The sequence below is a fragment of the Alteromonas sp. Cnat2-8 genome (assembly GCF_022348355.1).
Taxonomy (GTDB): Bacteria; Pseudomonadota; Gammaproteobacteria; order Enterobacterales; family Alteromonadaceae; genus Alteromonas; species Alteromonas macleodii.
The window spans coordinates 173,015-403,700 of the sequence record NZ_JAKREX010000006.1; the positions used below are offsets into that span (position 1 = coordinate 173,015).

The following is a 230,686-nucleotide window of genomic DNA, read 5'->3' on the forward strand; positions in this document are numbered from 1 at the left end:
CGGAACAATTGGAACGCGCATTAAATGCTCCTGGCGATGCGCCTGAGCAGAGCCATGCCGATGTAGTGCTAAGTCAACTCAGCCTAAAAGTGATGCGCGTATTGCGAAAAGCCGGTAAAAAAGCTGAAAGTAAAGCAGCACTCAAGCAAAAACTGGATGAATTACACGGTTTATGGGGCGTTGAGCCCAAAAGCTTGCATAAACATTTACACGAGCTTGGTCCTAAGCAAGCCGCAGCCTTTATCACAAAACATAGCGGTTTGATAAATCAGCTAGCAGAAGTGAATGAGCTACTGGGCAGTGAACGCCAGCCTTTAATTTCGGAACATCATGATGAGATAAGAGAACGCACCCAAAGCTATGGCGTACATCAAAAGCCTGAAGATTACCTCGATAGCTTTAACCAGTTTATAAAAGAGCAGCTTAACCAAAGTGCAGCCCTTGCTGTAGTGGTGAATAAACCCCGAGATCTGACTCGCGATCAACTAAAAGAAATTAAGCTATTGCTTGATGGTGCGGGATACTCAGAAGCAAAACTCCAAAGTGCGGTGCGTAACCAAACTAATCAGGATATAGCTGCTAGTATTATAGGCCATATTCGCCGAGCAGCATTCGGCGAGCCACTGGTACCCTTTGAACAACGTGTTGCACAGGCAATGTTGCGAATATATGAAAGTCATAACTGGTTACCCGCACAGCGTAAATGGCTTGAACGCCTGGCAAAACAACTGGTTCATGAAGTCATTATTGATAGAGAATTTGTAAACAGCCGATTTGCAGAGCAGGGAGGAGCAAAGCAACTGGATAAGGTACTGGGTAATCAATTGGATGTGGTTCTGGATGAACTGGGTGATGCAATTTGGCCTCCCCAAAGTGCATAAACCTTATATGTATAAATAAACAGAAAAACTATACATGTTATACAGTACATGTATAATTTTTTATAAAATCTATATATACAGATCTACATGTATAAAAAAGGACATAATATTAATCATGCCTTCATCTATCCCATTGTTACCACTTGATAATATAGAACAGTGGGAAACCCGCGCAGTACTTAAAAAAGTGGCTGAAGCTCACCGATATCTGGCCGAATTAAAGGGTATTGCCGCCAGCATTCCCAATGAAGCAATCTTAATCAATACGCTGGCTTTGCAGGAAGCAAAAGACAGCTCGGAAGTGGAAAACATTGTAACCACGCATGACGAGCTTTATAAAGCTAATTTATTTGAAGAAGCCATAACCAGCCCTGCAACCAAAGAAGTGCAGGATTACGCTGTAGCATTAAAGCAGGGCTTTCAAACAGCAAGGCAAAGTAAACTCATTCGCTTAAGTGACATTCTTGCCATCCAGCAAAACCTGGAGCACAACAACGCAGGATTACGCAAACTACCAGGCACGGATTTAAAAAATGCCCGTACGGGAGAAGTGGTGTATACCCCGCCACAACATGCAGACGAAATAACCGCGCTAATGGAGAATCTGGTGCAGTTTATTAATAACGATGAGTTATGCGATGCAGATCCGCTGGTAAAAATGGCCATCATCCATCATCAGTTTGAAAGTATTCATCCATTCTACGACGGCAATGGTCGCACAGGGCGGATCCTTAATATTTTGTACCTGGTGATTAAAGACTTGCTTAACCTACCGGTATTGTACTTAAGCCGTTTTATCATTCAGCACAAGGCAGATTACTACAACAATTTGCAGGCCGTTCGTGAAACCGGAAACTGGGAATCGTGGATAGCCTTTATGCTTGATGGCGTTATCGACACAGCGCAAAACACCATCTCACTTATTACCGAAATGAAAAGCCTGATGGCAGAAGTTAAGCACGGTATTCGTGAACAACTGCCCAAAATTTATAGTCAGGACTTACTCAATAACCTGTTTCATCACCCCTATACCAAAATCGACTTTATTATCGAAGAACTAGGGGTAACGCGAATAACGGCTACTAAATATTTAGAGCAACTAGTAGAACAAGGCTTTTTAACCAAACAAAAAATCGGCCGCGCCAACTACTACATTAACGAACCGCTGTGCAAAGTACTAATAGCACACGGTTAAGAACCAAATAATTCATTAAGAGACAAACATGACCAATAACGACATCGTTCAAAAACTTTGGAACCTCTGCGACGTACTGCGCGACGACGGCATTAATTATTCAGATTACGTAACCGAGCTGGTACTTCTGTTATTTATTAAAATGGTGCATGAAAACACCGAAGCAGGCGTATTAAAACGTCATCCTTTACCAGAAGGTTGCCGCTGGACGGATATTAACGAAAAGTCGGGCATCAACCTGCTAAATGATTACAAGCGCATATTGTTAAGCCTTTCAACAGGGAAAGATTCAGACGGAAACATTGTGCACGAAGACCCACTTATCAGTGCTATCTATGCCGATGCACAAACACGTTTGCGTGAACCACGCCATCTCGAACAAATGATCAAAACCCTCGATCAAATTGATTGGTTTAGTGCCCAAAAAGATGGGCTCGGTGATTTGTACGAAGGATTGTTGGAAAAGAATGCGTCGGAAACGAAATCCGGGGCAGGGCAGTACTTCACCCCGCGCGCTCTAATCAACAGCATGGTGCGGTGCATTAAGCCGCAAATAGGCGAGGTGATTCAGGATCCTGCCGCAGGTACTGCTGGCTTCCTGGTTACCGCAGACCAATATATGCGTGCACAAACCGATGACTATCTTGAGCTTTCAGCCAAAGATGCAGAGTTCCAGAAAAACAAAGCCTTTGTTGGCGTGGAATTAGTACCTAACACCCGTCGCTTAGCTTTAATGAATTGCTTACTACACGGTATGGAAGGCGATGAAGAAGGTGTGGTACATCTTGGAAATGCCTTGGGTGATGCTGGGAAGGATTTAAAACAAGCTGACATTATTCTGGCTAACCCGCCTTTTGGCACCAGCAAAGGTGGCGAAGCATCCAATACCCGGGACGATCTTACCTATAAAACCACCAACAAACAGCTGGCGTTCTTACAGCATATTTATCGAAATCTGAAACCTGGCGGCCGAGCGGCTGTAGTGCTACCGGATAACGTTCTGTTTGAAGCGGGTGTAGGAACCGAAGTTCGCCGCGATCTAATGAATAAGTGCAATCTTCATACAATTTTGCGCCTGCCAACCGGCATTTTTTATGCTCAGGGCGTAAAAACCAACGTGCTGTTTTTTACTAAAGGCTCAGCAAAAAGCAAACTCCAGGAAGAAAAATGCACTGATAATGTGTGGGTGTATGACCTGCGCACCAATATGCCCAGTTTTGGCAAACGCACCCCTTTTGGCAATGCAGATATTGGCTTTACACCTGATGAATTCGGCAAAGATCCACATTTAGGTGCTTTTGAAAAAGTATATGGTGAATTATCTGATGGCACTGGTAAACGCACAGAAGGGGATTACAGCTTTGATGCACAAGAAATTGAAGTAGACAAGGAAGTAGTTGAAGAAAACCAGGGGATTGATGACCGCCTTGCCCACTCACGCTGGCGCAGCTTTAGTCGTGAGTGGATACGCGAAACAAAAGGCGATTCTTTAGATATTTCCTGGCTAAAAGATAAAAACAGTGTAGATGCGGCAGACTTGCCAGAGCCAGATCTGTTGGCTCGAGAAGCTAAAGGTGAACTGCATGCCGCGTTAAAAGAGTTAGATAATTTGCTAGCGGCGTTGGAAGGACTGAATTGATGAGTGAGGTTAATTTGCCTTCTGAATGGATTACGACAGAATTGGAAAACATTGGCGACGTTGTAACAGGAAAAACACCAAGCAAGAATAAACCTGAATACTTCGGTGGAGATATACCATTTATAAAGCCTGCCGACGTCAATGATCAGGGAGAAATAGCACTTACCGATGAACAGATAACGGTCCTCGGCGCTGAAACAGTGCCATTAATTCCACCAGGGTCAATAGTCGTCACTTGTATTGGCAATTTAGGGCGTTGTGCTATTACTACAGCTCGATCGGCAACAAACCAACAAATCAATAGCGTGCTTCCCAGCAATAAAGTTGATGTCAAATTTCTTTATTATCAATTGAGAACACTCAAAGAATGGATGTTATCAGAGTCATCAGCAACTACTGTTACTATAATTAACAAGTCAAAATTCTCGAAAGCTCCGATAATATGCCCCCCTATAGCTGAACAAAAAGTTATCGCTGACAAGCTCGATACACTGCTGGCACAGGTGGAAACCACCAAAGCCCGCCTCGAACGCATCCCCGAAATCCTGAAAACTTTCCGCCAAACTGTCCTAGCAGCAGCAGTGAGTGGAAAGTTGACAGAGCAGTGGCGTGAGAAAGTAAATCCAACATCTGCAAAAGAGTTGTATGAAACTTCTATAGACGCCCACAAAAGCTTACTAGGTAAAAAGTATAAGTCTCCTGAAGAGGTTGATATTAGGAACTTAAAAAAAATACCCCAGAATTGGATTTATGGGGTTGCTTCGCATTTAGTTAACCCGGGTGATGAAATAGTTTATGGCATAGTTCAGCCCGGAAAGAAGCTAGAGAAAGGAATTCCTTATGTAAGGGGAACAGACATACAGAATGGGAAAATCCTTGTTGAACAGCTACTCAAGACAAGTCCCGAGATTGCTAAAAAGTATGAACGAGCAAGTCTTAAAGAAAACGACATTCTCTTAGGGATTATAAGAGCCACTAAAGTTGCAGTCGTTCCAAAATTACTAGAAGGTGCAAATATTACGCAAGGAACTGCTCGTTTTAGGGCGAACTCTAGTGTTGTTGGGCATGAGTATCTAGCGCTTTATCTTGAATCCCCAGATGTACAGTCCTGGCTTCATTCAAACTATCGAGGTATAGATATGCCTGGTCTTAACTTAAAAGATGTTCGAAGACTTCCTGTAGCATTGCCATCTATCAAGGAACAAACCGAAATCGTCCGCAGGGTCGATAAACTCTTCGCTTTTGCCGCAAGCATAGAACAAAATGCGAATACAGCATATGAGCGCGTTAACAACCTCACCAAATCGATTTTAGCCAAAGCCTTCCGAGGCGAGCTCACCGCTAAATGGCGGGAGCAAAACCCGCAGCTTATCAGCGGTAAAAACTCCGCTGAAGCTTTGCTGGAAAGAATTAAAGTAGAGCGTAAAGCGCAGAAGCCGTTAAAGAAAAGTAGTGCAAGGAAAAAATCCTGATGCGATTGCTGTCGCTAACTTTGGATGGGCAGTACAAAGGATTGAAAGATCAAACCTTTAATTTTGAGGATGCTGATGACAATGTCATCGCATTTATTGGTTTAAATGGCTCTGGCAAATCCCAGCTATTGGAGTTAATTGCAGAGTGTTTTGCCTATCTAGAACGTTTGCAGCGAATTGATTTTAAAAACAAAGGGCATTTAGGGTTCGACTTTTCGCTGGTTTATAGCATGAGCGGTTATGTAAATGCAGCACCTTCTGCTTATGCGGAAGTATTCGGTGAAAAACTCCGAGTTGCTGATGGTTTTACCGATCCCAAATTTTCGGTATCAGTCAATGGTGGTGATGTACAGCCAATCGATGTTGAGCAAGCCGACCAATCAATAAAAATAGGCTTAGAACAATTACCATTACCGCATGTTGTGGGATATTCCTCCGGCCTGAATGAAAACTTACAACGTCCGTTTTTAAAAAATGCAAACCAGCTGTTTAAGGCACTGAAAGCTAGGGCACGTTACCATAAAGAAAAACGTGCATTAGACCTGGCATATGAGAATAATCTAAATAATTCGGAATCTGCTTTTAATCAGTTTAGAAAGAACAAAATAGATCTTCTAAAAAGGTATCAACGAAATCATTCATATTTGTTTGATTTTGACTCGGCAAGCTATGTTGAAGATGAGATTGAATTACCAGAAACGGTTACTCAGCCCTCTAACTTGATATACCTCGACTACGATAGTGCACAGCTCGTTGTTGCTTTTATTGATTTTGAATACCAGTCTTTTTATGCCCAAGATTTAGCGAAAAAAAATAAGCTGTACAAGCTTTCTTACTCAAAACCAACGTTGCTGTTACTCGAATTTGATTTTACTCAGCCATATATAGCCGACGAAGTAGTAGAGAATGTTAGGTCCTTTATTAGATTAGCAGGAGCTGGAAATGTTGAGTATCAGGGCAGAAAAACAACCTCAGAGGAATTTGAGTACTACGAATTAGATGCATTGAAGGGTACCATTAGCTTAGATCTCAGCCGGCTAGCTGACGATAGCAGACTATCAACCAATGGCGTACTTAACCCATTTAGGCTTTTCGAGCGCTTGTATAAGACTCAGCAGTTGAGCCTAAAAAACATTAGCGCGCATGACCGATATCAACTGGATAGAAATTATTTTTTTGGGACAGTTAAAAAGCCTCTTAGAGTAAAGTTTGCATTAGCAGCTGAGCGTTTGATGCTAGAAGGGAATAATTTAACTTCAGTTGCGTTTGAAGAGTTATCAGATGGTGAGTCGCAGTTACTGCAGATATTAGCGATATTAAAATTGTATTCGCAGGAAAATACTCTATTTTTACTCGACGAACCTGAGACGCATTTAAATCCAGCCTGGCGAACTTCTTTTCATAAGTACGTTTCTGATGCGTTAAATGCCGGCAACAAAGGAACAAAATCACAGGTTTTTCTCTCGACACATTCTCCATTTATGGTCTCTTCTCTCAAGCGCCAAAATGTTTATCAATTCCGGCGAGATGACAACGGATTTATACTGATGAACATGGTGCAAAACGAGACTTACGGGGCATCATTTGATGTGCTAATAAAAGAGCTATTTGGATTACGTTCGTTGATCTCTCAGAGCGTGATTGAAGAAATTCGTAAGCAGCTAGAGCAAGGTGAAGAACACGCGAAAGTTTGGATCGAAAATAATCTCGGATTGTCTGCGGAAAGAGCATATTTGATAAGGAAGCTAACAAAATAATGTTATTTCGTTTAGTAGATGGAACTCCTTGTTTCGAAGTATTTCGCTTACTCAACTTAGAACTATTGCATTTTCTTGAAGCGGCAGTAAATAAAAACGATTTTGACCGTCAATTATTTACAGAGGGGGCTATCGGCGATGCTTGCTGGGCGAACGAAAATACCCTGGATAAGTTTCAAAAACTATTCGAAAATCTAGGTGATGCCGATGACGACACCAAAGAGAAGCTTTTTCTGACAATGCAGAATAATCAGGATTTAGAGGTATTTTTTGGCAATCCACAGAGAGAACTTTTAGATTTCTTGAATGCTGACTGTCGAAATTCACTTAAAGAATTGAGCTTACACCTATACAGCGCGACAAAAGATTTAGTTCCTGTAGTTGCTGCTGCGGGAGGGATTAACATAAATTCACACTTTTCTGAGTATAGATCTTTAACCAACAACGGAAACGTTTGCAAAGCTTGTGGTATGGAAAAACTGGCAGTGATTAGAGGTGGTATTCCAGAACAAAGACAGTGGCGTTCAGACTACGATCATCAACTTTGTAAATCTAAGTATCCGATTTTCTCGGTTCATCCTTACAATCTTATTCCGTTATGTAGCGTTTGTAATCAGTACGCAAAAAAAGCAAAAGATCTCTTCAAAAGTAGAGATGGGAATACCCGTGTAGCTTTTTATCCATACTCCGAAGAAGCGAGGGGGCTTGTTGATATTGAAATTAGTAATTTATCCGACCCTGAGCCAGCTACCAGAGTTATCTGGTCCACTCAAAATGCAGTAGCTCTGGAAAAGCTGGAAACATGGGATGAGGTCTACGAGATAAGAAGTCGCGTAGAGGCAGAATTGTGTTCGATTGAGAATATTATTATAGATGAAATTGACCCGATTGATGAAGCCCACCTAATTAGCAGAATCCAAGATGAAGCAAGACCTATTGCTGAAGAGACTTTTAAACGGAAGGAGTGGGTGTTTTGGTATCAGAAATTATTTGCAGCGCTAGAGCTGGTTGAACTTGCACCTTTTGCCGCTAAATTAGGTTTTATGCAAGAGCAGGGCGCTGATGGTGGTGAGTTTATATTGAGCGGTGGTTGATAAAGTTATTTTTAACTATTTATTTAAAACAGGGATGTAAAAAACTTGAGAGTTTATATAGCCAACTTCGGCGAAGAAAATTACGAGTGGCCAGTCTGCAAAGCCAAAGGTACTGTCGCAACGATGAACGATATCGAAGCGCAACCTCTGTGGGAGCAAGGTAAAAGGGAAGAATATATCCTTTCTCGTATGAAAAATGATAAGTCAGCCAGAGGACAACCGCCAACCAGATCAACGGCATCACGTTGGTACAACCTAATGACCATCATTTCTGAGACAGCTGATGATCTCTGGATTCACAGGGATGGCGAGAAGTTATTCTGGACTATTTCAAAAAATGCCCCTCATTTCTTTGAAAACAAGAAAGAGCCCGTTGGTCGAAAAAGAGACGTTGTTGTTTGCCATAAGCCATGTGAGCCATGGTCAGATCGTACAAGAACAGAGCAGCAACTTTTATGGCGAGATCTTCACCCCAAAGCTAGGGACTTTTTATCAACAGAGGCCACGCTTCAGCAGCTAAGCGAAGATTATGCTCAATATGCTATTGCTCTAGTACATGGCGAAGATTTATCGCCTTGGCATGAGCAAGAGTTGTGGAAAAAGAAAAATGCCAATGCTTCGAAAGGTTATAACCCCGTAACCTATGCAAACAGCGCCAGAAAAGCAGCTATGCGAATGGCTAGAGTGGCGTTTACAACAGCGAAGCAATCGAATGGCCAAACAGTAGAAAGGGCGGTTAAAAATAAGGATATGAAGTTCCGCAATGAAATGGAACTGGAGGACTATATAACCGCTTTGATTGAAGCCCAAGAGGGCATGTGCGCATTAACAGAGCTGCCACTGGAAATGGACGAGAAGGATGGCGATAAAGAGCTTATTTGCTCCCTAGACAGAATCGATAGTAACGGTCATTACGAAAAGGATAACTTACAAGTAGTCTGCAAGTTTGCCAACCGCTGGAAAAGTTATTCAGCGGATTCAGAATTTAGACGATTACTGAGATTGCTTAAAAATTGCGTATAGATCGATTGACGTATGCGTAATCAAATTGTCTAAGTAAAAATAATAATCATCAAGAGCATAGCTTGGAGTTAAGGAATGAGTGGAAGGATATTTAACGCTAATACTTATGGGCAGTACGATTTTTTTAACCAATGTATTGAGTTGAACGTTGAATTGTTTGGTATGAGCGAGTCACATGCTCAAAAGGTAATTGATACCAAAAATCCATATATGTTAACTGGTGATGACTTACAGTTATATTCCACTTATTTACATGAATTGACGCATTTTTATGACTGCAACTCTACTATCTGGGGTATGGAGTTTATACTTCGAATACATAGGTGTTTTGAGTTACCAAACTCGTCGCAAGCTTTGGAAGTGGTAAACGTCAACGATTCTGAAATTGCAATGCATAATTATATGTATGAAGAAAGGTGCGGTCATAAAATACTTGAATATGACGGTATAAAATATGGACTTGATTATGATGAAGTTGTCGGTCCTCATCTAAAAATTTGCTATTTGTCATATCGAAGTAATTTCGATGAAATTATTGCAACGGTACCTGTTAGTATGCTTGCGCTACTTGAAGGCCATGCATATGCTCAGGAATTACTGTTTAAATTGGAAGCGTACGAACATCAAAGCGATTTGGTTTCTAAATCGTTGTTAATTAAAGAGGTGGAAAAATCACTTAAATACGCCAACACTGTGGAATATACATGCTTGATTGCTTTAGCATTTACTTTATTTCCTGATTTATCTCTGAAAAATAAACTTGAACTTATAGTCACGTTATCCAAGCTGTCTTTAAATGCGAGCGTGATTATGACTTCAAGAATTCCTGTCGAACTTCTAGAAAAAGTATTCCAGCTTTCCGACAAAGTTTTGATTCAGACATTGCAAACGGATTGGGCCCGTGGACAGAATAGGGCTGCATTTTTTATCTTGATGCTGATGTACATAGCTTATCTCGAAGACTTGGGGAAACTGGAACCTGAGGAAAATTTTATCGATCTCATAGAGAAATATATATTTGACTTGTATTCTCCGGGCCTCAATACAGAGGATATTGTAAATTCAATGATGACCCTTTGGGATGTTGAGTATGACGCTTATTTAAAAGAGCTGAAATCTCTAAATACACGCTTAACTGCTGATACGGCTCACGAAATGAGAGATAAGAATTGGTATTCATTTAATTTATATTGTTTGAAAACTCCTGATATATTTTGCAGTTCAGGTAGTATTTTATCGTCAGAAAATAGACTGGATATTGATTTGGAAGAGCACTTTAACCAAGTTGCTAAACCCGCTATAAAGCTTGAAAATCAACTAAAAGCTACCGGGCCTTATAAATTTCACAATATGACAATCACTTGGAATAAATAGACAGTATTACCTCACACTGATTTGTGAGGTTTCGGGCTCAGGTTATAGTGTGAAAGACACCTATTTAGATGTATTAGCTGCACCAATTTCTGCACCCAGCCCCATTTTGTGCACCTAAAAAATAATGCCATGTATCGCTATATAGTGTCGCTCTGACGGGAGTTCCACTATATATTGCTATGTAATGTGATCAGAGTATTTTCAAATCCTCTCACACCGACCAACTTCTCTTTCCCCATTCAATGGCTTATGCCATATATATCAAAGTAAAATCGAAACTCACTTTTCTTGTACCAATATACAGCAGTAAATTTCGCTCAATAAAAGAGTGCATAGTTGTATATACACTCTTAAACACTATTAGCGCAAAGCCTAGTTGGTTTTAATGCTCAAGATGTCTAAAAGCATCAATAGAGAACCCGCCATAAACAACCATACTCCAGCGGTTGCAAATTTGCTGAAGGCTGGCAAGAAAAGGGTACTTCCCCAAAAAAAGCATAAGCAGGCGGCTACACCCAATTTGTTATTTTGTACTTGTTTCATGATAGTCATTTTCACGTCTTCCTTACTACTAAATAGAAGGTTGAAACTGAAGGCTTACTGAAATACGGTTCCAGCTATTAATTTGAAGAATAATAGACGTGAGTTCTATCAGCCCTTCTTTTCCGAAGGTGCTTTCTACACTGTTATACATTTCTTCAGTAATAGTGGAAGAGTGGATAAGCGTTAACGCTTCCGTCCACGCTAATGCTGTTCTCTCTTCAAAACTGAAACAATCTAGCTCTCTCCATGCAGACAATACATCAAGCCTTGACTGATTTTCATCAGACTCTCTCGCTTCTTCGGCGTGCATATGTTGGCAGAAGCCGCACTGATTAATTTGTGACGCACGAAGCTTAACTAAATGTATGAGTTTATGACTTAAAGTACTTTTGACTGAAGGCTTAACCAAGCCTGTGAGGTGTTCAAGAATATGGGGATATTCAGAATATAGCTCAGATTGTGTAATACGTTTTTTCATAGTGATCTCCTTTAAACTGCGGAGAACTATAAAGTCTAAGCAAAACGCTTAATTGTAAATTTGCGACAACTTTCGCTTTCTATACTGAAGGGGCGTTTCCAGCGCGAAATCACTAAACGAATGCGTAAAGTGCGCTTGGTCGAAGTAACCACATGCCAATGCGACGTGGCTCAGCGCTTCAGAATTTGAGGTTAATAACGATCGAGCATGGCGTATTTGAGCAAATTGATACAGTTTGTTTGGCGAGAAACCAAAGTTAGTGCGAAATTGGCGCTCCAGCGTTCTTCGGCTGACGCCGAACTGATCGGCAAGATGTTGTGGGGGCACCAGTAAATTCATCGACTGATAAAGCATGCGCTCCCATTTCTGAAAGGCTCCATCAGTATTTTCTGCTAGCTCAATCAACCAGTGCTGTATTGCTAAGCACTGCTGGCTAATAGTTTTTCCAATAAGATAGGCTTGCAGTCGTTGATAGGAATCACGCTGCTTAACCATAGCCAACGCGATGTCGATTTGTTGGTTTTTACTGTCATCAAAGGTTAAACCGAACAAGTATTTCAAGGCACCGGGCCTAAATCTTACACTTATTTGTCTGCAAGCCAGTTCCCACGGCATGGCGCAGACCTGAGTATGGTAAAACAATTGCGCTTCACAGTTAGTTTGATCGAGATAGAAAGTCAAACTAGCACCTGCATCGGGATAAAATTTTTCGTTTAGGGTTGTAGCTGAGCCTTCTGGGTTATCAATCACCCATATGCATTGTACAAACCGTTTTATGGAAGCAGCAGGGGTCACGAAACCAATATCAATCTGCTTAAAGCTAGCGGCAGGAATAATTTCGTTGTTGGTTGAAGCGTCCATAAAAGTTGGTTGCGAGTCTAGAGTTAAATCAGTGAAGCCTTATATTACCCCTGTCGCGTGCCGTATCAAGACAAAGTTTCACGTTTAGTTAGTGTAGCGACCTAAAAAGCTTGTTATAGATTTCAACACGGCTTCAGCACTTTCAATTTGCGGATAGTGCCCAATTTGATCGAACTCAATTACGTCTGCATTGGGAATGAGTTGTTTGTAACGCGCCACCATATGCGCGCCAGAGATTGGATCAGCCATGCCTGCGGTTAGTCGAAGAGGGGCATTGGCATTTTGCAGTGCACTTACCCAGCGCTCTCGGTATTGTTTACGCTGCTTCATATAGTCCAAAAGCAAGTGCATGTGTTGGTGACCATTATTTGTACTGATAAGTGTCCAAAAATCATTGATGTCTTGATCTGAAGGAGGTGTGTTTGGGCCAAATATGTTGTGCATGCTTTTTCGAATTGCATTTTTGTTTAAAAAGCGAATGAGTAGACCACCAATTGGAGAGAGCAGCAGCTTTTGAATGGGCAGAGCACGATGTGTCTCAGGAAAAAGGCCACCGTTAAGTAAGTGCAGCGATTCGATGTTAAAGGCAAGGTTGTTTTCCAGTTGCTGCGCCATCATTTCTTGCGCAACCGTATCACCGTAATCATGAGATAGAACATGGGCACTTGTGATACCTAAATGCCTTATTACCTCACTTATCGTGTCTGCTTGTTCTTTAATTAAGTATTTTTTTGGTGACTTATCGCTAAAACCAAACCCCGGCATATCGAGCGTCACGCATTGATACTTGTTTGTAAGTGCTGGCCATATTTTAGCCCAATCAAAACTTGCGGTGGGGTATCCGTGAATGAGTAATAGTACTGGTCCCGTGCCTTCTGTTTTATAAAAAACTTGCTGACCGTCGACGTTTAAAAAGTGGCCGGAACTTCGCCATTGTGAAAGTTGCATTTCTACATGCCTTGTTATGCTTTTGTATTTAGCTTGCCCAGCCTTTGATGTTAGGTCTGTCGTGAGGGCGACATTTTAATAATGTCGCGCGCTGCACAGGGAATTTATAACGCAGGGTATAGGTAGTAGAAAATGAGAGGCACGCTAGTCTTCAACCGGAATACAGACGGTTACTTTCGTTCCCTCTCCAGGGGCTGATGTTAAGTCAATCTCACCGTTAAATTTTTGTCGTACTAAGTTGTATAAAATATTTAGGCCCAGCCCTGTACCGCCTTTATCACGAGCTGTGGTGTAAAATGGCTCGAATACCTTCTTATGAAGCGCCTCTGGTATACCTTTGCCATTGTCTTGTACGCTAATCACAATGCCTTTGGCATTTTTACTGCAGCTCACACTCACTCTATTCACGTCGTTATTTACCGATGGACCAAAAGCGTGACGCTGAGCATTCGATATTAAATTTGTTAGCAATTGGGCAATTATACCGGGGCAGGTGGTTATCACTAAATTGGGCGTAACGTCTATGCTTAGCTCGACTTGTTCTTTGCGAAGCATGGGTTTTAAAGGGTTACAGACTCTAGGGATATATTCGTCTAATGCAATTTCTTCTATTTCTAACGACGTTTGGTCAGCAGAAGTGCGCTTAAAGTCTTGTACTAAATTCGCTGCCCGCATCAGGCTCGTTTCAGCTAAGTTTAGCCCTTCAGAGCAAATAGCTTCAAAGTCTTTAAAACCCTGCTCGGTTAATTCATCGTTTTCGAAGTCTCGATAGATGTCTTTTAGTTCTTCTTTGCAGTTACTGACGGAGGTGAGTGCAATGCCTAACGGCGTATTAACTTCGTGAGCAATGCCTGCGACTAGATTTCCTAACGCCGCCATTTTTTCTGACTCGACGAGCTTTTCTTGTGCAGCCTCAAGTTCAGCTGTGCGGTCTATTACTTTTTGCTCAAGGGTTTGGTTGGCCTCAATTAGCCTCTGCTCGTAATCTGCGCGCTCATTTGCACTCACTGCACGCCCGTAAAGGTCTGCCAGTGACGCCGCAAATACAACTTCATCGGCATGCCATTCACGGGCTTTGCCTTGATGTTCACAGCAAATTATCCCAATCATTTTGCCGCGGTGGCGAATAGGGACATCAAGCATAGAGCTAATCCCAAGCGGCGTTAAATACACTTCTGCAAATTCAAATGTTGCAACATCTGTTAATGCGTCGTGGGCCGCAATGGTTCTCTCTGAATCTAGCGCCTCGAAATAATGAGGAAAGTCTTTTCGGGTAAGTACTAAGCTTTCGTGGTCCAGGTCATTACCCTTATCAATGAGCAATGTGCACTGTACCAGTGTTTGCATTTCATCATACAACCAAATGCCAGCTCGAGTAATTTGCAAACCCTCACACACCGAGTTGATAATAAGTCTAGAAGCAACGTCTAATTCACCTTTATCAATATCTGCGCTTTGGCTAACGCGTAATAAGATTAGTTCTAGCGATTCTTTCATTCATCTTCGTCCGGTTCTGTGGCTCGGATTTCAAGGATCCTGTCGAAGTGCTCTATCATAATGTGGGTGATTAGCGGATCGAATTGTTTCCCGGAATTCTCATGAAGATAGGCTTTTACTTCCTCAGGACTCCATGCCGGTTTATAGCAGCGCTTAGATAGCAATGCGTCGACAACGTCGACAATTGCCATAATACGACCCTCCACGGGAATGTCGTCTCCAGCTAATCCTTCAGGGTAACCTTGACCATCCCACCGCTCATGATGCGTTTTCGCAATGATGGCGCCCATTTTAGCAACGATGCGATCAGATCCCGCAAGTAGCTCGTAGCCTTTTTGTGCATGGGTCTTCATGATCTCCCATTCTTCTGGGTCGAGTTTGCCCGGCTTATGTAAAATAGTTTCAGGAATGCTAATTTTACCCACGTCATGAAGTGCGGCTGAATACCGTATGGTCTCAATAAACTCTCGGCTCATGTGAAGCTTTTCAGAGAGAAATTCGGTCATAAGAATGACCCTTTTCACATGGCCACCGGTCTCTTTACTCCGCATTTCGATTGCGTCGCTAAGCACCATAATGAGTTCTTTTTGGGTTTTTTGTATGTCTTCTTTTTGCGTGAGATTTTGGAATATTACCGCCACATTAGAGGCAAACATCTCTAAGGTCTTGCGCTGCAGAGCATCCAGTGGATGATCTAACTTAACATACAAGATGTTGTGGCTATCTTCTCCAGTAGGGTAGTAGCCGATGAATAAATCTTTAGACTGATAGTGACTTTTGTTTTCTAAGACTTGTTTGATTTCTTCTTCGATGGTTTCAGGAATTCGGCTAGAAATTCCAGGTTCGCATAATCCAACTAGGTCGCCGCTGGCACCTAGCACCGTCATGGTCGTATCGCCATATAAGTCGGTGTGCTGAGTAGACAAGTAGAGTACAGAGTTGTTTAGGTTAAGCAGTGTAAGTGTCTGTTTCAACACTGCGGTGCCAAATTGGGCTAAAGACTGGCTTGCTAAAACGGAAGACGAGGATTTTAAAACGTCTTCCATACCGCGCTTACCTTGCTCAATAGTCTGAATATCCCGATACGACCTTATTGCTGTGTACACACATGATTTAAGTTTAAGCGATGATAATTCGGTTTTGGCTTTGTAGTCGTTTATGTCGTAACGCCTGATTACCTCTTCTTCCGGCGCCTGACCAGGTTGACCTGTTCGCAGAATAAGGCGGGCGGTATGGTTATTGAGCTCGTTACGAATGGCATCAACCAAATTCAAACCCGCATCGTCAGTTTCCATTACCACATCAACGAAAGCGAGAGCGATGTCTGGATTTGCTTTGAAAAGTGCTAGGCCTTCAGCGCCACTGTGAGCTGATAGAAATTCAACCCCGCGTTTTTCGAAATTAAATTTCCGCAGAGTGAGTTTAGTGACCTCATGTACGCCTTCTTCATCATCGATTATGGCTATTTTCCATGGAGCTTGGCGAGAGGTGGATTGTTCTGTTTTTGACTTCTTAAATAACGACATACATAGCGCTATAAACGTTTAGATACATTAAACGTAAGCCACAATTTTCAATCTCGCAAACTTACTCGACAAGTTTTGTTCTAAAGTTCAATGAGCATATTTTGATGACAGAAGTCTCTTTATCATCAGTTAGATGTGTTTTAGGCAAGTATTAAAAATATGCCATGTTTGTTAAATTGTGGAGCCCAGCAGATTCCAGTAAGAGAAAACTGCTGGGCCGCGATACCTTACAACAATAGCGTTTAGCTATCTTCGATAGGGGTATTTTCAGTAATCGGTACCGTATTTACGTCGGTATCTAAGCTTTCTACCGCATTTCGTACGCCTGCGGCGTAGTCTGGATGTACCTTTTCTAGCACGGCGTACCAACGCTCTTTTACGCTATCTGAGCACGGGCCCATAGCGGCAGCGTAGTTTTTATACAGCCGTTCTTTTTGATCATCAGAAAACATCTCATACAGTTTTCGCGGCTGCACGTAATCCACATCTGCTTCATCTTGATGATATCTATCAGCGTCTCCATCAATGCGAAGCGGAGGCTCTTTCACTGAAAAGTCAGCCACCGGACCTTCGTATTGATTGGGCCCATAGTAGGCGTCAGGGTTACCAAAATCATTGGTAAAGAAGCGCATCGCGCCGTCTTTGTGATAGTGGTTTACCTTGCTATTTTTCGGCGCGTTTGCGGGGAGTGCTTCATAGTGTGTGCCCAAACGATAGCGATGGGCATCAGCATAAGAAAATATGCGAGCCTGAAGCATTTTGTCAGGGCTAAAGCCAATACCAGGGACAACATTTGACGGACTGAATGCTGCGTTTTCTATCATTTGAAAGTAGTTTTCTGGATTTCTGTTCATTTCCAGTTCGCCAACTTCAATAAGCGGATAGTCATCGTGCGGCCACACTTTGGTTAGGTCGAACGGGTTATAGCTTTGCTGTCCTGCTTCCTCTTCTGGCATGGCCTGAATGTACATTGTCCACTTTGGGAAATTGCCTTCTTCAATGGCGTTATATAGCTCTTCTTGATATTTTTCCCGAGTGCTTCCAATGATTTTTTCAGACGTTTCATTGGTGTAGTTTTTAATGCCTTGTTGAGTTTTGAAATGGAACTTCACCCAATGACGCTTGCCTTCTTTATTCCACATGCTGAAAGTGTGGCTGCCATAGCCGTTCATGTGCATAGGTGACACCGGAATACCACGGTCCGACATTAAAATGGTAACTTGATGCACGCTTTCTGGCTGTGCAGCCCAAAAGTCGAACATGGCTTCTGGTGAGCGCAGGTTAGTTTTCGGATGACGTTTTTGCGTACGAATGAAGTCAGGGAACTTGTATCCGTCACGAATGAAGAAGATAGGAGTATTATTACCTACCATATCCCAGTTGCCTTGTTGTGTGTAAAACTTCAAACTAAAGCCTCGCACGTCACGCTCGGTATCAGCTGCGCCTGATTCTCCCGCTACCGTAGACCACCGGCTTAATACTTCAGTTTGTTTACCCACTTCTGAGAATAAGTCAGCGCATGTGTAATCGGTAATGTCGTGCGTGACCGTAAATGTGCCCTGTGCACCCCAGCCTTTCGCGTGAACGACACGTTCTGGAATTCGTTCGCGGTTTTGATGCGCTAACTTTTCGATTAGTTGATAATCTTGTAAGAGGGCGGGGCCGCGCTCTCCTGCTGTTTTAGTGGTTTCGTTACTTACTACGGGGGCGCCTGCCGACGTGGTTAATTGCGGTTTCTTAGCCATTATAAAACTCCTTTCGTATGCTTTTTTTGAAAGCCAAACTTCCATAAACATCATGTGTGCCTGACTCATGACATGCTTTTGCTACGCACTGCTAAATGAAAGGGTTTACAAACTTCTATATATATCTATAAAAACAAACAATCTGAATTAGGTTTGCCACCTATTGAAGAGCAAACTCGTCGTGTTTACTCTAACTTAACAAGTTCAATTACCGCGTTTAAGGAAGTGTATGAATTTTGCCGAGTTTGCAGCATCAAGAAAGAGTGTTAGAGGGTTCACTAAACAGCCTGTTACTAAGGAAACAGTAGACGCGATTATCAACGCAGCGAAGTGGGCGCCATCGTCCTATAACACGCAAACCTGGAAAATTCATGCAGTAACAGGCGACGTGCTTGATAAAATTCGTGAAGGCAACACCAAAAATACACTTGAAGGTAAACCGCACGTTCGAGACTTTCCCTACAAAGAGGACTACGAGGGGATTCACCGTCAGCGTCAAATTGATGTAGCCATACAGCTGTTTGACGTAATGGGAATAACCCGAGAAGACAAGGAAAAGCGTATGGATTGGATGATGCGCGGCTTTAGGCAGTTTGATGCGCCCGTTTCTTTGGTGCTTACCTATGACAAGGCTTTAGAGCCAGCAGGGATCACCCAGTTTGGTTTAGGGTCGCTGGCGTATGGCATTGTGCTAGCTGCATGGGACTTAGGGCTTGGTTGTGTTATCAATGGTCAGGGCATTATGCAGTCCGATGTGGTACACAAGCACGCTAACATCCCTGATGATGAGGCCATTATGATTTGCATAGCCTTGGGCTATCCAGACCCAGAGTTCGCTGCAAACGAGGTTCGCTCAACTCGCGCCGACAACGATGAGTTTGTGACGTATCACGGGTTTTAGCGTTTTTCGATTTAGGCAGATTGTTATTTTTTCAGCAAGCCAATGCTGCGTTAAGCCATCGGCATGAAAATGTCCGTTTGAATTATCATGAGCTTCTAAAACGGTGCCTTCACAACGGAACATTTCCGAATTTTTAGTGTAAGTGGTTACTTTGTTAGATGATTACTTAAGAATCGTTCTATCTCGGGCGCGGGGAGTGGCTTGCTCCAATAATAGCCTTGCCCCAAGTCACATCCCATTTTTATTAGCTTTTCTAACGCGGGTTTACTTTCAATACCTTCAGCTACCGCTTTCATGCCAAGGCTGTCGGCAATGCTGATAATTGCTGCAACTAAAGGTGCGTCGTTTTCCCCAATGCCCAAGGTGTTGATAAAAATGCGGTCTATTTTGAGTTTGCGAGCGCTAAATGTCTGTAGATAATTTAAATTAGAGTAACCGGTACCAAAATCATCAATAGCAAAGTGCACGCCTAACGATTTAATGGCTTCAAGTTGTTCGCCAGTGGTGCCATTTTCATCCGCGAGTATGGTTTCAGTTAGCTCCAGCTCTAAAAATTGCGGTGCTAATTGTGAATTTTGCAAGGCCTGCTCAACGACAGCGGGGAGCGTACCATCTTTGAATTGTGCGAAGGATAAGTTTACGGCAACCGTAAGATTAGTATGACCGTTTTCATGCTGTTTAGCGCAAAATTCACAAGCTTGGTTTAACACCCACGCACCAAGAGGGATGATCAAGCCACTGCTTTCCGCTAAAGGTATGAACTTGTCGGGGAATATCATTGAGCCGTCTTTCTGAGGCCATCTCAAAAGCGCCTCTACTGCTTGAACCTCGTTAGAGGCAAGGTCTATCAACGGTTGGTAGTACACCTCGAATTCATTGGCCTGTACAGCCGGGCGCAAACGCTGAATAAGTGTGAATTTTTCATCGTTTTCTTCGTCAAAGCGCACGTCATAGTATTCGTATCTATTTCTGCCGTTGCGTTTCGCTTCGTACATGGCAATATCAGCTTTTCGGCACAGCTGTTTAAATTTAATTCCGTCATAAGGCGCTTGTGCTACACCAATTGAACCCGATACTACCACTTTGGTTTGCAGCACTTCGAATTCGTTCGAACACCACGTAATTAAGTTCTTACATAAGTCATCGATTTCAGATTTGTCTGATATTTCTGGCGCCAAAACAATAAACTCATCGCCACCGAAGCGTATTAAACTTTGCTTTGTGGATAGGTGGTCGGTGATGGTTTGAGATATTTTTTGAAGAAACCGATCGCCCGCAGCATGGCCAAGAGCGTCATTCACGGGTTTAAAGTTGTCTAAGTCTATGAACAGCAGCGCGAGCTGAAGCCCTTTTTCTTCACTCTCGCGTAGCTTTTCGTTGAAAAGTCGCTCGCCCAAAATCCTATTTGGCAAGTTTGTGAGCGGATCGTGATGTGCTAAGTGCTGGATATGTGCTCTATTTTGCTCAACTTTAGACACCTCTTGCTGCAGTGACTGCATAAGCCGACGAATATCCTGTATCAAAATAAAAACGCTGAAGCCCGTAATAACGTAAATAACCATGATGAAGAGCACGTGAGACCAGCTCAAAATAGGCGGGTTTGGTGTTACTACATCGTGCATAATCAACCACGTAAGCGTAATGCACTGAAGAAGCACTAAAGATAAAACGGTGCCAAATAGGGCAATTCCACCTAATAAAGCCGCAAATATAATGACGCCAGGATAGCCAATCATGGCGATATCAAATACGCCTGCACCTGTTGCGGATAGGGCAAACAGCATTGACGACATAGCGCCTAAAAGTAGGTAACTGCTGGTGGTAACGTAATACTTGTATGCGAGCGAGCCAGTGACGATTAATGAGAACAAGCCCAGTAAAAAGATATCAAAAGTTATGCCTCTCGCGACCAGAGACGAAGCGAAAAGCCCGAAGCCTGTTACCGCGCTTATTTGAATGACACGGCGCCTTCGGAGTGACGTTAGATCAGCAAGCTTTGCTGATGAGGAAAAAAAATCTTTAACCTGCATTCTTCCAAATCTTGAAGGAGGTTTATAGCAACCTTAAACCTAACTTGGAAAAAAGCAAGTGCAGAGACGCAACGTTATACGTTATTGGCAAAAGACGAGGAAAAACACAGCAGTGCTCGAAAACACTGCTGCCTGTAAAGTCAATAACTACCTTTCGTCTGATGGTGCGTAACGCTCCAACCAGTGTGCATATGGTGCAGGCATTACCCAAGATGGTTTTTCAACGCCTAGCTTTTTCGCTGCAAAATAAGACCAGTGTGGGTTAGTAAGATGCATTCTACCTACCATAACAACGTCAAGTTGTTGGTTTTCAATGGTATCATTGGCGAGCTCTGGTGTGTCTACTCCCCACGCTGTAGCAACCGGGATCCCGGCTTCATCACGTACCTTTTTAGCAATTGGAGCAAGGAAAGCCGGGCCCCAAGGAATATTCGCATCAGGTGTGTTAAAGCCAACGCTAACGCTAACGAAATCAGTACCAATTTCTTTGAACTGTTTTACAAGTTCAATAGACTCGCTCAACGTCTGTTCGTCATCACCATCGTATTCGATAACGCCAAAGCGTACGGTAAGCGGTAGGTTTTCAGGCCAAACCGCGCGCACTGCGCTCAGTGTTTCAAGTAAGAATCGACCACGGCCTTGCGCATCACCGCCGTATTCGTCGGTACGCTTATTGGCGTGCTTCGAGAAAAAGCTTTGAGCCAAATAACCGTGGGCAAAATGCAGTTCAAGCCACTCGAATCCAGCTTCAAGCGCGCGCTGGGCACCTTTCACAAAGTCACTCTTAACGCGCTCAATATCGGCTTTGGTCATTTCTGTAGGCGTAACAGGTAAGTGTGCCCCAAAGGCTTCTGCCGAAGGTCCAATAGGCTGCCACCCTTTTTCTTCACTTGGCTGAATGTGGTCATCACCTTCCCAAGGGCGGTTAGCACTCGCTTTGCGCCCGGCATGTGCAATTTGAATTCCAGCAACAGCGCCTTGGCTTTTTATCCGATCAGCAACACTTTTTAAGCCACTAACGTGTTCATCTTTCCAAATACCTAAGCAATTTGGCGTGATGCGTCCTTCTGGCGAGACGGCGGTTGCCTCAACGATAACCAATCCAGCACCGCCTCGGGCAAATGACTGGTAGTTTGCTTCATGCCACTGATTTGTAAACCCATCTTCTGCAGAGTATTGGCACATAGGAGGCACAGCAATACGATTGCGAAGCGTCACGTCTTTTAACGAAAATTGTTCAAATAATGCAGTCATATTTCTCTCTTTTTAAATAAACACAAAAGCACTCAGCGAAGGCTGAGTGCTTTAAAATCTAGGGGTTATGCCGCAAGAGTTAGAATTTCACGGGCTTTAGCAAGATCGATGTCACCATGCTCGCCAAGCGCTGTTAAGCCGTTGCGTTCAAGGTTTTCGATTAGCCCATCAATGGCAGACTTTTCAATGTTGTGGTCTGACAGGCGGGTTTTAACCTGCATAGTTTCAAAAAAGTCCTGAACCGCTTTTATGGTTAAGTCGATGGCCTTTTCTTTGTCATTTTCCTGAATGCCAAACACGCGCTCACCTAGCTGCAGAATTTTTTCCTGCTTTTTGTCACGCTGCACGAACATTAACGACGGTAGAACAATTGCTAAGGTCACGGCGTGATCTAAACCGTGTAACGCAGTAAGTTCGTGACCTATCATATGTGTGCCCCAGTCTTGCGGTACACCTTTACCGATTAATCCGTTAAGCGCCATTGTTGCTGACCACATTACGTTTGCACGCACATCGTAATCTTCAGGCGTCGCTAACGCTTTAGGACCTTCTTGAACTAAGGTTTGTAAAATTCCTTCTGCAAAGCGGTCTTGAAGCGGTGCGTTTACAGGGTAGGTAAGGTATTGCTCAATCACGTGAACAAAAGCATCAACCACGCCGTTCGATACTTGACGTGGTGGTAGTGAATAGGTGAACTCAGGATCGAGTACGGCAAAAACAGGCTGAACTGTTTCAGAAGAAAACGCGCGTTTTTGCGACGTTTCTTTTCTGTTTACTACCGAGTTACCGTTACTCTCAGACCCTGTCGCAGGTAAAGTAAGTACTGCGCCAATAGGTAATGGATTTTCAAATGCTGCACCTTTAACAAGTATGTCCCACGGATCGCCTGCAAAGTTAACGGCAGCAGCTACAAATTTCGCGCCATCAATAACACTTCCACCGCCAACCGCAAGAATGAAGTTCACGTCATTTTCACGGGCGACATTTACAGCTTTCATCAGTGTTTCAAATTCTGGGTTTGGTTCAACACCCTGAAATTCAATAACTTCAGCACCTGCTAGTGCAGTCGTTACTTTATCGTAAATACCATTTTTCTTAATTGAGCCGCCACCGTAGAGGAAGAGGACTCTTGCTTGTTTCGGCAAACGTGAAGACACTTCACTTAGTTGCCCTTTGCCGAACAAAATTTCGGTTTGATTCTTAAACGTAAAATTAAGCATAGTGTTGCCTGTCCTTAATTAGATTGTGAATTTAACTGTTGTAAAAGCTTTTCAGCTAACAGTTCATCAGAAAACGGGTTTTGGCCTGTAATAAGCTCACGGTCTACTACTACATTGGGCGCCCACATTTCTTTGAATTCCATCTTGCCACCCGCTTGCGCCATGGCGTCTGCTGGGTAGTACAATAACGTTGCGTCGTTTAACGTGCTTTCAAAATAGGCCTCTTCCGGTGTGGAGAAGATTGTCATTTTGTAGCCATCATAAATCCAACTCTCAGATGAGGCTTGCTCACCGGATTTCAATGCCAGTTCAAATGCCTGCGGGTTAGATTGCCCAGAAAGTAAGGCGATTGGGCCATGACAGATAGCGGCAGTAGGTTTTCCTTCACTGTGAAAGTGAGACAAAATTTCACCCACTTGAGGATTGTTTGCCAGGTCGATAAGCGGTGCATGACCGCCTGGAATGAATACGCCTTCAAACTCTTCTAGCCCTTGTCCAATCACTTCGCTCAATGACAGCGTGTCATCAATGCCTTCTATTGACGCTACAAACGTTTGAATGTCTCGCATTTGCGATTCGCCGCCATCAAAGTATTGCGGTATTACTGACTTTTTATCTACAGAAGGCGCATTGCCTTTTGGCGTGGCCAATACCAGTTTGTAGCCTGCGTCTACCAATGCTTTTGCCGGCACACCAAACTCGTTAAGGTAATAGCCTGTAGGCTCTGTTTTGCCATCTGCAAGTTGCATTACATTTTCACTTGAAAGTAGTACAAGTATTTCGCCTTTACTGGCATTCGCAGCTTTAACGTCTGCCGCATAGGCCGACTGTGATAAACCCGCAATAATGGCGAGCGATAAAATTGATGATGCTGATTTCATGTGCAGCTCCTGTCGCATTAGAAAGTGCGTGTATCTTAGAGAGGTTGGCTTACATCGAGAAGTCAGATAAATTGTGACGAGTCATCAAAAATCTGATGGGTAGGGATTATGTCTTACTTAACACAGTTAAAAACCTTTGTAGAAGTTTATCGAAGCGGCAACATTACACGTGCTGCAGCTCGCCTTCATATGTCTCAGCCAGCGGTCACTTCTCACATACAAGCCATGGAGAATATTGTCGGTAAAGAGTTGTTCATAAGAAAAGCGAGAGGCGTTGAGCCAACTGCTATCGCTGATGACTTGGCGCTGCAGGTCGCCAGTCACATTGATACGTTAGAGCAGAAAGTGGCTTCTATTCGCAGTCGTGCTTCCACCGATCACGGCACGTTACACCTAGCAGGCCCTGCGGAGTATCTCAGTCTGGTGGCAGGTCCGGCACTCGCTAACTTGCTTCAGGCCGATAAAGTGAATTTAGTGATCCATACCGGCAACAAAAGTAATATTTATCATTTGTTGGAGAACGATGTAGCGGAACTTGCCATTACGGCCTCTGAGCCCACTGATGCGATGTATGAATATCAGAAGTTAGATAAAGAGCGCTTAATCTTAGTGATGAACCGTGTGCAGGGAAAGTTGCTGGGAGAAAGAGAAATATCGGCAGCGCTACTAAACCAACATAAAGTAGTGACGTATGATGAACAGTTACCGCTTGTTCGGCGATACTTTTCGGAGGTATTTAATGCCGCGTGTGAGTCGCCTGTCGCGGCTGTTTGCCCCGATATAAGAGCAATAAGTAGTATTATCAAAGCGGGAATTGGTTATTCCGTTTTGCCTGACTACTTATGTAAAGAAGGTATTGCAAAAGGCGAATTGGTCGCGCTGGGCAAGCCAGGCCCAGAAAATGATGTTTATTTAGTGTGGAAAAAGGGAGCGCTTCGTCATCCTAGGGTCGACTTCGCCAAAGATGTCATAATGGCTTTTGCAAACATTAACTATCTTTCGACACTTCCTGATTGAAGCTAGACGCCTAAAAAGGGCGACGCATTTAGACAAGGCGTCGCCAATTGTTCCTAGTTTAAATAACCAGGGCTTGTTGGTCTTTGCTGAATATTAAACAACAGCAGGCCCTAAAATGTACCGACAACTTTTACCGTGCCATCAACTTTACCTTCATCCACAAAACCTATGGTATTGGGGTTGGTCGCGACAAGATTTAACATCTCATCCTCAGTTGCTATCATTTCAGGTGGTGTGCCTCTGCCAGTAAACACAAGCTTCGACCAGAATGCAGAGTATTGTGATTCAGATTTTCCAAGCACATTATTATTAAAAGCGTCTCTGATATTATTACCTTGTTCGAAGGTAAGGGGAATTGCGCGACTTCCATCGGGAAATGCTTTTACTTTCCCCAAATATATTTTCTTGACGGTATCGATATCGATCCCAGAATTGTTATTGGCATTTATTATCACGGCTGTACCGGCATAAATCGGCGCAGACATTAAAAAGCACAGGGCTGCAACTATCTTCATTGATATTACCTTCGTTCTTAACTCGCTAACATCGAGGCAAGCATGCTAGTGGTTTGTACCCAAGGGCGACGCGCCCTCACGAAAGTATAACCGAGATTTACAATTTGTCGCATTTCGACAAAAGGTGAAATTTGAAGGATCCTAAAACACATAAAGAGAAATTATGGCAAAACCTAATGCAAAAGGGCCGGTCAGAACCGTGCAAATTTATTGCTCCAAGTGCAAGTTCCAGCTATTTAAATATCGAAAAGGCGGCAAAGGCGCGTTGGTTAAATGCTTTAAAGAGAGAATAGTTGAAGACTTTACTCATGAAGAAGGAATATGTCCTTCTTGTAACGGACAGTTTGCAAGGAATGCCTTAATTCGAGGTGCACCTGCACTGAAAATTGTTGGCACAAAGGTGACCATGAAGTAGCACAGACTGATAATCGGTTGTTAATTGGACAACTTTTTTAAAATATAAACGTTTGGATAATTTGCTCTTACGTAATTTTTGCCTAAATTAATATAAAGGGAATGCTGCCTCAAGCCGTTGTGCTTTTTGGTAAAAAATTTAAGGCCGAGGTTAGAAAGCGCAACGGAATGGCTTTGTATTAAACGTCTACATATTGAGATGATAAATGTCCATTCAAAGAAAGTTTCTATTTTCTATTTCTGCTGTTATCGCTTTGTTCGCTTTAATTGTTGCTGTGGCAACGGTTATCACCACTTCCTCAAATGTTTCAACCCTTGTTCAAGAGCAAAAGAAGAACACCGCCGATCGTTTAGTGAATATTCTTACTGTGACTGACTCTATCATGCTTGAACGCGTCAAAAGCAGTATGGCGTTGCTTAAACAACGAGGTGAGGCAATCGGTGAACCCAATCAAACCGATATTGTTACCGTTAAAAATACGCAGGCTCGGCAGCTAAGGTTGGGCAATGCGGAGCAAGCCAACACATTCGATTTGGTCGATAACCTGACAAGCGTAATGGGAGGCACAGCCACGCTTTTTAGTAAAACAGGAGACGACTATATTCGCGTGAGTACCAATGTCATTAAAAATGGCGAGAGGGCGATTGGCACTAAGTTGGCCCCTGATGGCAAGGCGATCAAAAAGATTAATCAGCAGGAAGCGTATTACGGTGCGGTTGATATTTTGGGTAGCCCTTATTTAACAGGTTACGAGCCAATGTTTAACAGCAGTGGTGACGTTGTGGGCATCTGGTATGTGGGATACTCAGCCGACCTTAACGTCTTAGAGCAAGCCATTAAGCAAAGTCACGTGCTAAAAGAAGGCTTTGTTGCCCTTCGTGATGCAAAAGGTAACATTCGCATGCATTCCGCACATGTGAATGATCGGCAGGTGGCCGACGCCCTTCAACCTAATGATGACTGGGTTGTAGAAGTGGTACCGTTTTCGCCTTGGGGGTACGATATTATATTAGTGGCGTCGACGTCAGAAAAATCGGCTATGGTTCGAAGCTCTGTGTTGGTTGTTGTACTTAAAATCGTATTGGCGAGCGTGGGAATTTTGATCACCATTTGGTTGCTCGTTAAGTATATTGTTGGCAAGCCACTTGAAGAATTCATTGGGGTAGTAAACAACTTGTCTTCTGGTGAGGGAGATTTAACGTTCCGTTTTCAGGCATCAAGAAGCGACGAGTTTGGCACCATGGCAAGAGCGTTTAATGGGCTTCTTAGCCAGTTACAAGACACGTTGCAGAGTGTGGACGAAGCCACCGACCACATGCTAGCAAAGTCAGAAAGGTTAAATGCAACAGCGTTGCAATCCAAAGATACCGTTTCACAACTTAGCCGAGAAACGGAGTCAATTAATAACGCCATTTCATTAATGCAGCAGAATGCACAAACGGTGTCGTCAACCATTCGCAGTTCAAGTGAAGCGGCACACGCTGCCGATCAAGATACGCGAAACAGCGTAAGCGTTCTGGCGCAAACCATTAAAGACATCCAGTCTCAGGCAAGCGATGTGGACGCGTCAGTACAGGTTATCACTGAGTTGGCTCAGGCAAGTGAAGAAATTAGCGGTGTAATGGAAGTTATCAGGAATATCGCAGAGCAAACGAATCTACTTGCGCTTAATGCAGCTATTGAAGCGGCTCGCGCTGGTGAGCAGGGACGTGGCTTTGCCGTTGTCGCTGACGAAGTCCGCTCGCTAGCAAGCAGAACGCAGTCTTCCACGGAAGAAATTCGCAATATGATTGAACGCCTTCAGCAAGGTAGCCGCGTGGCTTCTGAGAAAATGCAGCAAAATAAAGAAACCGCCTATAAAACCGTGGACACCACAAAACATGCTGGCGATTCGTTAAAGCAGGCGCTTGACGCTGTTGCACGCATCACAACGTTAAACCGAGACGCTGCCACAATGGCTGAAGGGCAAACAGAAGTTGCTAACGATGTGAATAAAGGGGTAAGCAGTATTCAACAGGTGGGCAATGCCAATACTACCTATGCAAAAGAAGTGGTAGATAACTGTGAAGCCTTAGTTCAGCAAGTTAAGCAAATGCAAATGCAGTTGCGACGATACCATTTCTAGAGTTGCTGGCTTATTCAATCGACTTGGCTGTCAGCAGGCAGCGAACCAGAAACAAGATAAATCGCCAGAGTCAATGTACGCTGAAATGCACAATTCTTGCGGTTGACATGAATAGTAACAATTTGAACCAATGCCAAAAGGGCTTTAGATTGCTAAGGCCCTTTTTGATATTTATTCTTACCCATGGATGAATATAGGGATTTTCCCATTACATGGATAAACCATAATGAAACAACTATCTACACTAGCTGGTGTGGTTGCGAGTGTTTTTGCATTCACATCGCTATCGACAACGGCAGTAGTGGCGCAAGAAGCGCAAACTGCATCTGCAATCGTATCACCCGCGAAAAAGACACTTGCTGATGTTGAATATCGCTTACCGTCAACGATCGCTCCCACTTTTCAACGTATTCACTTAAATATAGACCCTGATAACCCTACATATTCTGGAAAAACGAATATTGATGTAACGGTTAAAACCCCAACTAAGAAAGTGGGCTTTTATCAGCAAGATTTGACCGTGACTTCTGCGCGTTTAGTGTCTGGAAGCAGCAGCTTTCCTCTAAATGTTACGATTGGAGAATACGACATCAATTGGGGCGAATCGCAAGATGAGATTGCGCCTGGGAAGTATACGTTAGAGATTACGTTTGAAGGGAAAGTGAACACGTCTTCAGATGGCATGTATCTGTCACGTTTTGAAGAGACCAACTATATATTTACCCAGTTTGAAGATATGCATGCGCGAAAAGCGTTTCCAAGTTTTGATGAGCCAAACTTCAAAATTCCTTATCAAATGACCATCAGTTCTCCTGAACATCAGGAAATTGTGGGTAATACACCTGTTGAAAAGGTGACAGTGGAAAACGGGATTAAAACCGTAGTGTTTGAAAAAACTAAGCCCATGCCGACTTATCTTATTGCCTATACCGTAGGGCCCTTTGATAGTGCTGAAATTTCTGGGCTGTCGGTGCCAGGAAAAATATACGTTCCAAAAGGGTATGCCGATAAAACCAAATTTGTTATCAAACACATCCCAGAAATCCTAGCCTCGCTAGAAGATTTTTTTGGTATCAAGTACCCCTATAAAAAAATGGATTTTGTTGCCGTACCCAACTTTACCCACGGTGCAATGGAAAACGTAGGTTTAATTACCTATCGCGATAGTTTGTTACTGCTAGAAGATAGCCCAAGCGTCACAGAGCGTTCACGACCGCTAAATGTTATTGCGCATGAACTTGCTCACCAATGGTTTGGCAACTTGGTAACAATGGCGTGGTGGGATGACCTATGGCTGAACGAAGCGTTTGCGTCTTGGGCTGCAAGTCATACCATGAAAACCTTGTATCCAGAGTTGAACTACGCCGATCGCATAGTGCAAGAGGGAGCATTTGGTGCAGATGCTAGTCCCACGGTGAAACCTGTTAAAAAGGTAGTGAAAAGTCAGCCAGATGTGATGGATGGGTTGGGCTTGAACTACTCAAAAGGTGAATCAATTTTACAAATGATTGAATCGCTAATTGGTACAGAAAAGTTTCGTGAAGGCGTTCAAAACTACATGAATACCCATGCTTGGGGTAATACCGTAGCAGACGATTTGTGGCGCGCCCTCGATGAAGTGTCCGATTTCAACTTAAGCGCCATGATGAAAGCCTACTTGGAACAGCCGGGCTACCCACTTATTCATATTTCAAAAGATGGCAAATTAACCCAGTCCCGTTTTCACCTTGCAGGCGCGACCGTGGAAGATAAGACATGGGCAGTTCCATTAAAGCTGACTTATCAATCAAACGGAAAAATACTAAACGAAGTAGTTTTTATTGATAAAGAAACCACAGTTTTACCTCAGCTTGCTGAAGCAGACTGGGTATACCCTAATGACAATGCAACAGGTTACTTCCGTTGGTCAATTGAACCAGCTCAGCTAAACGCACTGCTAAATAACATTGACGCGCTAAATAAGCGTGAAAAGAAAAATGTGCTATACAACTACCAGGCGCTGTTAAACGCAGATCAAGTAGGTGTAGACAGCGTGATGAAGGTGCTTAATAGCTTGGCAAAAGATGATGACCCTGCGGTCATTCGTGCGGCTGTTGGGGTGTTAGCTGAGTTTAGTTATTTAGTAAATGAAGACAATAAAGCCGCATATGCAAAGCTTCTAAATCAAAATTATATGCCTTTGTTAAACAAGCTAACCTTGTCTCAAAGTGAGCAGGATAACGCAGATGTCATTCGCCTGCGTAACCAGCTATACAGCTTACTGGGTACTCATTCGAACAATGAGCAACTTGTTGAACAAAGCGTTAAAATAGCGAAACAGTACCTTGCAGATACTAGCAGTGTTCCTTCCGGTATTGCCGGTACAGCAATTGAAATTGCTACGCGAAATAGTGAACAAGGCGAGCAGGGTACATGGTTTAATACAATTGTAGAGGCATTTAAAAAAGCACAGTTGCCAAATGTGAAAAGCACGCTGGTGTATTCGATGTACTTTGAAGACAAAGCGACCGTCTTTAAAATGTTAGATTTAGCGCTTACCGATGATATTACGCCTGCAAATACCATGTATATGGTGGTGAGAGTAGCACGTAACTTAGACGATCATACGCTATTGTACGAGTGGCTTAGTAAGAATAAAGACGCGCTACTAGCAAAAATGCCTGATTACCATGTAAGCAGAATGCCGGAATTTGTTTCAACAACCTGTTCGGCTGAAAACTTAGAAATGGCCAATGCGTTCTACGCGCCAATTAGCGAGACTTATCAAGGAATGGCACGCGGTGTCGAAATTATGCAGGACGAGTCTCAACAGTGTATGCGGCTGAAATCTGCGTTTCAGGCAGACTTTAACGCCTTCTTAAACGAGCAGTTATAGGCAACAACGAAAAGGCGTTTTCCCAGCGCTTTTTGTCCTAAAGTTATGATTGAAAGAGCGCCCACAAGGCGCTCTTTTTTTGTGCATAAAACTGTAACATGCACCACGGCGAGTCACTGAAATATTTCAAAGCTGAAACATTTACGCATTGTGACAAATTAACTTTCCCTGTACCAAAGTTCAGCAGAGTTAATCAATAAGTAAGTTTATTTTAAACGTCTAAGTTTCTGATTTTTAACGTTTGTGACGTTTATATTATTATTTTTATTAAGTGCTTGCTGTATATACGTATGTATAAGAATTTATACCTTCCTTATACAAAAAAGCGGAAAGCAAAATGATTCATGAGGGTAACACACAAAAGTATAAGCTGAGGAAATCAGCTAAAGTAGTCAACGCGTTGTTGGCGGGCGCATTGTCGTTAGGCGTTGTTTCTATTAATGCCTCTGCAGATACAGTATGGCAAGAGGACTTCGAAGCAAATGAACTGCAAGGCAAGGGCGCAACTGGCTCAGACCCAGCGGGAGCAATTGTTGATCTTGAAGGTGTTGATCGTTGGTCAGTAGACGTGTCAGCGAGTGAGCTAAGTGCCACTTCAGACTGGTTCCGTGTTGAAAGCGGCGCAATGCAAGCACGTGATACTGACGGTGAAGTAGTCTGGTTGAGCGAGTCTATCGATATATCTGGTGCCGGTGATATCACCATAAATGCCGTGCTTTCTCAAAGTGGAAATTTTGAGTCGACAGACTACATCGATGTATTTTACTCATTAGATGGTGGCGCATTCGAGCTTATTACGCTTTCAGAAGGGGCAACGAATACGGTACAGGAAGACTTTGGTTCTGCAACACTGACCGAAACGATAGGTAGCGGAAGCACTTTAGAACTGAAAGTAGCCATGGCTAACAACTCGGGTACCGAATATCTCAATTTAGACAGTATTTCAGTAAGTGGAAATGGAACTACCGATGGTGGGGATACTGGCGGTAACCCTGACGACGGCGGTGAACCTTCAAATGAACTTCTTTTCTTAAGTGGTACTTGTTTTAACTGCCCTGATTTGGAAGCAGTTAACCTAGCCAGCGACTTTGTTGCATCTGACTATTACGCAGCTCTCGACACAGCTATTGCAAACGGTGAAAGTGCGCAAACGTTAAAAGACACGGCGCATAACATCATTGAAAATGGTCATCGTACGCTTTCTTACTCAGAAGTGTGGACAGCACTCACTTACACTGATGAAGATCCTGCTAACACCGATAACGTTATCTTGTTCTACAAAGGCATATCACAAGGCAAGTTTACCAACGGTAGCGGTAGTCAAAGCACCAACCCAGACAATTGGAATCGCGAACATGTTTGGGCTAAGAGCCATGGTTTTCCTAGCTCAAGCCTAACGGCATACAGCGATATTCTGCACCTGCGTCCTACCGATATTTCTGTAAATAGCTCACGCGGCAACTTAGATTTTGATTTTAGTGATAGCACGCTTTCTGAAGCTCCGTTAAACCGAGTTGATGGTGACTCTTTTGAGCCTCGTGACGCAGTAAAAGGTGATGTAGCACGCTCAATGCTATACATGGACGTGCGTTACGATGGCAATACAGCGGGTGATACCGAAGACGACTTAGTGTTAGTAAATCGCCTTACCTCTACTAGCGAAGCCGCGTTTGGTAAGCTTTGCGTATTGCTTCAATGGCATGAAAGTGATCCAGTGGATGATTTCGAACGTCGTCGTAACGAGCGCGTTTATGAATTCCAAGGAAACCGAAATCCGTTTATTGACAAACCTGAACTTGCTTCACTTATCTTCAACGAGAGTTGTGATGGTACAGGTGGTGATACTGGCGGTGACACGGGTGGCGATACTGGCGGTGACACGGGTGGTGATACCGGCGGCGACACAGGTGGTGATACCGGCGGTGACACAACACCTTCTACCAGCAGTATTTACATTTCAGAGTACATCGAAGGTGGCGGTTTCAATAAAGGTATAGAGCTTTTCAATAGCTCGACACAACCGGTAAGTCTAGCGGGTTATGAGTTAGTTTTACTCTCCAATGGTGAGACCGCAGATGCTGACCGTAAGGTGTTAGCACTTGAAGGCACAATCCCAGCAGGTGGCGTAGCAACATTCGCTCACGGAAGTGCAGATGCACTGTTAACTGCCGGCTCAACGATTAGCAGCTTCGTGATTAATTTCAATGGCGATGACTACATAGAGCTCGTCGCTAACGGTCAGGTTGTTGATGCTCTAGGTACGTACGGCGTTAAAACTAACTGGGGTAAAGACGTTACTTTGGTACGCAAGAGTTCAGTAACTGCAGGCAATCCTAACCGCAACCCAGCGTTTACCCTTGAAGAATGGGATAGCCTACCAAAAGATACGCTTAACAATTTTGGTTTGCACAATGGATCTGTTAGCGAGCCTACGGATCCAACTGACCCGACCGACCCAACTGACCCGACCGACCCAACTGACCCAGTTGGTGAAGTAGTCTTAATTAGCGCTATCCAAGGCGAAGGCGATACCTCGCCACTTACAGGCAATGACGTTGTTGTTGAGGCAGTAGTGACTAAAGTTGTGCCGGAAATGAACGGATTCTTTATTCAAGAAGAAGCCGCCGACTCTGATGGTAATGCTGCGACGTCTGAAGGTGTATTTGCCTACTCGACAACCTTCACTGAATACCCATCTGTTGGTGATGCTGTGCGTGTTAGCGGTGCAGTGGCTGAATACAATGGCATTACAGAAATTGTACTAAGCGCCAATGCTGAAACGCTAGGTGCGGGTGGTGATATACTAACGACAAGCATTGAAATGCCATTTGACGAGAGCGTTAACCTAGAGTCACTTGAAGGTATGCAGGTTCAATTCCAGCAAACTTTGAACGTGACAGACGTTTACAATCTTGGCCGATATGGGCAATTCAACGTGTCATCAGGCCGCCTGATGATTCCTACAAACCAATATGCCGCGGGTTCAAGTGAAGCCATTGCCTTGGCTGAAGCGAATGCACGCAACACATTGTTGGTTGATGATGGCTCAAGCGCACAAAATGCTGACGATATTCCTTTCCCAGTTGGAGGTTTATCTCATGCGAATCCTCTGCGTTTAGGCGACAGTGTAGAAGGCCTAGAAGGTGTAATGCACTACGCATTTGGTGCTTATAACTTAATTCCAGTTGGCGCTCTTCAAACTGTACGCACAAACCCAAGAACAGATGTGCCCCAGTTAGACTTACAAGGCGATGTCAAAGTGGCTAGCTTTAACGTGCTTAACTACTTTAATGGTCCGAACTTCCCTACCTCTCGTGGTGCAGACTCAGAAGATGAATTTGCCCGCCAGCAAGCGAAGACAGTAGCAGCCATCGTTGCGATGGACGCAGATGTACTTGGCTTAGTAGAAATCGAAAACGATGGATACGGGAGTGATTCTGCCATTGCTTCTCTTGTAAATAGCGTAAATGCTGAACTTGGTAGTGACGTGTATAGCTATGTAGCACTTGAATCATTACTTGGTGGTGATGAAATTGCGGTAGGTATTATTTATAAGCCTGCAACGGTTACACCACAAGGCGCAGCGGTTACTTCCTCTGAAGCTCCTTTTGACTACGGTAACCGCCAGCCGCTGTTACAAACCTTTAGCGTAAATAGTAACAGCGAAGCGTTTACGCTCGCGGTAAATCATTTCAAATCAAAAGGAAGCTGTGGCAGTGCAACAGGTAATGATGCTGATTTGGGTGATGGACAAGGCTGCTGGAACGAGCTACGTACCCAAGCTGCGTTAGGGCTGACAGCGCTTGTGCAAAACAGTGAAGGTTTGTCTGACCGAGTTATCGTAATGGGTGACCTAAATGCTTATGCGAAAGAAGATCCAATTCTTGCTCTCGAAGACGCCGGTTACAGCAACTTGGTGAACCTCTTCCACGGCGAAAGTGCTTATTCTTATAGCTTCGGCGGCGAAATAGGTTACTTAGATCACGCGCTATCAAGCTCAACTTTGACTGAGTATGTGGCAGACGCAACGGTTTGGCATATCAATGCTGATGAGCCTCGTGTCTTCGACTACAACGTTGAATATAAGTCAGAAACACAGCTTTCTAGCTATTACGGAGCTGATGCTTATCGTTCGTCAGATCACGATCCAGTAATTGTTGTGCTGGATTTCCCTGAAACGAGTGAGCCGGAGCCAGTAATTGGTGATTTTGATGGCGATAGTGACATAGACAACACCGATATTGTGGCGTTCTACACCTTGCTTCTGCAACGTCAAGCGACGGTTGAAGAGCACGACTTTAACAATGACGGCAGATTAAATATCTACGATTTATACGCGTTAATGTCTATGTGTACACGTACCGCATGTGCAGTTCAGTAGTTGGAAAGAAAATGAAAAAAATTATTTTAATGGTATTGGCAATTGCTACTTTTAATGCAAATGCCGCAATAATTGAAATCTCTACGGATAAATCAATTTATCAAGTAGGAGAAACTATCACGGCGACGGTAAGCTTTTCTAATGAAGATGCTTTTTTAGGTATCGTACCGTTTCCGCAACCGTTTGATGTATATAACACGACAATTGGTTTTAACGATTCGCTCTTGAGTTTTATTGGCGCTTCTACGTTAAATCCTTTTGGCTCAGTTAGCAGCTTGGGGAACCCAGTGTTAGAGATGTTTCTACCTCCTTTTCTACCGGGGGGAATTTTAGAGATAGGTTCACTAGCTTACTTGGAACAAATTGATTTGTTCTATCAACTGCAGACACCAGTGATTGGTTTATACACCGTGCAATTTATCGCACAGTCTGTTGGTGACATTACAATTGATGGGTTGTCAGGTTCTTACATTTTTCAAGGCTCTCAAGGGGGGCAGCTGACGCCTATACAAGTGAGTAGCGCAAGTTTCAGTATTGCAGAAGTACCTGCACCAGGTACCTTCGCGCTTTCGCTTCTGGCTTTAGGTGGTATGTTTTTCGCTCGCAAACGTGTGAAGTCATAAACCTTAATGGCTAAAAGTTTAAGCCCAGCCACGTGCTGGGCTTTTTTATTTCTATTACTATTTACATACGGCTTTAAATAAACCACACTGAATAAAAATACAATAAGTGCGCACCATGTTAGAAACCATTTCTTTTTCTCAACGCCAACGACTGGCGTATATCGACTTCTGCCTTTTGTTTAAAGGGGCTATTCATCGCCAAGACTTAATAAATCGCTTTGAAGTGGGACTATCGGCTGGTTCTCGTGACTTTACACTATACAAAGAGCTCGCCCCTGATAACTTAGTCTACGATCCAAGGGAAAAACGTTACTTTCAAACAGAAAGCTTTATTCCGGTTTTTGAACACGATGCAAAGCGAACCCTTGTGAAGCTTGCCAACGACATATCAGATGGATTTGATGCGATCGGTGACATACATTTCCCTGTTGAAAGTGCATCTTCACTTAATGTCCCTGATATTTTCGTGGTGGCGAAAGTGGTACAAGCCATCGTGAACAAAAAGGCGATGAGCGTAATCTATACGTCGCTTTCAAGCGGCAGTGGCGCAAGAGAGTTAGTGCCTCACAGTATTGTTGACAACGGTCAACGCTGGCATGTTCGCGCATTCGACAGAAAATCACAAAGTTTTAGAGATTTTGTGCTAACTCGAATTAGTAAGGTAACGGTTAAAGCAGAACCTGAAATCCATGAATGCATAGATTGTGATGAAGAGTGGGGACGACTTATCTCACTTGAAATTGTGCCGCATCCTAAGAATATTAAGTATGCTACCGCAATAGAGCTTGATTACGCCATGGAAGAAGGCGTGCTTACATTGGAAGTACGGGCTGCCATGGCGGGATACCTGCTTAGACGCTGGAATGTTGATTGTACAAAACATGCAAGCTTACGTACCGGAGAGTATCAACTTTGGCTTAGGAATCAGCAGAGCCTTGCGAATACCGACAATTTAGCCATCGCGCCAGGGTACATTGCAGAGCAAGAACCCTATACCGTATAAAATGTGGAAGTGGCCTGCCAAACAGCTCCTTGTTGAGTGTTAGTACATACAGCTAACCGATATATTTCTTGATACAAACCAGCAGCGTGTCTTTGTCTAAAGGCTTGGCTAAAAAGTCAGTCATGCCGGCAGCCAAGCACTCTTCTTTGTCTTCTGCGAAGGCGTTTGCAGTGAGCGCAACAATTGGTGTGTCAACCTCCAGTGCCTTGCGTAATATTGTTGATGCCTCAATTCCTCCCATGACGGGCATATTGCAGTCCATCAAAATAAGGTCGAATTGATGTCGCTTGCCCACGTCTACGGCATCTTTTCCGTTCTTAACATGCAGGAACTTATAGCCTTCTGACTGCAATATAGTCTTCACGATTTCGGCATTGATTTCGTTGTCTTCAGCTAGCAGTATGCGTTTCTTCTTATTGCCTTCTTTAACATCATTATGAGATACGGGTTTTGTCTCAATTAACCTTCCTAAATCATGCTCAAGTTCTCGACGATTAATGGGCTTAGCATGCGTACGCCAGATAAGTTCAGAAACATCATTTTCATCTTCTAGTCGTTCCAGTTCAGCAGAGATAAGAATGATTTTAGGAAATTTATCTGGGTTCATCGCCTTCAACTGTTCTAGCAAATCGACCCCACTCATCTCTGGCATAGACAAATCAAGAATAATAACGTCGAAAGCCAGTGGGCTGTCTGATAGGTAAGCTTTTGCACTATCATAACTTTGGGGCACAATCGACATGGAGGTAACGACATGCTCAAAATATTCGCGGCTGGTTTGTAAATCATCAACTATCGCACAGCGCAAATTAGCACTGGGTTCAACGTTAATGTCGGGCAGCTGAGATTCTTCCGCTGCCATGGTAAAACTGAAGGTACTTCCTTGGCCTACAAATGAGGTTACATTGATGTCGCCGAGCATGAGTTTTGCCAACTGCTTCGCAATACTTAACCCTAGCCCTGTACCTCCGTACTCACGGGTGGTGGATTGGTCGGCTTGCTCAAATTTCTTAAAGATATTATCAAGCTTTGATGACTCGATACCAATGCCGGTATCAATAACATCGAAGCTTAAATAATTGCCATTTGGGCGTTTGGTATAGGTGACCTTTAGCGTGACAGAACCTTGTTCAGTAAACTTAATTGCATTACTTAACAAGTTGTGCAGAATTTGCGAAATACGAGTGATATCGCCTTTAATGACGTGAGGTAAGTCAGGGTCTTTTAAGTAATGAAATTCAAGACCTTTTCTTTGGCAGTAAACCCGCTGTAACGACACCACATCGTCCAAGACTTGTAATAGGTCGACTGGCGCCTGTTCAATTTTGATTTTGCCTGCTTCAATTTTTGATATATCGAGAATATCGTTGATTAACACAAGGAGTTGCCTACCAGCAGTTTTGGCTTTTTTAAGGTAGATGTTGCTTTTGTCAGGGTTGTCTATGGCCAACTCGATCATGCCAAACAGGCCGTTCATTGGTGTGCGAAGTTCGTGACTCATGCTTGAAAGAAACTCTGATTTTGCTTTGCTTGCTCTACGAGCCTCATCAGCCGAACTTTCCGCTTGCTCTTTCAAGCTCGTTAGTTTGGCAAATGACCGTTTAACGGTGCGCTCCATAGGGGAAAAGATGAATGCTGCCTCGATACATAATAGAGCGAGTGTGGCTAGCCATAAGTAAACTTCAATCGAAAGAACCACATCTACTCTAGCAGTGGCGTCTTGCTCGAACCGCGCGACGACATAATCAAGCTGTTGTAATAGCGATGTCAGCGCTTGAATATCTAAAAGCGTAGTGGGCTGACACTGTGCTGCATCTAAAATTTGATCGGCGCTTTTTATGTATCGGTTTACTTTGTTGTCGAGCTGGCCTTCGTTAAAGTAAGTATTAGAGATAGAGGCGGGAAGGTTATCGAGTGACACAAGCTGTTGATGATTTTGTTTGAAACGTGCTAACGATTGCGCCAAATACCTTTGCTCTTCACTGTCTTCGCAAATGTTTGGTGTAGAGGTGAGCAACGCAATACGCTGTGAAAGCATGCGTTGCTGACCCGCGATATTGATAATTTCAGCATCTTTCTTCTGATCACTGATTAATTCGTACAGAACAATAAAAGAAAGAGTGACGAGTGTAGCGGTTAGCAATAACGCAACGATATAACGAACACGTATAGACATAAGGGTAGTAGTGGCACAGTGATAACTAAAAGATAATAGATACCAAGTGGTTACGCAATGTGCCAAGCAAATTACTTACGCTTATGTTGCTCTATTTAATATCGTTCGAGATGTTATTAGGCACCCAGCCTCGCAATACTGCCTCTTTAGTGTAAAAAGCCGCGTTTTTATCATTCAGAAAATGAGAGTTTATTGCTGGTGAGGAGACTGCTTTAGGTGCACCTTCTCCATGAGATTGGTACTCGGAAAATCTTGCTTCTGTGTGGGGATTAAATGGTCTCTTTGTACCTGATGGCGTAGTTCCACCCATAGTAGTCCAGCGCTTTTGGATGATATGACCTGCCATATAGGTGTTGATAAACGTGGTTTTACCTACAGCGTAAGGGTTTGCATATCGGCCATCTGAAAAGGTGGTTGTAGGATGCCAAGGCCTTCCCAGTGCCACGCTTTCATCTGGAACGCCTTGTTCTCTTTCAAGCCTACAGTTATTGAACGTTAACCCATAAGGACGCTGTAAATGAGTGCTTGGGGCGGTAATGTAGCCTGTTAGTCCTTCGCTATCACCGCCAGAATAACGTGTACGGGAAACAATAGAAACGCTTTCAAAAAACGCGGTGCCCTCACCAAAAATAAAGTCAATATGTCCTGCTATTGTTCCGCCTTCAATCAGAGCGCGGTCACCTTTTAAATAGAGGGTATCTTGGTAACCCCAGAGTGCGACATTTTTAAGGTAAGTGCGATCTGAGTTCACATCGGTTTTAAGCGCTACTGCCTGCGTACCTGATAATCGAGTAGGGTCGTCTTTTGCTTTGACCTCGTTACCGGGATAATCAAAATCATTGGTGATAGTGATATTTTCCAGAGTGATATTATCACCTAAAATCTCCACAGTGGCAGTGCGACGAGTTCCCCATTTTTCTTGAGCATTTTCTGCGACTTGTTGACCTGCATACCGATTGAAAACGATAGTCGTTGTTTCTTGCGACTGACCCACAAAGTGAACATTATCAACGTTTATGACGACACGCTCTCGATAAATGCCTTCGTTAATAAAGACGGTCCATACTTTATCTTTTTGTGGCTTGTGAGACGCGATATAAGCAACAGCTTGGGACACAGAGTTAAAATGAGGTAAAGCGTCCTTACTTACGTCACTGTCATGTGATTTAGCTACCACTACATCCGTCGTTGCTGGCATTGCCGCGCTTAATCCACTGAAAAGTATACCTGCCAGCAACACAAAGGCTAAACTAAGACTGACACGTGCTTTATTAAATTCCATAGTATTTATTCTTCTACAGCCCGTGCTTGTTAAATGGTTGGCTATTAATAAACACATTGTTTATTGAAAGATGCGCTACGTTTTCGATAACGGCATCTTTAAGCGCACGTTTTATCGTTATGTTATTCAACGTCAACCCAGAAATAGGCGTATGGTCATACCCGCGAAGCACAAAGGCCCGGTTAGCTGACGCAACGTTCAAGTTCTCTATAGTGATATCTTCCAGTAGTGGAGGGAAGTTACCGGCATCACCTTCTTCGTAGAAGAAATTCACGACAACAGCGTCTTTCACCGTCCCAATATCGATATTGCGATAGTTTAGATTTTTTAGGTGACCACCCCGAATACTGTTGGTTTTAATTCTAATGCCGCGGTCTAAATCAGGGCTACTCATGGTGCAATGCTGAGCATAGAGATTCTCTACACCGCCGGATATTTCACTGCCGATTACAACACCGCCATGGCCAGCCTTCATCTCGCAATGTTCTATGACGATATTACTGCAGGGAACATTGACCCTTCTGCCGTCTGCATTGCGTCCAGATTTAATGGCAATGCAATCGTCCCCTGTATCAAATGTACAGTTAGAGATAAGAACGTTCGTGCAGCTTTCAGGGTCGCACCCGTCCGAATTTGGGCCGAAACTTTTACAGTACACGTCGTTAACGGTGACGTTCTTGCAAAGCACAGGGTTAACTAACCAAAATGGAGAGCGCAGGATGGTAACACCCTCGATAAGTACATTTTCACAGCGGTAAGGTTGTATAAACGGAGGGCGCAGGTAATTATTTTCAAAAACGCGGTCACTAACGGGTGTCCCGTTTTCTACCATTTCTTGCAGCGTGTCTCTGGTATATTTTTGGTTCTCAACCGGATCGTCACCCCATGTTGAAGCCTTCCACTTACCTTTCCATGGCCACCAGTTGTCTTTCGCCGCGCTACCGTCAAGCGTACCTTTGCCGGTGATTGCGATATTACTTTGCTCAAAAGCATAAATAAGAGGGGAGTAACCCATTAACTCCATACCTTCCCAGCGAGTAAAAACATATGGTTTGTAATCATCAGGATTGGTAGAAAATCGAATTGTTGCGCCTGCCTCAATATGCAAGTTTATATTCGACTGTAAGTGAATTGGGCCGCTGCATAGCCAGTCGCCTTTTGGCACAACCACTTTGCCACCACCTTGGCGTGCGACTTGGTCGATAGCTGCATGTAACGCTTGCTTAAAGTCACTGCCATTTTCATTTAAAAAGTCGGTAACATTAGCTTCGCGCTTTGCAAAGGTGGGGCGCTTTATCATCCCTTTAATAAGGTTTGCTTCGGCGTCCCACTGGCGTTGAGTCCTTCCCGTTTCGGTCACATTTGCACATCCGGATAGGAATGTAGGAACACCTACAGCCATCCCAGAAGCTGCAACAGTGGTGGCGAGACCAGACTTTAAGAAGTGACGTCTGGCATTCGGTGAGTTAGGTCGGACCATCATATACCCCTTTTATTTTTAATTTAGCGCTTTTTACTTATTCAAATAATGTGCAACCAGAATGAATGGGCCTACACCTTTCGCGTCGTTTGCTCTGATTGGCTCACTCATGTAGTAGTCGAATGAACCATCTCTATATGGATTTCCACCAAGACCAGCAACAGCGCAAACTTGCTCAAGGCTGATAACGTTAGTTTCTGGATTAACCGAAATCATTTGATCAAGAAGTCCAGCAAACCCTTTTTCTGCGTGAGCTTTGTATTCCTCAGGAAGAAACTTAAGGCTTGCACCTTTAGCCATAGCGTAGGTCAACATTGCTGTACCTGATGCTTCAAGGTAGTTTCCTTCACGGCTTCCCAAGTCAGTAACCTGATACCAGGTGCCTGAATTATGTTGATAGGTAAGCGTAGCGTCGATAAACGCTTTAAAGCGCCCTTGTAGCCACGGTGTTTTTGGGTGTTCGGCAGGAACAACTTCTAGCACATCCACCATTGCCATAGCATACCAACCTAGCGAACGTGACCAGTGATGTTGAGAAAGACCTGTTTCTTTATCAGCCCACTTTTGCTTTTTAGATGCGTCCCAGCCATGTAAGGGGAGGCCTGTTTTTTCGTCGTAAAGGTGCTCTTCAATGAGTTCAAATTGCAAAAATACGTCGTCTAGCTCTTTCATATCGCCGTACTTAACAATGTATTCAGCGTAGAAGGGGGCCCCCATGTATAGGCCATCAAGCCACATTTGGTTTGGATAGCGTTTCTTATGCCAAAAGCCACCTTGCTCGGTACGTGGGTGAGTAGTAAGCTGCGTTCTAAGTAGGTCAGCGGCTTTTTTGTATTTAGGGTTGCCGGTTTCTTCATAGAGGAAAAACAGCACTTTACCAGGGTTAACCATATCAATATTAAACTTATTGATATCATAGGTTTTGATACTTCCGTCTTGTTGAACCAACATGTCGTAGTAACCTTTTACATAAGACAGGAGGCGGGGATCTTTAGTCTCTTGATAGACTTCTGTTATGGCAAGAAGGTTGAGACCGTGAACGTAATCCCATTGTGGCTTTTCATCCCAATCGATTTGCCAAGCTTCTGGGAAACGCACCATCTCAGACTCTATCATTCTCATAGACCATGATTGTGTGTTGTCGAGAGGCATTTGTACCCAATCATTTGCATTAGCAGCGGAAGAAACAAACGCCGTGCAAGCTACAACGGAAGCTGCGCGTAGAATACCTTTTAGCATAACAAACCCTTATTTTTATAACATTGTAAATACACTCTGTGCTACCGGTAGCATAATGGTTTTTATTTACTCATATGTCAACGGAATTATTTACATTTTTTAACTTTTATTTTACGCGTTGAAAAAGTGGTCGATATGACGTAAATGACTGTATTTAAATGTTTTAATTAAATTGCTCATCCTGCTTTGGTTAGTTTCTATAGTCTCTTCTTCTTTCATCATTGCATATCAAATTTCTACTTATTGTAAATTTTTTCAACAAAATTGTTGCCACCGGTAGCATAACTGTTTAGGATGTAAATCAAATGTAAAGCTTGAGTGTTGTTTTCGAGGTTTACATTATTGCCGAAGAGAAGTTTTGCGTTAATTAGAAAACATAGCTGTACCCTGCAACTCTTCTCATTCAAGGTTTTGGTGGTTTACGAGACCACTATAGAGAATGAATTAGAATTGACGCGTTTTCGCTTCCTTAACAGCCAAGACGTGCTATCGGATAAATGTAAAGCATTGACGGTATTAATCACCAAAATGTTATCCGGTGGCATAAAGGGGAGTGAAATGGTTAAATACGATAAATGTTGAATTTGTGTAAATTTGAATAGTTCACACACGTTTCAAAAGCATCTTCACCTTTTGTCAGTATGCGCGTCTCTTATAAATATAAAAACCGGAGAAACAACAATGTTACCAAAGAAAAAGCAACTCGCTGTTCTTGTTACGCTAGCGTTGTCAGGCGCACATATTCATGCGCAAGAAGCCACAGACGAACAAGCCAGTGAAACCGAAGCGCAAAATATGGAAGTCATTGAAGTATCAGGCTTTCGTGGATCACTTAATAAATCACTGATGGAAAAGCGAACATCAGTTAACAGTAAAGAATCAATTGTTGCGCAAGACATTGGTAAATTCCCGGACTTAAATATTGCTGAGTCAATTCAACGTGTACCCGGCGTAGCCATTTCTCGTGAAGGTGGAGAAGGGCGCCAAATTACTTTGCGTGGTTTGAGCCCTTCATTTACCCGCACAACACTTAATGGCATGGAAGTGCCAGCAAGTACAGATGGCACTGACTCAGGTGGCGGTGTAAACGGTGGACGTGGCTTTGACTTTAACATTTTCGCTTCTGAATTGTTCAACCGCGTAGATATTCAAAAATCTCCTACCGCCTCTATGGAAGAAGGCGGCATTGCAGGTACGGTTGATCTGTACTCGGCAAAGCCGTTTGATTACGACGGTTTTAAATTCGTTTCATCTCTTCAAGGCGGCTATAACAGCATTACAGAAGAGACCGATCCTCGCGCCGCTTTCATGATCAGCAACCGTTTCGCTGACGACAAAGTCGGTGTGCTTTTCTCGGCCGCGTTCTCAGAGCGCACAGTAAGACAGGAAGGTTTTGGTACAGTTCGTTGGACTACTCCAGTTCGCGATGGTGGTGGCATCTTTGGCGATACATCAAACACGGTTGTTAACGGCAGACCTGACGTAGATGATTGCCAGTATGAAGGTGAGTCGGTAGACCCGATTAATTGTTTATGGACACCTCGTTTACCTAGACCTGACTACTTTGGTAATGATCAAGAGCGTGTAGGCTTCACCGGTTCAATTCAGTGGGCTGCAACAGATAATTTCACACTAACGCTAGACGGTTTAGTGTCTAAACTTGATAACACCCGTACCATGTATAACTTCTTCCACATGTTCAGAAGTACATTCGAAGAAATTACGCCTACCTCTATTACTGTTCATCCTAATGGTCAACAGGTGCTGGCTGGTACGTACGACGGTATTAAATCGCGTATTGAAAGCCGTTTACAAGAATCAACCACTGACTTTAGCCAATTTGTAATTTCTGGCGAGTGGTTTATTGGTGAAAACCTTAAACTTGATATGATGGCAGGCACTGCAGAGTCTGACGCTCGTTCAGAGCAATATCGTTACAATATGACGCTGCTGGAAGAAACCAGCTACGGCTTTGACTTTAGCAATAACAGCAACGCGCCAGAAGTGACTTACGGTTACGATGTTAACGATGCAAGCAACTATAATCTAAGCGATGGCCGATTACGTGCTACTGATGTATTGCGTGAAAACGACACGGTCAAATTTGATGCGACATACTTAGGTGATGAAGTCACTATTAAGGCTGGCTTTGCCTACAATGACCGTGTTGTAACCTACAGTGAAGAGCAAATAAATGGCTTCCCAGATCAAGACTCGGCAGTAGGTTTTGCTGAAATTATGCCGGTAGACGATTTCGGAAGTGGTTTTGATGGCCCTCTTGACCCGTTCCTTGTTGCCGACTTTGACGCTATTAATAGCCAATTGTTAGATGTGGTTTGGACACCGCGTTCTGCACAAAGCTGGCAAGTAGGCGAAGAAACATCAGCTATGTACCTTGAGCTTGATACGAGCTATGAGATTGCCGACATGTTACTTCGCGCTAATTACGGTGTGCGTTATGTGAAAACAACCACAACCTCTGAAGGCTTTATTCAAGGCGAAACGGTACAAATCGAAAACGAATACAATAACTTCTTACCAGCAGTTAACTTAGCACTTGAAGCAACTGATGACGTAGTTGTTCGTCTTGGCTTAACACAGTCTATGACTCGCCCAAGCCTGAACTCATTAAACCCTGGTAACCCAAGCTTTGATTATATTAACGGCTCGGTGAGCGTGGGGAACCCATTCCTAGATCCGTTTACGTCGAACAACGTTGACTTTGGTGTTGAATGGTACTTCGATGACGAAGCGCTACTAGCAGCAACAGTGTTCTACAAAGACATTGATAACTGGATTGTTCGCGCATCAGAAGAGCGTTTAGTCGACAGTGCTTACTACGACTTTATCGACAACGATGCACAGTTTGACCCTGTAATTGCGCTAGACCCACGCACTATTCCATACGAGCATAGCAGTCCAATTAACGCTGAAGACAGAAGTGTAAGCGGTTATGAGTTAATTTATCAGCAGCCGCTAAGTTTCTTACCAGGACTGTTCGAAAACATGGGTATCGTGTCGAACTATACGCACGTTAATGCTGACGACATCGAAGGTATGAGTGAAACATCGTACAACTTTACGGTGTATTACGAAACAGACCAATACGGTGCGCGTGTGTCAGTTAACAAACGCGACGATTACCTGACAGACTTTACTGGCAGCAATGGTAACGTTGCGCACGGTACGACAGGACCTACGCAGGTAGATTTCTCGTCATTTTATAACGTAAACGACGAGCTAACGTTGACCTTTGAAGTAATTAACCTGACCGATGAGTACGAGCGCTTGTTTACCACGGGTGATGGCTCTTTGAACTTGGTACGTGAGTACAACCACACGGGCCGTCAGTTCTTCTTAGGCGCTCGTTATACTATGTAAAAAAACAGGCCGGGCAATTATGTTGGCCAGCCTGAGATAATAATTAAATGTTGTGTTCCGTGAAGACGGGTGTGTTTGGCCATCGTAATGATGGCCTTTTTTATGTGCAAAAAGTGTGGGCAGGGAGGAGTTCAGCACGCCTCTACCTCACTTTTTGAGCAATTTGCATCGCAACAATAGAAATATTGAAAAGGAGAAAAGGTGTGAAAAATTCAAGTAAACCCACCACAGGGAATATATTCACCGCGCTGCGCTACAGTCTTGCAAGCGTTTTTGTTGTATCGAGTACTTTTGCAGTGGCAGACCAGCAAGGCACGAGTACACTTCACATTAGTTACGCGGCGCAATCTAGCGCTTATGCACTTACCAGTTCGGGCTCCCAAAGTGCTTCAATCCAAAGCGCTACTAATAAAGGCAGTGAAGAGGCTGTAAAAGCTCCACCCTACAAAAAGCCAGTTACCCTACATCTGGTCGGCGACTCAACCATGTCAGACAAGCCTATGTTGTCGTATCCAGAACGTGGGTGGGGGCAATTGCTTCCTGAATTCATGCTGCCCAATCTTAATATTAAAAACCACGCGGCTAACGGCAGAAGCACAAAGCGATTTGTAGATGAGGGACGCTGGCAGCTTCTGTTATCCGATCTGTCTGAAGGTGATTTTGTGGCTATTCAGTTTGGTCATAACGATCAAAAACAGTCGGATCCTGCTCGCTATGCCGACCCGGAAAATGCTTATCCAGCTTACTTGAATCAGTTTGTTCAGGATGTTGAAGCAAAAGGGGCATCAGTGATTATCGCAAGTAGTATTTGCCGGCGTCATTTCACTGAGGAAGGTGTGTTAAAACGGACGTTGCTGGCGTATGCCGATGCAGCGAAGAAAGTGGCAGCACAAAATAACGTGCCATTTATTCCTATGAACGCTTTAACTTGCGATTTTCTCGCTCAGGTAGGCGAGCCTAACAGCAACCATTACTTCATTAAAGTGCCCGCCGACCTTTATGCGCGCTACCCTGAAGGCAAAACGGACGACACTCACTTGAACGTTGTGGGCGCGGCGAAAATGGCGCAAATATTCGTGCGAGAGCTAAAAGCGACAGCGCACCCACTGGCAAAATACGTATATCGAGACACGTTGTAAGCTCACACAAAAATGAAGTGGCGCGTTATTGCGGGCGTGCCGCGTTTTTTAGTGGGGGAGCGCCTTTATCTTAATTAGCGTGCTTGCTTATGGTTACAATGGCAGGAAATAGAAGAGAAAAGAAAGAGGAATGCCACATACCGACTATAGCGACGGTATGTGATTAGTGAAGGCATCACCTGATATAATGGCACCGGGGTAGGTAATCACAGTCGCTGCCACTTTTGCCCCATAGCTCGCGCTCTCAACAGGTTTTCTACCTGCAAGTCGAGCGGCCATATAACCGCCATTAAATGCATCGCCAGCAGCCGTTGTATCAACCACCTGTTCAACACGCTCAACAGGCACAATACATTGTTCTTGTTGACGGAGTATATGAACGCCAACCGCCCCGTTTTTCATAACGATTTCTTCAATCTGTTTGTCGGCTAAATAGCTAAATATTTCATCAGCATTAGTGTGGCCAAACAGCATTAAATGGTCGTCTGCACCTGGGAACGCCAAGTCTGCTTCAGCATATGCCTTACCCGTCCAGTATTTGGCATCTTCTTGAGATGACCAAAGGCGAGCTCGATAATTAGGATCAAAGGCAATCTTACTGCCTTTGGCCTTGAGGGACGAAATTAGTTCGAAAAGTGTAGCGCGCTGTTCGTCATCTAAAATGGCAATAGAGATACCGCTCAAATAAAACCAATCACAAGCAAATTCAGCGCCCTTCATAATGTTGAGCGTCTGTGTTGCTGCAGATTGGTTACGCCAATATGCAAAGGTTCTTTCACCTTCGTTGTCGTTGCGGATCATATACAGGCCAAGGTTACGCGACGACGAGCGAAACACTAAATCAGTGTTAATTTCGTGCTCACCCATTTTAAACAGCAGCTCATCGCTTAAAAAGTCTGCGCCGATCGCCGTTAAGTAACTAATGGAAGATGAAGGCAAGCAGCGTTTTAAATAAACCGCAGTGTTGTACGTGTCGCCAGCAAAGCTTTTCGCCATCAGATTATTATCTGTGTTTTCATCGCGCCTACTAACTGATGACTCACGCTGAGTGCTTCGAAGCTCTACCATGCACTCGCCAAAAATAACCATTCTTTGGTTGGTATCAACTATGCTCATGCCGCAGCCTCATCAAACAATGTTAGGCTTTGTTGACATGCCAAAGTTATAGCTTGCCAATTTTTTGCTTCAATGGCTGCCTTCGGCATCATCCATGTACCGCCTACTGCTCTTACATTGCCAAGCGAGAGATACTCATTCGCGTTGTCGCCATTAATGCCGCCGGTAGGGCAGAAGGAAACATCGCTAAATACGCTTGAAATAGCTTTAAGAAAAGGTGTTCCGCCGCTAAGACTCGCAGGGAAGAACTTCATTTCGCGAATGCCTTTTTGGTGCGCCAAAAGAATATCGGCAGGCGTAGCGACGCCCGGCAAAAAGGGTGCATTTGAAGCAATCAGTGTATCGAGCAATGTCTCTGAGCTTGTGGGCGTTATCAAAAATTGCGCGCCTGCATCCAACGCTTCAAATACGTGGTTGCGATTTAACAATGTGCCCATGCCCACAACGAGTTCAGGAAACTGTTTTCTAATCGCTGACAGGGCTTCAAATGCTGCGTCGCTGCGTTTCACTACTTCTATGTTGCACAGGCCGCTATTTGCAATTGCTTCTGCTAGGTGAAGCCCCTCGTCAACAGATTTAGGCTGAATAATAGGGAGTAATGGGGCGCCTTTAAGCATGGAAAAGGTACTTTTCATCACGCGGTTCCTTTTAGTGAATCTAGCGAACTTTCTGTTAACGTAGTGGGAGCAGAACCTTGCTGACCTTCGTTGCTGTTTTCGTGCGATAAAATGTTAAGCAGCTGATTAACTTTTTCGAGCACTTTTTCTTTGAACGTAGTGTTTACCGACAGTTCAGCGAACATGGTTTCAAGAGATAGCAATTTTTTAGCAAGTTCTATTGCCTGAAAGTCTACCGATTTTGCTGTGGCCCTTAACATACTATCTAGCGGGTCAGTGATAGTTTCGTTTAGACGTGCCTTGTTGTTTACAAATAGGCACCAGGCCGCAACGGCACTGCAGAGCAAATCAATATTTCGTTTTGCTTTTAGGTTATCGCGTACTGTGTCGAGAATTCGAAATGGGATTTTCTGTGACCCATCCCAAGCAATTTGCGACAACAGGTGGCGAATATGCTTATTCTCATAGCGCTTAACAATGTCTTGTGCGTAAGCGTTCAGATCAAAGTCTTGTGTTCCGCTATCGGCATTCTCGTTATCACTGGATAGAGACGGAACAATTTCTTCTTTCAACATGGTTTGAATCAGTTGCTTTATGGCTGGGGTACGCATTGCGTCGAATACGGTTTCCTTGCCAAGCAATAACCCTATGTAGGCCAGTGTTGAATGTGTGCCGTTTAGAATGCGAAGCTTAGCTTTTTCAAAGAAGCTCACATCATGAGTAAAAGTAACGCCAACTTTATCCCAAGCGGGTCGTGGGCCAGAAAAATTATCTTCAACCACCCATTGAGTAAATGCCTCTCGCTGAATAGGCCAGTTATCAGTTAAACCCAGCTCAGCGGCAACGTTGGCTTTAAAGCTGTCTTCAGTTGCTGGCGTAATACTGTCAACCATAGTGCAGGGGAAGGCGATGTTCTCGCTGATCCATTGGCCGAGTGATTCGTCCGTTTTATTGGCGAACTCGGTCACCGCTTTTTGCAGCTTTTTACCGTTGTCTGACACGTTGTCACAGCTGATAATGGTAATATCTGCATAGCCTGCCTGCTTACGTTGTGCTAGCGCTTGCACAATTAGGCCAACTGCACTTACCGGTGTTTCTGGCGTGACTAAATCAGCTTTAATATCCGGATGATCAGTATCTAGATGACCTTGCGCATTAAGGCAATAGCCCTTTTCTGTCACGGTAAGCGTCACAATTTTAGTTTGCTTGTTTACCAGTGCAGCAACAATGTCTTCACGATCATTTGCTAATGTAGAAAGGGTTTTAATTGAGCCGATAATGTGGGTTTCAGGCTCGTTATCAACAATACACAACGCATAGAGATTGTCTTGTGTACTCAACGCTTCTTTAAGAGATGCGCTGCGCATTGACACACCGTGAATGCGCCAGTCACCGCCATAAGCCAGCGCCTTTTCGGTATAATACGCTTGGTGCGCACGGTGAAAGGCGCCTGGACCAATATGCACAATGCCACAACCGGTTGCTTCCAGATCGTAATTTGGTTTACTTACGCTGTCACTTAAAAGAGGTAGCGTTGAAATTGATAACGGCTTTGTCATGATTACCCCAGTTTGTACGCTTGTTTAGCAAAATCATAAGTTAGTTTTCTTGCAATGCTGGCCGCTTCTGTTTCACTGATGCGGTGCTCCACAACTAGCTGTGCAAGGAAGCGACAATCAATGCGTCTGGCAACATCATGACGTGCAGGAATAGACAAGAACGCGCGCGTATCGTCATTAAAACCAACAGTATTGAAGAAACCTGCGGTTTCTGTCACTTGATGTCTAAAGCGCAACATGCCTTCAGGGCTATCGTGGAACCACCAAGAAGGACCAAGTTTCAGGCAAGGGTAGTGGCCTGCGAGTGGTGCTAATTCACGGCTGTACGTGGTTTCATCTAATGTAAATAGAATAATGTCGAGGTTAGGCTCGTTACCGTATTTACCGAGTAACGGGCGAAGCGCTTTAACAAAATCTGTTTGCATTGGAATGTCGTGGCCTTTATCGCGACCAAACTGTGTAAAGAGCTGACTGTTGTGGTTTCTAAACGAACCAGGGTGAATTTGCATCACCATGCCGTCTTCTACACTCATTCCCGCTAATTCGGTAAGCATTTGCGCTCTAAATAGCTCTTGCTCTTCAGCGTTACTGTTTCCACTTCTTACTTTATCGAATAAAGCAATACACTCAGCTTCACTTAAATCAGCTGTGTTCGCTGTTGGGTGGCCGTGATCCGTTGCTGTCGCACCGTGCTCTCTAAAGACGGCACGTCGTGCACGAATTGCTTTCAGGTAGCCCTGCCAGGTTGCAGTGTCTTCACCGGTGAGCTCACCAAGTTTCTCAATGTTTGAAACAATATCTTCTCGTGAAGCATCGACTACATCATCAGGTCTAAAGGTGGTGATAACCCGCTTTGCCCACGGTGTATCTTTAATCGCTGCGTGATGGGGAAGGGCATCAAGCGCACCTTCGGTAGTAGCAATCACTTCAATATTGAAGCGGTCCATCAGTGCGCGGGGTTTAAAGTCATCCCCTTGAAGCTGCGCAGTGATGTGGTCGTAATAATGCGTTGCGTTGTCGCTACACAACATCTCTCGCAAACCAAATACATCGTGAAATACAGTGTCTAACCACAAACGCGATGGTGTGGCAGCAAATAGATGATAGTTATCTGCCAGAAGTTTCCAGATTTTACGTGGATCCTTTTCCGTTTCGCCGCCGTCCCAACGTGGCACTCCAATATCGGTTAATTTAATACCTTGGCTATACAGCATTCTGAACACATAGTGATCAGGGGTGATAAACAACTCGGTTGCATTGGTGAAATTATTGTTTTGTGCAAACCAACGTGGATCAGTATGGCCATGTGGACTTATGATAGGGAGATCTCGAATTTCCTTATACAGCGCCTTTGCAACACTTCGGGTTGCTTCATCGGCAGGAAAAAGTCTATCTTCATGTAATAATATCGATTCCATAACGCTCTCTTTTAGAGGGTGACGCCACGTTTCCAAATAGCAATCTCATGGCTGCCATTCTTCTCGTTGCAGGTTTGTTGACCAGATGCCACTGCCAAACAATGTTGGAGTAGCGCTTCGGCACACTTATCGATAGATACGCCTTCCAGAACTTGTCCAGCGTTAAAATCTATCCAATGTGGCTTCTTATTAGCGATATCTGAATTTGACGATATCTTGACTGTGGGTACAGGAAAACCAAGGGGCGTGCCTCGGCCTGTGGTGAATAAAACGATATGTGCCCCCGATGCTGCCAACGCCGTTGAACTAACGGCATCGTTACCAGGTGCTTGTAATAAACTTAAGCCTTTATCTTGCTTGGGCTCGCCATACTGCAAGATAGACTGAATAGTAGACGTTCCACCTTTTTGAACCGCGCCGAGAGACTTTTCCTCTAGTGTGGTTAAACCGCCTGCCTTATTACCTGGAGACGGGTTTTCGTAAATAGGTTGGTTGTGGGCGATAAAGTAGTTCTTAAACTCATCAATCAGCGAGTTAAACGCCTCGAATACGTCTTTGTTTTTTGCGCGATTCATTAAAAGCTGTTCGGCACCAAACATTTCTGGCGTTTCGGTTAAAATGACCGAGCCACCTAGATTACACATTAAATCGGTAACACGCCCTACTGTTGGGTTGGCAGTAATACCGCTAAAAGCGTCGCTACCACCGCACTTCATGCCTAAGGTTAATTCGCTAGCGTCGATAGGCTCACGTTTGTCATTAGCCATTACTTTTAACAAGTCATAAACCGCATTGACGCCTTCTTCTAACTCATCTACCACTTCTTGTGCGTTGTAGAAGCGAACCCGATTTGCCGGTTTATCAACGTGAGGCAGTAAACTCTTAAGCTGATTGTTTTCGCAACCCAAGCCTACAATTAACACCGCACCAGCGTTCGGGTGAGATGCGAGAGAGGCTAAGATAGTGCGCGTGTCATCTAAATCATCGCCCAGCTGAGAACAGCCAAAAGGGTGGGTAAATGCGCGGAACCCGTCGCACTCGCTAGCGAAACGGCGATTACATTCGTTGGCAATACGGTCTGCTGTTCGATTTACGCAGCCTACGGTATTGATGATCCATACTTCATTGCGAATACCCACTTTTCCATTTTCTCTTCTGTATCCCATGAACTGTAACCCAGAAGTAAGATGGTTTTGTTTTGAAGCGGTATTTGACGGCGCGTAAACGTATTGTTCAGTGCCTTTTAACTTAGTCTTTGCGTTATGGCTGTGAACATGTTCACCAGCATTAATTTGGCTTGTTGCAGCACCAATGCTGAAACCATATTTTACGATGTCGCAACCGTCTGACAGGGTAACTAAGGCAACTTTATGGCCAGCAGGAATGTCTTGGCTAACTGTAATGTCATATTCAGCGATGTAAGTGCCAGCCACGATAGGGCAGGTTGCAACCGCAACGTTATCGTTATTATGCACTTTAACTAGTTGTGTTTTAACGTCCATTACAAGTCCTGCTTTATCTTTACGGCTTATTTAACCGCTAAGCGTTGTTAAATAAGCACTGTGTATTTAAAAAGAGCGATAGATTAGAAAACGTTGCTTTTTACGCTCTGTTTACAAATTGTTTATTTTTAACATTCTTTTTTATTGTCGTGCCACCGGTGGCATAATAGGTCGAAAAAGAAGTGTTAGCAACACTTCATTGTAAAAAATCACACTTTTTTGATTGAATCGCGAATAATTAGGTGAGGTTTGACCAGATACGTTTCGGTTTCACTAACTTCACTGCCTTCGATGTGCGCGATGATTTTACGCGCTGCGATAGCTGCCATATCGCCAACGGGACGTTGAACAGTGGTAAGGGCAGGGATCACACGGGCAGCAAGTAGGTTGTCATCGAACCCCGCGACGGATAGTTCGTCAGGTACGGTTATTCCCATTTCATGAGCCACTTTCAATACGCCCGCTGCCATTTCATCGTTGTTTGCAAAAATAGCTTTAACTCGTGGTGACTGAATAAGCAATTGACGCGCGCATTCTATACCGCTTTCGAAGCTGTTTTTACCCTCAATTACCCTGTTTTTAGGTACATCGACACCCAGGCCGTTAAGCGTTTCAACAAAGCCTTCCAAACGCTCTTTTGAGGAATAATACTGTTGCGGACCGCTGATGATACCAATGTCTTTATGACCTAGTGAAACCATATAGCGCGCTAAATCACTTAAAGCAGCTCTGTCGTCACTCACTACGATATTTTGATGGTCATCTAAATCTACTGACGCCATTCGCACATAGTTAATGCTCTTTTGTTGCAGCGCGTCGGCTAATAACTTCGATTCGGATACCGGTGGTAATATGATGACACCGTCTATGTTTGAACGACGTACAAAGTTAATACAGTCTTCTACAAAACCTTCGGCATTATAACTACAAGGGTGTACAACTAACTCATAACCCTTTTGAGAACATATGCTTAACACGCCTCTTTGCACTTGGTCGATATACAAGGCATCGGGGTTGTCGTAAATTAGGCCTATCAAGTATGATCGGCTAGTACTTAAACCACGCGCTTGCTTGTCAGGGGCAAACCCCGTTTCTTGAATGACCGCTTCAATGCGCTCACGTGTTGCTTTTCCCACATTGGTCGCACCGTTAATGACGCGTGACACGGTACGCTTTGAAACACCTGCTAGGGCTGCAACATCATTGATAGTCGGGCGCTTGTTCATAATTCTCTGTTTTTCCGCGCTATTATGTCGTTACTTCCGATATTACCACACAAATACGGGCAATATGTTTTTGTTACTCAAAAGTGAAAGTTCGTGTGATCAAACTACGCCTGACCACACCTTTCAGTTTTGATGATTCTACCTTACTAAAATCCTAGTGCACGTGGTAGCGCTTCGCTGAACCATGCGACATACGTAACTAGCATAAGAACGACAAACATAGCCACATATAAAGGTATTAGCGGTCGAATGATGTTCTCAAGTTTGGTTTTGGCAATGGCACAGGTAATGAAAAGTACGGCGCCGACGGGCGGTGAGCACAATCCAATAGACAGGTTGAGTACGAGCATGATGCCGAATTGCAGTTCGCTCATTCCAAGTTCTAAGGCCACCGGCAAAAATATGGGCGTAAAAATAAGTACGGCAGGTGTCATATCCAAGAATGCACCAACTACGATAAGCAATAGGTTGATTAAGAGAAGAATAAGTAATGGGTTATCGCTTATCGACAACAGTGCGTTACTTAAGGTTTGCGGAATGTTCTCAAACGACAATAGCCAAGACATCGCTGTTGAGGCCGCGATAAGCAGCATTACAATTGCCGTCGTTTCTGCCGCCTTCAAGAAAATATCAGGTAGGGCTTTCGCATCCACTTCTTTATAAAACACCACAGCTAACAGCAATGAGTAAACCACCGCAATGGCACCAGCTTCGGTAGCGGTAAAAACGCCGCCCACAATGCCGCCAATCACTAAGAATATGAGGAATAGAGAAGGGAGTGCTGCGATAGTTTTTTCGACAACTACTTTAATAGGAAGTCGCGGCGATAGGGGGTATCCCTTCATTTTTGCGTAGATAAAGCACACCAGCATGAGCGCTAGACCCACCATAATGCCTGGAATATAGCCAGCCATAAAAAGGGCGGCGATGGATACGCCACCGCTAGCGATTGCGTATACAATTAAGATATTACTTGGTGGAATTAACATTCCCGTAGTTGATGCAGCGGCAGTGACCGCTGCGCTAAAATTCGGCTCGTAGCCCGCTTTTTTCATTTCGGGCAACATGAAGCTGCCAATAGCAGACGTAGTCGCTACCGCAGACCCTGAAATTGCACCAAAAAGCATGCAGGAAACGACGTTCACCAAGGCTAAACCACCGGGAAGCGCACCAATAAGCGCCATTGCACATTCAATTAATCGCTTGGCTATCCCGCCGCGTCCCATGATAAGGCCAGATAAAACAAAAAATGGGATTGCCAAGAGCGCAAAGCTATTAAGACCACCTGCCATACGCTGGGCAATAGTAATGGTAGCCGGAGCAATGTCCATGCTCATTACCATAGCAAGCAGCGTGGCTACACCAATGCTGATTGAAATAGGAACATTTAAAAGAAGGAGTACAAAAAAGGCGACGACTAAGATAATACCGGTCAGTTCCATTACGCTGACTCCTTATTGTTGTTTCGCCAAAGTGCAGTAATGTTAACCAGTGCATAGGCAATGATAAGGCCTCCAGATAGGGGAAGCACGCTATAGATAAAGCCCATTTTCACACCTAGCGCTGCTGAGATTTGCTCTAGCTCTAATGTAAGAGACACTAGTTCAGCGCCGCCGTAAACCATCACCAAAACACAGAAGATAATGACAATGACTTCAACGCAGGTAAGTAGAAGGCGTTTCACTTTACGAGACTGACGCTCAACAATTAAGTTGAATCCCAAATGCGCGTTTTGGCGATAGGCGTAGGCCGCACCTAAGATGCCTATCCAAATAAGTATGAACCTAGACAACTCTTCGGTGACCGAAGCAGGGTCTTTAAGTACGTAACGTGAGACCACTTGCCAAATTACGGTAAGTAAAATACTTACCATGGCAATAATAAGGGTGCCGGCTAAGGCTTTATCGATGAGGCGTATTATTGTCATTGTTACATCGCTTTTATTTGCGTAATTAAGTCGCCAATTGGCGTGTTTTCAAAGCTCTTATGAAAAGGCTTTACCGCTTCAACGAAAGGCGCTTTATCAGGCGTAATAACTGTGACGCCTTCGGCTTTTACCTTTTCTAAAGAGGCTTGCGTAGATGTTTTCCAAAGTTCGCGTTGGTATTCAACAGAGTCTTCCATTGCTTTGGTTAGCCACGTTCGCTGCTGTTCATTCAAACTTTCCCATACCGGCAGCGATGCCAGCATGACGTCTGGAACACTGGTATGCTCGTCAAGGCTGTAGTAACGGGCAATTTCATAATGACGTGAAAGGTAGTAGCTGGGCGGGTTATTCTCTGCGCCGTCTACAACGCCTTGCTGAAGCGCAGTGTACAGTTCTCCCCAGGCAACGGGGGTTGCAGCTCCTCCAAGTGCGCGAACTGTTGCTACTGCAGTGGGGCTGTTCAACACGCGAATTTTGAGTCCGTTCAGATCGCTTGGTGTTTCTATTGGTTTATCGTTGGTGTAAAAACTACGGCTTCCCGCATCGTAATAGCCGAGACCTTTAAGTCGGAAGTCTTCAACACCAGATAGCAACTCATCGCCTAAATCGCTGTTTAATACACGCCAGAAGTGTTCGTTATCGCGGAAAATGTAAGGAATGCTAAAAATCTTCATTTCCGGTGCAAACCCTTCCAAAGGACTTGCCGACACCTTAGTCATGGCGAGTGAGCCAATCTGCAGCAGTTCTACCATCTCCCTCTCGGTTCCCAGCTGGCTGCTCGGGTAAATAACCACACTCATTGTACCGTCAGAATAGTAATCTAGGCGCTCGCCAAGATATTCCATTGCTTTATGTACTGAGTGTTGAGTGTCTAACGTATGCCCCAAGCGCAATACGGTGACTTCGCCTTTCAGTTCATTTTGCGAACACGCCGAGGCTAGCAACAGGGCCGTGGCTGACAGTGTGAGTTTTATATACCGCAACATAATCATTACACCTATTTAGAGCAGGGCTGCTTAACGCAACTGTGAAGGCGGAAACTTATCCATATCATCGTAATCCAGGTTTTCACCTGCCATTCCCCAGATAAACGCATAGCTTCCAGTACCTACACCACAATGAATGGACCAAGGTGGCGATACCACGGCTTCTTCATTTGCTACAAAAATATGGCGAGTTTCGTGAGGTTCGCCCATGAAGTGACATACGCGGCTTTCGCTATCCATATCAAAGTAAAAGTACACTTCATTGCGTCGGTCATGTTGATGAGCTGGCATGGTGTTCCAGACGGAGCCTGTGTGCAGACGCGTTAGTCCCATTTGAAGCTGACAAGTATCGACAACAGTATTGATAAGTAACTGTTTGATATCACGCTTGTTGGAGGTTTCCTGACTGCCTAAGTGAAGGATGTTTGCATCTGTGCTGCCTATTTTTTTGCAGGGATAGGCGTGGTGAGCCGGCGCCGAGTTTAAGTAATATTTGGCAGGATTGGACGCATTGTCCGACTCAAAAATGACTTCTTCATTGCCTTGTCCGATGTACAAGGCCTCTTCATTATCTAGGTGATAAGTGGTGCCTGAAACAGTAATGGTTCCAGGTCCGCCGATATTAATTACACCGACTTCGCGACGGGCGGTAAAGAACGGCATCTTTAACTGATCTTCAATGGTTTCTAGCGTTAGCGCTGACGTTGTCGGTACGGCACTTCCAAGCATAAAGCGTTCGTAGTGGGTGTATATCCATACGACTTCACCTTGTGTCATAAGGGTGTCGACTAAAAATGCGTCACGCAATTCTTGCGTGTTGTAAGCATTGGCCTCTTTACGACCGATAGCATATCGGGTGTCTATTTTCTTGCTCATGTCTTTTCTATCGCTCATGGCTGTATCCCCCATTCGTGAATTAACGTGCTAGAAAGCCGCCGTCGACAGCAAGGATATGGCCGTTTACGTAATTGCTTGCTGCGCTCGCAAGAAATACCGCCGCACCTGCTAAATCATCACTTTCCCCCCAGCGGTTAGCTGGAATGCGGGCACAAATTTCAGCACTGCGCGTTTCATCATCTTGCAGTGCTTGGGTGTTATCGGTTTTGATGTAACCTGGCGCAATTGCGTTCACCTGCACATTGTATTGGCCCCATTCGTTTGCTAGCGCTTTCGTAAGGCCCGCAATGGCGTGTTTACTCGCGGTGTAAGCAGGAACGGTGATGCCACCTGTATAACTTAACATTGATGCAATATTGATGATTTTGCCTTGTCGCCGTTCTACCATCGTCTTGCCAATAGTTTGGCTAAGTAGGAAAGCTGAATCGATGTTGACAGCAAGCACGTTTTTCCACTCGTCAAAAGGAAAGTCGGTAGCTGGTGCTCTGAAAATAGTGCCGCCGTTATTCAGCAGGATGTCGATGTGTCCTTTAATGCATAACGCATCTTCAGCAAGTTTTACTACCGCGTCGGCATCAGCGAGGTCGGCATCTAATGCTATGGCTTGACCACCTTCACTTTGAATTTTACGTAGTGTCTCGTCACATCCACCTGGTCGAGAACTGGCGCAGATGACGAAGGCGCCAGAAGTGGCGAGTGCTAAAGCAAGCGCTTGGCCTATACCTCGACTTGCTCCGGTCACTAATGCGGTTTTACCTTCTAGGCTAAAGTTGACCATGTAATTTACCTTTCACTAAATGGTTCATGGGTATGACGAATTTTATCGACATACTAAATTGAAAAATCTCGTTAACAAAATTTAAAATAATTGCCACCGGTGGCATTTGTCAATATATTGTTTATAAATATCGTTAATTAGTTAAATGCGTTAACAACCGATGGAGAGCATAAAAGTGATGAAATTTAGTAAGATAGGTCTAATTTTGGTGCCATTATTGGCAAGTTGCTCACAAGGGGATATAAATTCGGCTTTGTCTGTTAAGGTGAAAAATTCGGCAGACGGTGGTAGCGGCGATCAAATTTTTGAAGTATCTCTGCCCCTGCAATATTCGGGGTGGAAGTTAAAGCAATATCCGTCAGAATGGATTGAGAATAGCGAAGGGCAAGCGGTGTTACTAGGTGCAGCATCCATTGCGCCAGGAAGTAGTGCGTCATTGGAACTTATGCCACCTGAGCAAGCTACGAATGTTAACCTTAAAGACCGGGCGCACGCTGAACTTTCCGTAAGAACAGGAGGAGAGTGGCAAGACGCAGTATATAGCGCTGAGGGTTTTTCTTTTGAAGAAGTTACCTCATTCACATCGCCTCCGCAATTGACCGATCATTCTTACTTTTTGCGTTACGAAGGACCAGGCTGGGAGTCTGATCAAATGGGCTATCGCCTTTATCTTGATTGGCGTAACGCTATTGATGTCTTTGTTAAAGCGAACGACAGTGTAGTATTACCTGAGGTGGGGCAAGACGGCTACGATAGCTATCATAATTTATCTTCGTGGGGTGGAGACGCGCTTAAAGTTGGTAAATCGTTGGGCGTGGGTGCGCTAGGTCGATTAACAGAACAAGAAACCCAAGACTCCTCAACGCAGACAGTTATGCACTTTCAGCATGTAGAGAATACGCAATACCAATTAGTCTCGAACTCTCAGTTGCGGGCTGAGTTCGAGGTTGGCTACGAAGGGTGGTCATCGTCTGATGCGAAAGCGGACAGCATCGACGTTACCACGCACTATCGAATTGATGCGTTTGACCCCACCACCCACATCAGCGTTTCTGTATCAGAGCCATCGGATAATATTGTCGCAGGTCTAGTGGCGCATGATGGAATGCAGGTGATTAAAGCCGAGCGTGGTGAGTGGGGCGTTGTAGCGACTTGGGGAACGCAAAGTATCTTGGCAAATAATGACAACTTAGGATTGGCCGTTGTTTATCGATTAGATCAGGTCGAAAAGGTATTCGAGGGTGAACATGACCACCTTGTATTGTTCAAACCTTTAACCGCTTTAGATTATAAAATTCTCGCGGTTTGGCCTAAGCGCAGTAGTGATGTACAAACTGCAAAGCAGTTCGAAGATTATCTGGTTAATAAATTAAAGATGTATAATCATCCTCTTACCGTCTTAAACTAAGTATTACTTAGCGACCAGGCTAACGGGCCTTAGCGAAATGCGTAGCCCGTTAGCTTATACCATGCCTTTCTCTAATTGCCTTTTCCAACTACCCTCTTTTTCCATTTTTAGCACATCCAACTTTCAAGCAGTTATGTGCTGTTGTGTTCACGGGCACAAAGCTCTGACCAGTATTGTGAAACAAATAATTCATAAACTGACTGAGTGGTTTAGGTTTTCTTGATTGAGCATTCAATAATCCCAATGATTACAGCGCCTTCGTAAATTTTCGCATCTGTTTTAGTCGTTTTTTCAGACCCTTGTGTCAATAAAGCTTCATTTTGGTGTCAATTCACTGTCACCGGAATGTCACAAATGTCCTCCAGACTTTCGCCCGCTAAGACCGTTTACTGAGGTGAGTCTTCTGCTTACCTCCACTCAACATCGAAAACAAGTATAAGCAAGGAACTATAATGAAAAGCGAAACTCTTCGTGGAATTAAGTATTCAGCGATAGCACTGGCTGTAACACTAGGGATGACTGCCTGTTCACTGGAAGGTGACGATGGCAAAGACGGTGTACAAGGCCCTGTAGGTGAGCAAGGCCCAGTAGGAGATCAGGGCCCGGTGGGCGACCAAGGTCCTCAAGGTGATAGTGCAGGTACGCTAACACGTATCGCTACGGTTCCACTTGGTGCAGAAGTGACCGGTATATTCTTAACAGACGAAGGCGATTTATTTTTTAACGTTCAGCACCCGTCTGGCACTAATGCGGCGACAACCAGTGTAAATGCAATGCCTATCAACACCGGTACAGTGGGCGTGCTTGCAGGTGCTAACTTCAACAATCTGCCAGTAACATTACCAAATTCACCTGTACCAAGCTCAGATGAAGAAAAAGAGCTGGTGGTTTCTGCCATTGGTCAATATCAAGTACTCGGACAAACGGGCGACACTTTCGGTACTGACCTACCAGAAGGCTTAGGTCACATCTACACGTTGGATGGCGAAGAGTTGGTTCTTGAAAATGACATGCCTGATTTTAACGGCTTCATCTCAACCGCCGAAGGCGAAGGTTACCTTTTCTCGAACTGGGAAGAGCTTCCTGGCGGTATGAGCCGCATGAAAGTTGAAAAAGACGAGTTTGGTATGTGGGAAGTAACTGAAGCCATGATGCTGGATTTCTCGCCAGTGTGGGGAACGGCGGCAAACTGCTTTGGTTCAATGTCACCTTGGGGTACACCGCTTACTTCAGAAGAGTGGGTGGTTGATTCGGCGGTGGATACGACAACATCACCAAGCTGGAATAACCCAGAGGCCGTTTCTACAGATGCGCGCTTAGGTCGTATGTGGCAAATGACGGCGCCAGATGCGCCAAACCCGTACAACTATGGCTACATTGCGGAAGTAACAGAGCCGTTGGCTGATGAGCCGGTTATTGTTAAGCACTTCGCCATGGGCCGTTACGAGCATGAGAACTCAACGGTCATGCCTGACGGCAAAACGGTTTACCTTTCTCAAGATGATACGGGTGGCGTACTGTTTAAGTTTGTCGCAGACACAGCTGAAGACTTATCGGCAGGTACACTTTACGGCGCTAAGCTCACTCAGGACGCAGGTCAGAATGATCCTGCGACAACTGGTTTTGCGGTTGAATGGGTGGAATTAGCCAGCGGTGACAACCTGACTATTCGCGCGTGGATTGATGAATACAATGGTATTGGTACCGACGATTACGTGGATGGACAAAGTTCTTACATTACTATGGCCGACGTTCAAGCATGGGCTGATGGCGATGCGACCTATCCAACGGTAGAGGAAGGTGGCTCTAGCGTAACAGCAGGACAGCCAATGGATAACCGCGTAGCGTTCTTAGAGAGTCGTGCAGCGGCCCGTCTTAAAGGGGCTACCGCAGAGTGGAGAAAACTGGAAGGTATCTCAATCAACCAGAAACGCGCAAAGGAAGCGGTTGAAGGTGTAGATACTATCGAAGGTGAAGTGGTACAGAATGCATACCTTTACATCGGCATCGCTGATATCGACAACACAATGATTGACGGTGAAGGCGATATGCAGCTTTCAGCCCGCGTTAAAGACTGTGGTGGTGTTTATCGTGCCAAGCTTGAAGAAGGCTATAACATCTCTCGTATTGAACCTGTGGTGATGGGCGGTACGTACCGTTCAAGCCTAACTGGCGCCGAGCGTTGTGACGTTGAACAGCTTTCTCAACCAGATAACGTAGTGGTGATGAACGACGGCCGTATTCTTATCGGTGAAGACGGTTTCCAAGAAAACAATACGCTGTGGATGTATGAGCCAGCAGATAAGTAAGTTTTCTTTTTAATTTAAAAATACTCCGGGCACTTATGTACCCGGATTTTTCCGTTGTGAAGATTATGAAAATGTTAAAAATAACTTCAGGTGTAGGCATTCTGCTTTCACTACTTATCAGTGCAGGATGTACTGATAACACGGGTACTGACGTGAACAATCAGTCAAACTATGAGCAAAACTCAACAAGCTTTACAGTTGACACACAACTGCCTACTTCTACTCACGAAAAGACCGACAGCACCCACGCTTATCCTTATCAAGAAGGCGATGCTATTCCCGCTCTGGCATATATTGAACACGATGAAGTGTATAACCCTGAATCGGTTATTCCTCCCCAGTGTTACACCAAAACAGAAGGTGTTAACAACCCATGTTATGCATGCCACCAAAGTTACGATTCAATGGAAAAGCGTCCTAATCAAATGGGCGATGGCACGTTACAGGGCAACTACGAATTTTCTGACGTAGGGTTAACAAACAGCTGGAAAAACCTGTTTATTGACCGTACATCACTAATTGCGGGCATTGATGATGCCACGATTAAAAAATATATAGCGCAAGACAACTATACCGCTTCGCTTAACAATGACGCCATGCCAGACTACATGCGTATTGAAAATTTGAGCGCCGCTGACAAGGCATTTGATGGCGACGGGTTTGCTAAAGATGGCAGTGGATGGGTGTCGTATAATTACAAGCCTTTCCCAAGTACTTTTTGGCCGACTAACGGGTCAACTGGGGATGCTATGATCAGGCTTCCTGAAAGCTTTCAAACGCTAAAAGGCAAGTATAATAAGGCTATCTATACATTGAACCTAAGCTTGGTTGAAATGGCACTTAAAAAGCTGGATACGTTAACTGTGGCGCCGGTCAACGAATTAGCGTTGAACCTTGACGTAAACCAAGACGGAAAACTTACCAATTCAGTGACTGAAGTCGCTCGTTTGTCGCATTATGTTGGCGACGCAAGCGATGTTCCGCTAGTGCACATGCTTTACCCCGAAGGTACAGAATTCTTACATACCGTGCGCTACATTGGCGTGGATGAAAACGGGAATATTTATAACGCGCCGCGTATGAAGGAAGTGCGCTACATGAAAAAGCATATGTTCAGAAGCAGAGAAAGCTTAGCATCTGCCTATTATGCGGAAGCAAAAGATAAGCATTTTGAAAAGCTGCCTCAAACCCGCTACTTAGGTGAAAAAGGAATAGACAACGGCTTTGGCTGGACAATTAATGGCTTCATTGAAAATGAGCAGGGCGAACTTCGTGCACAGCACGATCAAGAGCTTGCGTTTTGTAACGGCTGTCACAAAACAGTAGGGTCAACCTTCGACCAAACATTTTCATTTGCACGGAAAGTTCCCGGACAAGCAGGGTGGGGCTATATAGACCTGCGTGAAATTGAAGATGTGCCAAATATCAACGAGGAAAAAGGCGAGTTCCTTACTTATATGGAGCGCGTGGGCGGTGGCGATGAGTTCCGTCAAAACGGAGAAATGCTGGCCAAATGGTTTGATGAAAAAGGCATGGTCAAGGTAGAAGAAGTGCAACGTGCCAAGTCAGTGTACGACATCATTACTCCTTCACCAGAGCGCGCGTATGCGTTGAACAAAGCGTATTTGACCATAGTGAAAGAGCAAAGCTATTTGTTCGGTCGCGACGCAACGCTGACTAAGGCGACTAATGTGTTAAGCACTATTGATGCCGAACAGCCACCGCTTAAGCCTGAACATCGTTTCAAGTGGGATATGCGACTTAACTGGCAACAAGAAAAGCCAAGCGCCATTGCAGAAGCGCGTCAACAGTAGCCAGTAGTAGATGCCTTCAGGCGCAAAGTTTGATATCTAACAATTACTGCGCTCGCGAGCTTTCTATTGCTCGCGAGCATCTAATTCGAGGGCTTTCCCGCCATAATGCAAGATCGCTTAAGCTGAAGTGCTCAGAAGGCCAGATTCTTTCTCTGGGGAATGAAAAGATGTGAACGCGATATTGTTCTGAGCGTTCGTTACCATTGGCGTCTCAACCGGCGCGTCCGCCTTGTCTTCCTCTACCTGCTGGGGGAGATGCTTGATCTTAATGCCGTTTTGCTTGAAGTCAGCATTAATAAAGCCTTGGTCTGCATACGCGTTCAATACATTAACACATGGGTAAAATCCCCACTTCGAGTGAAAACGCTGCGCATTATGAACAAAGTCTAAAAGGTGATTTATCGGGCATTGATAATTAGGGCGATGTGGTGCAAATGTTCGCGTGGGCAGTTGCTCTAACGAAAACCCTAATGCTCTACAGTTAGTGAAGAAATCTTCGTCGTTTAGTCCGAAACCCGCGTAGCCTTCATCGAAGCCGCCGGTTTTCTGAAAGTCTGCCTTACGAATAAAAAACACTGTAGAACAAATACTATCGTCACTAAACTTTCCATGATTAATTTCCTGATCTCTTGAAGGTATTTCGTTATTGTCGTCTTCGGGTAACGTGTCGTCATTACTTGCTAAATAACCGATTTCTTTTTCATCTTTTGAAATTTGTCGGTAGGGCTTACTGCAGCGCTCATTGGGTAAAAACACCACTGATGTAAACACTACGGTGTTGTCACGAAGCGCAAGCAAGCCATCTCTAAAAAGCGATGGGGCAATAACTGCGTCTACGTTTAGGTAAGCTAAATTCGCGTGCTTGGCCGCTGACATACCCTTGTTGCGCGCTTTCGCTATCGGAAGAGCATCTTGAGTCACAAACTTGTGAACAATGTCGAATTTGTCACTGCGTACGAGTGACAAATCAGAAGGAGGTGCCATCCAAACAATGACTAGCTCATCTGGCGTAGGAGAGCATTGCTCTAACTGAGTTATCAAATTGGTCAGCTTCTCAGTTCTGCTCTTAACAATAGTTACTGCACTTATTGGTGAACGCATACTCTTCCTCCCTTTCTAAGTTGTTGAACCTGTAATAACGACGACATGAAACGTTGAACGTTATACTTTCGTAGAAGCAAAGAGTGTTCCTGTTTTGTAAGTTGTTGATTATCATCTAAAAGTTTTATTTTGAAGTTCTGTTTTCGAGAATTTTCAGCAATGGTTGAGCGCCAAGGCAAGCAAGAGGTGCAAAGTGAGAGAAAAATTTACAAACGAATGTATGGAGGCCAACAGCAGTTTTTTATGTTAATTTTTGGTGGTCTGTTCTAATTTGCAGATTAACATGACGCTTCTTTTCATAAGTCTTGTTTTACTGTGCATCTAGCGCGTAATTGCTTTGCCGTTCCCACATATTTTGATATGCTTGGTTAGTAGGTTAAACATTACAATTCAATAGTTTAAATATTCCTACAAATATTGCTTAACACGTTTTCTTTCGAGTAGAACTAATCTCATATTATTGGTTTTTACTCACTCAGAGTGTAGGTAAATCTTCAGCCTTACTTGTAACGTATTAATTTCTGAATTTCGTGTTTTTTCTGGTGGACAAAGGCTGTGGAATCACAATCGTCTGTATTTATTCGACACTATGACAAACAATCATTAAAGGTGGTTGATGTTATATCTGGTATCTCACCAAATGCTATGCGCAGGGTATTTGGCGGCTGGATATTTTTCGCAGCTGTTGTCGGCGTTATTGTAAGCGTAGCACCAGATTTGAGCGTTCAATTTATCGGTTTAACACTTTTCGTTCTTGTTGCTTTTACACTCGTAATGTTTGGACAGAGCAGAATAACGGAAGGCTGGCCAGCTATAATTTGCGACAACAACTACATCGGCGTGGTGAGAGACCCTGTTAAGAGAGAGTATATTTGTGTGAACTCTGCTCTGGTCAAGGAAGCTAACCCCACATTAATAAAACCCAACAAAAAAGCGGTAGAGATTGTGTTAGATAGCGAACAACTATCGGCAGAAGATCAAGAGGTGCTAAACCAAGCGGTTTGGCCTCGGGATAACAAGCTAATAGGGCTAGCCCATTTTAAAAAGCGTGAAGAGGCGTGTGATAGCCTCATGTGGTGTGTCAAACACCGTAGCTCTCATTAGATTTACAGTCTTGAGTATTACTCCTTGTCCGTGATTAGCGCTAGTTCGGTATAAAGCGGGTGGTGGTCTGAGCCTATGCTTTCAAGCTTCTCTATATTGACCAATGCAAAATGTTCCGAGTGAAATACGTGGTCTAACGGCCATTTCACTAAAGGATATTTCGCGTGAAATGTATTGAAAAAACCGCGCCCCTCTCGTGGGTCTAAAAGTCCGCTTATTTTCTTGAACTTTCTGGTAGTAGGTGACCAAGCCACATCGTTAAGATCGCCAGCGACGACAATAGGGCCCTCTGTTTCAGCTATTTCTTCCCCCACAACAGTAAGTTCTACGTCTCTGGGCTTTGCATACGTGTTTTCTGTTGGGCTTGGTGGTTTTGGATGAAGAAAATATAGCGTGACATCTTGTCCGTGGTGATTGATTTTAACTTTCATAGACGGCACATCTTCTTCTATTAGAAATCGCAATGAGACCTCTTCAAAGGGAAGCTTACTATAAAGGTGCATACCGTAGAGGTTTTCGAGTGGGCAAAATTTACGATACGGGTATTCAGATTCAATTTCACTGATGCCTTTCTGCCACTTTTCATTAGATTCCAACGTTACGAGAAAATCAGGTTGCTTATTACGTACATGTTCAATGAGCTTGCGAAAATCGTCATTAGGCATATACACATTGCTTGATAAAACACTTAGCTTTTGGCTCGCACTCTCAACCTCGACGTGCCTAACATCTCTTTTATACAGAGGGGTATAAGGAATGATCCAGATAACCTGATAAATAAGGCTAACTGTTAATCCAGCGACAATAATTACTGCTAGGCTATCTATCTGTGCGTAATAGGTTGATTCAAAAATATGCCCAGCAATTAACAAAGAAATGATAGCTGCTATTTGTAGTCGCGGAAATTCCCACACTCTTACTAACCAATGAGAAGAAGGAAGCAAAGGGGCCCAGCTTACGGCTATAAATAAGACTGAAACAGCAGTAAGTGCAGTATCCATGTCTAGTTGGTCCTTGAGTTTAATTAACGAAAAACACTCCACCTGTTGCTTCTGTCTGCAAAACTAAATTGATGACTATAGCTAGGGCCTGTTGACCTTTGGTGTACAAATTTTGGTCTAAATGGAAGCCTTTTAATCGCGAAACAGTCCTGCAAGCCTAGCGGGCTAAGTTAAAGGACTGTGACAAAGAGTAAAAGGCTTCCATAACGACCCCTTCGGGCAGCGCCTTTGTGCCATCTATACTGCGTTGAATGTTCTCGATTTAGAACCACTAAACCGTCAAACATTCGCCTTGTCTAGATGGCACACAGACCGCTGCAAAAATGTACAACAAAGGTCAACAGGCCCCAGTGAAGCGATACAAATCGTTATAACTACGGCAGCTTTGTGAAATAAGTTTAACCTAAGTATCACTGCAACTTAGCGGCGGCCAACGACAAAAAGTTATCCCCTAGTACAATTGATAGGTGCTTTTCTTAAGTGAAGTTGACGAGTTTTGGGCATTAACAAAATTAAGTAAAAAGTTCTCAAACAAAGGCAAAGTTTGCAAAACAAAACTTACTTAACTAGCCCTGGATATTAATATTTATCATATAAAACAATGTCTTATTTTGTTGGCAAGGAATTGGCATGACTATCTACGAGTTTCGACAAAGGAGAAATGTTATGAAACGTTCACTTATTTCTATGATTGTTGCTACAACTTTGACTACAGCTGCATATGCAGGTGATATGGACACAGACAGCACAAGTAATAAATGGGAGAAAGGTGCCAAAGACGCATGGATTGATGGCAAAGCAGAAGCAACGCTGTTGTTCAATGGTAACCTTGATTCATTCGACATTAACACTGACGTTAAAAATGGTAATGTCGTTCTTACTGGTAAGGTTGAGAACTCTGTTGATAAAAAGCTAGCGGAAGAGCTAGTAGCGAATATTGACGGTGTAACGTCTGTAGACAATAAGCTAACGGTTGTCTCTGACAAAGATATGGAAGGCGACATGTCAGATGACATGGAAGATACTGTTGACGAAGGCACAAGCGAGTTAACTGACGCCAAAATCGCCACAGTAATCAAAACCCGTCTTCTTATGGATACCGATATCTCAGGTTTCGACATCGATGTTGACGTAGAAAACGGTGTAGTAACACTGACTGGCGACGTTGATTCTGATGCTGAGCGTGATCTAGCTGTGGAAATTGCCAAGAATGCATCTGACGTAAAAGATGTTGAAAGCAACCTTCGTGTAGTTACTGAAACTGCGATGAACTAATATCGATGAACTAATATCATTGTTGCTTTACACAAAAAAGGGGCCTCGGCCCCTTTTTTTCTGGTCACGTTTTACAGAGCTTTCCAAATCGCAAAAAACAAGGGAAGCACAGCTGCTAATATTTGTCAGGAGGACTCATTCACCATTCTCCACCTTTTTTCCATTTAGTATCATCTTACGTGCTCTAGCATCCGAGTGGCGTATCATATCGTTAATAAGCGACGTCTCAGGCATATTCTTCCAGTATTTTTTTGGCATTGAACTTAACATTGCCTTTGTTTTTACGCGGGCAGGATTAAATATATTTGCATAATACGTAAGCCAGTATTTTTCAATTCTGTCATCATTTGGAATGATACTAGGGTCAGGATTATCTTCCAAAACAAGTGTTTTAGTATTCCAATGCGCAGCTCGATAAGGGGTAAGTATTGACCAACACATATTTTTAAAACGCGTCTGAAAAAAATCGAGCTTCATTTCCAAGCTGAAGTGTTCTGGTTCATACCACGCAATAAAATGCTCTTGTCCGTCAAGTACGACTTCTCGAAATCTCAAAAAAGCACTTATCTTATATGCATCGCGTTTTACTGCTTTAGCCAGCACGTTGAGACACAACACATCTTCGTCAGTTTTTAAGTGAATAAGGTTTCTGTTTTCGAAAACTACTCGCCATAAAACGCGGTAACATAAAGCGAAACGATCGGGGGCTTGGTGGCATAACGCATACTTCAACAGCGTTAAAACTGATCTGGGAATTCTGAAATTCGTTTGGCTTTCACCAATAGCGTTGGCCGAATCGGTCACGGCAAACAAGTCGTCTTGGTTAGATTGCGAAGTTTGCCATGTAACGTTCTCGGGAGGTATGTGTTGGGCTAGACATTCTCTCGATGCTTTTCGCCATTCGTCGTATCCGGGCACTGATGAAATTGTTACTTTTTTCATTGCGGTACCAATTAGATTAGGCGCTGAACAATTCAAACTGTTTTGGTTGTTTAAATTGCTGTTCAAAGTTACTGCTATCGAGCAAATGTATAGCGGGGGAATAATCGCTAACAGTAATGAACGGTTTTAATTTTTGTAAGGGTAAACGCATTTTTGTGAGATCGAACCAGCTAAGCTTCGTGTAACGTCGAATAGCCAGAATTTTTTGTACTGTGCGTGCTCCCAGTCCAGGAACTCGCAATAAAAGTAGCTTGTCAGCTTTGTTTAAATCGATGGGAAATATGTGGCGATTGCGTAGCGCCCACGCAAGCTTGGGGTCGTGCTCCATATCTAGCATGTCGTTGTGTACGATTTCATCTAAACCAAATCCATAAAAGCGCAGGAGCCAATCGGCCTGATAAAGTCGGTGTTCACGGATAAGTGGTGCCGGTTTAAGAGGCAAGACTTCAGACGCATCTGGGATGGGCGAAAATGCAGAATAATAAACGCGCCGCAATTTTTGTTGACCATACAGTTTGACACTCGTGCCAAGGATAACTTTATCATTTGAGTCATCGGCTCCTATGATCATCTGAGTGGACTGTCCGCCAGGAGCAAAGCGAGGTGGACGTTTACCCGAGTAGGTTTTATCTACTTTGTGTTCATTTATTTTGTCTTTCAATGTATTCATTGAACCGTGAATTTCACCAAGGTCTTTTTCCGGGGCGTATTTGTTCAGCGAATTTTGCGTCGGCATTTCGATGTTTATACTTAGCCTATCGGCATATAAGCCAGCTTCAGCCTGTAGTTCAGGAGATGCATTCGGAATGGTCTTAAGATGAATGTATCCTTTAAATCCGTGATCAACGCGAAGAGACTTCGCGATGCGTACCATGCTCTCCATAGTCAGGTCAGGAGAGCCGACAATACCGGAACTTAAAAATAATCCCTCAATGTAGTTACGCTTATAAAAATTAAGCGTTAAATCAACTGTTTCTTTAACGGTAAAACGCGCTCGTTGAACGTTGCTAGACGCCCTATTGATGCAGTAATGGCAATCGTATATGCAATAGTTGGTCATTAGGATCTTAAGTAATGATACGCATCGACCATCAGGGGTAAAGCTGTGACATATCCCTGACCCTCCTGTGAGCGAACCTATTCCTGTTTTGTCAGTTTTACCTGCTTTTCGTTTACCGGCGGAGCCACTTGCGCAAGAAGCGTCATACTTAGCGGCATCTGAAAGAATTTCGAGTTTTTGAATAAGTTTGTCATGCATCGCAAATGGTCACTTTCTCTAGGCAAATGTACGTGGTAGACGGTCTGAAAAAACAAGATTCCATACCAGTCCAGTACATCGCTTGTTGTGGTATATCTTGGTACTGTATAAGTGTACAGCATTGGAGGGGTGAGTTTATTAAATTTGAAAGGAAAATTTTATCTTGCTGTGTGTAGAAAGTACCTTATACAACTTTAGTATATGTTTTGGGTTGGTCTAAATTACTGAAAAATAAAGATTAACTATATGGTGTGGAAGGTGCATATAGTGAAGTAGATATGAGTGAATTACTTGATGTATTGAATAGACGAAAGTTTGTATTGTCAGGCAGAAAACATCTGCTGCAACGTGAAAGCTAGAAACTTAAAAAGTCGAATGACTCAATACGTTGGTGATAAATAGTTTTAATTAAGTGGATTGTAGCGAGCTTATCGATACAAGTGCAAAATCGTTCAAGGAGTGGGGCATGAACTTTTTAAAGTGGGTTTATTCAGGCTTAGTGGTATCAGCAATCATTGTTATAGTCGGTGTAATTGGGCAAGGAAAGCTATCCGTAAGCCAAGCATCAGCTGATGACGAACAGCGCCCCGTTCACATGGATATTCAAAAAGTACAGCGCAACTTCTCATTGGTAGAATTTGATTTGTCGAAAAAGGCACATCTATTGAGAAAAACGCGTCTAGAGCACTACATTGCACAGGCTAAGCAAGCCGATTTAAGAGGTTGGAAATTTAAGCGTGATGAGTTTGTTGAGCGCGCTGAAAATATTCTAAATCATCATCTTACTCAATACGCGAATGATGTTAGTCAAGATGCGGAAACTTATACCGCTCAAGCAATCTAATACAAAGGCTATACATGAAAACGCGCCTTACATTCTTACAATGTAGGGCGCGTTTTTCGTTTGAGTGTTTTCCACATTTATTCCGACAGCGCAGAAATATAAGCTCTTACCACTTTTTCAACAAAGGCCTGACAATCTTTGGCCGTGGTTGGGTCATATTCACCATGGTTGGTAATGTTGTTCGACAATACGCGAATACCTAAAAAGGGAACGTGGTAGGCATGTGCAATCTGCGCTGCAGAAGCGGTTTCCATTTCTTCCACACTCGTTCCCATATTCTTATGAAGCCATGCTATTCGATCTAATTCGTTATTCCAAAAGTTACCGCTGCCAATCGTACCTTTAACGACGTTCCCGCGTTTGTACTGCTTGGATAGCGATAGAGCTAGGTTGATGAGCTGTTTGTCTCCTAAATAAAAACGCAACTTTTCTGCGTCCTTAGCGCTACTCCCTTCTCCCGCGCTGCCTTCTGACGCCATAAGATCCATCGGCAGCCAATTAAACGGTTGAGAACCTTCTCCTTGAGCCAGCTTGGGCGTTTTAAAATTGGATGCATTAATACTGCGTTCGCCAAGAACAATATCACCAACTTTTAAGGAAGGATCGTGGCCACCTGATGTTCCCTGATTGATGATAAGGCGAGGGTGGTATCTCTCTATGCCAATAGCGGTGGCGGCCGCTGTATTTTCTAAACCCTTACCGGTTTTAGCTACAACAATGGGATACCCGTCTAGTGTCCCTTTATAGAATACGGCATTACCTGAATACTCTGTTGTAGTGTTATACAAAAGCGCAGCAAAGTATTCAGCTTCAATGGGCATGGGGCCTTGAATCATTATTGGCTGTAATGGAGCGTTCTGTGAAGCTACTTCTACACGCTTCATGGTGTGTACGTGCTGTGTATTTGCCCATACGCTATGAGTGAAAAGTGCCAAGAGCGTTATAATTGCTGAAAAACGTGTGTAGCGATTGAAAATGAGCTGCATTTCTATCCTTATTTTTGTCGTTGTTGTCCCGAGGAGTGTTAACGAATTCTCGTTGTTTGGTTGGATATGTTTTTTGTAATTTTGATACTGACTTAGTTGAGTGCTCTAATTATAAGCGTCAGCTTACCACTGCTTTAGTAAATTACAGGCAAAAAAAAGCGAAGCATTTGCTTCGCTTTAATAGTGTATACGTTGCTATTCGACTTCTACGATTTTAAGGGTATTGGTCGCGCCCACTTTTTCCATTTCATCGCCGTAAGTCAGGATGATACTGTCGCCGCTTTTCACTAACCCTTTCTCTTTAAGTGATGCAATGACATCGTACTTCAATTTGCCAGGTTCACTGTTTGAAGAGTCAAAGAAAACCGGCTTAACGCCGCGGCAAAGCGCCATTGTGTTAAGCGTTGATTCGTGACGAGACATCGCAATAATTGGCAGAGATGTAGTAATGCGAGACATTAACGTTGGTGTAGTTCCACTTTCAGTTAAACCTACAATCGCTTTAACACTTGGCAAGTGGTTCGCGGCGTAAACCGCAGACAGAGCAATTGACTCGCTAGTAGAAGAAAACTGCTGATCCATGCGGTGCTTGGAAATTTTAACGCTAGGATGTGTTTCCGCGCCTTCACAAACACGAGCCATAGCTGCAACTGTTTCAATAGGGAAATTACCCGCCGCTGTTTCAGCTGAAAGCATTACCGCGTCAGTGCCGTCTAGTACAGCGTTCGCAACGTCCATTACTTCTGCACGTGTAGGCATAGGGCTGTCAATCATCGACTCCATCATTTGCGTCGCGGTGATCACAACCTTGTTGAGCTGGCGAGAACGGGCAATCAGTTTCTTTTGAACACCAACAAGTTCCGCATCGCCAATTTCTACACCCAAGTCACCACGAGCAACCATTACCGCATCTGAAGCGCTGATGATATCCGTCATGGCTTCGTCAGACGCCACCGTTTCAGCACGCTCGACCTTTGCACAAATTTTTGCGTAGCAGCCAGCTGCTTCGGCAAGTTCTCGCGCGTAGTTCAAGTCTGCGCCGCTGCGAGGAAATGACACTGCAAGATAATCAACACCAATTTTCGCGGCGATTTTAATGTCTTCTTTGTCTTTTTCGGTAAGTGCATCTGCAGAAAGACCACCGCCTTGACGGTTAATGCCTTTATTGTTTGAAAGCTTGCCGCCTACTGTTACTTCAGTAATCACTTTGCGGCCTTCAACGCCAGTTACTCGAAGCTGAATACGGCCGTCATCAAGAAGCAGAATATCGCCTGCTGATACATCATCAGGAAGCGCTTTGTAATCAATACCTACTTGATTAATATCACCTTCGTCGCGGCCTAATTCAGCGTCTAGAATGAATTTTGCACCTACCTCTAAACGAACTGCACCTTCGGCAAAACGAGCAACACGGATTTTAGGGCCCTGAAGATCACCTAAAATCGCTACGTATTTACCTAGGTTCTTTGCTGCCTGACGAACGCGCTTTGCACGTTCAATGTGATCTTCGGCTTGTCCGTGTGAAAAGTTCATGCGCACAGTGTTTGCGCCTGCGGCAATAAGTGCCTGAATCTTTTCAAGTGAGTCGGTTGCAGGTCCTAGGGTGGCAAGAATTTTCGTTCTTCTGGTCATGTGATTCCGTCGCTGTTTCTAAGTTAGAAAAGACAAAGAGTGATAGGCTACGCGTTTATACGGTATGCCTGTAATCGCTTTACGTAATTTTATTACAGAATAATAGTTGAATTTGACAAAAATGTGAATGAAATAAACAAAAACGCCTAACTGGCTCGACCAGTTAGGCGTTTTCGCTGATTTATTGAACCAATATTGCTACGGTAAGTGGTTCTTATTTGATCGCGTGGGAAGAAAATTACTCACCACGCTTTTCATAACGTGAACCACGCAGCGTATCTTTTACTCGCTTCAGGTTCTCTCTGAACTTGTTGCCGCGGCGCAGTGTAAAGCCGGTTGCCAGTACATCAATTAGCGTGAGCTGCGCGATGCGAGAGGCCATAGGCATATACATATCAGTATCTTCTGGTACTTCCAGCGATAACACGTAACTGCATTCCTGTGCCAGCGGGCTATCTGCTGAGGTAATTCCTACTACAGTAGCGTCGTTCATGCGGGCAATTTGCGCTATTTCTACTAAGCTTTTAGTTCGGCCCGTGTGGCTAATCAATACAACAACATCGCCATCTGAGCAGTTCATGCAGCTCATGCGCTGCATCAGAATATCTTCAAAGTAGACCACTGGAACATTGAAGCGGAAAAACTTATTTAGTGCATCGTGTGCCACTGAAGCTGAAGCGCCTAAGCCGAAAAATGAAATTTTCTGTGCCTGTGTAAGTAAATCAACAACGCGATTTACCACGTTCACATCCACAGATTGGCGCGCCACTTCCAGGGACGCCATGGTCGATTCGAATATCTTATTGGTATATTCGTCTGGGCTGTCGTTTTCATCAACATGGCGGTTTACATAAGGCGTGCCGTTAGCCAGGCTCTGCGCTAAATGCAGTTTAAAGTCTGGGAAGCCTTTAGTATCAAGTCTTCGGCAGAAACGGTTTACGGTAGGCTCACTAACATCCGACATCTTAGCGAGGGTTGCTATACTCGAATGAATGGCCGTTTGTGGGTTAGCTAGAATTACTTCAGCTACCTTTTTCTCAGATTTACTGAATGCCGCTTGGTTTTGTGTGATTTTTTCTAAAATGTTCATACAGATATAGCAATTAGTTAGCACAATTTATTGTAAGGTACACCCGTAATAGTACCCAATGTGACGTCTGTGACAAGAAAAATGTAATTTTTTGACAATTTTTGTTATTTCAATCGGGTTAAATGAGGGTAAACTGAGGGAAACAGTAAAGATTCAGATCCTATAGTTGGTACAAGTTGTAATTTTACTACATTTGGTGTTAACTATACGGTAAAAATAGTCGTTAGTGTTGTAAATAACTGTACAATACGCCGCGGACACATACATTTAAAAGGTCGACGAATATGGTATTGGATAATTCCTACGAACCCTGTGATTTTGTACTTTTCGGTACACTGGGAGATCTTTCACGACGCAAGTTGTTGCCTTCTTTATATCAGCTTGAAAAAGCAAACTTGATGCACCCAGACACCACTATTGTGGGTGTTGCGCGTCAAGAAATGGAGCTGGATGCCTATATTGAAGAAGTTCATGCCAACCTAATCAAGTTTGGCGAGAAGAACTTGTGTGAAGCCACTTGGGAAAAAATGAAAGCACGTTTGCACTATGCATGCGTAGACATGAAGGACGTTGAAAGCTATTGCGTATTAGACGACCACGTTGACCCAAGCCGCACCATGGTGTGTTATCTAGCGACGCCACCGGCGATATACGGTGATATCTGTCGTGGCCTGCATAGCTGCAAGATTATCGACTCAAGCGTTCGCGTTGTGCTAGAAAAGCCAATTGGTCACGATTTGGCATCGTCAAAAGTGATCAATGAGCAAGTTGCAGAATACTTCGACGAAAAGCAAATTTACCGCATTGACCATTACCTTGGTAAAGAGACAGTACTAAACCTAGTATCACTGCGTTTTGCCAATTCTATTTTTGCTACTAACTGGGACCACAACTGCATTGACCATGTTCAAATCTCAGTTGCAGAGTCAGTGGGTATTGAAGGGCGTTGGGGTTACTTTGACGACGCGGGTCAAATGCGAGATATGGTGCAAAACCACTTGCTACAAATTCTAAGCTTGGTAGCGATGGAGCCTCCGACAACGCTCGACGCTGACAGCATTCGTGACGAAAAATTGAAAGTGCTTAAAGCGCTTCGTCCGATTAACTCGTTTAATATTAATGACAGCACAGTACGCGGTCAGTATACCTCTGGTTTCGTGAAGGGCGAAGAAGTGCCTGGGTACCTTGAAGAAGAAGGTGCTAATACGCAAAGTAAAACCGAAACCTTTGTTGCTATTAAAGCGGAAATTGACAACTGGCGTTGGGCTGGTGTGCCGTTCTACCTACGCACAGGTAAGCGCATGCCAACTAAGGTGAGTGAAGTTGTTATTTACTTCAAGCGTCAGCCACACAACTTGTTCGGTGACAGCTTCAAGAATCTCCCACCCAATAAGCTCGTTATTCGTCTACAGCCAGACGAAGGTGTAGAAATCACCGTTATGAATAAAGTACCTGGCTTAACCAGCTCAGGCTCTATGGATCTACAAAAATCCAAGTTAAACCTAAGTTTCTCTGAAGCGTTTGCCGATGAGCGTATTCCTGACGCATACGAAAAACTCCTTCTTGAAGTTATGTTGGGTAATCAGGCGCTATTCGTTCGTCGTGACGAAATTGAGCAAGCTTGGACGTGGGTAGACTCAATTCTTGAAGCGTGGAAGCAATCGAGCGAGCCGCCAGAACCGTATCAAGCAGGTACGTGGGGGCCGGTAGACTCTATAGGTCTTCTTGCTCGCGAAAATCGCAGCTGGTACGAGAGCAAAACAGGGAAGAAAAAGTAATATGGCGTTAACAACTCTATCATTTGAAACACCTGATGCGCTGACTGATGCATTTGCGCAAGACTTAGTCAGCATTTTAAAAACAGGTATTAAAACTCGCGGTCGAGCTTCGCTTGTCGTTAGTGGTGGTCGTACACCGCTGGCGCTTTTTAAACAACTAAGTGAAACCGAACTTGAGTGGGATAAGGTTGATATCACCCTTGCCGACGAGCGCTGGGTTGAAGAGGGCCACGAGGCCAGCAACACCAGCCTAGTCAAAAATAATCTAATTCAAAATAAAGCCGCAGCAGCTCGTTTTATCGAATTGAAAAGCGATGCTAATGATGCAAACGAAGGCGTAAATGCCGCAGAGTCAAATCTGGCTAGCATGTCACAACCTTTTGATGCATTGATTCTTGGCATGGGGGAAGATGGTCACACTGCATCGCTTTTCCCTTGCTCTGAACAAGTACTTGACGGCTTAGATATGAGCAGCGGCAGAACCTGCATCGCTGTTCAACCTACAACAGCACCTCATCAACGTATTTCATTAACGCTACCAGCGTTACTCAATAGCCGTAATATCTTTTTGCATTTAACAGGCGAGAAGAAAAAACAAGTCTTACTTGATGCTATTGAAAATGCCACCGAAGCGCAAAAGCCCATCACCGCCGTAGTTAACCGCGCGCCGGTTACTTTGATGTGGGCGCCATAGGAGACAAACATGAATCCAAAAATTGCTGAAGTTACGCAACGAATTATCGAGCGTAGTAAAGAAACGCGTAAGGCGTATCTAGAAAAAATTGAGAGTGCACGACGTCAAGGACCACACCGTGGTGTGTTGTCATGCGGTAACCTTGCTCACGGCTTTGCAGCATGTGGAACAAGCGAAAAATCAGATCTTCGTTCAATGACCAAAGCCAACGTGGCAATTGTGTCTGCGTATAACGATATGCTTTCAGCGCACCAGCCTTACGAGACGTATCCTGCGCTCATTAAGGATGCAGTGAAAGAAGTAGGCAGCGTAGCCCAGTTCGCAGGTGGCGTACCTGCTATGTGTGATGGTGTTACACAAGGCCAGTCTGGCATGGACTTAAGCCTAATGAGCCGTGATAACATTGCTCAGGGGGCTGCCATTGCGCTTTCTCACAACATGTTCGATAGCGCACTGATGCTAGGTATCTGCGACAAAATCGTTCCTGGGCTATTAATGGGCGCACTAACGTTCGGTCATTTGCCAACCGTTTTTGTGCCAGCAGGTCCAATGCCATCGGGTCTTCCAAACAAAGAAAAAGCCCGTGTTCGTCAAGAATTTGCCGAAGGTAAAGTAGGGCGTGACGCGTTGCTTGAAGCTGAATCTCAATCTTACCACTCTGCGGGTACCTGTACGTTCTATGGAACGGCAAACTCGAATCAGCTAGTGGTTGAAATGATGGGCTTGCACCTTCCGGGTTCGTCGTTTGTTAATCCGGGAACACCTTTGCGCGACGCGCTAACAAAAGCGGCTGCGGTTCAAGCAACACGCTTAACTGACCTTGGCGACAACTATACGCCAATTGGTCACATTGTAGATGCAAAAGCCATTGTGAACGGCCTTGTAGGTCTTCTTGCTACGGGTGGTTCTACTAACCACACCATGCACCTTATTGCGGTAGCACGCGCTGCAGGTTACATCGTAAATTGGGACGACTTCTCAGACATCTCTAATGCTGTGCCTCTTCTTACTCGCATTTACCCGAATGGCTCAGCTGACATTAACCACTTTGTTGCAGCAGGTGGTATGTCATTGCTAATTAGACAGTTGCTTGATGCGGGTCTACTTCATAACGACGTTAAGACTATTTGTGGTGAAGGCTTAGACTTCTACACTAAAGAGCCTGTGCTTAAAGACGGCGAATTAGAATGGCGAGACGGCCCAACTGAATCCCTTGATAAAGAAGTGCTAGCAACTGTTGACGCACCGTTTAAGCCAGATGGTGGTTTGAGTGTGCTTGACGGCAATCTTGGTCGTGGCGTTATTAAAACCTCAGCACTTCGCACGCCTCACTGTAATATCAAAGCACCAGCAGTTGTGTTTGAAGACCAGTTTGAACTCGATGACGCGTTTAAGTCTGGCAAGTTAGACAAAGACTGCATTGTAGTTGTTCGCTTCCAAGGTCCTTCAGCGATTGGTATGCCAGAACTTCACCGCTTAACGCCACCTCTTGGTGTGCTTCAAGATCGCGGCTTTAAAGTGGCGCTAGTTACTGACGGTCGTATGTCTGGTGCATCGGGTAAAGTTCCTGCAGCTATCCACGTGACTCCAGAAGCTTATAAAGGCGGTCTACTTGCTAAAGTGCAAGAGGGCGACATTATTGAGCTAAACACACAAACTGGTGCACTAACACTGCATGTGGACGATGAAACACTAGCTGCACGTGAAGCAGCGCCAGCGAACTTAGCTAAGCATCACGTTGGAATGGGACGTGAAATGTTTGCGGGTATGCGCGCTATTCTGACAGGTGCAGAAGAGGGTGCATGTTCACTGTTTTACACGCAGGAGCAAGCATAATGAGCCAGAAGTTTGTGGCTGATGTTGGCGGTACGAATATTCGCGTTGCAAGGGTAACCGAATCAGGTGTGGCCGACATCAAGAAATACATGTGTAATGATTTTGCCAGCATTGACCTTGCTATTGCACAATACTTTAGCGACATGCCGGAATACAGCTTCTCGCAGGGCTGTATTGCTATTGCATGTCCAGTATTGGGCGATCAAGTCGAGATGACGAATCACAGCTGGGCATTTTCGCAAAATGCGCTTCGCTCTCAGCTTAAACTAGATGCGTTGTTCGTTATTAACGATTTCACTGCCGTAGCGCACTCATTGCCTGTATTAGGCGAAGAGCAAGTGGTGCAAATTGGTGAAGGCACAGCGAAAGAAAATGGCAATATCGCTGTTTTTGGGCCAGGTACGGGATTAGGTGTTGAACATATCACGATGACCTCAACCGGTTGGCAGACGCTAGACGGAGAAGGTGGTCATGTAGACTTTGCACCGGTAGATGAAACCGATGTTGTTGTATGGCGTCACCTTCAATCTACCTTAGGGCGTGCTTCTGCAGAAGAAGTGATGTCTGGTCGTGGTCTACACAATATCTATACTGCGCTAGCCAATCAGGCTTCAGCGCCAGTCGTATTTACCGAGCCCGCTCAAATAACTGACGCTGCGCTAAACGGTACCTGCAAAATTGCTGAAGCAACGCTTACTCAATTCTGTCGAATTATGGGAAGTTTTGCGGGTAATTTAGCACTTAACATGGCAACCACGGGCGGCATCTTCATTGGTGGTGGCATTGCTAACCGTTTCCCTGAATTTATTCAAAACAGCGATTTTAGAGCGCGTTTTGAAGCGAAAGGGCAAATGAAGCACTACGTGAAAGACATTCCCACCTATTTAATTGCAGAACCTGATCATGGTCTATTGGGTGCGGCTGCATATCTGAATCAAAATACAGCGAGCTAAATTATGACAACGAAATGGAAATACTCTCCAGAGGAAATTTTTGCGGCCGGTCCAGTTGTACCTGTTTTGGTAATCAATGACGTAGAAAAAGCGGTTCCTCTGGCAAAAGCGCTGATGGAAGGTGGTATTAAAGTACTGGAAGTAACGCTACGTACCCCTGCTGCTATTGACGTGATTAAGCGAATTGCACAAGAAGTGCCTGACTCGCTAATTGGTGCTGGAACCGTGACTAACGCCCAGCAGCTTAAAGCGGTAGTTGAAGCTGGCGCTAAGTTCGCAATTAGCCCAGGTATGACGGCTGATTTGCTAAAAGCGGGTATGGACTCAGAAATTCCACTTATCCCTGGTATCTCTTCAACTTCTGATTTGATGAAGGGTAAAGATGCGGGTTATACCCACATGAAATTCTTCCCAGCAGAGGCTTCAGGTGGCGTTAAAGCTATTAAGTCAATCAGTGGTCCTTTCCCTGATGTGACGTTTTGCCCAACGGGTGGCATTGGTCCAAACAACTACAATGACTATTTAGCGCTTAACAACGTTAAATGTGTAGGTGGTTCGTGGCTTGCCCCTGACGACGCAATTGAATCAGGTGACTGGGCGCGTATTACGCAGCTAGCAAAAGAAGCTGTTGCGGGTGCTAAACAGTAATTTGCTGAACCTTTAAATGAAAAAACCTGCTCATTGGCAGGTTTTTTTATATCTCTTGATCGTGAACTGCGACTGTCTACCTTCCAAAGTGTCAGCGAAATTGCGCTTGCACTTCAAATAATTTACTTCGGAACAATAGTTTGTTTCAGTGTGTGGCTAGCACCGGGGGACAGTGTCTTTCCCTGAGTTAGCGATGTTTCTACGCACAACATATGCTTATAGCCAAATGGGTCCATGTCTGAAATAGACGCTGCGCCTAACCACGGGTTCCACACTACCAAAGAGTCATTGCCGTCGGATACCACTTCCGTGAACGCGTTGCCTTCGACTTCAATTTCTGCCGTTTTAATCGGCGCAACATGAATGCGATCCGTTTCGCCTGTGATGGTGTAAGGACTCGGTGTCGTCTTTAATCCCCAGTCGTCAAGTTTGTCTTTATATTGACCTTCAATTCCAGTTATTTGGGTATGTTGAATGTGGTCAACGTGGAAATATGTATGTAGCGCACAGTTAAATTCGAATGGTACAACACCCGTATTTTCTGTAGTTAACGCAACGTCCATCGTCTCACCAACGGTAATTACCATGGTCACGTTACAATCATTCTCAAACCCTTCTGCTCGGGTAAAGCTTGGCGAAAGCGTAATCGTTGTTCCGCTTTCTGTATCTTCTGAATTAATCAGCTTCCACACTTGTGTTCTCAAAAAGCCGTGAGCGGGGAGGGCACCTTTTTCTCGACCGTGATCATCGCTAAACCAAGGCCAGCACACCGGAATACCACCGCGAATAGGTCGCTCTCCGTTCAAGTAAGCATGGGGACTCACCCAAAGACGCTCTCTGCCATCGCTTTTAGGCACATATGACAAGATATGACCGCCAAATAGGCTAATACGCGCAGAGGCAAACGCATTATCTACGTCTAAAAAGGTAAGTCCATTAGACTCACTAACGGTAACTGAACTCACAGGTGGCATAAGCCCTCCTTGGACTAATAAGAAAACAACAAAGGGTAAGCGACGGGAAAGCGTATGTCGCTGGAATATCGTTATTATGCGTGTTTACGACCACGAAAAACAAAAAAGGTGCAAACGCCGTGTTTACACCTTTAGATTAACTCAACTTTAGCGTGAATAGTTTAACTATTTTCGCTTAATAAAGTTAATTACTTAGAAATATGAGCCACAAGGTCTAGAACCTTGTTTGAGTAGCCCCATTCGTTGTCGTACCAAGAAACGAGTTTAACGAATGTATCAGTAAGTGCGATACCTGCTGTGGCGTCAAATACCGATGTGCGAGCGTCGCCAAGGAAGTCGTTAGACACAACCGCATCTTCTGTGTAACCCATGATACCTTTAAGCTCGCCTTCTGAAGCTTCTTTCATTGCTGCACAAATTTCATCGTAGCTAGCAGGCTTCGCAAGGTTTACAGTAAGGTCTACTACTGAAACGTTTGGCGTAGGTACACGGAAAGCCATACCTGTTAACTTGCCGTTAAGCTCAGGGATAACTTTACCTACTGCTTTTGCTGCACCGGTTGATGATGGAATGATGTTCTGACCAGCACCACGACCACCACGCCAGTCTTTCATTGAAGGACCGTCTACCGTTTTCTGTGTTGCAGTTGTTGCGTGAACCGTTGTCATCAAACCGTCTACAATGCCAAATTTATCGTTAAGCACTTTGGCAAGTGGAGCAAGACAGTTAGTTGTACAAGACGCGTTTGAAACAATAGTTTCGCCAGCGTAGCTTTCTTGGTTAACACCCATAACGAACATAGGCGTGTCATCTTTAGAAGGTGCAGACATAACAACTTTCTTCGCGCCAGCTTCGATATGCTTCGCGGCAGTTTCTTTGGTCAGGAACAGACCTGTTGATTCAACAACTACGTCAACGTCTACTTCATCCCACTTAAGTGCAGCTGGATCTCTTTCAGATGTAATGCGGATAGTTTTGCCGTTTACAACTAGGCTATTGTTATCTACTGTAACTTCACCGTCGAATAAACCGTGAGTCGAGTCGTATTTCAATAGATAAGCAATGTAGTCCGTGTCTAGTAAGTCGTTTATTGCAACAACTTCGATGTCGTTGCGCTCTGCTGCTGCACGCATTACTAGGCGTCCAATACGGCCAAAACCATTGATACCGATGCGAATTGTCATAACGTACCCCGATTATTTAAATAAAATGAAAATAAATTACGTAAAGTATGGATCAAAATGCCATAATTAGCAAAATAAAAAGCCAAAGTGTTGCAAAATTACGAATAAGTGCTATTGCAATCGTATTCAGATATCGCCAAGCCCTTGTTTCTAGAATAATGTTAAAAATTTGTTTGTAGACGCACTATGCTTAATTTGCTTTGCGTCTTTTACCGAATAACAGGAATGACACACCATGACACAACAACTTCTGCAACAACTGGTTGAAATGCGGGGAATTGAAACCCAATACGTCGACGCATGGGGAAAGCCAGCAACCATCGCAGAATCAAGTAAAGCAAAACTGCTTAACACACTTGGCTATGACACCAGCAGTGATGAAAAAATTCAGTCACAAATTACACAAGATATAAAGTCGGTATGGTTGTCGCCGTTAAATCCTGTTCAAGTAGTTCGCAATACCCAAGAAATTAATCTAGCTGTTCGTTTGCCTATCGAGTTAGTGAACGATGATCACACGCTCACGGTCACCTGTGAAAATGGTGACGTGCTCACTCATCAATTTACGCCAGTTGACCAAGAAATGACGACGATGGCGCATATCGATGATGTAGAGTTTCATGAATACGTAGTAACACTGCCTTTAGATTTGCCCCTTGGTTATCACGATGTAGCCTTAAGCGCTGATGACGATGAGTTTGCGCGTTCTCGCTTAATTGTGGCTCCAGAAGCGTGCTACACGCCAAACGAAATTAAAGAAGGCAAAAAAATATGGGGCTTGAGCGTTCAACTTTACTGTGTACGCAGTGAAAAGAACTGGGGGATTGGTGATTTTTCTGATTTAGCTCTGCTTATTGAAAAAGCCGCTGGCGTTGGTGCAGACTTTATCGGACTTAATCCTATTCATGCGCTTTACCCTGCAAATCCCAACGCGTGCTCGCCTTATGGGCCAAGCTCACGTCGCTGGCTTAATTATTTGTATATCGATGTGACTGCCATTGACGGCTATGACGATGCATCAGTACAAGCGGTAGTGAGCAGTGATGAGTTTAAAGCCACGCTTGAACATGCACGTAACGTAGAACATGTAGACTACGAGGCAGTCGCCCATGTGAAACTGGCTGCGCTTAAAGCAGTATTTGATGTTTACGATGCCAAATACCTTCGTAAAAGCACAAAGCAAAATAAGGCGTTTAAAGCCTTCGTAGAAGCGGGCGGTGAAAGCTTAGATATGTTAGCGGTGTACGACGCCCTGCAATCGCACCTAAAAGCTGAAGGTAAAGACAGCTGGGGATGGCCGGTATTCCCACAAGTATACAAAGACTATTACAACCCAGCCGTGGCTAAGTTTAAGAGTGCAAACGAACAAGACGTCAAATTTTACTTGTTCCTACAGTGGATTGCCGCCCAACAGCTTGAGCTTGCAAGCAACAAAGCTACTGATGCAGGCATGACCATTGGTCTTTATCGGGACTTGGCGGTAGGCGTGAGTGAAGGCAGTGCAGAAATTTGGGGTAACAAAGACCTATACTGCACAGGCGCAAGCGTAGGTGCTCCACCGGATATCTTAGGCCCACTAGGCCAGAACTGGGGGCTGCCGCCTATGGACCCTCGTAAGCTGTATGAACAGGGTTACCAACCTATTATTGACTTGTTTGCGTCTAACATGGCGTCGTCAGGCTCATTGCGTATCGATCACGTCATGGCGTTGCTGCGTTTATGGTGGGTTGTGAAAGGCGATAACGCTAAAGATGGCGGCTATGTTTATTATCCTGTAGACGATTTACTCGGTATTTTAGCGTTAGAAAGTCACCGCAATCAGAGCCTGGTTATCGGTGAAGACTTGGGTACTGTACCCGAAGAAATTCGCAGCAAGCTTGCTGATAATGGCGTGTACTCATACCGCGTATTTTTCTTCGAACAAGCGGAAGACGGCGGTTTCTTCTCACCTAGCCATTACCCTGTTCAGTCTATGTCAACGTTGACTACTCACGATATGCCAACGCTGATTGGTTACTGGCACTGTTTAGATTTAGAGCTAGGCAAAGAAATAGGGCTTTATCCAACAGAAGAGATCCTTCAAACGCTTTATACGGATCGTCATGAAAATAAACAGGCAATACTTGATACGTTGCACGGCCACGGTTCAATTGGCGACAATGTAGGCCGCGATGTTAATCATACGGGTATGAATCGCGAACTGAATAACGGTATGCAGGTGCATATGGCAGGTGGCTCGAGCGCATTATTGAGCCTGCAATTGGAAGACTGGTTAGAAATGGATAAGCCGGTCAATATTCCTGGTACTTTTGACGAATATCCAAACTGGCGAAGAAAGCTCACAGAGAATATCGAGTCGATGTTCGATAGACATGATATAAATGAGTTGGCGTCTAAACTTACTCATGCCAGAAAGCAAGCAAGTCAGGGTTAATTACCATTATCAAAGAAATGATAATAGGCGGTTGCCTGGGTAACTTAAACGAGTAAGATAAAGTACCAAGACGGTACTTGATAGAGCTTAAATGTATACAACGCATTTAAGCTCACAATTCAACCCGCTGCCATGCGGGTTTTTACTAGGAGTAGCGAATGCAATTAGCGCAGCAGTTTGAACAGGTATTATGTTCTCAGCCGTTTTCCCATTTAGGTGTAGTTAAAAATCAGCAGAAGTCGGTACTTCGCGTTTGGCGTCCTAATGCCAGCAAGATAACGATTGAATGGGAGAATGCAGCGCTAGCAAATGTAACCGTTACCTCCAAAAATGGTCTTTTTGAAACACCACTGCCTAAAGAATATCAGGGTGAGGTTTATCGCGTTATCGCCGAAGGCTTGAATGACGATAAGGGCTATATCGATCCTTATCAATTCTCCGAGCAGGCGTATCATGCGGTACACTACATCGATAGCAAGCCTTCAAACTTGTATGAGCAAGCGGGCGCGCAACTTTTAACACTCGCTTCTTCAAAAGGCGATGCGATAAAAGGTGTCAGGTTCTGCGTTTTCGCGCCCAATGCGAGTACGGTGTCGCTCATTGGCGATTTCAATCAGTGGGATGGCCGCACGCATCCTATGGAAAAGACCTCTATGGGATACTGGGTACTGTTTGTGCCAGAACTCGCAGAGGGAGAGCGCTACAAGTACCACATTAAAGATGCACACGGCCACGACCTACCGCACAAGGCTGACCCACTTGGCTTCAGCGCAGAGCAGTATCCTTCTCATGCTTCGAAAATTTACAACCACAATAACTATGAGTGGAATGATAGTGCATGGATGGAAAAGCGAAAGGGAAATAAATACAACAGCCCAATGAGCATTTATGAGGTGCACCTTGGCTCTTGGAAGCGCCCGGGTATTGAAACTGATGCGCGCTATCTTACTTATAAAGCGCTAGCCGATGACTTAATAAGCTACGTCAGCGATATGGGTTACACTCACGTTGAATTGCTTCCTATTTCCGAGTTTCCTTTCGACGGTTCGTGGGGCTATCAGCCCGTGGGAATGTTCGCACCAACGAGTAGATTTGGAAACCCAGATGAATTTAAATACTTTGTTGATAAGGCTCACCAAGCAGGTATAGGCGTAATTATCGACTGGGTACCTGCACATTTCCCGGAAGACGGCCATGGCTTGGCGCGATTTGATGGTTCTTGTGTTTATGAATATGAAGATCCGAGGAAAGGTTGGCATCCGGATTGGAATTCTTGCATTTACGATTTCGGCAAAGACACAGTTCGTCAGTTTTTAGTTGCAAACGCACTGTTTTGGTTAGACAAATTTCACGTTGATGGACTCAGGGTTGATGCAGTGGCATCCATGCTTTATCTCGACTATTCACGCAATGACGGAGAGTGGATCCCGAATGTGGATGGTGGCAACGAAAACTACGAAGCCATCAGCTTACTGAAATGGATGAATGAAGAAGTGTACAAGCACTTCCCAGACGCCATGACAATTGCCGAAGAATCAACGTCGTTTCCCAAGGTTTCTCGCCCAGTATTTGATGGTGGTTTGGGCTTTGGCTTTAAGTGGAACATGGGGTGGATGCACGACTCATTACACTACATCGCTAAAGACCCCGCCTATCGCAACTATCACCATGGCGATATTACCTTCAGCATGGTTTACGCGTTTGACGAAAATTTTGTGCTGCCTATCTCGCACGATGAAGTGGTACACGGCAAAGGCAGTATGCTGCATAAAATGCCTGGCGATGAATGGCAGCAAGCTGCTAACCTGCGTTGTTACGCGGGCTTTATGTACGGTCACCCCGGCAAGAAGCTTAACTTTATGGGGAACGAGCTTGCGCAGGCACGAGAATGGAACCATGACAGTAGTTTAGACTGGCACTTGCTCGATTACGAAAAACACAAAGGCATTCAAGCGCTTTATAAGGCGCTCAACAACCTCTATACGTCTACGCCAGCGCTTTACGAGCAAGACCACGAACCAGGGGGCTTTGCTTGGCTGGACCACAATAATGCAGACCAAAGCGTGGTTTCATTTGTTCGCATGTCAAAAGATGCGAAGCAAAAAGTATATGTGGTATCTAATTTTACGCCTGTGCCACGTCAGAACTTCAGAATAGGCGTAGATGATGCATGCACGCTAACGCTAGCACTAAACACTGATGATGGTGCATATTGGGGTAGCGGCTACGACGTTGCTTCTACTGTTAATACGCAAACCATACCTTGGAATGAGCGTACTCACTCTGCAGAAATCACGTTACCGCCGCTAGCCACGGTATTTTATGTTGCCAATGTGGATTAATCCGACTAGGGCGACACGCCCCAGTGAAGAGATAAATTGAGAACGAAGTGAACGAAATTCGAGACACCGCACTAATTGTAGAAAGTGGAATGGGGAAGGCATATCCACTTGGCGCAACAGTTACACAAGACGGTTGTAATTTTGCCGTATACGCGCCCGATGCGAAGGCGGTCGTGTTGTGTTTTTTCAATAGTGACACAGAAGAGGCGGTGAGTGAGCATCCGTTGCCTGAGAAAACTGGTGATGTTTGGCACGGTCGTTACAGCGGCGTTAGTGCAGGACAATACTATGGTTATCGCGTAGAACGCGGTGAGGGAGGGTTACATGCGGTACCCACCGACAAACTGCTAATCGACCCATACGCCAAGAAAATTAGTCGCGCAATAAAATGGGACGCTAGGCAATACAAACACGACTCTCAGTTTATGATCCCCAAGTGCATAGTAATTGATCAAAATGACTATGCGCCCAGTCATGTTAGCGCGCCTGTTATACCGAAACACAAGCGAGTAGTTTACGAAGCACATATTAAAGGGCTCACAAAACTCCATCCCGATGTACCTAAAGAACACCGTGGCAAATTTATCGGTGCTGCCCATCCGAGTGTCATCAAGCATCTCAAAGCATTAGGCATAACCACGGTGCAATTTATGCCGTTGTGTTCATTCATGCCTGAACCATTTATTACAGAGAAAGGCTTAACCAATTATTGGGGATATAACCCGGTTAACTTCTTTGCGCCTGAACCACGCTACGGTGTGTCAGACGCGCTTGCTGAACTAAAGTCTATGGTAGATGCTTATCATACAGCCGGACTTGAGGTCATTGTTGATGTGGTATTTAACCATACAGCAGAGGCAGGCAATGGCGGTCCTATTCTTTCTTATAAGGGGTTTTGCCCTTACCAAGCGTACTTATTAGAGCAAACGAAAAACGGAGAATTGGTTTATTCCAACCATTCAGGCTGTGGTAACACGGTAAATACCGCGCAGCCATTTATGATGGGACTTATTTTAGATGCCATGCGCCACTGGGTATCCGTAATTGGCGTTGACGGCTTTCGTTTCGATTTAGCAGTATGCTTGGGAAGAGAGCCACAAGAATATAGTAAAAAATCTGGGCTGCTGAGAGCCATTAGTAGCGACCCTGTTTTAAAAGAGAGAGTATTGCTTGCCGAACCCTGGGATATTGGGCCTGGCGGCTACCAAGTGGGTAACTTTCCGTCTCCGTGGTTAGAGGTGAATGATAAATACCGCGATACGGTGCGCGCCTTCTGGCGTGGAGACGATGGCGTTACCGCGGACTTTGCTACCCGTTTAATGGGCTCACGGGATATATTTCACAAAGGCCATCGACATATCAGTACCTCGGTGAATAACGTGACATATCACGATGGGTTCACGCTGCACGATATGGTGACCTACGCCGAACGTCACAATCTCGATAACTTAGAAGAAAACCGAGATGGCCATGGACACAACCTGTCTGCCAATTATGGTATTGAGGGGGAAACGAATGACGAGCAGATACTCGCTATGCGTGAACGTCAAAAGCGCAATCTCTTTGCAACGCTGATCTTCTCGCAAGGTACACCGCATATTCTTGGAGGCGATGAATTAAGCCGCACCCAAAATGGCAATAATAATGCCTATTGCCAGGATAATCCTATTAGCTGGATGAATTGGGAATTAAACAAGCGCAAGCAAGATTTTCTTAGCTTCTGCCAATATGTGATCCGCTTGCGTCAGTCCTCTTCACTGTTAAGCGAACTAAAGCTGCACGATGATACTTTTACGCTCTCACGAAATGTAAAAGAAATAAATTGGTATAAGCCCGATGGTTCTGACAAAGCGTCTGAAGATTGGAATGCGCATCATAACAAAGCGTTTGGTGTGGAAATAAAAGGTTGTGTAACGGGCGACCAGAAGCCAGAGCATTGGTTCTTGTGTGTTAATGCAAGTGAAAGCGACGTGCGTTTTCACCTACCTTCTGTCATACCCAGGGGAGGGTGGACCATGCACTTGGATACGCGCTACAGCTCTCTTGAAGAACAGCCTTCAATTTGCATTCAGAAGGTGTTTCTACAGGCCAGCAAATCGCTAACGTTGTTCAGTTTCTCTCAGTTCTCTGGATAGAAAAATGGCTTACAATACGACCTTATACTCGGTTAAGAGTGCCTTTAAAGAATTTAAGAGTACCGTTAAACGGCACCAAACCCAGTGCACGTTAGCTGAATAAGAAACAGAGTCTTTACCTTTGTGTAAATTTCATACAGCATGGATAAAAGCGCGTAACGCAGGTGCTGAATGCGTGCCAAAATCTCGGCTAAACTAGCTTACAAAACCCGTTAATGTTTACCGCTGGTGACAATTACACCACTGCGCACTAAATTGTTAGCTTAGACTGTTCTTTATTCTTTCAGGTGGTATCATGCGCAGCCATCTGAAATGTGAGGGTGTTCCTATGCAAAAGAAAGGTGGTAATTCGCACGAAGACAAGTCGTGTGATATTGGTTTTATCGGTTTAGGGGTGATGGGTAGTAACCTAACCATGAACCTAGTGGACCATGGCTATCGTGTAGCGTGTTTCGATTTAGACCAAAACAAAGTTGAGTCTATTCTTGCCAAAGACGCAAGCGAAAGAGCTGTAAATACTGAGCCTCGTGTTGAAGGCTGCAGTTCTTACACCGAGCTTTTAAGCAAGTTAAAAGCCCCGCATCTTATTATTATCTCTGTGCCTGCTGGCGATCCTGTTGACCACGTTTGCAATCATCTTATTGACGCCGGAATTCACGCTGACGATATCGTGGTTGATACTGGCAACAGTTTGTGGACAGACTCTGTAGCACGTGAAGAGCAGTACAAAGGTAAATTTATCTTCTTCTCTACCGCCGTGTCAGGTGGTGAAGTAGGCGCTCGTTTCGGGCCATCTCTTATGCCTTCAGGCAACCCTTATGCATGGACACGCATTGAGCCTGTTCTTAAAGCTATTGCTGCAAAGGTTGACCCAGAAACAGGTAAACCATTAGAAAGCCATACGCCAGGTCAACCAGTGTTAGAAGGCGAACCATGTGCGACCTACATCGGTCCGGTTGGAGCCGGGCACTATGTAAAAATGGTGCACAACGGTATCGAATACGCCGACATGCAGCTTATCTGCGAAACTTACCATGTTATGCGCGAAGCGCTACATATGGCGCCAGCTGAAATAGCAGAGGTGTTTCGTCGCTGGAACGAAGGCAAGCTGAATAGCTACCTGATGGAAATTAGTGCTGAAGTTCTTGAGCAAATGGATCCAGAAACACAGCAGCCGTTGGTTGACGTGATCTTAGATAGAGCAGGTCAAAAAGGTACAGGCCTTTGGACTGCAGTAAGCGCATTACAAGTAGGTAGTCCGGCACAGACCATCACATCTGCGGTATTCGCGCGCAGTATTTCTAGTTTGAAAGACGAGCGTGTAGCTGCGAGCAAGGTTCTTGCAGGCCCTGATGCGCCATCGTTCAGCGATGATGAGAAAATGTCGATCATCAACAAGCTAGAGCAAGCGCTTTATTGCTCTAAAATCTGTGCGTACGCACAGGGCTTCCAGTTAATGGCAATGGCAGGCAAAGAACACGGCTGGACACTGGAGTTTGGTGAAATAGCTAAAATATGGCGTGCAGGCTGTATTATTCGCGCCGTATTTCTTCAGTCTATTTCTCAGGCTTACGAGAATAACGAAGACTTAGCCAACTTGCTATTGGACCCGTTCTTTGCGGAACAAATTACGCAGTATCAAGCTGACTGGCGTGAGTCAATTGCACAGGCGACACTGGCTGGCGTGCCTTGCCCTGCAATGATGTCGGCTCTTAGCTATTATGATTCGTATCGCACAGCCGTGCTACCTGCTAATTTGCTGCAAGGCCAGCGCGATTATTTTGGCGCACATACTTATCAGCGTGTAGATAAGCCAGCAGGCAAAAAGTATCACATCGAGTGGAGTGATCCTGCACGTCCGCAAATCGCTATCAAAAAATAGTATGAACTAAATAGTGTTACACGCGCTCATAATTGAGCGTAAACTATCGAAAGGTGTATTTGTTTTCAAATACACCTTTTTTGTTTTAAGAGGTAAGTTATGTCGACAGATGAAAAAGCAAACGCATCAGTAGCTAAAAAAGACTGGAAAACTGAGCTCACTGACGAGGAATATTATGTATGCCGCGAAGCGGGTACTGAGCGACCTTTCACTGGAGTATTGCTAGACGAGCAGCGAGATGGATTGTACGTGTGTAAGTGCTGCGAAGCGCCACTTTTCCCCTCAGATACTAAATTTGATGCTGGTTGTGGATGGCCTTCTTTCTATAAGCAGCTTGATGACGGTAATGTAGATTACAGAGAAGACTTGAGTCACGGTATGCGTAGGGTTGAGATTTTTTGTAAGCAGTGTGGCTCGCACTTAGGCCATGTATTTCCAGATGGTCCTGCGCCAACGGGTCAACGCTACTGCGTAAATTCGCTATCTATGACCTTTAAAGGCGAAGATGATACACAAATTAAAGGTTAAAAAGCCCTAGGTGAGCGCTTGATTAAGGTAAACATCTGATTAAATTTTGACCTCATGTGGAAAGTAGAGAGATCCAATCATAAAAAACCGCCCATAAACGGCGGTTTTTTTAATTATTTACCAATGAAATTGTGTAATTGAGTTTCAAAAAATCAGAGCTTATCCAGTTTCAATGAATCTGCGTTGAAGGTCGCGCTATTCAAGTTACTGACTATTTCATCAACAATGTTATCTAGAATGCCTACTGGAAGAGCATAGCGTTGTCCAAGTTGAACACGCTGAGTGTCGTTAAGTCTCTCATCGAAGGCTTCAGCCACACCATACCAAACATAGGCAAGGCGATAGTTGTCCATATCCATTCCCATTGAAGCAAGCGAGTAGAAAATGCTGACATCAATGTCGTCGCTATCTGTATATAAACTTAGCGCGCGATATAAGGTTTCAATAGTACGCTTTTGGTCTGTTTTAATCTGAACAGAGGCCAGTGCGACCAGCAGCTTTGGATCGCTTACGCGGTTGCTGGCAGCGTAGCGCTCAAAGCGATGAAAAGCCTCTTTGTCGTTATATCGTGTCCAATGATAGTAAGAAAGGTAAGGATCAAGGGAGTCTTTCGTCTCGCGGCTTAGGCGTTTAATTTCACGCTGAGCAGTAATAACGCCTTTTAGCCGTGTCGCTTCCTTGCCTTTGCGTTTAACGTGTTCGATATGTTGCACTTCTTCGACGCAGGTTAGATACTCTTCGAAGTTTAGAAGAAGAGGATACTTGTAAGCGTCGTCTTTTGAATCTTGATTGTAGTAACGCAAGCGAATAATCTCAGCTCGCTCGCCGCGACAACGGGCATCCAAACTCAAATCTAAGCAAATCTCGCTGTGAGATTCACAAATTTCACTGATAGTAGGTTCAAAAAGATCGCCACAACCCGTCAGTGTTGTCGCTGCTGCCAGCCACACCGTCGTTACATAACCTTTTGTTGGAAACTTACTAAATAAACTCTCTGTTATACGAGTTTTCATAGAGGTTTTGAAACTTATCAACAATTTGGTCTTCCTTGCTTGTTTATTTAAGATACTGCTCGTCACCGTCAGGCGAAAACTCACCTAGTGTACCCTAAAAATAATAAAAAGCTGACGCGTAATTAGGATTAGTTGTACGTGTTTGTGCCACAAAAAAATTGGCCGCGCATACAACAATGACAACACCGTTAAATTAATATCGATGAAGGCAGAAGCATGAATCAACAGTTTGAGCAGGAATTACAAAGCAGCTGGCAAGAGCGTCAGGAATACGCAGAAATGATGTTGCCCCTTATTGGTAAATTGTATCGCAATAAGGCAGTTGAAATTTCGGTTTATGGACGCTCGCTACTGAACGCCAGTGCTATTGATGTTATTAAAGCGCACCGCAAAGTGCGTCTGCACGAAGGTATTAAGCTACGCCTACGCGAAAGCTATCCAATCTTAGAAGCCTTGAGCAACATGAAGCTTGCTCCTGCACAAATTGATATTGGTAAATTGGCTTTTGATTTTCACTACGGTTCTGCGGTCGACAACAACGACCTTACGGCCTACCTTAACGAAAAACTAAACGACGTTGCCGATAAAGAGGACGATCAGAAACCTCAGGACGTTGTACTATATGGTTTTGGCCGTATAGGTCGTTTACTTGCTCGCTTGCTTATTGAACGCCAAGGTAAAAACAATAAGCTTCGCTTACGTGCCATTGTGGTTCGTGGCGGGCGCGATGGCGACCTAGAAAAACGCGCAAGCTTGCTGCGCCGCGATTCAGTGCATGGGCCATTCAACGGCAGCATCACAGTTGACCACGAGCGTAACGCGCTAAAAGCAAACGGTTCATACATTCAAGTCATTTATGCCAACAGCCCAGATGAAGTGGATTACACGCAATATGGTATCGATAACGCTATCATCGTAGACAACACGGGTATTTGGCGTGACCGCGATGGCCTTGGCCTACACCTTAAAGCTAAGGGTGCAGCGAAAGCTATCCTTACTGCCCCGGGTAAAGGTGACATCAAGAACATCGTACACGGTGTAAATGACGAAGAAGTAACACCAGAAGACACAATTGTATCTGCTGCAAGCTGTACAACTAACGCAATAACGCCGGTACTTAAAGCGCTAGACGAAGAATATGGCATTGAAAACGGTCACGTTGAAACCGTTCACTCTTACACTAACGACCAAAACCTTATCGATAACTACCACAAAGGTGATCGTCGTGGACGTAGTGCGCCACTTAATATGGTTATTACCGAAACGGGCGCTGCGAAAGCCGTTGCCAAAGCGTACCCGAAACTAGCAGGTAAACTTACCGGTAATGCTATCCGCGTACCTACACCTAATGTGTCGCTAGCGATTTTGAACCTAAATCTTAAAACGCCGGTGGATCGCATTGCAGTTAACGAGTTCTTGCGCGATACCGCGTTGTTCTCAAAGCTTCAACACCAAATTGACTACACGGCAAGTAAAGAGATTGTATCAACAGACTTAGTCGGCTCTCGCGCTGCGTCTGTGGTTGACTCTCAGGCGACCATTGCCGCAGATAACCGCCTGACACTATACGTGTGGTATGACAACGAGTTTGGTTACAGCTGTCAGGTACTACGTGTAGTTCGTGATATGGCAGGGCTTAGTTTCCCTACGTTGCCGCTTTAAGCAACACGCAGTTTAATTAACTGTATAAAAAACCGACCTAAGTGGTCGGTTTTTTGATGGTGTAAACATTTTGTATACTTTCGATAGTACAAAACCCGCTGTGTGCGTGGAATTTGTGTTTACGTCTATGCTAAATTAGCGCTCAAATAATGAGGAAAACGACAGTCTATGCATATTTCCAGTCAATTCGACAGCGGTAACATTGAAGTTGTTAGCGCACAATCACCAGACGATATCCGTCTAACCATTCCCAACGACAACCAATCTGAATTTGCTCAGTGGTTCCATTTTCGTTTAGTGGGCGAAACTTTTGTAACTCACACAATGACGATTGGTAATCTGGCTAAGTCAGCGTATCCAGAAGGTTGGAAGGGATATAACGTTCTAGCGTCTTACGACCGTCAAACTTGGTTTAGAATTCCTAGCGAATTTGACGGTGACAATCTTACGTTCTCACTAACGCTAGAACAGCCAAGTGTGTACTTCGCGTATTTCATTCCTTTTAGCTACGAACGTCACCTTGACCTTGTACACGACGCGCAGATGTCACTACTGTGCGAGCACAAATTCCTAGGCCTTACCCTTGATGGCCGTGATATGTCTATGCTGGTTATCGGTGAAGAAACACCAGAAAAGAAAAAAGTCTGGATCACGGCACGTCAACACCCTGGCGAAACCATGGCCGAGTGGTGTGCCGAAGGTATTATTTATCGTCTGCTCGACGAGCAAGATGGTTTGGCGCGACAGTTGCTTGATAATGCTGTTTTCTACATTGTGCCAAACATGAACCCAGACGGCAGCGCACGCGGTCATCTGCGTACCAACGCTGTAGGAACCAATCTAAACCGTGAGTGGGCAACGCCTTCGCAAGAAAAAAGCCCAGAAGTACTTTACGTACTGAATGCAATGAGCGAAATTGGTGTAGACATGTATCTTGATTTGCACGGTGATGAGGCATTGCCGTACAACTTTGTCGCAGGAAGTGAGGGTAACCCTAGCTACAATGACACCATCAAAATGCTTGAAAATACGTTTAAAGATGCGCTGTTGAACGCTACGCCAGAGTTTCAAGATGAATTTGGTTACGATAAAGATGAGCCAGGCAAGGCTAATTTAACCGTAGCGTCAAATGCAGTGGGCGAGAAATTCAAATGTATGGCGTACACGGTAGAAATGCCATTTAAAGACAATGCAGATGTACCGGACGATATCTACGGTTGGTCGGTACAGCGTAGCCGTCAATTAGGTGAAGATTTACTTATTGGTGTGAATGCAGTTGTTAAAAAGCTAAAAGCATCAGAGCAATAAAATAAGAATAAGGAAGCGAAAGCTTTCGCAAAAAAGGCCTCGACAAAAAGAGGCCTTTTAATTATTAAAATAAAACAACAATTAAACATAATAAAAAAGGGGAATAACGTTGGAAGGGTTATATGGTTTTCTAACTATGCTCGATGGATTCTTAGGAGGCGCATTCTGGTTTCCTTATGTACTGTTAGGCGTAGGTCTTTTCTTTACGGTTTATCTTAAATTTCCGCAAATTCGTTTCTTTAAACATGCCTGGCAGGTTGTTACGGGTAAGTTCGATAAAGAAAGCGATCCAGGCGACACCACCCATTTTCGCGCGCTAACTACCGCACTGTCTGGTACCGTAGGTACAGGTAACATCTCAGGTGTTGCATTTGCAATTTTCCTTGGTGGCCCCGCTGCACTATTTTGGATGTGGGTAACCGCCTTTTTAGGTATGACTACAAAATTCGTTGAAGTTACTCTGTCGCACAAATATCGCGTAAAGACAGAAGACGGCACCATGGCCGGTGGCCCTATGTATTACATGGACCGTCGCCTAAACATGAAGTGGTTAGCGGTTGCATTTGCTGTTGCTACGGTAGTCAGCTCATTTGGTACCGGAAACCTTCCTCAAAGTAATGGTATCGCGCAAAGTATCGAAGCAACGTTTGGCTTCGAGCCTTGGATGGTAGGTAGTGTACTGGGTATTCTTCTAGCCTTGGTCATTCTTGGTGGTATCCAACGCATTGCCGCGTTTACAGCGCGTGTTGTTCCAGTTATGGCTGTTATCTACCTTATCGGTGCGCTAGCGGTTATTTTCGCTAATCTTGACAACATTGGGCCTTCGTTTGCCGCAGTTATCGGTGATGCGTTTACTGGTTCAGCTGCCGCAGGCGGTTTCTTGGGGGCTTCGTTAGCTTATGCGTTTAACCGTGGGGTTAACCGAGGCTTGTTTTCAAACGAAGCGGGTCAAGGTTCTGCACCTATCGCTCACGCAGCAGCAAAAACGAAGGAGCCTGCGTCAGAAGGTATGGTGTCACTGCTTGAACCCTTTATCGACACTATTCTAATTTGTACCGTAACGGGTTTGGTTATTCTGTCGTCGGGCGTGTGGAAAGAAAAACACGAAAACGTCTTCGATCGTTCAGACATGTACTTTGTTGCAGGTCAATACGACGACTCGAATCAGGATGACGTAAACAAACTATATGGTTACTTGAATGAAATTGAAGGTAACAATGTACAGCCTTATACTGGCTCAATTACCGTTGTTAACGGCACGGCTGTGAGCGATGGTTTTACTCTGCTTAACGCTAGGTCTGTAGCAGAAGACGTGAAGTATGCGGTAGGCAGTGAAGACTTGTTTACTGGCACGCTTAAGATTGTTGACGGAAAGCCGGTTAAAGAGAACCTTGAAGTAAGCGGTAAGTCGCTGGTTCACTCAGCTGCGCTCACCACTATTGCCTTTACTCGCGGTTTCTTTGGTGATTTCGGTCAATATATCGTGTCAATTGGGCTTATGCTGTTTGCGTTCTCAACCGCCATCGCTTGGTCATATTATGGTGATCGCGCTATGACATATTTGTTCGGTCCTCGCTCCGTAATGCCGTATCGCGTCATCTACGTCGCCGGTTTCGTTTGGGCTGCATTCTCTGACACCACATTAGTTTGGGCACTTTCAGCTGTGGCTATCGTGGTAATGACCTTGCCAAACTTGTTCGGCATCATGTTGCTTTGTAAAGAGATGAAAGAAACGGTTAACGACTACTGGTCTCGACATAAAAAATAAGGTGAGTATTGCCTAAAGCATCGCCCCCTTGTTGAGTTTCACTGAAGGGAATGCAACTTGGCTATCAGGTAAAAATGCGTAGCGGTGAACTTTGTATAAAAGTTAACACCCTGCGCATTTTTGTTTTATGGCGATAAGGTTAATCCACAGAATCGACTTCATTGTTGTGATGAACTTAAGTATGATACCCATCCGCGTATAAATGCGTCTTCGCTCAATAGCGAGTTACGCATTTCCATTTCGCACCCAATAAACAGGAGCAACATATGGCATTAGTTGACTGTCCTTCGTGTAACAAAAAAACGTCTGACAAAGCGAAGACGTGTCCTCACTGTGACTTTAAAATCGGTGATGCGACCTCTGAAGATATAGAGCGCAAACAAAGCTTACAGAGATTTAAAAAGTTAGCCAGTATCCAGAACCAATCCCTTCTTGCTATGCTGATATTCGTTGCGAGTTTTGGCTTCATGTATTGGGGCGGAACACGCCCAGGTGATTTGCAACATAATTTAGCTATTTTGGGCGCAGTGGTTGGCTTTGTTTGGTACTTAGTAAACCGCGCGCGTATTGTTTACATTAAGCGTTTTTCCTAAATGAATATAGAAGCACTTTTAGCCAGCATGACGCCGGAGATTTACGAGCGTCTGCGTCAGGCTGTTGAAACAGGTAAGTGGCCAGATGGCACGCCTTTAAACGAAGAGCAAAAAGCAAGCAGTATGCAGGCTGTTATGCTGTATCAAGCAAAAATAGAAAAGTCCTCTGAGCATATGACAGTAGGTGAAAGCGGCGAAATTGTACATAAAAGTAAAGCCGACTTTAAACGCTCGTTACGCGATGAGCAGGATGATAATAATACAATAGCGCGGTTTAAACAGGATGATATTTAGTCGTATATTTGCGCCTTCACACCAAAGCCCAAAGCCTGAAAAACGGATGCAGGCAATCGAGAGTCTCTCTCCCGAAAAGGCACAGGAAAAAACAATTCTTCACGAACTGGCATTTAATGACGAAGATGCAAATGTCAGTTTAGCAGCACTCGAAAAGCTTAATAGCTTTGTGCTGTGGCTTAAAATGTCACAAATTGCCAAGCAGTCTCGCGTTAAAAAAGCGGCGGAGAAAAAGGTAAACGCCGCTTTGTTAGGCGAGGGGGATGTCACACTCTCCCGCCAAGAGATATTCTCTTTTTTAACTGAAACAGCCAACGCCGATTTGGTAGTGCAGTTAGTACCACAAATGTTGAAGAAAGAGCCTACGCTCTTACAAGATGATGCGCTAGCTAACGCGCTAATCGAAAAAGTAGCGAAGCCATCTTTCACCCAGTTTGTCTTTTTAGAAGGCGCAAGTCCCCAACTGCAGACTCAACTAGTCAACGCACATTCAGACGTATCAGATCTGCAAAAGCTTGCTAAGAAAGTGTCAGATGATGCCCTTGTTACGCAAATTAATGCGCGGATCGATGCTATCAAAGAGGCTGCAAAACGCCCAGTGGAGCTTAAAAAGCAGCTCACTCTGGGACTTTCAAAATATCAGGCTTTGCTCGACAAATCAGATGTAGAAACCATTGATGAAAAGCGCAATGAGCTTGAGAGCGAATTGACAGGGCTGTTTGCTCAAATTGACTTACTCACTTCAGAAGAACGCGTTGATTATGAAGAAAAGCGTGCGCGTATTGGTGAGCAGCTCGAGCGATATTTAAGCCGTATCCGCCCAGCATGGGAAGAGAAGCAACAAGCGTCGCAACGTGCTAATACCAGAGCATTGTGCGAACAGCAGCTTACTTATGCCAAGGAGCAGGTAGCTTGGTTGTACAATAACAGGCTTTGTGAAGCGACGCTTGCTGATGTTGCTACGGTTAATGAAAGCGTGCGCGGTGTTGAAGCAACGCTCGAACAGCTAGCGCGTCTCGATGATGAATCTGCAACTGATAAGCGAATTACACAGATTAAGCGCTCTGTCGACGAACTAAACGAGCAGCTTGATCGCTTCTCTATGCAGCAGCAATACGGCCAAAAGCTACTGATAAAACTTCAGTCGCTCGAAGACATTGCCGCAAAGATCGTTTCGGCAAGCGATAGCGAGTCGGGTAAAGATACCCGTGATGTGAGCGTTGAAGAAACTAGCGCATCGACTGAGGATTTGAGTCAGGTAAATGGTGGCGACGCATTACAAAGCAGTAGTGTAGTGGCTCTTAAAGCGGAGTTTGACGAAGCACGTCAAGCGTATAAAGCGCTTAGTCGCGAAATCGATGCCATTCCTAAGGCGTTGTCTAAACGTTTCAACGCAGCGACAAGCAGTGTAAATGCCAAAGAGCGTGCTCAAAAATCCAAAGAAAATGAGCAAGTAAAACACATTAGAAAGCACATTAGCGTTATCGATAACTTAATTGCTCAGGGTAAATTCCGCGTTGCTATTTCAAAATTTGCCAAGCTTCAGGAAAGTTATGCTGCGCTTCCTGGTTCAGCGAAAAAGTATGTAGAGAAGCGTTTTGAAAAGACCGCTGGTGATGTGTCGCGCTTAGAAGGATGGCAGGATTACCTTGCGGCGCCGCGCAAACCCGCTCTTGTAGAAGAAGCAAAAGCGTTAGCCAGCGCTGATGCAGAAAATATTAAGCAAAGAAGTGAGGCCATTAAGTATCTGCGTAAGCAATGGTTATCACTAACACCGTCATCGTCAACGAGTGAAGAAAGTAGTGATGACGCGTTGTTACAGCAGCAATTTGATGATGCACTTGAAAAGGCCTTCGAGCCTTGTAGAGCGCATTACGCGAAGTTAGATGCACAGCGGGCTGCTGCGCGTGAACAGCGTATGTCGATTATCGCTACCGTTAAGGCAATGGACATTAACATGCCGGAAGCCGAGTTAGTGAAAGTTTTCGATAGAGTGTCTAAACAGTGGCACGCTGCAGGTCAGGTTGAACGTGAAATTTATGAACAGCTGAAGCAAGAATGGAAGGCGGTATCATCGCCCATTCAGGCTAAAGTAAATCAATGGCAAAGTGACAACCAAGCCCAAAAGCGTGCGTTAGTCACCCAAGCTTGTCAACTTGCTACGGAAGAAGATGTCGCTGGCGCTGCCGACAAGGCTCAGCAATTGCAAAGCCAATGGAAGCAAGTAGGCCATGCAGGTAAACGTGAAGAGAGTAAGTTGTGGGCAGAATTTAAGGCTGCCAATGACACCGTATTTGAACGTTTAAAAGCCGAGCGGAAAGTACAGAATAATGCATTTAACGCGTTAGTAGATTCGCTACTCAAGCAAGTGGAAGCTGTTGACATCAACAGCGATGATGCAACGTTCAGTCAATCAATAAGCGACGTTCGCGCTCAGTTAACCGACTTGCCTAGAGCGCAACGTACGAAAGTAGATAAAAAGATTGATTCACTTGAAAGTAAGCGCGCGGCGCAAGCGAAAAATGCACAATCTCAAGCCCGATTGGCGCGAGCTCAGGCTCTGATTTCTTTACTACAGCTAAGTGTAGGTGAGGGAAGTGGTGATGAGCAATCTCTAGCGGAAGCGTTAGGGAAGCGTTGGTCAAGCGTATTGGGTCAGTCAACTGGAAATAAAACAACTCAGCACGATAGACAATGGTTAACGGTAGCATTAGAAGTCGCAACTGGTATGCCAAGCCCAGATGCAGACGCATCTATACGCTCTAGCGTACAGCTACAAATGATGACATCTAAGTTGGAACAAGGCGAAGCGGCAACAGCTCCCGACATTCTTGCTGACTGGTTATCATACGACTCGATAAGCGAAGAAGATAACCATTTGCTGCAACGAGTTGTTTCAGTTATTGATACTCATCCTGAAATTGTTGCTTAAACGGAAAGCCTAAATGGAAAACAGTGTTGAGTTTCAATTTGAAACAGAAATGTCTGCCTATCGCTTTTTGAATACCGTGAAGCATATTGACGCAGAAGGGTTAAGAGTGAAGTTCGGGCGTACGGATCATCACGTGAGTGTAAAATACCGTTACGGCGTAGGTGTATTTGATTCGACGCTATCTACACTAGACGATCTTGCTCGTGAGTTAGGTGGTGAAGAAGTGTCTTAACTAACCAGTTAGGTCAAACCACGTCGACTGTAAACACGAAAAGGGCCAGACAATTGTCTGGCCCTTTTTTGATAAAAACGTGATTAACAGTCTTTATCTTCAGCGTCTACGCCTTCTTTCACATCTTCACAAGCGTCTTCAACGGCATTACCTGCATCGGTAACAATTTCGTCTAGCTCTTCGCCTGCGTCTTCCGCTTCACCGTCACCGCAAGCTGCTAGTGATAGTGCAAATGCTGATGCTACTAGTACCTTTGATAAGTTTTTAAATGAAAACATATCCTTACTCCTTTTTCCTATTAAAATACTTCTAACTCTTAGGCTCTTGGTGCTCTACCACGTAACGCATTTGCGATAAGTGAGATTACGAGCAACGCGATAAACACAAAGAAAAGAAACTGTGCGATACCTGTTGCTGCACCTGCGATGCCTCCAAAACCAAAAACTGCTGCAATAATGGCGATGATAAAAAATGTGATTGCCCAACCTAACATAACTAAATCCTCGTATTGCTTCCGTTACTTTCACTTTAACTAATGCTATCTTTGTGCCTGTTTTTTAAGTTATTGAAATATATTGATATAATTTAATTTTTCTCTGGTTGTCAGGCCGTATCTGCAGGCAATTAACGTCACGATTACACGTACGAATGCATTTTTTACATGATTGAGTAAGGCCCTAGTCACCCAACTTTACTCTTTGTGTGTTAAGGGCCTTTGGCTGGGGGTATTCTTTGATCCTTACCAGCTTCCGAAGAACGTGAGAGCAAGGTTGTGGTTTGTTATGGCGTCTGAATTGGCGCCTGGCGACGCAATATGATTATGTAAGTATCCCATCTCGACGCGCCATTTCTTGTTGAGGTGATAGGCCGGTCCCACGTAAAGTCTATTTTGATCAAACCCGCTATTTTGGCCCCAGTCTGTGTCGTTCAAACCCAAAAATACCTCGTCCCACACGACCATTGACCATTGCTCATTTAAAGGTTTCGACCACCGTATAAATTGTCTAAACCGATAGCCTGTATCACCGCCTTCATCGCTCCTGAATCGCTGCTCCAAACGACTTCTACCTGAAATGGTACCGCCCATAAATTTGCTTAATGAATACGTGGCTTGCTGCCACACCCTGTCTTCTTCAATTGAACCGTTGTCTGAGTCTATCGTTACTCTTGCAACACCCAGCCACAAGGTCGTATCGCTTGAAAGTTTGTAGCCGACACCGGGACGAACGATAGAAACGCCTAGGCGAGATGCGTCGTCTTTAAAGCGTAAATGACCGTCAAACCAAAATTGCCATTTACTTTTATCATCGGCATCTCCAGTGAGTGCGAGGGCGTTCCAAGATTGAAAATCTGACTCGGCGTGTGACTTAACGCCGGCTGTCATCGCCATCACAAGTAGTAAGACGCAACGCGTCATAATTCGTTTTGCGCACATAGTTTTTCTCGTTGAAAATAAAAAAGAGGCAAAGCGAAAGGGAAGGGACGCCTTGCCTGCAAAGGGAGAGTGTTTCGCCCCTCACACTTCCTAAGAATGGAGGGGCAATGGCCTATTTAGTTACCGTTTGGGTTGTAAGGTAACGAAGATTGGTGAGCAACAATACGCAGGTCGCCGTCACTATCTTTGACATAGGCAAACGTGTATTCCACCTTCGTTTCGCCACCTTTTGTATCGGTAAAGAAGTAGTTGCCCATCGCCACGGCCATGCGACAGCTGTTGTTGATAATACCCACATTATCGAATTTCACATTTGTGTATGGCTTTATAGCAAAGCCTTTGTCCTCTTCGTAAGCGTCATTACCGCCAACAAAGTATGAAAGCGCAGCATCGAAGCTTGAACGGAACTGGTCGTTAGCTGCAAGCGTTGGTTTAAACAGTACGCTGCTTAAATCGTAACCATACATAGCTTGGATGAAATCTGCGGCTTCGCCAGAGTAATCACCATCATTGCTAAATACTGCACCAATTCGCACTATGCCGTCGCCCCACATCTTTTGTGCCGTTACCACTTCTCGCTCAGTAATACATTCGTCGGAATAAAGTAATGCGTTGTCGAGTACTTTAGCTTTTAACGCCTGAACATTCGAACTAGCTGAATGCTCCATCTGCGGTTTTGCCACTGCACTGCAACCAGTCACCAACATTACTGTAGCTGCTACAAGGGTAGTTTTTGTCATTAACGTGCTTAGCTTTCTCATCGCCTGACTCCTTAGTCATTTGCAAAATAAATATGTGCTATTACCTGATTCAATTGCTTAGAGCAGTACCGCTACAACGTTGTTGCTAGAGGTTTATAAATCTGCTCTGCAGTTCATGGGTTTAATGATAGCTAGCTATGATGACGGAGACTTTTGTACAACATTAATAGAAGATTAACGGGCCATTAAAAATGCAAGAAGCACTTCAGGAGAATGGATAACAGCTATAAATTAGAGAAAAGGGCTGTGATAGCAGCAGTGTCATCGACTTTTTCAAGAAGAAACGAATATGACACCGCCCAAGTTTGTAGAAAAGTGAAGAATGCAGTTAGCCAGTGGTCTGTTAGCCACAACAGAAAAGTAATAAAGACTAGTGCACAGGTTGTTGGCTTTAAAACACATTACGGTTTTGCTTATGTGTTTGAGCGATGCTTTTCAGTAACTGCAACTAGGGCCTGAAAAGCATTTCTATTAAAACTGATGTTTCAGAGCATTAGTGAGCGGCAAAACGCTCAGCTAGTTGCCATTTTTTGGCTCCAGAGGCTCTGATAGTACCTCTAAGACAGTAAAAGCATTTTTACCTAGACGCGTTTTATCATTCGCCATCATTACATCAATAGTAAAGTAGATGTCGTTAATTTGAGTTTTCACAACGTCGCTTGAGCTTGGGACGGCCATAGGCTGTGCCACTTCATCGCAGCCTGACATAGTGCACTGCCTGTCTGTTTGAAATGCCACGGGCTCTTCCTTGTTCGCCATAACTTCTCGCGCAACAACTGGCTTTTTATCCACGTTGGTTTTAACAATAGCTAAATAGGTAAAGCCTTGCTTTTGAGCAATTTCAGCTGCTCTGTAAAGGGCATATTGCTGTACTTTATCAGCAGGAGTTTTGTCTGTTGCCTTAAAAAGAACCTTGTATTCGTTCTCAGAAATTTTTTCGCTCGAATAGCCATAGGCAGCTTTGGAACTCGCTGACTTATAAGGGGTAGGGGCTGCTACAGGGGTCGATGAACAACCTACTATTGCAAGGCTAAACGCCACACCAACACAGGCAAGCGTCAAACGACTTTTCTTCATATTTTTTTTGTTGTTCATCTCACATATTCCTTAATACTGTGATCATTGAAATAACGACAATAGCGCAGTCCTACTTATTGCCATTAGGGCTTGATTGCGTTTTGCTTTGGGTTTTGCATCTACCGCACCCTTGTATGCGCCAAGGGTTGCGATGCCAAGCAACGTTTCAGGCTTTCCCATCATCAGTTTACATTGCCTCTTTGCTTGTGTAAGTGCAACATCTGCATGATGTTTTTGCGAAAAATAAGCATGCTCTTTCTGTGCTATATCTTTCATATTCGATTTTAAAAAAATGTTCATCGCTTTTCCTCACTATTGGCGGTGGCTTTTTACGCAATGGTAAGCATTTTCACTATCCGAAAACCCGTCGCCACGTTTGTATGAGTCTGCTAAAGCTCAGGTAATTGAATGCATTTTTTGCAAGCTTAAATAAACAAAAGGCCGCAACGCTGTTGAGCACCAATAACAGGAGTGGAACTACCACATAACTAACGCCCACACTATGAAGTATAGCGCCAATGGCGATGTTTAAAATGAGCCAACATACTGTGCCCACTGCAAATGCCGCTAAGCATGCAAAGACTGTAACAAAGAAACTCTTTTTAATGAGCATCAATTCACTGTTAGTGAGCTCTAAAAACGCCAAACCCTGCGCCTTTCGCTGGTTCAATGCTTCTGAGAAAGCCGAGAAGATATCCGAAAACGATGGGTCAGGGTAATTCTGTTGCGTTGACTTGTTCTGTTGTGTCGACTTGTATTGCGTAGAGTGTTCAGAGGTTGCTGATGCAGCGTTAGCATTGTCACCGTTGCTCGTAACATTAGGATTCGCCTGCGCCGCGGGCGGCGTCAGGCGAAAAGGATTTTCTGTGCACAAATTGAAATTTGCTCTTCGAAAATCTGGTACAGTCATCGTATTACTTCTTACGTAAAAGTGACGTCACTAACATTCCTGCTGCGAAAGCGATACCCGCTGTCGCTACTGGGTTCTCAATGGCATATCTACGTACTTTCGACGCCTGCCATTTTTGCTGTGCCAGACGCTTTCTCGCTGACATGTTCTCTGCAGACGATGTCGCAGTGCGACGAATGTTTTCCTCTGCAATCCCTGCACTGTCTGCTAACTTGTCTACTGACGCATGAAGAGAATCTTTCAGTTGATCCGTTACTGGGTGACTCGGCTCAGCCACGCCGTTTGTACCGTTACGTTTAACTGTTTGCGATTTAGCTGAAGCTTGTGTAGCCATAATACTCTCCTTAATATTTTGGGTTCACATAGATAGCTGCAACTGGTATACCAAACTATTATCTTACTGTTTTATATGGCTTATTTTTATTTTTCTATTGTTGCGTGAGGTGCTTATGTGCAAGTCTCACACACTGTTGTGTCTTACGTCTGTAATATTTTCTTGGTCTTGATGATGCGCTGCTCAACCTCCGACATTCGGTACAGGTTGGCAGCGATAAAATTAACTTTTCAGCCCACTACCGAGGCTAAATCGTCTTTGGTGACAGGTTTGAGCAATGCACTGTTGATCCCTATGGTTGTCATCGCTTCGGAGTCCGCTTCGTGACCGCTTACAATAGTAAGGATGGCATCTGGTAGCTTTTGCTTGAGCTCACTCGCTAAGTCGTAACCGTTATAATCGGGAAGGGTAAGGTCCATAAGAATGTGATCGAAACTTTGATTTTCTGCAGCCTGTAATGCTTCAGCACCGCTGTACTGAGTAGTGACCGTATGACCTAAGTGGGAAAGAAACAATTGCAGTAACTCCGCCGCATCCTCATCGTCTTCAATCACAAGTATGTGCTTATTGGCAGGTTGTTCTGAATTACCATTTGAATCCGTAGACTGGATTTTCTGCTCTGCTTGCCCAGGGATTGCAAGCCCGCGATAAGCGGTCTCGTCCTCTGGAGCATACGGCTTGTTCATTGGCATGTCTGCAACTTGGGCTTCCACGTTGGTGAATGTTACGTGATTACCTGGCGGAAGGTATTGCGAAAGCAAGTTAGCCAGTGCAAACCGGTCAATGGGTTTTCCAATTACGTCGTTAAACCCTTCGCGAATTAACGATTCTCTTAAGCCTTTGCGGCTTGCTGCTGTCACGGCAATCACTGGGATATCCTGCCCATGTCGTCTAATCGCATGCAGGGCTTCTATGCCATTCATCACTGGCATGTGAATATCCATTAAAACCAGATCGAAGGGCCGGTTGTGTTCATCCGCCTGCAACACGGCTTCTAGTGCTTTTACGCCATTTTCAGCGTAGCTAATATCAGCTTGAGATTGACTCACAAGGTGACCAGTTAGCCGTCGAATTTCTCGCAAGTCATCAACAATTAATACGCGTCCAGTTACGTTTAAATTGATGCTACTAGACTCGACAGGTTGAATTTGGCCTAATTCAAGATCTACACGAGGCTGTTCAGAAACATCGCCAGGGTTTATATCAAATGTAAATGTGCTGCCTTCTCCTAAACGAGACTTAACATCAATGTCGCCGCCCAGTTTAGTGACAAGCTCTTTACAAATGGCAAGTCCAAGTCCTGCTCCGCCATGATTGGCACGCATCACATCTTCTATTTGTTCGAAAGGCTGAAAAATATTGATGAGCTTATCAGGCGGCATGCCGATACCTGTATCATCTACAGAAAATCGCAGCAGTGTTTGACTCGAATCGTTTTCAGACGGCTCGTCGAGAGAGATGGTAAGCGTGATACTGCCCTTGTCGGTAAATTTCACCGCATTTGAAATTAGGTTCAACAAGACCTGACGAAGGCGGGTAGGATCTGTGTGTATAAACTCTGGTATTTTTGTTTTTGAAACAACGTTAAGGCTTAGTCCTTTGTCTTTGGCATTCAAACGCATTAATGAGTGAATGTCCGTCAAAAACGCGCTTAAGTTCACTTCCTTAATGTTGAGTTCAAGTTTCTCTGCCATTATCCGCGACATGTCTAGCAAATCATTGAGTAGGCTTAACAGGTGCTTGCCATTAGAGTGGATAATAGATAACTCTTGTTGAAAAGGGCTGTTTCTCGCATCGTCTATAAGCAGTTCGGTGTAGCCAAGAATAGAGGTGAGGGGGGTGCGCAGCTCATGCCCTAAATGCGCAAGGAACTTATCTTTGGCCTTGTTCTTTTGCTCTACTTTGTTCCGCTCAATTCGCTCGTTCTCGATGTCACGGCGAACCATGGCGTATCTAATCGTGCGCATAAACCGCGGTGATTCAATTTCCGATTTTTGCAAATAGTCTGCGGCACCTGCTCGCATGACCATTTCATCGACGGTAGCATCCGACTGTCCGGTAAGTATTACCACGGGTAGATTGAACTGGTTAGATTTTAAAACACCCAGTACATCAATCGCGTTCTCGGCACCCAGCAGATAATCTAACAAACACAAGTCGAAACTTTGTGTCTTTAATGCCTCTACTGCGTCTAAGCTATTTGTCACCCACGTCAACTCAAACGTAGGTGACTCGCACTGCGCTAGATAATCAGAGGTTAAGAAGTAATCATCTTCATCATCCTCTACCAACAGAATTTTTATTACCTCTGTCATCTAGTACCTCTTTTACTCGTGTGGTAATTCTACGAACTCTATCCAGTAACGTCCGAGCGCGCGCATTAGTTCAACCAATCCTTCAAAGTTCACTGGTTTTGTAATGTAAGATGCGCAACCTAGATCATAACCGCGAAGCATATCTTCCTCTTCTTTAGAGGTAGTGAGAATTACCACCGGGATACTGCGAAGCTTGGGGTCGTTTTTCAGTTCTTGCAGCGCCTCTCTACCGTCTTTTCTTGGCATATTTAGATCAAGCAAAATAAGACTAGGTCGCGGTGCCGATGCAGGATCTGTATATTTACCTTCATGTCGAAGAAACTCTAATAATTCAACGCCATCTTCAACACAAAACAGATTGTTTAGAACGCGGCTCTCTTTGAGCGCGTCAACCGTAAGTAGGCGGTCGTCTTCGTCATCGTCCGCCATAAGTATATTGATAGGCTGAGTTTGTTTACGCGTCATTGTGTGTTTCTCCATTATTGTTGTTAGAACCAAACGGTTCACTATTTTTGGGTATTATTATCGAGAACGTTGCCCCTTTTCCGGGAGAACTAACTGCGGTTATTTGACCGTTGTGCCGTTCTACAATACGACGACAAACGGCAAGACCAATCCCCGTACCTTTGTATTCACTTCTACCGTGAAGGCGTTGGAAAGGGGCAAATATTTTTTCAGCAAACGATTGTTCGAACCCTATACCGTTGTCTGATACGGTAATTTTTGTCCAGTCGTATTCTTCAGCAAGTAGAATGTCTTTCGTTTCTTCTTCCGTCGCGTCCCTTGCAGATATCGTTACTTCAGGTCTCACGCCCTCGCTCTGAAATTTCAGTGCGTTAGACACTAAGTTTAAAAACAGCTGCTCTAATTGCGATTTGTCACCGCGAATAGTCGGCATATCGCTAACATTTATTTGCGCAGACTTTTCATCGATAGCGATTTCCAAATCGCCCATGATGCTATCCACTACGGTGCCTAGATTAACGTCGTCAAACTCTTTACCTCGTGTGGAAACGCGAGAAAAGGCGAGAAGATCTGAAATAAGCATGGACATCCGCTCTGCTGCATTGAGCATGCGCGCAAGGTAATCTTTGCCTCGTTCGTCTATCACATCGTTGTAACCCGATTCTAAGCGGTTACCAAATGCCCGAATTTTTCTCAATGGTTCTTGAAGATCGTGTGACGCCACAAAGGCAAAATCTTCCAACTCTCTATTACTTCGTGCTAATTCGTCTGAATAAACACTTAACTCTTGCGTTCTATCTGCTATCCGAGATTCTAGATCTTCGTTAACAGACTCTAGGTCAGCTTGGTATTTCTCATGCTCACGGGAATTTATTTTGAGCAATAAAAATACCGTAATAATCAGTAGCAGAGTCGTTGCAGAGGAAATGATCAGCGTATTAACAGAGTCCCTTCTTAGGCTCATTAAGTTGGCTAAATGCGTGCCTTGCATATCTCGTTCTGAACCGTCGATTTCTCTAAATAAGGTTTCAAACTGTTTGTAGAGTTTTATACCCTTATCGCTATTCACTAAAATGACAGCTTGTTGCTCTTTCCCTTCTTTATACAGCTCAACTACTTCAATGACTTCATTGATTTTTGCTTTGGTTAACGACAAAAGTTCTTCGATGCGGATGGACTGGTCGTTAATATCTGAAGAGAAGGAGCTTACTTCTACCTCATCCATTAATTCGCCGATTACGCTTAACGTTTCGGTGTAGTCGGTAAGATATTCTTCATCGCCAGTTAGCATATAGCCGCGCTGACCAGACTCCACGCGAAGTACAGCAACGTGAAGGCGGTTAACTGCATTGATAACACGGTTCGTAGTGAACAGCCGCGCTTCCAGAGCAGAAAGGTCATTCAATGTACTAACTACGTAAAATGAATTAGCAGTTATTACAATAATGACCAGAACAACTAAAATTATCCAACTGTATAGTGAAGACAATACTTTAGTAATCATTTACTTAATCCGAAACATTGCCACTTAACTCTGATGTCATTTCAGCAAGAGTATGGCTGCAGTCTTTAGCACTGCTTATTATTTTATCCAACGCCACCAATGCCTTTTCAGGTGGAACGTCACCGTTTAATGCCATTTTTACTAGCTCAGCTTGCATTGATATTCTGTTTAATGGTTTGCGTGCATCATGCACATAAACACTTAGTCGAGAAAATTCTTCGCTAGTCATGCCGAATACCTCTTACTTAGTCGTCTTTACTTAAGTCACCATATGCATGAAGACGGTTGTAAAGCGTTTTTGTACTAATTCCCAGCATTTCTGCTGCGGTGGTCTTATTGCCATTCACTTTTTCCAACGTGGCATAAATTAGCTCTTTTTCCACGTCTTCAATGGTTCTACCAGCTTGAAGTGCCGGTGTCGTGCTCTGTTTTTGAGCAAATGGTGACTCAATGGTTTTTGGTAATTCAATCTCACTCTTTTCAGGGTCGCTCATAATGGCAGCGCGATGCACAAAGTGTCTTAGTTCACGCACGTTACCGGGCCAGTCGTAGGCTTGTAACGTATCGAGTTGACTATCTTCCCACTTAAATTGCGAGCCATTATCTTTATTGAATTCAGCAATAAAGGTTTTTGCTAGTAATGGAATATCTTCCTTTCTTTCGCGTAGCGGAGGAATGGTGATTGGGAACACCGCAAGTCTGAAGTAGATGTCTTCGCGCAGTACTTTGCTTTGCGCAATCTCTTCCATTGTTCGGTTCGTGGCAGATACAACGCGGCAGCTCACCGGGATGGTCTTCGTTCCGCCCACACGAATAACAACCTTGTTTTCTAAAACGCGGAGTAAGTTGGGCTGCATATCAATGGGCATTTCTGTGATTTCGTCCAAAAAGAGCGTGCCGCCCTCAGCTTGTTCGAAAACACCTTCTTTACGTCCTACAGCGCCGGTAAATGCTCCTTTTTCGTGACCGAAAAGTTCGCTACCTATTAGTTCTTTTGAGAATGCACCACAGTTGGTTGCAATATAGGGACCTTCACTTTCTGAAGCACGATGAATTGCGGCAGCCACCACTTCTTTACCTACACCGCTTTCACCAAGCAGCATTACGTTTGCGCTGGTCTTACTCACTCTAGAAATCAGCTTGTAGAGCTCTTTCATAATTGGTGATTCACCAATCAGTAGGTCAAAATGTTTCTCTATTTTTTCTTGCGCAGGTGCTTTTTCTTTTGGCTTTTGACTTAATACAGCCTCTATTTCCTCCCGTTGAATTGGCTTAACGAGATAGTCGACCGTGGGGCCACACAGACCCTTTATCACGCTTTTCACTGAAGGGTGACCCGTTATCAAAGTAACGCGAGGGCGCTTAGGAAGTGCATCTAACTCATTGAACAAATGCGCGCCGCTTCCATCGGGTAGCATGAAATCAAGCAGTACATGGTCAAAGGTTTCTTTCTCTAACCAATCGCGGGCTTCTTTGAGTGTGGCAGCGGTAAGTACTTCGTGGCCAAGAAATTCGATGATAGTACAAGCTACTTCTGTGAAATCGGCGTCGTCATCAACTAAAAGTACGGTAAGCACGTGGATGTCCCTCTCTTCTTTCGTTTCCTATTCAGAAAAAATATGGAATAGAATCAATGTTATAGTTTTATCATACGCTATTAACAACTGAATGCTAAAGCGCATATTTAAAGTTTATTTATACGCTGGTTTAAATTGATAAAGCGTAAGCGCATCGGAAAATATCTAAACGCTTCAAGCAACCCGGAAATCTTGAACACTTGCCTTGATGCCAGAGATAGTCGGTTGCGCTACCTTCTTCTAATTTATCAACTCTTTGCGATCAGCGGTGCACATCGCACTAAAGTACAGAATGTCTATATCTGTCTTTGTTTTATTAGGTGATTTTACTTTACTTATCAGGGGCATTTGCAAAAAGTATTCCTGTCTTCAACACACCGTCACATGCAATCGATGGCATATTTTTCGCACGATTTGCCTGTCTAAGGTTACTTGCAATCTCACTATGGTAAATCGAGTAGGTGCAAGAAATGTATATTAATTAGGCGAGGAGCCCGTCTGATTAGCGCGACGTTCGCTGGTAATGTGATATCAAAGGAATTGAAGATGTGGGGAAAAACAGCTGTAAGATCAATGACCTTGTACGAGTTGTTGGGGAAAATGCAGCCGCGAGCAAGACAAGATACATTCGAGTTTGCTGAATTTTGGGATGTGATGGAGAAAAGAGGCTTTGGACCAATGTTGGCGCTGCCATCTTTTATCGCTTGCACACCGATTGGGGCCATCCCTGGGATCCCATCTTTAGCGGGTGGGACAATTTTACTCATCGCGTTGCAAATTTTACTCGGTCGTAGGCATCCTTGGTTACCGCAAAAAGTGATGCAACTAAACTGTGACGCCGATCAGCTTCGCTATATTGTCGAAAAAGTTAAACCGTATGCAGTACGCGTAGACCGCTTTTTAGTTCCTCGGTGTTTTTTCATGCGCCAGCCTGTGTTCAGATCACTCATCGCATTATGTTGTGCAGGTTGCGGACTTGTAATGATTCCTCTGGAGCTTATTCCCTTTATGGGCCTTATTCCCGCTTTTGCTGTTTTTATTATGGCAATAGGCATGGCCACAGACGATGGTGCTGTGGCGTTAGTTGGTGTTTCATTATCGCTATTTGGGTTTATACTTGGATTTGAACGCCTTGCAGTCGCTCTAAACTGATGGTCAAACTACTCAGTACACGAATCGAGCATAAAATCTGACGATGGAAGGTTCATTGTTTGATATCGTAGCTCACCAATAAAAGCACGGGCAGCTGGTCCCAACGTATCGCCGTCTTCAAAAGACAGATAAAGGAGCGCCTTACGCAATGCTGCATTATTATCCAGGGGAAGGGGAACGAGTGTACCGTCTTCAAGCTCATCTTTAATGATTGCTATAGGCAGCCACGCAAAACCCAACCCCTGAGCAATAATATCTAATGACGTTCTAACGTGGCTTACGGTCCAGCGTTGCTCTGCACCTAACCAGCCCACATCAGCTTTACGCTCCGCAGATGAATCCCTTACCACAATTTGACGATGCGCTTTTAAGTCTTCCAGTGTGAGCGTTCTATCTAATTGGTGTAATGGATGGTCGGCGTGAGCGACAGCTGCAAACTCAATTTCGCACAAGTCTTCGCTAAAGCCATTAGGAAACACGAAAGGAGAGATGCCTAAATCAACTTTACCATTGCTCAAAAGTGAATTTGCGCCACTGAGCACAGTTTCTTCTATCTCGATACGAAGGAGCGGGAACTCAGCAGAAACTTTCGCTAGCACGTTATAAAGCAATTCAGACGGAAAAATAATATCCACCGCTATGCGTAAAGTTGTTTCTGTGCCAGATTGAAGGCTATTGGCAACGGCCTCGAGCTTGTGCGCTTCGCTCAGCAAAAAAGAGGCACGGCGATACATAAGTTCGCCTTGCGGAGAAAGCTGGACTTTACGTCCAATATTCTCAAACAACGACACACCAATGGCGTTTTCAAGCTTTTGAACCGCGTGGTGAACGCTCGATTGACTTTTGTGAACTTCAGCAGCAGCTTGATTAAAGCCGCCTGCATCGACGACGGCTTTGAACATTCGCCATTGTTCTAACGTAGATTTCAGCATACAGCGCCTTAAAACTCTTAATTAACGATACTTATAGCATACACGTGGTTAAGAAGTCATTTTCGGTTTGCTTGGTTTATTGTGGGTACAGGGCATGTCACCACCGAAACGTTCTCATAGCCCATTTTTATAAGTTGCTCTGCTGCTAGTTTTGCTCGAATGCCCGATGCACAGTGAATATAAAGTGGCGCTGAAGCATCTTTAAACTGTTCCAGTGCCTTCATTTCGAGCACGCCGCGTGGTATGTGAAGCGCAGAAGGTACGGGCTGATTGGCAACTTCGGCACTCTCCCGTACATCAATCAGTATACCGCTATTGTTTCGGCACTCACTGGCCGCTTGCTCCGCAGATACAGTGCGTAAGTTATCGTCTATGTTTTCTATTCGAGTCTTCATGTCTATAAGCATACTTTTCCTTTTTGCCTAAACTTGATTAAAATAAGTAAAATCTAATATATTGATGTCAGCGTAATAAAACAATGTAAAATACAGGGATTCGTCGCATAAATTGGCAGGTCGGCAAAATGTCTTATACTTTAGTATAGTAAATGGCTAAATTGGTGCCGAAATACTTTACAGATAGAGAGTGCTTATGTCCGAGGATATGGTAATAGGTTCAGATGATATAATGGAACACGCTGCGGAAGCCGAGATCTTCCTAAAGCAATTCGCGAATAAAACACGCCTTATGGTGCTTTGTTCGTTGCTGAAAGAGGAAAAATCGGTAACCGAACTTCTCGAAGTTGTTAGCGTCTCGCAGCCAGTGATTTCTCAGCATCTTGCTTTATTGCGAGAATCAAAGATGGTGGCCACAAGAAGGGAAGGTCAAACTATTTACTACCGCTTAGCAGACGAGCGCGTCAAGCGTTTGATTGCTTTGATGTACGAATTTTTCTGCGAGTAATCTACTTTTTGTATCCTAAGCTACAATGTCCGCCTTCAACAACGGACATTGTAAAGTTCCTAACTAAAAATCGCCAACAGTGACATTCTTCGGTTATTAATTTCCGTTTTTATTCAATTGCTCGCAAAGCATAGGCACATAGCCTTCTTCAGATATTTTTTCACTTTCCACTTCAGGTCTATCAACCAATTCGTCGTGACTTAAATTGACTACTACGCTGTGCGCCGCCCAGTCGATACTTTCAATATCGCTAGGTAGAAGTGCGAGATGTTTGCCACCCGGAAGCCAGTTGTTGGTATCTACCACTAGCATGATTATCTTCCAGCTCTCGGTGTCAATGACGAAGTTACTGATGTGGCCAACGTTATCAGTGGTTGTAGCAACTTCATATCCACCAACTTCGCCCACTGCTCTTAGGTGGTTGGTGCTCTTTTTCGGGTTTTCAGCTTCAGACTCTTCAGCGCGCTGTAATTCGACCAGTTCATTTGGATGTGCGAACTCCCCCCAAGCTCCTGGTCCAATCCAATAGTATCCGTAACCAAAATATTTGAAGAGATTTTCTTCGTATTCACGTGACACAGGCTTATGTTCGTCAATAGAGGGGCTGTTTTTTAATGTATCAACTGTCATATTGATATGAACAGACTCACTATCTTCATCTAACTGTTTAACAGATATAGGTGATATCACCACTTTACGGCTAAGCGGTAGCCAAGTATTGGTATCTGCGACCAAGTAGCGAACAGTGAAGGTTTCGTCATCGAAAAGGATATCGCGGATGCCGCCCACTTTGTCATCTAGGGCATGTATAGAAAAGTGAGTAAGCTGTTTTGAACTAATGATCATCGTTGCGCCTCCTTTGCATGGGCTCGTTTTTCAGAATGAAATGCACAATTCACTGCACATCACTCTGTATTACTACTAAGTGTAGACAGTCCTTAATGTTTCTTCATTTTGTTCTTGTCTGAAGTTGATTGAGATCATTTGTTCAATAACAAAAAAGCTCGCCGGAGCGAGCTTTTTAGTAATGCTGTAGCATTATGCTACATCGAATTCTTCATCAGAGTAGTCTTCATCATAGTCTGATTGGTTACTCGCACTGCTGTGAAGGGTGTAGAAGTGCTTTTTGCCCCTTGCTAATCTGACGTATTTCGCCCAGGCTTTTTCTAGGTTATTGCTAGCTTCAACTTTACCCGTAACGAATTCGACGAAGTGTCTCTCATCATCACTTTCAGGCGACAATTCGCCACTTTCAAGTCCTAGCAGTGTTTTGCCGTAGTGGGTTAGAAGATCGGCTTCAGTAATACTGAAGTCACCTGATTTACGAAAACCGTATGGAAACTTCTGACGGTCAATATAAGGTTTTGCAGATTGTCGAATAGCTAAACTTTTCATGTTGTACCCAACGTAATGTTTTGTTCAGCGCACTTTTAAGATAATTAAAAACGAAGATAAAACAAAAGATTTTTCTCTTATCAATAAAAAATTTTTAACGGTATAAAATCTAACACTAAATTTTAGATTACGTTTGAAAAGTATACAGAAAGTGCGAGGGGATAACCTCAAACGTGAGATGCCTAAGTTTTTGAAATTAAAATAAAATGTAAGCTTTTATTTATTGGCCCTGCAACGGGCGTCGCTATAACACGAGCGTAAATGAGTTGGACGTTAAAAGTCTATGAAAATCACTGATGGGAATAATCAAAAATTCTTGTCGCTACGATGATTAAAATTCGTTTTCTATTTTGTCGCTTAAGATAATAATTGAGGTGTGTTAACAACCCAGAGAAGTCAATGAGTAAAGACTATCGTTACCAGCGTGATGAATGGGACTCGGTAGAAGAGGAAGATTTTCACGCTAAAAAGCCAAATTCCAAACGTCAAAGTACTGTAAAGGAAAAGCAGAAGCGTGACCTGCAACGCCGTGACAAACAGCGTCGCCTGCACCAAGAAGAGTATTAATTCAGCGAGTTGGTGAAATTTTAATAAAGCGTACCGTTTATAGCGGTGCGCTTCTGTGCTTTTGTGTTTACTTGCCGTATTATCTGTGTCAATTTAGACCCACTTTGATTCGGTTGTACAATAAGCATGGATATACGCTTTCTCACCACCTTTATAGAGGTGGCAAAAACTCGTCACTTTGGTAAAGCGGCTGAAAACCTTTACCTTACTCAATCTGCAGTCAGTGCGCGCATAAAGCTACTTGAAGAGTATTTTCATACCACGCTTTTTATTAGGCAACGCAACAGTATACAGCTCACTCAATCTGGTGAGAAACTTCTGCCTTACGCTAGGCAATTATGCGCAACGCTAAACGAAGCAAAACAAGAGCTCCAAATTCAATCCTCTGAATATGTTGTTTGCGGCGCAACACAGCTGGCGAGCGAGCTGTTATTGCCTCAGATGCTCAGTCACCTACACAACTCGTTTCCCGATTGGTCAGTAAAGGCTGAAGTTCTTACGTTAGATACCCTTTCGCGACAATTGCACGAAAGGGTGACAGACTTATCATTCTCCACTGAACCGTTGAAATCTGAAGAAGTAAACAGTGATGTATTGCTAGAGCAGGATTTGGCGCTATATAGAATTGGACAAGCGTCTGAGACTATTGATGCAGCAGATTTTGTGGCTATTGATTGGGGAACTAAGGCAAGAGACTGGTTGCTTACTGCTTACCCTCAACTTCGCGATGCAAAGTTAAGAACCAATTCGTTGAATCTTGCGCTCAACAATTTACAGAGCGAAGGTGGTATTGCCGTATTACCGACCAACGTTGAGAGTCAGTTACCCGGTAGTGTGAAAGTGACCAGAATTGAAACGTTAGAAAACGTATCGTTTAAGGTGTATGTGCACAGCATGAAGCAAGTCAGACGAGTGGGTCTAGCAGAGATAATAGAAAGCGTGTCTAAAGCGTGTTAACCGCTGCCAATAAATTTACCCACGGTGCCTAATTTAAAGGCATGTGAATCGCAGAATTAAAGAGAGAAACTTATGTCACAATTACATCCTTTATTGGAAAAAAACGCATTTCAACGACTAGAAGCAAGCCTTGCAACAATTAAAGCGGAAGAGAAACTCTTCATTCTTAAAGATGAGCACGGCTGCGTAATGCTAACTACTGATGAAGAAGATGGTGTTCCGGTTTGGCCTGATGCTGAGTTAGCACTCTTGTGGGCAACCGAAGACTGGGCACACTGTGAAGCGATGGAATTAAGCACCGAAGAGTTTTTGACTAAGTGGGTGCCGGGCATGACGCAAGATGAATTAATGGTCATTGTATGTCCTGTACCTGCTGAAGAAGGAGAGGTGATTACGCCAGAAGAGTTCGCTGACTACCTATAAGATGTGATCTCAAGGGGAAAACAAAGGGTAATTATCCAGTAAGCAAACGGGGCATAATAAAGTTAGTTGGGTAAAACGTATCTGGCGTTTATTGTGCCCTTAATTAATAACCCAAGGAGGCGTTATGTTTACTGAGCAACCCACAATGAATAGTCTATTCAGCCAACTAGGCTTAGGAAGTTCAGACGAAGAAATTGCTGAATTTTTTGAAACACATCGAGGGCTGAATAAGAGCCAACATCTTCATGAAGCGCCTTATTGGAATGAAAGTCAGTCTGCATTTTTGAAAGATGCCATTGTTGAAGACGCTGCGTGGGCCGAAGTGATAGACCAACTTAATGCTGAATTGCACGAATGATGGCTCTGCGCTCATAGATTTAAACGTCGAACTAATATTCAATGCTCTGAGAGAAGGTAATAGCCGTTTTGTTGCACCCATCTGCTGATGATTTGTGGTTTCTTCCGTTAGGCGGAACGGGCGAAATTGGGATGAACCTCAATTTGTATGGTCACGATGGTCAATGGTTAATGGTTGACTGTGGGGTTTCCTTTGATGAGCCTCTCGTACCTGCCTACAAAGGCGTCAGCCAAGCGTCTAACCAGAATACGTTCAAAGCCACTACGCATCGCGTTGTGGCTCCGAACCCTTCATTTATTGCTAAACAAAAAGAAGCACTGGCTGGCATTGTCATTACCCACGCCCATGAAGATCATGTAGGCGCAATTCCTTACCTTTGGGAACGTTTCCAAAAGCCAATTTATACTACGTCTTTTACCGCCGAAGTGTTAAGGCGAAAGCTTGCAAGGAGCAAATTGGCTAACCGTATTGCCATTATTGAAGTCGATGCAGGCGATACCAAGCAAATTGGGCCTTTTAGCGTTAACTGGCTAGCCATTACTCATTCGCTTCCAGAACCCTTCGCACTAAAAATCAATACACCAGTGGGCACAGTATTGCATACAGCAGACTGGAAAATTGATGCCAACCCCATAACAGGTTTACCTTTTGACGTTAGCCTTTACAAGCGACTAGGCAGTGAGAATATTCTTGCCATGGTTGGAGACTCTACCAATGCAACAAAACCGGGCTTTTCAATTTCAGAGAGAAATTGTTACGACGGCCTATTAAGCACTATCGCGCCGTTAAAAGGGAGAGCGGTGGTAGGATGCTTTGGTAGCAATATAGCACGGCTAATTTCGCTGGCTAAAGTCGCGAAGAAAACTAAGCGCTACATGGCGCTGTACGGTCGTTCGTTAATGAACATGTACGGCATTGCCAAGCAACAGGGCATTTGGCCAGACGATTTACCTGTGACCGATCCCCAACATTTAGGTTATCTTCCCCCCCATGAAGTTTTAGCCGTAGCGACAGGCAGCCAGGGCGAGAAAAATACCGCGCTGGCGCGTTTTGCAAAAAACACTCACCCTCACCTTAGTTTAGACAAAGGGGATACTGTGCTATTTTCTTCGATAGTTATTCCCGGAAATGAAGAAAGTGTAGGCCGACTAAGTAAAGCGCTGCAGGCAAAGGGAGTAACGGTTATTCACAGTGAAGATAGCACGCTGCCAATTCATGCCAGCGGTCACCCCTGTGAAGAAGAATTAAAGCTCATGTATCATTGGGTAAAACCTACCATTGCTATTCCGGTTCACGGCGAGCATCAACACCTTCAAGCACATGCAAATATTGCTAAAGCGTGCGGTATTAAAAAGACCTATGTAGGGCAGAACGGTGATTTGTACAGGCTAGCGCCACAGCCAAGCATTCGCAGACAGGTTGTTCCAGTTGGTCGCATTCCTGTACAGCAAGAGTAAAATAAAAATATCGAAATAGCCCTAAGTGTATTTAGTCGGACGCGCCTTTTGCTTTTGTTCATATTGTACGCTTTAGAAAAATTAATTTTTATTTATCAATGCGATAGATGTGTCCTTCACGTTTTTAAAAACCTCATTTTAGAAGCTGCCCAAGTTTAAAACATTCTGTTACACTTGGGTTTATAATAAAAATTTAAAACGTGCGACCCATTTTTGATGAGATATTTCAACTATCTTTTACTGCTGGTTTTAGTTGTAAGCCTACAAGCGGTGGCCTCACCGCGACTGTCTAATCCCGTCTTTCAGTCTTTATCGACCAAAAATGGCCTTCCGCAAGATATCGTCAACGACATTGTTATAAACGAAGATGGCTTTGTGTGGATAGCCACAGAAGGTGGTTTGGTTCGTTGGGATGGAGTAAGAACTAAACGAGTAGCAGGTCCAGACAATTCTCTTATCGACTCATCCATTTATCGACTTGCTCTTCAAGGTACTGAAGCGTTGTGGTTTAGCGTGTACGGCAGAGGAGTTTATTATCTCGATTTAGCTACTCAGGATGTGGTGCAATTAGAGCCAACGTACTACCACGACTTTGAAGGTTTTGTGCAACATGCGGAAACCTTTCATTGGCAAGATGACACGCACCTTATCATTGCACTGACAGAAGAAGTGCATAAATTTAACACGCAAACTAAAACTCTTGAGCGAATAGCAAAGCTCCCTGAGCCGCTGTTGGGTAACAGCCAAAGCATCCGGGCGGCAATCACCGTTGAAGACACCTTACTGGTAGCCACTACATCGGGGGTGTACGTCAAAAATATCAACAATTTAGAACAGCCTTTACGTAGACTTGATTACCTGGGTGATATTCCCGAAAACCTCGATAACGCCAATGCAAAGTTTTTACTTTTAGACGATAAGGACAGGGTGTGGATCTCAACGGTTTTGGGCGTATTTGTTGCTCAGAAACAAGACTTTCTCAAGCAGGTTCAGGGTGAAAAAGAACATGTCTTTACACAGGTCGTATCCGACAGAAACGTGTGGACGTTGGTTCAGTACAAAGACGACGCTTTTTGGATGGGCACTAATAAAGGGCTATATCAGCTGAGTAAAAAAGCAGGTGGTTGGGAATACGAACACATCTTAGAGCCGCATAACGGTTTCACCGAAATTTCAAACAAAAAAATTATCGCCATTGCCAAAGATGAATCTGACAACCTCTGGTTAAGTTCAGTCTATGCTGGCGCGCTGTATTTCGGTGTGAAAAGTGCGGATATTTTTGCCATCCAGAATGAACGAGCAGGTGAGGCTAGCGTTTTGACTAGCCATGTGGTGTGGTCGTTTGCCGAGACTGAGCCTAATAAAATTTGGATAGGTACAGAAAATGGGCTTAATCACTATGATTTCACGACAAAAAAGTCTGAGAAGTATCTGTATTCAAAAAGTGAAAGAGCGATTATCGGTGAAGGAGCCGTAGACAAAATTGTTCCAACGCAAAGTGGCGAATTGTTTCTCAATACATACAACGGAATACGGTTGTTTGATATGGAAACAGGGGAGGCTAACCGGCCAGAGGTATTAAAAGGTGGCGATGACACCATATTTGATGCGTATGGCACGGGAATGATGCTTTCAGATAAAGGGGATTTGTACTTTATTGGCAACGAAGGTTTTGTAAAGTATGACGTGGACGAAAAAGAAATTTCCTCTTTAGAGCTGGACCCTCGTGTTTTTGACATAAATTTTTCATTGGGTTTTTTGGGGCAGTCTCATTACCACAATGATCGATTATTTTTTGCTACCGAAGGTGGTTTGTGGTTAATCGACCCAGAGACGTTTCAGCATGAATTGGTCTATCGATTCTCAGAGCTACAGCGTGGCCGAGATCGCTCTATATCGTCGTGGGTTATCGACGATATGGGTGTGCTGTGGCTTGCATACAGTGGCGTAGGGTTGGTTGGTATTGACGCAGACACGTTTGAGCCGTTGTACAACCTAAATGAATCGAATATTTTATTATCAAACATTGTTTACGGGCTGCAAAAAGACGAAGCAGGCAATATCTGGTTTAGTTCGCACAAAGGGTTACACAATTACGACCCGTCTACCGGCCAAATCAAGAACTTTATCTACGGACGAGAGCTAAGTGTTTCTGAGTTTAACCAGGGGGCTTCGCTTAAGCTTAAGGACGGTCGACTGGCTTACGGTTCGACGAGCGGCGCTGTGGTTTTCTCTGCATCGCAATTGGAAAGCTTGGAAGTTGGAAGAAGTTTGCTCAGTAAGCAAACTGCTATAACGGAAGTTGCCGTAGACAATAGGGTGCTTAATCAGCCGCTTAAAAACCTAAGTGGACATCATTTCGATCTCGATTACGAAGATTATGGGTTAACAATCCATTTTTCGTCATTAGCGATGTCAGGCATAGGAAAAGTAAAGTACTACTACAAGCTGTTGAACGGTGATCGCGTCGTGACAGAAGGCGTGACTGACGATGCAAAAATAACCTTTACCAACATAGAACCGGGTGACTACGTTTTTTCTGTTGCCCCCACGCCAGGTAGTTTCGACTATAACGTGCTACCGGCTGAAATTACGCTTTATATGCCACATGCGCCTCTGCGTTCACCGCTTGCATATACTATTTACGCAGCGCTCATCGTGAGTTTATTCGTAGCATATTTACTCTCCCGTCAACGCCAACTGTTTAGATTACAAAAAGCTCAGCAGCAGGTAACGCTATTCAGTGACGCTTTTAGACAAACTCGAGACTGGGTTTTAATTTTTGATAAAGAAAAGCGCTTAGTTGCCGCGAACCCAGCTTTTGAGCACGTGTTCGGCTTTAATAATAAAGAGCCGTTACCCAAGCAGTTGGCACGACTTTATTTGCGTTACCCAACGTTGAATAGACACCTGTCTGGCAAATTACCGGAAATGCAGGGAGGGGATTTTTGGAAAGACGAGGCCGTGATCGATGGTGCTGATGGCAAGCGCTACGACGTGCTTATTGATATAACAGCGGTAAGTGGCGAAAGTAATACTGCAGAGCACTACCTGATTGTTATTTCCGACATCACAGAACAAAAAAATGCTGAGCGCAAACTTCTGAAAATCGCGACCTACGACGGCTTAACAGGCTTGGTCAACAGAACATTGCTGCTAGACAGACTGGAGCATGCTATTGGGCTTGCCCGTCATCATGAGCATCGTGTGGCGGTGATGTTTGTTGACTTGGATAGATTTAAAGGTATTAACGACTCACTTGGGCATGACTACGGTGACAAACTGCTGCGCATTGTAGCCAACCGAATGCGAAACCTTGTGGCTGAGTCGGGCACCGTTGCGCGATTAGGCGGCGATGAATTCGTTATTGTTATTGAGGAAGTTAATGCCAATGACGACTTGAGCTCATTCGTGGCACAAATCATTGAATCAGTAGAAACGCCTATATCGTTAGCAGAGGAAGTGCTTCGTGTTTCGTGCAGTATTGGTGTGGCGTTTTATCCCGAAGACGCCTCTGAGCCTGCTGAGCTTATCAAGCAGGCTGATGTGGCTATGTATACGGCGAAGAAGGACGCATTAAGCGGCTTTACCTACTTTACGACAGACATGAATGAACGTGCCAAAACGCGTTTACAGCTTGAAAATAAAGTAAAACGTGCCTATTCAGACGACTGCTTCTTCAATCACTACCAGCCAATTATAGATGCCAGAACTAATACCACTATTGGGGTTGAGTTACTGCTGCGAGGAAAACTGGATAACGAGCCTCTTTTCCCCGATCAGTTCATTCCGGTACTTGAAGAATTGAAGTACATAATAGAAGTTACACGACAGGCAATGCGAAGAGCGGCAGAGGACTTGTCGTCCTGGTACAGCCAAGGCTTCACGGGATTTGTCTCTATTAATCTATCTGCACTTCACTTCAAAACCGAATTCGACTTAACCGGTGTGCTAACCCTGCTTGATGAGTTCAATCTACCCAAAGAAGCGTTTCGATTCGAGATTACCGAAGGCGTATTGATGGATGACAGTGACAATGCGTTAAGACAGATTAATCGGTTTGTGAAAGAAGGCTTTGTATTAGCCCTTGACGATTTTGGTACAGGTTACTCGTCTTTAAGCTATTTAAAGCGTTATCCGTTGTCGGTATTAAAAATCGACAAGAGCTTCGTTAACGAAATGGCGCCGGGTAATGCAAACGAAGCGCTGGTAACAACAACCATTACGTTAGCGAATAACTTGAATATGAGTTGTGTTGCGGAAGGCGTTGAAACAAAAGCGCAAGCAGAAGAATTGATTGGAAAAGCGTGTTATTTCCACCAGGGCTATTTCTACGCCAAGCCTTGTACCGCCGAGGAAGTTGCACCGCTGTTATTTAAAGCGTGGTAAAACGTCGATATTTACCGCGTTTTTCTAACAGATAAGACCATAAAGATTCAAAAGCCAAATCTATAAGAAAACTAAATTTAGCCTCTAAAGCCTTGTTATTCGTCGCATAGAATGTAAACGCTTGTTTAAAAAGCTTGTTTTTCAATAAAAAATAGGGCTTATTAGAAGTCTGTGAAATCATTGTAAAAATGAGCTACATTATAACAACATATGAGTGACTTATGCCGCTAGACATGACAGCAAACGCAAATACCACGGAAGTAATAACATCGCCATTAAGTATGTTGTACCACTGGGAACAGAGCCGTGGGAACGACGTATTTCTTACGCAGCCTATTAACGGTGAATACCACGACTACACATGGAAGCAAGTCGCCGAACAAGCCAGAAAAGTGGCAGCACGTTTACGTAAATTCGATTTCCCGCAAGGCAGCCGTATAGGTATCTTTTCAAAAAACTGTGCTGAGTGGTTTATCGCTGATCTGGGCATTATGATGGCAGGTCACGTGTCGGTACCTATTTTCTCAACAGCCGGTCCAGACACGGTCCAGTATGTATTGAAACATGCTGACGTACAGCTATTGTTCGTTGGAAAACTAGATAATACTGCGGAACAAGTTGCCTCTATTCCTTCAGAATATTTAACGGTTGCCTTTCCTTATCCAAACATTGCTACTAAGCAGCAGTGGAAAGAGTTTATGGATATCGCGCCCATAACAGACTCGCCTGTACCTGATATGGATGATTTGATGACAATCATTTATACGTCTGGCAGTACTGGTCAGCCTAAAGGGGTGGTGCACAGTTACAATACGGCTTGTTGGGCAGCGCGTCGCTCGCTCGATCAATTGGGTATTAACCAAAACGATCGCACAATGAGCTACTTACCACTTGCGCATATTACAGAGCGTGTACTGGTCGAGCTTTCAAGCTACTACAGTGGTGGCAAAATTCACTTTGTAGAAGATTTAACTACCTTCCAACGGGATGTAGGTCACTGTCAGCCAACGCTATTTATTTCGGTACCGCGTTTATGGACAAAGTTCCAGATGGGCGTGTTAGCGAAAATGCCGCAGAAGAAACTGGATACGCTGCTTAAAATTCCAATTTTGAACAAAATTGTTGCGAAGAAAATTCGCGATGGCTTGGGCATTAATAACGCACGTTTGTGGGCAAGCGGTTCGGCGCCACTTGCACCAGCAGTCATTGAATGGTTCGCGAAAATTGGTATCTACATTTCTGAGGGGTGGGGAATGACCGAGAACAGTGCTTATGGCACCGGCAGTGTACCTTTCCGTCATGATAAAATCGGCTGTATCGGCAAGCCATACGACGGCGTAGACATCCGCACGTCAGAAGAAGGTGAGATTCAAGTTAAGTCGCCGTGCAATATGCTGGAATACTACTTGGAACCACAAAAAACGGCTGAAGTCTTTACTGAGGATGGTTATCTGCGCACTGGCGATAAAGGGGTCATTGATGCTGATGGCTACGTTAAAATTACTGGTCGTTTAAAAGACATCTTTAAAACCGCGAAGGGTAAGTATGTTACGCCAGCGCCGATTGAAGCAAAATTCATGGAAAACCCTATTGTTGAGCAAGTGTGTGTAACGGGGACTAATTTGCCTCAACCTGTGGCTTTGCTAGTGCTTAGTGAAGAAGCGCAGAAAAAAGACAAAGCGGGCATTGAAGCAAGCCTTAAGAAAACATTCGAAGCCATCAACGCAAAACTGGAAAGCCATCAGGTTATGGATCGCGTTGTCATTATGAAAAACGAATGGAGCATCGAAAACGACTTGCTGACTCCGACGCTCAAAGTAAAGCGTCATGTTTTAGAAGACCGCTTTGTTGATATTATCCAAGGTAGCTATAGCGACAAATTAGTTTGGGTTGACGCGTAAAATCGTCGTTGAGTCTTTTGCTTTGGTAATATTTGAAAAAGCTCTGTCCATGACAGAGCTTTTTGTTATCAGAAGGAGACGCAATAAGCGTTGAAACTGTGTTGGGCTATAAGCACTACAGCGAGGCTACATCGCGATAAACGAAACGCATTGGTCGCTTTAAGAAGGGTAGCGAGAGCGTAACCCTTCATACACTAAGTCGCTAAACTCTGGCTTCGTTAAATCTAGGGCATCCATTACTTCTACCAGGTGCTCGTTGTCTTCACGACCTTCCCACACTTTTACGTAAGTGCCTTCTTTATAGCCGTTATCTTGGCGGAAAAAATTGAGTACATTTTTACCTACGTACTGACGATACAGTTCGTCAGCTGACATTTCACACTGGCTTACGATGAACATGAATAGTGGCACGCTAAAGCGTTTGGCGGCGCAAAGGCCCGTCATGAGCTCTAAATTATCAAGAAGCGACAGATTTGACGCGTCGTAGTCTTTGCCATCAAAAGTCACTAAGGTGTTGCCACTTGCCAGTTCAGAAGCAATACTTTTTGCAGATTCAGCGATATCGCCTTTATATTCAATAATGCAGGCACTTAGTGCAAAGTGCCAGATATCCACCAATTCCATTTGAAGCTGTGGCAAGTCTTTTTGCTGTGCTTTCCACCATTTCCAGCCGTGATGCTCAATTGCTTCAACTGACTCTACCATTGCTGCACGTAAGTATCCGTAACCAGCATTTAGCCAGTCTGGGTTTACTTTGGCGTTCATTTTATCCTGAAGAGAAAGCATAGTGGCGAGTTGTTGCGCGGTTAACATTGTTGCTCCTGACCGTGAAATTGTGTTGCGTTTCGTAAAGGCGAAATTGTACTTGAATGACGCTTCGGGAGAAACTGCTAAATTTAGGACGGCGAGAGTAAAGCGCTTTCTTTAATGTCTGCTTGCTTGTGGTGCACTTGCACCACGGTAAAACTATGACTTATTGGTCATGTTTTCTATTTTTGTTTAAGTTGTTGATATTTCAGCTTTAAAAAGTTGGCATTCAACCTGCAAAACATAAAGCGTTAACAGTGCTGCTCAGTAGCGCTAACGTGAATGAGTGCCAGGCAACGCTTATTCACGTTGTTACTGAGTAGACCGTAAACCTTACCCATACAGATTTTTCGTGTCCTGAGGTCTGTGTGGGTTTTTTTTGTCTGAAAATCGCCCACACGCTTTTTTGTACTCATTTACTGCGCCAGATCCCTCTATCACTTTGCTTAGAACTCTCCGGGTATTGATTTCGCCATGCCCCCAGTATTTGTTTTATTATCATAAGACATTTGCTTATCTAAATTTTGGAGAAATAACTTAACTACTGAGCCCAATGCGATACACTAAATTATAAGGTCGACGATACCTGTACAGTCTTTGAACAGTATCTAAAAGCACGTTCTACAAAGGATTTTTCGATTGCTTGCGCTATATCCCTCTAATAAATTAGAACACTTAAGTTTTCTTCTCACTACGCTTTTACGTCAGCAGCCCATGGGCGTATTTACGCCAGAAACCATCTTGGTTGAAAGCCCGGGAATGCAGCACTGGGTCAGCATGCAGCTTGCCACAGAACACGGCGTGGCAATGAATATTGATTACCCTTTACCAGTACGCTTTATGTGGAATACCGCACGTACCGTACTTGGACAGGACAAAGTACCCAAGCAATCTCCATATCGTCGTGAAGTACTGACATGGCGTATCGACAATATTCTCCAAGATGGCTCGCTAATGAGCGCAGAAGCCTTCGAACAAGTTAACCGGTATTGGCAAAATGCGGGAAGTGAACAAGAGCAGGGGTTACAGCGCCTTCAGCTTGCTACCGCTCTGGCCGACGTGTACGAGCAATACTTGTTGTACCGCCCAGGCTGGTTGTTTAAATGGGAAGCTAACGAACGCGCTGTATTTGATGACATGGAGATATGGCAAAGCGAAATTTGGCGCATATTGGTCAAAGAGCAGCCGTTGCATCCTGCACGTTTGCATCAAATGACGCTCGATGCGTTGGAAGCTGGTCATTTACCAAGCGAACCAACGAACAAGTTGCCTGATCGTGTGATAGTGTTTGCTATTAATACTATGGCCCCGCAGCTTATCGCGTTTTTTGACGCCCTCGCGCAGCACATTGATATTCATATATTTCACCTAAACCCCAGCGTTAATTATTGGGGGGAAGCGAAAAGCAGTAGCGAACAGGCGAAGCTATTGCGCTTAGAAGGCCTTAAGAAATGGATGGAAGAAGATCAGTCAAACCCGCTGCTTGGCAACTTAGGTAGACAGGGCAGAGAGCTATTCAACTTACTCACTGAACTGGATACCTTTGAGATTAGTGCGTTTGATTCACCGGATTTTGAAGAAACAAACGATAACGCTGGCAGCGACAATGCTCGTGGTCTACTCGAGTATATTCACAACGATATCTTGCAGGCCGCTCAACCGAAGCCACTTGCTCATGATTTAAGAGAAAAAGACGATAGCGTTACTATCATGTGTACCCATTCCGCACTTCGCGAAGTGCAGGTATTACACGACCACTTACTACATTGGTTATCTCAAGATAAAACGCGCACCCCATCTGATATTCTGGTGATGTGCCCCGCCATCGAAAACTACGCGCCATTTGTTGATGCTGTATTTCACAGAGTAGGCACAAAGGCTTTGGCTGGCAGGGGGCAGGTTAGGCTTCCTTGTACCATTGCAGATAGAAGCCCAATGGATGCAGAGCCGTTGATTGCGGCGTTTATGGCGCTGTTACAGCTGCCCGATAGCCGTTTTGGTGTGTCGGACATTATGGATTATCTGCAGCTAGATTCAGTGCAAAAGCGTTTCTCAGTATCCCAAGATGATATAGAGCAAATGGTGGTATGGCTAAAACAAGCTCATATTCATTGGGGTCTTAATAGTGCCCATAAAACGGCCGTTTCAGAAGGCGTTGATCTAGACGACACTTACAGCTGGTGGTGGGGAATTCGCCGGTTACTTATGGGCATGCTGGCACCAGATAGTGAAGTCATTGTTAGTGACTTACTTACTATTCCCGACGTTGAAGGACAAAGTGCGCTTACGCTAGGCAAGCTTATTGACGTTGTGGCGCTGTTGGGTGAGTTTGCCCAAGTATTAACAGCCCCAAGGACGGCCGCGCAGTGGTCTAAAGCCTTAATATCGCTTAGAGATACGTGTTTTATGCCGATAAAAGAGCAGCAGCAAAGTTGGGATCTTATTGCCAAAGTTGCTGCCGATCTTGCTGCACGGTGCGAAGAGGCAGGTTATGAACACGAACTCACCCTTCGTCAGGTTCGCGACCTGCTACTCAATCGATTCTCGTCGCCAGATGCTGGTAACCACTTTATGACCGGTCAGGTTACGGTATGTTCAATGCTGCCCATGCGAAGCATACCGTTTAAAAAAGTGTGCATTTTGGGCCTGAACGACAGTGAATTCCCCAGAAAATCAAGCCCACTTGGCCTCGATTTAATGGCAGGTGCTGGCCGCCAAATTGGTGACCGCTCACGGCGTTTGGAAGACAGGTATTTATTCCTAGAAGCCATTATTTCCACCAGAGACAGCTTATATTTAAGTTACCAAGGGAACGACGTTACCAATAACAGTGAGCGGCAACCCAGTCTAGTATTGGCTGAGTTCATGGATATGTTAGCAAACAGCTACGCGCTGGATTTATCAAAGTACAGCGTTAACGCGCCGCTACACCCGTTCAGTGAAGAGGGGTTCACGGGAACCTTGCCGAGCTACGAAACAGGGTGGTTACGGTTAGCTGACGCGTTACAAAAAACGAAATTAAATACCGATGAAGCAGATAATGACTCTACCAATGATGCGGATACGGCAACGTTAGCGCCATCATCTGACGCACTATCAACGCAATCGCTTCGTTTATCAGGTATTCAAATTGCGAGAGCTTTCAAAGATCCGCTGGAGTATTTTTCCGTACAACGGCTGGGTGTGAATCTGTCCCAGTCGTTTACGCTACTTGAAAATAGCGAGCCGTTTGAAACCAATGCGCTGCTGCGCTACCAAGTGCTCGACGCTATCTTTTCGTCTGCAGAGCGCGTTGCGCCAGAGAAAGATGATGTCACCTCTCTTTCCTATAGCGAAAAAGTGATCACTTTTGCGTCGCTTAGAGGGGATATTCCCAATAACCCCGTTGCCAGAGATGAAGTTGACATGTGGAAAGAAGGGGCATTGGCATTAAGTCAGGCAATGGGCCCTCACGACGCGGAGCCTAAGAAAGCGCACTTTCAAGGCAAATACATCACCTTTACTTCATCGGCTTTATTAGGCAGTGACGCGCTAGTCGAGCTTTGTGCAGGCAAGATTGACGCACATCGCGCTTTGGGTTTCTTCATCTCACAATTAGTTTTTTCAAGTAGCGATGAAGAAACCAGCTACAGCAACTATCCGCTGGATATCTATTCGTGTGCCTGGGAAAAGGGCGAAACCATTTTGAAAAAGCAGCGCTTCCCCGCTTACGACCGGGAAACTGCTGTGCGTTTACTTTTGTTTATTGAACAGCTTTATATGGCAGTTTACACGGCGCCGACACCTATTCATTTAAGTTTGTTCGGTACTTTTATGCCCGGAACCAGAAATTCAGACACTAAGCCTGTAGTGGAAAGCATAAAGCCTGAGATGATTACCGACATTCTGCATGCGTTACTAGAGAGTGCGGACGGGACTAGTGAAACCGACAAAGCGATACTTAGCCAAGTACAACATGCAATTGACGAGATGTGCCCGTTCACTGATAAAGACAACGCTGTAGCTAGCGAAACGACAAATGAAAAACATGAAAAAGCGAAACAGGCGGTGGATCAAGCCGCTGCACTTTTTAACACGATAGAGTTACAGCGAGCATTAACCGACTGGCAGCAAAGTAGCGGGCAGTTCAGCGCCGATATGGCAAGCAACCCTTACTTAAATTGGTTGTTTCCTCAGGGCGTGAGTTGGAATGATATACCGCATTTAAGTGCTTTTGTGCTGCTCGCCATGGTCAACAATGCGTCTCAGGAGGAGAAGCTATGAGTTACAACCCTACATCCTCTGATAACCCTATAGACGAACAATCTCAGCCGCAAACCGACGACCACAGCGGCACTGAAGCGCAATTACTCGATGTAGTCGCTATGCCGTTTAAAGGGCGCCACCTTATTGAGGCCAGCGCTGGTACAGGTAAAACCTTTAATATTACGCGCTTGTATCTGCGTCTATTGCTTGAAAAAAAGCTTACCGTCAAAGAAATATTGGTGATGACTTTCACCAAAGCCGCGACCGAAGAAATAAAGGGGCGTATTGCGGCAACACTAAGAGAAGCCCTCCTTATTTGGCAGCAAGCCAAAGATAACGGCAATGAAATAGACAGTGGCTGTGACCCAGTTTATCAGTATTTATTTAATAGCTGTGATATTGACGAGAGTTTGGCACTTTTAAAAGCGGCGCAGCTGGAGCTTGATGAAGCCTCGGTGTTTACTATTCACGGCTTTTGTCAGCATGTTATTACCCAATTAGCATTTAACAGCGGCTTTGCCATGTCGCTTAATTTGGGCAATGACACCAGCGACTTATACCTTGAAGCTGCCGAAGACTTCATTCGAAAAATTAGCAAAAGTGAGGACGAGTTTAGGCTACTGGCAGAGTCTGGCTGGCATACACCTGAAAAACTGCTGCGAGAGTTTAACGCCAGCATTAAAAGTACTCTGACCCCAATATTGCTTAGTGAAGAGGATATTGAGGCGGCGTGTAAAAAGCAGCTAGATGAAGCGCCGCACACGTCTTTAGCCTATGTGAAGTCTCTACTTCAAAGCGTAGAGGATAATGAAGGGCTATTGGTAGAACAGCTCATCAAAACACCGGCCCATAAAAAAGAGCGGCCTCAGGAATTGACTGCACTTAAAGCTTGGTTGCGTTCTTGCGTGGATGAACAAAGTTATTATCTTCCGCCGCCCGAAGCGGAAGCCTTTGTTAAAGGTAACCGATATGCGCGAAATTCATCTGGTGTAAAAGAGATCTTAACGCCTATAAAAGATTTTGCAGGGGCGCTTAAAAAAGCATTTAGTGAGAAAGACAAAGCGTTTGGTAAGGTGCCTGTATTCAAGCTGGTGGTTGAAGCTATTTCGTTCATCAAATCCCGCGTTGAAAAGCAGAAAAAACAGCTTGGCGTTATCGACTTCGACGATCTTATTCGCATGCTCGCCGACGAAGTGGTGAAGCCGAACAATACCCTAGTGCCTGAGCTTCGCAAAAAATTTCCCGTAGCGCTTATCGACGAATTTCAAGATACCGATGCAAAGCAGTACGCGATTTTAGACGCAGTTTATCCTAATCTTGAGAATGCTAACGAAAGTGCGTTATTAATGATAGGTGACCCCAAGCAGGCGATTTATCGCTTTCGCGGTGGCGATATTTTTACCTATTTAAAAGCGGGTAGGCAGGCAGATTACCGCTGGGTGATGAATACCAACTGGCGCTCGGTAGAGGGAATGGTTAAGGCCTATAATCGGTTATTTTATGGTGCGCCTGTGGCATCAAATAAACCCACCGACGTGTTTGGCTTTGACATCAAATACAACCCTGTGGAATTTACGCCTAAAGCGGCCGCGGCAAAAACGCCACTTATCGATCCTGCCGAACAAGACAATGTAATGAAAAGTGCTGTAATGAAGAGCGGTGTAATGGAAAGTGCTGTAACGAAACGCAGCGCAATGAACTACGTTAGCATGTGTTTGGACGACAAAGAAAACGCCCACATTATGCGCCGCAAAATGGCTCAATGGATTGCGCAGGAGATTTACCGCTTATTGAACGAAGCGCACTTCCAAACCGCCAATGGTGGCACTGCGCCGGTGAAGCCTCAGGATATCGCTATCTTGGTGAAAGACAGGACCGAAGCTGGCGCTATCAAAAGTGTACTGCAGCAAAAAGGCTTGGCATGTGTTTATTTAAGCGATCGCAGTAACTTATTTGCCAGTGCCGAAGCCAAAGATGTACTGCGGTTACTCAACGGTATTTGGCATGCTAACGACACCAGTAAAGTGGCGTCGAGCTTGGCGTCACCGCTTTGGGGTTATAGTGCCCAATCACTTATTGAACTGTTGTACCATGAAGATGACGCGCAGTGGGATGCGGCTATCGACAAGGTATTGTCGCTGCGCGATATGTGGCTGCAAAAAGGGTGCATGAGTGTGCTGCTGTATTTAATGCAAGATAGCTATCAACCTCATGCTGACAGCGTGGAACGCGCCCTTACTAACTATCAACACCTAGCCGAAGTGCTGGAAAAAGCTAGCACTACTCACCAGCGCCCAGAGCAGCTACTCGACTGGTTGAATAAGCAAATTCATAAGCCTGAAAGCGATGAAGAGCTTACTTTGCGCCTTGAAAGTGACAGCCAACTTATTCGACTTATTACTCAGCACGGCTCGAAAGGGCTAGAGTACCCCATCGTGTTTGTTCCTTTTGCCACCGGCTACAGAGACGCCGCTAAAAACGGCAACACTACGTCGCAAATATTTACTTATTACGACGAAGAAAAACAAGATTTGCAAATGCAGCTTGGACAGACGCCACAGGCGATAGCTCGCGTTCAAAGTGAGAGTGAAGCGGAAGACATGCGACTGGCCTATGTGGCGGTAACACGAGCTGCCCATCGCTGTTACATGGGCGTTGTACCGCTGACTAACAATGAAAGAAGCGCATTAGCACGAGCACTTGGTGTAGGCGGCGATGGCAGCAACAACGATTGGTCGAGTGTGTTAAACCGCGTTGCTGATGAAGATGCGTCCCATGCCAGCCATATCGACGGTGATGAGTTTGAGGAAGTGTATAATGGCTTTGAACAAGAAGATGAGTTACCTCAGCTAACCGCGTTGCAATTTACCGGCACGGCAAGCGAAGAATGGCGACTGTATTCATTCTCAGCAATGAGCCGTTTAACCACGGTTGGTGCTAACCAAAGCGTTGAAACAGGCACAGCAGCAGAGTCCGGCGCAATAACAGAGCCCTTGGGTCAAACCCTTCCTAGTGTGCCCGTACTTCAAACCATTCGAGATGAGGAAGTGTATGCAAGCGACACCCTCATGGGTGAGATGGGCTCAATTGATGCAGACATCAATTCCTCGGCAGCTGTTGAAAGTACGGTAAGTAAAAATGATCTGCGTTTTACCCTAGAGAAAGGTGCGAGCGCAGGCAATTTACTTCACGATATTCTAGAGCACAGTGACTTTAGTGCGCCCGATTGGGAAGAAACGGGTAAGGAACTGGTTAACCGCTTCGGGTTAGATGAAAAGCGAACGCCGCTACTCTATGAATGGTTAGAAGAAGCGCTACAGACGCCTCTGTATCCCAATATGCAGCTAAGTATGAGTGATTTGCCCTTAGCGCAAACCCTGCGCGAAGCCGAATTCTATTTTCCAATGAACGACACGCAATGGACTCAGCTTCGTGAAGTACTCGCGACTCATCGAAAAAACGTGGCTGACGTTATTGGTGGTGAAGTGGAAACAGCGCCACAACTAATTACTGCAAAATTACAGGGAATGATGCACGGGTTTATTGACTTGATTTTTGAGCATGACGGTCAGTTTTATGTGGCAGACTACAAGTCAACCTGGCTTGGCGATACTCTAGATAGCTACACGCCAACAGCGCTGTTTCATAACAACCAGCATCACCTTTACGACCTTCAGTACTTAATTTACTGCTTGGCGCTACATCGCTATTTAAAGAATACGCTGCCCAACTACGACCCAGATGTGCATTTCGGTGGGGTGTATTACCTGTATTTACGCGGCATGCACCCAGAAAACGAGCGCGGAGAAGGGGTATTTTATACTGATATTCCATCGTCTGTACTCAACCGATTAGACGGGATATTTGCGAGCAGAGACGATGCCCAGCAAGGCGATAGTTCTTCGAATGCTGGCAGCTCTCACCAGCCATTGGAACAAACGTCTTTGGGTCAGCAGCAGTTTAGTTTCGATGACGAGTAGTCAACATCATAGAGGCTAAAGCAAAGGAAAATAATGAAAAGCAATCAACACTCTGTACCGTCATTTTTTGATAACTTGTTTGGCATCGAGGCGATCGACAAATTTGTCGCAAAAGAATTTGGCTTTATTGATGAACTGGAGCAAGAAGAACAGTTTATTTGGGCTGGGATCTTAGCATACTTGTCGTATATGCAGCGCAATGGCCACAGCTGTATCTATCTAAAAGACATAGCGGGTACGACGCTTTTTAAAGAGGTAGTAGCAGAACAAGAAGCAGTCTTGGCGGCCGAAACAAATGTGCATAGCAATAACGGAGCGGTTGGGGCATCTAAGTCGCCGGTAGAACAAACAGAGCAGGAAAAAGCGCCCAAAGCAGGTGTTGACGTGCCACAACTAACACCGTTACTTAGAATTGTAAAAAGCGCGCTGAGTAACGAGCAGGTGGCTCAACTGTTTGTCTATAGCAACGGCAAGCTGTACAGCCGTCGCTACTATGAATTTGAACAAGAAGTAGCACGAAATGTTGTAAAACGAGCGGCGCTTACGCCGTTAAGTGATGAAGCTAGCGAAAAAGTAAAGCAACTTTGGCCAGCAATCTTTCCTACCGAAACAACCGACCGGCAAGACTGGCAGCAAATAGCGGTGGCGAAAAGCCTAATGCAGCGCTTTTGCGTTATAAACGGTGGGCCAGGAACAGGTAAAACCTATACCGTATTGCGCTTATTACTGGTGCTACAGGCTTGCGATGAAAACTTGAAAATTGTGCTGGCAGCGCCTACAGGTAAAGCGCAACAGCGTATGACCGAATCTATCATGAACAGCATAGATGGACTTCGCGGCAAGTTGGACGACGCAGTACTTAATAACGTGCCTACCGATGCTGTGACGCTACATAGATTACTAGGATTGCGCGAGCACGGTGTATCGACTAAGTTCAATCAGCACAACCAATTGGCAGCAGATGTACTCATTGTCGATGAAGCAAGTATGGTCGACTTAGCGCTAATGACACGTATAGTACGAGCATTGCCAGACCAAGCACGTCTCTATTTTATCGGTGATGCCGATCAGCTTCCAGCAGTTGAGCTTGGCAACGTGTTAGAGCAGCTAGTTAGTACCGGGCCAGCAAGTTTTGACGAAAACGCGAATGTGCCAAATGGCACTAACAGCGCACATAGCTCACCTAGTTTAAACAGTCATGACGACGGGCTTTCTTTAGGTGGCGTGCCATCGTTGATGCGTCAGCACATCGCTACGCTATGCCCGCATTTGCCCCTGTTACCGGTTGATGAGCAGGCAAAAAGTTATGTAGCAACTCTTCAAGCACCTCAGCGCTTCAAGGGGCAGGTGGCTAAAGTTGCAACGGCCATACAACGAGGTGATGCAAGCGGTGCACTTGCCGCTATTACCGATAAGGCTGGCGACAATAACGAAAGTGCGGGTCTTGGTTCAAATACGGCATCGCGACTACAATCCGGCGTTTACCTATGGCCAGAGCTCCAGGTTAGCGGCCGTGATTTACAACAGTTGGCCAAAGAAAGCTTCTTGCCTATTTTTGATGCTGGCAGTGCCGAAGAAGCGCTTAATCGCCTGAATGTGGTTAGGTGGCTAACCCCGGTCCGCAAGGGCGGAATGGGCGTAGAAGGCCTGAATAATTTGGTGTTCGATGCTATCAAGCACAAAATCAGAAAGCGGGAAGGCCATTTCTATCAAGGTCAGCCCATTATGATTGTCAAGAATCATCATCCTCAACGACTATCAAACGGTGAGGTTGGTGTAATCTGGCCTGACAGCAAAGGAAAGCTATATGCGTGGTTTTACCAGGATAGCCAAGCTTCGGCAAATGCGGGAGACAGTGCTGACAAGACGCTAGCGCAAAAACAAGCGTTGCGCAGCATATCGCTATCAAGAGTACCGCAGTTTGAAACTGTGTATGCCATGACCATACATAAATCTCAAGGCTCTGAGTTTAACCATGTCGTACTTATTTTACCTAAGCCTGATAGCGAGAAAGCCGCCAATTTATTTCATCGAGGCCTAGTGTACACGGGGTTAACCCGTGCTAAAGACGGCTGCTTAATCATCTCTGACAACGCAACATTTACCCACATGGTTCAACGGGTGGATAAGCGTTATTCCGGGCTTTCTGAGGCAATAAGCTTGCAACTAGAGAGCACATCAAACGCCACCCCAGAGACTGAATAGAAATAAATGTACTCTGACCCCAAAATTTTGGGGTCAGAGTACATTTCTGTGTGGTTATTTTACTGGCGTAAAAAGGCACAGGCCGCGTTTGTTAATATCAATTGGGGTTTTGCTGATTAGATAAATGCGAGTGGGGGCAGTTACACGCAAAATTCCGCCTTCGGCATTTAAAAACTGTGAAGGCAAAAGTACAGACGTGTCTTCACTTTCTGAATTGTCGGTCTCGGCTTTCACTGCAAAGTGTGACAAACCGCAGTGATCCAGCCAACCTAATATATTATCTGGCGTTGCCACAAAATTATCGTGCCTCAATACGCTGCTATGTAGCGTAATATTCGCACCGAAGACGGGCTTATTTTCTATCGCCATTTGCGTGTTAGGCTTTAAATGCAGACGGTATAGTCCGTGTGCTTCAGGCACAATGTCATCATTCGCATCTGTATTATTCACTAACGTAAGCATACAAAGTTTCACAGGTTAGTTTGGATGGTTTTATTTTGGTGGACTTACGGCTAGCCTGCGTTGATGTGGATCAACTGCCCTTGGGTTTACGCACTTTGTATAAAAAATTAGGCTTCTTGTGCAACAAGCATCTCACCAAGACGCTGAATAGCTTCGGTGCGCGCAGCCTGCGTACTATCAATAAAATTAAAACGCAGGCAATGTCGATACTTACCTGTTGCCGAAAATAGCTGCCCTGGCGCGACATAAATTCCTTTTTGCTTGGCTTCGTCAGCCAGCTTCACGGAGTCATAACGGCTGTTTAGCTCTACCCAAAGCACATATCCCCCTTGAGGGTAGCTAATACAGGTGTCGGCGGGAAAGTAACGCTTAATGTCTGAACGTAGTGCGTCTCGTGCACTTAGGTAATGGTGACGCATAGCCCGAATATGTTTGTCATAACCGCCTTGCTCAATGAAACTGGCTATAGCTAATTGGGGTAGAGTAGGGCACATAGAGCTACTGACATATTTAACGTGGAGCACTTTATTTCTATAGCTTCCCGGCGCTATCCAACCCACGCGAAAACCAGGCGCTAGCGTTTTTGAAAACGAGGAGCACAGTAAAACGCGCCCATCTTTATCGAACGATTTAATGGTTTTTGGACGAGGGTAGGCGTAGGCAATATCGCCGTAAATGTCGTCCTCTATAATGGCTACATCGTACTCTCTGGCCAATTCATATAACGCTTTCTTTTTCGCCTCAGGCATAACGAATCCTTGAGGGTTATTTACCGTTGGGGCGACTAAAATGGCCTTGATCGGCCATTGATCAAGCGCTAGCTTTAATGCCTCTAAACTCAGTCCTGTTTCAGAGTCGGTGGGGATCTCTAACGCTTTTAATTCAGCGCCTTTTATAGCTTGCATAGCACCGTAGAATCCGGGGGATTCTACCGCTATCACATCGCCGGCGCTCGCCACTGCGCGAAGGCAAACAGATAAGGCTTCCTGGCAGCCAGAAGTCACAATGAATTCGTCGCTTTGCAACACACAGCCAGATGCTGCGGCCAATCGGCTTAGCTGTTTTCGCAGAGTTTCATCACCTTTTACGTCACCGTATATCATGCCGTCCAAGGCTCGATGTTTGGTGAGTTCATGCAGGCGTTTTATAAGCGGTTTAAGGGTTTTGGCAGTCATGTTGGGCATGGCATGCTGAAACTGGCACAGGGTTTTAGCGTCATGATCTTTATTGAAGGTATTCAGCAAAGTGTCTAGCACGTCTTCCCATTGAGACACATCCATAGGGCGTTGCGGAGGCTTCGTCATGCTAGGGGTGTTATCTATTAATATACTACGGGCGACAAAATAACCTGATTTAGGTTTTGCCTCTACCAGTTGCTGCGCTTCTAACACTCGATATGCTTCCTGCACGGTAGCTATACTTACTTTATGCTCCGTTGACAGCTGCCTAACCGAAGGTAACTTGTTCCCCACCTCAAAAACACCACGCTCGATTTGGGCTTTAAGTTCATTGGCTAATGTTTCGTAAAGCGTCATCGCAATATTTATTCTTATGAAGTCATCTGCATACAGATAACTATATCTTAATTGGCAGGAGCTTTTAACCATACAGATTGGTGAAATAACTACCATACAGACGTTATCATGACTAAACTGTATGGCTGTTTTTAAGTGTATTTGGGTATGATGCATACAAAAATATGATTGTATTGTGTTGGTGAAAAACAAGCGTTTGGTTAACCGACCCCCTTTCTTTTAAAGAAACGCATTGCTCACCTCAACACATAAGGACTGTCATGGAAACATCTTTACTCATCGCGCTTGCGACATTCGCGTTCATCAGTACGGTAACGCCTGGCCCGAATAATATGATGCTATTGGCTTCTGGGGCACAATACGGTTATAAACGTTCGCTGCCGCACATGCTGGGTATTGTAATTGGTGTTGCAGGTCTAATGATAAGCACACTGCTGGGCATTGGTGCGCTGTTCAACATATTTCCCGTACTGTACAGTGTGCTAAAAGTGCTTGGCGTGGGATATCTGTTATGGTTAGCGTTCAAAATTGCCACTGGCCCCGTAGATGAGCCAGTAGGCCTAGTAGAAAACAAAATTAAGTCGACCAAACGCCAAGGGCCGCTCAAGTGGTGGGAAGGGGCATTATTTCAGTTAATTAACCCTAAAGCATGGATGATGGCGTTAGCCAGCGTAGGCACGTTTTCACTGCCTGGCGAGCACTACACCCAATCTGGTATTGCGATTGTTACCGCTTTTGCCGTGATTGGTTTTCCAAGCATCTCGCTTTGGGCAGCGGTAGGCGCAAAAATACGCGTGTGGTTGAGTTCGCCAACTCGAAGACGGCAGTTTAACCTTACAATGGGCGCGGCCACAGCAGCCACGTTATTTTTGATAGTGTAACGGTTATATTAACTGGACGCTGGCGTTTTGGGTGTAAACCGATTGGTTGATGTCTTTTAAAAAACTGATAAAAGGAACACGTAAAATGGAGTGGGTCGAAGTCTTTATTCAATACTTAAGAGCCTATGAACAAAAGGACCTAGACAGTGTTTCCGATATGTTTGCGGATGACATTGCATTAAGGGACTGGAAAATTTCTGTAAAAGGTAAACGGTTAGCCGTTGATGAAACACGTAAGAACTTTGAGAATGCTGACTCGATAGAAATAGATGTGCTGTCTACTATGGTAAACGAGAAGATGGTGTCTGGTGAGCTCAAAATTGTGGTGGATAAGTCTGAAACACTGTTCGTTGTTGATGTCTTGAAATTTAATGAAAACGGTAAAATCATAGCTATTCACGCTTATCTAGGACGCGACGATTAAATCTAGCGCAAGCAATACAAATACAAGGAGCAGGTCTTCATGGAATTGAACCAAGTCACGTTACCCGTTACTAATATGGTCGAAGCGGTGGAGTTTTACCTTACACTTGGGTTCACTCAAATTGTAGATACAACGCATTATGCCAGATTCACCTGTCCTAAAGGCTCGTCCACTTTTTCGCTCTCTTTAGAAAGCGAAAGTGCTCAAAATCACAGTGTGATCTATTTTGAACACGAGGCGCTAGAAGAGTTGTATACCTCTCTTGTGGAAAAAGGTATTCGTTTTGAGCAGCCGCCAACGCAGCAGCGCTACCTTTGGAAAGAGGCCATTTTAAGAGATCCATCTGGCAACAAAATAAAGCTGTACTGGGCAGGAGAGAATAGAGTGAACCCGCCTTGGAAAGTTGAAATAAAGCAGTAGCCATTTAGATAAACTTCAAGAAAAACCGAGATAACCAGTGACAGACTCCCAAACTAGCGTGCACTTTCGCTTAACAAAATTAGATGCCATGCAGGCGTATACGCTAAAACGAGAAATTGAAGGCGCTTACTTTAGTAAGCGTGAAGAATTTGTAGATGAAAAAGGCTCAGGTGCGTTCATTGGCATGGTGCCTTTAAAAGAAAGCCTGTTTGACGAACTCAACGATTACGTTATTCGCCAGCAAATTCAATATGATGACTGCGATATTTATGTTGAATCAAAAATTGCTAACGGTGATATTGCCGTGCCAAGGGTGGTAAACAAATTGCTCAAATACATCGACTGCAAGCTGACTTTCGCTTTTGCGAAGTAGTTTCAATTGAGGTGCGCTACTTAAGCGTGAACCGCCAAGGCAAGGTTGTGTCATCCCGTGCACCTAGCTTACCGGTTTGTTCGTCTTTTGCGTAGTCTATGCCGATGCGAGGCGAACTAGTGATATGTTTACTAGCAATGGCATGGTTACTTTCCTCAATCCAAATCAAAGTGTTATTCACTACAGGCTCACCATTAAGCGCAGGTGTTATCGCAAGAGCTTGTGTCAGCTTAGCTGGACCGTCACATAGATTACGCAATGATGTGTTCACGCCGCGACGTTCACGCATTTTGTCTACACCTTCTGTAGGCTTAATTTTTCGGATCAGAACTGAATCAGTGTGGTCAGCGTCATTGGTAACAATATTCAACATACTGTGAGAACCATAAATGGTGTAGATGTAAGCAACGCCGCCTTGCTTTTTAAGTGTTGTTATCGAAGAAGGGCGCCGCAACAGGTGTTTCTCCATGGCAAGATCATGATGTCCACGGTAGGCTTCCGTTTCTGTTATCGCTCCCCCGGTTAGTACGCCGTCGACATTACTAAACAGGAAGTTACCAATGAGCGACTTCGCTATATTGACGACATCGCTATCAGTGAAAAAAGAACGCTGCATTTTTCGTTTAGGTTTATTAATCAACAAATTAAGATGACTTCGTAATTTCGCTGTGAGATTTTAGCACTTTGCTACCGTCGTCCTGTTCAATGAGATATGCTGGGTCGCTGTCGCTAGCCTCTCGTTTTACCGACGAACCCTTAATCGTGCGTTCTACATCATTGGTAAATTTTTCTCTGATATTTCCCGTTGCACTACCGTTTCCCCATTCCCATTCTACTTCTGTATTTACCGCATAATGTTTCATAATTTTTCCCTAAGCCACTAAATCAACTATTCACTTAGTTGTTTAACGAAAAGAATAAGACCTGAGTTCAAAAAGGGGGAAATAAGGATGGTAAAAAAGTAAAGAAAGTTTGAAACCCTAGGGCCTGTTGACTTTTGTTGTACATTTTTGCAGCGGTCTGTGTGCCATCTAGACAAGGCGGATGTTTGACGGTTTAGTGGTTCTAAATCGAAAACATTCAACGCAGTATAGATGGCACAAAGGCGCTGCCCGAAGGGGTCGTTATGGAAGCCTTTTACTCTTTGTCACAGTCCTTTAACTTAGCTCGCTAGGCTTGCAGGACTGTTTCGCGATTAAAAGGCTTCCATTTAGACCAAAATTCGTACACCAAAGGTCAACAGGCCCTAGGAAAGGGTTTCAATTTGTTTTTGTTTGGGTAGTTGTTTTTGCGTAGCTGAACTCCCGGCGGTAGCAATAACGACTAAAGCCACTGCAAACCATTGTGAAAGCGTGAGGGTTTCATCAATAATGATGAACGCCGCTATGGCTGCAACGGCAGGCTCAACACTCATCATAATGCTGAAGGTTTGCTTAGGCATATTACGCATTGCACTCATTTCTAACGTATACGGGATAGCCGACGAGAATACGCCTACAGCGAACCCGATGAAAATAGCCTGTGGCGAGAGTAAGGCGATACCTTGACTTGCAACGCCAATAGGCACTACACAGATAGCGGCCACTAGCATGCCTAATGTTACCGTAACACCGCCAGAACCTTCATTGCCTGTTTTGTTTCCAAATACGATGTAACCGGCCCAAAACGCTCCGGCTGTAAGGGCAAGAATAACGCCGACGGGATCTAAGCTCTCGGCCGACGCGCCGCCAATATCGGGAAGCAGCAAACAAACGCCTGCAACGGCTAAAATAGCCCAAGCAAAGTCTCTCTTTTTTCTGGCACTAAAAAATGCCACAGCCAATGGTCCGGTGAACTCAAGCGCAACACCTATGCCAAGGGGAATACGCTCAATCGCAAGATAGAAGATGATATTCATTGCGCCTAAGCAAGCGCCGTAGAAAATAACGTTACGCCATCCTTTTGCGCTTAAGCGCGCTCTCCAAGGTCTAAAAATTACTGTTAACACCAACGCAGCGAAAAACGCACGAAGAGCACTGGTGCCTTCAGGGCCAACTATAGGAAAGAGTTGTTTCGCAAACGATGCACCAGACTGTATGGTTACCATCGCCAGAAGCACTGCGACTATGGCAAGTAAAAAACGTTGATTCACAATATATTGCAACCTGGATGAGACAAAACCGGATTATATTTGTTCTAAAACTGAAATGCTCGTTGATAAGGGAAAGTATTGAAAATTAAAGTCTAATAACCAAAACGCTATGGCAGCGGTCGCGAACACCGTCTATGCTACCCGCTGCAAACGCGTGCGATTTATGATGGCCAAATGAGCAAAATGACTCAGCGCACTACAGTTTAAAATACGACATCAAGCTTCGTAGAGTAGGATCGAATTGATCAGGAACGCGTTCAATTGTCATGTGGTACTCAGCTACGTTCCAAAATGTACCGCCTAGAAGAAGCGCTATAAGCACCTGGGTAGTCATTGTAAACTTGATATAAGGTTTATCTTCAGTAGGCTCAAACAATGTATTTATTTGAACGCGTTCATTTTTCATGTCTATCTTGGCGTAGATTGGGCATTGCAAGCTAGCTTGCAGTTGCTCTACCGGCTTAATGTGTAAAACCACATCAGTATCTGGGAATGTAGATAACCTTTCTTGCGCGCTCCATACGTTTGCTCTGGCCTTAAAAATTAAGCTATTGATTGGCATCATAAGCCCGTCAGGCCAAGTTATTCTGTGAAGCTCGCAAGGAAAATCAGCTAGAGACTCAGCGTAGTTTATTCTGTCTTGCTGAGTAAAATTCCTATCTAGCGCGAGAGGCGAGTGCTCTGTCGAACGGGAAGCTAAGTCCAGAGCGTCACCGGTCGATAACATGACCAGCTTATTCTCGTTAAGATTGTGATTACGCCAGGCCGATTCTATTTCCTCAGGGCATGCTTGATGTTGATACTGCGCGTATTGATAACCTGTTCCTGCTATCACAAAAGATCCAGCTGCTGGAATATTGAAATCTGCATCAATAATTTCCGCAAGTTGGCAAAACTTCTGTAATCGAGAGGCTTTTAACTGTGCTACGCGAGTGTGTTTCTCATCATCGCTATAATGAGAAAAAACAAAGGGGTAAATACTTGCGCCACTGTAAGCAAGAATTGCAGCATCAAGCTTACCGAAGGTCGCCTTAATTTGCTCTGCGTGCCTGATTTGCATCGGGTTGTCTACAGCAAAAAATACCTTGTACCCGTTTCCATCTTCAAGATATATCGACGAATCAACAGGTATGTTTGTTTCATTCACGATATCGTCAGAAGACCCTGAAAACTCTTTTATAATGGTTATACTGTGCTCGCCAAGTTCCCAAGGTTTGTCAAAGGTACATTCCGTAATATTCGTAAACCCTAATTGCTGTAAAGCTAAGCGAAGGGCAGGGGTCGGAAATTTACCGATCAATATTGGGATGTCTTTATCAAAATGAGATAGCGTAAAAGGATTAAAGTGGTCACCATGAATGTGACTAATATATAAATAGTCGGGCTTTAAATTTAGATAGCGTGTGCGCTGCTTTTCATGCATAGGGGGGTAATTGAAAAGAAGGCCATGGTAAATGCCGTCTTCATACCAAGGATCGGTTAAAACCGTTGTTCCGTCACTGAAAGTAAACAAAAAACTCGCATTCGTTATATATTCAATTTTCATTAACAATCCTAAGGCTTTTGCGCGATAACAATGGATTCTCTTCCTAAGTTTAGGTTAGAAAAAGCGCGATAAATATCTTGTCGTAAGTGGCTTAACCCCGCATTTTCCATGAACCATTCAAAGTTGACACGTTTCAGGTGACATTCTCGGCCCACGCTTGGAGTTTCAATGTAGTTGTCGCCCATTGCTAGAAACAGGTCTAGCGGGAAGCTGGAAAAACGGCTTAAAGGATTAAATCTACATTTTGAAACGAGTGCTTCTAGCGAGTCAAAATCAAAGTAATTAAGGTGGTGTGGGACAGCAACCCACCAAGGTTTGTAGTCTTGTGTTTTTCTTAAGCCTTCTTGCAGAGGGTTGAAGTCATTAGGGACACCCACAACTAAAACACCACCACTGGCAAGTTTGTCGAAAGCCACATTGATAAGAGAGAATGGGTCGGGAACATGTTCTAGAATATTGCGCATGTGAACCACTTTGATGTTTTTTGGAAGGCTGGTTAGGTCAGCATCGAAGCTGCTATTAATAATATCTAAGCCTTTATCACGGCAATGGTTTGCCGCTATTGTACTTATTTCGACACCAACTGTATTCCACCCTTCCTCTTTGGCTGCTTCCAAAAACAGGCCTGCACCGCAGCCAATATCAACCAGAGTATTATCATCACTAGGCGAGATAAATTGAGCTATTTCGTTAAGCACGTCGCGATAGCTCATGAGCCACCAATCGCGGTCTCGCTCATAGTAATTTAGCCTATCTCGTTCGCCGTCATCATAATGGCTGTCACGATAAAGAGTCTCATTTTCGAGCTTGTCTGGAAGTGGCGTAACATGTTTGAATCCGCACGTTTCGCAGTCAATAACATCGTAACCATCACCTGAAATAACGACGTTTCCTGAATGTGCCATGGTGTGTCCTAATTTTGTTCTTTATTTTGAGAGGCGTTTTTCATTTTATCAAAAACTGAATCAAGAAACGTACCATTAAGAGTGAAGCATAAGGTAAGGTGTTAAAGTCACTCTGCTGGAACATGGTTTGTCTGAAACCGTTTGCTTAGACTAACTTTCTGTATGCTTAACAATTAGGACGTTTTTATGGATGTAAGAAACCTAACTTCACCGATAGATATTAAAGGCTTTTCGGTGATTACCAATAATCACACTGAATTCTCACCACAGGGAAAGATACCCACACTTTGGCAAAGGTTTGATAATTCGATAGCTGTTGACTATAAAGGCGGCGAGCGAGTGTATGGCGTGTATTTCAACTACGAATCCGATCATTCCGGTGACTTTTCCGTGTTGGCTGGGTTTGACGGTGACTCAGTGCCCGAACATTTAAAGGTTGAGCACATCACTATTCCCGCAGGAAAGTATCTCGTTTTTTCGCGACAAGGTGAAATGCCGCAAATTGCCATTGATGCATGGAGCGATATTTGGCGCTATTTCACAGAAGGAGGTGCCGAGTATGAAAGGACGTTTTCAATAGACTTCGAGCACTATGTGAGTGGCAACCATATAGACGTTTATATAGCAATAAAATGACGTCATGTTAACTTTATAATAAAAAAACGGCGCTAATAAGCGCCGTTTTTATCATTGCTCAATATTACGTAAATTACATTTTGTACGCTACGGTAACGTAACCGAAGCGGCCAATGTTGTCGTACGCGCCGTCTATTGAACCCGTGCCTGTCGTGCCTGTCGGTAGCGCACGGTTAAACAGGTTATCAATACCCACGGTTAGGCTAACACCGTTAGCAAAGTTGTAACCCGCGGTCACGTCAGTCACAGCGTATGAAGGCAGTTCCATACGGTTGCTCGGATTTGGGTTACGCGCTAACTCTTGGTTGTCGTAAAGGCTTGAACGTTCTAGGTAGCGAGTTTTCCAGCTTGCTTCCCAATCACCACGGCTATAGTTGATGGTGAATACACCCTGCCAATCAGATTCTCCTGCCGTACCTGCGTACTGATAGAATACTTCAGGGTTATCTTGGAATGGGAATTCTTTGCGGTCTTTTAGGTAAGTCGCAATCAAGCTAGTACGGAATGCACCTTCTAGCGCGTCGAAATCATATCCTAGTTCGAAGTCGATACCCTTGGCTTCTTGACCCGCGATGTTCAATGCATAGCTGCGAATCTGAGTGATTTCACCGGTAGTTCCATCACGGTCGATAAGGCCACAGTATACGTTGTTAATACCCGACTCAGAGTCAACACAGCGGTCCAAAATTGTTTGGCCGTCAATAGACGAAATCGCGTCTGTCAGCTCGATTTCCCAGTAGTCAACAGTAGCGGTAAAGCCTTCAAACCAGCTAGGAGTATAGACAACACCTAGTGTTTTAGAGATTGAGCTCTCCGCTTGCAAGTCGATGTTTCCACCGTTTACGCCTTCTAGCGTTGCTGAGTCGTAATCAGAGTTGAAATCTGCAGGGATACCTAACGCTGCACAGTTTGCAATGCGTTGGTCGGCGTTGGCTAAGTCAGCAAGGTTGTCTGTACGACATGGATCGTCTACGCGGAAGAAGGTTTGGCTTGCTTCACCATAAAGTTCACCGATGTTCGGCGCGCGTAGTGCAGATGATTTTGTCGCACGTAGACGTAAATCTTCATACACTTTCCAATCTAGACCAAGCTTCCAGCTTTTCGCGTTGCCAATCGAAGAGTAGTTGGCAATACGCGCCGCAGTATCAAATGTCAGCATTTCTACGCCAGGGAGATCGGCAAGTAGTGGAATAGTAACTTCAGTAAATACTTCTGATACATCGTAATCGCCTTTATCTTCACCTAGAGTGTTGAAAAAGGTACCCGCTGCATTATCAGGTTCTTCAATTTCGCTTTTTTCTTTGCGATATTCAACACCGGCTGCAAAGCCAACGTATCCTGCAGGTAATTCATAAATACCAGAGTTTGCGATGGTTGCGCCAGCGTTGTATTGTTCAATTTTGCTTGTGCCAACTGATGTAGTATTGACGTAGTCAATTGCTTCTTGTGAAGGCTGACCAAAGCCCATAATGTTCAGCGGTACACAGCCGTCATCACTACCTGACGCACAAACAATGTTTCCATCGCCGTCAGTTACTGCATTAAGTGCATTTTCGAAGTTTTGCAAAACAAGGTTGTTGCGGTTCTCACGCTCTAATTCAGTTTTGCCGTAGTTTACAAATGCCTCGTAGTTCCACTCGTCACCAATGTAGCCTTCGATACCTAGCACGTAGCGGTAAGTTTCACGCTCGTCTGCTTCGGTGCGGCGCCCTAGGTCAGTCATCATGCGGTTAAGCTGAATGCTGTCTAGTTCGTTTTCATCCATGTATGCGGCAACGCTATCATCTAGAAAGGCATTGTTACGATAAATGGTTGTCTCTGAGCCGCCATAGAAGAAAGCAGGCTGGCCCATTGTAATTGCACGAGTACGCGCGTACTTAGCCTGTGCATACACTGTGGTGTCGTCGTTTAGCTCGTAGTTACCTTTTACATTTAGGTTAGTACGATCAAACTCAGGCTGAAGCTGCGTAAACTGGCGCAGGTTAAACGAATCACAGTTTGCGCAGAACGCACCGTCTACTTGGTCACCGGTGTAGATTTCGCGAATTGAACCGTCAGCGTTGAAAGTCTGAGAGTTGCCGCCAAAGACGCCAGAGTTGTTTAGTGTGTAGTAGCCCGCATTAGCAGTGTAAAAGTTGTCAGGAAATGCCGTTGAATTTAACTGGTCTTCACTGCGCTCGTATCCCATGATGCTTTCAAAGCTCATATTACGATACGACGTTGCAGTCCAAGGGTTGTCAAGGGCCTCTAAAGCTTCTTGTGAGCTGTATTCGGCTGCAAAAGCAATGTTGCCGCGATCATTGTCGAAGTTAAAGCCGTATGATGCTTGGTATTTATCGTTCTTATAACCGTTTTCCTGTGCAAAGCCTTGCGTCGCACTCACGTCGAAACCTTCAATGTTCTTTTTAAGAATGAAGTTAACAACACCAGTTACTGCATCTGCACCATAAACCGCAGAAGCACCGCCAGTAACGATTTCTACGCGCTCAATCCACGAAGTAGGGATGGTGTTGGTATCTACCGCTGCAGAGCCTGCTGAAGAAGATACGTGACGTTTACCGTCTACCAATACTAACGTGCGGTCAGTACCCATACCGCGTAGGTCAAGAATATTTAGACCGGCAGTTCCAATAAATTGACCTGAATTACCCAATGAGAATGTGTTTGCAAGTGAAGGAAGCTCATTAAGCACCTCACCAATGTTCATCGCACCTGAATTAAGAAGTGACTCACCAGAAATGGCTGTTACTGGTGATGGAGCGATAGCGCCCTGACGAGAGATACGAGAACCGGTGACCTGAATTTTTTCAACGTCAGCGCTTTCATTTGTTGAGTCCTGTGCAAGAACGTTGCCTGAGGTCAACGCGACACTTCCTGCTAATGCTAACTGAACTGCAGTTGCAATATTTTTCATGGATTGTTCCTAGTGAATTAGATTTACGTGCTTGTTGTTGGTTAACGCCCCGTAAATAGGCAAGGGCTAGCCAAATTGCATGCGTAGTTTTTACTTATGTTGCAATGGCGCGCATTCTAATTATCTAGTATTAAATAAATCAATTTTTTGCGGTGAATTAAATTCTAGCTATGAAAGAGTTAACTTAATTTTAAAGAAATTATAAATAGTAGGTTTAATTAATATTTTTGAGTTTTGTATTAATAATGCTCAATAATTGTTTTTATATTGACCATGTGGTCGAAAAGTGTCTTTTTAGAGCGCTTATTAAGCGGTTTTCGTCTTTTTTTTCATTTGCTTGGTTAATTTTGAGTTAGAAGGTTTTTGCTCGTATATTGCACTAACTGAGTAAATTTAAACCGTGTATATTAAAGTTTCTTTTTTTAACGTGAATAATAGTTGTTTTGTCGCTGTTTTAAATCAGGTAATTGCTAATGTTGCTCATAAGTTAAATATTTGTTGCTTCTCCATGTGTTATATTTTCTATCTTATTTCTTAATGATGTTTTTAATTATCCTTGATTCTGTAGAAACTATAAATAATGTAAGGGAGTTAACCTTAAATAAGGTCGAATAGATGAGAATAACGCTGATACTGTTTTGAACCGCTAGAAATAAAAAAGCCCACTTTGATATGGGCTTTAGTGCGCTTTCAAAATGCTCTTGCTTAACAAAAGTTTTGAGGCGTATTAAGCACTGAGCTTCTGAGCTAATTCCTGCCTTACTATTTCAGCGCCAGCGCTGAGCGCCTCAAGCTTGCCTCGAGCAACCTGTCGTGAAAGGGGGGCCATACCACAGTTTGTACAAGGGTAGAGTTTGTCGGCATCCACGTACTTTAATGCTTCACGTAATGTAGCTGCTACTTCTTCTGGTGTCTCTATTGTGTCAGTTGCAACATCAATAGCGCCCACCATCACTTTTTTGCCTTTAAGAAGCGAGATCAGTTCAATGGGTACATGAGAGTTATGGCACTCCAGAGAAACCATATCAATATTGGATTTTGCTAACTTAGGAAAGCTCTCCTCATATTGTCGCCACTCAGAGCCTAATGTCTTCTTCCAATCGGTATTAGCTTTGATGCCATATCCGTAGCAAATGTGCACTGCAGTTTCGCATTTAAGCCCTTCAATGGCTCTTTCTAATGCGGCAATACCCCATTCATTGACTTCATCGAAAAATACGTTAAACGAAGGTTCATCAAACTGGATAATGTCAACACCAGCAGCCTCAAGCTCCTTTGCCTCTTGGTTTAATATCTTGGCAAACTCCCACGCAAGTTTTTCGCGACTTTTGTAATGGTCGTCGTACAGCGTATCAACCATCGTCATAGGGCCAGGTAACGCCCATTTTATAGGCTGATCGGTTTGGCTCCTTAAGAACTTTGCGTCTTCAACGAACACTGATTTTGGCCGTGTAACAGCATGGGTAACGACAGGTACGCTAGCGTCGTAGCGATTGCGAATACGTACGGTTTTACGGTTTTCAAAATCAACACCGTCAAGGTGCTCAATAAAAGTAGTTACAAAATGCTGACGGGTTTGCTCACCGTCACACACAATATCGATGCCTGATAGAGCTTGTTCCTGAAGCGTAACGCGAAGCGCGTCTTTTTTGCCTTCCTCTAATGCTTCATCTTCTAGCTTCCAAGGCGACCACAGGGTTTCAGGCTGTGCAAGCCACGATGGTTTTGGAAGACTGCCTGCAATTGAAGTGGGGAGTAGTTTTTTCATGTGATTCGCTTTCTTCTAATCAATAATTTGTATGGATGCGCGAAGGGCAGAACGTGCTGCCCTTATCATAGTTTTGTAGTCGCAACATGTGCGGTTTGAATATCGCAAGTATCTAAATGAACGGATCAGGCGTAGCTTGCTGTGAATTGCGCTAACTTGTGTTGATAAGGCTTTATAAAGTTCTCTTCTACGAACTTGCCTTGTTCAACGGCTAGATGAGTCCGCTCCTCACGGTCATAAACAATGCGAGTCACTGAGTGATCGCTATTTTTCAAGTTTGGTTTGTAGCTTAAACCTGCCTGGGCGTTAGCGTTATAAATCTCAGGGCGATAAATTTTCTGGAAGGTCTCCATCGTAGCAATAGTGCTGATAAGTTCTAAATTGGTGTAGTCGTTTAACAAATCACCAAAGAAATAAAATGCAAAAGGAGCAGCACTGTTTGGTGGCATGAAATAGCGCACGTTTAAGCCCATCTTCTTGAAATACTGTTCAGTTAGTGATGATTCATTAGGCTGATATTCAACACCTAAAACGGGGTGCTGATTTTCTGTTCGACGGTAGGTTTTATTGTCGGAAACGCTTAAACAAATGACCGGCAGCTTTGAAAAATGTGCTTTATAGGCTTCTGAATTAACGAAATACTTAAACAACTTTCCGTGCAGATCACCAAAATCGGTAGGGACACTGAACGAAGACTGGCCACGATTGTGATTAGATAGACGAACGCTAAAGTCATAATCGCGAACATAAGACGAGAAGTTGTTTCCTACAATACCTTGAGTGCGTTTACCCGTTTTTTTGTCAATTATATTGGTTTGTAAGATTTCGATAGTTGGGAATGTGTTGCCGTTACCCTCAACGTCGATATCTACCGACACAATTTCAAGTTCGACAGCATAGCGATCGCCACTTTCATTATCCCAGCTAGCCAGTGCATTGAAGCGGTTGTTTATCATGCTTAGTGCATCGCGCAAATTTTCTTTGCGGCGTTGACCACGAGCTAAATTGGCGAAGTTGGTGGTGATGCGTGTGTTGTCTGAAGGGCGATAATCTTCATTAAACTGAACGCTGTTAATAGTAAAAGAGAAATCTGTGTTCACGTTGTTGTTCATGAGAATGCGCTTCTATTCCTAAAGTTAAACCGAGTAGTGAGACTGCTGTAAAAGCTATGAACACGTTATACGTTGGTTTAACTATGAATAAAAATGACTTATTTTCATTTTATCATGAAATATTGTCATATATTGAGCGGGCGAAGAGCTAGTCGCCTACTATTGAGGTGGTAGATCTTTACTTGAAGTTAAGGTTTGCCACGAAATGCACAAATTATGCGTGTCTGATAAAACGTAATCATCACCGCCACAGTGACCAGTTTTTGTATGTGGCGGTCTATCCGCCACTAATGATTGCGTAACGCATCAATTAATTCGTCTTTGCTCATTTTAGAGCGACCTTCAATGCCGACTTCCTTGGCCTTTTGATACAGTTCATCTTTAGTGCGATCCTCGTACTTTTTGCCTTTTCCACCATCTTTAGAAGGCGTTTGTTCGCTATTGGCTTGCGCATTGGCAATGCGCGCCGACTTTTCTTTACTGTAGCCTTCGTCGCGAAGGGCTTCGTAAGTGTCGTCGTTTTTAATTTGGTTGCCGTGGTCCTTAGCCATATTTAACTCCTGTTTTGCATATTGAGTAATCGATTAATATTTCGCCGTAATTCTTACTTTGTATTTATATAGATGGATTACACAGTCGTATAAAAGGCAGGCTTCAAGTGCGAAGAACCAATAGCGAGAGAGTGCTGCGCCTTTAACATCAGAAAAAATGTCATTCATCGCAAACGCTAAAAACGACAAAATAACGCTGCACCGTAATGTAACGACTTAACGCGTTAAAACTTCTTATGTTGTCAATTTTAGTGCGCCACATGCACGTAGAAAGTGCATTTATGTCAATGGTTTAGCGTTTTTATGCTATTGCGCGTTTAAAATTAAGCCTTTAGTCTAAAGTGAATGTAGACGGAAGACAGAGCGAAATATGAATAAAAATGAACAACAGAGCACCGTGAATTCTTCACGCCGTAATTGGTTAAAGTCAGTGGGATTAGGTGCAGGAGCAGTAGCGCTAACGACCAGCGTTGACAGTATTATGGGCGACCTTCGTGCCGCAGGGATGCAAACTGAACACTTCCCGTCTGCTACCCCAAATGTAAACGATGGTCTTATTCGCCTATCGTCGAATGAAAATGCCTTTGGGCCGTCAAAAAAAGCCGCAAAGGCAATGCAAAGCGAGCTTTTAAACCTAGCGCGTTATACCGACGCTACGGTTGAAGTGTTAGCGCAAAAAATTGCTGAGCAAGAAGGCGTATCTGCTGAGCAAATCGTAATTACGAATGGATCTTCACCTATTCTTTTTGGCTATGCGGACTGGATCACCAAAAACGGCAATAAGCTGGTAACGTCTATGGCAACCTACGAAGGCGTACCACGGGGCGCTGAGTTTATGGGGGCAGACGTGACCTACGTGCCGTTAGCCAATGATATGACTTTTGATCTAGATGCAATTGAAGCAGCAGTAACCGAAGATACGACTGCTGTGTACGTATGTAATCCAAATAATCCGACAGGGAGCATGGTAGATGCGGCGAAGCTTACCGCTTTTGCAAAACGCGTATCGAAAAAAGCACAGGTTTTCATCGATGAAGCCTACATTGAAATGTCTGATGCTTACCCCGCTAATGTGCAATCGAAGCTAGTAGCTGAAGGGTACAATGTGGTGATTTGCCGCACCTTCTCTAAAATTCACGCCATGGCGGGACAGCGTCTCGGTTACGCCATCATGCCTGCTGAGCAAGCTAAAACAATGGGCGGTATGCTGCGCATGGGTGGTGTGAATTACCTGGCATTAGTAGCGGGTATGGCGAGTATGGACGACCACGGAAACTTAAACACGATGCGTTCGCGAATTAAAACTGAGCGGGACAAATTAGTTAAAGTAGCCAAAGAGTTAAAGCAGCCGTTTGCGCCAAATCCACAAGGGAATTTTATTTACATGGATACGGGCATGCCGCACGATAAATTTGCAGAAAAGATGAAAGCTCAAGGCATAAAGGTTGTAGGGCGCACATGGCCTGGGTACGACTCATGGTCACGCATTAGCGTAGGGACACCTGAAGAAACTGACGCGTGCGTTAAAGCATTAAAAGCGGTACTCGCTTAAAAAACAACAATAACACCTAGCGCAGAGAGAAAAGGCTGAACGCAATTTGTGTTCAGCCTTCGTTTTTTGAATCGCTATTTCTCGATAGCAAACGTTAAGCCTGCTTTTTCTTCTAAACGGCGGATAAGCTTGTTACCAAGTGCTGCCGCAGGTGTGAAGAAACCACCAGATAAACTAACGTCTTTGCACAAGCAAAGGGCAGATTCTGAAATCATTTTACTGGTAGAGCCGTAGCCTGGATCCTTGTCGCCTTTTACCGATACAGCTAGCATATCACCATTGGTAGCGGTACCCACAAACATGACATCGTAAAAGCCATTTTCGCGCTCTTCTTTGCTCGGGCCTTCACCTGGTTTAGGGCCATCATCACTAGCAAGCGACTTATCTTTGGCAACGTGATTCGCCATGGCTTCACCTTTCTCACCTGGGCCAGTCATCATCATTTCATCATACTGAAAGTTCTTGCCGTAGCTATATCCGCCCAGGTAGTTCGTGCGATGAACGTTTTTAGTATTGATGGCCGCCATAATAAATGGTGCAACCCATGTGCCTAACTGCTCATCGAAGTAAGGTTTATTGCCATCGGGCTGTGGCTGATTTGACGCGCCATCGGTTAATGAGTGCGGGTTAATAAGTGCAGCCATGACAGACTTATCTTTGTGCGCAGCCGCCATGGTCGCTTTTAAACTTGCAGCCGTACCGCCAGAGAACGTGCCCTGCATTTTACGAACGCGACCTTTTACATATTCAATGACATCGCCAGTTTGCTTTTTTGCATGTTCTTGAAGGTAGTACACACCAAGGTCAAAAGGCACAGAGTCAAAGCCACACGAGAACACAATGTTTGCGCCGGTTTCTTTAGCTTTCGCTTCGTATTTATTGATCATTTGGTGCATCCAGGCTGGCTCACCGCAAAGATCTGTATAGCCGGTGCCGTTATCTACACATGCAGAAAGTAACTTTTCACCGTAAATTTGATACGGACCAACAGTGGTAAGTACAACGGCTGTGCGCTTCGTCAACGCATCTAGCGCGTCGCCATCATCACCATCGGCTACAATGCTAGCAACGCTTTCACTAATGCCTAGCTCCTTTTTTACGCCGTTGAGTTTAGCTTCGTTTCGGCCTGCGACCGCCCACTTAACGCTGCTGTCGCTGCCATACTGAGCCTGAAAATATTCAGCTACTAACTTACCCGTAAAACCTGTAGCACCGAAAATAACTACATCAAATTCCCGTTCGTTACTCATTGTTTTGTCCTGTTTTATTTCGTTTCGACACGTGTCATCAATATGCGTTACTCAATATACGCACAAGCACCCATATCTATCATTTTTTTCGGTAATATTTGTCTATTCACGAAATTAAATGGTGAGCATAAAAAAGCGTTAGCTTAATGATTCTACAAACTCAGCAAGCCGTAAAAGCCCTTCCTCCAAGCGTTCAATGCTAGTGGCGAAAGACAGTCTTACGTAATGGTTGGCATTGTGCTCACCAAAATCATTACCCGGCGTAAGCGCTACATGATGTTGTGAAAGTAGGGCATCACAAAATTCAATTGCAGTTAAGCCCGTATGTTTAATATTGATGTAGGCGTAAAACGCACCGTCAGGCTTTGCATCTAAACCAAGCCCCATATTTTCAAGTGCACTAAAAACAAGGGAAGCACGCTTTTCCAGCGTATGGCGGTTTTGCTCGCATTGCGCCAATGCTTCTGGTTTAAAGCACGCAAGAGCGGCCTTTTGCGATAGGGTAGAGGGGCAAATAAACAAATTCTGCGCGAGTTTTTCAACGATGGGCGTCATTGCTTCAGGTACCACACACCAGCCAAGACGCCAGCCGGTCATGCCAAAATATTTGGAAAAACTGTTTATTACGACCACTGTTTCTTCAAGCTGTGCATTGGCAAGTACGGTTTGAAGTTTGGTATCAGTGCCCAAGGTCGATTGGGAAGCGAATGTATCATTGCGTACTTCAAGATCAGCCGAAAGCGATAGATCCAAGTAAATTTCGTCAACAATTAAAAAGCCACCTTTGGATTTGCAGTACTCGCCAATTTTAGTCAACTCTTCTGCATCTATAACCGTACCAGTAGGATTGGCAGGTGTGGCAATAAGTACACCTTTCGTGTTGTGCTTCCAATTATCGGCAACACTTGTTGCGGTTAGCTGAAAGTTATCTTCACTGCGTGTTGGTACCAGCGTTACCTCTGCACCAAATGCGTTTAAAAAACGTCGGTTACAAGGGTAAGAAGGGTCGCCCAATATCACGTTATCGCCTGATTCAACCAAGGCAGCACTTGCCAAAAGTAAAGCGCCAGAAGCCCCAGCGGTCACGACCACTCTAGAAGGGCTTACCGCTACGCCATGTTTAACTTCATAAAAGTGTGCAATGGCTTCACGTAGTTCAGGCATGCCCAGCGCCGAGGTATAGGGAAAAACTGGGGCATTTAAGCTTTCTTTCATTGCGGCGAGCACTGCCGCGGGTGCGCCGAAATCAGGCTCGCCTAAATTTAGTCTTATAACATCTTTACTTTGCTGTTCTAGTGCCGTGGCTTTTTCGCCATAGGCCATAGCAAGAAACGGGGAGATCGCCGTAGCGCGAGAGGCAAACTTCAAAATAAAACCCTTATTAGTAAGTGCCAATTCAAACTGTACCGCAATTAGTGATCACTCTTGGTCATGATTCAAGGGAATTCTTCGAGAAGTACAATTAACTCGCTGACTTACTTCATAGCTAACTATTTAAACGAACAAACTTTTCGGCCAACTCGTCTAGTGACTCTCTATTGTTCGGGTCGGGCTTAACCACATCGATAGGGCATACCGCTGCGCAAGTAGGCGCATCGTAATGCCCCACGCATTCTGTACAGCGCAAAGGGTCTATTTCATACACTTTATTACCCATGCTTATAGCGGCATTAGGGCATTCGGGCTCGCACATATCGCAGTTAATGCAGCTATCAAGAATAAGCAGTGCCATACATTATGTCTCGCTTGCGTTTTCGGGTGTTACTGCACTAGGTGCTTTTCGAAACGGATTGCGGGTATCAACGCCTTCATCTAGATTTCGCAGTAGTAGGGCAAAATTTAAAGACACATCGCTGGGTATCGGTATTCTTACTAGGTGCCCTGAACCTTTAGCATCCTTAATAGAATGGTTTCTCTTATCCAGCATCTCATTTAGCGTAAAGGTAATGTTGCCGCTTGGCGTCATCAACTCAAGCGAGTCACCTACACAAAATTTGTTTTTAACGTTTATAATTGCATAGCCAGACCCTTCACAACGATCAATCACTTCACCAACAAATTGCTGTTTATCGCTGACTGAGTGGCCATACTCATAGTTCTGATACGCGTGGTGCGCATGGCGACGCAAGAAACCCTCGGTATAACCTCGATGAGCTAAAGTTTCCAAGCTTCCCATTAATGTACTATCAAAAGGCTTTCCTGCTACCGCGTCGTCAATTGCTTTTCTATAGACTTGAGCGGTTCGGGCACAGTAGTAATGTGATTTAGTGCGGCCTTCTATTTTTAAACTATGCACGCCCATTTGGGTTAACCTGCCAACATGTTGCACGGCACGCAAATCTTTAGAATTCATAATATAGGTGCCATGTTCGTCTTCAAAAGCTGGCATCAGTTCTCCAGGCTTTTCCTTTTCTTCTAACATAAACACTTTGGGGCTTGGCGTGCCTTCACCAAGGGTAGGAATTACCACTTGAGGTGCTGTAATTGCCTTATTAATCTCACTGGTTAGAACGATGTCGCCAGTTTCGTTTTCCTCGCCAGCCTTAACATCGTAAGACCATCGACAAGCATTGGTACAAGTGCCCTGATTAGGATCGCGTTTATTCATATATCCAGACAATAAGCAGCGCCCCGAATACGCCATACAAAGCGCGCCATGCACAAACACTTCCAACTCCATGTCTGGAACATGCTCGCGAATAGTTTCAATTTCTTCCAAAGAGAGCTCTCGGGACAAAATAACGCGCTCTATGCCTTGTTTCTGCCAAAACTTCACCGTGGCGTAGTTCACCGCATTAGCCTGTACACTTAAATGAATAGGCATTTCAGGGAAGGCGTCGCGCACCATCATAATAAGCCCTGGGTCTGACATAATTAACGCATCGGGCTTCATAGCAATTACTGGTGAAATATCTTTAAGGTAGGTACCTAGCTTACTGTTGTGCGGAGCAATGTTGCTTACTACATAGAACTTTTTACCTAAAGCATGTGCTTCTTCTATGCCTATCGCTAAGTTCTCAAGGCTGAATTCGTTGTTTCTTACGCGAAGCGAGTAGCGTGGCTGCCCAGCATAAACAGCATCAGCGCCATAGGCGAAAGCGTAGCGCATGTTGCGTAAGCTACCCGCAGGTGCAAGCAACTCTGGCGCGATTAACGTTTGGTTTGGCAATGTTGAAACTGAGTCTTCACGTAGGTTAGAAGAGCTGCGATTAGGTGATAATTTTGAAGTCATAGATAAAAACCGCTACTAGACGCTTTAAACAAGGCGGCGGATTTTATAAGCCGTAAAATACCTCTACAACTCAAACAAAGCTTGGTGTTGACCAAGATCAAATAATTTGGCGTCGCTCATGTTTTTGAATGTTTAAACGGCAATTGAGCAGAGTCAATGCCAGCTGTTTTCTTCCATATAGTTGCGTTTTTAGTGCATTACCTTCGGTAGTAAAAACCAAGCCCGTTCACACCTAAATAATAAGCAAAAAGAGCGCATTAAACGATGAACTACCATGGGCAAAACCCACCACATAGGGTAGGCTAGAAATTCACAATAATAAGGACTAACTGCATGCTGCAATTGAACATTTTTCATAAAGCGGCGCGACAAGTAAAAGCATCGGGTAAATCGGCCATTGCGATTACGGTATTATTTGTCGTGTCTACGTCTTCCGCGTTGGCTGCGCTGCCAAGCATTGGTGAATTCACCAGCGATATGACCAAAAAAGATGGTTTAATTCCTGTTTACTATGACGATGAAAGCGACAAAGTTTACTTGGCGGTGCCAACAGCCCACGCCGAATACCTGTTTCAAAGCAGCTTGCCTTATGGCGTAGGGTCTAACGACATTGGCCTTGATCGCGGCCAGCTAGGCAATACGCGTTTAGTAAGCTTTGAAAAATTTGGAAACAAGGTTTTATTAAAGCAGCACAACACCAAATACCGAGCAGCCCATGGCAGCGACGCTGAGAAACAGAGCATTGATGAAGCCTTTGCTGATTCGGTTATCGCAGGTTTTACGCTGGTAGCCAAAAACGACAGCGCCAGTCTAATAGATTACACACCGTTCTTATTAAGCGATATCCATGGCATTGGCAATCGCTTAGCGGGAACTAACCAAGGCAGTTTTAGCGTAGATAACATGCGAAGCGGCGTGTATTTACCTAAAACCAAAGGCTTTGAAAAGAATACTGAATTAGAGGCTTTAGTCACCTTTGCAGGTAAGAAGCCAGGCGAATACGTGCAGCAAGTTACGCCCGACCCAGAAAGCTTGTCGGTGCACTTGCATCATTCGTTTGTGGCTCTGCCTGACGACAATTACACGCCCAGAGAGTACCACCCGTACTCGGGCTACTGGAAATTCAGTTACTTTGATTATTCAACGCCTATCAGCGAGCCTACTGAACAGCGTTTTATTACCCGCCATCGTTTAAACAAGAAAACCCCGCATGCTGCAATGAGCGAAGCAGTGGAGCCTATTGTGTATTACCTAGATCCTGGTATTCCAGAACCCGTAATGACCGCGCTTAAAGAAGGGGCGAGCTGGTGGAATCAAGCCTATGAAGCCGCAGGCTACAAAGATGCGTTTCAGGTGAAAGTATTGCCCGAAGGTGCCGACCCAATGGACGTGCGCTATAACGTAATCAACTGGGTACATCGCGCAACGCGCGGTTGGTCTTATGGTTCGTCGGTTGTCGACCCGCGCACTGGTGAAATTATCAAAGGTCACGTTACGCTCGGCTCATTGCGTGTAAGACAAGATTATTTAATTGCCCTTGGCCTAACCAGTCCTTTTAAGGACGGGAGCACCGACACCACTGCACAGCAAGAAATGGCTTTAGACCGCATTAGGCAACTTTCAGCCCACGAAGTAGGGCACACATTGGGTATAGCCCACAACTTTGCGGCAAGTGAAAATAACCGTGCGTCGGTAATGGATTATCCTCACCCCAAAATTAGTATTAAAAACGGCAAAATTAGCCTAGAAGGCGCGTATGACAAAGGCATAGGCGCATGGGATATTCACGCCGTAGCGTATGGCTATCAAGACTTTGCCAGCGATGTAGAAGAAGCCGAAGCCTTGGCAAAGATTATCGTAAAAGGCCGCAATGAAGGCTTGAGCTTTAAGTCAGACCCAGATACGCGCAGCAGTCGTCATGCATCAGCAAACGGCCATATGTGGGAAAACGGTAGCAATCCGCTAGATGCTTTCGATGAAATTTCACAAGTACGCGAACTGGCGTTAGCCAATTTAGGTTTAGACACCTTAAGCCCAAATAGCAGTTTATCCTCTCTTGAAAATGCTTTAGTACCTATTTACTTGCTACATCGCTATCAGCTAGAAGCTGTAGCAAAGCAAGTCGGCGGTTTAGTGTATGAATACGAACGCAAAGGTGACTACACCCAGGCACAGGGCCAACAGTTTGTAGCACCTGCGGTGCAACAACGCGCTATGCAGCAGTTAATTACGGTCACAACCGCTGATTACCTGACGATACCTGAATCGGTACTCGCCCTTATTCCACCGACAGCGTATGGCGACGATATTACTCGCGAGCACTTTAAGGGCAAAATGGGGTTAATGTTAGACCCTGTTTCTGCGGCCGCTTCTGCATCTAACTTTGCGTTTGAATTACTATTGCACCCAGAGCGCTTAAACCGCTTAGAGTGGCAAACAAGAAGCACTAATGACAGACGCAAAAAAGTAGGCGTTTCTATGCTGGTGAAGCAAATACTTAACGTTCACTGGTATAAAAATAAGTCACAAAGCCCATTAGCAAAACGCTTACAGTTAGTGGCGTTAAATGCAGTGATGAAAGCAGTAACTAACGATAAGTTGGCGCCTGAAGTAAAAATGGAAGCCGAACTTGCTCTGCTTGAATTTAGCGAATGGTTAGACGACAAAGCAGACGACAATCAGTATGAAATACTGAAAGAACAGTTCGATACTTATTGGGCTAGTAAGGCATGGCCAAGTACCTTTGAAGTAGAGCCGCTACCGCCAGGTTCGCCGATTTAAAATGCGCTGCTACCAAGGACGCTGCTGATGCAAAACCATAGTAGTAAAAAAACGTCAATGCCGCACAGGGATGCTGCGGTACGGCGTATTCCTGTATTTGTTGGGCTACTGCTAATTCTCATACCTTTAGCTGAAAGCGTTAATGGGAGTGTTTTGTGGGGGATGAACTACCATTCCCCAAAGCTCATGTCACAGGTCGGGGATATGGTAGCCTGGGTGAAATTGATAGCGGTATGTGTAGGTGTTTACCTGATTTTTAAGCAGAAAGGCGCACTTAAGCTTTTGTTAAAAAATAAATGGGTTTCTAACATCCTTAACATTTTTATCGCTGTAGTGGCTTTTATTCAGGTTAACCTAGGTTTTTTTGACGTCGCAATGGATATGGTGTTAACCGATAATACAGACTACTTTCATAAAGAATTTGAAATAGGCAAAAACACTATTTACGTGCATACCCTAGACCAAGGTGCTTTGGGAAAGGCTTATCATAACTTTTACTTAAAATGCCCACTTCCTTTACACCGTTTTGAATTAAAACCAATTGAACAAACAGACTGGGTTGTAGATTTACAGCTTAAAGCAACCGATGTTGGTTTTGGCGTGTTTAACGGACGTGGAGAGTTTAAACATGATATTGGTTTGGATGGGATAAATTGTACTTAAATTGTGAGCGGCTTCCTCGTCACGCTGGACAATATCATCATTGTATTGGACTCTGCCATTATTGATAGATCTTCCAAAAAGCCGTCTAGTGCTTTCATTGAATCTGTCGCTACTTTCATTATGAAGGCGCGTTCACCCGTCACATTGTATCCTTCAACGACCTCTAGCCGTTCTTTCATAAATGCTAGTATTTGCGGCTCCTTACCAATAAATACACGGGCTTGAACCATGGCTGTAATAGGTAATCCCATGTTGTGGCTATCGATTGTTGCAGTATAGCCGGTAATTACGCTTTCCTCTTCTAATCGCTTTACGCGTTCAGCAACCGCGGGGGCGGAAAGGTGGACACGTTTCGCTAATTCCGAGAAGGAAATACGCCCCTCAGACTGCAAAATATGTAGAATATTTCTGTTAATCTTGTCCATCTTATTTTTCCAAAGTAAACGCAACCTTTTCCTTTGTTTTACAAAGTTAAATGCGCGAAATTCAATTATTGTGTTATTCATCGCTTAGCAGGTCAAGCATACACTGAGCAGTATCAATTGACCTACAGAAGACAAATCATGCAAATCGATGAATTTACACTTGAACGAATCCAATCACTCTATGAAAACTTAGTTGAACTGAACCTATCTGATAGCGGTGTTCACCCATATCGATTAAACGAACTGCTCAATCAGGAGCAGCAACAAGAGCTATTGAGTATTGAACTTGGATACGGTTGGACTAATGGTAGTGTGCAACTTCGAGAGCGCATTGCTGCCCTATACAGCAATCGAACTTCTGACAATGTAATCGTTACAAATGGCTCGGCTGAAGCAAATTTCCTAATGGTAATGAGCTTACTTGAAAAAGGCGATGAGCTAATAGTTATTGTTCCTAACTACATGCAGATAGCTGGGTGGGCTAGGTCGTTAGGGGTGAAGGTCGTCGAAATTCCATTATTGGAACAAGACGGTTGGCTACCAAACTTTGAACTGCTAGAAAAAAGTATATCTGCTAACACCAAGATGCTCACTATTTGTCATCCCAACAACCCAACGGGATCTACGCTGCCTCTTGAACAAATACAGGAATTGGTGAACTTTGCAAAACGGCACGACATTTATATCCATGCTGATGAGGTATACAAAGGTGCGGAGTTTGATGGAAATGAACTACCTAGTTTTGCAGATGAATATGAAAAGGCGATTATTACCTGCGGCTTGTCAAAAGCTATGGCGATGCCTGGTTTACGCCTAGGATGGCTAGTTGGGCTACCCGACGACATCTACAAAACGTGGCAGTGTAAGGATTATACCAGCATCACCACTAGTGCTGTAAGCGAATATGTAGCGAATATAGTGCTAGAACCAACCTTTCGGCATCAGGTATTAACCCGCAGTAAAGAATTCTTAATAGATAATCTAAATAGAATTAGTGAGTGGGTCGATGAAAATTCCTGGGCCTCGTTTGTACCGCCCAAGGCAGGAGGTATGGCATTTATTCGTTATGATTTACCAGTTAACTCGACTGAGCTTGCCCACGAGTTTAGACAAGAATTGAGCGTGCTTATTTTACCTGGTGATGTGTATGGCTTAGACGGTTACTTCAGAGTAGGAATAGGCGCGCCTAGCGATCATTTAGAAAAAGGGTTGGAGAGAATTAGTCATTATGTGAAGCACAAATATGGGGTGTAAACATGAAGATTGTCACTAAATCTGAAATTCTGACCGTGCTGAGGCAATTCGACCCATTGCTTGATGTTGAAAGTGGATTTGTTGACTATTCCAAAGGCTTAGCGTGCATCCCGCCTGTAAGTGAGCTAGTGCTTGAGAAAGGTGAAGTACATGTTAAGTGCGGTTACCTCAAGGCTGGAGTTCATTATGTGATTAAGGTTGCATCAGGCTTTTATGGCAATAGTGTATTAGGCTTGCCGTCCAGCAACGGCTTGATGATGCTGTTCTCCACCGAAACAGGTGAAGCCAAATGTTTACTGCAAGATGAAGGTATTTTAACCGACCATCGTACTGCAATTGCAGGCGCCATTGTTGCCAAGTATTTTGCTCCTGCCGTGGTCTCTGCCATTGGGGTAGTAGGCACTGGTATTCAGGCACGTCTTCAGGTGAAGCGAGTGAGTCAAGTGACAGGATGTAAAAAGATAATAGTGTGGGGACGTTCAACGGAAGCTGCTGAACGCTTTAGACGGTCCATGCAAGTCGAAGGTTATAATGTAGAGCTTATCGAGCACTTGGAGTCGTTGGCCGGGAAGTCAAACCTAATCATTACCACAACCCCGTCTTCCCGACCGTTACTAAGCCAGAATATGATCCAAGCAGGAACATTAATAATTGCAATTGGCTCCGATACACCCGAGAAGCAGGAGCTGGATACAGATATTTTGGTGAATGCCACCAGAATTATTGTGGACAGTAAAAAGCAAAGTTTAACACGTGGTGAGGTATCTAGAGCACTTCGTGCATCCGCTATCGGTGAACATCAAGTGTTCGAGTTGGGAGCAGAAATCGCAAAGGGGAGGCGACCAACGATGGCAACAGAGACAACGGTTGTAGATTTAACGGGTTTGGCAGTTCAGGATTTAAAAATTGCCGAATTTGTACTAAATAGGATTAACTAAGCTTTATCTTGCTAAATATTCAGTGAATCTAGCAAAACGGACTATTGACCCTTGCGTAGTTCGCCAATATTTCTCGTGAAAAAGGTGCGCTTTGTAGCTGCTTTATGAATCAGCGAATAAGCACTCCCTTAGGGCGGTTGCAACAAACTCTAGTCCAATTTGTTGCAACCAAGTTCGCATCGTATCTATTTGTAGATAAAACCTACAATTCCCGATAATTAGTAAACACCTTGTAAAGCTGCGTCCCACTCAATACCGAAGCCGACGGGAAGTGCAGAATAGGGATCAAATCGCAAGGCGCTTCTAAGGTCCTGCTGCCGTTGTCGGTATCCAGATCGTCAATATTTAAAATTTGCGCCAGTGGTTCGCCTTTCTTCACCGTTTGGCCTGGTTTCGCCATGTACTCCACCATGCCGCCCCAGTTAGTAAACAGGGTTTTATAGTCTTTTAAATACACGCCTAAACGCTTCATTTCTGTCGGTTTAATATCGCATTCGTGCAATACGCCTTTGGCGTTTAAGTAGCTAAGAATACTGGTGGCGTCTATATTACCTTCGTTAAAGTCGATAACTTCTTGGCTACCCATTTCAAGCGTAAACGCTTCAACGTTAAAGCTTACCTCACGCGCTAAATTAGTTTTTATGCTTTCTTGCAGTGTCCACCATGGGCAGAACGTCGCTTCGTCCAACGCCCCCGCAAATACGTTTGGAATAAAAATACAATGGGGAATGTTAAACAGCTTAGCACTGTCTTTGGCGTACTCGGGAATATAAACGTGACGGGTAGACACCGGGCCGTTGTGGAGATCTAACACGAAATCGGCGTTGACCGCCATTTGCTGTAGCTTTAGGTTTAACTGCTGTGCCAAGCCTAAACCCCATGGTTCAGCCAATTTGTTGTCGATAGCGTTAGATAAATGAGCACGAAAACGTTGTTTTATGCCTTCAATTGACTCTTCGCGGGTGACTGTTTTGGCGAAATGTTCAACTGCATCTTTATCGAAGAAGTAGCCGCGGTTCCAGTTTGTGCCGTTCACAGGATCGAACCGGCCTAATGTGTACTCACCGGCTTTAATGTTAGTACCAATGGGATTACAGTTGGGCACTAGGATAATTTCGCCGCAAATATCCATGTCTTTTAAGCGCTGAATAAGATGGTAAATAACCACGTTACCTTGTACTTCTGCGCCGTGAATAGAACTTTGAATATACACAGTAGGGCCAGGCCGCGCGCCTTTCATACGATAAATTGGCACGTTCATGTTACGTCCAGACGCGTTTTGCGCCACTACCATGTGTTTTTTCACTACTTGGGTTGTCATTTAAATCAACCTATTTTCTGTCTTGTTCTTTGTTTTAGTCTGTTGTTTTTAATCACGTTTTTAGAATTCATGCCGCAAATGCACATAAACTTAACAAGCACATAGCTCGCAATCTACGCCTTTAGGTAACTTCCAGTTTCGCCACTCGTGCGACAGAGCATCAAACGTCATTAACGTGTTTTTAGGAATATTATCGAAATCCATCAATACTTGCATAGCTAGCATTGCTTGGTAAGTACCAACAATATTTACCACTGGCGAGAATATACCTGCCTCAACACAGCTTAGGTCAGGCGATTCAAATAGCGTCCGCAAGCATGCATAGCAGCGGCTCTCACCGGGTACAGCTACGAAAAGCTGGCCTTCAAAGCGAATGGCTGCACCCGATACTAGCGGGGTATTTAGTTTAAAACACAGTAGGTTTATTAAATCTCGCGAGTCTGTATTGTCGGTGCAATCAAGCACAACGTCAGCACGCTCTATGGCCTGTTTTAACGCTGGTGACAGCTGACTAGCGCCGGGCGCCGAAAACGGTTCTGCCATTACGGTAATGTCGCAGTCGCTGTTTATTGCAGTAAGCCGCGCTTTAGCCGCCTCTACTTTATTTGTGCCTACATCTTGTTCGCTAAACAAGGTTTGCCTTGGTAGGTTAGTGGCCTCAACTGTGTCGTGGTCGATAAGTGTAAGAGAGCCCACGCCACTGGCGCAAAGGTTAGTAGCAGCCGCGGTGCCAAGCCCGCCAATACCAATGATACAAATATTGGCGTTTAGCAGCGCTTCTTGACCTTCTAGATCCACTTTGGGAAGCACAATGTGGCGGTTATAACGCATAGCCTGCTGATGAGTTAGGCTTTTAAACATAGTTTATGCCAACTTAGTTGTTGAATTCATGGCATGCACCCTTATAAAGTGATTACCAATTAGTATTTTGGCTGGTACTTTATCAAAAACCGCCAAAATGTCGCATATCAAATTAGGATTTCATATGTCAGTTGTCAGCCAACCCCTTAATATTGCCGTACTAACTATTTCAGATACGCGCACCCTCGAAAACGATAAGTCAGGAGACTATTTAAAAGAGGCGCTTACCTCGGTTGGCCATAACCTTTACGATCGCGATTTGGTGAAAGACGATATTTATCAGCAGCGCGCCGTGGTGTCGAAATGGATTGCCGATAAAAACATTCACGCCGTATTAATTACCGGTGGTACAGGTTTTACCCACCGTGATTCAACGCCAGAGGCCATCAGTGTATTGTTCGATAAAGAAGTAGACGGCTTTGGCGAGCTATTCCGTCAAATTAGCTATGAAGAGATTGGCACATCAACCATTCAGTCTCGCGCGGTTGCGGGCTTTGCCAATAATACGGTTATTTTCTGCTTACCAGGCTCAACAGGCGCGTGTCGTACGGCGTGGGAAAAAATTATTTCTAGCCAGCTTGATGCCGACTTTAGACCGTGTAATTTTGTGAAGCATTTGGTGCAAGCATGAGTACCTTTAGCCATTTAAACGCTGGTGGCGAAGCTAACATGGTAGACGTTAGCGACAAAGACGTTACCAAGCGAGAAGCTACAGCAGAGGGTTTTTTATACGTAAGCGAAGACGTTATTCGCCAAATCTCTGAAGCAAAAATTGCAAAAGGAGATGTATTTGCAGTTGCCCGTGTAGCGGGTATTCAAGGGGCGAAACGCTGCGCCGATCTTATTCCTCTTTGTCACCCATTGGCACTGTCAAAGGTGGATATAAACTTCGACATTCAGGCCGAACAAAACCGAATTAAAGCCACCTGCTATTGCAAGCTAAGCGGTAAAACCGGCGTTGAAATGGAAGCGCTCACGGGTGTAAATGTGGCGCTGTTAACCTTGTTTGATATGTGCAAAGCCATCGACCCTGGCATGCATATGGAAGGGATACGGGTACTGGAGAAAAAAGGCGGTAAGACAGGTCACTGGCAGTCTGACACCTAGTGCACATGAAAAGTAGCGAGCTTAAAAATTAACGAGCCTAAAGTGCATAAAGCGTACACGCGCTCAGAAAGCAATGCACTTAAGGCTCAATCCATTTCCCAGGCTTAAAAATATCAAACAGCGCGCACAAAGCGACTTTAACAAAGTAGATAACAGGCAAAGCATGCAGGTAACGGTAAAAACATTCGCACAAACCCGAGAGATTACGGGAGAGGACAATATTGCGCTTCATATGAGCGAGAACAGCACTATTGAGACCGTGATATCGCAGCTTAAAACGCGCAGTGACAAGTGGGCATTAGCCCTAGAGGGCAGTGTGCTAACTGCCTGTAATCAAGAGCTTTGCGATCTCCAAACAATACTTAGCGACGGCGATGAGCTGGCGCTATTTCCACCTGTGACAGGGGGCTAGCTATGTTCGCGCTAGTTCAGGTTGAAGATTTCGACCAAGGCGAGCTGTACGCTAGGCTAAAACAGTCGGCAGATGAGAATGCCTGCGGCAACACCGGCGCGATTGTTACTTTTACTGGGCTAGTGCGAGACTTTAATAATGCTGGCGATATAGACGGCATCGAATTAGAGCATTACCCGGGTATGACTGAAAAAGCGTTAATGCTTCTTGTTGAACAAGCGAGCGAACGCTTTTCACTTAACAGTGCTGGCGCACTGCATAGAGTAGGGCGTATACACAACAACGAACAAATTGTATGGGTAGGTGCCGCCGCTCCCCACCGCCAGGCGGCGTTTGACGCTGCCTGCTACTTAATGGACATGCTTAAACAGTCGGTACCGCTTTGGAAAAAAGAATTTAAGGGCGATAAATCTGAATGGGTTGAGGCGAAAGCATCTGACGATAAAGCGGCACTTAAGTGGATGCGCAAAAAGTAATGCTCTTTTCTTTAGCAATGCGACTTTCAAGTTTTGTTAACTTGGCCATGCTTATTTTGGTAAGTGTTAGCGCAAGCGCTAGCCCAAGTGCTAGTGTAGCCACAGGTGTTACGTTTTTTCACAGCTCTGCAGCACAAGCGGGTAGTTTTGAAGCGGCAAATAATAATGTAAATGAAGGGAGCGTTATTAGTGCCGAAAAACAAAACCAGTCGGTAAATTTCAAGCGCGACGAAAAAATTAACGTAGCCGTTGCGGCAAACTTTGCAAAACCGCTAAAGAGTGTTGCCGAGCAGTTTACTGAGCTTACCGGCATAGAAGTCGCGGTAACGGTTTCTTCTAGCGGTACTTTGTATGCGCAAATTCAACATGGTGCTAGCTTCGACGTTTTTCTATCTGCAGATCGCGCTCGGCCGCAAGCGTTGGTTGATAATAACTTAGTGCACCACGGCAATTTGGTGGACTACGCTAAAGGCAAGCTGGCGTTTGTCTATGCTGGCGACTTATCAAGTCAGGCATTTAGTGAAATATCTAGTAAGACATCGAGTGGAAGAAGCTGCGATCAAATAGCGCGTACATCTACGAAAGACACCACTGCACAAATAAACGTTCAGCTTACCGATTGCTTGTCGAAGCAGCTTGTTCAATTAATGGAAAATCCACAAAACAAGGTAGCTATCGCAAATCCTAAACTGGCCCCCTATGGTGATGCTGCGCAACAGACGTTGCAAAACTTATCCTTATGGCAACAGTTTTTACCTCACAGAGTGATGGGTAAAAACGTGCTGCAAACCTTGCAGTTTTATACCACCGGCAGCGTGAAAGGGGCGTTCGTTGCATACTCATCGGCGTTAGATTTGCCTGCAAACTTATCTTCTGACTTGCCTACTAATTTTAACAGTGCTGTGAATACTGAAAGCACTGAGGCTATTACGGTTATCGTCCCAGTACCTGAAACCTTGTATCAACCCATCATTCAGTCGTTGGTGGTTAACAGTAAAACGGTAGCTACACTATCACCGAATCTGTTCGAACCACTTCCAATCAAAAATGCGGCAGCGCCAGTTGATGAGCCTGTTCACAAAGGCGACAACGTTGAGCCAACCAGAGCGTTTCGTTTGAGTGACGCTAAGGGAGTGTCATCACCCAGCCTGTTCGTACAGTATTTAATGTCGCAAGGGGTGCAGCACAGCTTAATTGAATGGGGTTATGAACCTACCATTGCATCGGGCGTCGGTAACTAAGTATGCTCACAGAATTCTTCGGGGCATCGACACTTGAAGCCATATTACTCACCTTAAAACTGGCCTTTATAACCAGCGGTTTGCTGTTGTTAATCGCATTGCCGCTAGCGTGGTTTTTAGCGAAATGGCAGAGCAAAGCTAAGCCTTTGGTGATGTCGATACTCGCGTTGCCTTTGGTGTTACCGCCAACTGTGCTGGGTTTTTATCTGCTTATTGCTTTTTCGCCGCAAAGTGCGTTGGGGCAGGGATGGCAAAGCCTAACCGGGAGCAATTTAGCATTTAGCTTTGAAGGTTTGGTGTTGGGGTCTGTCATCTACTCCCTACCATTTGCTCTGCAGCCTTTGTACAGCGGCTTTTCACAATTGGATAACCGTTATTTAGATGTAGCAAAAACGCTGGGGTTTTCGGCCTTTGAAGCGTTTATAAAAATAGTGCTTCCTTTAAGCAAAGCGCCCATCGTGGTGGCATTAGGCTTAAGCTTTGCACATACCATAGGCGAGTTTGGCGTAGTACTAATGATAGGTGGCAATATTCCTGGAGAAACTCAGGTGCTGTCTATCGCGCTATATGAACAGGTAGAAGCGTTGGAATATAACAGTGCACACAACCTTGCGTTGGCCCTTCTTATTTTTTCATTTGTGATGCTTGCGGCGCTCTATCGTTTTAACGGTGTCGCACGAAGTGATGAGGCGCGTTAACATGCAAATATCTGCGCGACTTTCTAATCGCATTAACGCACAAATCTCATTGCAGCCGCAAAGCCGATTCATTGGGATTACCGGTCCATCAGGTGCGGGAAAAAGCAGCTTGTTTCGCGCCCTAGCTGGCGTAGAAAAAAGCGCAGAAGTGCAAACGCCGTGGACCTCTCAAAAGGTCGGTATCGTTTTTCAGCAGCCCATGCTATTTCCCCATACCGATGTGCGCGGTAATTTAGCCCTTGCGCAGCGTCACGCAAGCCCTAATGCAATGTCTATCGATGCGTGTTTGCGCGGCTGTTATTGCGAACATTTAATTGATAAGCCAGTTCAAGCGCTTTCTGGCGGCGAAGCGCAGCGGGTCGCGATTGCGCGTGCGTTGGTCAATGGACCAGATGTGTTATTGCTAGATGAATCGCTAAGCGCGATTGATATCTTTACCCGTCGCAAAATTTACCAGTTTTTGAACAATTTGTGTGTGTCGGGGAAGCTCATATGCCTTGTGATTTCTCACGATTTAGATGACCTTGCCTTGTTCAGCGATGAGTTGGTTTTTATTGACCAAGGCCGCACCGAGCTTTGTGGAAAAACGCTCGATGTGTTGACTCAAGTATTCGCAAAAGAGGGATTTGCGACACCGTCTAGCGTACTTGAGGGATTTAAAGTTACTGCGCAAAGCGAAGCACATGACAGCAACCAGTCACAAAACGCCGTTGTCAGCTACAAACACGGTAGCGAAACCCAACAAGATCAAAATGCTCTAACCTTACAAGGCAATGAGCAGTGCCAGTCGGAAAACGGTATTGAGCGCGTTGAGGTAGCGGGGCAAGAGATATTCGTCACTGCAGAATCAGTGTCCTATTTGCCTCAGCAAAGCGGTGAAAAAGTTTTTGTTCGTTTTGCAGTTAAAGCCTGTGATGTAAGTATCGATACCAATATTGCTGACTTTGGCAATGCCAGCACAATCAGTATTTTAAATGCGCTGCCATGTGTTATATCTAGCATCGAACCCGTGGCGAATCCACTCAGTCCCCTGAACGAGCCAGAAAATAACGCCGATACAGAACTCACAGATACAAAGTTAACTTCTAAACAGCTAGCGACCGTAAACAGCGCGAAAGTGTTGTTAAAACTTGATGTACTAGGCAGTAACCAAACCCTATATGCCAGCATTAGCTGTATCTCTCTATCGCGTCTTAAGCTTGATGTAGGGATGCAAGTGATTGCGCGGTTTAAATTGCCCTAGGTTTAAATGGCTTTGGAGTAGCTACTGAGTATTTCATTTGCGTTCAAATAAGCGTCGAAACGCGCACAAATAGCCCGAATGTAAATGCGAGCAGACTCTGGCACTCGAATATACCGAGATGTTGTTTCGATAAGCCCGTCTTCTTTAAGTTCTTCAAGGTTGTTTAAGGCTGAAGCAAAGTATTCATCAAAAATGATGTGGTGCTTGTCGGCAATTGCTTGCTTGTCTACCGCTAAATTGCACATTAAGCTAGAAATCACGTCTCTGCGAATAAGGTCGTCGACACTTAATGACAGTCCGACTTTCGCATTGGGCAGGTGGTTGTCTAAGCGATGGTAATATTCTTTTAGCTCCTTAGCATTTTGCGCAAAGGCATTACCTACCGTGCTAATGGCTGATACGCCGAACCCTATAAGGTCGGCGTCGCCACGTAAGGTATACCCTTGAAAGTTGCGGTGAAGCTCGCCTTTATTTTTCGCAATAGCCAGTGAGTCTTTGCTTAAGGCAAAATGATCAAGACCAATCATTTCATAACCTATGTTTGTAAAGCTGTTAACGGCAAGCTTGTAAAGCGCCGCTTTTTCTTCACTACTTGGCAGTGTTTCTTCAGCAAATTTACGCTGCGCTGCGAACCTCTCGGGAAGGTGTGCATAGCTAAAAAGCGAAATACGATCTGGCATCATGGCTTTTGTTGCGGCGATGGTTGATGAAAACGTTTCAATTGACTGATTCGGTAAACCATAAATTAGATCTAAGTTGACTGAGTCGAAACCCAGCGACCGAGCCTCGAATACTAAATCGGCAATGTGAGATGTGCTTTGTACACGATTTATGGTTTTCTGAACATTGTAATCAGTATCTTGTAAACCAAAGCTAATGCGTGTGTAGCCGAGACATTTTAAGTTTTGAAGATAGCGTTTATCGATATTTCTGGGATCTAACTCAATTGACAGTTCAGCACCTGCTTCAAAGGTAAAGTGTTTCTTAAGCAGGTACATTAAATAAGTATGCTGAGTCTCGCTCAAAAAACTGGGTGAACCGCCACCCAAGTGCAGAGAAACTGCACGCCTGCCGTCAGTTAAATAACGCTTAGACAGGATTTCTTTTTCTATGTAATCTAAATATTCGTCCGCTTTTTCATTGTGACGCGTCACCATTTTATTGCAGCCACAGTAGTAGCACAGCGTTTTGCAAAATGGAATGTGCACGTAGAGACTTACTGCCGGCGCTTTTGACACTGCAAGTGCTTGTGGAAGTATGTCATCTTGTAGCGGTTCAAATTTAAGTGCAGTAGGGTAAGAGGTATAGCGAGGAGCATTCAACGCATATTTGGTAATGGTTGATACGGGACGGTGTTGTACGGCAATTATTGTCATATTGGCTCTGCACTTATATGTAGATATCTAGGCGCGAATTCAATTCGATGGTTAAAGCTTAATGGATTGCTTAGGAGGCTGATTTGATCTACTTCAAGGTTTTGGTTTTAAACCTGATAATTGTTTTATTTCTTCCAGTCATTTTGCTTCAAGCATTGTGGGTGAGGAAGAAGACCGCTGTACTGCCAGAGCCCGACGGCGAGCGGGTATTAGCCTCAGCCGATAGTAAATTGCTGCTAACTAATAACGTTTTGGTTATAGGCGATTCTGCTGCCGCTGGTGTTGGTGCAACGACGCAAATGGGGGCACTCACAGGTCTGCTGTACTCAAACCTTGTTAAGCATGGGCCAACGCGAGTGACGTTGAATGCTAAAACAGGTTTTAAAAGTGAAGATGTGCTCAAGCTTCTTCATGAAATGCCTGCCGAGCACTTTTCGTCGGTGCTCGTCTCTATTGGTGTTAACGACGTGACCAAATTTGTACCGTTGAAACGGTGGCGGCAAAACATCGATGCTATTAGTACGCTACTGTCAGATAAATTTGGGTGCGAAACAATATTGTTTACTGCGCTACCGCCAATTCATTGCTTTCCTGCGCTTCCGCAACCTTTGCGTGCACTATTAGGTTACCGCGCGTGGTTACTAAACCAAGCTTTGGCTGATAGCGTAACAGACCTAGCTAACGCAGACATATTATATGTTAGTGCACTTAATGTGAGCGGAACTATGACGAATATTCAGCAAAGTGGTTTGATGGCAGAAGATGGCTTTCATCCCTCCACGAAAGGCTATGAAATATGGGCACACTCAGCCCTTGAAAAACTTTCCACGCTTTACAGCACCACAATGGGCACGACAAAAAAAGTCACAGCAGAAACTGATGTAACTGCGACGAAATAATCGCAGTGTGGGGTTGAAGTTTCTTTTTGTAACCTTATCTAAGCCCTTATATCTTCATGAATTCAATAAAGCGAGGCCTATCATGGCAGCAAATGAGCAAGGTGTACAAAGTGCGAGCGGTATGCAGAGTGTAACAGTTAATATGGTTTCTGACGTAGTATGTCCATGGTGTATTGTTGGGTACCAGCGTTTGCAAGAAGCCATTAAAACCCTTGATAACATTGAAGTGGATATTAAGTTTCACCCCTTCGAGCTAAACCCCAATATGCCAGAAGAAGGGCAAAACCTTCGCGAGCACATAATGGAAAAATACGGCATTAGTGAGCAGCAAAGCGCGCAGAACCGAGCACGGTTAGTAGAAGCGGGCGAGCAATTAGGCTTTTCGTTTAACTTTACTGACGACTCTCGCATGCAGAACACGTTTAAGGCCCATCAGCTTATTCACTTTGCTTCAGAAAACGGTCTTGAAGAAGAAATGAAGCTGGCCTTATTTAAAGCCTACTTCACAGACGGTAAAAACATTAATGATCTAGGTGTTCTAGTAACGTTGGCACAAACTATTGGCCTTGATAAGTCTGAAGCTGAACAAGCGCTTAAAAGTGAAAAATACGCGCAAGCAGTGCGTGAGGAGGAAACTATTTGGATGCAGCGTGGTATTCAGAGTGTACCTACTTTTGTCATTGGTAATCAGGGCGTAGCCGGGGCACAAGAGCCAGCAACATTGGCTGCATTTATTGCCCAAGCAGCATCACAGCAATAAGCAGGTTAAACGGGTGTAGAGGTAGTTATGAGTAATCACGTTAACCATTTGTTGGCGCAGTGGCTTCCACTTAAAAACAAGCATAAGTGGGTGTTAGGTTTTATTTTTAAAACCGAAGGCTCATGCTACCGCAAAGCCGGCGCCATGATGTTGTTTAGTGATGCAGGGCATCAGCTAGGTATATTAAGCGGCGGCTGCTTAGAAAGTGACATCGTTAAAAAAGCCCAGCGAGTAATGACCGACGGCGTTAGTCGTACCGCGGTTTACGACGATGAAGATGAAGAAGACATCGCGTTTAAACTTGGTGTTGGATGCGGCGGTGTGGTGCACTTAGCACTCGTACCAGTTAACGAGAGCAACCAGTATTTATCGTTGGATGTGGTTAGCAAAAGCTTATCAAACGGAAAGGCGTGTGAGTGGCGCTGCGCGGTAGACGGTACTTTAGGTGATTGCACGGAATTGGAATACCATTCTGCTAAACCTAGAAAAGCTGTGCTAGACACCGTTGATGGCAAGCGCATGTTGTCGGTTTTGATGCTGCCGCCTATCCACCTACTTGTTGTTGGAGGTGGGTACGACGCTACCTTTATGACTAAGCTTGCTAGTTTGCAGGGCTATTTAGTAAGTCTTTGGGATCCAAGGCCTGCACAAGCAAGACTTGAACATTTTCCCGAGGTAAATTACTTGATTGAAGACCCGTCTACTGAAGGCTTACGTCTTCACATGGGCGAACATAACGTTCAAGCAGCAGTGCTTATGTCCCATCACCGTGAAATTGATGCAAAGGCGCTGCAAGTGCTAAGCAAGCAATCGTTAACCTATACGGCAATGCTCGGGCCACTGCACCGTAAGCAGGAAATTATGGATTTAGCCGGGCTTGGCGATACCAACTTTACTCAGTATTTTGCAAGCCCCGCTGGTTTCGACATTGGTGGTGAGCTACCAGAGCATATAGCGCTGTCTGTTATTGCTCAGTGCCATGCGGTGTTTCATACCAAACCTACGCATTTAAAGCGTTAGAAAGACTTTCTGAAGGTAACGCCAAAGCTTCTAGGCGCGCCTGGGTAGGCCATGATCTTTCCGGTTTGTACGGGTACATCAAAGCCACTTCGCGCAACGTACTCTTCGTCGAAAACGTTGCGCGACCACGCAATAATTTCGCTATCCCATTGTGGGATAGTGAAACTGACGCGAACGTTAAATAACGAAAAGTCGTCAGCGTGTTTGTACGGATCGTTCGCATCATCAAGAAATACGTCGCCCGTGTATTGGTAGTCAATACTGGCGGAGGCAGGATAATTCCCAACTTCGAAATAGTGATTCAGCATAAGAGACAGTGAGTTCTGAGGCTCGAAGCCTACGCGGTCACCGTCTCTTGAACAGAACGGGTCGTTAGGCGCCACACGGCCCGGGTCGTCAATGCCCGTGTGCCACGTGTACGCTACCCAACACGTACCGCGTTTAAACTCATCAAAGTTCGCCAATGTGCGCGATGCAACAGCGTGTAATTCGGTATTTTCAGTCATTAGCCAAGTTGCTTCAAGTTCTACACCTTTGACTATGATATCGCCCGCATTTTGCAGGTTGAACCCCGTTCCGGTAAAGGTCGTCGCCTGAAAGTCGCTAATTTGTGTATAGTGCGCCGCAGCATTTACGCGCACGCCATATTCTTCAAAATCGTGTTTTATACCTATTTCAGCACTTCGCGATTTTTCAGCATCAAAAAGCGGGCTAAGCGAAGGTAAGATTCTGTCGGTATTTGTACCGCCAGCTTTGTAACCAGTCGCAAAACTAGCGTAGGTTAGCGTGTTGTCATTAGGGTGATAAGCCAGTTTTACCGTGCCGGTTAACTGTGAATCATCAAGCTCTTCGTTTAAGTCAGGGCGTGGCATAACCGCTGCAGATCCCAAGAAAAAATATCCCCAGCCCGCTCGTTGAAATGGTGCGATAGCGTTAAGGGACTGTGCTGTAGGAGCTTGTCCCGCCGCTAACGCAGCAGCGATGTTTTGTAACCCAACTACAGCACGACCTACATTAGGCCATTGCGCTGGGTCTTGAGTTAGTCCGTCAATACCAGGCCCTTGCTCATCGTAGGCTCCGACAATCGACTTTTCTTCGCGGGTATAGCGCAAGCCCGTTGTTAAGGTGAAATCACTGTTTAACAGCCAATCCAGCTGAGAGAATAAAGCAATACTGTCTTGCTCTTGATTGGCGCTGTGCGCGAAAGTAGTACCGGACGGCGCGGGGGCTGCAGCAGGCGCAATAAAGCCTGATGTAACTGCAGATAGCTCGTTGATGGCGTTAGCCAAAGGCAGCAGATCGGGCGCGGCGGCATTAAAGAACACGCTAAAATCATCTTGCGTGGTAGTATCAAAGGTTAGATCTAAGTTTTGGCTGTAATAGTAAACACCTATTAAACCGCGCACATCTTCACTGGTGTAATGTAATCTAATTTCTTGAGAAAACGATTGCTGCTTGGCGTCGTTAGTGGCAGTAAGAAGGTCCGCATCAGAAAAGTCGGTATCTACCGTATCTAAGCTGTCAAACGCGCGGTACGCGCTTATGCTCACTAAATCCCATGCTTTGTTTAATGCCACATCTACTTGAACTGATAGTCCTTTGTCTTTCATTTTTGAAAGGGGAGTTTGCGACAGCGAGGTTTTATAGTCATAAAAGTTATCGCGCCCGTAAATAGTTGCATTAAACGGCGGTTGTAGCAGCAGCGCATCAGTACCGAATTTACCCGCTATGTCATTAGCCTGAATATTGTTTTGAAAAGTTAGTGCGCCGCAGCACCGTTCATCTAGCTCGCCGTAATCAGCGATAAGCCGTACGCTAATGTCAGCTGTTGGAGTGTAAAGCAGCTGTGCTTTTATCGCAGTACGGTTACGGTTATTTAGGGTTTGTCCGCTGCGCTCGTCGGTAATGAAACCGTCACTGTGAGAACTAAAGCCAGATACTCGCATGGCGAGTACATCGTCGATAAGCGAAAACGACGAGCCAGCGCTTAAACGAACCAAGTTATCATTGCCGATGATGGCTTCGGCAAAGCCGTCGCGCTCGTCGTGTGAAGGTGCGACCGTCGTTAACGTCATTGCGCCAGCGGCGGTATTCTTTCCGAATAGTGTGCCCTGTGGCCCACGCAACACTTCAATAGATTCAATATCGACTAAGTCGTTTATTAACGCGTTTTGTCGTGCACGGTACACACCATCTACGTATAAACCCACCGAAGACTCGAAGCCGAAGTTTTGTGAAGACGTGCCAATGCCGCGTATTGAAAACCCTGAATTTGTTACGCTTTGATTTTGAAACGCGCCAAAAGCAGGTACGTAGTTTTGCAGGTCAAACACATCTCGGCTAACTGTTTCAACTAGGTCTTGACCTGAAAGCGCAGTGACCGCAACGGGCACATCTTGCAAGTTTTGACTGGTCTTTTGCGCCTGTACAACAATGTGTTCCAGCGCCTTTTTGTTATGCGGAGTAGATAGCGCATTCTCATCGGCGTGAGCGTGGGGAGCCAAAGCAAGTGTCGACGAGACAATAGAGGCAATAAACGGCGAACTACATAGGCAACGCGTAATGGCGTTTTGGGGGGTAGATATGCTTGAGCTATTACAAGACAAAGCGTGTGTAAGTGACTTCATTTTGGTTCTTTTTATTTTTCAAAAGCGGTGGGCTTTAAACAAAATTAATCACGACAAGGTCGCGTCCAAATGCGTACAGTCCTTTACATCTTAAATACGCCAACTTCCCTATGACGTCGTGTCGTGCTTTTTCACTATACAATCTAATGAACATATATTGCACGCATTTGAAGCTATCATGTCAAATTTTGTTCGCAACGTGCAAAAAGCGAACAGATGTTTGGCGGTGAATAGTTTCACATGATGCATACTCATTCAAAATATCAATTAAACTTATATCGCTGTTTTCCTTAGTATGTTGGTTGAAAGTTAACATATTAATAACATCAGGCAGCGGTATGACAGACATCTATTTAGTGCGACATGGTCAAGCGTCTTTTGGCAAAGCGAACTATGACAAACTTAGTGAACTGGGTGGGCAACAGGCCATTTGGCTTGGTGACTATTTCAAGCATCGCAATGTTGAATTTGATGCAGTTTTCTCTGGCGACATGGTTAGGCATCACGAAACCAAAGAAGGTATTGCCTCGGGTATTGCTACTGAAGACTATACGCTACCTGAAGTTACAGTGAATAGCGCACTGAATGAATTCAATTTTCAGGCAGTGGCTACCGCCTATTTAACACGCTACCCAGAAGCAAAAGTACCTGAAGGTGCTTCGCCTTCTGAATATTACCGATTGCTAAAAAAAGCAATGCTTGCCTGGTCGCAAGACGAATTGGCGCATGAACTCCTTGATGAAACATGGGGTCAGTTCGAAGACAGAGTTCACAGTATGCTCACGCACCTTCAAAGTATAGATGCGAAGCGTGTTCTCGTTGTGAGTTCTGGCGGTGCAATTGCCATGATGCTCAAACACATTCTTGGCTACGATGCGGCCACCGTTGTGAATATGAATTTGCAGATCCGAAATGCCAGTTTTTCTCAATGCTTTGCCAATGCGCGAGGCGTTCACCTTAATAACTTCAACAGCGTACCTCACCTGGATGTGATTGACAGGTTACACGCCATTACCTACAGCTAAATGGGGCAGTTATGAACTTTGAATATAATGAAAAGACCCAAGCACTTTTAGAAAAACTAAAAGCGTTTATGAAAGAAGAAGTGTATCCAATTGAAAAGGAATACATTCACGCCGTAGAAAATGGCTCTGCCAACAATGGCGAAGGTCGTTGGAAAACGCCTGAAATGATGCATACATTGAAAAAGCGTGCAAAAGAAGCGGGTCTTTGGAATCTATTTTTACCTGAAGAATATAAGCCATATGGCGCGGGCTTGACTAACGCAGAGTATGCACCACTTTGTGAAGAAATGGGCAGAGTTTTGTTTAGCTCTGAAATCTTCAACTGTAGTGCGCCAGATACCGGCAATATGGAAGTGCTGGCGAAATACGGTAACGAGAGTCAGAAAAAGCAGTGGTTAGAGCCTCTCTTAAACGGGGAAATACGCTCAGCCTTTGCTATGACAGAGCCTGCAGTGGCATCAAGTGACGCGACAAACATCGAAACTTCCATTAAGCGCGATGGCGATGAATACGTTATCAACGGCCGTAAGTGGTACACCAGCGGTGCTATGAATGAAAACTGTAAAATTATGGTGGTAATGGGCAAAACTGATTTCGATGCGCCTCGTCACCAGCAGCAGTCTCAAATCTTAGTTCCTATGGACACTAAGGGTGTAACTATTGTTCGCCCAATGGCTGCAATGGGCTATTACGACGAGCCTATTGGTCATGCTGAAGTCTTGTTTGAAGATGTACGTGTACCGGCAGAAAACTTACTGCTTGGTGAAGGGCGTGGTTTTGAAATTGCACAAGGGCGCTTAGGCCCAGGCCGTATTCACCATTGTATGCGCCTTATTGGCTGTGCACAGCGCGCGCTCGATATGGCCTGTGAACGAGTTGAAAGCCGAGTGGCGTTTGGCAAACCGTTGTCAAAACAGCAATCGGTTAGAGAAAGCATTGCGCAGATGCACTGTGATATTGAACAGGCGCGTCTGCTTACGTTGAAAGCGGCTGATAAGATGGATCGCTATGGCAACAAAGTATCGCGCGACCTTATCGCTGCTATCAAGATAGTTGCACCTACTATGGCCTGTAACGTTATCGACCAAGCCATTCAGATGCACGGCGCTGCAGGTACAAGCCAAGATTTCGTATTGTCTGCCATGTACGCTTATGCGCGTACTATCAAGCTGGCAGATGGCCCTGATCAGGTTCACATGATGCAGTTAGGTCGTAATCTTATTGCTGAAAAAGCAGTCGCTGAATAAGTCAGTGTTGTAAATAAATAATACAAAAAATTACGGGTAAGGAGTGAATGTGTCTAAAGACAATGCGAAAGCCCCACATGTCATAGATTTAGCAGTGCTGAATTCGTATTTATCTTCTGCGTGCCCGAGTATTGGGCACGTCAAAAGCGCTGAGAAATTTGCGGGTGGGCAATCGAACCCGACGTTTAAACTTACTACGGATAACGGCGTTTATGTATTACGCCGTCAACCTCCGGGCAAATTACTGAAATCGGCCCATGCAGTTGACCGAGAATTTCGCGTTATCAACGCGTTGCAGGGCTCAGAAGTGCCTGTGCCCAAAGCGTACCATTTATGTGAAGATACCAGCATAATCGGTAGCATGTTTTACATTATGGCCTATGTTGAAGGTGACATTTTTTGGAATAGTGCACTGCCTGAAATAGCGTCTTCTGCTACTCGTGGTGCCATGTATGATGAAATGAACCGAGTGCTTGCAGCGCTTCACAGTGTAGATATCGAAAGCGCAGGCTTACGCGATTATGGAAGGCCTGGCAGCTACTTTGAACGTCAGCTAAGCAGGTGGACAAAACAGTATCGTGCATCTGAACTTGAGCATGTTGAAGAAATTGAAAGTCTTATTCAGTATCTTGAGGCCAACCTGCCAAAAGATGATGGTCAAGTCTCGTTGGTCCATGGCGATTTTCGTTTAGACAACATGATGTTTGATATGTCTGACCCTAAAAACCCAAGAGTAGTCGCGGTACTTGATTGGGAATTATCAACGTTGGGGCATCCGTATGCCGATTTGGCTTACCAATGTATGCAGTTGCGCCTTCCCTCTGACATTGCGCATGCAGCTGGGTTAGGTGGTTTAGACAGAGAGCAGTTAGGCATTCCAAGCGAACAAGAATATATCAATGCGTATTGCGAGCGAAGAGGTATTGATGCCATTAGCAATTGGACGTTTTACCTCGCATTTAGTTTTTTCCGTTTAGCCGCTATTTTACAAGGCGTGGTAAAACGCGCACACGATGGCAATGCGTCAAGCGAGAAGGCTATGCAATTAGGCGCAATGGTGCGACCTCTGGCGCAAATTGCGAACCAAACCATTCACCAAAGCGAATAAACGCCATATAACCTATTTAATGACAGGTCATGCTATCAATAGCGTGCTCGTCGAACAAAGCAACTGGAGACAGTATGAAAGCAATTGTATGCGAATCTTTTGGACCACTTGAAGAACTTCAATTTAAAGACGTTGCAGACCCAGAAGTAAAAAAAGGGCACGTAGTCGTAAATGTTGAAGCCGCAGGGGTAAACTTTCCAGACGGACTATTGGTGCAAGGTCTGTATCAAATGCAGCCAGACTTCCCGTTTATTCCTGGCAATGAAGTGGCAGGCACCATTTCTGAAGTAGGTGAGGGCGTAAGCCATTTAAAAGAAGGGCAACGAGTTATTGCGTTGTCTAACTTAGGTGGTTACGCAGAAAAAGCGCTGATCCCTGCCACTCATGTTATGCCGTTACCTGATCCCATCCATGTTAATGAGGGGGCTGCTCTTGTAACTGCGCATGCGACAGCACATCACGCGTTAAAGCAGCGCGCAAAACTGCAGCCAGGCGAAACACTGGTTGTAACCGGCGCAGCGGGTGGTACTGGCTTAGCAGCAGTGCAAATAGGCAAGATTATGGGCGCTAAAGTTATTGCAGTTTGCTCAACAGAAGAAAAGCTGGCGCTTGCTAAAGAGTATGGCGCAGACGTTTTAATTAACTACAAAGAAAAAGATCTCAAAGAAACGCTGAAAGAAGTCACAGGCAGCAAAGGTGTCGATGTAGTTTATGAATGCGTTGGCGGTGACACATTCCACGCTTGCAGCCGCAGTATGGCATGGGAAGGTCGTTTACTTGTGGTTGGCTTTGCTGGCGGTGAGATCCCGAAATTCCCGGTTAATTTAGCGCTGGTAAAAGGCTATTCGGTTATGGGCGTATTTTGGGGCTCGTTTACTCAGCACGATCCAAAAGGCTTTGCGGAAAATATGCAAGAGCTTTTAACTTGGTATGTGCAAGGTAAGGTGAAGGTGGTCGTAGATGAAGCATTACCCTTAGAACAAGCAACGAAAGCCATGGCCAAGGTAATGAACCGGGAAGTGAAAGGTAAGATGGTGCTTGTGCCCTGATCCTACAAGCCTGACACGTGGGTAACTTAACAATAAAGCCTGAACAATCGATGTTCAGGCTTTTCTTGTTAACAGTGGGTTATTCCATAAGCCACATTCGGGCGCTTCTTCCTGGTACATAGAACTTGTGCCACTGAGTTGTAATATATTGCACATCATTACTTAACGTATCGCGGTAATTTCTATACCACCACAAATTGTCCGTAGATGTATCTACCCATATATCTTGGCCGTCTGCGCATTTATTAATACCCACAACGCCTTGATGGTCACGCTTGAAGAAAATAACGCAGTCATTATGACTTACCACTTGCATGCCACTGCCCTGAACTCCGTTATGGAATTTAACCATACCCTTGATGTCATCACGCTTGTACAAATCTACCCAACGATTATCACCACTTTCATTGTTATCTGAGTACAGTAATGGAACACCACCGTCACGGCCTAGTACATAGGCATTTGCCAAATGTTCGTCGGTAGGGTCAAGTAACTGGTAGCGGAAGCCGTCGTTTAGCGGGATGTCGTGGGTAATACTAAATGTGATGGCCTTGTCGCCTGATAAAGCCTGACCGTACGCACCTGGGTCAACTAAGGCATTCATCGAACCACCGAAGCTAAATGCACTACGTATTTGCGCGAAAAGCGGGAAGTCGTAGGCCGAGTGACCTGTTGCTGATAAATAAGGTGCAAGGAAGTTATCATACTCACTAGAGCCTGCACCGCCCGTGGTAATTATTTCTCCGAAAACATGCACGCCGTTTTTTATATTGCTGTCGAACACCGCGTTGATATGATAGTTGGTCATGTGCTTTGCAGCATCAACGCGGAAACCGGTTACACCCATGTCTTTTAACGCCTGAAGATACGCTTTTTGCTGGGCTACTACCCAATTATTGGGGTCTAGGTCGGGCAAGCCAGGATCTGGCGCGGCGCCGCATAATCTATTGTACTGAACATCGCCCACGTCGCTGTAGTTACTAATGCACTTAGGACCACCTTGATCATACGTACCGTGGAAGTCACCACCGCCAAAAAGGCCGCTACTTACATCACCAAATAATGTGATGCCATTGTAGTATCCCTGATTTGATGAGTATTGCTGTAGTACTTCACTTCCGGGGTAGTTTAAGTCTGAACGTTTCCATGCTTCGTTCGCCATATGATTAAAGACAATATCCGCATAGGTCTCTACACCTTTGGCATTTAATGCATTAACCATCGCTTGAAAGTCAGCAGTGTCACCAAGTGGGTTATCAATAACTCGATAGTCCTGTGGTTGATATCGCGCCCACCACTGGTCACCTGTCGATTTATAAGCAGGTGAAACAAGTACTTTGGTGTAACCAAGATCCGCAATTTCCTGGGCTTTTGCGGCTACGTCGTCGTAGGTCCAGTTAAATGCGTGTAGTATAACGTCGGCATAGCTTTGATAACTTAATGTACTCAGTGCTGCGCCTATTAAAACGCCTGCCGCATGTTTCTTCATCTTCATAGTGTGTCCTATTTTATGTGGGAGCGAGATAAAAGATGAAAGTAATGCTTACATTTTGTTTACAAATAATAAACATCATGCATACGTATTCAATTCACCTTTAATTTTAAATTAAAGCAAAGGTGAACAATCAAGATACGCAGGGAAGGGAGTACAGTTAGTTATTGCAATTGGGTTAGCGGCTCTTAGTTGCGCAGCACTGTTTGAATTTTTTGTTGCTACCGCAAACACAAGGTAGGTTTCTCCCGTATTTAATTTTGCCGCAGTCGTCGTGTAATACGCCGTCGTGATAACGCCACTTACCGTCTTCAACACTAAAATTCGACGTTTCGTGAAGCTGATACATACTTTTATTTTCAAAATAGTAAGCAGTGAATTCAACAACGGCATTATTGGGTTTGGTGATGGGTTTGGAGATGGACTTTAAATTAGTCTTAGAGATTGGCTCGGCGTTGGTTACTGCTTCGACTTTAGCGTCGGCATGTACAGTACTGTCTATCGAACTATCTTCAGTACTACTGACCAAGTTACCTACCAAGCTATCTACGGAGCTAGCCGCTAGAGTGGGGTGTACTTTAAGTGCGAACCATGTCGCACCTTGTGCGCTTTGCGCCAAATCCTCTACAGAGAGACCCTGCTGCTTTTCTTTGGTGTAGGTTTCAAGAATATATTGATAATGCGCTGTGGCGTAGGCTGAAAACCGGGAGCGCATAAGTTGCTCTGCAGAACTAGGGTGTTTATCACCCTTAATAAAAGGCTCGCAGCATTCGTCGAAGGATTTTGATGAGCAACAGTAACAGCGCATAAGACAACTCGCAGTTTAAGAGTAAAACAAAGCGCTACAGTATAAGTATAAGTTGCGTGAGCCCCAACTTTTTTAAACGTAAATGTTGCCGATATTCAAAGATTCCTTGGCGGTCCATGCCAAAGGGTACATGTCAGAGATTCCACGCCAAAGAGTTGTATGAAAATAAATATTTAGGTTTTGTTTACGCTGCGCTACTCAGGCAAACGTAAAATGTAAGCATAAACAGGCTTTGTATTACCAAGGACCTAATGCTACGTTTTGTTCGTCATTAATGCTGTTAACACGTACATTCACCAGGCTGACAGAGTAAAGCTCACACAGCTTTCTGATCATTTCACTATCGGTTGGTTGAAGGTCTAAATCAATGTTTTCCACATACAGTGTTTTACACTGGCCACCTGTAATCAGCTTACTGATCCATTCGGGCATTTTTTCTTTTTCAGGTTTTTGAATACGGATAGCGTGATCTACAGATTTAGAAAACGACACCGTATTTGAAAGCAGATAATTCCAACCTTTGTCGTTACTTCCTTTTCCATTACCTTGTTTTTCGCCTGGAAACCCTTCTATCGGCAAAGGTAGTTGAACAACATTTGAAACCGAAGCGCGCAAAGCATTAAATCGTGAAACTGAAGATGTGTTCATAGTAAAACCCTTTATGCATTTGCCCTGAAGTTCATAGTTTGAACTTCGGGAATATTGTTATCAATTGGCACTGGTTACTTATACAGTGTGTATGTGTATACAGTATTCTCAAAGGAGGGCTTTGGCAAGTATTTAGTTGTACTTTTTTCACACAAATCGGTGTTTTCTCAGTAACTACATAAAAGGTAATGGTTTTTTTTGTGCTATCGAATTCTGAAGGAAGTATTCATACTCCGATTAAGGTAAGATGCGCGCGAATCTTACATAGAAAACTACTGTATAAAGCTGGAGGAGCGTTGAGCGCATTAATACATTTAGGCTACTTGGGGATGTTCTTATCGGCATTTTTGGCTGCCACTATATTGCCTTTTAGTTCTGAAATTGTGCTTAGTGCTTTATACAGTAGTGGGTTGAGCTGGTTGTTGTTGCTTGTTGTTGCTTCGTTAGGAAATGTACTCGGCTCGGTGGTTAATTATGCATTGGGCTTCAAGTTCGGAAAAGAAATTGCGACCGATAAGTTAAAAGTGAGCGAAGCGGCGTTTAACCGTGCAAGTTACACCTTTACAAAGTGGGGGAAGTGGAGCTTGTTTTTATGCTGGGTACCTATTATTGGCGACCCTATTACTTTAGTAGCAGGTGTACTTAGAAGCCCGATTTGGTTTTTTATTCTCGCGGTAACGCTTAGTAAAACAGCGCGTTATGCTGCGCTGCTTTACGTACTTGTTTAAAAGGTTTTTGACTTTAGTTTTCTCACGCCACTGCGTTTTTGTCTCTCGACTTCTTTTGACTTTTCTTCTGATACGTCACATACCACAGCTTCATTCTTGGGCTCATTAATATCAGTCCAATCATCCAATACCAAACGGGCTCTTGCCAAAACGTCTTCTGCGACCAGCTGAAATGAAGTAGTGCAAGGGGCAGGATCAGGTAAATGCTGTTGTGAAGCTTCTGCCACTTTTTTCCCATGTTGCGCTGGATACGCTTGAACGACGTAGCGGTGAGAGCAAAAAGAAGAAGTAACGCTGCCATGCCAACAATGATGTATGGCCTGCTTACTATCTCGCTAGCCACTAGTGCCATATCAAGCTGGATTTCAAACACAATGTATGTGAGCAGGTGTGCAAAGGCGTACACAAAGGTGTATACGCCAATCATACGCCTGAATTGCATCGGTTCTGGGCTTGGTAGCCATTTAGCAAGTGGGCTAAGAGTAAGCGTTAGTAAAAGAAAGTGAATTGCCCAGGTTCCAGTCTCATTGATGAGCGTGTTTACAGGGTCTGGACCAAGCTGATCGGTTACCCCCGCAAAAAACAACCAGGCGATATAGCCCAATGCGAAAAGGTGAATAAGACCTTTTAGGCTGCGGCGTTGCCAAACAGAGAGTCGAAATGGTTTTTTTCTTAACGGCATTAAATGAACAACTTAATAATAATGTTTAATAGCTTCGGTTATGAGATATTGGTTAGAAGGGCTAGCTATTTGCTCGTCGCCCTATAAAACGTACCAGCTAGTAATAACGGGATAAGTTCATATCTTTGTATAGCGGCGCGACTTCGCTGTAACCGTTGAACATTTGGGTGTCGATGCGATTTCTGGCGAGTAGCCCACCTGTGGTTATTCTACGCTCGCTGGCCTGGCTCCACCTTGGGTGCGACACGTTTGGATTCACGTTGGCGTAAAAGCCATACTCGTTGGCGGCCAGTCGATTCCATGTGGTAGGCGGCTTCTTATCGGTAAGGCGAATTCTCACAATAGACTTAATGCTCTTAAAACCATACTTCCACGGTACAACAAGCCTGATAGGCGCTCCGTTTTGAGGTGGCAAGGTCTTCCCGTAAAGACCAACCGACATGAGCGTTAACGGGTGCATGGCTTCGTCAAGACGCAAACCCTCTACGTAAGGGTAATCAATACCACCACCGGTAAAGCGGCTTCGTTGACCGGGCATTTGCTCAGGGTCATATAAAGTTTCAAATGCTACATATTTGGCTGACATTAATGGCTCGGCTTGTTTTAACAACGCCCCCAACTCAAACCCAATCCAAGGCACCACCATCGACCATGCTTCCACACAGCGCAAGCGGTAAATGCGTTCTTCAAGGGGAAAACGCTTTGTTAAGGCATCGTGATCAAGCTCAATGGGGTTTTTAACCATCCCGTCAACTTTTAACGTCCATGGATTAGTTTGAAATTCAGTCGCATTTTTGGCTGGTGCATCTTTAGATGTGCCAAACTCATAGAAGTTGTTGTAGCTGGTCACTTTATCTTCAGGCGTTCGGGTTTCCGTTATTTGAAACTTAGGGGGCTGACTAAACTCCAGCGCCTTTCCCTTAAACGCTGCCTTCTCTTCTTCATCTTCCCAAAACCAACCGGCAGCGCCTGCCGACTTCGCCAACAGCGTAGACGCTCCCACAAAGCCCATAGATTTGAGCAATGAACGGCGATTCATATAAACGCCTTCATTGGTTACGTCGTTATCAGTTAATTTTACTGAGGGTTTAAATGGTTTTGGCATTACGTCACCTAAATTATGATAAGACTATGAGAAATGGTCGTCACTTCGCCCAGTACATTTAGCTACGTTAATGTAACGAGTAAGTTCAACATAATAAAAAAGACCGAGAGTACGGTCTTTTCATTTCAATTAATTTGGAAAAACAAAACAATCTACATATGCAGACTATCTTGAATACCGCCTTGTTTAGGTGAAAAGATATTACTGTATAGGCGAGATGCGAATTCATCGGTCATACCCGATATATAGTCGGCGAGAACGCGCATACCATTGCCGCTCTCACAGGCCTTACGCCAGCGAACTTGGGTGTTTTCGGGAAGTAAGCGGTCAGGATCTGATGCAAAGGCTTCAAAAAGCTCCATAACCACCAGCTGTCCTTTGTATTCAAGAAGCTGCACATCGGGGCGGCGTATTACTTTGTTAAACACAAAGCGTTTGAAAAGCTCCAAGGCTTGTGCAAAATGTTCAGGCATTACGGCGTTGAACGCCATTAACGGGTGAGCGAAACCCTCAACGCCTTTTATTTCAATAGCTGTAATAAAGCTATTTACCAGCGCGCCTATGGCATTTTTCCTTTCGTGATGTGCAGCGCTAAATAGCTTATTGGTTAGCACTTCTATATTGTCTGACAGCCACGGTACATCTAGCGCTTTTAGCGGGGTGGTTACATCCTCGACAAAATGATGCTTGTCGACCATATCCATTACAATGGCATCTTCTAAGTCGTGAATGCCATAGGCGATATCGTCAGACAGTTCCATAATTGAGCAGTCGAACGATTTAAATTGCGTTTTACTGTGTGCATTCAGTTTTGCAGTAAACTGCATAAACCCATCTTTATCTTCATTGCTAAATGGCGCAAGTAGCCAGTCGAACAGGGGCTCATCGCAGCGAAACAGACCTTTTGGCGGATGCCAGTCGTGGGCTTTAACCTGACGAAGTGAAGCAGGGCGCTCTGGCGTAGGTCCTTTACTATGAAGGGCATCGATAAAATTCGGATATTTAACCAAGCCTAACACGCTTCTTCTACATAAATTCATGCCGTGATCGGCGGTATAAGGCTCTAGCTGAGTGATGATCCTAAAAGTTTGTCCGTTTCCTTCAAACCCGCCGTGTTGGTGCATCATGTAATTAAGGGCAATTTCACCACCATGGCCGAATGGGGGATGACCAATATCGTGAGCCAAGCAGAGGGTTTCGATTAACGTAGGATCAAGCGCTAACGTCGCGGCAATATCTGGAAATTTCACCCAAAGTTGGGCAGTAATACCGGTGCCAATTTGGGCGGCTTCTAGAGAGTGGGTTAGTCGAGTGCGATAGAAGTCGCTCAGCCCCACACCGAGCACTTGGGTTTTTGCCTGCAATCTACGAAAGGCAGCGCTGTGAAGAACGCGCGCTTTATCACGTTGATACGGATTGCGATGATCGCCGTCTCTTGTTTCGCTACGGGGTAAACGACGCTCGTGTAATGCTAATTCCCAATCGCTTGTTGCCAAAAAAACCTCGCTGCCTTGCTGTGTATGCTACTTCTTTTCGTCAGTATAGTGATTTAAGCGCTGTTAATCGCCTCGCTCACATATCGTCTTGCGTAATTTCATCAAGACTTAAAGAAAAGCTTGGTACGTAACGCGTTAAGAAGTAGTCTACCTCTTCAGAATGATATTCTTTAAGGGTTTTATCTAATCGTTTCTTAGCCAGCTTAAACTCTTGGTTACCAGCAGCTAATTCTTCAAGCGTTTTTAGGTAAGCGCAAAGTACGTCTGCTGCTTTCACAATAAAAGCTTCTTCTTCACTATGGTAGTGATGATCAATAAGCGCCGCATAGTCTTCTCGAAATGCCTCTGGTGCCATTTCTATTAGCTTGTTCTCTGCAATTTTTTCGATCTTTTTATATTCTTCTTTAATCGCAGGGTTAAAGTATTTCACTGGGGTAGGGAGGTCTCCGGTGAGTACCTCCGACACGTCGTGAAATATTGCCATGGTAGCAATACGATCAGGGTTTAGTGTGCCGCCAAAAAACTTATTTTTTATTAAAGCAAGTGCGTGGGCAACCATGGCCACCTGCAAACTGTGCTCCTGCACATTTTCTGTGCGCACGTTGTGCATTAGCGGCCAGCGATTAATAAGCTTTAAGCGCGCCAGGTGCGCGAAAAAGTGACTTTTATCAGACACATTACGCCCCTTGCTTATACGTTCTAAAGAAGTTGCCAATACGATGTAGTGCAGGCACTAATACATCGCTGTGCGGTAAAAATACTAATCGAAAGTATGTGCCTTCGGTCAGGTTAAACGCGCGACCGTGTACCAGCAGAATTTTTTCAGAGCTTAATAAGTCCAGCACCATTTGTTCGTCGTTTTGAATGTTGAATTTCTTCTCATCCACTTTAGCGAAACAATACATGGCACCTTTAGGTTTAACGCACGAAATACCGTCAATGCCGTTTAGCATATCTGTAGTCACGTCGCGCTGAATGCGAAGACGCCCGTTTTCTTTCACCAAGTCGTCAATGCTTTGATAGCCGCCTAACGCAGTTTGAATAGCACTTTGACACGGTACGTTAGCGCACATCCGCATGGAAGACAGAATATTAAGCCCTTCAATATAGTCCGACGCCAGGCGCTTATTGCCGCTGACAACTAGCCAACCTGAACGAAAGCCCGCCACACGGTAGTTTTTGCTCAAGCCGCCAAAGGTAACAAAAAACACATCGTCAGCCAGTGAAGCAATACTGGTGTGTTTTGCTTCATCGTAAAGAATTTTGTCGTAAATCTCGTCGCTAAATACAACAAGTCCGTGTTCGCGGGCGACTTCAACCACATCTTGTAAAAGGGCTTTGTCGTAAACTGCGCCGGTTGGGTTGTTAGGGTTGATCAGTACGATCGCGCGAGTTTTACTGGTGATTTTACTTTTTATGTCGTCAATATCTGGGAACCAGCCTGCTTGCTCGTCGCAGCGATAATGAACGGGTGAACCTGACGAGAGGCTAACTGCTGCTGTCCAAAGCGGGTAGTCAGGGCTTGGAATAAGCACTTCATCGCCATGATTAAGTAGCGCCTGCATTGCCATCATAATTAACTCAGATACGCCGTTACCAATATAAACGTCGTCTACACGGATGTCTTTAATGTTGCGCTGCTGGTAGTACTGCATCACGGCCACACGGGCAGCATAAATTCCTGTCGAGTCTGAATATCCTTGAGACGTAGGCAGGTTATGAATAACGTCTTTTACGATATCGTCAGGGGCTTCAAATCCAAATGGGGCAGGGTTACCGATATTCAACTTTAATATGCGGTGTCCTTCGTCTTCCATTTTGCGTGCTTGCGCAGCGATTGGGCCTCTAATGTCGTAACAAACGTTATCTAATTTATGTGAGCGAGATACAGTTTTCATGGTCTATCTGGTTGATTTACATACCCTGAGATTATCGCAATACAAAGCCATATGCGATGGCCTTTTTGCAGTATTTCTGCTTTAAGCACTACTTTTTTCACCAAGTGGCTATTTATTGACCACATAACGAGATGAATGATCCGCTTGTCACTTAAATATAAAATTTATGTTAATAGCTTGTGAACTTTTCATTCAGCGCCTATCGTAGTAGTAAGGCGTGTATAAAAAACGCGTTAGTAACAAACAGGCTAACAAGCAGAGGTGATAAGAATATGTCGCACCATTTCAAAGAAACACCAGAGAATGCAATCACGCAAAGTGGTATAGCACGCGTTATTCCCTGTAAAGAATTAGACGTTGGCGACCCTATAAAATGGTTGTCATTGGCATTACGAGACGCTATGCGCGCACCAGGTCTCACATTGTTTTATGGCGTTCTTTTCGCGGTTATTCCGTGGTTCATTATGTACTTGGTTGAAATGACAGGTTGGCACTTAGTTATTTTACCCGCCATTGTTTGCTTTATGTTGGTAGGTCCATTTTTGGCTGCTGGTCTTTATGATGTGAGCTGGGAAATGGAGAAAGGCCATAAGCCCACGTTACGCCATTCTTTGCGTGCAATGCGCAGAAATGCGTTTAACGAGTGGGGCTTTGCCATTTTACTTATGGTGATGATGATATTCTGGTTGCGTGTTGCATCGCTAATCCATGCACTTTATCCGCCTTATATCGAAAACGATTTAGAAAGCTTATTACCATTTTTAGCACTAGGCACAATTGTTGGTGCGGGTTTTACATTGGCCATGCTTTTCATTACGGCGTTTACCCAACCAATTTTGATGGAACGCAAAGTTGACCTTGCCACCGCTGTATTAACCAGTGTTAACGCAGTGTGGCTTAATAAGGTCCCCATGCTTATTTGGGGGGCGATCATCTTTACCACCGTTGCGATTGGTTACGTAACCGGGTTTATTGGTTTTATCGTGTTAATGCCTATTATCGGCTACGCGTCATGGCATGCTTATATTGATGCCATTGAAACTAAGCGCGAACGCAAATATGAGTAATCGCCCACGTTTTCTGTAATTTAATTACGGAAATGGTGAGGTTTTCTGTACATTAGATGCGCTTTACCATTATATATTTTGTTAAAATTACAGTTTTAAGGCCCCAAAAGGGGCCTTTTTATACTTAAGTCTTATATTTCTTTCTTCCTACAAGTTCCATCGCTAGATATATTAGTAATATGTAATCTAAATTAATCTCGATAAAACAGTGATTTAGCCTAGTAACAATGGTGTAACAAACTGATTTACCACACATTTACCCCCATTACACAATCATTCAACAGAAAAGTTTTAATTCTTGATGCATAAATAAAGGGCGTTGAGCGAATTGTTGATTGTTCAGCTTTGTTCAACCAAAAACTAAGAGTTTGCCACAAACTTGATTAAAGCCTTTATCTACACATTAAGGAATTAAACATGAAACCAGTTAAATCGAAACTAGCCAACGCGGTAAAAGTACTAGCTGTAACTGCAACCGTAGCATTTAGCGTAAACGCAACTGCCGCAGCACCGCAAAAAGACATTCGCTTTGTAGGCGAAACCCAATTTGCAGGGTTTTGTAAAGCTGTGATAAATGATGATGTTAGAGTACTTCGCTCTAGTCTTTCACGTAACGTAGGTCGCATTGGTGCTAGTCAGCGTGAAGTGTTGCGTATGGTAACGTCTGAAGAAGGGTTGACCTGCAATGGCAGTAGCCTAATTGAGTTTTCAGTTGAGCGTCACGCTGATGCCGTACATGAATACTTAACGTCGCGTAGCTAAGGCGTTGATTGCGGTTACGATAAATCCAGAAAAAGCGGGCTAACTTGCACTCATCGTCAATCACGTTGACGTAAATGGTGAAAACTAGACCCGCTTTTTGTCTTACTTTTTGCTTTAAAATGCGCCTTAATTAGCGATTTTAATATACGTGGCTACACGCGCTTTACTGGTTTTAAACAAACGTTGCGTTTTAAACCTAAGCTTTAGTAGCAACACGTAAGCAAGTGGTACTAAGAACAAGCTGGTTAGTGTTGAGAACACTAGCCCACCAATGATTGCAATGGCCATTGGCGAGTAGGGAGGGCCGTCGCCGCCAATTCGAGTACTCCCCATCGCAAGTGGAATAAGCCCTAAAACCGTTGTGGCTACTGTCATCAGAATAGGCCTGATACGTGTCATACACCCTTCAATTACTGCGTCAAACAGCGACAGACCTTCATTGATGAGCTGATTAATTCTGTCTACCAATACGATGCCATTGTTAACCACAATACCCATCAGAATCAGCATGCCAATCATCCCCATGATAGACATAGATGTGCCTGTAACCATGAATGCCCAAAAAACACCTGTAAAGGAAAACAGTAGTGACGTAATTACAGATGTTGGAAGAATTAGCGATTCAAACAGCGCGGCCATCACAACGTATATCATGCAAAGCGCTAATAGCATATTCATTTGCATTACGGCATTGGCTTCATCCTGGCGAGAGAAGCTACCGTCTAGCGTCCACTTATAGCCTGTCGGCAATTCGATATTAGCTAATGCTTTTTCTATGCGTTCACGAGCTTGTTCGGTGGTGGTTTCACCCTCTAGATTTGCACCAATAGCTAGCGCTGTTTGACGATAGTTGCGGTTAATTTGCGAAAGCTGTGGCACCACAGTGAAATCTGCAATCATGTTCAGCGTTACCGATTGACCCTGCGTAAACCCAATATTGATGTTCTTAAGTTCGCTTAGCGAGGCTTGAATATCGCTGCCAAACTTAAGCTGCACCGCCACTTCTCCGGCGTCACCATAGCGGAATGTACGTAAATTACTGCCGCGTAGTGCCGTAGAGATAAGTTTAGCCACATCGTTTACTTGTATGCCAAAGCGGTTTGCTTTCTCTCTGTCTATGCGTATTTGAACCTCATCACGGGTAGATCCCGTGTCGGCTTTTACATCTTCCAACCCATCTATGGTGGAAAGAATAGGAATGATTTGCTCTGAAATAGTGAGCAAGGTTTCTGAAGATTCCCCCAACAGCGTTACTCTAACGCCACCACCGTTGCCGCTATCCCACTGGAAAGAGGGGCGAGCACGCACAAATGAAGGCATGTTTTCACGAATATCCTCCTTGATTTTTCCTACACTTACGGGCAATTCATCATTAAGCGTGATACCACTTACCGCATGGCCGGCAGTAAAATAGGTATACACCTGCTTAATATGAAAGCGTTCTTGGTTTTCATAAAGATATGCTTCCATTTTATCGACTGTTTTTTCCACTTCTTCTAGAGTGAAGTTTTGCGTCACATGGTAATTAAGCCAAATACGCTCTTGGTTGTCGTTACCCTCATCGTCAGACGTAACCACCTGCATAGGCACAAAGGTCGACGCGAGAATAAGCAGAGCAATAACACAAGTTACGCCCTGGTGTTTCAACATCCAGTTAAGCGCACGACCATAGCCTTTTATGTAGGACGGTGTTTTAGGCGTTTTTACAACAGGGATCTTTACCTTAGTTGTCAGCAAGGGAATAAGTGTTTTAGCAATGAAAAGCGACGCGAACAGAGATATACAGATAGCCACAGCAACGTGCTCTAGGAAAATAGTCACGTCTATTTTTACCCCAATAATATTAGGTAAAAACACTATTGCCGTGGTTGCAGTTCCGGCAATGACTGCAAGACTGACTTTGTTTACACCAATCTGGGTGGCTCGCTTAATGTCTCCCTCTTGTTGGCGTTCTTGAAATACGCTTTCAGTGATCACAACGGCGTTGTCTACCAGCATACCTACCGCTAGCATGAGGCCCATTAACGATAAGATGTTGAGTGTATAACCTAATAGATACATCACACCTAAGGTAATACAAATTGAGAATGGTACAGAAAGCACCACGATTAAGGTGGTGGTAAGCTGGCGCAAGAATAAGTACAGCACAATAACTGAAAGTAACGCACCTAAAAGGCCAGCGTTTAGCAAATCGCTCAGCGACGAAGTTACGCTTTTCGCGGTGTCGTCCATTACAAATAAACTAATGCCTGTAAACTCAGGGTCTTCCTTGGCTTTTTCGATAACTTTCATTACCGCGTCGGAAACTTCTACAAGATTGCTGCCCGATTCGCGAAATACGTTAAAGCCTACCGCAAAGGTGCGATCTAAATGACGTCCTTCGTTGCGTTGAGGGAGCTCGTAAGTCACGCTGGCAATATCAGACAAGCGAACGCTGCGAGTAACCCACATATTTTTAAAATCGTTTACATCGGTAAATTCGCCAGTTGGGTTAACCAGAATTTTTTCACCGTTATTGTACATGTAGCCCGCGGTTAGCGAGAAGTTTGCGTTTAGAAGCTGCTGCTCTAAGCGTGTACCGTCTATTTGGTAGGCCGCCATTTTCTTAGGATCTAAGCGAATAGTAATTTGACGCTTCATGGTGCCGTATAGCTCAACTTTCGATACACCCGGAACACGCTCTAGCGGACGCTTAAGGTTGCGTTCTAGCAAGTCGTAGGCATTTGATAAGTCGCGGTCGCTCGATACGCGAAGCTGAAATATAGGCATATCGTTGGTGTTAAATTTATACACCATGATCCGCTCTATATCGTCAGGAAGTTCGTGGCGAATAGCGTCAATCTTCTCCCGCGCTTCAATACTTTTGGCTTTAAGGTTTTCATCCCAATCGAACTCTACTATGACCTCAGCCATGTTGTCGTACGACCGTGCCCTTAATCGCTTTATCCCCGACATGGTAGCAACAGCTTCTTCAACCGGACGGGTGATCATGGTTTCAATCTCAACAGGCGTTGCATCAGGGTAGGGGATCTGCACTACCATTTCTGGAATGTCAATCCCAGGGAACTTTTCAAGGGGTAATAAGCGGCCAGATACAATACCGAACAGCAACATAGACAAAAACAGCATTCCGATGGTAACGGGCTTATTTAACGCAAAGCGTGCAAGCGAGGCGCCTATACCTGCAATTTTTGAAAGGTGCGGCTGTGAAGCTATGTCTGTCTCGCGTTGATTCGGTTCACCTATTTGGCGCTTTTCAGTATGGGTTTCAGAACTGTTATTAGCGTTGTGAGAAGGTGTACTCATAGTACACCTCCTTTCGACATCGCTCCTTCGTCACTAAAGCCCGCATTAGTGTTAACAGACGTTTTCTGCGCAACGTTTTTCTTCACGTCGAACAGGCTGTAAAGCACTGGCAGTAAAATGAGGGTGAGCAAGCTTGCAAACAGAAGGCCGTAAATAACAGTGATGGCCATTGGCGTGCGAATTTCAGCACCTTCACCAAAACCAAACGCCATAGGCAATAAACCTAGTACCGTAGTAAGTGTAGTCATCACAATAGGGCGCAGGCGGGTTTTAGCAGCATCTAGAATAGCTGTATCTTTCTCTACTCCTTGGCGGCGTAACTGATTTATACGGTCAACTAATACAATAGCGTTGTTTACTACAATCCCGCACAGCATAATCAAACCTATAAATACCACCACGTTTAGCGGCGTATTGGTAAGCCACAACCCGTACACAGAACCTGCACCGGCTAGCGGCACTGCGAACAAAATAAGCAGAGGGTGCAGCAGCGACTCAAACTGAGACGCCATAACCAAATACACCATAAACACGGCAAGTGCTAGGGCAAACTGTAGCGAACGGAAGCTGCTTTGCATGTCTTCACTTTGTCCAGTTACTGTTGCACTTAAAGATAGAGGAAGTTGGGTTTCATCAATGACTTTATTAGCAACGGCAACTGCTTCATCAAGCTTACCCTTGGCTAAATTTGCAGATACCAGCGCTACACGCTGCTGTCCAACGCGGGTGATTTCGCTAGGACCTACACTCATGTACACGTCTGCAACGGCACTTAATGGAATAGGTTGCGCAGAGCCTGGATTAACAACAATGGCGCGCACGCTGGCGATGTCATCTCGCTGGTTTTCTTGGGTTCTTACTAGCACATCTACCTTTCTGTCTTCAACACTATACTGTGTAGCGACACGGCCACCTACTTTGGCCGCAATAAGCTGAGAAACGGTTGATGCATCAAGCTCAAGGCGAGCAAGTTTGGCGTGATGGAAGGCTATTTTAAGCTCTGGGTTCCCGTCACGAATGCTGGTCGTTACGTCTGCAAAATTACTGTAACTGGCTAGCTTGGTCGCAATGGCGTCGCCATACTGCTGTAATTGATTGAGGTCGTAACCCGCAATTTCAATTTGAATAGGCGATGCAAAGCTAAATAGCTCAGGCTCTGAAAACGTTGCCTGAACCTGAGGTTTAAAGGCTAGATGATCGCGAAGGGCACGCTTTACCGCGTCCATATCGGAAGCTGTCGCCGTAGGCTGCATGACAATGTTTAAGCGGCCCCAATGATCGCCACCCTGATTAGGCGCGGCGCTTATAAGGCTACCCGTACCAGACATGGCATAGGTGCGAAGCACCTTGGTTTCGCCGCCATCATTGTTATTTACTGCAACCGCAGCAAGCTCGCTGATAATAGCGTCGGTACGCGCTAGTGGCGAGCCCGCAGGGAGGGTCACTTCTACCGAAAATTCTCCTTGTGACAGGGTAGGAATAAGTTCCATACCTAGTTTTGGTACAAGCATTATCGCGCCAGCAGCAAGAATAAAGGCAGTAGCTAACACTAGCGCTTTGGCTTTAAGACTTACGCGCAGCAGTTTTTCATAAGCAGAAGCGAGAAGGTCAAACCCTTTGTTAAATACCCAGATAAGTGGTTTAAACGCAACGCTTAATAATTTGCTGACGATATGCCATGCACCTATCACCAAGGTGACCAAGGCTGCAGGTAAAAATACAAAGATAAGTCTGAATACCCAACGAACTGGCAGGGTAACGTAATACATAACTTTGCCAAACGTCGACGTAGGAGGGGTAGGCGCTGGTGTAGTAAACACATCTTCGTGGTCTAGCTGTTGCTTTTTCTTCTTATGTGCCATCGCAGGGATAAGTGTGAGTGCAACAACAAGCGATGCTGCCAAAGCGAACGACACGGTTAACGCTTGATCTTTAAACAGCTGACCTGCAATACCTTCTACAAATATTAGCGGCACAAACACGGCCATAGTGGTCAGTGTCGAAGCCACAATTGCGCCAGAGACTTCTTTTGTGCCTTCACTGGCGGCAGATGCCTCAGTGTCTGTGGCTTCTGCCGTCGTTTTTTCATTAGCTGTAGCGTTATCACTTCCAGCCATTTTTAACTTCTTATGGCGATCGATATTTTCAAGCACAACAATGCTGTTATCTACTAATAATCCAACAGCCAGCGCGATACCACCTAAGCTCATCATGTTTAAGCTTATGTCGTTGGCATACATTAGATTAAAGGTGGCAATTACTGATACCGGAATAGAAACCGAGATAATAACGGTAGCCCAGAAGTCTTTAAGAAAAAGATACAGCACTAACATGGCTAAAATACCGCCCATCACTGCCGCTGATTTTACGTTATCTATAGCTTGCTTAATGAACACGCTTTGGTCATAAATTTCGCTAAGCGTGTAGTTTGAAGGCAAGTTGTTGTTGACCTCATTTAACCGGTTAGCCACTTTTTGCGCAACGTTAACCGCATTAGCATCGCCTTCTTTATAAATGGCAATTTCAATGCCTTCATTGCCGTTAAAGCGCGTTACCACATCACGATCTTTATAAGCACTCTCAACCGTTGCCACGTCTTTAAGTTGAATGTTTCTGCCTTCAAAACGCCCAATGAAAAGGTTTTCGATATCGCTCAGTGTTTCAAACTGATTGAGGGTTCTGACCAAAAACGCTTGGGCTGCGTTATCAATTCGACCGCCGGCCGCGTTAATGTTTTCGGCACTGACCCGGTCAATAATTCGGGTAATGGGAATAGACAGCTGACTGGCTTTCTGCTGGTCGATAAGAATGTGTATCTCGTTTTCTAAACCACCGCCAACGCGCACGGCTGCCACACCTTCTACCGACTCTAAAGCTCGTTTTACTTGCTGTTCGGCATATAAACGTAATCGCTTCATTTGCGCTACGCTTAAACTTGACGTATCGCTTTGTGCCGTCAGCCCCAGTTTAATTACTGGGTCTAAACTTGGGTTAAAACGAAGGAGCCTTGGCTTTTCTATATCAAGGGGAAGTTGTAATACATCAAGTTTCTCGCGCACTTCTAAGCTCGCGAAATCCATGTCAGTACCCCATGCAAATGAAAGCACTACGTCAGACTGGCCTGCACGCGATGTGGACGTGACTTTACGTACGCCTTTTACTACGCCAATGGCTTCTTCAATGGGCTTTGAAACCAGTTGTTCGACTTCGCCTGGCGCTGCACCGTCGTAGTCAGTACGAATGGTGAGAGTAGGGTAAGATAAGTCAGGCAGTAGGTTAACCGACAGTCTGCCTAACGACACCATACCAAATAGCAATACCGCAAAAGTGAACATACTAACGGCAACAGGGCGCTTTACAGCAATATCTACAATACGCATTGTGTGAGTTCCTTGTTAGGCCGAATTAGCTGTTAACTACTTCAACAGGGGCGCTGTCTTTCAAGTTTTGGTGGCCTGCAGTAACCACTTCTTCATTACCGTTTAAACCATTAATAACTTCAACGACTTCGTTGTTTTCAAAGCCTGTAGAAATATCAACTTTTTTAACTTTGCCGTTGTCGACAACGAATACACTATGATTATTATCGATGGTAACCAGCGCTCTACGAGGCAACAACGTGGCGTTAGCATGGGTTGCGTACTCAAGTGACACATCGGTAAACATGCCGGCTTTAAGTTTGTTGTCTTCGTTCGGTACTTTTAAGGTTACTTTGAACGTGCCTGTGGTCGCATCGATGACCGGGCTTATACGTTCAACACTCGCGGTGATACTCCTGTCGCCTAAAGCCGCCACGGTAAGCATTGCACCTTGTCCAATCACTACGTTAGGTAGCTCATTTTCAGGCAGATACACAATGCCTTGAAGATTACGTTGCTGAACGATATGGAACATTCTCTCCCGTTGGAACGATTCAGTCAGGTTGCCCACTTTGGCATTCCTTTCTGCAATGTATCCATCAATCGGTGCTGTGATCGTTGCTTCTTTCAAATCAAGTTCAGCCAAGCGTACAGACGCTTTTGCTGATTCAAATTGCGAAGTGAGCTTGTCGTAAGTGTCATCGCTGATAAGCTTTTTGGAATAGACTTTGTTGACCTTTTCTAGTTCGCTTTCAATACCAGCTAAATCAGCCAAAGCTTTTGATAAGTTCAGCTCGTAGCGGCGTTTATCAAGCTGTGCCAGTACCTGGCCTTTTTCAACATAATCACCTTCTTCTACGAAGATTTCTTCGATAATTCCAGACGCTCGCGCAACCACAAATGCTTCTTCACGGGCTTCTAAAATAGCGGTTGTATCGTAAGTGGACGTAATGTCGCCAGTAACAATGGTTTGGGTTTCAACGGGAATAGCAAAAACGGTTTCTTCAACTTCGGTGGCGTTGGCTTGGTCATTAATGGCATCAGCATCAGAACATGCTGTCATCGAGAGAGAGAGGGCAACAATACCGCTTCCAACAAGTAATTTGAGTGATGTTGGCGAAAACGGTAATAAAGAATGTGATGGTGAAAAAGAGGTGTTGCTGTGCGTTGTAGTTTCCATGGTCAATAACCCTAACGTAGTTGTCGTTATATAATAATGACCATATACAGCAGCTAATATGCCAAAGATGTTAACTAATGTTAATTGTTAATAATATCAATCACTTATGAGTGTAACAAACAGTTTCAACGAAAAAGTCAACCCAAGTGGTTGGCCTTTTCTACTAATGCTTAGCGAGAATCGCTAAAAAGAGGCTGGTTCTACTATAGTTTATTAAACCAAAGTATAGCTTGTAGTGATCTCAACATTACCCGTTAGCATTAGCATGACGGAACAGTATTTTTCTGCAGAAAGCTGCACAGCGCGAGCAAGGGCCTTTTCACTAATGCCTTCACCTGACACTGTGTAATGCGCGTGAATTTTAGTAAATACACGAGGCGGCTCTTCAGCGCGTTCAGCTTCTAATTCACAGTTACAGGCTTCAATGTTAAAGCGCCCTTTTTTAAGAATATCTACCACGTCAATACTTGAACATGCACCAACTGCCAACAGCACTGATTCCATCGGAGATACAGCCTTACCGCTGCCGTCCATCACCGTTTTGTAACCGCTGTCTGTAGTTCCTGTAAAAGTTAAATCTTGATCCCAAGAAACACGTGCTTTCATTGTTTGTCCTAATGTCATAAAAATAAAAAAGGAAGCTGCAAGACAGGCCAGTTTAGCGCTTCAATGCAGCTGTGACATGTGCGTTTATTTGTTAAGGCGAACAGCATCTGGGCTAAGCGTGATTTTCTTTTGCTTATATAACGCCCCTAACGCTTTTTTATACGCGGCTTTACTCACGTTAAAATGAGAGTAAATGGCTTCTGGCGCACTCTTATCTGTTAGCGTAGAAATCCCACCGTGGGCTTCTAAGTCATCCAAAATGGCTTGTTGAAGTGCATCACGGCCACCTTTGTCTACGCGCTGAAGGGCTACGTCCACTTTGCCGTCGTCACGAATTGTTTTAATTACCCCTTCAGTAGCTTGCCCGACTTTAAGTGGCTTAAAGGCATCGCTATGGAAAATAAGACCTAAGCTTTTTTCATTGATAACTACCTTAAAACCTAAATCAGTTTTGGCATAAACCAAGCATTGCACTGTGTCGCCCTCGTTGAGATAGGCACTACTTTCCTTTAGAAAATAGTGAAGCTTGGTAGCACCTAAAATACGCTGGGTTTTATCATCAAAAAAGGTGTGAACAACATAGTACATACCTGGATTAACAGGTTGGGCTTGGTAGTCGTTGGGCATTAAAAGGTCATTGTCTAAACCCCAGTCGAAAAATGCACCAAAGTTAGTGGCAGACACCGCTTTAAGTACCTTAGTTTCACCAACTTGAATCAAAGGTTTCTTCATGGTGGCATAGAGATCGCCGCGCTGATCTGTGGCTACAAATACGTCTATCTGTTGTCCTTCTGCGAGGGAAGTTTCTACTTCGTCAATCGCAAGGGTCACAGTTTGCAGCTCTTCAGCATCATCTATTTCTATTACGCTGTCGCTTTCGTCGTTGTTTTCGACAAGTGGCGCTAAAGCGTAGCCAAAAGGGTATTGGGCTACCACGCGTAATGTATTAATTTTTCCAATATTTATCATCAGCACTGACTTTTTAAAAAGAACAGGTAACATGATACTGGAATGAACGTAAGAGCTAAACCATTATGAAGTTAAATTGCGATTTAGGTGAAAGTTTTGGTGCGTGGTCAATGCCGGTGGAAGCCGCCATTATGGCAGAAATTGATCAGGCCAACATTGCGTGTGGTTTTCACGCTGGTGATCCATTAGTCATGAAGCAGGCTATTCGGTTAGCCAAACAACATGATGTGGTCATAGGTGCCCATCCAGCCTATCCAGACTTACAGGGATTTGGTCGCAGAAGTATGGCGATTGCCGCTGATGAACTCAGCGCTATGATTCAATATCAAGTAAGTGCATTGAGTGGAATGGCAAAGGTTTGTGGGGCCAACGTAAGCTATGTGAAACCTCATGGTGCGCTTTACAATGACATGATGAAAGATACAGCTGTCATGCGCACAGTAATGCAAAGCATAGCTGAAATAAATATGCAGACGTTAGATTCGCCCCTTGCGCTAATGGTACAGGCTACGTCGCAAAATACAGCGATTAAAGAAGCTGCGCAAGAGTGGGGGCTGCCGTTGTATTTTGAAGCGTTTTCAGACAGGCGTTATACCGATGAAGGTTTACTGCAATCTCGCTTGATCGAAGGTGCCGTGTTAAGCGAGAGCGACGCATTGCTTCAAGCTAAACAACTTATATCATCGGGAACAGTAACGACAGCTTCGGGAGCAACACTTGCAATAGAAGCGGATTCTCTGTGTGTACATGGCGATACTAAAGGGGCGGTGAATATTGCAAAGAAAATCAGAACATTTCTATAAACCTGCCTCATAAAAAACACATTTTACAAGAACAATACAAGAGGCTGTTACCCATTGTTGTGCTGAGAGTGGTATATCTAAAACTAAGTACTCAGAACCAAGCACTGACAGCCGTTTAAATAACAAGGACAGTAGATGCAAGCTTTCGGTCGCATTAAGCGAATAGTTACAGCAAGTGCAGACGCCATTATTTTGTACTTTGATGGCGCAAACCTGGACGACGCGAATAATGCCTGTCATCACATGCTGGCAGCGATAGATAGCAAAAAGGGAAGCGATTCGTGGGCTTGGCTGCGTGAGTGTGTGCCTTCCTATGACAGCCTGTTGATTATTTTTGATATGGCATTAATTGATAGCCACGGTGTATACCGTGCCATAAGTAATCTAAGCGCTGAAGACATGAGCCTGCAATCATTCTCTTTGCAAGCAAAAGAGAATGAAAGTAGCGCCGTGATTGAAATTCCTGTTTGGTACGGTGCGCCTAATGCAAGTGATTTAAGTGTAGTGAGTAAGAAAACGTCACTGTCTATTGAAGAGATTATCGAATTGCACACTAGCACGACTTATAAAGTATACGCAGTGGGTTTTTCTCCGGGCTTTGCCTATATGGGTGATATTCCAGAAGCGCTCAAATGTGCGCGACTAGGCACACCGCGCAAACGCGTACCTAAAGGTGCGGTTGCAATCGCTGACAGGCAAACTGCTGTCTACCCCAGTGAATCACCTGGAGGATGGAATTTATTGGGGCTTACGGCATTCGACATGCTCATTCATAAAAATGAGCAAAGTGAAGCGCGGTTAAAAGCAGGTGATGTGGTTAGGTTTGTTTCAGTTACTGAACAGGAATATAGAGCAGGATTGCAGGTTGAGCGATGAGAATTGAAGTACTCAGTAAAGGATTGTTTAGCCTTATCATAGATAACGGACGGGTAGGGCGACAACGGGATGGATTTTGTGAATCAGGCCCTATGGATAGTAACGCCTATGATTGGGCCAATTTTCTCGCCTTCAATTTAGACGGTACGCCATGCTTCGAAGCGATTGGTGAAATGCGATTACGGGTTGATGAAGATTGTATTATTGCTGTGACTGGCAGGGAGCCCTCACTCGATGTAGATGGAAACGTTAAAGCAACATACCAGAGCCAACATGTACCGGCAGGCGCAACTATTACGTTTGGCAGCGCTCTACTTGGTAGCAAAGCCTATTTGGCAATAGGTGGAAATTGGCATGTGCCAAAAGCGGTAGGGAGTGCATGTACGGTAGTACGCGAACAACTTGGTGGGTTGGAAGGTAAGGGATGCGCGTTAAAAGATGGCGATTGCATCGACATTTCAGCTAACAGCAGAATTAAAAGCACCGCTAGAATGCGCACTCTCTCGCGGCAGCACATAGACAACTATGGTTTTTTAGAGTCTATTCGGGTTATTCCCGGGTATCAGTTTTCGAGTTTTAGCGCTGTTGCTTTACGCACGTTTGAAACAAGCAGCTATACGGTTTCATCGGCTATCGATCGCATGGGCTTTAGGTTGACCGGTGAATCAGTTACTGCCGATATAGAAAACATGCGCTCAGAGGCAATTCATTTAGGTGCAATTCAAGTTCCCGGCGACGGGCAGCCTATTGTAATGATGCGCGACAGACAAACATTAGGGGGTTATCCAAAACTTGGCTGTGTAAGCCCCTGTGATATAAGTCGCTTGGCCCAAGCCGTGCCAGGCGAAAAAGTGAATTTTGTTTTTCAACATGAAGAAGAAGCAAGGGCAGACTGGCTACTGATGACAAGTAGGCGTCGCCGACTACAAGGAGAAATATTGTGACGATTGCGTTTTTAAACGGTGAGTATATGCCTCTTTCTGAGGCTAAAATTTCTCCGATGGACAGAGGCTTCCTTTTTGGTGATGGTATTTATGAAGTCATTCCAACGTATTCTGGTAGCGCAGTAGGCTTCAAGGGGCACACTTCGCGTATGGCGCAAGGCCTTAAAGCTATTGAAATCGCTAACCCTTATTCAGCAGAAGAATGGCAAGACATTTTGACCAGCTTGGTCGAAAAAAACAAAGCATTTATAGAAAGCGGAAACATTGGTGTTTATTTCCACGTAAGCCGTGGCACCGATACAAAACGTTTTCATGCATACCCTAAGAATATAGCACCTACGGTATTCGGGTTTGCTTTTGAAATAGCGCCACCACAGCCCACAGCAAAATCTGAAGCAAGGCCTTTCAAAGTTGCGCTTCAACAGGATAAAAGGTGGCAACGCTGCCATATCAAATCCACATCCTTGTTAGGCAATGTAATGCACTATCAAGCAGGTGTTGACGCAGGCGTTAACGAAACTATTTTGTACAACAGCGAAGGTATGATAACCGAGGCAAGTTCATGCAACGTGTTTATGGTGAAAGACGGATGTATATCTACGCCCCCCTTAAACCATGAACTTCTTCCCGGTATTACTCGCGCCATTGCAATTGAAGCATTTAAACAGGCAGGCCTGGTTGTTACAGAAACTTGGTTTAGCAAAGATGAGTTGCTGGAGGCAGATGAAGTATGGTTAACCTCTTCAAGCAAAGAAGTTGCCCCGGTAGTTGAAGTAGACGGAAAACCTATTGGCACAGGGGAAGTGGGTGACGTGTGGGAGAAAGCAATTAAGGCTTACCACGCATATAAGTTTAAAGCGTAACGAAAAAAGGCCCGCTTAAAGCGGGCCTTTTGCTAGAATAAAACTGCTACTTATTCAGGTAAGTTGTCGCAGTTACCGTCTGTACACTCACCATATAAGTAAAGGCTGTGATGCGTTAGCTTCATCTTGTGTTGCTTTGCAATCATCTCTTGGCGTTCTTCGATAATGTCATCTTCAAACTCAATGACCTTGCCACACTTCAAACACACAAGGTGGTCGTGGTGATCTTTGTGACTGATTTCAAATACAGATTTTCCACCTTCGAAATGGTGGCGATTGAGAATGCCTGCATCATCAAATTGGTTTAACACGCGGTACACGGTAGCAAGACCAATTTCTTCACCCTGTTCGATAAGGATTTTGTAAACGTCTTCAGCGCTGATGTGTTGGTTTTCTGGCTCTTGCAGAATTTGTAAAATTTTAAGGCGAGGCAGAGTGACTTTTAGCCCTGCTTTTTTCAATTCTTTATTTTGATCCATTACAACCTACTAAGAACGAGTGAATAAGTATTTGGTGGTTATTATAGGTAAGTTGAAACAATTTAAAAGCAAAACCGTGGAAACTTTGTTTTCTCGCTGAAAATTTATCCATTGCACTGGTGCGATAAAAATTGTTACTTCGATACAGCCCGCATGGTGTCTGGCCTGACCAGATTGTAAGTGCAAGATTTATCTAACAAATGTGCAAAATAAATAAAACTTTTGATGCATTGAATTAACATCCTGTTAAACTAAACTTAAAAAGGCGATACAACCCTTTTTATTTTTTGGCATGTTTTTTTGGTGGAAGTGCCCATGCAGTTAACAATTATAAATAAAATCACGTTAGGCTTTGGCTTATTCGGCTGCTTATTATTACTTACCAGTATTCTTTCCTATTTTGGTCTTAGCGGAATAAAAGATTCTGCACAAGACGTTGTAGAGCAAAAGATGCCAGTTCAGACCAGCATGGTAAAAGTAAAGACTGAGATCCTCTCTTTATCAGTGATTACTGCCAACGGATATCATGTCGAAAATAGAGAAGAGCTGGTCGCAAACAAAGAGACGTTTGATACTTTATCTTCCGCATTCTCTGACGACTTGTCTCGTTTAAACTCACTTATGCCAAACAACGCGGTAGCCAGTAACGCTGTCGACGTTAGTCTAGCCTACGTTAATAGTAGTAACGACATGTATACCGCTATCAACGAGCGAATGAATATCGAGAAGGCTCTTGCTGCACAGCTTGAAAAAGTCTTAATGACGGCCGATGAGGCTAGTGCGTTAATGCTAGATCTTTCCTATTTAGAGGGAAATAACCCCAGTATTGAAACGCTAATTGGTGCGGGTACTGCAATAGACAACAAATTGCTCACAATGAATGATTCATTCATTGAACTGGCTGAAACCGATAACGCTACGCAAAGTGCGAGTATTATTGAAGATTTAGAATACCAATTGAGTAATTTGCAGGTAGATAAAGACTATGTAAATCGTTTGGCCACAGGGGTAGATGATGGCGGTACGATAGCTTCTTTTAACGAACAGTATGATTTACTGATGGAAGCGGTAAACGGCACAAATGGATTAATTGCTTTGCAGCGACAAAAACTTTCTGAAGTAGACAAAGCAGCGAAAGCTCAGAAGGAAGCAAAAGAAGCGTTAGAAACCGCACTTGCCGACATTAATACTTTGTTTGACGCTGTCCAGAAGCAATCTCTTGATGGGCAGAACGCCATTCTTGAATCTGTTCAGGCCAACCTTGTGCGCAATATCATTGTCGCGGCACTGGGCTTGGTTGCTGCAATATTTTTAGCGGTTATTGTAACCCGTAGTATTTCCAAGCCCCTTGGCCGTATCAATAAAGGCTTAAGTCAGCTAAGTAAAGGGGATTTAAGCACCAAATTGCCTCAAGAGGGCAATGACGAGTTTTCTGCCCTTTCCGCAAAAGTGAACAGCCTAACCGATAGTTTACGAGAGCTAGTGGGCAATATATTAGAGCAAGAAAAACGCCTTATAGACATTACAAAAGAAAGCGTAGAGCTGGGTAATAAGAGCTTATCTGAGGTAGACAAGCAACGTGAGCAAGTAACGGTAACGTCTACGAATACAAAACATGTACAGGAAAAAAGCCGCAGCAACCTCGCCCAAATTAATGAAGCAATGGACGCCCTACGCGATATAACAAAGCAAAGTACAGATATTGGTCAATTGGTACAAAAAAGCAGTCAGCAGGTGGGTAATCAAGCCAAACAGGCGGAGTCTTCGGCGCAGATCATTAATCGTTTGGACGACAACTCTCGCAATATTGGCAGTATCTTAGACGTGATTAAAACGATTGCAGAGCAAACCAACTTGTTAGCATTGAATGCAGCCATTGAAGCTGCAAGAGCTGGTGAACAAGGTAGAGGCTTTGCGGTTGTTGCGGATGAAGTGCGAACGCTAGCTAACCGCACCCATGACTCTACGGAAGAAATTGAACAGATGATTGGGAACTTACAAAAAGATGCTGCGCAGGCAGTAAAAGCTATTAATGCAGGGCGCGAACAAGCGCAAGAAGGGGTGGAAATTACCCAGCAAGTATCTCAACAAGTAGAGAGTATTAGAGAAATCATTGAGCGGTTAAGCGATATTAATGAACACATTGTGGCTGATACCGAACAACAAGATGTTTTACTTGGTGATGTTGCGAAAAGTTTGAACCGCATAGTTGCTTTAGCCGACTCCAGTGCGCAAAGCACGCGCCAGTCGAACGAGTCGACAATGTTGTTGGATGCGCAAACTGAGAGCTTGAGAAAAGCAGTAGAGCGGTTTCACCTGTAATCGCTGAATTAGCGTAACTGACAGCAGGCGCAGCTAATTAATTATCAAAAAAAACCGCTCATCAGAGCGGTTTTTTGTATTCTTTTTCGCAGCAGTGCTTAAGCAAGTTCTGCCAAGCAAAGTTCATCGTGAATTTGCTTGCACCACGCTTTAACGCGCGAGTCAGTTAGTTCTGGTTGACGGTCTTCGTCAATACCCAAGCCAACAAAGTGATTGTCGTCAGCCATGCCTTTAGACGCTTCAAAGTCGTAGCCTTCAGTTGACCATTGACCTACTAAAATCGCACCTTTGGCTTCAACGATGTCACGTACCATGCCCATCGCGTCTAGGAAGTACTCTGCATAGTCTTCCTGGTCTCCACAACCAAAAATAGCAACTAGCTTGTCGTTGAAGTCAATTTGCTCTAGTTCAGGAAAGAAATCATCCCAATCGCATTGCGCTTCACCGTAGTACCACGTAGGGATACCAAAGATAAGCAAATCAAATTCAGCGATGTCTTCTTTACTGCTCTTGGCAATGTCTTTAACATCAATTAGCTGTTTACCCAATTCCTTCTGGATCATTTTCGCAACATGTTCGGTATTACCCGTGTCACTTCCGAAAAATAGGCCAACGCTTGCCATATCTAACCTCTATTAATCGTTACTAATTAAACGCCTGTGCTTAGCCAAAACCATTCAATAATGCCCTTCGCAAGAAACCCTAATGCGCCTAAACCTAGCACACCGTACGTTACCACTCGTCCAATAAGTGGCACATCGTTCTTACGCAGTACATCGTGTACAGCAAAACCCATCAACCCAAAAAGGATAGATAAGCCGCCATACAGCATGATGGACTCAATGAGTTCGTAATTTTCTGCAAGCATAGTGTTGTTACTTAAAAAAATCTGGCGCAACTATATCACAGTATATACGCCTGTAAGAGCCTAAAACGTTCAAAAATAGGTAATAATAGTCATTCTCATCTTAAATGATGATGAAAACCCTTCTTTAAGACGATTTATTGAGCGTTCTTTCTACAACGGCGTTAAAGACCGCTGGCTTTTCTGCATGTAACCAGTGGCCAGTACCTTCTATTACATGTGCTTTAGCCATAGGAAAATAACGCGTTATTTCATCGCGATAGGCTGGCGTAATATAATCAGACTCACTGCCCTTGATGAATAATGTTACGCCATCAAATGTTTGATTTGTTTGTTCCCAATCAATAATGTGTGAATAACTTGCAATTAATCCATCGACATTAAAACGCCATTTCCAATCGCCATTTTCATCTTGATATAGGCTCTTCAATAAGAATTGTCGAACGCCTGGCTCTTTCACATGTTTAGCCATTTCTTTTTCAGCATCTTTTCTACTTTGAATTGCATCTAAGGGAACGGCCTTGAGTCCATCAAATACGGTTTGGTGGCTATGGTCGTAAGATACTGGTGCAATATCGGCGACAATGAGGTGAGAAACAACGTCGCCGTGGTTTAAGGCTAATCTCATGGCTACTTTGCCGCCTAATGAGTGGCCTAAAACCGCGCTTTCTCTAATATTAAGCGATTGCATAATCTCGAACACCCCATTTGCAGCATCGTCGACAGAAAATGAAGATGTCCATGGGGATTCACCGTGGTCAGGCAGATCAATGCTGATCACGTTGTAATTAGACTCAAAGTGGCGCTTAATGCCGGCTAAATTATCGGCATTTCCAAATAGTCCATGAATGAGAATCAGCCAGGGAGAGGTAGAAGCGCATTCCGAAAGTTTGTAGTTCAACTTCACAATATACTTATCCGTTTCTGAACATGCTGTTCAAACAAAATAAGGCCTGTAAAAACAGGCCTTGTTTAATTCACAATTTCAATTAATTAATGGCGTAATCGTCGAGTGACTTACCGCTATCTAGCGCTTCTTTATAAACGCGAGGCATGCGTCCTATACCTGTCCAAAGGTGTTCTTCACCCTTGCTATCAACAAGCTTGTATTTAACCGGACGTTTTTTGCCAACCTTTTTGTTTGTTTCTACATTTAATGCCTGTAGATCTTCAACATTTAAACCCGCTTCCTCCATTTGCTTTTTAATAGCAGCGAGCTTCTCTAATTTTTCTTTCTCAAGCTTTTCTTGTTCTACTAATTTTTCTTTTCTTTTCTCAATTATACCGCTAAGTTTTTCTTGAACTTGTTCAAGTTCTTCAATGCTTAATTCCTTAACAGCACCTTGTAAACGTCTTCCATGGGTTAAAATATCTAAAAAATCGCTCATTAATTAACCTTAATACGTTGTACTTAATTTCTATTGGATAATAAATAAAAGTAGCACAAAAAAAAAGCGAGCCAAGCTCGCTTTTTAAAAATATCCGTTAAATAGCAAATTAATACTTTAAATTACATGTTCGGGTAATTTGGTCCGCCGGCACCTTCCGGAACTACCCATTTAATATTTTGACTTGGGTCTTTTATGTCGCAGGTTTTACAGTGAACACAGTTTTGTGCATTAATTTGGAACCGTTTTTCACCTTCCTCTTCAATTACTTCATATACACCAGCAGGGCAGTAGCGCTGTGCTGGCTCTGCAAATTTAGGTAAATTAACCTGCAAAGGAATAGACGGATCTTTTAATTTTAAGTGGCAAGGCTGGTCTTCTTCGTGATTTGTATTAGATAAAAATACAGAAGACAGTTTATCAAAGCTTAACACGCCATCTGGCTTAGGATATGAAATCTCTTTTGCATCTTTCGCTTCTTTAAGCTGTGCGTAGTCTTTATGTTCGTCTTTCATGGTGAAAAACAAATTACCATTAAAGATATTTTGCTCTAGCGTGTTAAATGCGCCACCCCAGAAATTTCCGAGTTTGTGGATAGCGGGGCCAAAGTTACGAGAGCGGAACAATTCGTCGTATAGCCACGATGATATAAATTTCTCTGTAAAGCTTGTTAACTCTTTTACTGGTGCCTCAGCATTTTCTGAAATGGCTTCAAAAATACTCTCTGCTGCAAGCATGCCCGACTTCATGGCCGTGTGATTACCTTTAATTTTGGCAAAGTTTAGCGTTCCGGCTTCACAGCCGACGAGTAAACCACCTGGGAAGGTCATTTTAGGCAACGAGTTAAACCCACCTTTAGCGATAGCTCTTGCGCCATAAGAGACACGTTTACCGCCTTCAAGGTACTGTTTAAATACGGGGTGGTGCTTTAGGCGTTGAAATTCATCAAACGGGCTTAGGTATGGATTGTCGTAGTTTAGGTCTACGATTAGGCCAACGAACACTTGGTTATCTTTAGCGTGGTATAAATAGCTACCGCCTGTTGCATCGTCAAGTGGCCAGCCTGCACTGTGAACCACAAGCCCTGGCTGGTGCTTGGATGGGTCTATATCCCAAATCTCTTTAAAGCCAATGGCATAATGTTGCGGTGAACTGTCTTCGTCCAGCTTAAAGTGCGAAATGAGGTCTTTTCCTAAGTGACCGCGACAGCCTTCTGCAAACACTGTGTATTTAGCGCGTAGTTCCATACCTGGCATGTAGCCGTCTTTAGGTTCGCCGTTTTCACCCACGCCCATGTCGCCGGTAAGTACACCGCCAACACTACCATCTTCATTGTAAATGACTTCAGAGGCCGCAAAGCCAGGGAATACTTCAACACCTAGTTGTTCAGCTTGTTCTGCCAACCAGCGACACACATTACCCATAGACACAATATAGTTGCCATCGTTGTGCATGGTTTTCGGAGTAATAGCGTTAGGTAACTTTTTCGCTGAAGTCTCATCATTAAGTAGGTAAATGTGGTCTTCAGTTACGGGTGTATTGAGAGGTGCACCTTTTTCTTTCCAATCAGGAAAAAGTTCGTTTAGTGAGCGCGGCTCAAACACGGCACCAGAAAGAATGTGTGCACCTACCTCGGAGCCTTTTTCGACCACACAAACCATTAGCTCTTGGTCTTTTTCATTTGCAAGCTGCATAAGCTTACAAGCCGTTGATAATCCAGCTGGGCCGGCACCGACGATGACTACGTCAAACTCCATCGATTCTCGTTCCACGGGAGGCTCCTTATGTTTGTATTTTTATAATGCACTATTGATGAAACAAATAATGCTTTGTGTCAAAAACATGTAAATTAATTGTCGTTTTGCAAGGTAATGCAGGTTGACGTTTACGTCAACAGTAAGTACATTGCAAAGCAGTTTACGTTAACGTTAACTGGCAGTGTATTATAACTGCTCGTAAACGTGGTGTTAACGGCGTTTTAAGGCTAGCCTTTAAAAAACGTACGTTCCACGGATTCTTTTTTAACGTAGAGCACATTGTTAAAGTTTCAAAAAGCGTGGTGAAGTAATACGTTTTTAATTATTAATAGTTAATTATTAATGAAACGTAATAGACACCGACGAACTCAACAATTGAGGTAAATATGAAAATACTCGTACCGGTCAAACGCGCGATCGACTACAACGTTAAGGTAAGAGTGAAGGCCGATGAGTCTGGCGTAGATCTTACCAACGCAAAAATGGCCATTAACCCTTTTTGCGAAATTGCTGTTGAAGAAGCCGTTCGATTAAAAGAAAAAGGTGTGGCCACTGAAATCGTTGTTGTTTCAATTGGTGATAAGAGCTGCCAAGAACAAATACGTACAGCATTAGCCCTAGGTGCTGACCGTGGTATTCAAATCGATACCGACCAAAATCTTGATTCACTTCAAGTGGCAAAGCTGTTATCTAAAGTAGTTGAAGAAGAGCAACCACAGCTTGTTATTCTTGGTAAGCAGAGTATCGACTCTGACAATAACCAAACAGGACAGATGCTTGCAGCACTTACTGGTATGCCGCAGGGGACTTTCGCGTCAGAAGTCGTTGTTGACGGCGAAAAAGTAAATGTAACCCGTGAAATTGATGGCGGTCTTCAAACTGTTGCACTTTCGCTTCCAGCGGTAGTAACCACAGATCTTCGCTTGAATGAGCCGCGTTATGCATCGCTTCCTAATATCATGAAAGCAAAGCGCAAACCGTTAGACGTTAAAGCGGCTGCGGATTTTGGTGTTTCACTTGACTCAAACGTTAAGGTGCTAAAAGTGACGCCTCCGCCTCAGCGCGAGGGTGGCATTAAAGTGGCAGATGTTGCTGAGTTGGTAGACAAGTTAAAAAATGAAGCAAAGGTGATCTCATGAGCGTACTCGTATATGCAGAACACGATAATGCAAGCTTAAAGACTGAAACGCATAAGCTTGTTAATGCCGCGCAGAAAATGGGTGGCGATATTCACGTGCTAGTCGCAGGTGAAGGTTGCCAAGCAGTAGCTGAAGCTGCGGCGCAAATTGACGGTGTTGCAAAAGTACTTGTTGCTGACAATGCTGCTTACAAGCATCAGCTTGCTGAGAACACGGCTGATCTAGTTGTAGAACTTGCTGCTGACTACAGCCACATTGTTGCTGCTGCAACCACGACAGGTAAGAACTTCATGCCTCGCGTAGCGGCTTTATTAGACGTAGCGCAAATCTCTGACATCATTGGTGTAGAGAGTGAAGACACGTTTGTACGCCCAATTTACGCAGGTAACGCTATTGCTACCGTACAATCATCTGACGCGAAAAAGGTGATTACTGTACGAGCTGCATCATTTGATGCTGCAACAACAGGCGGCAGCGCAGAAGTTACGTCTTTAGACGTTGTTAAGGGGAGCGAGAAGTCTGATTTCGTATCGGCAGAGCTGACTGAGTCTGAGCGACCTGAATTAACTGCAGCAGAAGTGGTAATTTCAGGTGGCCGTGGTATGCAAAACGGTGACAACTTCAAGCTTCTTGAGGGCATTGCTGACAAGCTAGGTGCTGCTATTGGTGCATCACGCGCCGCAGTAGATGCTGGGTTCGTTCCGAATGATATGCAGGTAGGTCAAACAGGTAAAATTGTTGCGCCTCAGCTTTATATCGCGGTAGGTATCTCGGGCGCTATTCAACACCTTGCAGGTATGAAAGACTCTAAAGTCATTGTTGCTATCAACAAAGATGAGGAAGCGCCAATTTTCCAGGTTGCAGACTACGGGTTAGTAGGCGACTTGTTTGATGTACTTCCAGAGCTGGAAAATTCGTTGTAAATCGAATTTTAAGGTTTAGCAAAATGAAGATAAAGGCTGCGTATACGCAGCCTTTTTTGTAGGGAATCGTTATAAAATACCTAGAGTAGTTACGGGTATGTTTTTTAATGGAACAATAATTTAAACGCGCACCACTGAGTTGTCTTCTATGCTCACAGGTGAGGGAATATAAGCATCTGCTTCCCAATCGTTTTCCCATTTTTCACCATCGATGAGATAGCGAAACTGGTACTCGTGATCCTTCTCTAAATCCACCGTTAACGTGAAGTCTCCACTTTTCAGTTTCTTCATCGTTAGTGGCTGTGATTTCCAGTCAGTAAAGTCACCACACAACGCTGCTTCTTTGGCGTCTTGCGCCGCTTCCGCATTTAGTCGAAATGTCACTTTGCACAGAGGTTTTGATTTAAGGTATTGTTTCTTAAGACTCATAATGTGTTTTCCCTTCAACGTAGCGAAATCATTCCCGAGGCTACTTCGCATTAAAGACTAAGCTCAAATAACAACCGCCGGTTAACTCATAACCAATGAGTGATTAAATAATCAACGAAAATCTGATAATTATCAATCTTACTTTGTATTCTTTTGATAATTTTTTATATTAGGGCGGCTGATTTTTATGTGTATTTTAAAAACAATTAACAGACACAAAATTTAACAATCTTAAGTGGGCACAATAACCACAAATCAGTACACTAGTGTTGAAACAATAATAATAGATTTTCGTGGGTTATCAGGTGGTATGTGAAAGTGCAATAAATCGTTGCGTCCGTTTCACTCGCGTGGATTTCCTTCGTTCCTAGGGATAGTAAATGAAAAACTCCATCTTGATGAAAAGTGGCATTCCACTAATCATAGTTTTGGTCGCGTTTATCGCCGCGACAGTCATGATCAAATCACGTAAGCCACCAGAGCAAGTACCCGTGGAAATTCCAGCTTTTTTGGTTGAAGCGAAAGAAGCAACAGCAGAGGCCGTGAGCTTTATCGTAAAATCTCAGGGTAACGTTGTTCCACGAAATAAAACTGCGTTAAGTGCGCAGGTCAGTGGCCAAGTAGTGAGTTTGTCTGATGTATTTATAGCTGGCGGTACATTCAAAAAAGGGGATGTGCTGGCAACACTTGAACAAGATGATTATCGCACGGATCTTAAGCTTGCAGAGGCTGAATTAGCTCAAGCGCAAGCAGCGCTTCAAGAAGAAATAGCTCGCGGCAAAGTAGCAGAGCAAGAATGGCGATCGGTGAGTAGCGTTGCACCGCCTGAGTTGGGTTTACGTAAGCCGCAACTGGCAAAAGAACAAGCAAACGTTAAAGCTGCAGAAGCCAAACTAGAGCGTGCAAAACGCAACTTAGCAAGAACGCAAATTACAGCCCCTTATAATGGCATTGTGGTTGAACGTAATATTGACCTGGGTCAGTTTGTATCAATGGGCGCAGTACTTGGTACAGTGTACTCCACCGATACTGCAGAAGTCAGGCTGCCTATTACTGACAGCGATTTAATGTTTATCAATATTGCAGGACAATCCAATGACGGCGCTCCGGTTTCGTTAACGGCCTCTGTGGGCGGTGTGAAACGTACTTGGGAAGGTAAACTGGTGCGTTCAGAAGGTATTTTAGATACAGGCAGCCGAGTAGTATATGCCATTGTGGAAGTACAAGATCCTTACAATCTGAAATCTTCACACAATGCCCCCCTTCGTTTTGGTCAGTTTGTAGAAGCAGAAATCACGTCTCGTCAGAATGAAGAATTGGTGGTGTTGCCTCGTAGCATTTTACGTTTAGACAATACCGTACTGACTGTTAACGATAATCGTGAGATTGAAATAAAGCCTGTTGAGGTTGCGCGTACAACCGCTAAAGAAGTGTTTATTCGTTCTGGCATTGAGCATGGAAGCCTGGTAGTGAGAAGTGCCGTACCAAACCCGTATAATGGCATGAAGGTTCGTCTACCAGGTGATGAGCCAGTGCTATCTGATGCCGCTGAATCGGATGCTAGCGAAGATAACGATAAAGTAGAGAGCACGTCCACCGAAGGTGAAAGCGAATGAGCCGTATTGATACCAATAAAGGGCTTATTGCCTGGTTCGCGCGTAACAGCGTAGCTGCAAATCTTCTGATGTGGTTGCTTGTAGTTGGCGGATTATTTGGTGCCTTCAGTATTCAGAAGCAAGTATTTCCCAATTTCGAGATAGACGTTATTAACGTTCGCGTACCGTATTTGGGGGCCGCACCACAAGAAGTAGAAGAGGGCGTACTGCTTAAAATTGAAGAGTCAATTAAAGACTTAGAGGGTATTAAGCAGCTTAATTCCACAGCCGTTGAAGGTATGGGTACGGTAAGTATTCAGGTGGAAGAAGACTATGATGTTCAATCTTTACTTGATGAAGTAAAAGTACAAGTTGACGCTATTCCGAGCTTCCCCGCAGACACTGAAAAGCCCGTTATTTATCGTCAAAAAATACAACAAGACGTAATTTGGCTCTCGGTTTACGGCGACGCGTCTGAACGGGAGTTAAAAGAGTTTGCCAAAGATTTGCGCGACGACATTGCTAACCTACCTGGTATTTCAAGTGTTCAAGTTGTTGGGGCAAGGGATTATGAGATTTCCGTTGAGCTTTCGGAAGTCGATTTGCAAAAATACAACCTTACATTCGCCGATGTCGTTGCGCGTTTAAGTCAAACCAGCGTCGACTTACCTGGCGGCTCAATTCGCACTGAAAATGGCGATATTCTGCTTAGAACGAAAGGGCAAGCCTATACGGGCTGGGATTTCTCGCAGATTGTTTTAGTAACAAACAGTAACGGCACGCGCGTGACATTAGGTGATGTGGCGTATATCAACGATGGTTTTATTGAAAATAACCAATATGCGCTATTCGACGATAAACCCGCTGTTAGTTTGCGAGTGCGTGCGGTAGGTGATCAAAACGCATTAGAAATCTCTGAGCAAGTTAATACCTATATTGAGAGTCAGAAATCGGAATTTCCGGCGCATATAACAGCTGATACGTGGGGCGACAGTTCGTTCTACTTAGCTGACCGACTTAACATGATGCTGGAAAACATGTTCTTCGGCGCGCTTCTGGTTTTCTTGGTACTTTCTTTGTTTTTAAAAATTAAGCTCGCGTTTTGGGTCATTGTGGGCTTGCCGGTTTGTTTTCTTGGCACCTTGTTAGTTATGCCGCTAGATATGGTTGGTGTGTCTATCAACATGCTTAGCCTGTTCGCGTTTATTCTTGTGCTGGGTATTGTGGTTGACGACGCCATTATCATGGGGGAATCTGCGTATTCTGAAATAGACAAAAAAGGCCATAGCGCTGAAAACGTGATAGCGGGCGTCAAAAAGGTCGCTATGCCAGCGACATTTGGCGTGTTGACAACCATTGCCGCATTCTCGCCCATGCTGATGGTATCTGGGCCGTTTGGAATTATTTGGAAAACCATCGGTATGGTGGTTATCGTGTGCCTTATTTTTTCGCTCATTGAGTCCAAACTAATATTGCCGGCTCACTTGGTGCACATGAAGCTTAAGCCATACGATCCTGAAAAGGCGAACAGATTTCAAAAGTTCCGAGATTTCTTCAGCGAAGGTATTAAGACGTTTATAAACAATAAATACGCGCCATTTTTGGCTACAGCTGTACGAAATCGCTACACCACGGTTGCTGTGTTTATGGCTATGCTGATCCTCACAGTAGGCCTGTTCGGTGGTGGTATTGTACGTTTCGTATTTTTCCCGAATATTCCTAGCGATTTTATGATTGCAAGTTTCGAGCTTGAGCCAGGCTCATCGCTTGAACAGCGTGATAATGTACTGACTACGCTTCGCGAGGCCATGCATCGTATGGATGAAAAAGTAGCTGAAGAGTCGGGTGAAAACGTTATAAAGCACGCCATTGCCTTTGATAACGGCAACCTTGGGGGAGAGATTTTCGCAGAGCTTACCAAAGGTGAAACGCGTACGCTGACAGACTTTGAAATTCAAGACATGTGGCGTCAAGAGTTACCAGAAATCCCAGGTGTTAAGTCGTTTAATATTAGCTCTCCGGGGGGCCCTGGTGGCGGTTCAGACCTGAGCTTTGAATTTAGCTCAAGCGATATTAAGGCCCTTCGTTCGATAAGTGATGAACTTAAAGAAGCGTTGGATAAATACGAAGGTGTTACCGACATTAACGACACCTTCTCAGGCGGAAGCGAAGAAATTCAACTCGCGCTGAAACCTCAGGCTGATGCGCTAGGTATTTCTTTGCGTGATTTAGGTCAGCAGGTTCGCTTTGGTTTCTATGGTGCGGAAGTTCAGCGTATCCAGCGTGACGATGAAGAAATCAAAGTAATGGTGCGTTATCCGAAAACGGAACGTAGCTCTATAGAGCACCTTGAAAACATGCGTATCCGCGCGCCAAATGGACAAGAAATTCCATTTGAGCAGGTGGCGACATTTACAGTTGGTCAGGGCTTTGATTCAATTATTCGTGTCGATGGTAAACGCTCGGTAACCGTAACTGGTGCAGTGGATAAAGCGTTGCTTGACCCGTCAGAAGTAACCAATGATGTGATTGAAAATTTGATGCCGGATCTACTAGCGCGGTATCCCAAGGTGGACTTCCAGCTTCAAGGTAACTCGAAAGAGCAGGCTGACGCTATGATAAGCCTAATGCAGGGGCTTCTATTTGCGCTCTTTGCCATTTACACCTTGCTTGCTATTCCGCTTAAATCGTACAGCCAGCCTTTCATCATTATGTCGGTTATACCTTTTGGTATCGTAGGCGCCATTGTGGGGCATTTGGTACTAGGTATGGCGGTAAGCGTACTTTCTATCTGCGGTATAATTGCGTTGTCTGGGGTTGTAGTTAACGACAGCTTGATCATGGTGGATTTCGTTAACCGTGCGCGCAAAGAAGGCATGTCGCTAATGGATGCTGCTATTAGCGCAGGTACTCAGCGTTTCAGAGCAATTATCCTCACCTCGCTAACAACGTTTATGGGGCTTATGCCAATTGTTTTTGAGCGCAGTTTACAGGCTCAAGTTGTGATACCAATGGCTATTTCATTGGCCTTCGGTATTTTGTTCGCCACGGTGATCACCTTGCTGCTTGTCCCAGCGCTGTACCTTATTTTAAATGACCTTAAAAGCGTGTTTAAAGGTCGAAAACATACGCAAGTTACGACAGAAAGCTAAATAGAAAATGCCGGTTGAAACCGGCATTTTTCGTTTAAGGAATAAAAATGAAGAAAAATCTAATATACGCTGCCATAGTAGCGGTATCAGCAGGTTTAACCTTGGCGTGTACAAGCTCGTATACCGAATCTACTAGTTCAGTGCAAGGTGAATCACAAAGTGGCGGCATGCCAAAAGTGTCCGACTATCCAGAAACCAAAACTGTGACTCAGCAAGACAATTATCATGGCACTGTAGTGAGCGACCCATACCGCTGGCTAGAAGAAGAAAAGAGCGAAGAGGTAAGTGCTTGGGTTGAGTCTCAAAACACCCTTGCTCGTCCTTACCTGGCTGAATTGCCCTCTAGAGAAAGATACAAAGAACGTCTAACAGCGCTGTGGGACTACGAAAAATACTCAACGCCATATATGGTAAACGGCAAGCTGTTTTATTCTTATAACGACGGCTTGCAAAACCAATATGTGCTTTATATGGCTGACGGCGTTAACGGTGAGCCTGAAGTACTGATTGACCCAAATACATTGAGTGAAGATGGCACAGTGTCTATGGCGTCAACTGAACTAAGCCCTAAAGCCTCGTTCTTGGCCTACATGCTTTCTGACGGTGGTACAGACTGGAAAACTATTCACGTTCGTGACACCAGTAAGAAGTCGGATTTAACTGACACTATTAAAGGCATTAAGTTTTCAAATATCGCGTGGTTGCCCGATGAAAGCGGCTTTTTCTATTCACGTTACCCCCAAAGTGAAGCTGGTAAGTATGATGATAGCCAAACCGTATCTATCTATTTTCACGCAATAGGTACAGCGCAAAGTGAAGACAAAAAGGTTTTTGCGTTTGACAATAAACCTACATGGAACCCTTATCCTTCGGTTGTTCAAGATGGCAAAACACTGCTCATTTCTGTGTTCGAGGGATATCAGGCGAATGGTGTTTATGCTAAATCGCTGGTAAATGATAACAGTGAGCTCGTTCCGGTTTTCGACAAATGGGATGGCCGTTACGACCTAATTGGCGAGCATGACGACGAGTTATTTTTCACATCTACAGCAAATGCCCCTACAGGTAAGGTTATTAAGGTTGATTTCGATGGTGGCGTTAAAGCAACGGAAACCGTAATTGAAAGTACATCTGATACCTTGTCGAGCGTTTCACTATTGGGTGAAAAACTTTTTGCTCAGTATCTAAAAGATGTAAAAGGGCAGGTAAGTGTATTTGATTTAAACGGCAAGAAAATAGATGAAATTGCGTTTAATGATATTGGAAGTGTTAGCGGGTTTTACGGAAGCAAAAATGCCGATACAACGTTCTATAAACTTACGGGGTTCACTAACCCTGGCCAAGTATTTGCGTATGACGTAAAAAGCGGCGAGTCATCATTATTTAAATCCATCGATACAGGTGTTAATTATGATGATTACGAAACAAAGCAAATTTTTTACACCAGTAAAGATGGAACAAAAGTTCCCATGTTTATCGTGTATAAAAAAGGCTTGAAGCTAGATGGAAATAATAAAACGTTACTGTACGGGTATGGTGGTTTTAATATTTCACTGCTGCCCCGCTATTCAGTATCACGCATGGTATGGGTAGAGCAGGGCAATGTACTGGCCATAGCTAACTTACGTGGTGGTGGTGAGTATGGGCAACAGTGGCACAAGGCTGGGACTAAGTTAGATAAGCAAAACGTATTTGATGACTTTATCGCAGCGGGCGAGTATTTGGTTGAAAGTGGCTACACCACGCCTGAGAAAATGGGTATTCAAGGTGGCTCGAATGGCGGTTTGCTTGTTGGTGCGACCTTAACACAGCGCCCGGATCTCTTTTCTGCTGCCTTACCTGCAGTTGGCGTGTTAGATATGCTTCGCTATCACACACCTAGTGCAAATGCGCGAGCATGGTCCTCTGATTATGGGTTAAGTGAAAACAAAGACGAATTTGAAGCGCTTTATGCTTATTCGCCACTTCACAACACCAAGCCCGGCACGTGCTACCCGGCTACATTAGTCACTACAGGTGATCACGATGACCGTGTTGTGCCGTGGCATAGCTATAAATTTGCAGCTCAACTACAGGCTGACCAAAGCTGCGATAACCCAATTCTACTTCGTGTTGAAACTCGAGCTGGTCACGGTGCGGGTACGCCAACGTGGATGCAAATAGAAGGGTATGCCGACCAGTGGGCCTTTTTGGAGTCCGCTCTCAACTAGCGCATATATACTGCTATTAAATAGAAGCCGCTTTAAAAAGCGGCTTTTTTGTTTGCATTTTAAACAAATAAACATATACTGTATAAATATCAGTATGGTTTATTTTGAGTCTTATCTTGGTTCGCTAAAAAGCGCAACGTTTAGGAGATAGTTATGCAAACAGGCATTAAAGCGGTTGATCAGCTTATTTCAAAACACGGCATTATGGCAGAATTCGGATCAGACACGTTTCAACGCCGTAGCCGCTTGACTGGGGGCGACGAGCGTGCAAATGGGTTGCCTTTCTGTATGTATCAAAAGGTGGTACATGCCCCTTTGTCTCATCAATTTACCGTGCATCACTTTTATATGCCGGGTAATAAGGGGAAATTAGCGAGCTTTTTGTTTAATGAAAAAGGGCAGTTAATTGAGCAGGTCTACTACCAGAAAGTTGCCCGCTGGGTGGAAGTGTGCAGAAAATTACAGCAGCTAGTACAAATGCCTACGTCTGATATTCATATGGCGGCGTAACAGATAAAAAAGCGGTAACGTTTCTCAACGTCACCGCTTTTCTACTAAATAGATAGGTAGCTACAATGGAAGAGAGTAGCTACTTAACCTGTCTTAGTAATATGTGTACTTGAACTCAACACCCCAAATACGAGGTTCGTTTACAATACCCGTTAAGTTTGCAAAGTCGATTGCACCTTTAACGTTGTCTTCGTCTGTTATGTTACGGCCGAATAGCGCTACCGTGTAGTTGTGCGCAAAGTTCTCATAACCAATGCGTAGACCGCCTTCGAAATTGTCGTCTGTAGTAAACTCAACCGCTTCATATAGGAAGATGTTGGTTTCACCTTGGAACGCCCAATCAGTAAACACGAAGAACTCACCGTCATCACCCATAGGGATAGTGTAACGTGCAGTGAAGTTAAAGATTGATTCAGGTGCTTGCGGGAAAGGGTTTCCGTCAATGATTGCATTGAATCCATCTGGGCGGTCGTCAGTTACTGTACAGTAGCCAGTGAAGCCATCAGATGCGCTTGTACCACAAGGTGCAACCGTTAAAGAGTCATCTTTGATCTCAGTGTGGTTGTAGCTGTAGCCAGCAGTAAAGGTAAGTTCGTCAGTCGCTAGCCATTGAGCGTCTACTTCAAAACCATAAGCTTCACCTTCGTCAGCATTCACTAGCGCAGTAAAGTTGTTACCACCACCAATGGCCGAGAACTGCATGTCATCAACGGTGTAGTAGAACGCAGCAGCGTTTAGACGTAGCGTGTCGTCGAATAGGTCTGACTTAATACCCACTTCAAAAGAGTTGATCGTTTCTGCGTCTGCAACTGAAGGTGCACCTTCAAATGCAACGTCACGACCTTGGATAGTTTGCGCTCTGAAACCATTAGCATAGCGAGCAAAAACAGACATGTCGTCAGTTACACGGTAGTTTGCACTTAGTTCAAAGCTTGTTTGACCGTCATCTACATTAATATCGTCATAATCTTGAACAGATGCAATACCTAGAACAACGGCAAACCCGTCAACGTTTTGTTCGCCAACAACAAGAGATTTCTTGTCGTGAGTGTAACGGATACCACCAGTAACGTTTAGCTTGTCGTTAACTTGGTAAGATGACTGACCGAATACCGCCCATGTTTGGTTTTCATGGAATACCGTAGTCGCACCAAAGAAACCGTCGATGCTGGTTACGTTGAACGATGCATCGTAATAGAAAGCACCTACTTGCCAGTTCATTGGGTCGCTGGTGTTGCTTGCTAAACGAAATTCTTGCGTGTACTGCTCTAGATCGTCAAGGTTATCTTGAGTCACAAAGTTTTGTGAAGCAATCGCGTCGCCGTCGATGTCGCCAAGGCTTGAACCTTCAGCGGTTTCAATTGCAGAGATTGAAGTAAAGGTTACATCGTCCATGTCGTATTCTAGTTTAAGTGATGCACCTAAACCTTCATAAGACTGTGGGTTGTTATCTGTACCGTTACCTTCTAGATCGCCATCGTAGCTTACTGTTTCGCGGTCGTAGCTATCGTTAAGGTCATTGCTGCCTTTATTAAAAACGTTTCCACGGAAAATTGAAGCAGTACCGTCTAAGTCGCGGCCGTGTACGTTGAGAAGTGCAGAGAAGTCCGCCGATGGCTCCCAAAGAAGCTGTAAGCGCCATGCTTTTTCGTCGAAGCCCCCTAATGCGTCGTTTTGACCTGTTGCTGCGTTGTCGATGTAATCATCACGCTCTTGTGACAATACAGAAAGACGGGCAGAAAGTTCGTCAGTAAGGCCGCCGCTAATAGCGCCTTCGAAGTTCATTGTACCGTATGAACCGAAGCCTGCTTTCGCGTAACCTTCAACGTCTTGGGTTGGTTTTACTGTATCAAATTTGATGATACCAGCAGTGGTGTTACGACCAAATAGTGTACCTTGTGGGCCACGAAGTACTTCAACTTGCTGAACGTCGAAAAGCGGGAAGCTTTTAAGTACCACGTTTTCCATTACCACTTCGTCCATGATAATAGAAACAGGTTGTGATGCAGCAAGGTCGAAGTCGGTGTTACCTAGACCACGAATATAAAAACGCGGCGCAACACGACCATTTGATGACTCAGCATAAAGACCAGGTACGCGAACCGCTAGAGCAAGAATATCTTCACCGCCAGAGAATAGGCTTTCGAATTTCTCACCGCTTAGCGTCGCAACAGAAATAGGCACTTCCTGAATTGACTGAGTACGCTTTTGCGCAGTAACGGTAATCTGTTCAAGTGAGGCTTCTTTTTTTTCTGTCGTCGCGGCCTCTTGTGCAAGAACTGAAGAGCTGAACGCAGCACTAACGGCTAACGCTAGTGTGGCGATTTTGTGTGTTCTCATGTTTCCACCAAGATGATTTTAAATTTATACTTTTGTAGTGTTTTTAGCACAAAAAATAACAATCTATGCTTGGCGCTGCATTTTACACAAACTTTTACATAAAAACTTCAAATTTGTGCAAACCAAGGTGTTTTTCATCGAAAATGCACAATATTAGTTAGATTGAATGTAATTAAAAAGCCTGTGTGCACAGGCATGGAACATCAAACTTAATAGAGAGATATTTTTTGGTGCAAGTAGTCTACTAACTATCTAAATCAAATTAGCCTCGCTTGAATTTCGCTCGGTATTGAGAAGGTGATAAACCAGTTGTTTTTTTAAATAGTCGAGTGAACGAGCTAAGGTCTTCATAGCCTACAGCGCTAATCACGCTCTCTAACGGCATACTAGAGGTTTCTAAGAGCTTTCTCGCGTGCTCAATGCGCAGCGACTGTAAATACTGACCTGGTGTAATATCACACGCGTTTTTAAATCGGCGTATAAGTGTGCGTTCGGTCATATTATGCCGTAGCGCTAGTTCGCTTAGCGTACATTTATTTTGTACGTTCTTTTCCAGAAAAGACTGTACCGCTTTAATGTCCTTGTCTGAGTGAAATCGTCGCTGACGACTGCTGGCGTAAATAGTTTGGCTTGTTCTGGACACATCCAAAACGTGGGATTTTGCCGTATCGCTCGCAATCTGATGACCACAGTAGCGTTCTATCAACAAGATAGATAAATCAATCCACGCCATGCCGCCGCCTGCACAAAACACCGTATCATCTTCAGTAACCATTTTCTCGGGTTGTAAGTTAACGGTAGGGTACATGGTCTTAAATTTATCTGCATATCCCCAATGCGTAGTGGCAATTTTATTGTCCAATAATTCGGATTGGGCCAAAAGGAAAGTACCGGTGCAATTGGCGGCAATGTCGGCCCCCATTTTCTGCAGACGCCTTATGTGTACAAGCAGAGGCGCTGTGCTTTCTAGCACTTCATCAATATCGCCACCAATGGTGGGAATTAACAAGACATCAGTGTGTGAGACTTCTTCGATGGCGATATTGGGCTGTAGAACAACTTGATTAGAGCAAAGAATAGGCTGCCCATGGTGACTGGCCAACTGAACTTTAAACTGAGGGTTGGTTGGTAAGTTGTGTATTCGCTGCCAACTAATACCTGCGAAAGCAAATACATCGAGGGCTCCTGTAATGGCAGATGCCAAGGCTTGGTTAAAGCCGAGTACGGTAACGGTGAACTTCGTGTCATTCATAAAAATAATTCGAGTTATAAAATAAGATAAAACTCAGTGATTGTTGGCGTGATTGACCATTATTGTGTCATTAATGACAATAATGGCACGATAACGAATATGACACAATGTGTTAACAAGTTTTCGTAGAGGACAGGACACCATGGCCGACCAACTTATTCCCCGCCGTGAAATGCAATTTCAGCTGTACGAAGTATTAAACACCGCAGCCTTATGTGAAAAAGCTCGCTTCGAAGAGCACAATGTAGAAACCTTCAACGCTGTTATTGATATGGCCGAAAAAATGGCAGAAGAGTTATTTCTTCCACATAATGCCGTTGCTGATAAAAACGAGCCTACATTCGATGGCACTAAAGTCTCTATGATTGACGACGTAAAAGTGGCCTTCGATACTTATAGAGAATCGGGCTTTATCGCGGGTCACTTCGATTTTGAAGATGGCGGTATGCAGCTTCCTGTTACCGTGATGAATGCCTGCGCGGGCTATTTTTTAGCGGCAAACCCATCGTCA

At 44.4% G+C, this 230,686-nt stretch carries 189 protein-coding genes (2 of these 189 cut by a window edge); 92 read left to right on the forward strand and 97 right to left on the reverse strand.

All coding sequences use genetic code 11. The features are described from left to right. From hsdR to MHN00_RS16715, 8 genes are all read left to right on the forward strand, one after another. Positions 1 to 881: the final stretch of a type I restriction-modification system endonuclease gene (hsdR, locus tag MHN00_RS16680; protein ID WP_239301851.1), read on the forward strand. The gene continues 2,641 nt to the left of window position 1, outside the view; only the last 881 of its 3,522 coding nucleotides appear in the window; the start codon falls outside the window, past its left edge; it ends in the stop codon at positions 879 to 881. Between the two features lie 115 nt (positions 882 to 996). Then, complete coding sequence (locus tag MHN00_RS16685; protein WP_239301852.1) at positions 997 to 2,076, forward strand: Fic family protein; 1,080 nt, start codon at positions 997 to 999, stop codon at positions 2,074 to 2,076. Between the two features lie 28 nt (positions 2,077 to 2,104). After that, positions 2,105 to 3,715, forward strand: coding sequence for an N-6 DNA methylase (locus MHN00_RS16690; RefSeq protein WP_239301853.1), 1,611 nt, complete (start codon positions 2,105 to 2,107; stop codon positions 3,713 to 3,715). Beyond that, positions 3,715 to 5,187 carry a restriction endonuclease subunit S gene (locus MHN00_RS16695; RefSeq protein ID WP_239301854.1) on the forward strand — a complete coding sequence of 491 codons (1,473 nt, stop codon included), beginning with the start codon at positions 3,715 to 3,717 and terminating at the stop codon, positions 5,185 to 5,187. Before MHN00_RS16690 ends, MHN00_RS16695 begins: the two co-directional genes overlap by 1 nt. Continuing rightward, positions 5,187 to 6,944, forward strand: coding sequence for an AAA family ATPase (locus tag MHN00_RS16700; protein ID WP_239301855.1), 1,758 nt, complete (start codon positions 5,187 to 5,189; stop codon positions 6,942 to 6,944). Before MHN00_RS16695 ends, MHN00_RS16700 begins: the two co-directional genes overlap by 1 nt. Beyond that, positions 6,944 to 8,038 (forward strand): hypothetical protein, encoded by a 1,095-nt coding sequence (locus MHN00_RS16705; RefSeq protein ID WP_239301856.1) that lies wholly within the window; start codon positions 6,944 to 6,946, stop codon positions 8,036 to 8,038. Before MHN00_RS16700 ends, MHN00_RS16705 begins: the two co-directional genes overlap by 1 nt. A gap of 45 nt (positions 8,039 to 8,083) precedes the next feature. Beyond that, positions 8,084 to 9,061: a hypothetical protein gene (locus MHN00_RS16710; protein WP_239301857.1), complete on the forward strand. Its 978-nt coding sequence runs from the start codon at positions 8,084 to 8,086 to the stop codon at positions 9,059 to 9,061. Positions 9,062 to 9,136: 75 nt separating this feature from the next. Further along, positions 9,137 to 10,435: a hypothetical protein gene (locus tag MHN00_RS16715; protein ID WP_239301858.1), complete on the forward strand. Its 1,299-nt coding sequence runs from the start codon at positions 9,137 to 9,139 to the stop codon at positions 10,433 to 10,435. 372 nt (positions 10,436 to 10,807) lie between these two features. Here MHN00_RS16715 and MHN00_RS16720 read toward each other — a convergent pair whose 3' ends face one another. The 7 genes from MHN00_RS16720 to MHN00_RS16750 form a co-directional block, all read right to left on the reverse strand. Beyond that, a complete protein-coding gene (locus MHN00_RS16720; RefSeq protein WP_014976860.1) occupies positions 10,808 to 10,987 on the reverse strand; it encodes a YrhK family protein in 180 nt (59 codons plus the stop codon). A 19-nt stretch (positions 10,988 to 11,006) separates the two neighbouring features. Next, on the reverse strand, positions 11,007 to 11,456 hold the full coding sequence (locus MHN00_RS16725) for a carboxymuconolactone decarboxylase family protein (RefSeq protein WP_049586902.1): 450 nt from the start codon (positions 11,454 to 11,456) through the stop codon (positions 11,007 to 11,009). 48 nt (positions 11,457 to 11,504) lie between these two features. Next, positions 11,505 to 12,317 carry a helix-turn-helix domain-containing protein gene (locus MHN00_RS16730; RefSeq protein WP_039225300.1) on the reverse strand — a complete coding sequence of 271 codons (813 nt, stop codon included), beginning with the start codon at positions 12,315 to 12,317 and terminating at the stop codon, positions 11,505 to 11,507. An 84-nt stretch (positions 12,318 to 12,401) separates the two neighbouring features. Then, the gene (locus tag MHN00_RS16735) at positions 12,402 to 13,265 is read right to left on the reverse strand and encodes an alpha/beta hydrolase (protein ID WP_239301859.1); all 864 of its coding nucleotides are present in this window, start codon (positions 13,263 to 13,265) and stop codon (positions 12,402 to 12,404) included. A 144-nt stretch (positions 13,266 to 13,409) separates the two neighbouring features. Continuing rightward, a complete protein-coding gene (locus MHN00_RS16740) occupies positions 13,410 to 14,762 on the reverse strand; it encodes a GAF domain-containing sensor histidine kinase (protein ID WP_239301860.1) in 1,353 nt (450 codons plus the stop codon). After that, positions 14,759 to 16,288 (reverse strand): DUF3369 domain-containing protein, encoded by a 1,530-nt coding sequence (locus MHN00_RS16745; RefSeq protein ID WP_239301862.1) that lies wholly within the window; start codon positions 16,286 to 16,288, stop codon positions 14,759 to 14,761. Before MHN00_RS16745 ends, MHN00_RS16740 begins: the two co-directional genes overlap by 4 nt. A gap of 242 nt (positions 16,289 to 16,530) precedes the next feature. Then, positions 16,531 to 18,033, reverse strand: coding sequence for a catalase (locus MHN00_RS16750; protein ID WP_239301864.1), 1,503 nt, complete (start codon positions 18,031 to 18,033; stop codon positions 16,531 to 16,533). 229 nt (positions 18,034 to 18,262) lie between these two features. Here MHN00_RS16750 and MHN00_RS16755 point away from each other — a divergent pair, with 229 nt between their 5' ends. Continuing rightward, positions 18,263 to 18,934 carry a nitroreductase gene (locus tag MHN00_RS16755; RefSeq protein WP_239301866.1) on the forward strand — a complete coding sequence of 224 codons (672 nt, stop codon included), beginning with the start codon at positions 18,263 to 18,265 and terminating at the stop codon, positions 18,932 to 18,934. Positions 18,935 to 19,080: 146 nt separating this feature from the next. Here MHN00_RS16755 and MHN00_RS16760 read toward each other — a convergent pair whose 3' ends face one another. From MHN00_RS16760 to MHN00_RS16775, 4 genes are all read right to left on the reverse strand, one after another. Next, on the reverse strand, positions 19,081 to 20,964 hold the full coding sequence (locus tag MHN00_RS16760; RefSeq protein WP_110288675.1) for a bifunctional diguanylate cyclase/phosphodiesterase: 1,884 nt from the start codon (positions 20,962 to 20,964) through the stop codon (positions 19,081 to 19,083). Between the two features lie 147 nt (positions 20,965 to 21,111). Beyond that, positions 21,112 to 22,218: an NADH:flavin oxidoreductase/NADH oxidase gene (locus MHN00_RS16765; RefSeq protein ID WP_239301868.1), complete on the reverse strand. Its 1,107-nt coding sequence runs from the start codon at positions 22,216 to 22,218 to the stop codon at positions 21,112 to 21,114. Positions 22,219 to 22,283: 65 nt separating this feature from the next. Next, a complete protein-coding gene (locus MHN00_RS16770; protein WP_239301869.1) occupies positions 22,284 to 23,438 on the reverse strand; it encodes an iron-containing alcohol dehydrogenase in 1,155 nt (384 codons plus the stop codon). A 14-nt stretch (positions 23,439 to 23,452) separates the two neighbouring features. Further along, the gene (locus tag MHN00_RS16775) at positions 23,453 to 24,319 is read right to left on the reverse strand and encodes a type 1 glutamine amidotransferase domain-containing protein (protein ID WP_039225307.1); all 867 of its coding nucleotides are present in this window, start codon (positions 24,317 to 24,319) and stop codon (positions 23,453 to 23,455) included. Positions 24,320 to 24,427: 108 nt separating this feature from the next. Here MHN00_RS16775 and MHN00_RS16780 point away from each other — a divergent pair, with 108 nt between their 5' ends. After that, positions 24,428 to 25,336: a LysR family transcriptional regulator gene (locus MHN00_RS16780; RefSeq protein WP_014949894.1), complete on the forward strand. Its 909-nt coding sequence runs from the start codon at positions 24,428 to 24,430 to the stop codon at positions 25,334 to 25,336. A gap of 110 nt (positions 25,337 to 25,446) precedes the next feature. Here MHN00_RS16780 and MHN00_RS16785 read toward each other — a convergent pair whose 3' ends face one another. Next, positions 25,447 to 25,851: a phosphate ABC transporter substrate-binding protein gene (locus MHN00_RS16785; RefSeq protein WP_014949893.1), complete on the reverse strand. Its 405-nt coding sequence runs from the start codon at positions 25,849 to 25,851 to the stop codon at positions 25,447 to 25,449. A 163-nt stretch (positions 25,852 to 26,014) separates the two neighbouring features. Here MHN00_RS16785 and MHN00_RS16790 point away from each other — a divergent pair, with 163 nt between their 5' ends. The 6 genes from MHN00_RS16790 to MHN00_RS16815 all read left to right on the forward strand — a co-directional run bounded on the left by MHN00_RS16790 (position 26,015) and on the right by MHN00_RS16815 (position 37,273). Beyond that, positions 26,015 to 26,266 (forward strand): hypothetical protein, encoded by a 252-nt coding sequence (locus tag MHN00_RS16790; protein ID WP_239301870.1) that lies wholly within the window; start codon positions 26,015 to 26,017, stop codon positions 26,264 to 26,266. A 205-nt stretch (positions 26,267 to 26,471) separates the two neighbouring features. Further along, on the forward strand, positions 26,472 to 28,391 hold the full coding sequence (locus MHN00_RS16795; RefSeq protein ID WP_014979626.1) for a Cache 3/Cache 2 fusion domain-containing protein: 1,920 nt from the start codon (positions 26,472 to 26,474) through the stop codon (positions 28,389 to 28,391). Positions 28,392 to 28,617: 226 nt separating this feature from the next. Then, positions 28,618 to 31,266 (forward strand): M1 family metallopeptidase, encoded by a 2,649-nt coding sequence (locus MHN00_RS16800; protein WP_239301871.1) that lies wholly within the window; start codon positions 28,618 to 28,620, stop codon positions 31,264 to 31,266. A gap of 337 nt (positions 31,267 to 31,603) precedes the next feature. Beyond that, complete coding sequence (locus tag MHN00_RS16805) at positions 31,604 to 35,647, forward strand: ExeM/NucH family extracellular endonuclease (protein WP_239301872.1); 4,044 nt, start codon at positions 31,604 to 31,606, stop codon at positions 35,645 to 35,647. Between the two features lie 11 nt (positions 35,648 to 35,658). Further along, positions 35,659 to 36,270: a PEP-CTERM sorting domain-containing protein gene (locus tag MHN00_RS16810; RefSeq protein WP_014949888.1), complete on the forward strand. Its 612-nt coding sequence runs from the start codon at positions 35,659 to 35,661 to the stop codon at positions 36,268 to 36,270. Between the two features lie 115 nt (positions 36,271 to 36,385). Beyond that, positions 36,386 to 37,273 (forward strand): WYL domain-containing protein, encoded by an 888-nt coding sequence (locus MHN00_RS16815; RefSeq protein ID WP_239301873.1) that lies wholly within the window; start codon positions 36,386 to 36,388, stop codon positions 37,271 to 37,273. A 52-nt stretch (positions 37,274 to 37,325) separates the two neighbouring features. Here the strand turns inward: MHN00_RS16815 and MHN00_RS16820 are convergent, their stop codons facing one another. The 4 genes from MHN00_RS16820 to MHN00_RS16835 form a co-directional block, all read right to left on the reverse strand. Beyond that, positions 37,326 to 39,449: a response regulator gene (locus MHN00_RS16820; protein WP_014976843.1), complete on the reverse strand. Its 2,124-nt coding sequence runs from the start codon at positions 39,447 to 39,449 to the stop codon at positions 37,326 to 37,328. 91 nt (positions 39,450 to 39,540) lie between these two features. Beyond that, a complete protein-coding gene (locus tag MHN00_RS16825; protein WP_239301874.1) occupies positions 39,541 to 40,731 on the reverse strand; it encodes a pectinesterase family protein in 1,191 nt (396 codons plus the stop codon). A gap of 13 nt (positions 40,732 to 40,744) precedes the next feature. Then, positions 40,745 to 42,211 (reverse strand): glycoside hydrolase family 28 protein, encoded by a 1,467-nt coding sequence (locus MHN00_RS16830; protein WP_014976841.1) that lies wholly within the window; start codon positions 42,209 to 42,211, stop codon positions 40,745 to 40,747. 33 nt (positions 42,212 to 42,244) lie between these two features. Then, the gene (locus MHN00_RS16835) at positions 42,245 to 43,450 is read right to left on the reverse strand and encodes a glycoside hydrolase family 88 protein (RefSeq protein ID WP_239301875.1); all 1,206 of its coding nucleotides are present in this window, start codon (positions 43,448 to 43,450) and stop codon (positions 42,245 to 42,247) included. Positions 43,451 to 44,131: 681 nt separating this feature from the next. Here MHN00_RS16835 and MHN00_RS16840 point away from each other — a divergent pair. Together MHN00_RS16840 and MHN00_RS16845 are read left to right on the forward strand one after the other, a co-directional pair. Then, on the forward strand, positions 44,132 to 46,831 hold the full coding sequence (locus tag MHN00_RS16840; RefSeq protein WP_239301876.1) for a TonB-dependent receptor: 2,700 nt from the start codon (positions 44,132 to 44,134) through the stop codon (positions 46,829 to 46,831). Positions 46,832 to 47,034: 203 nt separating this feature from the next. Continuing rightward, positions 47,035 to 47,970, forward strand: a complete 936-nt coding sequence (locus MHN00_RS16845) for a rhamnogalacturonan acetylesterase (RefSeq protein ID WP_239301877.1) — start codon at positions 47,035 to 47,037, stop codon at positions 47,968 to 47,970. Positions 47,971 to 48,114: 144 nt separating this feature from the next. Here the strand turns inward: MHN00_RS16845 and MHN00_RS16850 are convergent, their stop codons facing one another. From MHN00_RS16850 to MHN00_RS16900, 11 genes are all read right to left on the reverse strand, one after another. Further along, positions 48,115 to 49,086, reverse strand: a complete 972-nt coding sequence (locus MHN00_RS16850) for a sugar kinase (protein WP_239301879.1) — start codon at positions 49,084 to 49,086, stop codon at positions 48,115 to 48,117. After that, a complete protein-coding gene (gene eda / locus MHN00_RS16855) occupies positions 49,083 to 49,721 on the reverse strand; it encodes a bifunctional 4-hydroxy-2-oxoglutarate aldolase/2-dehydro-3-deoxy-phosphogluconate aldolase (protein WP_014979614.1) in 639 nt (212 codons plus the stop codon). The genes MHN00_RS16850 and eda overlap by 4 nt, the downstream gene beginning before the upstream one ends. Beyond that, positions 49,721 to 51,262 (reverse strand): mannitol dehydrogenase family protein, encoded by a 1,542-nt coding sequence (locus tag MHN00_RS16860; RefSeq protein ID WP_239301881.1) that lies wholly within the window; start codon positions 51,260 to 51,262, stop codon positions 49,721 to 49,723. Before MHN00_RS16860 ends, eda begins: the two co-directional genes overlap by 1 nt. Before the next feature lie 2 nt (positions 51,263 to 51,264). Beyond that, positions 51,265 to 52,680, reverse strand: coding sequence for a glucuronate isomerase (uxaC, locus tag MHN00_RS16865; protein WP_239301883.1), 1,416 nt, complete (start codon positions 52,678 to 52,680; stop codon positions 51,265 to 51,267). A gap of 11 nt (positions 52,681 to 52,691) precedes the next feature. After that, on the reverse strand, positions 52,692 to 54,182 hold the full coding sequence (locus MHN00_RS16870; RefSeq protein ID WP_239301885.1) for an altronate dehydratase family protein: 1,491 nt from the start codon (positions 54,180 to 54,182) through the stop codon (positions 52,692 to 52,694). Positions 54,183 to 54,391: 209 nt separating this feature from the next. Continuing rightward, positions 54,392 to 55,408 carry a LacI family DNA-binding transcriptional regulator gene (locus MHN00_RS16875; RefSeq protein ID WP_014949874.1) on the reverse strand — a complete coding sequence of 339 codons (1,017 nt, stop codon included), beginning with the start codon at positions 55,406 to 55,408 and terminating at the stop codon, positions 54,392 to 54,394. Positions 55,409 to 55,554: 146 nt separating this feature from the next. After that, positions 55,555 to 56,850 carry a TRAP transporter large permease gene (locus tag MHN00_RS16880; protein WP_014949873.1) on the reverse strand — a complete coding sequence of 432 codons (1,296 nt, stop codon included), beginning with the start codon at positions 56,848 to 56,850 and terminating at the stop codon, positions 55,555 to 55,557. Further along, the gene (locus MHN00_RS16885; RefSeq protein ID WP_014949872.1) at positions 56,850 to 57,335 is read right to left on the reverse strand and encodes a TRAP transporter small permease; all 486 of its coding nucleotides are present in this window, start codon (positions 57,333 to 57,335) and stop codon (positions 56,850 to 56,852) included. The genes MHN00_RS16880 and MHN00_RS16885 overlap by 1 nt, the downstream gene beginning before the upstream one ends. 2 nt (positions 57,336 to 57,337) lie before the next feature. After that, entirely contained in the window at positions 57,338 to 58,321 is a 984-nt protein-coding gene (locus MHN00_RS16890; RefSeq protein ID WP_239301887.1) for a TRAP transporter substrate-binding protein, read from the reverse strand. Between the two features lie 30 nt (positions 58,322 to 58,351). After that, complete coding sequence (gene kduI / locus MHN00_RS16895; RefSeq protein ID WP_039225580.1) at positions 58,352 to 59,197, reverse strand: 5-dehydro-4-deoxy-D-glucuronate isomerase; 846 nt, start codon at positions 59,195 to 59,197, stop codon at positions 58,352 to 58,354. 40 nt (positions 59,198 to 59,237) lie between these two features. Then, positions 59,238 to 59,996: an SDR family oxidoreductase gene (locus tag MHN00_RS16900; protein ID WP_239301889.1), complete on the reverse strand. Its 759-nt coding sequence runs from the start codon at positions 59,994 to 59,996 to the stop codon at positions 59,238 to 59,240. A gap of 178 nt (positions 59,997 to 60,174) precedes the next feature. Here MHN00_RS16900 and MHN00_RS16905 point away from each other — a divergent pair, with 178 nt between their 5' ends. The 3 genes from MHN00_RS16905 (at position 60,175) to MHN00_RS16915 (ending at position 65,527) form a co-directional block, all read left to right on the forward strand. Beyond that, the gene (locus tag MHN00_RS16905) at positions 60,175 to 61,404 is read left to right on the forward strand and encodes a DUF4861 family protein (RefSeq protein ID WP_239301985.1); all 1,230 of its coding nucleotides are present in this window, start codon (positions 60,175 to 60,177) and stop codon (positions 61,402 to 61,404) included. 452 nt (positions 61,405 to 61,856) lie between these two features. Continuing rightward, positions 61,857 to 63,713, forward strand: coding sequence for an alkaline phosphatase PhoX (locus MHN00_RS16910; RefSeq protein ID WP_239301890.1), 1,857 nt, complete (start codon positions 61,857 to 61,859; stop codon positions 63,711 to 63,713). A 65-nt stretch (positions 63,714 to 63,778) separates the two neighbouring features. Further along, positions 63,779 to 65,527 (forward strand): hypothetical protein, encoded by a 1,749-nt coding sequence (locus MHN00_RS16915; RefSeq protein WP_239301891.1) that lies wholly within the window; start codon positions 63,779 to 63,781, stop codon positions 65,525 to 65,527. A 117-nt stretch (positions 65,528 to 65,644) separates the two neighbouring features. On the opposite strand, the gene MHN00_RS16920 is transcribed toward MHN00_RS16915, so the two are convergent. Continuing rightward, entirely contained in the window at positions 65,645 to 66,628 is a 984-nt protein-coding gene (locus MHN00_RS16920) for a galactosyltransferase-related protein (RefSeq protein WP_239301892.1), read from the reverse strand. 555 nt (positions 66,629 to 67,183) lie between these two features. Between MHN00_RS16920 and MHN00_RS16925 the strand changes: the two genes are divergently transcribed. Next, positions 67,184 to 67,732 carry a hypothetical protein gene (locus tag MHN00_RS16925; protein WP_239301893.1) on the forward strand — a complete coding sequence of 183 codons (549 nt, stop codon included), beginning with the start codon at positions 67,184 to 67,186 and terminating at the stop codon, positions 67,730 to 67,732. A gap of 17 nt (positions 67,733 to 67,749) precedes the next feature. On the opposite strand, the gene MHN00_RS16930 is transcribed toward MHN00_RS16925, so the two are convergent. Beyond that, positions 67,750 to 68,733, reverse strand: coding sequence for an endonuclease/exonuclease/phosphatase family protein (locus MHN00_RS16930; protein ID WP_239301894.1), 984 nt, complete (start codon positions 68,731 to 68,733; stop codon positions 67,750 to 67,752). 666 nt (positions 68,734 to 69,399) lie between these two features. Between MHN00_RS16930 and MHN00_RS16935 the strand changes: the two genes are divergently transcribed. Further along, entirely contained in the window at positions 69,400 to 70,008 is a 609-nt protein-coding gene (locus tag MHN00_RS16935) for a BON domain-containing protein (protein ID WP_014976823.1), read from the forward strand. A gap of 135 nt (positions 70,009 to 70,143) precedes the next feature. Here the strand turns inward: MHN00_RS16935 and MHN00_RS16940 are convergent, their stop codons facing one another. Both MHN00_RS16940 and MHN00_RS16945 read right to left on the reverse strand, forming a co-directional pair. Beyond that, complete coding sequence (locus tag MHN00_RS16940; protein WP_239301895.1) at positions 70,144 to 70,950, reverse strand: TIGR03915 family putative DNA repair protein; 807 nt, start codon at positions 70,948 to 70,950, stop codon at positions 70,144 to 70,146. Positions 70,951 to 70,966: 16 nt separating this feature from the next. Beyond that, complete coding sequence (locus MHN00_RS16945) at positions 70,967 to 72,208, reverse strand: putative DNA modification/repair radical SAM protein (RefSeq protein WP_239301896.1); 1,242 nt, start codon at positions 72,206 to 72,208, stop codon at positions 70,967 to 70,969. A gap of 466 nt (positions 72,209 to 72,674) precedes the next feature. Between MHN00_RS16945 and MHN00_RS16950 the strand changes: the two genes are divergently transcribed. Next, entirely contained in the window at positions 72,675 to 73,052 is a 378-nt protein-coding gene (locus MHN00_RS16950) for a hypothetical protein (RefSeq protein ID WP_014949857.1), read from the forward strand. 77 nt (positions 73,053 to 73,129) lie between these two features. Here the strand turns inward: MHN00_RS16950 and MHN00_RS16955 are convergent, their stop codons facing one another. The 3 genes from MHN00_RS16955 to MHN00_RS16965 all read right to left on the reverse strand — a co-directional run bounded on the left by MHN00_RS16955 (position 73,130) and on the right by MHN00_RS16965 (position 76,760). Continuing rightward, positions 73,130 to 74,038: a 5'-methylthioadenosine/S-adenosylhomocysteine nucleosidase gene (locus tag MHN00_RS16955; RefSeq protein WP_239301897.1), complete on the reverse strand. Its 909-nt coding sequence runs from the start codon at positions 74,036 to 74,038 to the stop codon at positions 73,130 to 73,132. 195 nt (positions 74,039 to 74,233) lie between these two features. Then, positions 74,234 to 75,670 carry a pyruvate kinase gene (gene pyk, locus MHN00_RS16960; protein ID WP_239301898.1) on the reverse strand — a complete coding sequence of 479 codons (1,437 nt, stop codon included), beginning with the start codon at positions 75,668 to 75,670 and terminating at the stop codon, positions 74,234 to 74,236. Between the two features lie 238 nt (positions 75,671 to 75,908). Next, positions 75,909 to 76,760, reverse strand: coding sequence for a MurR/RpiR family transcriptional regulator (locus MHN00_RS16965; RefSeq protein WP_014949854.1), 852 nt, complete (start codon positions 76,758 to 76,760; stop codon positions 75,909 to 75,911). A gap of 284 nt (positions 76,761 to 77,044) precedes the next feature. On the opposite strand from MHN00_RS16965, the gene zwf reads away from it, so the two are divergent. From zwf to MHN00_RS16990, 5 genes are read left to right on the forward strand one after another with little or no spacing between them, the layout of a single operon-like run. Further along, complete coding sequence (gene zwf, locus MHN00_RS16970; protein WP_014949853.1) at positions 77,045 to 78,538, forward strand: glucose-6-phosphate dehydrogenase; 1,494 nt, start codon at positions 77,045 to 77,047, stop codon at positions 78,536 to 78,538. A 1-nt stretch (position 78,539) separates the two neighbouring features. Continuing rightward, complete coding sequence (pgl, locus tag MHN00_RS16975) at positions 78,540 to 79,232, forward strand: 6-phosphogluconolactonase (RefSeq protein ID WP_069944511.1); 693 nt, start codon at positions 78,540 to 78,542, stop codon at positions 79,230 to 79,232. 9 nt (positions 79,233 to 79,241) lie between these two features. Continuing rightward, positions 79,242 to 81,068 carry a phosphogluconate dehydratase gene (gene edd, locus MHN00_RS16980; RefSeq protein ID WP_014949851.1) on the forward strand — a complete coding sequence of 609 codons (1,827 nt, stop codon included), beginning with the start codon at positions 79,242 to 79,244 and terminating at the stop codon, positions 81,066 to 81,068. Next, positions 81,068 to 82,021, forward strand: coding sequence for a glucokinase (locus MHN00_RS16985; protein ID WP_014998716.1), 954 nt, complete (start codon positions 81,068 to 81,070; stop codon positions 82,019 to 82,021). Before edd ends, MHN00_RS16985 begins: the two co-directional genes overlap by 1 nt. A gap of 3 nt (positions 82,022 to 82,024) precedes the next feature. Further along, on the forward strand, positions 82,025 to 82,669 hold the full coding sequence (locus tag MHN00_RS16990; protein WP_014949849.1) for a bifunctional 4-hydroxy-2-oxoglutarate aldolase/2-dehydro-3-deoxy-phosphogluconate aldolase: 645 nt from the start codon (positions 82,025 to 82,027) through the stop codon (positions 82,667 to 82,669). A gap of 122 nt (positions 82,670 to 82,791) precedes the next feature. Here MHN00_RS16990 and MHN00_RS16995 read toward each other — a convergent pair whose 3' ends face one another. After that, on the reverse strand, positions 82,792 to 83,643 hold the full coding sequence (locus MHN00_RS16995; protein WP_239301900.1) for a D-hexose-6-phosphate mutarotase: 852 nt from the start codon (positions 83,641 to 83,643) through the stop codon (positions 82,792 to 82,794). A 188-nt stretch (positions 83,644 to 83,831) separates the two neighbouring features. After that, positions 83,832 to 84,827, reverse strand: a complete 996-nt coding sequence (gene gap / locus MHN00_RS17000) for a type I glyceraldehyde-3-phosphate dehydrogenase (protein ID WP_014976817.1) — start codon at positions 84,825 to 84,827, stop codon at positions 83,832 to 83,834. 235 nt (positions 84,828 to 85,062) lie between these two features. On the opposite strand from gap, the gene malQ reads away from it, so the two are divergent. From malQ to msrB, 5 genes are all read left to right on the forward strand, one after another. Further along, a complete protein-coding gene (gene malQ, locus MHN00_RS17005; RefSeq protein WP_239301902.1) occupies positions 85,063 to 87,261 on the forward strand; it encodes a 4-alpha-glucanotransferase in 2,199 nt (732 codons plus the stop codon). Positions 87,262 to 87,419: 158 nt separating this feature from the next. Continuing rightward, the gene (glgB, locus tag MHN00_RS17010; RefSeq protein WP_239301904.1) at positions 87,420 to 89,603 is read left to right on the forward strand and encodes a 1,4-alpha-glucan branching protein GlgB; all 2,184 of its coding nucleotides are present in this window, start codon (positions 87,420 to 87,422) and stop codon (positions 89,601 to 89,603) included. Between the two features lie 47 nt (positions 89,604 to 89,650). After that, entirely contained in the window at positions 89,651 to 91,738 is a 2,088-nt protein-coding gene (gene glgX / locus MHN00_RS17015) for a glycogen debranching protein GlgX (RefSeq protein ID WP_156078501.1), read from the forward strand. A gap of 328 nt (positions 91,739 to 92,066) precedes the next feature. Continuing rightward, entirely contained in the window at positions 92,067 to 93,620 is a 1,554-nt protein-coding gene (gndA, locus tag MHN00_RS17020; protein ID WP_239301906.1) for an NADP-dependent phosphogluconate dehydrogenase, read from the forward strand. A 99-nt stretch (positions 93,621 to 93,719) separates the two neighbouring features. Then, positions 93,720 to 94,148 (forward strand): peptide-methionine (R)-S-oxide reductase MsrB, encoded by a 429-nt coding sequence (gene msrB, locus MHN00_RS17025; protein ID WP_014949842.1) that lies wholly within the window; start codon positions 93,720 to 93,722, stop codon positions 94,146 to 94,148. A 152-nt stretch (positions 94,149 to 94,300) separates the two neighbouring features. Here the strand turns inward: msrB and MHN00_RS17030 are convergent, their stop codons facing one another. Further along, the gene (locus tag MHN00_RS17030; protein WP_014976811.1) at positions 94,301 to 95,185 is read right to left on the reverse strand and encodes a DUF2989 domain-containing protein; all 885 of its coding nucleotides are present in this window, start codon (positions 95,183 to 95,185) and stop codon (positions 94,301 to 94,303) included. 192 nt (positions 95,186 to 95,377) lie between these two features. Here MHN00_RS17030 and MHN00_RS17035 point away from each other — a divergent pair, with 192 nt between their 5' ends. From MHN00_RS17035 to MHN00_RS17065, 7 genes are all read left to right on the forward strand, one after another. Continuing rightward, the gene (locus MHN00_RS17035) at positions 95,378 to 96,823 is read left to right on the forward strand and encodes a glyceraldehyde-3-phosphate dehydrogenase (protein ID WP_014979588.1); all 1,446 of its coding nucleotides are present in this window, start codon (positions 95,378 to 95,380) and stop codon (positions 96,821 to 96,823) included. A 168-nt stretch (positions 96,824 to 96,991) separates the two neighbouring features. Continuing rightward, the gene (locus MHN00_RS17040; RefSeq protein WP_014949839.1) at positions 96,992 to 98,131 is read left to right on the forward strand and encodes a M14-type cytosolic carboxypeptidase; all 1,140 of its coding nucleotides are present in this window, start codon (positions 96,992 to 96,994) and stop codon (positions 98,129 to 98,131) included. Positions 98,132 to 98,240: 109 nt separating this feature from the next. Then, positions 98,241 to 99,899, forward strand: a complete 1,659-nt coding sequence (locus tag MHN00_RS17045; RefSeq protein ID WP_014949838.1) for an AGCS family amino acid carrier protein — start codon at positions 98,241 to 98,243, stop codon at positions 99,897 to 99,899. Between the two features lie 266 nt (positions 99,900 to 100,165). Further along, the gene (locus tag MHN00_RS17050; RefSeq protein WP_014949837.1) at positions 100,166 to 100,492 is read left to right on the forward strand and encodes a zinc ribbon domain-containing protein; all 327 of its coding nucleotides are present in this window, start codon (positions 100,166 to 100,168) and stop codon (positions 100,490 to 100,492) included. Continuing rightward, positions 100,493 to 100,786: a DUF1315 family protein gene (locus MHN00_RS17055; RefSeq protein WP_014949836.1), complete on the forward strand. Its 294-nt coding sequence runs from the start codon at positions 100,493 to 100,495 to the stop codon at positions 100,784 to 100,786. It begins immediately after the preceding gene. After that, on the forward strand, positions 100,776 to 103,718 hold the full coding sequence (locus MHN00_RS17060; RefSeq protein ID WP_239301908.1) for a DUF349 domain-containing protein: 2,943 nt from the start codon (positions 100,776 to 100,778) through the stop codon (positions 103,716 to 103,718). Before MHN00_RS17055 ends, MHN00_RS17060 begins: the two co-directional genes overlap by 11 nt. A 13-nt stretch (positions 103,719 to 103,731) precedes the next feature. Beyond that, entirely contained in the window at positions 103,732 to 103,950 is a 219-nt protein-coding gene (locus MHN00_RS17065) for a hypothetical protein (RefSeq protein ID WP_239301910.1), read from the forward strand. Positions 103,951 to 104,033: 83 nt separating this feature from the next. Here the strand turns inward: MHN00_RS17065 and MHN00_RS17070 are convergent, their stop codons facing one another. The 13 genes from MHN00_RS17070 to MHN00_RS17130 all read right to left on the reverse strand — a co-directional run bounded on the left by MHN00_RS17070 (position 104,034) and on the right by MHN00_RS17130 (position 114,328). Then, positions 104,034 to 104,228 (reverse strand): hypothetical protein, encoded by a 195-nt coding sequence (locus MHN00_RS17070; protein ID WP_014949833.1) that lies wholly within the window; start codon positions 104,226 to 104,228, stop codon positions 104,034 to 104,036. A gap of 38 nt (positions 104,229 to 104,266) precedes the next feature. After that, entirely contained in the window at positions 104,267 to 104,443 is a 177-nt protein-coding gene (locus MHN00_RS17075; protein WP_014949832.1) for a DUF1328 family protein, read from the reverse strand. Between the two features lie 246 nt (positions 104,444 to 104,689). After that, a complete protein-coding gene (locus MHN00_RS17080) occupies positions 104,690 to 105,367 on the reverse strand; it encodes a DUF2490 domain-containing protein (protein ID WP_239301912.1) in 678 nt (225 codons plus the stop codon). A gap of 134 nt (positions 105,368 to 105,501) precedes the next feature. Then, the gene (locus tag MHN00_RS17085) at positions 105,502 to 106,146 is read right to left on the reverse strand and encodes a phosphoribosyl-AMP cyclohydrolase (RefSeq protein WP_239301913.1); all 645 of its coding nucleotides are present in this window, start codon (positions 106,144 to 106,146) and stop codon (positions 105,502 to 105,504) included. 516 nt (positions 106,147 to 106,662) lie between these two features. Beyond that, positions 106,663 to 107,241 carry a hypothetical protein gene (locus tag MHN00_RS17090; protein ID WP_049587615.1) on the reverse strand — a complete coding sequence of 193 codons (579 nt, stop codon included), beginning with the start codon at positions 107,239 to 107,241 and terminating at the stop codon, positions 106,663 to 106,665. Positions 107,242 to 107,265: 24 nt separating this feature from the next. Continuing rightward, a complete protein-coding gene (locus MHN00_RS17095) occupies positions 107,266 to 107,523 on the reverse strand; it encodes a hypothetical protein (RefSeq protein WP_014949827.1) in 258 nt (85 codons plus the stop codon). Positions 107,524 to 107,575: 52 nt separating this feature from the next. Further along, positions 107,576 to 108,133 carry a hypothetical protein gene (locus MHN00_RS17100; RefSeq protein ID WP_239301914.1) on the reverse strand — a complete coding sequence of 186 codons (558 nt, stop codon included), beginning with the start codon at positions 108,131 to 108,133 and terminating at the stop codon, positions 107,576 to 107,578. A gap of 4 nt (positions 108,134 to 108,137) precedes the next feature. Beyond that, complete coding sequence (locus MHN00_RS17105; RefSeq protein WP_014949825.1) at positions 108,138 to 108,467, reverse strand: hypothetical protein; 330 nt, start codon at positions 108,465 to 108,467, stop codon at positions 108,138 to 108,140. A gap of 230 nt (positions 108,468 to 108,697) precedes the next feature. Next, positions 108,698 to 110,782 carry a response regulator gene (locus MHN00_RS17110; RefSeq protein ID WP_069944497.1) on the reverse strand — a complete coding sequence of 695 codons (2,085 nt, stop codon included), beginning with the start codon at positions 110,780 to 110,782 and terminating at the stop codon, positions 108,698 to 108,700. A gap of 12 nt (positions 110,783 to 110,794) precedes the next feature. Continuing rightward, on the reverse strand, positions 110,795 to 111,247 hold the full coding sequence (locus MHN00_RS17115; protein WP_014949823.1) for a response regulator: 453 nt from the start codon (positions 111,245 to 111,247) through the stop codon (positions 110,795 to 110,797). After that, a complete protein-coding gene (locus tag MHN00_RS17120; RefSeq protein WP_039225365.1) occupies positions 111,237 to 112,751 on the reverse strand; it encodes a sensor histidine kinase in 1,515 nt (504 codons plus the stop codon). Before MHN00_RS17120 ends, MHN00_RS17115 begins: the two co-directional genes overlap by 11 nt. A 4-nt stretch (positions 112,752 to 112,755) precedes the next feature. After that, a complete protein-coding gene (locus MHN00_RS17125) occupies positions 112,756 to 112,980 on the reverse strand; it encodes a hypothetical protein (protein ID WP_014949821.1) in 225 nt (74 codons plus the stop codon). A gap of 16 nt (positions 112,981 to 112,996) precedes the next feature. Beyond that, the gene (locus MHN00_RS17130) at positions 112,997 to 114,328 is read right to left on the reverse strand and encodes a sigma-54 dependent transcriptional regulator (protein ID WP_239301915.1); all 1,332 of its coding nucleotides are present in this window, start codon (positions 114,326 to 114,328) and stop codon (positions 112,997 to 112,999) included. A gap of 546 nt (positions 114,329 to 114,874) precedes the next feature. On the opposite strand from MHN00_RS17130, the gene MHN00_RS17135 reads away from it, so the two are divergent. Next, positions 114,875 to 115,480 (forward strand): exopolysaccharide biosynthesis protein, encoded by a 606-nt coding sequence (locus MHN00_RS17135; protein ID WP_239260705.1) that lies wholly within the window; start codon positions 114,875 to 114,877, stop codon positions 115,478 to 115,480. 8 nt (positions 115,481 to 115,488) lie between these two features. Here the strand turns inward: MHN00_RS17135 and MHN00_RS17140 are convergent, their stop codons facing one another. Then, entirely contained in the window at positions 115,489 to 116,412 is a 924-nt protein-coding gene (locus MHN00_RS17140) for a LysR family transcriptional regulator (protein ID WP_014976801.1), read from the reverse strand. A 56-nt stretch (positions 116,413 to 116,468) separates the two neighbouring features. Beyond that, on the reverse strand, positions 116,469 to 116,819 hold the full coding sequence (locus MHN00_RS17145) for a rhodanese-like domain-containing protein (protein ID WP_014949817.1): 351 nt from the start codon (positions 116,817 to 116,819) through the stop codon (positions 116,469 to 116,471). Positions 116,820 to 117,003: 184 nt separating this feature from the next. On the opposite strand from MHN00_RS17145, the gene MHN00_RS17150 reads away from it, so the two are divergent. Continuing rightward, complete coding sequence (locus MHN00_RS17150) at positions 117,004 to 117,315, forward strand: metalloregulator ArsR/SmtB family transcription factor (protein ID WP_014949816.1); 312 nt, start codon at positions 117,004 to 117,006, stop codon at positions 117,313 to 117,315. Positions 117,316 to 117,411: 96 nt separating this feature from the next. Here MHN00_RS17150 and MHN00_RS17155 read toward each other — a convergent pair whose 3' ends face one another. Together MHN00_RS17155 and MHN00_RS17160 are read right to left on the reverse strand one after the other, a co-directional pair. Further along, on the reverse strand, positions 117,412 to 118,161 hold the full coding sequence (locus MHN00_RS17155) for a PRC-barrel domain-containing protein (protein ID WP_239301916.1): 750 nt from the start codon (positions 118,159 to 118,161) through the stop codon (positions 117,412 to 117,414). Positions 118,162 to 118,353: 192 nt separating this feature from the next. Beyond that, positions 118,354 to 118,710, reverse strand: a complete 357-nt coding sequence (locus MHN00_RS17160; protein WP_014949814.1) for a DUF413 domain-containing protein — start codon at positions 118,708 to 118,710, stop codon at positions 118,354 to 118,356. Positions 118,711 to 119,109: 399 nt separating this feature from the next. Here MHN00_RS17160 and MHN00_RS17165 point away from each other — a divergent pair, with 399 nt between their 5' ends. The 7 genes from MHN00_RS17165 (at position 119,110) to MHN00_RS17195 (ending at position 128,762) form a co-directional block, all read left to right on the forward strand. Continuing rightward, entirely contained in the window at positions 119,110 to 119,277 is a 168-nt protein-coding gene (locus tag MHN00_RS17165; RefSeq protein ID WP_014949813.1) for a hypothetical protein, read from the forward strand. A 126-nt stretch (positions 119,278 to 119,403) separates the two neighbouring features. Next, entirely contained in the window at positions 119,404 to 120,234 is an 831-nt protein-coding gene (locus MHN00_RS17170) for a LysR family transcriptional regulator (RefSeq protein ID WP_014979575.1), read from the forward strand. A 72-nt stretch (positions 120,235 to 120,306) separates the two neighbouring features. Next, entirely contained in the window at positions 120,307 to 120,657 is a 351-nt protein-coding gene (locus MHN00_RS17175; RefSeq protein WP_014949811.1) for a DUF2750 domain-containing protein, read from the forward strand. A gap of 124 nt (positions 120,658 to 120,781) precedes the next feature. Further along, complete coding sequence (locus tag MHN00_RS17180) at positions 120,782 to 121,015, forward strand: DUF2789 domain-containing protein (RefSeq protein ID WP_014949810.1); 234 nt, start codon at positions 120,782 to 120,784, stop codon at positions 121,013 to 121,015. A gap of 68 nt (positions 121,016 to 121,083) precedes the next feature. Then, positions 121,084 to 122,472 carry a ribonuclease J gene (locus MHN00_RS17185; protein WP_239301917.1) on the forward strand — a complete coding sequence of 463 codons (1,389 nt, stop codon included), beginning with the start codon at positions 121,084 to 121,086 and terminating at the stop codon, positions 122,470 to 122,472. A 216-nt stretch (positions 122,473 to 122,688) separates the two neighbouring features. Beyond that, positions 122,689 to 126,861 carry an EAL domain-containing protein gene (locus MHN00_RS17190; RefSeq protein ID WP_239301986.1) on the forward strand — a complete coding sequence of 1,391 codons (4,173 nt, stop codon included), beginning with the start codon at positions 122,689 to 122,691 and terminating at the stop codon, positions 126,859 to 126,861. A gap of 221 nt (positions 126,862 to 127,082) precedes the next feature. Continuing rightward, entirely contained in the window at positions 127,083 to 128,762 is a 1,680-nt protein-coding gene (locus tag MHN00_RS17195) for an AMP-binding protein (RefSeq protein WP_239301918.1), read from the forward strand. A gap of 159 nt (positions 128,763 to 128,921) precedes the next feature. Here MHN00_RS17195 and MHN00_RS17200 read toward each other — a convergent pair whose 3' ends face one another. Further along, positions 128,922 to 129,575, reverse strand: coding sequence for a dUTP diphosphatase (locus tag MHN00_RS17200; protein ID WP_069944491.1), 654 nt, complete (start codon positions 129,573 to 129,575; stop codon positions 128,922 to 128,924). A gap of 633 nt (positions 129,576 to 130,208) precedes the next feature. Here MHN00_RS17200 and recC point away from each other — a divergent pair. From recC to recD, 3 genes are read left to right on the forward strand one after another with little or no spacing between them, the layout of a single operon-like run. After that, a complete protein-coding gene (gene recC, locus MHN00_RS17205) occupies positions 130,209 to 133,832 on the forward strand; it encodes an exodeoxyribonuclease V subunit gamma (RefSeq protein ID WP_239301919.1) in 3,624 nt (1,207 codons plus the stop codon). After that, the gene (gene recB / locus MHN00_RS17210; RefSeq protein WP_239301920.1) at positions 133,829 to 137,794 is read left to right on the forward strand and encodes an exodeoxyribonuclease V subunit beta; all 3,966 of its coding nucleotides are present in this window, start codon (positions 133,829 to 133,831) and stop codon (positions 137,792 to 137,794) included. The genes recC and recB overlap by 4 nt, the downstream gene beginning before the upstream one ends. A gap of 33 nt (positions 137,795 to 137,827) precedes the next feature. Beyond that, positions 137,828 to 139,999 carry an exodeoxyribonuclease V subunit alpha gene (recD, locus tag MHN00_RS17215; protein WP_239301921.1) on the forward strand — a complete coding sequence of 724 codons (2,172 nt, stop codon included), beginning with the start codon at positions 137,828 to 137,830 and terminating at the stop codon, positions 139,997 to 139,999. 54 nt (positions 140,000 to 140,053) lie between these two features. On the opposite strand, the gene MHN00_RS17220 is transcribed toward recD, so the two are convergent. After that, on the reverse strand, positions 140,054 to 140,461 hold the full coding sequence (locus MHN00_RS17220) for a hypothetical protein (RefSeq protein WP_014949801.1): 408 nt from the start codon (positions 140,459 to 140,461) through the stop codon (positions 140,054 to 140,056). A gap of 107 nt (positions 140,462 to 140,568) precedes the next feature. Continuing rightward, positions 140,569 to 141,996 (reverse strand): PLP-dependent aminotransferase family protein, encoded by a 1,428-nt coding sequence (locus MHN00_RS17225; RefSeq protein WP_039225389.1) that lies wholly within the window; start codon positions 141,994 to 141,996, stop codon positions 140,569 to 140,571. A gap of 260 nt (positions 141,997 to 142,256) precedes the next feature. Between MHN00_RS17225 and MHN00_RS17230 the strand changes: the two genes are divergently transcribed. The 4 genes from MHN00_RS17230 to MHN00_RS17245 all read left to right on the forward strand — a co-directional run bounded on the left by MHN00_RS17230 (position 142,257) and on the right by MHN00_RS17245 (position 144,094). Next, positions 142,257 to 142,877, forward strand: coding sequence for a LysE family translocator (locus MHN00_RS17230; protein ID WP_061486024.1), 621 nt, complete (start codon positions 142,257 to 142,259; stop codon positions 142,875 to 142,877). Positions 142,878 to 142,962: 85 nt separating this feature from the next. Further along, a complete protein-coding gene (locus tag MHN00_RS17235) occupies positions 142,963 to 143,301 on the forward strand; it encodes a nuclear transport factor 2 family protein (protein WP_039225393.1) in 339 nt (112 codons plus the stop codon). A 39-nt stretch (positions 143,302 to 143,340) separates the two neighbouring features. Then, entirely contained in the window at positions 143,341 to 143,721 is a 381-nt protein-coding gene (locus MHN00_RS17240) for a VOC family protein (protein WP_239301922.1), read from the forward strand. Between the two features lie 37 nt (positions 143,722 to 143,758). Beyond that, the gene (locus MHN00_RS17245; RefSeq protein WP_014979563.1) at positions 143,759 to 144,094 is read left to right on the forward strand and encodes a hypothetical protein; all 336 of its coding nucleotides are present in this window, start codon (positions 143,759 to 143,761) and stop codon (positions 144,092 to 144,094) included. A gap of 16 nt (positions 144,095 to 144,110) precedes the next feature. On the opposite strand, the gene MHN00_RS17250 is transcribed toward MHN00_RS17245, so the two are convergent. The 5 genes from MHN00_RS17250 to MHN00_RS17270 all read right to left on the reverse strand — a co-directional run bounded on the left by MHN00_RS17250 (position 144,111) and on the right by MHN00_RS17270 (position 148,676). Continuing rightward, the gene (locus MHN00_RS17250) at positions 144,111 to 144,710 is read right to left on the reverse strand and encodes a DNA-3-methyladenine glycosylase (protein WP_239301923.1); all 600 of its coding nucleotides are present in this window, start codon (positions 144,708 to 144,710) and stop codon (positions 144,111 to 144,113) included. 28 nt (positions 144,711 to 144,738) lie between these two features. Beyond that, on the reverse strand, positions 144,739 to 144,957 hold the full coding sequence (locus MHN00_RS17255; RefSeq protein WP_014949794.1) for a DUF2945 domain-containing protein: 219 nt from the start codon (positions 144,955 to 144,957) through the stop codon (positions 144,739 to 144,741). A 383-nt stretch (positions 144,958 to 145,340) separates the two neighbouring features. Further along, positions 145,341 to 146,225 carry a DMT family transporter gene (locus MHN00_RS17260; RefSeq protein ID WP_014949793.1) on the reverse strand — a complete coding sequence of 295 codons (885 nt, stop codon included), beginning with the start codon at positions 146,223 to 146,225 and terminating at the stop codon, positions 145,341 to 145,343. 196 nt (positions 146,226 to 146,421) lie between these two features. Beyond that, a complete protein-coding gene (locus tag MHN00_RS17265; RefSeq protein WP_239301924.1) occupies positions 146,422 to 147,771 on the reverse strand; it encodes an MBL fold metallo-hydrolase in 1,350 nt (449 codons plus the stop codon). A gap of 8 nt (positions 147,772 to 147,779) precedes the next feature. Further along, positions 147,780 to 148,676 carry a class I SAM-dependent methyltransferase gene (locus MHN00_RS17270; protein ID WP_239301926.1) on the reverse strand — a complete coding sequence of 299 codons (897 nt, stop codon included), beginning with the start codon at positions 148,674 to 148,676 and terminating at the stop codon, positions 147,780 to 147,782. Between the two features lie 186 nt (positions 148,677 to 148,862). On the opposite strand from MHN00_RS17270, the gene MHN00_RS17275 reads away from it, so the two are divergent. Next, entirely contained in the window at positions 148,863 to 149,312 is a 450-nt protein-coding gene (locus tag MHN00_RS17275; RefSeq protein ID WP_239247927.1) for an effector binding domain-containing protein, read from the forward strand. A 73-nt stretch (positions 149,313 to 149,385) separates the two neighbouring features. Here the strand turns inward: MHN00_RS17275 and MHN00_RS17280 are convergent, their stop codons facing one another. The 4 genes from MHN00_RS17280 to MHN00_RS17295 form a co-directional block, all read right to left on the reverse strand. After that, positions 149,386 to 152,226 (reverse strand): TonB-dependent receptor, encoded by a 2,841-nt coding sequence (locus MHN00_RS17280; protein WP_239301927.1) that lies wholly within the window; start codon positions 152,224 to 152,226, stop codon positions 149,386 to 149,388. 727 nt (positions 152,227 to 152,953) lie between these two features. Next, positions 152,954 to 153,994 (reverse strand): methionine synthase, encoded by a 1,041-nt coding sequence (locus MHN00_RS17285; protein WP_014949790.1) that lies wholly within the window; start codon positions 153,992 to 153,994, stop codon positions 152,954 to 152,956. Between the two features lie 125 nt (positions 153,995 to 154,119). Continuing rightward, positions 154,120 to 155,094 carry a DUF1852 domain-containing protein gene (locus MHN00_RS17290; RefSeq protein WP_014949789.1) on the reverse strand — a complete coding sequence of 325 codons (975 nt, stop codon included), beginning with the start codon at positions 155,092 to 155,094 and terminating at the stop codon, positions 154,120 to 154,122. Positions 155,095 to 155,393: 299 nt separating this feature from the next. Continuing rightward, positions 155,394 to 155,657, reverse strand: a complete 264-nt coding sequence (locus MHN00_RS17295; protein ID WP_110288730.1) for a Rho termination factor N-terminal domain-containing protein — start codon at positions 155,655 to 155,657, stop codon at positions 155,394 to 155,396. A 370-nt stretch (positions 155,658 to 156,027) separates the two neighbouring features. Between MHN00_RS17295 and MHN00_RS17300 the strand changes: the two genes are divergently transcribed. Beyond that, a complete protein-coding gene (locus MHN00_RS17300; protein WP_239301928.1) occupies positions 156,028 to 157,209 on the forward strand; it encodes a histidinol-phosphate transaminase in 1,182 nt (393 codons plus the stop codon). A gap of 74 nt (positions 157,210 to 157,283) precedes the next feature. On the opposite strand, the gene MHN00_RS17305 is transcribed toward MHN00_RS17300, so the two are convergent. The 4 genes from MHN00_RS17305 to yegQ form a co-directional block, all read right to left on the reverse strand. Continuing rightward, entirely contained in the window at positions 157,284 to 158,459 is a 1,176-nt protein-coding gene (locus MHN00_RS17305) for a saccharopine dehydrogenase NADP-binding domain-containing protein (protein WP_239301929.1), read from the reverse strand. A 138-nt stretch (positions 158,460 to 158,597) separates the two neighbouring features. Beyond that, complete coding sequence (locus tag MHN00_RS17310; RefSeq protein ID WP_239301930.1) at positions 158,598 to 159,827, reverse strand: aminotransferase class I/II-fold pyridoxal phosphate-dependent enzyme; 1,230 nt, start codon at positions 159,825 to 159,827, stop codon at positions 158,598 to 158,600. A 118-nt stretch (positions 159,828 to 159,945) separates the two neighbouring features. Beyond that, on the reverse strand, positions 159,946 to 160,191 hold the full coding sequence (locus tag MHN00_RS17315; protein WP_239301931.1) for a YfhL family 4Fe-4S dicluster ferredoxin: 246 nt from the start codon (positions 160,189 to 160,191) through the stop codon (positions 159,946 to 159,948). Positions 160,192 to 160,194: 3 nt separating this feature from the next. After that, positions 160,195 to 161,691 (reverse strand): tRNA 5-hydroxyuridine modification protein YegQ, encoded by a 1,497-nt coding sequence (gene yegQ / locus MHN00_RS17320; protein WP_275444373.1) that lies wholly within the window; start codon positions 161,689 to 161,691, stop codon positions 160,195 to 160,197. A gap of 333 nt (positions 161,692 to 162,024) precedes the next feature. Between yegQ and MHN00_RS17325 the strand changes: the two genes are divergently transcribed. Both MHN00_RS17325 and MHN00_RS17330 read left to right on the forward strand, forming a co-directional pair. Continuing rightward, complete coding sequence (locus MHN00_RS17325) at positions 162,025 to 164,472, forward strand: zinc-dependent metalloprotease (RefSeq protein WP_239301932.1); 2,448 nt, start codon at positions 162,025 to 162,027, stop codon at positions 164,470 to 164,472. Between the two features lie 27 nt (positions 164,473 to 164,499). Further along, positions 164,500 to 165,135 (forward strand): hypothetical protein, encoded by a 636-nt coding sequence (locus tag MHN00_RS17330; protein WP_239301933.1) that lies wholly within the window; start codon positions 164,500 to 164,502, stop codon positions 165,133 to 165,135. Here MHN00_RS17330 and MHN00_RS17335 read toward each other — a convergent pair. After that, positions 165,132 to 165,560, reverse strand: a complete 429-nt coding sequence (locus tag MHN00_RS17335) for an Lrp/AsnC family transcriptional regulator (protein WP_014976775.1) — start codon at positions 165,558 to 165,560, stop codon at positions 165,132 to 165,134. The two genes, MHN00_RS17330 and MHN00_RS17335, sit on opposite strands and share 4 nt — an antisense overlap. Before the next feature lie 138 nt (positions 165,561 to 165,698). Here MHN00_RS17335 and MHN00_RS17340 point away from each other — a divergent pair, with 138 nt between their 5' ends. Beyond that, a complete protein-coding gene (locus MHN00_RS17340; RefSeq protein WP_069944474.1) occupies positions 165,699 to 166,814 on the forward strand; it encodes an aminotransferase class I/II-fold pyridoxal phosphate-dependent enzyme in 1,116 nt (371 codons plus the stop codon). Between the two features lie 35 nt (positions 166,815 to 166,849). Beyond that, the gene (locus MHN00_RS17345) at positions 166,850 to 167,752 is read left to right on the forward strand and encodes a hypothetical protein (protein WP_239301934.1); all 903 of its coding nucleotides are present in this window, start codon (positions 166,850 to 166,852) and stop codon (positions 167,750 to 167,752) included. Between the two features lie 202 nt (positions 167,753 to 167,954). Here the strand turns inward: MHN00_RS17345 and MHN00_RS17350 are convergent, their stop codons facing one another. Further along, positions 167,955 to 169,073: a succinylglutamate desuccinylase/aspartoacylase family protein gene (locus tag MHN00_RS17350; RefSeq protein ID WP_061095258.1), complete on the reverse strand. Its 1,119-nt coding sequence runs from the start codon at positions 169,071 to 169,073 to the stop codon at positions 167,955 to 167,957. A gap of 90 nt (positions 169,074 to 169,163) precedes the next feature. After that, positions 169,164 to 169,934, reverse strand: coding sequence for a HesA/MoeB/ThiF family protein (locus tag MHN00_RS17355; RefSeq protein WP_239301935.1), 771 nt, complete (start codon positions 169,932 to 169,934; stop codon positions 169,164 to 169,166). 124 nt (positions 169,935 to 170,058) lie between these two features. On the opposite strand from MHN00_RS17355, the gene moaB reads away from it, so the two are divergent. The 7 genes from moaB to MHN00_RS17390 all read left to right on the forward strand — a co-directional run bounded on the left by moaB (position 170,059) and on the right by MHN00_RS17390 (position 175,111). After that, entirely contained in the window at positions 170,059 to 170,565 is a 507-nt protein-coding gene (gene moaB / locus MHN00_RS17360; protein ID WP_152910878.1) for a molybdenum cofactor biosynthesis protein B, read from the forward strand. After that, the gene (gene moaC, locus MHN00_RS17365) at positions 170,562 to 171,041 is read left to right on the forward strand and encodes a cyclic pyranopterin monophosphate synthase MoaC (protein ID WP_239301936.1); all 480 of its coding nucleotides are present in this window, start codon (positions 170,562 to 170,564) and stop codon (positions 171,039 to 171,041) included. The genes moaB and moaC overlap by 4 nt, the downstream gene beginning before the upstream one ends. A 163-nt stretch (positions 171,042 to 171,204) precedes the next feature. Beyond that, positions 171,205 to 171,453: a MoaD family protein gene (locus MHN00_RS17370; RefSeq protein WP_239301938.1), complete on the forward strand. Its 249-nt coding sequence runs from the start codon at positions 171,205 to 171,207 to the stop codon at positions 171,451 to 171,453. Positions 171,454 to 171,455: 2 nt separating this feature from the next. Next, positions 171,456 to 171,929 carry a molybdenum cofactor biosynthesis protein MoaE gene (locus MHN00_RS17375; protein WP_239301940.1) on the forward strand — a complete coding sequence of 158 codons (474 nt, stop codon included), beginning with the start codon at positions 171,456 to 171,458 and terminating at the stop codon, positions 171,927 to 171,929. Next, on the forward strand, positions 171,911 to 173,170 hold the full coding sequence (gene modA / locus MHN00_RS17380; RefSeq protein WP_239301941.1) for a molybdate ABC transporter substrate-binding protein: 1,260 nt from the start codon (positions 171,911 to 171,913) through the stop codon (positions 173,168 to 173,170). Before MHN00_RS17375 ends, modA begins: the two co-directional genes overlap by 19 nt. A gap of 2 nt (positions 173,171 to 173,172) precedes the next feature. Next, positions 173,173 to 173,868, forward strand: a complete 696-nt coding sequence (gene modB, locus MHN00_RS17385) for a molybdate ABC transporter permease subunit (RefSeq protein ID WP_014976765.1) — start codon at positions 173,173 to 173,175, stop codon at positions 173,866 to 173,868. A gap of 1 nt (position 173,869) precedes the next feature. After that, complete coding sequence (locus MHN00_RS17390) at positions 173,870 to 175,111, forward strand: ATP-binding cassette domain-containing protein (protein ID WP_069944470.1); 1,242 nt, start codon at positions 173,870 to 173,872, stop codon at positions 175,109 to 175,111. Positions 175,112 to 175,113: 2 nt separating this feature from the next. On the opposite strand, the gene hemN is transcribed toward MHN00_RS17390, so the two are convergent. Further along, a complete protein-coding gene (hemN, locus tag MHN00_RS17395) occupies positions 175,114 to 176,487 on the reverse strand; it encodes an oxygen-independent coproporphyrinogen III oxidase (RefSeq protein WP_069944469.1) in 1,374 nt (457 codons plus the stop codon). Between the two features lie 83 nt (positions 176,488 to 176,570). Here hemN and MHN00_RS17400 point away from each other — a divergent pair, with 83 nt between their 5' ends. From MHN00_RS17400 to MHN00_RS17410, 3 genes are all read left to right on the forward strand, one after another. Continuing rightward, positions 176,571 to 177,386, forward strand: coding sequence for an SGNH/GDSL hydrolase family protein (locus tag MHN00_RS17400; protein WP_239301942.1), 816 nt, complete (start codon positions 176,571 to 176,573; stop codon positions 177,384 to 177,386). 82 nt (positions 177,387 to 177,468) lie between these two features. Beyond that, positions 177,469 to 178,146, forward strand: a complete 678-nt coding sequence (locus MHN00_RS17405) for a DsbA family oxidoreductase (protein ID WP_239301943.1) — start codon at positions 177,469 to 177,471, stop codon at positions 178,144 to 178,146. Positions 178,147 to 178,173: 27 nt separating this feature from the next. Continuing rightward, a complete protein-coding gene (locus MHN00_RS17410) occupies positions 178,174 to 179,166 on the forward strand; it encodes an XdhC/CoxI family protein (protein ID WP_239301944.1) in 993 nt (330 codons plus the stop codon). On the opposite strand, the gene MHN00_RS17415 is transcribed toward MHN00_RS17410, so the two are convergent. Next, positions 179,163 to 181,793, reverse strand: coding sequence for a TonB-dependent receptor (locus tag MHN00_RS17415; RefSeq protein ID WP_239301945.1), 2,631 nt, complete (start codon positions 181,791 to 181,793; stop codon positions 179,163 to 179,165). The genes MHN00_RS17410 and MHN00_RS17415 overlap by 4 nt on opposite strands. A gap of 338 nt (positions 181,794 to 182,131) precedes the next feature. On the opposite strand from MHN00_RS17415, the gene MHN00_RS17420 reads away from it, so the two are divergent. The 4 genes from MHN00_RS17420 (at position 182,132) to MHN00_RS17435 (ending at position 186,222) form a co-directional block, all read left to right on the forward strand. Continuing rightward, a complete protein-coding gene (locus MHN00_RS17420) occupies positions 182,132 to 182,818 on the forward strand; it encodes a histidine phosphatase family protein (protein WP_039216471.1) in 687 nt (228 codons plus the stop codon). Positions 182,819 to 182,829: 11 nt separating this feature from the next. Further along, positions 182,830 to 184,065, forward strand: a complete 1,236-nt coding sequence (locus MHN00_RS17425; protein WP_039225466.1) for an acyl-CoA dehydrogenase family protein — start codon at positions 182,830 to 182,832, stop codon at positions 184,063 to 184,065. 49 nt (positions 184,066 to 184,114) lie between these two features. After that, entirely contained in the window at positions 184,115 to 185,173 is a 1,059-nt protein-coding gene (locus MHN00_RS17430; protein ID WP_014976757.1) for a phosphotransferase family protein, read from the forward strand. 74 nt (positions 185,174 to 185,247) lie between these two features. Further along, the gene (locus tag MHN00_RS17435; protein ID WP_239301946.1) at positions 185,248 to 186,222 is read left to right on the forward strand and encodes an NADPH:quinone oxidoreductase family protein; all 975 of its coding nucleotides are present in this window, start codon (positions 185,248 to 185,250) and stop codon (positions 186,220 to 186,222) included. A gap of 79 nt (positions 186,223 to 186,301) precedes the next feature. On the opposite strand, the gene MHN00_RS17440 is transcribed toward MHN00_RS17435, so the two are convergent. The 3 genes from MHN00_RS17440 to MHN00_RS17450 all read right to left on the reverse strand — a co-directional run bounded on the left by MHN00_RS17440 (position 186,302) and on the right by MHN00_RS17450 (position 189,170). Then, positions 186,302 to 187,717, reverse strand: a complete 1,416-nt coding sequence (locus tag MHN00_RS17440; protein ID WP_080589184.1) for an alpha-amylase family protein — start codon at positions 187,715 to 187,717, stop codon at positions 186,302 to 186,304. A gap of 175 nt (positions 187,718 to 187,892) precedes the next feature. Next, positions 187,893 to 188,522: a YchJ family metal-binding protein gene (locus tag MHN00_RS17445; RefSeq protein ID WP_275444374.1), complete on the reverse strand. Its 630-nt coding sequence runs from the start codon at positions 188,520 to 188,522 to the stop codon at positions 187,893 to 187,895. Between the two features lie 237 nt (positions 188,523 to 188,759). Further along, a complete protein-coding gene (locus tag MHN00_RS17450; protein WP_039225472.1) occupies positions 188,760 to 189,170 on the reverse strand; it encodes a hypothetical protein in 411 nt (136 codons plus the stop codon). Between the two features lie 329 nt (positions 189,171 to 189,499). On the opposite strand from MHN00_RS17450, the gene MHN00_RS17455 reads away from it, so the two are divergent. Then, the gene (locus tag MHN00_RS17455) at positions 189,500 to 189,898 is read left to right on the forward strand and encodes a YqaA family protein (protein ID WP_187446810.1); all 399 of its coding nucleotides are present in this window, start codon (positions 189,500 to 189,502) and stop codon (positions 189,896 to 189,898) included. Between the two features lie 22 nt (positions 189,899 to 189,920). On the opposite strand, the gene MHN00_RS17460 is transcribed toward MHN00_RS17455, so the two are convergent. The 5 genes from MHN00_RS17460 to MHN00_RS17480 all read right to left on the reverse strand — a co-directional run bounded on the left by MHN00_RS17460 (position 189,921) and on the right by MHN00_RS17480 (position 195,079). Further along, entirely contained in the window at positions 189,921 to 190,580 is a 660-nt protein-coding gene (locus tag MHN00_RS17460) for a protein-methionine-sulfoxide reductase heme-binding subunit MsrQ (RefSeq protein ID WP_187446795.1), read from the reverse strand. Between the two features lie 97 nt (positions 190,581 to 190,677). Beyond that, positions 190,678 to 191,685, reverse strand: coding sequence for a protein-methionine-sulfoxide reductase catalytic subunit MsrP (msrP, locus tag MHN00_RS17465; RefSeq protein WP_239301948.1), 1,008 nt, complete (start codon positions 191,683 to 191,685; stop codon positions 190,678 to 190,680). 152 nt (positions 191,686 to 191,837) lie between these two features. Continuing rightward, positions 191,838 to 193,181, reverse strand: coding sequence for an anti-phage deoxyguanosine triphosphatase (locus MHN00_RS17470; protein WP_239301949.1), 1,344 nt, complete (start codon positions 193,179 to 193,181; stop codon positions 191,838 to 191,840). A gap of 76 nt (positions 193,182 to 193,257) precedes the next feature. Next, positions 193,258 to 193,857 carry a 5'-deoxynucleotidase gene (gene yfbR / locus MHN00_RS17475; protein WP_012519109.1) on the reverse strand — a complete coding sequence of 200 codons (600 nt, stop codon included), beginning with the start codon at positions 193,855 to 193,857 and terminating at the stop codon, positions 193,258 to 193,260. A gap of 1 nt (position 193,858) precedes the next feature. Next, the gene (locus tag MHN00_RS17480) at positions 193,859 to 195,079 is read right to left on the reverse strand and encodes a pyridoxal phosphate-dependent aminotransferase (protein WP_014976750.1); all 1,221 of its coding nucleotides are present in this window, start codon (positions 195,077 to 195,079) and stop codon (positions 193,859 to 193,861) included. Positions 195,080 to 195,351: 272 nt separating this feature from the next. Between MHN00_RS17480 and MHN00_RS17485 the strand changes: the two genes are divergently transcribed. Further along, positions 195,352 to 196,146 carry a DUF2189 domain-containing protein gene (locus MHN00_RS17485; protein WP_014949751.1) on the forward strand — a complete coding sequence of 265 codons (795 nt, stop codon included), beginning with the start codon at positions 195,352 to 195,354 and terminating at the stop codon, positions 196,144 to 196,146. A gap of 417 nt (positions 196,147 to 196,563) precedes the next feature. Then, entirely contained in the window at positions 196,564 to 196,908 is a 345-nt protein-coding gene (locus MHN00_RS17490) for a DUF3718 domain-containing protein (RefSeq protein ID WP_014976749.1), read from the forward strand. A 126-nt stretch (positions 196,909 to 197,034) separates the two neighbouring features. Here MHN00_RS17490 and MHN00_RS17495 read toward each other — a convergent pair whose 3' ends face one another. The 5 genes from MHN00_RS17495 to MHN00_RS17515 form a co-directional block, all read right to left on the reverse strand. Beyond that, on the reverse strand, positions 197,035 to 200,214 hold the full coding sequence (locus MHN00_RS17495) for an efflux RND transporter permease subunit (protein ID WP_239301950.1): 3,180 nt from the start codon (positions 200,212 to 200,214) through the stop codon (positions 197,035 to 197,037). Beyond that, entirely contained in the window at positions 200,211 to 203,594 is a 3,384-nt protein-coding gene (locus MHN00_RS17500; protein ID WP_239301952.1) for an efflux RND transporter permease subunit, read from the reverse strand. Before MHN00_RS17500 ends, MHN00_RS17495 begins: the two co-directional genes overlap by 4 nt. A 25-nt stretch (positions 203,595 to 203,619) precedes the next feature. Beyond that, entirely contained in the window at positions 203,620 to 204,753 is a 1,134-nt protein-coding gene (locus tag MHN00_RS17505; protein ID WP_039225481.1) for an efflux RND transporter periplasmic adaptor subunit, read from the reverse strand. Between the two features lie 213 nt (positions 204,754 to 204,966). Then, positions 204,967 to 205,359: an OsmC family protein gene (locus MHN00_RS17510; RefSeq protein WP_014949747.1), complete on the reverse strand. Its 393-nt coding sequence runs from the start codon at positions 205,357 to 205,359 to the stop codon at positions 204,967 to 204,969. A gap of 84 nt (positions 205,360 to 205,443) precedes the next feature. Continuing rightward, positions 205,444 to 206,328, reverse strand: a complete 885-nt coding sequence (locus MHN00_RS17515; protein ID WP_239301953.1) for a S1-like domain-containing RNA-binding protein — start codon at positions 206,326 to 206,328, stop codon at positions 205,444 to 205,446. Between the two features lie 65 nt (positions 206,329 to 206,393). Here MHN00_RS17515 and MHN00_RS17520 point away from each other — a divergent pair, with 65 nt between their 5' ends. The 4 genes from MHN00_RS17520 (at position 206,394) to MHN00_RS17535 (ending at position 209,814) form a co-directional block, all read left to right on the forward strand. After that, complete coding sequence (locus MHN00_RS17520; RefSeq protein WP_239301954.1) at positions 206,394 to 207,131, forward strand: 5-oxoprolinase subunit PxpA; 738 nt, start codon at positions 206,394 to 206,396, stop codon at positions 207,129 to 207,131. A gap of 135 nt (positions 207,132 to 207,266) precedes the next feature. Next, on the forward strand, positions 207,267 to 208,007 hold the full coding sequence (gene pxpB / locus MHN00_RS17525) for a 5-oxoprolinase subunit PxpB (RefSeq protein ID WP_014949744.1): 741 nt from the start codon (positions 207,267 to 207,269) through the stop codon (positions 208,005 to 208,007). Continuing rightward, on the forward strand, positions 208,004 to 208,951 hold the full coding sequence (locus MHN00_RS17530) for a biotin-dependent carboxyltransferase family protein (protein WP_061485996.1): 948 nt from the start codon (positions 208,004 to 208,006) through the stop codon (positions 208,949 to 208,951). Before pxpB ends, MHN00_RS17530 begins: the two co-directional genes overlap by 4 nt. Further along, positions 208,948 to 209,814, forward strand: a complete 867-nt coding sequence (locus MHN00_RS17535; RefSeq protein ID WP_014949742.1) for a D-amino acid aminotransferase — start codon at positions 208,948 to 208,950, stop codon at positions 209,812 to 209,814. The genes MHN00_RS17530 and MHN00_RS17535 overlap by 4 nt, the downstream gene beginning before the upstream one ends. 50 nt (positions 209,815 to 209,864) lie before the next feature. Here MHN00_RS17535 and fur read toward each other — a convergent pair whose 3' ends face one another. Then, positions 209,865 to 210,293, reverse strand: coding sequence for a ferric iron uptake transcriptional regulator (gene fur, locus MHN00_RS17540; RefSeq protein WP_014949741.1), 429 nt, complete (start codon positions 210,291 to 210,293; stop codon positions 209,865 to 209,867). 315 nt (positions 210,294 to 210,608) lie between these two features. On the opposite strand from fur, the gene MHN00_RS17545 reads away from it, so the two are divergent. Beyond that, positions 210,609 to 212,615, forward strand: coding sequence for a methyl-accepting chemotaxis protein (locus MHN00_RS17545; RefSeq protein ID WP_014949740.1), 2,007 nt, complete (start codon positions 210,609 to 210,611; stop codon positions 212,613 to 212,615). Positions 212,616 to 212,713: 98 nt separating this feature from the next. On the opposite strand, the gene fldA is transcribed toward MHN00_RS17545, so the two are convergent. From fldA to MHN00_RS17570, 5 genes are all read right to left on the reverse strand, one after another. After that, entirely contained in the window at positions 212,714 to 213,238 is a 525-nt protein-coding gene (fldA, locus tag MHN00_RS17550; protein WP_014949739.1) for a flavodoxin FldA, read from the reverse strand. A 26-nt stretch (positions 213,239 to 213,264) separates the two neighbouring features. Next, positions 213,265 to 213,483 (reverse strand): DUF2788 domain-containing protein, encoded by a 219-nt coding sequence (locus tag MHN00_RS17555; RefSeq protein ID WP_012519093.1) that lies wholly within the window; start codon positions 213,481 to 213,483, stop codon positions 213,265 to 213,267. A gap of 124 nt (positions 213,484 to 213,607) precedes the next feature. Then, a complete protein-coding gene (locus MHN00_RS17560; RefSeq protein ID WP_239301955.1) occupies positions 213,608 to 214,387 on the reverse strand; it encodes an alpha/beta fold hydrolase in 780 nt (259 codons plus the stop codon). An 82-nt stretch (positions 214,388 to 214,469) separates the two neighbouring features. Next, positions 214,470 to 214,868 carry an H-NS family nucleoid-associated regulatory protein gene (locus MHN00_RS17565; protein WP_014949737.1) on the reverse strand — a complete coding sequence of 133 codons (399 nt, stop codon included), beginning with the start codon at positions 214,866 to 214,868 and terminating at the stop codon, positions 214,470 to 214,472. 122 nt (positions 214,869 to 214,990) lie between these two features. After that, positions 214,991 to 216,640, reverse strand: coding sequence for an electron transfer flavoprotein-ubiquinone oxidoreductase (locus MHN00_RS17570; protein WP_239301956.1), 1,650 nt, complete (start codon positions 216,638 to 216,640; stop codon positions 214,991 to 214,993). 371 nt (positions 216,641 to 217,011) lie between these two features. Here MHN00_RS17570 and MHN00_RS17575 point away from each other — a divergent pair, with 371 nt between their 5' ends. Both MHN00_RS17575 and MHN00_RS17580 read left to right on the forward strand, forming a co-directional pair. After that, positions 217,012 to 217,764, forward strand: coding sequence for an electron transfer flavoprotein subunit beta/FixA family protein (locus tag MHN00_RS17575; RefSeq protein WP_014949735.1), 753 nt, complete (start codon positions 217,012 to 217,014; stop codon positions 217,762 to 217,764). Then, positions 217,761 to 218,687, forward strand: a complete 927-nt coding sequence (locus MHN00_RS17580) for an FAD-binding protein (RefSeq protein WP_061095228.1) — start codon at positions 217,761 to 217,763, stop codon at positions 218,685 to 218,687. Before MHN00_RS17575 ends, MHN00_RS17580 begins: the two co-directional genes overlap by 4 nt. A gap of 120 nt (positions 218,688 to 218,807) precedes the next feature. Here MHN00_RS17580 and MHN00_RS17585 read toward each other — a convergent pair whose 3' ends face one another. Then, a complete protein-coding gene (locus MHN00_RS17585) occupies positions 218,808 to 219,116 on the reverse strand; it encodes an isoamylase early set domain-containing protein (RefSeq protein ID WP_014949733.1) in 309 nt (102 codons plus the stop codon). A 380-nt stretch (positions 219,117 to 219,496) separates the two neighbouring features. Here MHN00_RS17585 and MHN00_RS17590 point away from each other — a divergent pair, with 380 nt between their 5' ends. The 4 genes from MHN00_RS17590 to MHN00_RS17605 all read left to right on the forward strand — a co-directional run bounded on the left by MHN00_RS17590 (position 219,497) and on the right by MHN00_RS17605 (position 226,583). Continuing rightward, positions 219,497 to 220,732, forward strand: a complete 1,236-nt coding sequence (locus tag MHN00_RS17590; RefSeq protein ID WP_039236077.1) for an efflux RND transporter periplasmic adaptor subunit — start codon at positions 219,497 to 219,499, stop codon at positions 220,730 to 220,732. Continuing rightward, positions 220,729 to 223,863, forward strand: coding sequence for an efflux RND transporter permease subunit (locus tag MHN00_RS17595; RefSeq protein WP_239301957.1), 3,135 nt, complete (start codon positions 220,729 to 220,731; stop codon positions 223,861 to 223,863). The genes MHN00_RS17590 and MHN00_RS17595 overlap by 4 nt, the downstream gene beginning before the upstream one ends. A gap of 47 nt (positions 223,864 to 223,910) precedes the next feature. Beyond that, complete coding sequence (locus MHN00_RS17600) at positions 223,911 to 226,073, forward strand: prolyl oligopeptidase family serine peptidase (protein ID WP_239301958.1); 2,163 nt, start codon at positions 223,911 to 223,913, stop codon at positions 226,071 to 226,073. A gap of 153 nt (positions 226,074 to 226,226) precedes the next feature. Beyond that, positions 226,227 to 226,583 carry a hypothetical protein gene (locus MHN00_RS17605; protein WP_069944449.1) on the forward strand — a complete coding sequence of 119 codons (357 nt, stop codon included), beginning with the start codon at positions 226,227 to 226,229 and terminating at the stop codon, positions 226,581 to 226,583. 93 nt (positions 226,584 to 226,676) lie between these two features. On the opposite strand, the gene MHN00_RS17610 is transcribed toward MHN00_RS17605, so the two are convergent. After that, positions 226,677 to 228,923 carry a TonB-dependent receptor gene (locus MHN00_RS17610; protein ID WP_239301959.1) on the reverse strand — a complete coding sequence of 749 codons (2,247 nt, stop codon included), beginning with the start codon at positions 228,921 to 228,923 and terminating at the stop codon, positions 226,677 to 226,679. A gap of 262 nt (positions 228,924 to 229,185) precedes the next feature. Beyond that, positions 229,186 to 230,175 (reverse strand): helix-turn-helix domain-containing protein, encoded by a 990-nt coding sequence (locus tag MHN00_RS17615; RefSeq protein WP_239301960.1) that lies wholly within the window; start codon positions 230,173 to 230,175, stop codon positions 229,186 to 229,188. A 142-nt stretch (positions 230,176 to 230,317) separates the two neighbouring features. Between MHN00_RS17615 and MHN00_RS17620 the strand changes: the two genes are divergently transcribed. After that, positions 230,318 to 230,686, forward strand: partial view of an acyl-CoA dehydrogenase gene (locus tag MHN00_RS17620; protein ID WP_239301961.1) — the beginning only. It continues 1,434 nt past the right edge of the window; only the first 369 of its 1,803 coding nucleotides appear in the window; it begins with the start codon at positions 230,318 to 230,320; its stop codon lies beyond the right edge, outside the window.

Bases quoted from the DNA above. Each gene is read 5' to 3' on its own strand.
- MHN00_RS16685 (WP_239301852.1), top strand. From the start codon at position 997: ATGCCTTCATCTATCCCATTGTTACCACTTGATAATATAGAACAGTGG.
- MHN00_RS16690 (WP_239301853.1), top strand. From the start codon at position 2,105: ATGACCAATAACGACATCGTTCAAAAACTTTGGAACCTCTGCGACGTA.
- MHN00_RS16695 (WP_239301854.1), top strand. From the start codon at position 3,715: ATGAGTGAGGTTAATTTGCCTTCTGAATGGATTACGACAGAATTGGAA.
- MHN00_RS16700 (WP_239301855.1), top strand. From the start codon at position 5,187: ATGCGATTGCTGTCGCTAACTTTGGATGGGCAGTACAAAGGATTGAAA.
- MHN00_RS16705 (WP_239301856.1), top strand. From the start codon at position 6,944: ATGTTATTTCGTTTAGTAGATGGAACTCCTTGTTTCGAAGTATTTCGC.
- MHN00_RS16715 (WP_239301858.1), top strand. From the start codon at position 9,137: ATGAGTGGAAGGATATTTAACGCTAATACTTATGGGCAGTACGATTTT.
- MHN00_RS16720 (WP_014976860.1), bottom strand. From the start codon at position 10,987: ATGACTATCATGAAACAAGTACAAAATAACAAATTGGGTGTAGCCGCC.
- MHN00_RS16725 (WP_049586902.1), bottom strand. From the start codon at position 11,456: ATGAAAAAACGTATTACACAATCTGAGCTATATTCTGAATATCCCCAT.
- MHN00_RS16730 (WP_039225300.1), bottom strand. From the start codon at position 12,317: ATGGACGCTTCAACCAACAACGAAATTATTCCTGCCGCTAGCTTTAAG.
- MHN00_RS16735 (WP_239301859.1), bottom strand. From the start codon at position 13,265: ATGCAACTTTCACAATGGCGAAGTTCCGGCCACTTTTTAAACGTCGAC.
- MHN00_RS16740 (WP_239301860.1), bottom strand. From the start codon at position 14,762: ATGAAAGAATCGCTAGAACTAATCTTATTACGCGTTAGCCAAAGCGCA.
- MHN00_RS16745 (WP_239301862.1), bottom strand. From the start codon at position 16,288: ATGTCGTTATTTAAGAAGTCAAAAACAGAACAATCCACCTCTCGCCAA.
- MHN00_RS16750 (WP_239301864.1), bottom strand. From the start codon at position 18,033: ATGGCTAAGAAACCGCAATTAACCACGTCGGCAGGCGCCCCCGTAGTA.
- MHN00_RS16755 (WP_239301866.1), top strand. From the start codon at position 18,263: ATGAATTTTGCCGAGTTTGCAGCATCAAGAAAGAGTGTTAGAGGGTTC.
- MHN00_RS16760 (WP_110288675.1), bottom strand. From the start codon at position 20,964: ATGCAGGTTAAAGATTTTTTTTCCTCATCAGCAAAGCTTGCTGATCTA.
- MHN00_RS16765 (WP_239301868.1), bottom strand. From the start codon at position 22,218: ATGACTGCATTATTTGAACAATTTTCGTTAAAAGACGTGACGCTTCGC.
- MHN00_RS16770 (WP_239301869.1), bottom strand. From the start codon at position 23,438: ATGCTTAATTTTACGTTTAAGAATCAAACCGAAATTTTGTTCGGCAAA.
- MHN00_RS16775 (WP_039225307.1), bottom strand. From the start codon at position 24,319: ATGAAATCAGCATCATCAATTTTATCGCTCGCCATTATTGCGGGTTTA.
- MHN00_RS16780 (WP_014949894.1), top strand. From the start codon at position 24,428: ATGTCTTACTTAACACAGTTAAAAACCTTTGTAGAAGTTTATCGAAGC.
- MHN00_RS16785 (WP_014949893.1), bottom strand. From the start codon at position 25,851: ATGAAGATAGTTGCAGCCCTGTGCTTTTTAATGTCTGCGCCGATTTAT.
- MHN00_RS16790 (WP_239301870.1), top strand. From the start codon at position 26,015: ATGGCAAAACCTAATGCAAAAGGGCCGGTCAGAACCGTGCAAATTTAT.
- MHN00_RS16795 (WP_014979626.1), top strand. From the start codon at position 26,472: ATGTCCATTCAAAGAAAGTTTCTATTTTCTATTTCTGCTGTTATCGCT.
- MHN00_RS16800 (WP_239301871.1), top strand. From the start codon at position 28,618: ATGAAACAACTATCTACACTAGCTGGTGTGGTTGCGAGTGTTTTTGCA.
- MHN00_RS16805 (WP_239301872.1), top strand. From the start codon at position 31,604: ATGATTCATGAGGGTAACACACAAAAGTATAAGCTGAGGAAATCAGCT.
- MHN00_RS16810 (WP_014949888.1), top strand. From the start codon at position 35,659: ATGAAAAAAATTATTTTAATGGTATTGGCAATTGCTACTTTTAATGCA.
- MHN00_RS16815 (WP_239301873.1), top strand. From the start codon at position 36,386: ATGTTAGAAACCATTTCTTTTTCTCAACGCCAACGACTGGCGTATATC.
- MHN00_RS16820 (WP_014976843.1), bottom strand. From the start codon at position 39,449: ATGTCTATACGTGTTCGTTATATCGTTGCGTTATTGCTAACCGCTACA.
- MHN00_RS16825 (WP_239301874.1), bottom strand. From the start codon at position 40,731: ATGGAATTTAATAAAGCACGTGTCAGTCTTAGTTTAGCCTTTGTGTTG.
- MHN00_RS16830 (WP_014976841.1), bottom strand. From the start codon at position 42,211: ATGGTCCGACCTAACTCACCGAATGCCAGACGTCACTTCTTAAAGTCT.
- MHN00_RS16835 (WP_239301875.1), bottom strand. From the start codon at position 43,450: ATGCTAAAAGGTATTCTACGCGCAGCTTCCGTTGTAGCTTGCACGGCG.
- MHN00_RS16840 (WP_239301876.1), top strand. From the start codon at position 44,132: ATGTTACCAAAGAAAAAGCAACTCGCTGTTCTTGTTACGCTAGCGTTG.
- MHN00_RS16850 (WP_239301879.1), bottom strand. From the start codon at position 49,086: ATGAGCATAGTTGATACCAACCAAAGAATGGTTATTTTTGGCGAGTGC.
- eda (WP_014979614.1), bottom strand. From the start codon at position 49,721: ATGAAAAGTACCTTTTCCATGCTTAAAGGCGCCCCATTACTCCCTATT.
- MHN00_RS16860 (WP_239301881.1), bottom strand. From the start codon at position 51,262: ATGACAAAGCCGTTATCAATTTCAACGCTACCTCTTTTAAGTGACAGC.
- uxaC (WP_239301883.1), bottom strand. From the start codon at position 52,680: ATGGAATCGATATTATTACATGAAGATAGACTTTTTCCTGCCGATGAA.
- MHN00_RS16870 (WP_239301885.1), bottom strand. From the start codon at position 54,182: ATGGACGTTAAAACACAACTAGTTAAAGTGCATAATAACGATAACGTT.
- MHN00_RS16875 (WP_014949874.1), bottom strand. From the start codon at position 55,408: ATGAACAAGCGCCCGACTATCAATGATGTTGCAGCCCTAGCAGGTGTT.
- MHN00_RS16880 (WP_014949873.1), bottom strand. From the start codon at position 56,850: ATGGAACTGACCGGTATTATCTTAGTCGTCGCCTTTTTTGTACTCCTT.
- MHN00_RS16885 (WP_014949872.1), bottom strand. From the start codon at position 57,335: ATGACAATAATACGCCTCATCGATAAAGCCTTAGCCGGCACCCTTATT.
- MHN00_RS16890 (WP_239301887.1), bottom strand. From the start codon at position 58,321: ATGTTGCGGTATATAAAACTCACACTGTCAGCCACGGCCCTGTTGCTA.
- kduI (WP_039225580.1), bottom strand. From the start codon at position 59,197: ATGAGCAAGAAAATAGACACCCGATATGCTATCGGTCGTAAAGAGGCC.
- MHN00_RS16900 (WP_239301889.1), bottom strand. From the start codon at position 59,996: ATGGTCAACTTTAGCCTAGAAGGTAAAACCGCATTAGTGACCGGAGCA.
- MHN00_RS16905 (WP_239301985.1), top strand. From the start codon at position 60,175: ATGAAATTTAGTAAGATAGGTCTAATTTTGGTGCCATTATTGGCAAGT.
- MHN00_RS16910 (WP_239301890.1), top strand. From the start codon at position 61,857: ATGAAAAGCGAAACTCTTCGTGGAATTAAGTATTCAGCGATAGCACTG.
- MHN00_RS16915 (WP_239301891.1), top strand. From the start codon at position 63,779: ATGAAAATGTTAAAAATAACTTCAGGTGTAGGCATTCTGCTTTCACTA.
- MHN00_RS16920 (WP_239301892.1), bottom strand. From the start codon at position 66,628: ATGCGTTCACCAATAAGTGCAGTAACTATTGTTAAGAGCAGAACTGAG.
- MHN00_RS16930 (WP_239301894.1), bottom strand. From the start codon at position 68,733: ATGGATACTGCACTTACTGCTGTTTCAGTCTTATTTATAGCCGTAAGC.
- MHN00_RS16935 (WP_014976823.1), top strand. From the start codon at position 69,400: ATGAAACGTTCACTTATTTCTATGATTGTTGCTACAACTTTGACTACA.
- MHN00_RS16940 (WP_239301895.1), bottom strand. From the start codon at position 70,950: ATGAAAAAAGTAACAATTTCATCAGTGCCCGGATACGACGAATGGCGA.
- MHN00_RS16945 (WP_239301896.1), bottom strand. From the start codon at position 72,208: ATGCATGACAAACTTATTCAAAAACTCGAAATTCTTTCAGATGCCGCT.
- MHN00_RS16950 (WP_014949857.1), top strand. From the start codon at position 72,675: ATGAACTTTTTAAAGTGGGTTTATTCAGGCTTAGTGGTATCAGCAATC.
- MHN00_RS16955 (WP_239301897.1), bottom strand. From the start codon at position 74,038: ATGCAGCTCATTTTCAATCGCTACACACGTTTTTCAGCAATTATAACG.
- pyk (WP_239301898.1), bottom strand. From the start codon at position 75,670: ATGACCAGAAGAACGAAAATTCTTGCCACCCTAGGACCTGCAACCGAC.
- MHN00_RS16965 (WP_014949854.1), bottom strand. From the start codon at position 76,760: ATGAACATTTTAGAAAAAATCACACAAAACCAAGCGGCATTCAGTAAA.
- zwf (WP_014949853.1), top strand. From the start codon at position 77,045: ATGGTATTGGATAATTCCTACGAACCCTGTGATTTTGTACTTTTCGGT.
- pgl (WP_069944511.1), top strand. From the start codon at position 78,540: ATGGCGTTAACAACTCTATCATTTGAAACACCTGATGCGCTGACTGAT.
- edd (WP_014949851.1), top strand. From the start codon at position 79,242: ATGAATCCAAAAATTGCTGAAGTTACGCAACGAATTATCGAGCGTAGT.
- MHN00_RS16985 (WP_014998716.1), top strand. From the start codon at position 81,068: ATGAGCCAGAAGTTTGTGGCTGATGTTGGCGGTACGAATATTCGCGTT.
- MHN00_RS16990 (WP_014949849.1), top strand. From the start codon at position 82,025: ATGACAACGAAATGGAAATACTCTCCAGAGGAAATTTTTGCGGCCGGT.
- MHN00_RS16995 (WP_239301900.1), bottom strand. From the start codon at position 83,643: ATGCCACCTGTGAGTTCAGTTACCGTTAGTGAGTCTAATGGACTTACC.
- gap (WP_014976817.1), bottom strand. From the start codon at position 84,827: ATGACAATTCGCATCGGTATCAATGGTTTTGGCCGTATTGGACGCCTA.
- malQ (WP_239301902.1), top strand. From the start codon at position 85,063: ATGACACAACAACTTCTGCAACAACTGGTTGAAATGCGGGGAATTGAA.
- glgB (WP_239301904.1), top strand. From the start codon at position 87,420: ATGCAATTAGCGCAGCAGTTTGAACAGGTATTATGTTCTCAGCCGTTT.
- gndA (WP_239301906.1), top strand. From the start codon at position 92,067: ATGCAAAAGAAAGGTGGTAATTCGCACGAAGACAAGTCGTGTGATATT.
- msrB (WP_014949842.1), top strand. From the start codon at position 93,720: ATGTCGACAGATGAAAAAGCAAACGCATCAGTAGCTAAAAAAGACTGG.
- MHN00_RS17035 (WP_014979588.1), top strand. From the start codon at position 95,378: ATGAATCAACAGTTTGAGCAGGAATTACAAAGCAGCTGGCAAGAGCGT.
- MHN00_RS17040 (WP_014949839.1), top strand. From the start codon at position 96,992: ATGCATATTTCCAGTCAATTCGACAGCGGTAACATTGAAGTTGTTAGC.
- MHN00_RS17050 (WP_014949837.1), top strand. From the start codon at position 100,166: ATGGCATTAGTTGACTGTCCTTCGTGTAACAAAAAAACGTCTGACAAA.
- MHN00_RS17055 (WP_014949836.1), top strand. From the start codon at position 100,493: ATGAATATAGAAGCACTTTTAGCCAGCATGACGCCGGAGATTTACGAG.
- MHN00_RS17060 (WP_239301908.1), top strand. From the start codon at position 100,776: ATGATATTTAGTCGTATATTTGCGCCTTCACACCAAAGCCCAAAGCCT.
- MHN00_RS17065 (WP_239301910.1), top strand. From the start codon at position 103,732: ATGGAAAACAGTGTTGAGTTTCAATTTGAAACAGAAATGTCTGCCTAT.
- MHN00_RS17070 (WP_014949833.1), bottom strand. From the start codon at position 104,228: ATGTTTTCATTTAAAAACTTATCAAAGGTACTAGTAGCATCAGCATTT.
- MHN00_RS17075 (WP_014949832.1), bottom strand. From the start codon at position 104,443: ATGTTAGGTTGGGCAATCACATTTTTTATCATCGCCATTATTGCAGCA.
- MHN00_RS17080 (WP_239301912.1), bottom strand. From the start codon at position 105,367: ATGACGCGTTGCGTCTTACTACTTGTGATGGCGATGACAGCCGGCGTT.
- MHN00_RS17085 (WP_239301913.1), bottom strand. From the start codon at position 106,146: ATGAGAAAGCTAAGCACGTTAATGACAAAAACTACCCTTGTAGCAGCT.
- MHN00_RS17090 (WP_049587615.1), bottom strand. From the start codon at position 107,241: ATGAACAACAAAAAAAATATGAAGAAAAGTCGTTTGACGCTTGCCTGT.
- MHN00_RS17095 (WP_014949827.1), bottom strand. From the start codon at position 107,523: ATGAACATTTTTTTAAAATCGAATATGAAAGATATAGCACAGAAAGAG.
- MHN00_RS17100 (WP_239301914.1), bottom strand. From the start codon at position 108,133: ATGACTGTACCAGATTTTCGAAGAGCAAATTTCAATTTGTGCACAGAA.
- MHN00_RS17105 (WP_014949825.1), bottom strand. From the start codon at position 108,467: ATGGCTACACAAGCTTCAGCTAAATCGCAAACAGTTAAACGTAACGGT.
- MHN00_RS17110 (WP_069944497.1), bottom strand. From the start codon at position 110,782: ATGACAGAGGTAATAAAAATTCTGTTGGTAGAGGATGATGAAGATGAT.
- MHN00_RS17115 (WP_014949823.1), bottom strand. From the start codon at position 111,247: ATGACGCGTAAACAAACTCAGCCTATCAATATACTTATGGCGGACGAT.
- MHN00_RS17120 (WP_039225365.1), bottom strand. From the start codon at position 112,751: ATGATTACTAAAGTATTGTCTTCACTATACAGTTGGATAATTTTAGTT.
- MHN00_RS17125 (WP_014949821.1), bottom strand. From the start codon at position 112,980: ATGACTAGCGAAGAATTTTCTCGACTAAGTGTTTATGTGCATGATGCA.
- MHN00_RS17135 (WP_239260705.1), top strand. From the start codon at position 114,875: ATGTGGGGAAAAACAGCTGTAAGATCAATGACCTTGTACGAGTTGTTG.
- MHN00_RS17140 (WP_014976801.1), bottom strand. From the start codon at position 116,412: ATGCTGAAATCTACGTTAGAACAATGGCGAATGTTCAAAGCCGTCGTC.
- MHN00_RS17145 (WP_014949817.1), bottom strand. From the start codon at position 116,819: ATGCTTATAGACATGAAGACTCGAATAGAAAACATAGACGATAACTTA.
- MHN00_RS17150 (WP_014949816.1), top strand. From the start codon at position 117,004: ATGTCCGAGGATATGGTAATAGGTTCAGATGATATAATGGAACACGCT.
- MHN00_RS17155 (WP_239301916.1), bottom strand. From the start codon at position 118,161: ATGATCATTAGTTCAAAACAGCTTACTCACTTTTCTATACATGCCCTA.
- MHN00_RS17160 (WP_014949814.1), bottom strand. From the start codon at position 118,710: ATGAAAAGTTTAGCTATTCGACAATCTGCAAAACCTTATATTGACCGT.
- MHN00_RS17165 (WP_014949813.1), top strand. From the start codon at position 119,110: ATGAGTAAAGACTATCGTTACCAGCGTGATGAATGGGACTCGGTAGAA.
- MHN00_RS17170 (WP_014979575.1), top strand. From the start codon at position 119,404: ATGGATATACGCTTTCTCACCACCTTTATAGAGGTGGCAAAAACTCGT.
- MHN00_RS17175 (WP_014949811.1), top strand. From the start codon at position 120,307: ATGTCACAATTACATCCTTTATTGGAAAAAAACGCATTTCAACGACTA.
- MHN00_RS17180 (WP_014949810.1), top strand. From the start codon at position 120,782: ATGTTTACTGAGCAACCCACAATGAATAGTCTATTCAGCCAACTAGGC.
- MHN00_RS17190 (WP_239301986.1), top strand. From the start codon at position 122,689: ATGAGATATTTCAACTATCTTTTACTGCTGGTTTTAGTTGTAAGCCTA.
- MHN00_RS17195 (WP_239301918.1), top strand. From the start codon at position 127,083: ATGCCGCTAGACATGACAGCAAACGCAAATACCACGGAAGTAATAACA.
- MHN00_RS17200 (WP_069944491.1), bottom strand. From the start codon at position 129,575: ATGTTAACCGCGCAACAACTCGCCACTATGCTTTCTCTTCAGGATAAA.
- recB (WP_239301920.1), top strand. From the start codon at position 133,829: ATGAGTTACAACCCTACATCCTCTGATAACCCTATAGACGAACAATCT.
- recD (WP_239301921.1), top strand. From the start codon at position 137,828: ATGAAAAGCAATCAACACTCTGTACCGTCATTTTTTGATAACTTGTTT.
- MHN00_RS17220 (WP_014949801.1), bottom strand. From the start codon at position 140,461: ATGCTTACGTTAGTGAATAATACAGATGCGAATGATGACATTGTGCCT.
- MHN00_RS17225 (WP_039225389.1), bottom strand. From the start codon at position 141,996: ATGACGCTTTACGAAACATTAGCCAATGAACTTAAAGCCCAAATCGAG.
- MHN00_RS17230 (WP_061486024.1), top strand. From the start codon at position 142,257: ATGGAAACATCTTTACTCATCGCGCTTGCGACATTCGCGTTCATCAGT.
- MHN00_RS17235 (WP_039225393.1), top strand. From the start codon at position 142,963: ATGGAGTGGGTCGAAGTCTTTATTCAATACTTAAGAGCCTATGAACAA.
- MHN00_RS17240 (WP_239301922.1), top strand. From the start codon at position 143,341: ATGGAATTGAACCAAGTCACGTTACCCGTTACTAATATGGTCGAAGCG.
- MHN00_RS17250 (WP_239301923.1), bottom strand. From the start codon at position 144,710: ATGCAGCGTTCTTTTTTCACTGATAGCGATGTCGTCAATATAGCGAAG.
- MHN00_RS17255 (WP_014949794.1), bottom strand. From the start codon at position 144,957: ATGAAACATTATGCGGTAAATACAGAAGTAGAATGGGAATGGGGAAAC.
- MHN00_RS17265 (WP_239301924.1), bottom strand. From the start codon at position 147,771: ATGAAAATTGAATATATAACGAATGCGAGTTTTTTGTTTACTTTCAGT.
- MHN00_RS17270 (WP_239301926.1), bottom strand. From the start codon at position 148,676: ATGGCACATTCAGGAAACGTCGTTATTTCAGGTGATGGTTACGATGTT.
- MHN00_RS17275 (WP_239247927.1), top strand. From the start codon at position 148,863: ATGGATGTAAGAAACCTAACTTCACCGATAGATATTAAAGGCTTTTCG.
- MHN00_RS17280 (WP_239301927.1), bottom strand. From the start codon at position 152,226: ATGAAAAATATTGCAACTGCAGTTCAGTTAGCATTAGCAGGAAGTGTC.
- MHN00_RS17285 (WP_014949790.1), bottom strand. From the start codon at position 153,994: ATGAAAAAACTACTCCCCACTTCAATTGCAGGCAGTCTTCCAAAACCA.
- MHN00_RS17295 (WP_110288730.1), bottom strand. From the start codon at position 155,657: ATGGCTAAGGACCACGGCAACCAAATTAAAAACGACGACACTTACGAA.
- MHN00_RS17300 (WP_239301928.1), top strand. From the start codon at position 156,028: ATGAATAAAAATGAACAACAGAGCACCGTGAATTCTTCACGCCGTAAT.
- MHN00_RS17305 (WP_239301929.1), bottom strand. From the start codon at position 158,459: ATGAGTAACGAACGGGAATTTGATGTAGTTATTTTCGGTGCTACAGGT.
- MHN00_RS17315 (WP_239301931.1), bottom strand. From the start codon at position 160,191: ATGGCACTGCTTATTCTTGATAGCTGCATTAACTGCGATATGTGCGAG.
- yegQ (WP_275444373.1), bottom strand. From the start codon at position 161,691: ATGACTTCAAAATTATCACCTAATCGCAGCTCTTCTAACCTACGTGAA.
- MHN00_RS17325 (WP_239301932.1), top strand. From the start codon at position 162,025: ATGCTGCAATTGAACATTTTTCATAAAGCGGCGCGACAAGTAAAAGCA.
- MHN00_RS17330 (WP_239301933.1), top strand. From the start codon at position 164,500: ATGCAAAACCATAGTAGTAAAAAAACGTCAATGCCGCACAGGGATGCT.
- MHN00_RS17335 (WP_014976775.1), bottom strand. From the start codon at position 165,560: ATGGACAAGATTAACAGAAATATTCTACATATTTTGCAGTCTGAGGGG.
- MHN00_RS17340 (WP_069944474.1), top strand. From the start codon at position 165,699: ATGCAAATCGATGAATTTACACTTGAACGAATCCAATCACTCTATGAA.
- MHN00_RS17350 (WP_061095258.1), bottom strand. From the start codon at position 169,073: ATGACAACCCAAGTAGTGAAAAAACACATGGTAGTGGCGCAAAACGCG.
- MHN00_RS17355 (WP_239301935.1), bottom strand. From the start codon at position 169,934: ATGTTTAAAAGCCTAACTCATCAGCAGGCTATGCGTTATAACCGCCAC.
- moaB (WP_152910878.1), top strand. From the start codon at position 170,059: ATGTCAGTTGTCAGCCAACCCCTTAATATTGCCGTACTAACTATTTCA.
- moaC (WP_239301936.1), top strand. From the start codon at position 170,562: ATGAGTACCTTTAGCCATTTAAACGCTGGTGGCGAAGCTAACATGGTA.
- MHN00_RS17370 (WP_239301938.1), top strand. From the start codon at position 171,205: ATGCAGGTAACGGTAAAAACATTCGCACAAACCCGAGAGATTACGGGA.
- MHN00_RS17375 (WP_239301940.1), top strand. From the start codon at position 171,456: ATGTTCGCGCTAGTTCAGGTTGAAGATTTCGACCAAGGCGAGCTGTAC.
- modB (WP_014976765.1), top strand. From the start codon at position 173,173: ATGCTCACAGAATTCTTCGGGGCATCGACACTTGAAGCCATATTACTC.
- MHN00_RS17390 (WP_069944470.1), top strand. From the start codon at position 173,870: ATGCAAATATCTGCGCGACTTTCTAATCGCATTAACGCACAAATCTCA.
- hemN (WP_069944469.1), bottom strand. From the start codon at position 176,487: ATGACAATAATTGCCGTACAACACCGTCCCGTATCAACCATTACCAAA.
- MHN00_RS17405 (WP_239301943.1), top strand. From the start codon at position 177,469: ATGGCAGCAAATGAGCAAGGTGTACAAAGTGCGAGCGGTATGCAGAGT.
- MHN00_RS17410 (WP_239301944.1), top strand. From the start codon at position 178,174: ATGAGTAATCACGTTAACCATTTGTTGGCGCAGTGGCTTCCACTTAAA.
- MHN00_RS17415 (WP_239301945.1), bottom strand. From the start codon at position 181,793: ATGAAGTCACTTACACACGCTTTGTCTTGTAATAGCTCAAGCATATCT.
- MHN00_RS17420 (WP_039216471.1), top strand. From the start codon at position 182,132: ATGACAGACATCTATTTAGTGCGACATGGTCAAGCGTCTTTTGGCAAA.
- MHN00_RS17425 (WP_039225466.1), top strand. From the start codon at position 182,830: ATGAACTTTGAATATAATGAAAAGACCCAAGCACTTTTAGAAAAACTA.
- MHN00_RS17435 (WP_239301946.1), top strand. From the start codon at position 185,248: ATGAAAGCAATTGTATGCGAATCTTTTGGACCACTTGAAGAACTTCAA.
- MHN00_RS17440 (WP_080589184.1), bottom strand. From the start codon at position 187,717: ATGAAGATGAAGAAACATGCGGCAGGCGTTTTAATAGGCGCAGCACTG.
- MHN00_RS17445 (WP_275444374.1), bottom strand. From the start codon at position 188,522: ATGCGCTGTTACTGTTGCTCATCAAAATCCTTCGACGAATGCTGCGAG.
- MHN00_RS17450 (WP_039225472.1), bottom strand. From the start codon at position 189,170: ATGAACACATCTTCAGTTTCACGATTTAATGCTTTGCGCGCTTCGGTT.
- MHN00_RS17455 (WP_187446810.1), top strand. From the start codon at position 189,500: ATGTTCTTATCGGCATTTTTGGCTGCCACTATATTGCCTTTTAGTTCT.
- MHN00_RS17460 (WP_187446795.1), bottom strand. From the start codon at position 190,580: ATGCCGTTAAGAAAAAAACCATTTCGACTCTCTGTTTGGCAACGCCGC.
- msrP (WP_239301948.1), bottom strand. From the start codon at position 191,685: ATGCCAAAACCATTTAAACCCTCAGTAAAATTAACTGATAACGACGTA.
- MHN00_RS17480 (WP_014976750.1), bottom strand. From the start codon at position 195,079: ATGAAAACTGTATCTCGCTCACATAAATTAGATAACGTTTGTTACGAC.
- MHN00_RS17485 (WP_014949751.1), top strand. From the start codon at position 195,352: ATGTCGCACCATTTCAAAGAAACACCAGAGAATGCAATCACGCAAAGT.
- MHN00_RS17490 (WP_014976749.1), top strand. From the start codon at position 196,564: ATGAAACCAGTTAAATCGAAACTAGCCAACGCGGTAAAAGTACTAGCT.
- MHN00_RS17495 (WP_239301950.1), bottom strand. From the start codon at position 200,214: ATGAGTACACCTTCTCACAACGCTAATAACAGTTCTGAAACCCATACT.
- MHN00_RS17500 (WP_239301952.1), bottom strand. From the start codon at position 203,594: ATGCGTATTGTAGATATTGCTGTAAAGCGCCCTGTTGCCGTTAGTATG.
- MHN00_RS17505 (WP_039225481.1), bottom strand. From the start codon at position 204,753: ATGGAAACTACAACGCACAGCAACACCTCTTTTTCACCATCACATTCT.
- MHN00_RS17510 (WP_014949747.1), bottom strand. From the start codon at position 205,359: ATGAAAGCACGTGTTTCTTGGGATCAAGATTTAACTTTTACAGGAACT.
- MHN00_RS17515 (WP_239301953.1), bottom strand. From the start codon at position 206,328: ATGATAAATATTGGAAAAATTAATACATTACGCGTGGTAGCCCAATAC.
- MHN00_RS17520 (WP_239301954.1), top strand. From the start codon at position 206,394: ATGAAGTTAAATTGCGATTTAGGTGAAAGTTTTGGTGCGTGGTCAATG.
- pxpB (WP_014949744.1), top strand. From the start codon at position 207,267: ATGCAAGCTTTCGGTCGCATTAAGCGAATAGTTACAGCAAGTGCAGAC.
- MHN00_RS17530 (WP_061485996.1), top strand. From the start codon at position 208,004: ATGAGAATTGAAGTACTCAGTAAAGGATTGTTTAGCCTTATCATAGAT.
- fur (WP_014949741.1), bottom strand. From the start codon at position 210,293: ATGGATCAAAATAAAGAATTGAAAAAAGCAGGGCTAAAAGTCACTCTG.
- MHN00_RS17545 (WP_014949740.1), top strand. From the start codon at position 210,609: ATGCAGTTAACAATTATAAATAAAATCACGTTAGGCTTTGGCTTATTC.
- fldA (WP_014949739.1), bottom strand. From the start codon at position 213,238: ATGGCAAGCGTTGGCCTATTTTTCGGAAGTGACACGGGTAATACCGAA.
- MHN00_RS17555 (WP_012519093.1), bottom strand. From the start codon at position 213,483: ATGCTTGCAGAAAATTACGAACTCATTGAGTCCATCATGCTGTATGGC.
- MHN00_RS17565 (WP_014949737.1), bottom strand. From the start codon at position 214,868: ATGAGCGATTTTTTAGATATTTTAACCCATGGAAGACGTTTACAAGGT.
- MHN00_RS17575 (WP_014949735.1), top strand. From the start codon at position 217,012: ATGAAAATACTCGTACCGGTCAAACGCGCGATCGACTACAACGTTAAG.
- MHN00_RS17580 (WP_061095228.1), top strand. From the start codon at position 217,761: ATGAGCGTACTCGTATATGCAGAACACGATAATGCAAGCTTAAAGACT.
- MHN00_RS17585 (WP_014949733.1), bottom strand. From the start codon at position 219,116: ATGAGTCTTAAGAAACAATACCTTAAATCAAAACCTCTGTGCAAAGTG.
- MHN00_RS17590 (WP_039236077.1), top strand. From the start codon at position 219,497: ATGAAAAACTCCATCTTGATGAAAAGTGGCATTCCACTAATCATAGTT.
- MHN00_RS17595 (WP_239301957.1), top strand. From the start codon at position 220,729: ATGAGCCGTATTGATACCAATAAAGGGCTTATTGCCTGGTTCGCGCGT.
- MHN00_RS17600 (WP_239301958.1), top strand. From the start codon at position 223,911: ATGAAGAAAAATCTAATATACGCTGCCATAGTAGCGGTATCAGCAGGT.
- MHN00_RS17605 (WP_069944449.1), top strand. From the start codon at position 226,227: ATGCAAACAGGCATTAAAGCGGTTGATCAGCTTATTTCAAAACACGGC.
- MHN00_RS17610 (WP_239301959.1), bottom strand. From the start codon at position 228,923: ATGAGAACACACAAAATCGCCACACTAGCGTTAGCCGTTAGTGCTGCG.
- MHN00_RS17615 (WP_239301960.1), bottom strand. From the start codon at position 230,175: ATGAATGACACGAAGTTCACCGTTACCGTACTCGGCTTTAACCAAGCC.